Origin of the sequence: Lonsdalea populi (genome assembly GCF_015999465.1) — a bacterium.
GTDB classification, from domain to species: domain Bacteria; phylum Pseudomonadota; class Gammaproteobacteria; order Enterobacterales; family Enterobacteriaceae; genus Lonsdalea; species Lonsdalea populi.
Window position 1 is genome coordinate 1,383,682 of sequence record NZ_CP065534.1, and the last position, 230,686, is coordinate 1,614,367.

The 230,686-nt window shown below is 54.1% G+C and carries 174 protein-coding genes, 4 tRNA genes, 2 other RNA genes and 9 pseudogenes (1 of these 189 cut by a window edge); 139 read left to right on the top strand and 50 right to left on the bottom strand.

Going from position 1 to position 230,686, the window contains the following annotated elements:
• Together I6N93_RS06085 and I6N93_RS06090 are read right to left on the bottom strand one after the other, a co-directional pair.
• Positions 1–22,369, bottom strand: the 5' portion of a protein-coding gene (locus tag I6N93_RS06085; protein ID WP_331253707.1) for a non-ribosomal peptide synthase/polyketide synthase. Its footprint begins 188 nt before the window's first position; 22,369 of the gene's 22,557 nt are visible here — the first part of the coding sequence; it begins with the start codon at positions 22,367–22,369; its stop codon lies off the left edge, out of view.
• A gap of 430 nt (positions 22,370–22,799) precedes the next feature.
• Positions 22,800–22,973: pseudogene (locus I6N93_RS06090) on the bottom strand (integrase core domain-containing protein); the annotation flags it as partial.
• A gap of 443 nt (positions 22,974–23,416) precedes the next feature.
• On the opposite strand from I6N93_RS06090, the gene I6N93_RS06095 reads away from it, so the two are divergent.
• From I6N93_RS06095 to I6N93_RS06115, 5 genes are read left to right on the top strand one after another with little or no spacing between them, the layout of a single operon-like run.
• Positions 23,417–24,586 carry a radical SAM protein gene (locus tag I6N93_RS06095; RefSeq protein WP_085686149.1) on the top strand — a complete coding sequence of 390 codons (1,170 nt, stop codon included), beginning with the start codon at positions 23,417–23,419 and terminating at the stop codon, positions 24,584–24,586.
• Positions 24,587–24,590: 4 nt separating this feature from the next.
• On the top strand, positions 24,591–24,839 hold the full coding sequence (locus I6N93_RS06100) for an acyl carrier protein (protein ID WP_085686147.1): 249 nt from the start codon (positions 24,591–24,593) through the stop codon (positions 24,837–24,839).
• 37 nt (positions 24,840–24,876) lie between these two features.
• Positions 24,877–26,139 (top strand): hypothetical protein, encoded by a 1,263-nt coding sequence (locus I6N93_RS06105; protein ID WP_085686145.1) that lies wholly within the window; start codon positions 24,877–24,879, stop codon positions 26,137–26,139.
• Positions 26,136–27,131 carry a Gfo/Idh/MocA family protein gene (locus I6N93_RS06110; protein WP_085686143.1) on the top strand — a complete coding sequence of 332 codons (996 nt, stop codon included), beginning with the start codon at positions 26,136–26,138 and terminating at the stop codon, positions 27,129–27,131. The genes I6N93_RS06105 and I6N93_RS06110 overlap by 4 nt, the downstream gene beginning before the upstream one ends.
• A 50-nt stretch (positions 27,132–27,181) precedes the next feature.
• Positions 27,182–28,237, top strand: a complete 1,056-nt coding sequence (locus I6N93_RS06115; RefSeq protein WP_085686141.1) for a hypothetical protein — start codon at positions 27,182–27,184, stop codon at positions 28,235–28,237.
• A 22-nt stretch (positions 28,238–28,259) separates the two neighbouring features.
• Here I6N93_RS06115 and I6N93_RS06120 read toward each other — a convergent pair whose 3' ends face one another.
• The 4 genes and pseudogenes from I6N93_RS06120 to I6N93_RS06130 form a co-directional block, all read right to left on the bottom strand.
• Entirely contained in the window at positions 28,260–29,012 is a 753-nt protein-coding gene (locus I6N93_RS06120; RefSeq protein ID WP_085686139.1) for a thioesterase II family protein, read from the bottom strand.
• 215 nt (positions 29,013–29,227) lie between these two features.
• Positions 29,228–29,505 (bottom strand): annotated as a pseudogene (locus tag I6N93_RS06125) ((R)-mandelonitrile lyase); the annotation flags it as partial.
• Positions 29,488–29,532: pseudogene (locus I6N93_RS17430) on the bottom strand (hypothetical protein); the annotation flags it as partial. The pseudogenes I6N93_RS17430 and I6N93_RS06125, both read right to left, overlap by 18 nt.
• 9 nt (positions 29,533–29,541) lie before the next feature.
• Positions 29,542–29,725 (bottom strand): annotated as a pseudogene (locus I6N93_RS06130) (DNA-binding response regulator); the annotation flags it as partial.
• 1,011 nt (positions 29,726–30,736) lie between these two features.
• Here I6N93_RS06130 and I6N93_RS06135 point away from each other — a divergent pair.
• From I6N93_RS06135 to I6N93_RS06215, 17 genes and pseudogenes are all read left to right on the top strand, one after another.
• Positions 30,737–31,960: pseudogene (locus I6N93_RS06135) on the top strand (nitrate- and nitrite sensing domain-containing protein).
• Positions 31,961–32,231: 271 nt separating this feature from the next.
• Positions 32,232–33,494: a CmpA/NrtA family ABC transporter substrate-binding protein gene (locus I6N93_RS06140; protein WP_085686137.1), complete on the top strand. Its 1,263-nt coding sequence runs from the start codon at positions 32,232–32,234 to the stop codon at positions 33,492–33,494.
• A 12-nt stretch (positions 33,495–33,506) separates the two neighbouring features.
• Positions 33,507–34,403, top strand: a complete 897-nt coding sequence (ntrB, locus tag I6N93_RS06145) for a nitrate ABC transporter permease (protein ID WP_085686135.1) — start codon at positions 33,507–33,509, stop codon at positions 34,401–34,403.
• 12 nt (positions 34,404–34,415) lie between these two features.
• Positions 34,416–35,213 (top strand): annotated as a pseudogene (locus tag I6N93_RS06150) (ABC transporter ATP-binding protein).
• Positions 35,214–35,235: 22 nt separating this feature from the next.
• Positions 35,236–39,432: a nitrite reductase large subunit NirB gene (gene nirB, locus I6N93_RS06155; protein WP_085686133.1), complete on the top strand. Its 4,197-nt coding sequence runs from the start codon at positions 35,236–35,238 to the stop codon at positions 39,430–39,432.
• Positions 39,429–42,107 carry a nitrate reductase gene (locus I6N93_RS06160; RefSeq protein ID WP_085686131.1) on the top strand — a complete coding sequence of 893 codons (2,679 nt, stop codon included), beginning with the start codon at positions 39,429–39,431 and terminating at the stop codon, positions 42,105–42,107. Before nirB ends, I6N93_RS06160 begins: the two co-directional genes overlap by 4 nt.
• Positions 42,108–42,129: 22 nt before the next feature.
• Complete coding sequence (gene cobA, locus I6N93_RS06165) at positions 42,130–42,972, top strand: uroporphyrinogen-III C-methyltransferase (RefSeq protein ID WP_373853580.1); 843 nt, start codon at positions 42,130–42,132, stop codon at positions 42,970–42,972.
• A 385-nt stretch (positions 42,973–43,357) separates the two neighbouring features.
• Positions 43,358–43,813, top strand: coding sequence for an integrase core domain-containing protein (locus tag I6N93_RS06170; protein WP_232100146.1), 456 nt, complete (start codon positions 43,358–43,360; stop codon positions 43,811–43,813).
• Positions 43,814–44,395: 582 nt separating this feature from the next.
• Positions 44,396–45,208 (top strand): transporter substrate-binding domain-containing protein, encoded by an 813-nt coding sequence (locus tag I6N93_RS06175; protein ID WP_167459588.1) that lies wholly within the window; start codon positions 44,396–44,398, stop codon positions 45,206–45,208.
• Positions 45,209–45,367: 159 nt separating this feature from the next.
• A complete protein-coding gene (locus I6N93_RS06180) occupies positions 45,368–46,066 on the top strand; it encodes an amino acid ABC transporter permease (protein ID WP_085686125.1) in 699 nt (232 codons plus the stop codon).
• A gap of 1 nt (position 46,067) precedes the next feature.
• Positions 46,068–46,778 carry an amino acid ABC transporter permease gene (locus I6N93_RS06185; protein WP_085686123.1) on the top strand — a complete coding sequence of 237 codons (711 nt, stop codon included), beginning with the start codon at positions 46,068–46,070 and terminating at the stop codon, positions 46,776–46,778.
• Between the two features lies 1 nt (position 46,779).
• Complete coding sequence (locus I6N93_RS06190; protein ID WP_085686121.1) at positions 46,780–47,505, top strand: amino acid ABC transporter ATP-binding protein; 726 nt, start codon at positions 46,780–46,782, stop codon at positions 47,503–47,505.
• Positions 47,506–47,518: 13 nt separating this feature from the next.
• Positions 47,519–48,721 (top strand): pyridoxal phosphate-dependent aminotransferase, encoded by a 1,203-nt coding sequence (locus tag I6N93_RS06195; protein WP_085686120.1) that lies wholly within the window; start codon positions 47,519–47,521, stop codon positions 48,719–48,721.
• A 94-nt stretch (positions 48,722–48,815) separates the two neighbouring features.
• Complete coding sequence (locus tag I6N93_RS06200) at positions 48,816–50,036, top strand: MFS transporter (RefSeq protein ID WP_085686118.1); 1,221 nt, start codon at positions 48,816–48,818, stop codon at positions 50,034–50,036.
• A 10-nt stretch (positions 50,037–50,046) separates the two neighbouring features.
• Positions 50,047–50,988: an NAD(P)-dependent oxidoreductase gene (locus I6N93_RS06205; RefSeq protein ID WP_232100130.1), complete on the top strand. Its 942-nt coding sequence runs from the start codon at positions 50,047–50,049 to the stop codon at positions 50,986–50,988.
• A gap of 57 nt (positions 50,989–51,045) precedes the next feature.
• Positions 51,046–51,768, top strand: coding sequence for an IclR family transcriptional regulator (locus tag I6N93_RS06210; protein WP_085686116.1), 723 nt, complete (start codon positions 51,046–51,048; stop codon positions 51,766–51,768).
• A gap of 1,061 nt (positions 51,769–52,829) precedes the next feature.
• Positions 52,830–54,761 (top strand): oxidoreductase, encoded by a 1,932-nt coding sequence (locus tag I6N93_RS06215; protein WP_085686114.1) that lies wholly within the window; start codon positions 52,830–52,832, stop codon positions 54,759–54,761.
• A gap of 277 nt (positions 54,762–55,038) precedes the next feature.
• On the opposite strand, the gene I6N93_RS06220 is transcribed toward I6N93_RS06215, so the two are convergent.
• A complete protein-coding gene (locus tag I6N93_RS06220) occupies positions 55,039–58,440 on the bottom strand; it encodes a TIM-barrel domain-containing protein (RefSeq protein ID WP_085686112.1) in 3,402 nt (1,133 codons plus the stop codon).
• 21 nt (positions 58,441–58,461) lie between these two features.
• Positions 58,462–59,679 (bottom strand): hypothetical protein, encoded by a 1,218-nt coding sequence (locus I6N93_RS06225; protein ID WP_139829915.1) that lies wholly within the window; start codon positions 59,677–59,679, stop codon positions 58,462–58,464.
• 1,497 nt (positions 59,680–61,176) lie between these two features.
• On the opposite strand from I6N93_RS06225, the gene I6N93_RS06230 reads away from it, so the two are divergent.
• Positions 61,177–61,250 (top strand) — tRNA-Cys (locus tag I6N93_RS06230).
• 7 nt (positions 61,251–61,257) lie between these two features.
• A tRNA-Leu gene (locus I6N93_RS06235) sits at positions 61,258–61,344 on the top strand.
• A 617-nt stretch (positions 61,345–61,961) separates the two neighbouring features.
• Here I6N93_RS06235 and I6N93_RS06240 read toward each other — a convergent pair.
• Positions 61,962–62,870, bottom strand: coding sequence for an MlaA family lipoprotein (locus I6N93_RS06240; RefSeq protein WP_085686108.1), 909 nt, complete (start codon positions 62,868–62,870; stop codon positions 61,962–61,964).
• A gap of 618 nt (positions 62,871–63,488) precedes the next feature.
• Here I6N93_RS06240 and I6N93_RS06245 point away from each other — a divergent pair.
• From I6N93_RS06245 to I6N93_RS06325, 16 genes and pseudogenes are all read left to right on the top strand, one after another.
• Positions 63,489–64,160, top strand: coding sequence for a TetR/AcrR family transcriptional regulator (locus tag I6N93_RS06245; RefSeq protein WP_197669191.1), 672 nt, complete (start codon positions 63,489–63,491; stop codon positions 64,158–64,160).
• 384 nt (positions 64,161–64,544) lie between these two features.
• Positions 64,545–65,624, top strand: a pseudogene (locus I6N93_RS06250) (DUF2145 domain-containing protein).
• A 2,052-nt stretch (positions 65,625–67,676) separates the two neighbouring features.
• Entirely contained in the window at positions 67,677–68,027 is a 351-nt protein-coding gene (gene flhD / locus I6N93_RS06260) for a flagellar transcriptional regulator FlhD (protein WP_085686157.1), read from the top strand.
• Between the two features lie 2 nt (positions 68,028–68,029).
• Positions 68,030–68,608: a flagellar transcriptional regulator FlhC gene (gene flhC / locus I6N93_RS06265; protein ID WP_085686102.1), complete on the top strand. Its 579-nt coding sequence runs from the start codon at positions 68,030–68,032 to the stop codon at positions 68,606–68,608.
• Positions 68,609–68,740: 132 nt separating this feature from the next.
• On the top strand, positions 68,741–69,628 hold the full coding sequence (gene motA, locus I6N93_RS06270) for a flagellar motor stator protein MotA (RefSeq protein WP_085686100.1): 888 nt from the start codon (positions 68,741–68,743) through the stop codon (positions 69,626–69,628).
• A complete protein-coding gene (motB, locus tag I6N93_RS06275) occupies positions 69,625–70,752 on the top strand; it encodes a flagellar motor protein MotB (RefSeq protein ID WP_085686098.1) in 1,128 nt (375 codons plus the stop codon). The genes motA and motB overlap by 4 nt, the downstream gene beginning before the upstream one ends.
• A gap of 17 nt (positions 70,753–70,769) precedes the next feature.
• Entirely contained in the window at positions 70,770–72,776 is a 2,007-nt protein-coding gene (gene cheA, locus I6N93_RS06280) for a chemotaxis protein CheA (protein ID WP_176222523.1), read from the top strand.
• A gap of 33 nt (positions 72,777–72,809) precedes the next feature.
• A complete protein-coding gene (gene cheW / locus I6N93_RS06285) occupies positions 72,810–73,307 on the top strand; it encodes a chemotaxis protein CheW (protein ID WP_026741070.1) in 498 nt (165 codons plus the stop codon).
• 133 nt (positions 73,308–73,440) lie between these two features.
• The gene (locus tag I6N93_RS06290; protein ID WP_085686094.1) at positions 73,441–75,138 is read left to right on the top strand and encodes a methyl-accepting chemotaxis protein; all 1,698 of its coding nucleotides are present in this window, start codon (positions 73,441–73,443) and stop codon (positions 75,136–75,138) included.
• 648 nt (positions 75,139–75,786) lie between these two features.
• Positions 75,787–76,662 carry a protein-glutamate O-methyltransferase CheR gene (gene cheR / locus I6N93_RS06295; RefSeq protein WP_085686092.1) on the top strand — a complete coding sequence of 292 codons (876 nt, stop codon included), beginning with the start codon at positions 75,787–75,789 and terminating at the stop codon, positions 76,660–76,662.
• Positions 76,662–77,714 carry a protein-glutamate methylesterase/protein-glutamine glutaminase gene (locus I6N93_RS06300; RefSeq protein WP_085686090.1) on the top strand — a complete coding sequence of 351 codons (1,053 nt, stop codon included), beginning with the start codon at positions 76,662–76,664 and terminating at the stop codon, positions 77,712–77,714. Before cheR ends, I6N93_RS06300 begins: the two co-directional genes overlap by 1 nt.
• Before the next feature lie 37 nt (positions 77,715–77,751).
• On the top strand, positions 77,752–78,141 hold the full coding sequence (gene cheY / locus I6N93_RS06305; RefSeq protein ID WP_085686088.1) for a chemotaxis response regulator CheY: 390 nt from the start codon (positions 77,752–77,754) through the stop codon (positions 78,139–78,141).
• A 9-nt stretch (positions 78,142–78,150) separates the two neighbouring features.
• Positions 78,151–78,798 carry a protein phosphatase CheZ gene (gene cheZ / locus I6N93_RS06310; protein ID WP_085686086.1) on the top strand — a complete coding sequence of 216 codons (648 nt, stop codon included), beginning with the start codon at positions 78,151–78,153 and terminating at the stop codon, positions 78,796–78,798.
• 224 nt (positions 78,799–79,022) lie between these two features.
• Positions 79,023–80,174 carry a flagellar biosynthesis protein FlhB gene (flhB, locus tag I6N93_RS06315; protein ID WP_085686085.1) on the top strand — a complete coding sequence of 384 codons (1,152 nt, stop codon included), beginning with the start codon at positions 79,023–79,025 and terminating at the stop codon, positions 80,172–80,174.
• The gene (flhA, locus tag I6N93_RS06320; protein ID WP_085686083.1) at positions 80,167–82,257 is read left to right on the top strand and encodes a flagellar biosynthesis protein FlhA; all 2,091 of its coding nucleotides are present in this window, start codon (positions 80,167–80,169) and stop codon (positions 82,255–82,257) included. Before flhB ends, flhA begins: the two co-directional genes overlap by 8 nt.
• Positions 82,254–82,658 (top strand): flagellar protein FlhE, encoded by a 405-nt coding sequence (locus I6N93_RS06325; RefSeq protein ID WP_139829914.1) that lies wholly within the window; start codon positions 82,254–82,256, stop codon positions 82,656–82,658. The genes flhA and I6N93_RS06325 overlap by 4 nt, the downstream gene beginning before the upstream one ends.
• Before the next feature lie 22 nt (positions 82,659–82,680).
• On the opposite strand, the gene I6N93_RS06330 is transcribed toward I6N93_RS06325, so the two are convergent.
• The 3 genes from I6N93_RS06330 to flgA form a co-directional block, all read right to left on the bottom strand.
• Positions 82,681–83,118 (bottom strand): flagella synthesis protein FlgN, encoded by a 438-nt coding sequence (locus I6N93_RS06330; protein ID WP_085686079.1) that lies wholly within the window; start codon positions 83,116–83,118, stop codon positions 82,681–82,683.
• A gap of 28 nt (positions 83,119–83,146) precedes the next feature.
• Entirely contained in the window at positions 83,147–83,443 is a 297-nt protein-coding gene (gene flgM / locus I6N93_RS06335) for a flagellar biosynthesis anti-sigma factor FlgM (RefSeq protein ID WP_085686077.1), read from the bottom strand.
• A gap of 80 nt (positions 83,444–83,523) precedes the next feature.
• On the bottom strand, positions 83,524–84,198 hold the full coding sequence (gene flgA / locus I6N93_RS06340; protein WP_085686075.1) for a flagellar basal body P-ring formation chaperone FlgA: 675 nt from the start codon (positions 84,196–84,198) through the stop codon (positions 83,524–83,526).
• 203 nt (positions 84,199–84,401) lie between these two features.
• On the opposite strand from flgA, the gene flgB reads away from it, so the two are divergent.
• The 14 genes from flgB to fliT all read left to right on the top strand — a co-directional run bounded on the left by flgB (position 84,402) and on the right by fliT (position 97,152).
• On the top strand, positions 84,402–84,815 hold the full coding sequence (gene flgB, locus I6N93_RS06345; protein WP_085686073.1) for a flagellar basal body rod protein FlgB: 414 nt from the start codon (positions 84,402–84,404) through the stop codon (positions 84,813–84,815).
• Positions 84,816–84,820: 5 nt separating this feature from the next.
• Entirely contained in the window at positions 84,821–85,225 is a 405-nt protein-coding gene (flgC, locus tag I6N93_RS06350) for a flagellar basal body rod protein FlgC (RefSeq protein WP_085653366.1), read from the top strand.
• A gap of 18 nt (positions 85,226–85,243) precedes the next feature.
• Positions 85,244–85,924 carry a flagellar hook assembly protein FlgD gene (locus tag I6N93_RS06355; RefSeq protein WP_085686071.1) on the top strand — a complete coding sequence of 227 codons (681 nt, stop codon included), beginning with the start codon at positions 85,244–85,246 and terminating at the stop codon, positions 85,922–85,924.
• Positions 85,925–86,004: 80 nt separating this feature from the next.
• Positions 86,005–87,210, top strand: a complete 1,206-nt coding sequence (gene flgE / locus I6N93_RS06360; RefSeq protein ID WP_085686069.1) for a flagellar hook protein FlgE — start codon at positions 86,005–86,007, stop codon at positions 87,208–87,210.
• A gap of 22 nt (positions 87,211–87,232) precedes the next feature.
• A complete protein-coding gene (locus I6N93_RS06365; RefSeq protein WP_085686067.1) occupies positions 87,233–87,988 on the top strand; it encodes a flagellar basal body rod protein FlgF in 756 nt (251 codons plus the stop codon).
• 20 nt (positions 87,989–88,008) lie between these two features.
• Positions 88,009–88,791 carry a flagellar basal-body rod protein FlgG gene (flgG, locus tag I6N93_RS06370; RefSeq protein ID WP_085686065.1) on the top strand — a complete coding sequence of 261 codons (783 nt, stop codon included), beginning with the start codon at positions 88,009–88,011 and terminating at the stop codon, positions 88,789–88,791.
• Between the two features lie 99 nt (positions 88,792–88,890).
• Positions 88,891–89,562: a flagellar basal body L-ring protein FlgH gene (locus I6N93_RS06375; protein ID WP_099017413.1), complete on the top strand. Its 672-nt coding sequence runs from the start codon at positions 88,891–88,893 to the stop codon at positions 89,560–89,562.
• A 10-nt stretch (positions 89,563–89,572) separates the two neighbouring features.
• A complete protein-coding gene (locus tag I6N93_RS06380; protein WP_085686061.1) occupies positions 89,573–90,682 on the top strand; it encodes a flagellar basal body P-ring protein FlgI in 1,110 nt (369 codons plus the stop codon).
• Positions 90,683–90,684: 2 nt separating this feature from the next.
• Entirely contained in the window at positions 90,685–91,659 is a 975-nt protein-coding gene (gene flgJ / locus I6N93_RS06385) for a flagellar assembly peptidoglycan hydrolase FlgJ (RefSeq protein WP_085686059.1), read from the top strand.
• A 102-nt stretch (positions 91,660–91,761) separates the two neighbouring features.
• A complete protein-coding gene (gene flgK / locus I6N93_RS06390; RefSeq protein WP_085686057.1) occupies positions 91,762–93,417 on the top strand; it encodes a flagellar hook-associated protein FlgK in 1,656 nt (551 codons plus the stop codon).
• Positions 93,418–93,475: 58 nt separating this feature from the next.
• A complete protein-coding gene (gene flgL, locus I6N93_RS06395) occupies positions 93,476–94,456 on the top strand; it encodes a flagellar hook-associated protein FlgL (RefSeq protein WP_085686055.1) in 981 nt (326 codons plus the stop codon).
• 287 nt (positions 94,457–94,743) lie between these two features.
• Positions 94,744–96,237 (top strand): flagellar filament capping protein FliD, encoded by a 1,494-nt coding sequence (gene fliD / locus I6N93_RS06400; protein ID WP_085686053.1) that lies wholly within the window; start codon positions 94,744–94,746, stop codon positions 96,235–96,237.
• A 19-nt stretch (positions 96,238–96,256) separates the two neighbouring features.
• The gene (fliS, locus tag I6N93_RS06405) at positions 96,257–96,661 is read left to right on the top strand and encodes a flagellar export chaperone FliS (protein ID WP_373853579.1); all 405 of its coding nucleotides are present in this window, start codon (positions 96,257–96,259) and stop codon (positions 96,659–96,661) included.
• 119 nt (positions 96,662–96,780) lie between these two features.
• On the top strand, positions 96,781–97,152 hold the full coding sequence (gene fliT / locus I6N93_RS06410) for a flagellar protein FliT (RefSeq protein WP_085686051.1): 372 nt from the start codon (positions 96,781–96,783) through the stop codon (positions 97,150–97,152).
• A 424-nt stretch (positions 97,153–97,576) separates the two neighbouring features.
• On the opposite strand, the gene fliE is transcribed toward fliT, so the two are convergent.
• Positions 97,577–97,894: a flagellar hook-basal body complex protein FliE gene (gene fliE / locus I6N93_RS06415; RefSeq protein ID WP_085686049.1), complete on the bottom strand. Its 318-nt coding sequence runs from the start codon at positions 97,892–97,894 to the stop codon at positions 97,577–97,579.
• 253 nt (positions 97,895–98,147) lie between these two features.
• Here fliE and fliF point away from each other — a divergent pair, with 253 nt between their 5' ends.
• The 20 genes from fliF (at position 98,148) to phoH (ending at position 118,326) form a co-directional block, all read left to right on the top strand.
• Positions 98,148–99,896 carry a flagellar basal-body MS-ring/collar protein FliF gene (fliF, locus tag I6N93_RS06420; RefSeq protein ID WP_085686047.1) on the top strand — a complete coding sequence of 583 codons (1,749 nt, stop codon included), beginning with the start codon at positions 98,148–98,150 and terminating at the stop codon, positions 99,894–99,896.
• On the top strand, positions 99,893–100,885 hold the full coding sequence (gene fliG, locus I6N93_RS06425) for a flagellar motor switch protein FliG (protein WP_085686045.1): 993 nt from the start codon (positions 99,893–99,895) through the stop codon (positions 100,883–100,885). Before fliF ends, fliG begins: the two co-directional genes overlap by 4 nt.
• Positions 100,878–101,576, top strand: coding sequence for a flagellar assembly protein FliH (gene fliH / locus I6N93_RS06430; RefSeq protein WP_085686043.1), 699 nt, complete (start codon positions 100,878–100,880; stop codon positions 101,574–101,576). Before fliG ends, fliH begins: the two co-directional genes overlap by 8 nt.
• Positions 101,576–102,934 (top strand): flagellar protein export ATPase FliI, encoded by a 1,359-nt coding sequence (gene fliI, locus I6N93_RS06435; RefSeq protein WP_085686041.1) that lies wholly within the window; start codon positions 101,576–101,578, stop codon positions 102,932–102,934. The genes fliH and fliI overlap by 1 nt, the downstream gene beginning before the upstream one ends.
• Before the next feature lie 83 nt (positions 102,935–103,017).
• A complete protein-coding gene (fliJ, locus tag I6N93_RS06440; RefSeq protein ID WP_085686039.1) occupies positions 103,018–103,464 on the top strand; it encodes a flagellar export protein FliJ in 447 nt (148 codons plus the stop codon).
• A complete protein-coding gene (locus tag I6N93_RS06445; RefSeq protein ID WP_099017412.1) occupies positions 103,461–104,951 on the top strand; it encodes a flagellar hook-length control protein FliK in 1,491 nt (496 codons plus the stop codon). Before fliJ ends, I6N93_RS06445 begins: the two co-directional genes overlap by 4 nt.
• A gap of 133 nt (positions 104,952–105,084) precedes the next feature.
• Complete coding sequence (fliL, locus tag I6N93_RS06450) at positions 105,085–105,564, top strand: flagellar basal body-associated protein FliL (protein WP_085686038.1); 480 nt, start codon at positions 105,085–105,087, stop codon at positions 105,562–105,564.
• 5 nt (positions 105,565–105,569) lie between these two features.
• Positions 105,570–106,583, top strand: a complete 1,014-nt coding sequence (fliM, locus tag I6N93_RS06455; RefSeq protein ID WP_085686036.1) for a flagellar motor switch protein FliM — start codon at positions 105,570–105,572, stop codon at positions 106,581–106,583.
• Positions 106,576–106,989 carry a flagellar motor switch protein FliN gene (fliN, locus tag I6N93_RS06460; protein ID WP_085686034.1) on the top strand — a complete coding sequence of 138 codons (414 nt, stop codon included), beginning with the start codon at positions 106,576–106,578 and terminating at the stop codon, positions 106,987–106,989. The genes fliM and fliN overlap by 8 nt, the downstream gene beginning before the upstream one ends.
• A 3-nt stretch (positions 106,990–106,992) precedes the next feature.
• Positions 106,993–107,397 carry a flagellar biosynthetic protein FliO gene (fliO, locus tag I6N93_RS06465; RefSeq protein WP_085686032.1) on the top strand — a complete coding sequence of 135 codons (405 nt, stop codon included), beginning with the start codon at positions 106,993–106,995 and terminating at the stop codon, positions 107,395–107,397.
• Between the two features lie 89 nt (positions 107,398–107,486).
• The gene (gene fliP / locus I6N93_RS06470; protein ID WP_373853828.1) at positions 107,487–108,158 is read left to right on the top strand and encodes a flagellar type III secretion system pore protein FliP; all 672 of its coding nucleotides are present in this window, start codon (positions 107,487–107,489) and stop codon (positions 108,156–108,158) included.
• Positions 108,159–108,179: 21 nt separating this feature from the next.
• Positions 108,180–108,449: a flagellar biosynthesis protein FliQ gene (gene fliQ / locus I6N93_RS06475; RefSeq protein ID WP_085686028.1), complete on the top strand. Its 270-nt coding sequence runs from the start codon at positions 108,180–108,182 to the stop codon at positions 108,447–108,449.
• 2 nt (positions 108,450–108,451) lie between these two features.
• On the top strand, positions 108,452–109,234 hold the full coding sequence (gene fliR, locus I6N93_RS06480; RefSeq protein ID WP_085686026.1) for a flagellar biosynthetic protein FliR: 783 nt from the start codon (positions 108,452–108,454) through the stop codon (positions 109,232–109,234).
• Between the two features lie 305 nt (positions 109,235–109,539).
• Positions 109,540–110,646, top strand: a complete 1,107-nt coding sequence (locus I6N93_RS06485) for a FliC/FljB family flagellin (protein ID WP_085686024.1) — start codon at positions 109,540–109,542, stop codon at positions 110,644–110,646.
• A gap of 233 nt (positions 110,647–110,879) precedes the next feature.
• Entirely contained in the window at positions 110,880–114,425 is a 3,546-nt protein-coding gene (locus tag I6N93_RS06490) for a glycosyltransferase (protein ID WP_167459589.1), read from the top strand.
• A 156-nt stretch (positions 114,426–114,581) separates the two neighbouring features.
• Positions 114,582–114,863, top strand: coding sequence for a glycosyltransferase family protein (locus I6N93_RS06495; protein ID WP_085686020.1), 282 nt, complete (start codon positions 114,582–114,584; stop codon positions 114,861–114,863).
• 29 nt (positions 114,864–114,892) lie between these two features.
• Positions 114,893–115,210 (top strand): hypothetical protein, encoded by a 318-nt coding sequence (locus I6N93_RS06500; RefSeq protein ID WP_085686018.1) that lies wholly within the window; start codon positions 114,893–114,895, stop codon positions 115,208–115,210.
• 520 nt (positions 115,211–115,730) lie between these two features.
• Positions 115,731–116,453 carry an RNA polymerase sigma factor FliA gene (locus I6N93_RS06505; RefSeq protein ID WP_085686017.1) on the top strand — a complete coding sequence of 241 codons (723 nt, stop codon included), beginning with the start codon at positions 115,731–115,733 and terminating at the stop codon, positions 116,451–116,453.
• Between the two features lie 54 nt (positions 116,454–116,507).
• Positions 116,508–117,044, top strand: a complete 537-nt coding sequence (gene fliZ, locus I6N93_RS06510) for a flagella biosynthesis regulatory protein FliZ (protein WP_085686015.1) — start codon at positions 116,508–116,510, stop codon at positions 117,042–117,044.
• A gap of 493 nt (positions 117,045–117,537) precedes the next feature.
• Positions 117,538–118,326: a phosphate starvation-inducible protein PhoH gene (gene phoH, locus I6N93_RS06515; protein ID WP_085686013.1), complete on the top strand. Its 789-nt coding sequence runs from the start codon at positions 117,538–117,540 to the stop codon at positions 118,324–118,326.
• 80 nt (positions 118,327–118,406) lie between these two features.
• On the opposite strand, the gene I6N93_RS06520 is transcribed toward phoH, so the two are convergent.
• The 4 genes from I6N93_RS06520 to I6N93_RS06535 form a co-directional block, all read right to left on the bottom strand.
• Positions 118,407–118,537: non-coding RNA, RtT sRNA (locus I6N93_RS06520), on the bottom strand.
• 46 nt (positions 118,538–118,583) lie between these two features.
• A tRNA-Ser gene (locus I6N93_RS06525) sits at positions 118,584–118,673 on the bottom strand.
• A 315-nt stretch (positions 118,674–118,988) separates the two neighbouring features.
• Positions 118,989–119,507, bottom strand: coding sequence for a bifunctional 3-hydroxydecanoyl-ACP dehydratase/trans-2-decenoyl-ACP isomerase (fabA, locus tag I6N93_RS06530; RefSeq protein ID WP_085686011.1), 519 nt, complete (start codon positions 119,505–119,507; stop codon positions 118,989–118,991).
• Between the two features lie 89 nt (positions 119,508–119,596).
• Positions 119,597–121,324 (bottom strand): AAA family ATPase, encoded by a 1,728-nt coding sequence (locus I6N93_RS06535; protein ID WP_085686009.1) that lies wholly within the window; start codon positions 121,322–121,324, stop codon positions 119,597–119,599.
• Between the two features lie 209 nt (positions 121,325–121,533).
• On the opposite strand from I6N93_RS06535, the gene matP reads away from it, so the two are divergent.
• Positions 121,534–121,995: a macrodomain Ter protein MatP gene (gene matP, locus I6N93_RS06540; RefSeq protein WP_085686007.1), complete on the top strand. Its 462-nt coding sequence runs from the start codon at positions 121,534–121,536 to the stop codon at positions 121,993–121,995.
• Positions 121,996–122,006: 11 nt separating this feature from the next.
• Here matP and I6N93_RS06545 read toward each other — a convergent pair whose 3' ends face one another.
• Together I6N93_RS06545 and I6N93_RS06550 are read right to left on the bottom strand one after the other, a co-directional pair.
• Positions 122,007–122,498, bottom strand: a complete 492-nt coding sequence (locus I6N93_RS06545) for a DUF523 domain-containing protein (RefSeq protein ID WP_085686005.1) — start codon at positions 122,496–122,498, stop codon at positions 122,007–122,009.
• A gap of 102 nt (positions 122,499–122,600) precedes the next feature.
• Complete coding sequence (locus tag I6N93_RS06550; RefSeq protein WP_176222524.1) at positions 122,601–122,786, bottom strand: GhoT/OrtT family toxin; 186 nt, start codon at positions 122,784–122,786, stop codon at positions 122,601–122,603.
• Between the two features lie 897 nt (positions 122,787–123,683).
• Here I6N93_RS06550 and I6N93_RS06555 point away from each other — a divergent pair.
• Positions 123,684–123,974, top strand: a complete 291-nt coding sequence (locus I6N93_RS06555) for a hypothetical protein (RefSeq protein ID WP_085686001.1) — start codon at positions 123,684–123,686, stop codon at positions 123,972–123,974.
• A gap of 84 nt (positions 123,975–124,058) precedes the next feature.
• Here I6N93_RS06555 and I6N93_RS06560 read toward each other — a convergent pair whose 3' ends face one another.
• A complete protein-coding gene (locus I6N93_RS06560) occupies positions 124,059–125,522 on the bottom strand; it encodes a PepSY-associated TM helix domain-containing protein (protein WP_085685999.1) in 1,464 nt (487 codons plus the stop codon).
• Positions 125,523–125,567: 45 nt separating this feature from the next.
• The gene (locus tag I6N93_RS06565) at positions 125,568–126,005 is read right to left on the bottom strand and encodes a DUF2946 domain-containing protein (RefSeq protein WP_085685997.1); all 438 of its coding nucleotides are present in this window, start codon (positions 126,003–126,005) and stop codon (positions 125,568–125,570) included.
• 523 nt (positions 126,006–126,528) lie between these two features.
• Between I6N93_RS06565 and I6N93_RS06570 the strand changes: the two genes are divergently transcribed.
• Together I6N93_RS06570 and mdoH are read left to right on the top strand one after the other, a co-directional pair.
• The gene (locus I6N93_RS06570) at positions 126,529–128,097 is read left to right on the top strand and encodes a glucan biosynthesis protein G (protein WP_085685995.1); all 1,569 of its coding nucleotides are present in this window, start codon (positions 126,529–126,531) and stop codon (positions 128,095–128,097) included.
• Entirely contained in the window at positions 128,090–130,645 is a 2,556-nt protein-coding gene (gene mdoH / locus I6N93_RS06575) for a glucans biosynthesis glucosyltransferase MdoH (protein ID WP_085685993.1), read from the top strand. Before I6N93_RS06570 ends, mdoH begins: the two co-directional genes overlap by 8 nt.
• A gap of 168 nt (positions 130,646–130,813) precedes the next feature.
• On the opposite strand, the gene I6N93_RS06580 is transcribed toward mdoH, so the two are convergent.
• Positions 130,814–131,734, bottom strand: a complete 921-nt coding sequence (locus I6N93_RS06580; protein WP_085685991.1) for a Kdo(2)-lipid IV(A) acyltransferase — start codon at positions 131,732–131,734, stop codon at positions 130,814–130,816.
• Positions 131,735–132,142: 408 nt separating this feature from the next.
• Between I6N93_RS06580 and trhO the strand changes: the two genes are divergently transcribed.
• Complete coding sequence (gene trhO / locus I6N93_RS06585; protein WP_085685989.1) at positions 132,143–133,198, top strand: oxygen-dependent tRNA uridine(34) hydroxylase TrhO; 1,056 nt, start codon at positions 132,143–132,145, stop codon at positions 133,196–133,198.
• A 51-nt stretch (positions 133,199–133,249) separates the two neighbouring features.
• On the opposite strand, the gene I6N93_RS06590 is transcribed toward trhO, so the two are convergent.
• From I6N93_RS06590 to pyrC, 5 genes are all read right to left on the bottom strand, one after another.
• Positions 133,250–133,828: a YceI family protein gene (locus tag I6N93_RS06590; RefSeq protein ID WP_085685988.1), complete on the bottom strand. Its 579-nt coding sequence runs from the start codon at positions 133,826–133,828 to the stop codon at positions 133,250–133,252.
• A gap of 26 nt (positions 133,829–133,854) precedes the next feature.
• Positions 133,855–134,409, bottom strand: coding sequence for a cytochrome b (locus tag I6N93_RS06595; protein WP_085685986.1), 555 nt, complete (start codon positions 134,407–134,409; stop codon positions 133,855–133,857).
• Between the two features lie 361 nt (positions 134,410–134,770).
• Positions 134,771–135,025 carry a biofilm formation regulator BssS gene (gene bssS / locus I6N93_RS06600; RefSeq protein WP_026740390.1) on the bottom strand — a complete coding sequence of 85 codons (255 nt, stop codon included), beginning with the start codon at positions 135,023–135,025 and terminating at the stop codon, positions 134,771–134,773.
• Positions 135,026–135,459: 434 nt separating this feature from the next.
• The gene (gene dinI, locus I6N93_RS06605) at positions 135,460–135,711 is read right to left on the bottom strand and encodes a DNA damage-inducible protein I (RefSeq protein ID WP_085685984.1); all 252 of its coding nucleotides are present in this window, start codon (positions 135,709–135,711) and stop codon (positions 135,460–135,462) included.
• Between the two features lie 110 nt (positions 135,712–135,821).
• Positions 135,822–136,865 carry a dihydroorotase gene (gene pyrC, locus I6N93_RS06610; protein WP_085685982.1) on the bottom strand — a complete coding sequence of 348 codons (1,044 nt, stop codon included), beginning with the start codon at positions 136,863–136,865 and terminating at the stop codon, positions 135,822–135,824.
• Between the two features lie 183 nt (positions 136,866–137,048).
• Here pyrC and I6N93_RS06615 point away from each other — a divergent pair, with 183 nt between their 5' ends.
• Positions 137,049–137,336 carry a putative quinol monooxygenase gene (locus tag I6N93_RS06615; RefSeq protein ID WP_085685980.1) on the top strand — a complete coding sequence of 96 codons (288 nt, stop codon included), beginning with the start codon at positions 137,049–137,051 and terminating at the stop codon, positions 137,334–137,336.
• 81 nt (positions 137,337–137,417) lie between these two features.
• Here I6N93_RS06615 and rne read toward each other — a convergent pair whose 3' ends face one another.
• Positions 137,418–140,525: a ribonuclease E gene (gene rne, locus I6N93_RS06620; RefSeq protein WP_085685978.1), complete on the bottom strand. Its 3,108-nt coding sequence runs from the start codon at positions 140,523–140,525 to the stop codon at positions 137,418–137,420.
• Positions 140,526–141,099: 574 nt separating this feature from the next.
• Between rne and rluC the strand changes: the two genes are divergently transcribed.
• On the top strand, positions 141,100–142,056 hold the full coding sequence (gene rluC, locus I6N93_RS06625; RefSeq protein WP_085685976.1) for a 23S rRNA pseudouridine(955/2504/2580) synthase RluC: 957 nt from the start codon (positions 141,100–141,102) through the stop codon (positions 142,054–142,056).
• Positions 142,057–142,102: 46 nt separating this feature from the next.
• Here the strand turns inward: rluC and I6N93_RS06630 are convergent, their stop codons facing one another.
• The gene (locus I6N93_RS06630) at positions 142,103–142,690 is read right to left on the bottom strand and encodes a Maf family protein (RefSeq protein ID WP_085685974.1); all 588 of its coding nucleotides are present in this window, start codon (positions 142,688–142,690) and stop codon (positions 142,103–142,105) included.
• 137 nt (positions 142,691–142,827) lie between these two features.
• On the opposite strand from I6N93_RS06630, the gene yceD reads away from it, so the two are divergent.
• From yceD to I6N93_RS06735, 21 genes are all read left to right on the top strand, one after another.
• On the top strand, positions 142,828–143,349 hold the full coding sequence (gene yceD / locus I6N93_RS06635) for a 23S rRNA accumulation protein YceD (protein ID WP_085685972.1): 522 nt from the start codon (positions 142,828–142,830) through the stop codon (positions 143,347–143,349).
• A gap of 17 nt (positions 143,350–143,366) precedes the next feature.
• A complete protein-coding gene (gene rpmF / locus I6N93_RS06640) occupies positions 143,367–143,537 on the top strand; it encodes a 50S ribosomal protein L32 (protein ID WP_026740382.1) in 171 nt (56 codons plus the stop codon).
• A gap of 26 nt (positions 143,538–143,563) precedes the next feature.
• The gene (plsX, locus tag I6N93_RS06645) at positions 143,564–144,607 is read left to right on the top strand and encodes a phosphate acyltransferase PlsX (protein WP_085685971.1); all 1,044 of its coding nucleotides are present in this window, start codon (positions 143,564–143,566) and stop codon (positions 144,605–144,607) included.
• A 6-nt stretch (positions 144,608–144,613) separates the two neighbouring features.
• Entirely contained in the window at positions 144,614–145,564 is a 951-nt protein-coding gene (locus I6N93_RS06650) for a beta-ketoacyl-ACP synthase III (protein ID WP_085685969.1), read from the top strand.
• 20 nt (positions 145,565–145,584) lie between these two features.
• Positions 145,585–146,514, top strand: coding sequence for an ACP S-malonyltransferase (fabD, locus tag I6N93_RS06655; protein ID WP_085686151.1), 930 nt, complete (start codon positions 145,585–145,587; stop codon positions 146,512–146,514).
• Between the two features lie 12 nt (positions 146,515–146,526).
• On the top strand, positions 146,527–147,261 hold the full coding sequence (gene fabG / locus I6N93_RS06660) for a 3-oxoacyl-ACP reductase FabG (RefSeq protein WP_085685968.1): 735 nt from the start codon (positions 146,527–146,529) through the stop codon (positions 147,259–147,261).
• Positions 147,262–147,414: 153 nt separating this feature from the next.
• Positions 147,415–147,651, top strand: a complete 237-nt coding sequence (acpP, locus tag I6N93_RS06665) for an acyl carrier protein (RefSeq protein ID WP_012765204.1) — start codon at positions 147,415–147,417, stop codon at positions 147,649–147,651.
• A gap of 77 nt (positions 147,652–147,728) precedes the next feature.
• Entirely contained in the window at positions 147,729–148,970 is a 1,242-nt protein-coding gene (gene fabF / locus I6N93_RS06670) for a beta-ketoacyl-ACP synthase II (RefSeq protein WP_085685966.1), read from the top strand.
• Between the two features lie 125 nt (positions 148,971–149,095).
• Positions 149,096–149,899 carry an aminodeoxychorismate lyase gene (pabC, locus tag I6N93_RS06675; protein ID WP_085685964.1) on the top strand — a complete coding sequence of 268 codons (804 nt, stop codon included), beginning with the start codon at positions 149,096–149,098 and terminating at the stop codon, positions 149,897–149,899.
• A 9-nt stretch (positions 149,900–149,908) separates the two neighbouring features.
• The gene (gene mltG / locus I6N93_RS06680; protein WP_085685962.1) at positions 149,909–150,937 is read left to right on the top strand and encodes an endolytic transglycosylase MltG; all 1,029 of its coding nucleotides are present in this window, start codon (positions 149,909–149,911) and stop codon (positions 150,935–150,937) included.
• Entirely contained in the window at positions 150,927–151,580 is a 654-nt protein-coding gene (gene tmk / locus I6N93_RS06685; protein ID WP_085685960.1) for a dTMP kinase, read from the top strand. The genes mltG and tmk overlap by 11 nt, the downstream gene beginning before the upstream one ends.
• Positions 151,580–152,593 (top strand): DNA polymerase III subunit delta', encoded by a 1,014-nt coding sequence (gene holB, locus I6N93_RS06690; RefSeq protein WP_085685958.1) that lies wholly within the window; start codon positions 151,580–151,582, stop codon positions 152,591–152,593. The genes tmk and holB overlap by 1 nt, the downstream gene beginning before the upstream one ends.
• A gap of 18 nt (positions 152,594–152,611) precedes the next feature.
• On the top strand, positions 152,612–153,421 hold the full coding sequence (locus I6N93_RS06695) for a metal-dependent hydrolase (protein ID WP_085685956.1): 810 nt from the start codon (positions 152,612–152,614) through the stop codon (positions 153,419–153,421).
• Between the two features lie 302 nt (positions 153,422–153,723).
• On the top strand, positions 153,724–155,157 hold the full coding sequence (gene ptsG / locus I6N93_RS06700) for a PTS glucose transporter subunit IIBC (protein WP_085685954.1): 1,434 nt from the start codon (positions 153,724–153,726) through the stop codon (positions 155,155–155,157).
• Positions 155,158–155,311: 154 nt separating this feature from the next.
• Positions 155,312–156,373: a malate/lactate/ureidoglycolate dehydrogenase gene (locus I6N93_RS06705; RefSeq protein WP_085685952.1), complete on the top strand. Its 1,062-nt coding sequence runs from the start codon at positions 155,312–155,314 to the stop codon at positions 156,371–156,373.
• Positions 156,374–156,481: 108 nt separating this feature from the next.
• Complete coding sequence (gene hinT / locus I6N93_RS06710) at positions 156,482–156,832, top strand: purine nucleoside phosphoramidase (RefSeq protein ID WP_085685950.1); 351 nt, start codon at positions 156,482–156,484, stop codon at positions 156,830–156,832.
• Positions 156,833–156,922: 90 nt separating this feature from the next.
• Positions 156,923–157,504, top strand: coding sequence for a penicillin-binding protein activator LpoB (gene lpoB / locus I6N93_RS06715; RefSeq protein ID WP_085685949.1), 582 nt, complete (start codon positions 156,923–156,925; stop codon positions 157,502–157,504).
• A gap of 6 nt (positions 157,505–157,510) precedes the next feature.
• Positions 157,511–158,359, top strand: coding sequence for a phosphotransferase (locus I6N93_RS06720; protein ID WP_085685947.1), 849 nt, complete (start codon positions 157,511–157,513; stop codon positions 158,357–158,359).
• Between the two features lie 38 nt (positions 158,360–158,397).
• A complete protein-coding gene (gene nagZ / locus I6N93_RS06725) occupies positions 158,398–159,423 on the top strand; it encodes a beta-N-acetylhexosaminidase (protein ID WP_085685945.1) in 1,026 nt (341 codons plus the stop codon).
• A gap of 349 nt (positions 159,424–159,772) precedes the next feature.
• Complete coding sequence (locus I6N93_RS06730) at positions 159,773–161,080, top strand: NAD(P)/FAD-dependent oxidoreductase (protein ID WP_085685943.1); 1,308 nt, start codon at positions 159,773–159,775, stop codon at positions 161,078–161,080.
• 335 nt (positions 161,081–161,415) lie between these two features.
• Positions 161,416–161,955 (top strand): glycine zipper 2TM domain-containing protein, encoded by a 540-nt coding sequence (locus tag I6N93_RS06735; protein ID WP_085685941.1) that lies wholly within the window; start codon positions 161,416–161,418, stop codon positions 161,953–161,955.
• Positions 161,956–162,076: 121 nt separating this feature from the next.
• Here I6N93_RS06735 and I6N93_RS06740 read toward each other — a convergent pair whose 3' ends face one another.
• Positions 162,077–162,979, bottom strand: a complete 903-nt coding sequence (locus I6N93_RS06740) for a glutamate/aspartate ABC transporter substrate-binding protein (RefSeq protein WP_085685939.1) — start codon at positions 162,977–162,979, stop codon at positions 162,077–162,079.
• 448 nt (positions 162,980–163,427) lie between these two features.
• Positions 163,428–166,877 (bottom strand): transcription-repair coupling factor, encoded by a 3,450-nt coding sequence (mfd, locus tag I6N93_RS06745; RefSeq protein WP_085685938.1) that lies wholly within the window; start codon positions 166,875–166,877, stop codon positions 163,428–163,430.
• A gap of 136 nt (positions 166,878–167,013) precedes the next feature.
• Here mfd and lolC point away from each other — a divergent pair, with 136 nt between their 5' ends.
• From lolC to I6N93_RS06800, 11 genes are all read left to right on the top strand, one after another.
• Positions 167,014–168,216, top strand: coding sequence for a lipoprotein-releasing ABC transporter permease subunit LolC (lolC, locus tag I6N93_RS06750; protein WP_112111535.1), 1,203 nt, complete (start codon positions 167,014–167,016; stop codon positions 168,214–168,216).
• On the top strand, positions 168,209–168,916 hold the full coding sequence (lolD, locus tag I6N93_RS06755) for a lipoprotein-releasing ABC transporter ATP-binding protein LolD (protein WP_085684485.1): 708 nt from the start codon (positions 168,209–168,211) through the stop codon (positions 168,914–168,916). Before lolC ends, lolD begins: the two co-directional genes overlap by 8 nt.
• The gene (gene lolE, locus I6N93_RS06760) at positions 168,913–170,160 is read left to right on the top strand and encodes a lipoprotein-releasing ABC transporter permease subunit LolE (protein ID WP_085684483.1); all 1,248 of its coding nucleotides are present in this window, start codon (positions 168,913–168,915) and stop codon (positions 170,158–170,160) included. The genes lolD and lolE overlap by 4 nt, the downstream gene beginning before the upstream one ends.
• Positions 170,161–170,234: 74 nt before the next feature.
• Positions 170,235–171,149 carry an N-acetylglucosamine kinase gene (gene nagK, locus I6N93_RS06765; RefSeq protein ID WP_085684481.1) on the top strand — a complete coding sequence of 305 codons (915 nt, stop codon included), beginning with the start codon at positions 170,235–170,237 and terminating at the stop codon, positions 171,147–171,149.
• 9 nt (positions 171,150–171,158) lie between these two features.
• Positions 171,159–171,989, top strand: a complete 831-nt coding sequence (gene cobB / locus I6N93_RS06770) for a Sir2 family NAD+-dependent deacetylase (RefSeq protein WP_085684479.1) — start codon at positions 171,159–171,161, stop codon at positions 171,987–171,989.
• Positions 171,990–172,413: 424 nt separating this feature from the next.
• Positions 172,414–172,890 carry an NlpC/P60 family protein gene (locus I6N93_RS06775; RefSeq protein ID WP_373853835.1) on the top strand — a complete coding sequence of 159 codons (477 nt, stop codon included), beginning with the start codon at positions 172,414–172,416 and terminating at the stop codon, positions 172,888–172,890.
• Positions 172,891–173,380: 490 nt separating this feature from the next.
• Entirely contained in the window at positions 173,381–174,115 is a 735-nt protein-coding gene (locus tag I6N93_RS06780) for an EAL domain-containing protein (protein WP_085684477.1), read from the top strand.
• A 104-nt stretch (positions 174,116–174,219) separates the two neighbouring features.
• Positions 174,220–175,671, top strand: a complete 1,452-nt coding sequence (locus I6N93_RS06785) for a protein adenylyltransferase SelO (RefSeq protein WP_085684475.1) — start codon at positions 174,220–174,222, stop codon at positions 175,669–175,671.
• Positions 175,672–176,013: 342 nt separating this feature from the next.
• Positions 176,014–177,732, top strand: coding sequence for a L,D-transpeptidase (gene ldtD, locus I6N93_RS06790; RefSeq protein ID WP_085684473.1), 1,719 nt, complete (start codon positions 176,014–176,016; stop codon positions 177,730–177,732).
• Between the two features lie 164 nt (positions 177,733–177,896).
• The gene (locus tag I6N93_RS06795; protein ID WP_085684471.1) at positions 177,897–178,445 is read left to right on the top strand and encodes a YcbK family protein; all 549 of its coding nucleotides are present in this window, start codon (positions 177,897–177,899) and stop codon (positions 178,443–178,445) included.
• 63 nt (positions 178,446–178,508) lie between these two features.
• Positions 178,509–179,153, top strand: coding sequence for an MBL fold metallo-hydrolase (locus tag I6N93_RS06800; RefSeq protein ID WP_085684469.1), 645 nt, complete (start codon positions 178,509–178,511; stop codon positions 179,151–179,153).
• Between the two features lie 92 nt (positions 179,154–179,245).
• Here the strand turns inward: I6N93_RS06800 and I6N93_RS06805 are convergent, their stop codons facing one another.
• From I6N93_RS06805 to pncB, 4 genes are all read right to left on the bottom strand, one after another.
• Complete coding sequence (locus tag I6N93_RS06805) at positions 179,246–180,436, bottom strand: amino acid aminotransferase (protein ID WP_085684467.1); 1,191 nt, start codon at positions 180,434–180,436, stop codon at positions 179,246–179,248.
• Positions 180,437–180,677: 241 nt separating this feature from the next.
• Entirely contained in the window at positions 180,678–181,745 is a 1,068-nt protein-coding gene (locus I6N93_RS06810) for a porin (protein ID WP_085684465.1), read from the bottom strand.
• Positions 181,746–182,038: 293 nt separating this feature from the next.
• The gene (gene asnS / locus I6N93_RS06815) at positions 182,039–183,439 is read right to left on the bottom strand and encodes an asparagine--tRNA ligase (protein WP_085684463.1); all 1,401 of its coding nucleotides are present in this window, start codon (positions 183,437–183,439) and stop codon (positions 182,039–182,041) included.
• A 182-nt stretch (positions 183,440–183,621) separates the two neighbouring features.
• Positions 183,622–184,827, bottom strand: a complete 1,206-nt coding sequence (pncB, locus tag I6N93_RS06820) for a nicotinate phosphoribosyltransferase (RefSeq protein WP_085684461.1) — start codon at positions 184,825–184,827, stop codon at positions 183,622–183,624.
• Positions 184,828–185,093: 266 nt separating this feature from the next.
• Between pncB and I6N93_RS06825 the strand changes: the two genes are divergently transcribed.
• Both I6N93_RS06825 and pepN read left to right on the top strand, forming a co-directional pair.
• Entirely contained in the window at positions 185,094–185,357 is a 264-nt protein-coding gene (locus I6N93_RS06825; protein ID WP_139829903.1) for a hypothetical protein, read from the top strand.
• 46 nt (positions 185,358–185,403) lie between these two features.
• Positions 185,404–188,019, top strand: coding sequence for an aminopeptidase N (pepN, locus tag I6N93_RS06830; protein WP_085684459.1), 2,616 nt, complete (start codon positions 185,404–185,406; stop codon positions 188,017–188,019).
• Between the two features lie 259 nt (positions 188,020–188,278).
• On the opposite strand, the gene ssuB is transcribed toward pepN, so the two are convergent.
• Genes ssuB through ssuE form a run of 5 tightly spaced genes read right to left on the bottom strand, consistent with a single transcriptional unit; the run spans position 188,279 to position 192,558 of the window.
• Positions 188,279–189,073 (bottom strand): aliphatic sulfonates ABC transporter ATP-binding protein, encoded by a 795-nt coding sequence (gene ssuB, locus I6N93_RS06835; protein ID WP_085684457.1) that lies wholly within the window; start codon positions 189,071–189,073, stop codon positions 188,279–188,281.
• Positions 189,070–189,861 carry an aliphatic sulfonate ABC transporter permease SsuC gene (gene ssuC, locus I6N93_RS06840; protein WP_085684456.1) on the bottom strand — a complete coding sequence of 264 codons (792 nt, stop codon included), beginning with the start codon at positions 189,859–189,861 and terminating at the stop codon, positions 189,070–189,072. The genes ssuB and ssuC overlap by 4 nt, the downstream gene beginning before the upstream one ends.
• Before the next feature lie 9 nt (positions 189,862–189,870).
• Positions 189,871–191,016, bottom strand: coding sequence for an FMNH2-dependent alkanesulfonate monooxygenase (ssuD, locus tag I6N93_RS06845; protein WP_085684454.1), 1,146 nt, complete (start codon positions 191,014–191,016; stop codon positions 189,871–189,873).
• Between the two features lie 18 nt (positions 191,017–191,034).
• Entirely contained in the window at positions 191,035–191,991 is a 957-nt protein-coding gene (locus I6N93_RS06850; RefSeq protein ID WP_085684452.1) for a sulfonate ABC transporter substrate-binding protein, read from the bottom strand.
• A gap of 9 nt (positions 191,992–192,000) precedes the next feature.
• Positions 192,001–192,558, bottom strand: a complete 558-nt coding sequence (ssuE, locus tag I6N93_RS06855; protein WP_085684450.1) for an NADPH-dependent FMN reductase — start codon at positions 192,556–192,558, stop codon at positions 192,001–192,003.
• A gap of 248 nt (positions 192,559–192,806) precedes the next feature.
• Here ssuE and pyrD point away from each other — a divergent pair, with 248 nt between their 5' ends.
• The 8 genes from pyrD to rmf all read left to right on the top strand — a co-directional run bounded on the left by pyrD (position 192,807) and on the right by rmf (position 203,034).
• Positions 192,807–193,814, top strand: a complete 1,008-nt coding sequence (gene pyrD, locus I6N93_RS06860; protein ID WP_085684448.1) for a quinone-dependent dihydroorotate dehydrogenase — start codon at positions 192,807–192,809, stop codon at positions 193,812–193,814.
• A 154-nt stretch (positions 193,815–193,968) separates the two neighbouring features.
• Positions 193,969–194,529 carry a cell division protein ZapC gene (locus tag I6N93_RS06865; RefSeq protein ID WP_085684521.1) on the top strand — a complete coding sequence of 187 codons (561 nt, stop codon included), beginning with the start codon at positions 193,969–193,971 and terminating at the stop codon, positions 194,527–194,529.
• A gap of 516 nt (positions 194,530–195,045) precedes the next feature.
• Positions 195,046–197,163, top strand: a complete 2,118-nt coding sequence (gene rlmKL / locus I6N93_RS06870; RefSeq protein WP_099017391.1) for a bifunctional 23S rRNA (guanine(2069)-N(7))-methyltransferase RlmK/23S rRNA (guanine(2445)-N(2))-methyltransferase RlmL — start codon at positions 195,046–195,048, stop codon at positions 197,161–197,163.
• 4 nt (positions 197,164–197,167) lie between these two features.
• Complete coding sequence (locus tag I6N93_RS06875; RefSeq protein ID WP_085684445.1) at positions 197,168–199,087, top strand: ABC transporter ATP-binding protein; 1,920 nt, start codon at positions 197,168–197,170, stop codon at positions 199,085–199,087.
• A gap of 58 nt (positions 199,088–199,145) precedes the next feature.
• Positions 199,146–200,387, top strand: a complete 1,242-nt coding sequence (pqiA, locus tag I6N93_RS06880) for a membrane integrity-associated transporter subunit PqiA (protein ID WP_085684443.1) — start codon at positions 199,146–199,148, stop codon at positions 200,385–200,387.
• Between the two features lie 13 nt (positions 200,388–200,400).
• Complete coding sequence (gene pqiB, locus I6N93_RS06885; RefSeq protein ID WP_085684441.1) at positions 200,401–202,044, top strand: intermembrane transport protein PqiB; 1,644 nt, start codon at positions 200,401–200,403, stop codon at positions 202,042–202,044.
• A gap of 3 nt (positions 202,045–202,047) precedes the next feature.
• Entirely contained in the window at positions 202,048–202,611 is a 564-nt protein-coding gene (gene pqiC, locus I6N93_RS06890; protein WP_085684439.1) for a membrane integrity-associated transporter subunit PqiC, read from the top strand.
• A gap of 255 nt (positions 202,612–202,866) precedes the next feature.
• Positions 202,867–203,034 (top strand): ribosome modulation factor, encoded by a 168-nt coding sequence (gene rmf / locus I6N93_RS06895; RefSeq protein WP_071999766.1) that lies wholly within the window; start codon positions 202,867–202,869, stop codon positions 203,032–203,034.
• A 276-nt stretch (positions 203,035–203,310) separates the two neighbouring features.
• Here the strand turns inward: rmf and I6N93_RS17435 are convergent, their stop codons facing one another.
• From I6N93_RS17435 to ppsR, 4 genes and pseudogenes are all read right to left on the bottom strand, one after another.
• Positions 203,311–203,457: a hypothetical protein gene (locus I6N93_RS17435; protein WP_373853570.1), complete on the bottom strand. Its 147-nt coding sequence runs from the start codon at positions 203,455–203,457 to the stop codon at positions 203,311–203,313.
• Between the two features lie 25 nt (positions 203,458–203,482).
• A pseudogene (locus tag I6N93_RS17440) lies at positions 203,483–203,629 on the bottom strand (3-deoxy-7-phosphoheptulonate synthase); the annotation flags it as partial.
• Positions 203,560–203,772 (bottom strand): annotated as a pseudogene (locus I6N93_RS17445) (3-deoxy-7-phosphoheptulonate synthase); the annotation flags it as partial. The pseudogenes I6N93_RS17445 and I6N93_RS17440, both read right to left, overlap by 70 nt.
• 50 nt (positions 203,773–203,822) lie before the next feature.
• On the bottom strand, positions 203,823–204,650 hold the full coding sequence (gene ppsR, locus I6N93_RS06905; protein WP_085684438.1) for a posphoenolpyruvate synthetase regulatory kinase/phosphorylase PpsR: 828 nt from the start codon (positions 204,648–204,650) through the stop codon (positions 203,823–203,825).
• 276 nt (positions 204,651–204,926) lie between these two features.
• On the opposite strand from ppsR, the gene ppsA reads away from it, so the two are divergent.
• On the top strand, positions 204,927–207,305 hold the full coding sequence (gene ppsA, locus I6N93_RS06910) for a phosphoenolpyruvate synthase (protein WP_085684436.1): 2,379 nt from the start codon (positions 204,927–204,929) through the stop codon (positions 207,303–207,305).
• Positions 207,306–207,431: 126 nt separating this feature from the next.
• Here ppsA and rprA read toward each other — a convergent pair.
• Positions 207,432–207,533: antisense sRNA RprA (gene rprA / locus I6N93_RS06915), an RNA gene on the bottom strand.
• Between the two features lie 258 nt (positions 207,534–207,791).
• Positions 207,792–208,898: an AI-2E family transporter YdiK gene (gene ydiK / locus I6N93_RS06920; protein WP_085684434.1), complete on the bottom strand. Its 1,107-nt coding sequence runs from the start codon at positions 208,896–208,898 to the stop codon at positions 207,792–207,794.
• A 300-nt stretch (positions 208,899–209,198) separates the two neighbouring features.
• On the opposite strand from ydiK, the gene ydiJ reads away from it, so the two are divergent.
• On the top strand, positions 209,199–212,252 hold the full coding sequence (gene ydiJ, locus I6N93_RS06925) for a D-2-hydroxyglutarate dehydrogenase YdiJ (RefSeq protein ID WP_085684432.1): 3,054 nt from the start codon (positions 209,199–209,201) through the stop codon (positions 212,250–212,252).
• Positions 212,249–212,674 carry a hotdog fold thioesterase gene (locus I6N93_RS06930; protein WP_085684430.1) on the top strand — a complete coding sequence of 142 codons (426 nt, stop codon included), beginning with the start codon at positions 212,249–212,251 and terminating at the stop codon, positions 212,672–212,674. Before ydiJ ends, I6N93_RS06930 begins: the two co-directional genes overlap by 4 nt.
• Positions 212,675–212,689: 15 nt before the next feature.
• Here I6N93_RS06930 and I6N93_RS06935 read toward each other — a convergent pair whose 3' ends face one another.
• Positions 212,690–213,091: a hypothetical protein gene (locus I6N93_RS06935; RefSeq protein WP_085684428.1), complete on the bottom strand. Its 402-nt coding sequence runs from the start codon at positions 213,089–213,091 to the stop codon at positions 212,690–212,692.
• Between the two features lie 420 nt (positions 213,092–213,511).
• On the opposite strand from I6N93_RS06935, the gene sufA reads away from it, so the two are divergent.
• The 7 genes from sufA to I6N93_RS06970 all read left to right on the top strand — a co-directional run bounded on the left by sufA (position 213,512) and on the right by I6N93_RS06970 (position 220,426).
• Positions 213,512–213,883, top strand: coding sequence for a Fe-S cluster assembly scaffold SufA (sufA, locus tag I6N93_RS06940; RefSeq protein ID WP_085684426.1), 372 nt, complete (start codon positions 213,512–213,514; stop codon positions 213,881–213,883).
• 14 nt (positions 213,884–213,897) lie between these two features.
• Complete coding sequence (sufB, locus tag I6N93_RS06945) at positions 213,898–215,409, top strand: Fe-S cluster assembly protein SufB (RefSeq protein WP_085684425.1); 1,512 nt, start codon at positions 213,898–213,900, stop codon at positions 215,407–215,409.
• Positions 215,410–215,503: 94 nt separating this feature from the next.
• Positions 215,504–216,250: a Fe-S cluster assembly ATPase SufC gene (gene sufC / locus I6N93_RS06950; protein WP_085684423.1), complete on the top strand. Its 747-nt coding sequence runs from the start codon at positions 215,504–215,506 to the stop codon at positions 216,248–216,250.
• On the top strand, positions 216,225–217,520 hold the full coding sequence (sufD, locus tag I6N93_RS06955; RefSeq protein ID WP_085684421.1) for a Fe-S cluster assembly protein SufD: 1,296 nt from the start codon (positions 216,225–216,227) through the stop codon (positions 217,518–217,520). Before sufC ends, sufD begins: the two co-directional genes overlap by 26 nt.
• Entirely contained in the window at positions 217,517–218,743 is a 1,227-nt protein-coding gene (sufS, locus tag I6N93_RS06960) for a cysteine desulfurase SufS (RefSeq protein WP_085684419.1), read from the top strand. Before sufD ends, sufS begins: the two co-directional genes overlap by 4 nt.
• Before the next feature lie 19 nt (positions 218,744–218,762).
• Complete coding sequence (sufE, locus tag I6N93_RS06965) at positions 218,763–219,179, top strand: cysteine desulfuration protein SufE (protein WP_085684417.1); 417 nt, start codon at positions 218,763–218,765, stop codon at positions 219,177–219,179.
• A gap of 248 nt (positions 219,180–219,427) precedes the next feature.
• Complete coding sequence (locus tag I6N93_RS06970) at positions 219,428–220,426, top strand: L,D-transpeptidase family protein (RefSeq protein ID WP_085684415.1); 999 nt, start codon at positions 219,428–219,430, stop codon at positions 220,424–220,426.
• A gap of 182 nt (positions 220,427–220,608) precedes the next feature.
• Here the strand turns inward: I6N93_RS06970 and I6N93_RS06975 are convergent, their stop codons facing one another.
• A complete protein-coding gene (locus I6N93_RS06975; RefSeq protein ID WP_026740320.1) occupies positions 220,609–220,845 on the bottom strand; it encodes a major outer membrane lipoprotein in 237 nt (78 codons plus the stop codon).
• 333 nt (positions 220,846–221,178) lie between these two features.
• Positions 221,179–222,591, bottom strand: coding sequence for a pyruvate kinase PykF (gene pykF, locus I6N93_RS06980; protein WP_085684414.1), 1,413 nt, complete (start codon positions 222,589–222,591; stop codon positions 221,179–221,181).
• 647 nt (positions 222,592–223,238) lie between these two features.
• Here pykF and licT point away from each other — a divergent pair.
• From licT to I6N93_RS07005, 5 genes are all read left to right on the top strand, one after another.
• Positions 223,239–224,075, top strand: a complete 837-nt coding sequence (gene licT, locus I6N93_RS06985; protein WP_085684412.1) for a BglG family transcription antiterminator LicT — start codon at positions 223,239–223,241, stop codon at positions 224,073–224,075.
• Between the two features lie 281 nt (positions 224,076–224,356).
• Positions 224,357–226,249, top strand: coding sequence for a PTS beta-glucoside transporter subunit IIABC (bglF, locus tag I6N93_RS06990; protein ID WP_085684411.1), 1,893 nt, complete (start codon positions 224,357–224,359; stop codon positions 226,247–226,249).
• 27 nt (positions 226,250–226,276) lie between these two features.
• Positions 226,277–227,671, top strand: coding sequence for a glycoside hydrolase family 1 protein (locus tag I6N93_RS06995; RefSeq protein WP_085684409.1), 1,395 nt, complete (start codon positions 226,277–226,279; stop codon positions 227,669–227,671).
• Between the two features lie 93 nt (positions 227,672–227,764).
• Entirely contained in the window at positions 227,765–227,986 is a 222-nt protein-coding gene (locus I6N93_RS07000; RefSeq protein ID WP_139829902.1) for a hypothetical protein, read from the top strand.
• Between the two features lie 118 nt (positions 227,987–228,104).
• A complete protein-coding gene (locus I6N93_RS07005) occupies positions 228,105–228,305 on the top strand; it encodes a hypothetical protein (protein WP_085684405.1) in 201 nt (66 codons plus the stop codon).
• A 114-nt stretch (positions 228,306–228,419) separates the two neighbouring features.
• Here the strand turns inward: I6N93_RS07005 and I6N93_RS07010 are convergent.
• Positions 228,420–228,496 (bottom strand) — tRNA-Val (locus tag I6N93_RS07010).
• Positions 228,497–229,043: 547 nt separating this feature from the next.
• On the opposite strand from I6N93_RS07010, the gene I6N93_RS07015 reads away from it, so the two are divergent.
• Positions 229,044–229,604, top strand: a complete 561-nt coding sequence (locus tag I6N93_RS07015) for a helix-turn-helix domain-containing protein (RefSeq protein ID WP_085684403.1) — start codon at positions 229,044–229,046, stop codon at positions 229,602–229,604.
• Positions 229,605–230,686 lie beyond the last annotated feature (1,082 nt).

Sequence of the window (230,686 nt, forward strand, 5' to 3'; positions counted from 1 at the left end):
CGCGAATACGCGTGATTAATTGCACCGCCATCAGCGAATGACCGCCGAGCTCGAAGAAGTGGTCGTGGCGGCCGACGCGCGCTAATCCCAGCAGATCCTGCCAGATCTCGGCCAGCGCGACTTCCAACTCGCCCTGCGGCGCTTCATAACCGCGGCTGACCACCGCCGACCGATCGGGAGCGGGCAGCGCTTTACGGTCGAGCTTGCCGTTCGGGGTGAGCGGCAAGGCGTCAAGGGTGACGAAGGCGCCCGGCACCATATACTCGGCCAACTGTTGGCTAAGTTGTTGACGCAGAAAGATCGGATCCAGCGTCGCATCTGCCTGCGGGCAGAGGTAAGCCACCAGCCGGGTGTCCCCGGGGCTGTCTTCGCGGGCGACCACCACGGCTTCCCGTACGCCGGGGCACTGCATCAGCCGGGCTTCGATCTCGCCGGGTTCGATGCGGAAACCGCGCACCTTGACCTGAAAGTCGTTGCGTCCCAGATACTCGATGCTGCCGTCGGGCAGCCAGCGGCCGAGGTCGCCGGTCTGGTACAGCCGGGCATCGGGCGTCGTTGAGAACGGGTCGGGGATAAAGCGCTCGGCGGTGAGTTCGGGGCGGTGCAGATAGCCGCGCGCCACGCCGACGCCGCCGATGTGAATTTCCCCGGCCACGCCCAGCGGCGCAGGTTGCCCCTGCGCGTCCAGAATATAGATCCGGGTGTTGGCGATCGGGTGACCGATATAGGGGAGCGGCCGGGTCAGACCGTTTAGCGCGGACCAGATCGTCGTTTCCGTCGGGCCGTACATATTCCACAGCGTATCGACCCGCTGGAGCATCTGCGTGGCCAGCTTCTCAGACAGCGCCTCTCCGCCGCACAGGGCCTTGAAGCCGACGGGCAGAGAAAAATCGGGCAGTTGCAGCAACATCCGCCAGGTTGCAGGCGTGGCCTGCATAAAGGAAACCTGATGGCGGACAATCAATGCGGCAAGCTGCTGCGCATCGGCCGCCTGACTCTGCGTCGCCAGAACCAGCTGAGCGCCGGATAATAACGGCAGGAAGAGCTCCAGAATGGAGATGTCGAAGCAGAGCGAGGTCACGCCGAGTAAGACATCTTCTTGCGCCATCCCCGGCTCCCGGCGCATCGACCACAGGAAGTTGACCAGATTGACGTGTTCAATCATGACGCCCTTGGGCTTGCCGGTGGAGCCGGAGGTGTAGATGACGTAGGCCAGATGGCGCGGCGTCAGCCCCAGCGCCCGGGCGTCGGGATTGCCGTCCGGCGAATCCTGACCGGCGGTGCGCGGGTCGTCGAGGAGCACGGTAGGCAGGCGGCTGTCCAACCGGTCGAGCAGGGCGTGCTGAGTGAGCAGCGTGACCGGTTTGCCATCCTCCAGCATGTAGCGCAGGCGCTCGGTGGGGTAGGTTGGGTCGAGGGGGATATAGGCGGCGCCGGCCTTGAGGATAGCCAGCAGGGCGACGACCATCTCCGGGCCGCGCTCGACGCAGAGGGCGACGCGGTCGTCGGGCCGGACGCCGAGCGCCATCAGGTGATGCGCCAGCTGATTGGCGCGGCGGTTGAGTTCAGCGTAACTCAGCGTCCGTTCGCCGAAGACGACGGCGACGGCGTCGGGGCTTCGCTCAACCTGCGCTTCGAACAGTTCATGAACCAGTAAATTCTGCGGGAAGTCGGCGTCGGTGGCGTTGAACGCCTCCAGCAGTTGCCGACGCTCGGCGTCCGGCAGTACCGATATCGTCATGACGGGACGCTGTGGATGGGTATCCAGCGCGGCGATCAATCCGCTGATTGCCGTGACCACATAGTCAGCGACTCTGGCGGCGTCGATACCTGTGACAGCCTGAACCACCAGACTAAAATCATCACCCCGGTCGTCTACCGACAGCATGAGCGGGTAGTTGGTCCGTTCTTCGGATGTGATGCTCCGCATGCCGTTCCAGGCCTCATCGGCTGGATCAGACTGGCTATGGCGATAGTTGAGCAACGCGCTGAACAGCGGCATCGGCGGCGTCACGCCGCTGCAGCGCTGTGCCAGGGTCAGCGGCGCCTGCTCATGCGCCAGCAGGGCCGTGAGCGCGTGCGAGACGGATTGCACGAGGTCCTGCGCGCTCTGCCCGGCGAGAACGATGCGCAGCGGCAGGGTATTGATAAACATCCCCATGATCCGGTCGGCCCCGGCGTTGCCCTGCAACCGGCCGGACAGCACCGAGCCGAAGACCACATCGTCGCGGCCGCTGGTGTGCGCCAGTACCTGAGCGTAAGCAATATGAAACAGCACGCTCGGGCTGACGCCCAGACGGCGAGCCTGACGGCGGATGGCATCGACGAGCGAGTCCGCTAACGACAGACGCGCTTCGGTGATGTTTTTACCCTCGCCCTGCACATCCAGCAGGCCGAAAGGCGCGGTCGGGGTATCGACGTCGGCCAATTGGTCGCGGAAATAGGCTTCATGCTCCGTAACGGGGACGCTCAGTGTCTGAGCGATAAAGTTGCGGTACGGCAGGGGAACCGGCAACGCATCGGCGCGGTTTTTCAACAATAAGCGAATTTCACTTACGATAAGCGCCAGCGTCGTATGGTCGCTGACCAGATGGTGGAAACGCAGCGCCAGCAGCCATTCGCCATGAAGCGGATCGTGGGCGATATCGACGGCGAACAGCGGCGCGCGGCTCAGGTCGAGCCGGCGCCGGCGCGGATCGATATGCGCTTCCAGCTGAGCCGGGATATTCTCCAGCGAAGCCGGTACGAAGGTGTTGACCGGCAGGACCGCCCGACGCCAGACCACCTGCACCGGCTGGCTCAGTCCCTGCCAGCAGACGGCGGTACGCAGAATATCGTGGCGATCGATAACCTGTTGCAGCGCATCCAGAAACGCATCAAGACGTTCACGCCGGTCAAAAGCGACCAGGCTCTTAAACAGGTAGGTATCGCCCTGCGCCTGTAGCAGATGATGGAACAGAATCCCCTCCTGCAATGGGGAAGGCGGGTAGATATCCTGCACGTTGGCCGCGCCGCCGGGTACGGTTTCGGTGATGGCGTCGATGTCGCCCTGAGAGAGGGTCACCAGCGGCAGCTGTTCCGGGGTGATGGCGGTACAGCCTTCGGGGATGAGATTGGGCGGGACGATGAACGCCGGTTCAGCCTGATGGCCCTGTATCGTCGTCGCCATCTCATGCAGCACCGGGGTGGTGAAAATGCCGCGGACTTCCAACTGATAACCCCGGTTGCGCAGCCGTTCAATCAGGCTGACCGCCATCAGCGAATGACCGCCGAGCTCGAAGAAGTGATCGTGGCGGCCGACGCGCGCTAATCCCAGCAGATCTTGCCAGATCTCGGCCAGTGCGACTTCCACCTCGCCCTGCGGGGCTTCATAACCGCGGCTGACCACCGCCGACCGATCGGGAGCGGGCAGGGCCTTGCGGTCGAGCTTGCCGTTCGGGGTGAGCGGCAAGGCGTCAAGGGTGACGAAGGCGCCCGGCACCATATACTCGGCCAACTGTTGGCTAAGTTGTTGACGCAGAAAGATCGGATCCAGCGTCGCATCTGCCTGCGGGCAGAGGTAAGCCACCAGCCGGGTGTCGCCGGGGCTGTCTTCGCGGGCGACCACCACGGCTTCCCGTACGCCGGGGCACTGCATCAGCCGGGCTTCGATCTCGCCGGGTTCGATGCGGAAACCGCGCACCTTGACCTGAAAGTCGTTGCGCCCCAGATACTCGATGCTGCCGTCGGGCAGCCAGCGGCCGAGGTCGCCGGTCTGGTACAGCCGGGCATCGGGCGTTGTTGAGAACGGGTCGGGGATAAAGCGCTCGGCGGTCAGTTCGGGGCGGTGGAGATAGCCGCGCGCCACGCCGGCGCCGCCGATATGAATTTCCCCGGCCACGCCGAGCGGCGCCGGTTGCCCCTGCGCGTCCAGAATATAGATCCGGGTGTTGGCGATCGGGTGACCGATATAGGGGAGCGGCCGGGTCAGACCGTTTAGCGCGGACCAGATCGTCGTTTCCGTCGGGCCGTACATATTCCACAGCGTATCGACCCGCTGGAGCATCTGCGTGGCCAGCTTCTCAGACAGCGCCTCTCCGCCGCACAGGGCCTTGAAGCCGACGGGCAGAGAAAAATCGGGCAGTTGCAGCAACATCCGCCAGGTTGCAGGCGTGGCCTGCATAAAGGAAACCTGATGGCGGACAATCAATGCGGCAAGCTGCTGCGCATCGGCCGCCTGACTCTGCGTCGCCAGAACCAGCTGAGCGCCGGATAATAACGGCAGGAAGAGCTCCAGAATGGAGATGTCGAAGCAGAGCGAGGTCACGCCGAGTAAGACATCTTCTTGCGCCATCCCCGGCTCCCGGCGCATCGACCACAGGAAGTTGACCAGATTGACGTGTTCAATCATGACGCCCTTGGGCTTGCCGGTGGAGCCGGAGGTGTAGATGACGTAGGCCAGATGGCGCGGCGTCAGCCCCAGCGCCCGGGCGTCGGGATTGCCGTCCGGCGAATCCTGACCGGCGGTGCGCGGGTCGTCGAGGAGCACGGTAGGCAGGCGGCTGTCCAACCGGTCGAGCAGGGCGTGCTGAGTGAGCAGCGTGACCGGTTTGCCATCCTCCAGCATGTAGCGCAGGCGCTCGGTGGGGTAGGTTGGGTCGAGGGGGATATAGGCGGCGCCGGCCTTGAGGATAGCCAGCAGGGCGACGACCATCTCCGGGCCGCGCTCGACGCAGAGGGCGACGCGGTCGTCGGGCCGGACGCCGAGCGCCATCAGGTGATGCGCCAGCTGATTGGCGCGGCGGTTGAGTTCAGCGTAACTCAGCGTCCGTTCGCCGAAGACGACGGCGACGGCGTCGGGGCTTCGCTCAGCCTGCGCTTCGAACAGTTCATGAACCAGTAAATGCTGCGGGAAATCGGCGTCGGTGGCGTTGAACGCCTCCAGCAGTTGCCGACGCTCGGCGTCCGGCAAGACCGATATCGTCATGACGGGACGTTGGGGAGCGACGGCCAGCGCCTCGACCAGACCATAGAGGGCGGTCTCCAGATAGCAAGCCACCCGGCCAGGATCAAGGGACGCGACGGTCTGGGCCACCAGACTGAAGCCTTGCCCCAGATCGTTCACCGACAGAGTCAGCGGGAAATTGGTGCGCCCGTCTGCGGCGATTGTGCGTATATCTCCTTCGTCGGCCGGGCCTGACTGGCTGTGACGATAGTTGAGCAGCGTGCTGAACAGCGGCACCGGCGGCGTAATGCCGCTACAGCGCTGGGCCAGCGCCAGCGGCGCCTGTTCATGTTCCAGCAGCGTCGTCAGATCGCGATAGACGGCCTGCACCACCTCCTGCGTGCTGTGGCCGCTGAGGGAAATGCGCACCGGCAGGGTGTTGATAAACATCCCCATCACCTGGTCGGCCCCGGCGACGCCCTGCAAACGCCCGGACAGCACCGAGCCGAAGACCACATCGTCGCGGCCGCTGGCGTGCGCCAGCACCAGCGCATAGGCCACATGGAACAGCACGCCGGCGCTGACGCCCAAACGGCGGGCCTGTGTCCGGATCGCCGTAGCCAGCGTGAGATTCAGCGACAAACGGGATTCCCGGATCTCCTCGCTATCGCCTTGGACATCAAATAAACCAAAAGGCGTCGTAGGAGTATCAACCTCAGCCAACCGATCGCGGAAATAGGACTCATGCGCCGAGGCCGGTACGCTCAGGATCTGGGCGACGAAGTTGCGGTATGGCAACGGTGTCGGCAACGCCGCTTTACGTCCTTGAACCAGCAGACGGATCTCGTTGACAATCAGCGCCAGCGTCATATGGTCGCTGACCAGATGGTGGAAACGCAGCGCCAGCAGCCATTCATTGTGAGCCGGGTCGTGAGCGATATCGGCGGCGAACAGCGGCGCCTGATTGAGATCAAGGCGGTGCGAGCGTGGATCGGTATGTGCCTGCAACTGGCCCGCCACATCGTCCGGCGAGGCGGGAACAAAGGTGTGGATCGGCAGGGCGGCCCGACGCCAGACCACCTGCACCGGCTGGCTCAGTCCCTGCCAGCAAACGGCGGTACGCAGAATATCGTGACGGTCGATGACCTGTTGCAGCGCATCCAGAAACGCATCAAGACGTTCACGCGTATCAAAAGCCACCAGACTTCTTAACAGATAGGTATCCCCCTGCGCCTGTAGCAGGTGATGAAACAGTATCCCTTCCTGCAACGGTCCAAGCGGGTAAATATCCTGTACGTTGGCGGCGCCGCCGGGCACGGTATCCACGATCGCATCGATCTCCGCCTGGGTCAGCGTCGCCAGCGGCAGCCGATCCGGGGTGATGACGGTACAGCCTTCGGGGATGAGGTTGGGCGGGACGACGAACGCCGGTTCATCCTGAGAGTCTTGCATGGCCTCTGCCATCTTATGGAGCACCGGGGTGGTGAAAATACTCCGGACGTCCAGCGTCCAGCCCCGGTTGCGCAGCCGTTCAATCAGGCTGACCGCCATCAGCGAATGACCGCCGAGCTCGAAGAAGTGATCGTGGCGGCCGACGCGCGCTAATCCCAGCAGCTCTTGCCAGATCTCGGCCAGCGCGACTTCCACCTCGCCCTGCGGGGCTTCATAATCGCGGCTGACCACCGCCGTCAGGTCGGGGGCGGGCAGGGCCTTGCGGTCGATTTTGCCGTTCGGCGTCAGCGGCAAGGCGTCGAGAGTGACGAAGGCGTTCGGCACCATGTACTCGGCCAGCGATTCGCTGAGCCGGCGACGCAGGTCGGCGGGGAGCAATTCAGCGCCGGGCAGGGCCTGGAGATAGGCCACCAGCCGGGTATCGCCGGGATGGTCTTCGCGGGCGATCACCACCGCTTCCCGTACGCCGGGGCACTGCATCAGCCGGGCTTCGATCTCGCCGGGTTCGATACGAAAGCCGCGCACTTTGACCTGAAAGTCGTTGCGTCCCAGATACTCGATGCTGCCGTCGGGCCGCCAGCGGCCGAGGTCGCCGGTCTGGTAGAGGCGGGCGTCGGGCGTCGTTGAGAACGGATCGGGAATAAAGCGCTCGGCGGTGAGTTCGGGGCGGTGCAGATAGCCGCGCGCCACGCCGACGCCGCCGATGTGAATTTCTCCGGTTACCCCGAGCGGGGCCGGCTGGCCCTGCGCGTCCAGAATATAAATCCGGGTGTTGGCGAGCGGTTTCCCGATGACCGGCAGCGGCTGTGAGGCGTCGATGACGCAGGCGGCGGCATCCACGGTGCATTCGGTGGGGCCGTAAACGTTGATAAAGCGGGTGGCGGCGAGCGTGGTCAGCCTGGACCAGACGTGCGGCGAAATGGCCTCTCCGCCGATGAATACCGCCGCGGGCTGATAGGCCGGGTCGGTGCCGAGACCGGCGTCGAGTAGCCCGTGCAGCTGCACGGGGGTGCAGTCGAATACATCGACGGCGTGACGGGAGAAATAGCGCCACAGCCGCCGGGCATCGGCGCGAAGGGCTTCAGGGACCATGACCAGCGTGTGTCCGGACAGCAGTTGCAGCCAGCTTTTGACCGAGGCGTCGAACACGATGCTGGCGTTAAGGGCGATGCGGCCGGGCCGTTCGAGCGCCAGCAGCGGCTTGAGGGCGCCGGCGAGGTTGAGCACGTTCCGGTGGGCGACCATGACGCCCTTGGGTTTGCCGGTGGAGCCGGAGGTGTAGATGACATAGGCCAGATGGCGTGAGTTCAGCCCCAGCGCCCGGGCGTCGGGGTCGCTCTGCGGATAGACGGCGGACGCCGGGGTATCCAGCAGCAGGACGGGCCGGGTATCGTCGAAGGCTTCCCGCAGCGCGGTCTGGGTCAGCAGGGCGACGGGTTGGGCGTCGTCGAGCATATAGGCTAAACGTTCGGCGGGGTAAGCGGGGTCGAGCGGGACATAGGCGGCGCCGGCTTTGAGAATGCCGAGCAGGCCGACCATCATGTCCAGTCCGCGTTCGACGCAAAGGGCGACGCGGTCGTCGGGCCGGACGCCGAGGGAGATCAGATGATGCGCCAGCTGGTTGGCGCGGCGATTAAGTTGGTCATAGGTGAGCGCGTCGTCCTCGAACAGCACGGCGAGGGCGTCGGGGGTGCGCGCCGCCTGGGCTTCGAACTGTTGATGGATCAAGGCGTGCTGCGGGAAGTCGGCGTCGGTGGCGTTGAACGCCTCCAGCAGTTGCCGGCGCTCGGCGTCCGGCAGCACCGGCAGGCTGAGCGCCGGCTGCTGAGCGGCGCTCTCCAAAGCCGCGAGCAGGTGACTTATCGCGGTGAGCATGTAGCGAATCATGCGCATCGGGTCGACGCCGGCGACGGTTTTGGCCGTCAAACGGAAAGCCTCGCCGAGATCGTCCACCGACAGGGTCAGCGGGAAATTGGTGCGCTCTTCCGAGGCCAGAATACGGATGTCGTCCCAGCGTTCAGCGTCGGGATCGGACAGGCTATGGCGGTAGTTGAATAGTGCGCTGAACAGCGGCATGGGTTGAGCCACGCCGCTGCAGCGCTGGGCCAGCGTCAGCGGCGCCTGCTCGTGCGCCAGCAGGGCCGTGAGCGCGTGCGAGACGGATTGCACGAGGTCCTGCGCGCTCTGCCCGGCGAGGACGATGCGCAGCGGCAACGTGTTGATAAACATCCCCATCATCTGGTCGGCCCCGGCGTTGCCCTGCAACCGGCCGGACAGCACCGAGCCGAAGACCACGTCGTCGCGGCCGCTGGTGTGCGCCAGCACCAGCGCGCAGGCGGCGTGGAACAGGACGCCCGGGCTGACGCCCAGGCGGCGGGCCTGTGTGCGGATCGTCGCGGCCAGCGCGGTATCCAGCGGCAGAGAGGCCTCAAGGACATCTTCGCCCTCGCCCTGTACGTCCAGCAGGCCGAACGGCGCGGTCGGGGTATCGACATCGGCCAACCGATCGCGGAAATAGGCTTCATGCTCCGAGAGCGGCACATTCAGGATCTGGGCGATAAAGTCACGATAAGGCAACGGGACAGGCAGCGCGTCGGAGCGCCCCTCCACGAGCAGACGGATCTCGTTGACAATCAGCGCCAGCGTCGTATGGTCGCTGACCAGATGGTGGAAACGCAGGGCCAGCAGCCATTCATTGTGAGCCGGGTCGTGGGCGATATCGACGGCGAACAGCGGCGCCTGATTAAGATCAAGGCGGTGCGAGCGTGGATCGGTATGTGCCTGCAACTGGCCCGCCACATCGTCCGGAGAGGCGGGAACAAAGGTGTTGACCGGCAGGACCGCCCGACGCCAGACCACCTGCACCGGCTGGCTCAGTCCCTGCCAGCAGACGGCGGTACGCAGAATATCGTGACGATCGATAACCTGTTGCAGCGCATCCAGAAACGCATCAAGACGTTCACGCCGGTCAAAAGCGACCAGGCTCTTCAACAGATAGGTATCCCCCTGCGTCTGCAACTGATGGTGGAACAGAATCCCCTCCTGCAACGGCGCAAGCGGATAGATATCCTGCACGTTGGCCGCGCCGCCGGGCACGGTTTCGAGGATGGCGTCGATGTCGCCCTGAGTGAGGGCCACCAGCGGCAGCTGTTCCGGGGTGATGACGGTACAGCCTTCGGGGATGAGATTGGGCGGGACGACGAACGCCGGTTCATCCTGAGAGTCTTGCATGGCCTCTGCCATCTCATGGAGCACCGGGGTGGTGAAAATACTCCGGACGTCCAGCGTCCAGCCCCGGTTGCGCAGCCGTTCAATCAGGCCGACCGCCATCAGCGAATGACCGCCGAGCTCGAAGAAGTGGTCGTGGCGGCCGACGCGCGTTAATCCCAGCAGCTCTTGCCAGATCTCGGCCAGCGCGACTTCCAACTCGCCCTGCGGCGCTTCATAACCGCGGCTGACCACCGCCGTCTGGTCGGGAGCGGGCAGGGCCCTGCGGTCGAGTTTGCCGTTCGGGGTGAGCGGCAAGGCGTCGAGAGTGACGAAGGCGCCCGGCACCATATACTCGGCCAGATGTTGGCTGAGCCGGCGGCGCAGGTCGGCGGGGTCCGGTTTGGCGTCGGCCTGCGGGCAGAGATAGGCCACCAGCCGGGTGTCGCCGGGGCTGTCTTCACGGGCGATCACCACGGCCTCCCGGATACCCGGACACTGCATCAGCCGGGCTTCGATTTCGCCGAGTTCGATACGAAAGCCGCGCAGCTTGACCTGAAAGTCGTTGCGTCCCAGATACTCGATGCTGCCGTCGGGCCGCCAGCGGCCGAGGTCGCCGGTCTGGTAGAGGCGGGCGTCGGGCGTCGTTGAGAACGGATCGGGAATAAAGCGCTCGGCGGTGAGTTCGGGGCGGTGCAGATAGCCGCGCGCCACGCCGGCGCCGCCGATATGAATTTCCCCGGCCACGCCGAGCGGCGCCGGTTGCCCCTGCGCGTCCAGAATATAGATCCGGGTGTTGGCGATCGGGTGACCGATATAGGGGAGCGGCCGGGTCAGACCGTTTAGCGCGGACCAGATCGTCGTTTCCGTCGGGCCGTACATATTCCACAGCGTATCGACCCGCTGGAGCATCTGCGTGGCCAGCTTCTCAGACAGCGCCTCTCCGCCGCACAGGGCCTTGAAGCCGACGGGCAGAGAAAAATCGGGCAGTTGCAGCAACATCCGCCAGGTTGCAGGCGTGGCCTGCATAAAGGAAACCTGATGGCGGACAATCAATGCGGCAAGCTGCTGCGCATCGGCCGCCTGACTCTGCGTCGCCAGAACCAGCTGAGCGCCGGATAATAACGGCAGGAAGAGCTCCAGAATGGAGATGTCGAAGCAGAGCGAGGTCACGCCGAGTAAGACATCTTCTTGCGCCATCCCCGGCTCCCGGCGCATCGACCACAGGAAGTTGACCAGATTGACGTGTTCAATCATGACGCCCTTGGGCTTGCCGGTGGAGCCGGAGGTGTAGATGACGTAGGCCAGATGGCGCGGCGTCAGCCCCAGCGCCCGGGCGTCGGGATTGCCGTCCGGCGAATCCTGACCGGCGGTGCGCGGGTCGTCGAGGAGCACGGTAGGCAGGCGGCTGTCCAACCGGTCGAGCAGGGCGTGCTGAGTGAGTAGCGTGACCGGTTTGCCATCCTCCAGCATGTAGCGCAGTCGCTCGATGGGGTAGGTTGGGTCGAGGGGGATATAGGCGGCGCCGGCCTTGAGAATGCCGAGCAGGCCGACCATCATGTCCAGTCCGCGCTCGACGCAGAGGGCGACGCGGTCGTCGGGCCGGACGCCGAGCGCCATCAGGTGATGCGCCAACTGATTGGCGCGGCGGTTGAGTTCAGCGTAACTCAGCGTCCGTTCGCCGAAGACGACGGCGACGGCGTCGGGGCTTTGCTCAGCCTGCGCTTCGAACAGTTCATGAACCAGTAAATGCTGCGGGAAGTCGGCGTCGGTGGCGTTGAACGCCTCCAGCAGTTGCCGACGCTCGGCGTCCGGCAGCATCGGCAGCGCGGCAAGCGGTTGCGTCGCGTCGGCGGCCATCGCGGTCAGCACGTTTTTCACGTAGCCGGCCAGACGAACGATGGTTTGTCGTTCGAACAGGTCGGTCGCATAGACCAGTCCGCCCGCCAAACCCGTCTCGGTTTCAGTGAGCGACAGCGTCAGGTCAAATTGGGTGGTATTCAGCGTGGGTTCAACCAGAGAGAGCGCCAGCCCGGGGATCGTCGGTTCCTGTGCCGGCGTGTTGTTCAACGCCAGCATCACCTGGAAAATCGGGCTATAGCTCAGGCTGCGCGCGGGGTGCAGCGTTTCCACCACCTGCTCGAAAGGGAATGTTTGATGGGCATAGGCCGCGACGGTTCGTTCCCGTACCTGGGCAAGCAGTTCATTCAGCGTATGGCAGCGCCCAGGCTCGACGCGCAGCGCCAGCGTATTGACGAAGAAACCAATCAGTCCTTCCGTTTCGCGCTGCTGTCGGTTGGCGACCGGGGTGCCGATAACGATATCGTCCTGGCCGCTGAGACGGGAGAGGACCAGCGTCCAGGCGGCGAGCAGCGTCATAAACAGGGTGGTTCCCTGCTGTTTACCCAGCGCCTTGAGTGCGGCGAGCGCCGCAGTATCAAGATGGAAAGGGACGACATCGCCGGCATAGCGCTGTACCGAGGGACGAGGTTTGTCCGTAGGGAGCTCCAGCAGCGACGGCGCGCCCTGAAGCTGGTTTTGCCAGAAGCGGCGCAGTTCTTCAAGCGCCTCGCCCTGCAGCTGATTGCGCTGCCAGACGGCATAGTCGGCATATTGAATAGGCAGCGGCGGTAAGTGTGCTTTTTCTCCCTTGCGGGTGGCCTGATAAAGCGCGACCAGTTCGTGAAGCAGAATACCGACGGACCAGCCGTCCGAGATAATGTGGTGCTGAGTCAGCGACAGCACATGCTCCTCATCGGCCAGTTGCAGCAGCCGCCCGCGGATTAACGGCCCCTGAGTGAAATCAAAAGGCTTTTGCGTTTCCCGTTGTACGATTTCCGCGATGCGGTCTGAACCTATCGCCTTGTCCGAAGAGCGCAGATCCAAATAGGAAAGCGTAATACCGCGGTCGATCGGCGCGAACTGCTGGTATGGCCGGCCGTCGACCAGCGTAAAGTGAGTCCGCAGGTTTTCGTGACGCGCCGCAAGGCCATCAAGCGCGGACGTCAGCGCCTGATGATCTAGCGGCCCGACGATCCGGAGTATCATCGGGATATGGTAGGCCCGGCTGGCGGCGGGATTGAGCTGTGTGAGGAACCACAGCCGCTGTTGCGCAAATGAAATAGGGAGTGGACGACGGCGGTCGGCGGCGGGAATGGTCGTCTGCGCGGTCGGCGCGGTGCCTGTCAGCGTCTGAGCCAGTTCGGCCAGCGCCGGATGAGCGAAAAGCTGCTGAATGGTCATATCCAGTGCCAGACGCTGGCGCACGCGTGTCGTGCATTGTACGGCCATCAGCGAATGACCGCCGAGCTCGAAGAAGTGGTCGTGACGGCCGACGCGCGCTAATCCCAGCAGCTCTTGCCAGATCTCGGCCAGTGCGGTTTCCACCTCGCCCTGCGGGGCTTCATAATCGCGGCTGATCACCGCCGTCTGGTCGGGGGCGGGCAGCGCCCTGCGGTCGAGCTTGCCGTTCGGCGTCAGCGGCAAGGCGTCGAGAGTGACGAAGGCGCCCGGCACCATGTACTCGGCCAGCGATTCGCTGAGCCGGCGGCGCAGATCGGCGGGGAGCAATTCAGCGCCGGGCAGGGCCTGGAGATAGGCCACCAGTCGGGTATCGCCGGGATGGTCTTCGCGGGCGATCACCACCGCTTCCCGTACGCCGGGGCACTGCATCAGCCGGGCTTCGATTTCGCCGGGTTCGATACGAAAGCCGCGCACTTTGACCTGAAAGTCGTTACGTCCCAGATACTCGATGCTGCCGTCGGGCCGCCAGCGGCCAAGGTCGCCGGTCTTGTAGAGGCGGGCGTCGGGCGTCGTTGAGAACGGATCGGGGATAAAGCGCTCGGCGGTCAGTTCGGGGCGGTGCAGATAGCCGCGCGCCACGCCGTCACCGCCGATGTGAATTTCTCCGGCCACCCCGAGCGGGGCGGGCTGGCCCTGCGCGTCCAGAATATAGATCCGGGTGTTGGCGAGCGGTTTCCCGATGACCGGCAGCGGCTGTGAGGCGTCGATGACGCAGGCGGCGGCATCCACGGTGCATTCGGTGGGGCCGTAAACGTTGATAAAGCGGGTGGCGGCGAGCGTGGTCAGCCTGGACCAGACGTGCGGCGAAATGGCCTCTCCGCCGATGAATACCGCCGCGGGCTGATAGGCCGGGTCGGTGCCGAGACCGGCGTCGAGCAGCCCGTGCAGCTGCACGGGGGTGCAGTCGAATACATCGACGGCGTGACGGGAGAAATAGCGCCACAGCCGCCGGGCATCGGCGCGAAGGGCTTCAGGGACCATGACCAGCGTGTGTCCGGACAGCAGTTGCAGCCAGCTTTTGACCGAGGCGTCGAACACGATGCTGGCGTTAAGGGCGATGCGGCCGGGCCGTTCGAGCGCCAGCAGCGGCTTGAGGGCGCCGGCGAGGTTGAGCACGTTCCGGTGGGCGACCATGACGCCCTTGGGTTTGCCGGTGGAGCCGGAGGTGTAGATGACATAGGCCAGATGGCGTGAGTTCAGCCCCAGCGCCCGGGCGTCGGGGTCGCTCTGCGGATAGACGGCGGACGCCGGGGTATCCAGCAGCAGGACGGGCCGGGTATCGTCGAAGGCTTCCCGCAGCGCGGTCTGGGTCAGCAGGGCGACGGGTTGGGCGTCGTCGAGCATATAGGCTAAACGTTCGGCGGGGTAAGCGGGGTCGAGCGGGACATAGGCGGCGCCGGCTTTGAGAATGCCGAGCAGGCCGACCATCATGTCCAGTCCGCGTTCGACGCAAAGGGCGACGCGGTCGTCGGGCCGGACGCCGAGGGAGATCAGATGATGCGCCAGCTGGTTGGCGCGGCGATTAAGTTGGTCATAGGTGAGCGCGTCGTCCTCGAACAGCACGGCGAGGGCGTCGGGGGTGCGCGCCGCCTGGGCTTCGAACTGTTGATGGATCAAGGCGTGCTGCGGGAAGTCGGCGTCGGTGGCGTTGAACGCCTCCAGCAGTTGCCGGCGCTCGGCGTCCGGCAGCACCGGCAGGCTGAGCGCCGGCTGCTGAGCGGCGCTCTCCAAAGCCGCGATCAGGTGACTTATCGCGGTGAGCATGTAGCGAATCATGCGCATCGGGTCGACGCCGGCGACGGTTTTGGCCGTCAAACGGAAAGCCTCGCCGAGATCGTCCACCGACAGGGTCAGCGGGAAATTGGTGCGCTCTTCCGAGGCCAGAATACGGATGTCGTCCCAGCGTTCAGCGTCGGGATCGGACAGGCTATGGCGGTAGTTGAATAGTGCGCTGAACAGCGGCATGGGTTGAGCCACGCCGCTGCAGCGCTGGGCCAGCGTCAGCGGCGCCTGCTCGTGCGCCAGCAGGGCCGTGAGCGCGTGCGAGACGGATTGCACGAGGTCCTGCGCGCTCTGCCCGGCGAGGACGATGCGCAGCGGCAACGTGTTGATAAACATCCCCATCATCTGGTCGGCCCCGGCGTTGCCCTGCAACCGGCCGGACAGCACCGAGCCGAAGACCACGTCGTCGCGGCCGCTGGTGTGCGCCAGCACCAGCGCGCAGGCGGCGTGGAACAGGACGCCCGGGCTGACGCCCAGGCGGCGGGCCTGTGTGCGGATCGTCGCGGCCAGCGCGGTATCCAGCGGCAGAGAGGCCTCAAGGACATCTTCGCCCTCGCCCTGTACGTCCAGCAGGCCGAACGGCGCGGTCGGGGTATCGACATCGGCCAACCGATCGCGGAAATAGGCTTCATGCTCCGAGAGCGGCACATTCAGGATCTGGGCGATAAAGTCACGATAAGGCAACGGGACAGGCAGCGCGTCGGAGCGCCCCTCCACGAGCAGACGGATCTCGTTGACAATCAGCGCCAGCGTCATATGGTCGCTGACCAGATGGTGGAAACGCAGGGCCAGCAGCCATTCATTGTGAGCCGGGTCGTGGGCGATATCGACGGCGAACAGCGGCGCCTGATTAAGATCAAGGCGGTGCGAGCGTGGATCGGTATGTGCCTGCAACTGGCCCGCCACATCGTCCGGAGAGGCGGGAACAAAGGTGTTGACCGGCAGGACCGCCCGACGCCAGACCACCTGCACCGGCTGGCTCAGTCCCTGCCAGCAGACGGCGGTGCGCAGAATATCGTGACGATCGATAACCTGCTGCAGCGCATCCAGAAACGCATCAAGACGTTCACGCGTTTCAAAAGCCACCAGACTTCTTAATAAATAGGTATCTCCCTGCGCCTGCAGCAGGTGATGAAACAGTATCCCTTCCTGTAGCGGCGAGAGCGGATAGATATCCTGTACGTTGGCGCCGCCGCCGGGCACGGTTTCGAGGATGGCGTCGATGTCGCCCTGAGTGAGGGCCACCAGCGGCAGCTGTTCCGGGGTGATGACGGTACAGCCTTCGGGGATGAGATTGGGCGGGACGACGAACGCCGGTTCATCCTGAGAGTCTTGCATGGCCTCTGCCATCTCATGGAGCACCGGGGTGGTGAAAATACTCCGGACGTCCAGCGTCCAGCCCCGGTTGCGCAGCCGTTCAATCAGGCCGACCGCCATCAGCGAATGACCGCCGAGCTCGAAGAAGTGGTCGTGGCGGCCGACGCGCGTTAATCCCAGCAGCTCTTGCCAGATGTCGGCCAGCGCGACTTCCAACTCGCCCTGCGGCGCTTCATAACCGCGGCTGACCACCGCCGTCTGGTCGGGAGCGGGCAGGGCCCTGCGGTCGAGTTTGCCGTTCGGGGTGAGCGGCAAGGCGTCAAGGGTGACGAAGGCGCCCGGCACCATATACTCGGCCAGATGTTGGCTGAGCCGGCGGCGCAGGTCGGCGGGGTCCGGTTTGGCGTCGGCCTGCGGGCAGAGATAGGCCACCAGCCGGGTGTCGCCGGGGCTGTCTTCACGGGCGATCACCACGGCCTCCCGGATACCCGGACACTGCATCAGCCGGGCTTCGATTTCGCCGAGTTCGATACGAAAGCCGCGCAGCTTGACCTGAAAGTCGTTGCGTCCCAGATACTCGATGCTGCCGTCGGGCCGCCAGCGGCCGAGGTCGCCGGTCTGGTAGAGGCGGGCGTCGGGCGTCGTTGAGAACGGATCGGGAATAAAGCGCTCGGCGGTGAGTTCGGGGCGGTGCAGATAGCCGCGCGCCACGCCGACGCCGCCGATGTGAATTTCTCCGGTTACCCCGAGCGGGGCCGGCTGGCCCTGCGCGTCCAGAATATAAATCCGGGTGTTGGCGAGCGGTTTCCCGATGACCGGCAGCGGCTGTGAGGCGTCGATGACGCAGGCGGCGGCATCCACGGTGCATTCGGTGGGGCCGTAAACGTTGATAAAGCGGGTGGCGGCGAGCGTGGTCAGCCTGGACCAGACGTGCGGCGAAATGGCCTCTCCGCCGATGAATACCGCCGCGGGCTGATAGGCCGGGTCGGTGCCGAGACCGGCGTCGAGCAGCCCGTGCAGCTGCACGGGGGTGCAGTCGAATACATCGACGGCGTGACGGGAGAAATAGCGCCACAGCCGCCGGGCATCGGCGCGAAGGGCTTCAGGGACCATGACCAGCGTGTGTCCGGACAGCAGTTGCAGCCAGCTTTTGACCGAGGCGTCGAACACGATGCTGGCGTTAAGGGCGATGCGGCCGGGCCGTTCGAGCGCCAGCAGCGGCTTGAGGGCGCCGGCGAGGTTGAGCACGTTCCGGTGGGCGACCATGACGCCCTTGGGTTTGCCGGTGGAGCCGGAGGTGTAGATGACATAGGCCAGATGGCGTGAGTTCAGCCCCAGCGCCCGGGCGTCGGGGTCGCTCTGCGGATAGACGGCGGACGCCGGGGTATCCAGCAGCAGGACGGGCCGGGTATCGTCGAAGGCTTCCCGCAGCGCGGTCTGGGTCAGCAGGGCGACGGGTTGGGCGTCGTCGAGCATATAGGCTAAACGTTCGGCGGGGTAAGCGGGGTCGAGCGGGACATAGGCGGCGCCGGCTTTGAGAATGCCGAGCAGGCCGACCATCATGTCCAGTCCGCGTTCGACGCAAAGGGCGACGCGGTCGTCGGGCCGGACGCCCAGCGAGATCAGATGATGCGCCAGCTGGTTGGCGCGGCGGTTAAGTTGGTCATAGGTCAGCGCGTCGTCCTCGAACAGCACGGCGAGGGCGTCGGGGGTGCGCGCCGCCTGGGCTTCGAACTGTTGATGGATCAAGGCGTGCTGCGGGAAGTCGGCGTCGGTGGCGTTGAACGCCTCCAGCAGTTGCCGGCGCTCGGCGTCCGGCAGCACCGGCAGGCTGAGCGCCGGCTGCTGAGCGGCGCTCTCCAAAGCCGCGATCAGGTGACTTATCGCGGTGAGCATGTAGCGAATCATGCGCATCGGGTCGACGCCGGCGACGGTTTTGGCCGTCAAACGGAAAGCCTCGCCGAGATCGTCCACCGACAGGGTCAGCGGGAAATTGGTGCGCTCTTCCGAGGCCAGAATACGGATGCCGTCCCAGCGTTCAGCGTCGGGATCGGACAGGCTATGGCGGTAGTTGAATAGTGCGCTGAACAGCGGCATGGGTTGAGCCACGCCGCTGCAGCGCTGGGCCAGCGTCAGCGGCGCCTGCTCGTGCGCCAGCAGGGCCGTGAGCGCGTGCGAGACGGATTGCACGAGGTCCTGCGCGCTCTGCCCGGCGAGGACGATGCGCAGCGGCAACGTGTTGATAAACATCCCCATGATCCGGTCGGCCCCGGCGTTGCCCTGCAACCGGCCGGACAGCACCGAGCCGAAGACCACGTCGTCGCGGCCGCTGGTGTGCGCCAGCACCAGCGCGCAGGCGGCGTGGAACAGGACGCCCGGGCTGACGCCCAGGCGGCGGGCCTGCGTGCGGATCGTCGCGGCCAGCGCGGTATCCAGCGGCAGAGAGGCCTCAAGGACATCTTCGCCCTCGCCCTGTACGTCCAGCAGGCCGAACGGAGCGGTCGGGGTATCAACCTCAGCCAACCGATCGCGGAAATAGGCTTCATGCTCCGAGAGCGGCACATTCAGGATCTGGGCGATAAAGTCACGATAAGGCAACGGGACAGGCAGCGCGTCGGAGCGCCCCTCCACGAGCAGACGGATCTCGTTGACAATCAGCGCCAGCGTCATATGGTCGCTGACCAGATGGTGGAAGCGCAGCGCCAGCAGCCATTCATTGTGAGCCGGGTCGTGGGCGATATCGACGGCGAACAGCGGCGCCTGATTAAGATCAAGGCGGTGCGAGCGTGGATCGGTATGTGCCTGCAACTGGCCCGCCACATCGTCCGGAGAGGCGGGAACAAAGGTGTGGATCGGCAGCGGCGCATCGCGCCAAACCACCTGTACCGGTTGGCTCAGTCCCTGCCAGCAGACGGCGGTGCGCAGAATATCGTGACGATCGATAACCTGCTGCAGCGCATCCAGAAACGCATCAAGACGTTCACGCGTTTCAAAAGCCACCAGACTTCTTAATAAATAGGTATCTCCCTGCGCCTGCAGCAGGTGATGAAACAGTATCCCTTCCTGTAGCGGCGAGAGCGGATAGATATCCTGTACGTTGGCGCCGCCGCCGGGCACGGTTTCGAGGATGGCGTCGATGTCGCCCTGAGTGAGGGCCACCAGCGGCAGCTGTTCCGGGGTGATGACGGTACAGCCTTCGGGGATGAGATTGGGCGGGACGACGAACGCCGGTTCATCCTGAGAGTCTTGCATGGCCTCTGCCATCTCATGGAGCACCGGGGTGGTGAAAATACTCCGGACGTCCAGCGTCCAGCCCCGGTTGCGCAGCCGTTCAATCAGGCCGACCGCCATCAGCGAATGACCGCCGAGCTCGAAGAAGTGGTCGTGGCGGCCGACGCGCGTTAATCCCAGCAGCTCTTGCCAGATGTCGGCCAGCGCGACTTCCAACTCGCCCTGCGGCGCTTCATAACCGCGGCTGACCACCGCCGTCTGGTCGGGAGCGGGCAGGGCCCTGCGGTCGAGTTTGCCGTTCGGGGTGAGCGGCAAGGCGTCAAGGGTGACGAAGGCGCCCGGCACCATATACTCGGCCAGATGTTGGCTGAGCCGGCGGCGCAGGTCGGCGGGGTCCGGTTTGGCGTCGGCCTGCGGGCAGAGATAGGCCACCAGCCGGGTGTCGCCGGGGCTGTCTTCACGGGCGATCACCACGGCCTCCCGGATACCCGGACACTGCATCAGCCGGGCTTCGATTTCGCCGAGTTCGATACGAAAGCCGCGCAGCTTGACCTGAAAGTCGTTGCGTCCCAGATACTCGATGCTGCCGTCGGGCAGCCAGCGGCCGAGGTCGCCGGTCTGGTAGAGGCGGGCGTCGGGCGTCGTTGAGAACGGGTCGGGAATAAAGCGCTCGGCGGTGAGTTCGGGGCGGTGGAGATAGCCGCGCGCCACGCCGACGCCGCCGATGTGAATTTCCCCGGCCACGCCGAGCGGCGCAGGCTGGCCCTGGGCGTCCAGAATGTAGATTTGGGTGTTGGCGATGGGGCGGCCGATGGGCACGAAGCTGCGCATATCGTCGCGTCGGCAGGCCCAGCAGGTGACGTCGATAGCGGCCTCGGTGGGGCCATACAGGTTGTGGAGTTCGGCGTTGAAGCGGGCAAAGAAACGCTGTTGCAGGTCGGCCGGCAGGGCCTCGCCGCTACAGATGACGCGTTTAAGCGTATCGCAGGGGGTATCGGCCCACTGCACGAACTGTTGCAGCATGGAGGGCACAAAATGCAGGGTGGTGATGCCGGCGTCCTCAATCAGTCGAGCGAGATAGCCGGTATCCTTGTGGCCGTCGGGACGGGCCATCACCAGACGCGCGCCATAGAGCAGCGGCCAGAAGAACTCCCAGACGGAGACGTCGAAGCTGAACGGCGTTTTTTGCAGCACGCGGTCGTCGGGGGTGAGGCGATAGGCGCGCTGCATCCAGACCAGACGGTTGCAGAGACCGCGATGAGCGTTCATCACGCCTTTGGGCTGGCCGGTGGAGCCGGAGGTGTAGATGACGTAGGCCAGATTGGCGGCGCTCAGGCCCAGCGCCTGCGGGTCGGGGTTTCTGTCCCGGCCGGCGTCGAATGCCCCGGTATCGAGCAGGACCACGGGGACGGCGTCGGTATGGACGGCGGTCAGACCGGACTGGGTCAGCAGGGCGACGGGTTGGGCGTCGTCAAGCATGTAGGCGAGGCGCTCGGCGGGGTAGCCGGGGTCCAGCGGCACATAGGCGGCGCCGGCTTTAAGGACGCCCAGCAGGGCGACGACCATCTCCAGACTGCGCTCGACGCAGAGGGCGACGCGGTCGTCGGGCCGGACGCCGAGCGCAATCAGATGATGCGCCAGCCGGTTGGCGCGGCGGTTGAGTTCGTCATAGGTGAGCGAGCGCGCCTCGAACAGCACGGCGACGGCGTCGGGGGTGCGTGCGGCTTGCGCCTCGAACAGCTGATGGATCAGGGCCTGCTGCGGGAAGTCGGCGGCGGTGGCGTTGAACTCCACCAGCAGCTGTCGGCGCTCGGCGTCCGGCAGGATGGATGCCTTTTCAACCGTTATATCCAACGAGGCGATGGCGTCGTCCATCAATACGGCTAAACGCGACTGGATGGCCGCAACCTCTTCACGACTCAGATAATTGACGTCGAAATTGAATTCAACGGTGACTGGGTGATTTTTGTCTTCAAAATCATATTGATTGATAAAAATGGCCAGCGGAAGTTGCGTAGCGCGATAGGCCTGGAGTGAGGTGTTGACGTCGCTCATCTTGACTTTGGGTTTAAACCACTCAAATGACAATGACACATCACAAAGATGAGAGCGCCCTGTCTGCTGTCTTAAGCGCGTATGGTGATTGATTTCCGTCAGAGGAAAGCGCTGGTGCTTATAGCAGCGGCGCAGCTCAGTTGCCGCCTTACGCATGACGGTGAGGAAAGAGTCCTGTGGGCAAACGGTCACTCTGACGGGGATGATCGAGGAAAACATGCCTATAGTACTCTTTTGTCTAGCGTTTCTGCGGTTGTGGATCGGAATGCCAATGACGATATCGTCGGTATTTGAAGTGCGGGAAAAATAGAAAGCCAGAACGGCAAACATAAAGTGAAGAACAGATAGCCCTTGTTCCGACGCAATATGTTCAATTTTTTGAAAACATTCATGCTCCAATTGCCAAAAATGACGAAAAGCTGCCCCGCAGACGTGTTTTTTATCGGGGGTTGAACGGCGGATTAACGCCGGGGGGAGAGTGTTATAGCTATCCAGCCAGAATTTCAGGTCGGACTGATAATTATCGGTGCTGAGATAAGCCAGGTCCTCAGTAACAAATTTAAGATAAGAAGGCGCGACGCCTTTTATTTCCTCCCGGTTAATCAACCGGTTATAAGTATCTATCAGATCGTTGAAAAGTATTTTTAAGCTCCAACCATCTGAGATCAGGTGATGGCAGCAAAATTGCCAGTACCAACGTGCGCCGCTTACTCGCATCAGTTCGGAACGCCATAGCTTTTCACGCACATCGAACGGGCGCGTAAATAGGGTATGGATGTGCTGCTGAGCCTGGCTTTCCGCATCAACATATTGTGAGAAATCAGTCGTGTTTATAGGCTCTGAAATCGCATCAGTCAGTTCCTGAAAAGGTAAGCTATCGGTATGAACAAGCTGTAAACGCAATGCATCATGACGCGATACGAGCATGTCGAAAGCCTGACTAAAAAGCGCTTCATCCAGATGCCCGTCGATACGGAGCTGTATGCCGATATTATAATTAGAAGAGTCTGGGTTCAGCGTTTGGTCAAGCCATACCACTTGTTGAGTTGAACTAAGTGGTAATCTGCAATAGTTGGAGGAATGATCGTTATTTAACACAGGCTGGGTTTCCTGAGAATGGTTTGGATAGATGACATTGACATACTTTAATTCCGATATAATCGAGGCCGTTTTTTAACTACGGGTGTACTCCTGAAAAATATTATTCCGCCTAATTATTGATTAATGAGTTTCTATAAACACAAGAAAATGGCGGTATATATTTTTATAAATAGTCGATAGCAATTATTTTTGAATAAATGTTTTTAATTATTATATAAAATATAACGCGTGGACTTTCTTAAAGTGTGGATTAACTATAGACGCTGAAGTTGGTTTAACCATAAAAAATATTAATCAACATCCGAGTACATCAAAAACAAGCTGAGAAGGGAGATGCGGGTATTAGGCGGTTAGTGAGGTGACGCCACTTGCCCGATGTGGGGCCAGTCCACTATTGACCTTAGCCCAAAATCAGCGCAGTGCTAAATCAGGGATCTTCGTCTTTCTGAAGATTTCGAATGAATTCAGCCGGAGTCATGTCATTTAACGATGAATGCGTTCTCTCATAATTATATTCCCTGCGCCAGTGGTCGAGTTTGTCCTGCGCATCGCCCAATGACAGGGACCAGTGAATGTTCAGACATTCATCCCGCAGACTTCCCCGACTCGGGTGCCGGTTTCAGCCTGTTTCAGCGCAAACGCAATCCGTTATTCGGTTTAACGGGTTTTTTTCATGGCGATGAGCCTCTTTGTGTGATGGAAGAAAGGCCGGATACTTCAGTTTAGACCGGCACTGTTTTCAGGGGGAAGATCACCTGCTCGCTCACTATTCTTTGTCTTTTTACATTGATATAACAAGCAAGGTTGATTTACGTTATGATTTTTAATATTTCATTGTGAATATATACTAGGAAAGTTAATTGCAATAAAAATTATATAGCATTGAAATTAAATGGTGATGATTTTCATGTCCATTTTTTATGTGTAATAAATTGACTTTTTATCTGTTAAGTTTGCATATTGATATCAGGGATATATCTGCTTTCTTATTAGCAACGAAAGCTATTGGTGTAGATAAATCATCACGTCAAGGGAGTGATACCTATGCATCCAAAGACTGTCCGCATCCTCAAACGGGATGAATTCGAGCAACTAAAAAACACTATCGCACTGCGCTCAAAAGCTCGTAAGGCGCTGACCGATAACCCACATTACGCTGCGGCGACGCCCGCTGATGTCAGCCTTCAGTTGACCTATCGTTGTAATCTGCGTTGTAAACACTGTTATCAATGGAATGACAAAGGGTTCTTCCATGATATGGACCATCAACAGCAAAAAACGGAACTTCCACTCCCTGTTATTGAAAAGGTGCTACGGGCGACGCAGACGCCTGACGCCAAGTTGTTCTTATGGGGCGGGGAGCCGTTGATACACTCGCAATTCAATGAAATATCTACGCTTTTACAGCGCTATCCCCGAACTATCATTATGTGCACCAACGGCATTCTGATAAAAAAGAGACTGGATGATCTGCTGGCGCTCGGTAACCATTTGAATTTGCTGGTGAGTTTGGATGGTCTGGAAGAACAGCACGATCAACTGCGCGGCAAAGGCAAATTTCGGCAGACCAGCGAAAATATTCAGTACCTGCTGCGCCTGAAACAGGAGGGCCGTTTCCGAGGGGAGGTTTCCCTTTCCTGCATGGTTTCAGAAAGCGGGGTGGGCAAGATGTACGAGTTCATGACATGGGCCGAGCAACTGGGCGTCAACACGGTCTATTTCCAATATCCATGGTTTATCAGCCCCGAGGTGGCCGGGCACATGGATAGCTATTTCCGGGATAAATTCTGCTGGATGAACCCGCCGTCAGAGAAACCGACCTGGCACGCCTATACCTATCAACTGCCGGAAAGCCAGGTGCCGGTATTGCGTGAATCGCTGGCAAAGCTGGCATCGCGTCCCTGGCACTGCCGAATCCGCTATCAGCCGCAGCTTGAAGAGGACGAGATAGACGATTTTATTCGCGGCACTTCCCGGCCGGCTCAGCATCGGCAACAATGTCTGGCGCTATCCAATCGTCTGGAAGTGCATGCCAACGGGGATGTTACATCATGCAAATTCTTTTCCGAATTTGTCATCGGCAATCTTCATGATCAGCAGGTTGACGACATCTGGCACGGTCCCGAATTTCAGCGTATTCGCGAGACGCTGAACGACACGGGATTAATGCCCGTGTGTTCCAAATGTATTCTTTTATATCTTAACGGAGTTTAACGCCATGACGGACGCGCTTTTGACGGAAGTAAAATTTTTATTGCTTGAGGTGCTGGAAAAAAACGGACGGGAAGAGGCATTACGCGCCGAGGATAATATCGCCACCGATCTGGGGATAGATTCCATCCAGATGATTAATTTCTTTTTAATGCTGGAGGATAAATACAATATCGCATTTGATTATGAGTCGATAGAAATAGAAAATTTCACTATCGGGCATTGTTGCGAGCTGATAACCGAATTGCAACGGTAGGCGGTAATAGCGAAATAACAGATAATAAGGATATAGCATGGATAGCAAGCCTTATATTCATTTCGGCACCTTTGATGCCGAGCGCTACTGGCGACCGGATAACGCGGTCAGTTTGCCCGCCATTGCGGATCGGCAGGGGCAGCGCATTATTGCTCAGATGGATCAGCTGTTGGCGATAGCCTGCCGGCCTGACGATATCCTCATGGCCCGGACGGCTTTCTCGCCGGCGCTGCGGGCGGCCTTGGCTGCGGCCAATATCCGTTTTTGCGAACGCCCGCTGCCATCGTCCCCGGCGCAGCAGGCAGAGCGGATATTACTGGATCAGGTTCCGTCTCCTTCCGCGGCTTATGCCCTGGCGCCCTATGCGGTCACCGACGCGGTCAGCGCATTACGCCACCGCTGGCAAGTGACGTCGCCGCTGCCTGATGCCGGCAATGTGGCGCGATTGAGCTCAAAACTATGGTCGAATCAGTGGGTCCGCTCGCATCAACTGCCCGGCGAGTGCGAGGTGGTGACGCAGGTGGCGCAACTTCGCCGTTACGCCATTGATCACGCGGGCGCCGGTTTCATCCTCAAGGACCCTTATGGCGTAGCCGGTCGGGGGGCTATCCATATCACATCGTCCTCGGTACTGGAAAGCGTCTGCCGCCATCTCGAAAAGCAGGTGAGCGTCGGGAGCGAATTGGCGTTGCTCGCGCAACCGTTTTTCCCGCGGCGCACCGATTTCTCCGCGCATCTGCGCATCAGCGAGAGCGGGAATATCGAATGGCTCGGATGGCGGCAAATGCAGAATAACGGATTAGCCTATAACGGTTCGGGCGCGCTGGCGCCCGCATTGATCACTCGGCTGGCGACCGAAGGTTATCAGGAGCTGGCGTGTGAATTAGCGCGCGATATGGCGCAACAGGGCTATTTCGGTCCGTTATGTATTGACGCCATGTTGCTGGCGGATGATCGCATCATTCCGCTACTGGAGGTTAATCCGCGCGTCTCGATGGGGTTGCTGAGTCTGTTGCTGGAAAAAAAATTCGCGCCGGAGTTTGCCGTCGATATGTGCGTCTGGTCGGTAAAAATCACCGCGGCGGATGTCATCGACCGTTTGCTGCAACAACTCGACCAACAAACGATGCTGGCAAGACAAGATCGCCCCGGCATTCTGCCGTTGTCCACGGCGACGGCGTTGCCACCACGCGGGCGGCTCTACTTCGCGCGCGTCTGTCCGCGGGAGCGGCCGGACGCGGCGGCCGGTTATGAAGCGCAGCTGCTACAGACGCTGGAAGCAATCGGAGGCGCACGGTGAAAAAGCGCATGCCGACCATCGGGTTGCTGGGGGCGACGCCGATCGCCGAGAAAGCTATTATCCAACCCGCCCGCAGTAGCGGGCGCTTTAGCGTGCGCGGCGTTGCCGCCAGCAATTTCGCCCGCGCTCAGGCCTTTGCCGCGAGCCGCCCGCCGCTGATCGCTTATGAGAATTATGCCGCGCTACTGCGCGACCCCGCTATCGACATCGCCTATATCTCACTGCATAACGCGGCGCATGCGGTGATGACGCTGGATGCCATCCATGCCGGCAAGCATGTGATCGTCGAAAAGCCGCTCTGCCTCGGACGGCGGGAATGGCATGCCATTCAACAGGCGGCTCATGCCAGTCAGGTTAAGGTGATCGAAGCGATTATGTGCGCCGAGCATCCCTGGCAGAAAACCGTCGCGGCACTGATTAGCGGGCAAACGTTGGGCGCGCTGGAGTCGGTGCATACGACTATTTCATTCAAGCTCTCCGCGCTGCGGGGATATCGTATTCGGCCGGAACTTGGCGGCGGCGCGTTTCTGGATACCGCCAGCTACTGGCTGCAAATGTTGCAGGCTACCTTGCCGCTTCACCCCGTCGGCGTCTCGGGTCATTCCACGTTCAGCGGCCCGAATGGGATTGACCAACAGTTTCAGGCCAGCATTGACTGCGGCGACGGATGCCGAGCCGAGCTGAATTGTGGTTTCGCCGAGACTTATCAGGCTTCCCATGAGTGGCGGTTCAGCCATGGGCGGATCGGCTTGCGCAATTTTCTGTTGCCCGCCAGCGCCGCGTTTCCCGTAAATTTGCATGTCACCGACCGGGACGGCAAGCGTGAGGTGATCACGCACCCTGCCAGCAACTACTATGCGGACCAGTTGCGTCGCATCGACGGGTATTTTTCCGCCGACGCCGCGGCATGGCAAAACCTTGAACGCCGTCAGGCGCAGCGTGTCTCTCTGATGGAGGACATTTATCTGGCCGCGTTGACGCATCGGGCGTAAAGCGCGTCGCCATACGCTATCGTTTCAGGACTCTTGACCAGGAGGTCAATATGATTGCCATTCTTACTTCCGGCGTCGCGCTCGGCGTCCATGTCCCCGGATTACTGTTAGCGCGCCGCTTGCAGGAACATCATGTCGCCAGCCGCGTCGACGTGTTTGAACAACTGATGCGGGCAGACAAACAGGAAAAAATCAACCAGTCCAAACAGGCCTTTCACCGCAATTTCCGAGTTGCTCTGGCCGGTCAGCGACTGGCCAGGGATCTCATGCCCGAGCTGGATGAAGGGGCGCTGGCACGGCTTTTCTCGGCGTGGGAACAGTCCGGCGTGAAGCGGTTTGTCGTGGTATCCGGTTTCTGGCAACCCATCATCCAGCGTTATCGACAACATCACGCCGACATCGCGGTGGATCGTTGCCATATTGATTCAGTGACGTCGCCCTCCTTTCAGTGCACGGAAAGCGTGCCGTCGGCGCGAGATATTTGGCTGGCCAGCGCTGCCGACGGCGCGCTCCCGTGGTCCATTCCGGTCAGCTATGCCGACCCCATTCCTTGGCATCAGCGTTCTAATCGTATTTTGGCGCATGGCGGCGGCTGGGGACTGGGCACTTACGCTGAGCGTGCGCCCGCACTGGCGGAACAAAATATCGCCATCGACATCGTGGCTTACCATCATGACGATATTACCGATACGGGTTGTCGCTATTTTATGATCGACCCCGACTGGCGGCCCTGGCAGGATTCGGGGTTTCCGCCGTTCGGCGAAGTCACGGGCAGAGACACGCCGGTCTCTTTCCAGCGCCGTGATGACCATCATGATTCGTTCGAGCTGGCGCGTCAGGCGCTGGGGATACTGAGCAAACCGGGAGGCGGGACCCTGCTGGATTCGCTATGGTCGGCGACGCCGCTGATCTTTCTGGAACCATTCGGACCGCATGAACAGTGCAACGCATCGCTGTGGGAACGGCTGGAATTGGGGATCACGCTTGAACACTGGCGGCAACAGCGATTTTCGCTCAAGGTGCTGGAGACGCTGCACCAGAATCTCTTGGCGCAACGTCGTCGGGTGCCTGATTATGCGCGCTACCTGGCTGGGGCGGGCGCGTAAGGCGACGCGCCCGAAATCAATGCTATGTGGGGGAAAGGGGGATACGGGCGAGCAAGCGCGCGATCAGGGGTTGCGGATCGTGGTTGAAATAAAAATGACCGCCCGGAAAGATATCGCAGCTAAATTCGGCGCGGGTCCAACTGCGCCAGCCCTGCATCGCTGGAAGCGGCGCCATATTGTCCTTTTCCCCCAGAAAAGCCGCAATCGGGCAGGGTAATGCTTGTTGGGCGGGGGGACGCCAGTCGGTCAGTAACCGCAGATCTTGTCTGACCGCCTGCAAGATCATTTTTCTTATTCCCGGCGAGGCCAGCATTGCTTGCGAGGTGCCGCCCATCTCGCGCAGCAAGCCGCACATCTCATCGTCGCTCAGCAAATATAACGGGTCCGGATTATGAAATTGCGGCGCGACATGAGCGGAAACCGCCAGTAGCGACGGCAGCAGGGATTGCCGTCGCGCAAGTTGCAATACCAGTTCCAGAGCCAGCACCGCGCCCATGCTGTGCCCGAAAAGTACCCAGGGCAGGGACAGATCCGGGGCCATGACATTGGCCAGTCGGTGGGCTATTTCCGGTAAAGTCCGCGGACCGGCCTGCTCCCGCCGCCCCAATAGTGTGGATTTCTGCGTCAGCGAGATCAGATTGAGATCGATATCCGGCGGCAGATAGTCGCGCCAGCCGCGGTAAAAACCATCGTTACCGCCGGCAAAGGGTAAACAAAAGAGCTGCAACCGTGGACGCTCACGCGCAGCCAGCCGGGTGATCTGACAAGCGTTCATACTACTCACTCCTTTTATCGCGGGTTATGTGCAACAGACTCCCTCCCGTTCGCTTTTCGACACATCAATGATGGCGTGTCGTCGACGGCAAACGCTGTCGTGGGGAAAGCATACTCCTCTTGCTGCGTGACGTCAGGCATTGCGAACCTGACCACGCGGCGTGATCTGGGAGCGGAGATGACGGCGGCATCTGAAATCATACGGGCGGGGCAAGGAACGCTGCTGCTTCCCGACGTGACGATAAGGGTTTGCCCCAGCGGATGGGTATGCCATGCGGTGCACGCGCCGCCTCAAAGGTGACGATCCCGCCGCCGACGCGTGCCGGTTCGGCGTGTTGAAACCGGGAATCAAATTTTGCCGTACCGGTAAAATATTCAGACGGACCAGCCGTCGTAGTCTGTGAACCCGCAGGGCTGACGGTAACGCCCTCCTGCGCCACGGCGATCGCGGTTACCGAGTTCGGCCATGAGGAATAAACAGCCAGGTGGATGATGGTTTCAACCAACTCTTCCTCGGTCATCCCTCTGACGCGTCGCCCTAGCAGCGCCTGTATCGGGCAACCAGCCCAATCAGGGAAAAGGGGTTTGGCAGGTAGTCGGTGGCGCCGTGACGCAGCCCTTTGACTCGTTCATCGACCGATCCTCTGGCGGATAACATCAGCACCGAGGTTCGTTTAGTGGCTCTCACCCTTTCAGCACACTGCAGCCATCCATGGACTGACCCCACTGTGGTTTGCCCTTGGTGTATTATTGATATGTATACTTCTATTATTTACTACCTATACACAAAGAGTACCTGTAAGTGGTCGAATAATTTATACCCCTTCGGCTGTTGAGGTGATATCCAATCAAGATGGAGTTATAAACCGTGTCGAGGGACATCGGGGCGAGATGGTAAAAAAAGGAGATATAATCGCTACGCTTTCGCGCGAAGTTGCCTATCTTGGCGGCGGGATTAATCAGTCTTTACTGGATGCTGCGCAATGCCAAATAGTTGAACTTAAAAACGTGAGGTTGACCTATGTAGGGAGATAAAAGGAGAGCGTCAACGTTTATGTGAAAAAATCAGTATTAAAGAAGATGAGATAACAGCCATTCAGGATCTTTAACCTTCAATTAAATACATGGAAGGAGGTAACCTAAGCGGCCCGGCATCTCGCCTTGTTGATAATTTTAGTTAACGCATTCTTATTTCACCGACTTCCATTGTCATGCAATCTATTATCGAAAAAGGCATTCCATCACCAAGCAACTTCGTTATATTGAAGCCTGGCAACGCAGCGAATTATTCAAACTACAGTTTTGCCGGCAATATCATTTTGCGGTCAAGAGCCTTTATATCTTGGACTGGACTGGACTGGACTGGACTGGACTGGACTGGCACGGTGACGGTGATCCCTAGGCCGTCCGGCTCAGGCGAATCGACACCGCGGCGGTGAGACTGCCATATCGATTTATATAAAAACTCGTCTTCTGCATTACCAACCTACTGGCGTAGAGTAAGGCTGCGGTCTGTTAGCGTTATATTTAAAGGGCGCCGCTGCCTTATGCGCGAACGACACGAGATGCTTGGAAAAAGCTAAAGCTTCAGTTTTTCGGTATTAGAAAAGTCTTTCCATCCGTAAAGTATTCGCTGCGAAAACCGCCGATACTTGAAACGCTGATAGCTTCAGTGGCACACATCTTGCTATCCAGATAGAACGATTTCTTTAAGCTGGTTCAACTATGGTCCTTACTACCCTCGATTTCCTGAAGGCCTCAAAGAAAAGTGAAATCACTAGTCTGCACCAGCTGTTGCAGATGGGCAAGCTGGTCGGCGCGGTCAGTCAGCTCATTCACATGCTGCAACGCGAGCGCGGCACAGCTAACATTTATTTGTGTTCTCAGGGCGAAACCTGGAGGGACCGTCTATATGAGGAATTCTTGCAGGTGCAGAGGGCGGAGGAGGGGGTTAATCAGCAGCTTCAGGTACTGAATTTAACCGACACCAGCCTATCGAATCCCTCACGGTTGTTCAGCCGCATTGCTGCCGTACTTCATAGCTTGAGCACCTTGCCGCTGCTTCGTCAACAGATCCAGACACAAAGCATCAGCCAGCCGAAAGCGATGAGTCAGTACTGCGAGGTGATCCGCATCCATCTGGCGCTGATATTTGAGGCGGCCGATTCCTCCGGTGACCCTTCGATTTCCCGAGCGTTGCTCGCGTTGTTCAGCTTTATGCAAGGAAAGGAGCTGGCTGGTCAGGAGCGTGCGCTCGGTGCCGCCGGTTTCGCCACACGTCATTTTGACGATCGCATCAATCAACAGCTCATCGAATTGATTGAAGGGCAGGAACGCTGCTTTAAGACCTTCAGTGAGTTCGCCGATGCGCGCAGTCTTGCGCTTTGGCAGCAGCAACTCACGCAAGACAGCAGCGAGTTCGAACGTTTCCGCCGTATCGCCTGTACCCGCGCCGCGCCGGCCACAAAGCCGCTGAACGCTGCGCTGCGCTAATTTGAACTTACCACGTCGCGCATTGACGGTATGAAACAGTTGGAGGACTTGCTTGAGACGGCATTGATGGAATGTTGCTGCCAGCGTATTCGCGACGCAGAAATCTCTCGCGAGCAGCAGGAACAGGAGATAGTGCAGATCCCGCCACACGACAATAACTATGCAGCGCTCATTTCGCCGCAGCTTAGCCTGTCGATTCTCGAGCTGGTTGAACAACAGGCGCGGCAGTTACAGGCTCAGGACGCCGAACTGACGGCGTTGCGTTCGACACTCGCTGAACGTAAGCTAATCGAACGTGCAAAAGGATTATTGATGCAGCATCACGGCATGACCGAGCCACAGGCACACAAAACGCTGCGTGATATGGCGATGAAGCAAAACAAAAAACTGGTGGAAATTGCAGAAGCGCTGCTCGCGGTGGCCGCCGTATTGGGGAATATGGTGGATGAAAACTAAGAGGGTAGCTGCCTGCCCGTGTGCAATTTCGATGCGCACAGCGCCCCGCTGCAGTGCAGTGCTTGTTGCTCAACTGTAAAAGTACTAACTGATTGATCCTATAGTTACGTTAGTAAGTTGGCACGCAAGCTGCATTGTTATAAACACATAAGCACTAAGCCAAAGGCGGTTTAGTCAGAGTTACGGATAATGGCGTCCGTTAGCGTTTAGGAAACTAAATGCTGACCGGACGCCTTTTTTTTGCCCATTTTTAACCTAACGGGAAGCTGCAATGACGCAAGACGACAAAAAAACTTTCGGCCAGTACACCCGCCGTTGCTTTCTTGCCGGGGGAGCAGCACTCGGCGGCGGCATGATGATACCGGGTTTTATGAACACCGTCTGGGCGGCGGGATCCGATGCGCCGGAGAAAAAGGAGGTCCGCGTGGGGTTTATCCCACTGACCGACTGCTCGTCTGTGGTGATGGCGGCGGTGAAAAAGTTCGATGAAAAATACGGCATCAAAGTCATTCTGAGCAAAGAGTCCAGCTGGGCCTCGATACGCGACAAACTGGTCTCCGGCGAACTTGACGCTGCGCATGTGCTCTACGGACTGGTTTATGGCCTACAGCTAGGGGCTTCCGGTCCACAGCACGACATGGCGATGCTGATGGCTCTCAACCATAACGGTCAAGCGATCACTCTGGCGAACCAGTTGAAGCAGGCGGGAGTGACTGATGATGCATCGCTTAAGAAAGTTATCGATGCCAGCGCCAAAGGCACCTACACTTTCGCGCAGACATTCCCGACAGGCACCCACGCCATGTGGCTGTATTACTGGCTCGCCAACGCTGGAATTCACCCGTTTAATGACGTCCGCAACGTAGTCGTGCCGCCGCCGCAGATGGTGGTGAATATGAAAATCGGCAACATGAGCGGGTACTGCGTGGGCGAGCCCTGGAATCAGCGTGCAATCCTTGATGACATCGGTTTTACCGCCGTGACCTCACAGGAAATCTGGCCTGATCATCCCGAAAAAATTCTCGGCACCACTGCTTCGTGGGTGGCTGCTAACCCGAATACTGCCCGCTCCCTGACCGCCGCCGTGCTCGAGGCATCACGCTGGATTGATACCTCAGACGCCAATCGTATTGAAACCGCGCAGGTCTTAGCGGCGCGCGCTTACATCAATACCGCGGTAGAAACTATTCAGGGACGAATGCTTGGCGATTACGAAAACGGTTTGGGCAGAAAATGGAAAGACGCCCACAGCATGCGTTTCTTTAATGACGGCGCGATCAACTACCCGTATCTGTCGGACGGTATGTGGTTCCTGACCCAGCACAAACGCTGGGGTCTGCTCGATAAAGAGCCCGACTATCTCGGTGTTGCCAAAAAGATCAACCGCATTGACGTCTATAAGCAGGCCGCAAGCGTGGTTGGAGGCATTGCTCTGCCGTCCGGTGACATGCGCAGCAGTAAGTTGATTGACGGCAAGATTTGGGACGGCAGTCAACCCGTTGAGTATGCCAACAGTTTTGTGATGAAACGCTAAGTGAGGCCCGATATGTCTACTCCTTCAACAACTAATTTCGTGGCGCTAGCCGAACCGGTGAGTACAGAAGTCGTTCTGCCCAATGTGGCTAAACCCGAAGCGGTAAAACCGTCGACCAGCGCCAACAAGCGTGCCGCCTTTCGTCGCAGTATGCAAAAGACGATTCCCGGTGTGCTGGGTATGGTCGTGCTGGTGGTCATCTGGCAGATTGCTGCCCTCAACAGCCAGGGATTCCCTACGCCGATGAAAACTTGGGAAGCAGCGAAGGTGATTTTTGCCGATCCGTTTTACATCGACGGACCCAATGATATGGGCATTGGCTGGAACGTGCTGGCGTCGCTGAAACGCGTCGCTATCGGTTTTGGGCTGGCGGCGATTATCGGTATTCCCGCCGGATTTCTGATTGGTCGCTTCAGTTTTATCGCCAATATGTTCAACCCGGTCATCTCGCTGCTGCGCCCGGTAAGTCCGCTGGCCTGGTTGCCAATTGGTCTGCTGTTGTTCCAGCGCGCCGAACCGGCGTCAGCGTGGACGATTTTCGTCTGCTCCATCTGGCCGATGGTCCTCAATACCGCCGAGGGCGTGAAGCGTATCCCGCAGGATTACCTTAACGTCGCGCGGGTACTGAAACTCGGTGAATTCACCGTGATACGCAAAATTCTGTTTCCGGCCGTGTTGCCCTACATCCTCACCGGTGTGCGTCTGTCGATAGGCATCGCGTGGCTGGTGATCGTCGCGGCAGAAATGCTGACCGGCGGCGTGGGTATCGGCTTCTGGATTTGGAATGAATGGAACAATCTCAACGTCGAAAACATCATCATCGCCATTTTGCTGATTGGCGTGGTGGGCATGCTGCTGGAGCTGGGTCTAATGGCTATTGCTCGCCGTTTTAGCTACGACAATCGATAACAGGAGCCTGAGATGAAAACCGAGCAAAGAATCATCCGCGTTGAGAACGTCAGCCAGAGTTTTACCACCGCCAAAGGACCATTTCTGGCGCTCGACAACGTCAGTTTTGATATCGCCAAAGGAGAGACGGTAAGCCTGATCGGCCATTCGGGCTGTGGAAAATCGACGTTGCTCAACCTTATTGCCGGACTGAGCCGCCCTTCAGAGGGCGTGCTGCTGTGTGATAACCAGGAAATCACCGGTCCTGGGCCGGAGCGCGGGGTGGTGTTTCAGAATCACTCGCTGCTCCCGTGGTTGTCGACCTATGACAATGTGGGGCTGGCAGTGCGGCAGGTGTTTAAAGGACAGATGAGCAAAAACGAGATGCACGACTGGATAGCCCACAATCTTGAGCTGGTGCATATGGGGCATGCGATGGACAAACGTCCCAGCGAAATTTCCGGAGGAATGAAGCAGCGTGTTGGCATTGCCCGTGCGCTGGCTATGAAGCCGAAAGTGCTGCTGATGGATGAACCGTTCGGCGCGCTCGATGCTCTGACCCGTGCGCATCTGCAGGACGCGGTGATGGAAATTCAGGTGCGGCTGAAGACCACCATTTTGCTTATCACCCATGATGTCGACGAAGCTGTACTGCTGTCGGACAGGGTAATGATGATGACCAATGGTCCGGCTGCCAAGATCGGCGAAATTTTGCATGTCGAGCTGGAGAGACCCCGTTAGCGGCTGAAACTGGCGACCGATCCTCTGTTCCAGCAGTACCGCCAGCAGGTACTGCACTTTCTGTATGAAAAACATCGGGCAGTGGCCTGATTAGGCCGCCGGGATGGGCGCAATGGACAAACCCACTCTGATAGTGATTGGCAATGGCATGGCTGGCGTGCGGCTGGTCGAACGGTTGTGTCAACTGGCGGCGGGACATTATCGCATCGTGGTGGTTGGCGAAGAACCGCAGACAGCCTACAACCGCATCTTGCTCACCCCGGTGTTATCGGGGGAGAAGAGTTTTGCCGATATCGTGACCCATGACGCTGACTGGTATCAGCGCCATGAAGTGACGCTGCTGACCGGTGTGGCGGTGACGGAAATCTGCCGCGAGACCCGAACCCTCAAGGCGGGCAACCTCACGCTGTCCTATGACCATCTGGCGATCGCCACCGGTTCGCGGCCGTTTATGCCGCCGTTGCCGGGCGCGGAATTAGCCAGTATCTACGGTTTTCGTAGCCAGCAGGATGTCGACGGCATTCTGAATGGACAGTATGCGGGACAACCAGCAGTGGTAATCGGCGGGGGCGTGCTGGGTATTGAGGCGGCCGCGGGGCTGGCCCTGCGTGGCATGACGGTCACGCTGCTGCATCGGGGGCCGCACCTGATGGACCAGCAGCTCGACGCTTTTGCTGCCGGGCTGCTGCGCGACAGTTTGTCGGCGCGTGGAATTCATACGCTATTGCAGGCGAAAACCGTTTCGTATATCGGAGACGCATCGGGTCATGTGCAGGCGGTGATGCTGGATGATGGGAGAGCCATTCCTGCCGAACGCGTGGTGGTAGCGGCCGGTGTGCGTCCGAACATCTCGCTGGCGCTGGCTGCCGGACTAAGGTGCGATCGCGGCATAGTGGTCAGCAGCGAGATGCAAACCTCCGATCCGCACATTTCGGCCATCGGTGAATGCTGTCAGCCAGGGACGTTGACGCCAGGCCTGGTCGCACCGTGCTGGCAGCAGGCTGAGACGCTAGCCGCGCGCCTGGCAGGCGTATCATCGTCGTCGCCAGCGATGAGCAACGTGCCATTGCGCCTCAAAGTGACTGGCCTGAATCTGTTTTGTGCCGGTGAGCTGAACGGCGGCGAAAACGGCCAAATCCACAGCACTTTTGATCCCTTCGAGGGCCACTATCGCCGCCTGTTTTTTCGCGATAGCCAACTCAAAGGGGTGCTATTGTGGGGCGATATTGGTGACAGCATACACTATTTATCGTCCCTCGACGGAACGCAGTCTCTTACGGCGCAGCTCAGCGTGTTCAGTCCTCCACAAGCGCCTCATTTATCTGAATCTCAGTCAATGAAAACAGAACAGTTACCCCTCAAGGTGACGAGGAGCATTGCATTGTCTAAACCCGTATTAGTTATGGCCGGGCACGGTATGGTTGGCCACCATTTCTTACAACAACTGGTCGAACGCGAGCTGCACTTGCAGTATCAGATTATTGTTTTTGCTGAAGAAACTTCCCCAGCCTATGACCGTGTGCATCTCTCCGAGCTGTTCTCGGGGCGTAGCGCCCAGTCGCGGTCGATGGTCGAGGAGGGTTTCTTTGAGGCAACCGGCATTGAATTGCGCCTTGGACACGGCGTCGATCACGTTGATGCGCGCCACCGTTTTGTGGTTGACCGACAGGGGCATCAGACGGCCTATGACCTGCTAGTGCTCGCCACCGGATCCTATCCGTTTGTGCCGCCGATTCCGGGAAATGACGCACCGGGATGTATGGTGTATCGCACTCTTGAGGATCTGTCGGCCATCAAAGCCTGTGCGGAAAAGGGCACAGTGGGCGTGGTGGTTGGTGGTGGCCTGCTGGGGCTTGAGGCGGCCAACGCGCTCAAGCATCTCGGGCTGCAAACCCACGTGGTGGAGTTTGCCCCCCGTCTGATGGGCGTCCAACTCGATGAAGACGGCGCCGGTATGCTGCGACGTAAGGTTGAGGCGCTGGGGGTGCAGGTGCACACCGGCAAAGAGACACGTGGCATCGTGGCTGGCGAGATGTGCAGTTATCGGATGGAGTTTGCCGATGGCAGTCATCTGGAAACCGATCTGGTGTTGTTTTCAGCAGGGATTCGGCCTAACGATCGACTGGCTAAACAATGCGGGCTGGATGTGGGGCTTCGAGGCGGAATAGTGATTAATGACCAGTGTCGCACCTCCGATCCGGCCATTTTTGCCATCGGCGAATGCGCACTGTGGAAGGGGCAAATCTTCGGCCTGGTGGCACCTGGCTATCAGATGGCGCGCATATTGGCAGATACGCTCTCCGGCAGCGAGGCGGCTTTCAAGGGCGCGGACATGAGCACCAAACTCAAGTTGTTGGGCGTCGAAGTGGCGTCGATCGGTGGTGCACACGGTCGTACGCCGGGCAGCCAGAGCTACACTTGGGTCAACGGGCCAGCCCAAGTGTACAAAAAGATTGTTGTATCGCAGGATGGCAAACGTTTGCTTGGCGCGGTACTGGTCGGCGACAGCAGCGAGTACGGTACGCTGCTGCAAATGATGCTTAACGACATACCGCTACCCACTAATCCCGAGGGGCTGATTTTACCTGCCAGCACGGGCGAGGCCCCGCAAACCCTGGGCGTTGCGGCGCTGCCAGGGGGGGCGCAGATTTGCTCCTGTCACAACGTCAGCAAGGCTGATATCTGCGAGGCAGTTAAGGGGGGTTGCGGCGACATGGCGGCAATCAAATCCTGCACCAGGGCGGCGACCGGTTGCGGCGGGTGTGCGGCGCTGACTAAACAGGTGATGGAATTCGCGCTCACCGAGCTGGGTGTTGAAGTAAAGAAAGACGTCTGCGAGCATTTCGCCTATTCGCGTCGGGAGCTGTATCACTTAGTGCGCATAGGCAATATTCGCAGTTGGGACGCGCTGCTTGGCAAACACGGACAGGGCCGCGGCTGCGAAATCTGCAAACCGCTGGTGGGCTCGATTCTGGCGTCGTGCTGGAATGATTACCTGCTCAAACCGCAGCATTTGCCGTTGCAGGACACCAACGATCGCTACTTTGCCAATATTCAGAAAGACGGCACTTATTCGGTGGTGCCGCGTGTTCCGGCCGGTGAGATAACGCCGGACGGGCTGATAGCCATTGGCAGAGTCGCCAAACGTTACAACCTCTACACCAAAATTACCGGTGGGCAACGCATCGACCTGTTCGGCGCACGCCTCGAACAGTTACCGGCTATCTGGCAGCAACTGGTCGACGCCGGTTTCGAAACCGGCCACGCATACGGCAAATCACTGCGCACGGTGAAATCCTGTGTCGGTTCGAGCTGGTGTCGCTACGGAGTGCAAAACTCCACCTCGCTGGCGCTACTGCTGGAGAATCGTTACAAGGGCCTGCGTTCGCCGCATAAAATTAAGATGGCGGTTTCCGGCTGTACCCGGGAATGTGCTGAGGCACAGAGCAAAGACGTCGGCGTGATCGCTACCGATAAGGGCTGGAATCTTTACGTTTGCGGCAATGGCGGAATGAAACCACGCCACGCGGATTTACTGGCGCAGGACATGGGCGTTGAAGAACTTGTCCGAACCGTAGACCGTTTCCTGATGTTCTATATCCGCACCGCCGATCGCCTGCAGCGCACCAGCACCTGGATGGACAACCTTGAGGGGGGGATGAACTATCTGCGCCAGGTGGTGCTGGAAGACAGCCTTAATATCGCCGCCGAGCTGGAGCACGAGATGAGTATGGTGATCGATACCTACCAGTGCGAATGGCAAACCACGCTGGCCGACCCGGACCGTTTGGCGCTGTTTAAGCCGTTTGTCAATAGCGAGGAGCCGGATGAGACTGTGGTGATGGTGCAGGAGCGTGAGCAGCTCCGCCCGGCAACTCACGAAGAGCGCCAGACGTTGGCCGTAAGCTCTCCTTCGGAAGCAAATGCGGAGGACTGGGTTGAGATATGCGCGTTGAGCGCTATTCCCGGCAATGCAGGTATGGCAGCAAGACTGGCCGATCAACAGATTGCGCTGTTCCACCTTCCTGAACATCCACAGCAGGTGTTTGCCCTGAGCAATCACGAACCGGATAGCGACGCGAACGTACTGGCGCGCGGTTTGATCGGCGATGTCAGGGGCGAGCCGGTGGTGATTTCGCCACTATACAAACAGCGTTTCAGCCTGCTTGACGGCCGCAGTGTTGATTCATGCGGGATCGTACTGAACGTCTGGCCGGTGAAAGTGGACGACTTACGGGTTTGGGTACGGCAGCGTCCCGTGGAACGGGATGAGAAAAGGGCCGACATCATCCAAATGGTCAGCCTATGAGCCAATCGCCGACCTCTGTTGCAACCACCTGCGCCTATTGCGGCGTAGGGTGTGGCGTGCGAATGCAGTTGCAGGACACGGCGTTTGTCGCCCACGGTGAGATGACGCATCCGGCTAATCTCGGGCGGCTATGCGTCAAGGGCAGCGCGCTGGGAGAAACGCTTGGACTTGAAGGACGTCTGCTGCGCCCGGAAATCGACCGTCAGCCGGTCAGTTGGTCGCAGGCACTCGACGCGGTGGCCGATGGCCTGCGGGCAGTCATTGATCAGCATGGCCCGCAGGCGGTGGCGTTCTACGGTTCGGGGCAACTGCTCACCGAAGACTATTATGTTGCCAACAAACTGATGAAAGGCTTCATCGGTTCGGGGAACATGGATACTAACTCTCGGTTGTGTATGGCCTCGGCGGTGGCGGGCTACAAGCGGGCATTCGGGGCCGACGTGGTACCGTGCGATTATCAGGATCTTGAACAGGCCGACTGCGTGATCCTCACCGGTTCTAACACCGCATGGGCGCATCCGGTAGTATATCAAAGGCTGGCGCTGGCGAAAAAATCGCGGCCCGGGATGTGCATTGTAGTGATCGATCCGCGTCAGACGGCGACCTGCGACATTGCCGATCTGCATTTGCCATTGCGTCCCGGCAGTGACGCGGCGCTATTTTGCGGTGTGCTCAACGCGATGGCTGGGCAAGGATGTCTGGATGACGACTTTTTACAACAGCATACGCAGGGTGCGGAAGAGACGCTGGCGGCAGTAAAAGCGTGGACGTTAGCAAAAACCGCCGATTTTTGCTGCCTGTCACAGGCGCAGCTGCAGGTATTCTATCAATTTATCGCGGACAGCGACCGTCTGGTGACCCTGTATTCCATGGGTATCAATCAGTCCAGTTCCGGCGTCGATAAGTGTAATGCCATCATTAACCTGCATCTGGCGACGGGCAAAATTGGCCGTGCAGGCTGCGGACCTTTTTCGATAACCGGTCAACCCAACGCGATGGGTGGGCGTGAGGTGGGCGGGCTGGCGAATCAGTTGGCGGCACATATGGGCTTTACGGCGGAAGAAATTGACCGTGTCGGCCGTTTCTGGCACAGCGATAACGTGGCGAAAACTGCCGGATTGAATGCGGTTGATCTGTTTCGAGCCATTGAAGAGGGGCGGGTCAAGGCGCTGTGGATTATGGGTACTAATCCGCTGGTGTCTCTGCCCGATGCCGACCGTGTGCGTGCCGGACTCGCGCGCTGCCCGCTGGTGATTGTCTCTGACATTATGCGCGATACCGATACCACCCGTGCGGCGCACATTTGCCTGCCCGCGCTAGGCTGGGGCGAGAAAAATGGCACTGTGACCAACTCGGTGCGCTGCGTATCGCGTCAGCGCAGCTTCCTGCCCCCTCCCGGTGAGGCAAAAGCCGACTGGTGGATAATCAGCCAGGTTGCCCGGCGGCTGGGGTTTACCGAGGCGTTTAACTATCAGCATCCGGCCGAGATTTTTCGCGAACACGCCCGGCTTTCCGGCTTTGAGAACCAGGGGCGGCGCGCATTTGATATCAGTGGATTGGCGCAACTCTCTAATTCTCAGTGGGACGATATGTCACCGGTTCAGTGGCCGGTCAACGTCCGCTATCCGCACGGTATGCCGCGCCTGTTTGCTGATGGCAAGTTTTATCATCCAGATGGGAGAGCGCGGCTTATTGCCATCACGCCGAGGTTGCCGATAAATCACCCCAGCGCGGCTTATCAGCTGGTGATGAATACCGGCCGGGTGCGAGATCAATGGCATACCATGACCCGTACCGGTAAGTCCGCACGACTGATGCAACATCTCAGCGAACCTTTTTGTCAGTTTCATCCCGATGACTGCCCGGCTGCGCAGGCGGGTGATTTGCTGCGGGTCTCGTCGTCACACGGCTGGCTGCTGCTGCGCGCGGATCCTGACAGTCTGCAACCGCGCGGCAGCCTGTTCGTGCCGATGCACTGGAGTAGCCAGTTCAGCCAGCAGGCGCGGGTGAATGCGTTAATTGAGGCGCATACCGACCCACTTTCCGGTCAGCCGGAAAGCAAGCAGATGCCGGTGCGCATGCAACGCTGGAACCCCGCCTGGCATGCCGAAGTATTTCTTCGAACCGACCTCGCCACACCGCCATCGGTAGCCTACTGGAGTCGAATTACTCAGCCTGGTGTGACCCATTTCACACTGGCCGACTCCACGAAACCCGAAGACTGGATCGCGTGGCTGGACGACCAGTTCGGCATCGGCCAGTGGATCTGTCAGTCGGCACGGATGGGAGACGAGGGTTTTAATCTTCTGGCGTGGAAGGACGGAGAATTGCAGCTGGCGTTTTACGCTCACATTAACCCGCCGATGCCAAACAGGCAGGCTATCGTCGCCGCCTTTGCCTGGGTTTTCTCTGATGCACCGGCGCGGCTGGCATTGCTGGCAGGGCGCGCAGAAGGCGGTAAAACGCCGACCGGCGCTATCCTGTGCAGCTGTTTTGGCGTGGGTGAAATCGCCATTGCCGACGCGGTGCGACAGGGATGTCACAGTGCCGCACAGCTCGGTGCGGCACTGAAATGCGGCACCAACTGCGGCTCATGTATTCCCGAATTGAAAAAAATTATCGCCAAAGAGCGTGAGACGTTAATGGCAAGAGGTCATCATGAATACCCTCGATAAAACCTCACCGATGCAGCAATTAATCAGCTCATTTGTGCAGATTATGTCTATCGCAAATCAGCAGAATCCGGTTACCGGTGGCGAAGTGTGGCTGGTCGGAGCCGGGCCAGGCGATGTTGAACTGCTGACCCTGAAAGCGTTACGGGTGATCCGGCAGGCCGACGTCGTGGTGTTCGACAGGCTAGTGTCTGAGGCAATTATGGCGCTTATTCCACCGCGGGCGCTGCGGATCGATGTTGGTAAATCGACGCGCAATCACACTCTCGGGCAGGACGAAATTAATCAGCTGTTAGTGACGCTGGCGCAGGGCGGGAAAAAGGTAGTGCGCCTCAAAGGTGGCGATCCGTTTGTGTTTGGTCGCGGTGGCGAAGAGATAGTGTACAGCCAGCAGCATGGAGTGGCCTGCCATGTTGTACCCGGTATTACTGCCGCGATAGGCTGCGCCGCCGCCAGTGGTATTCCGCTCACGCATCGCCGTATGGCACAGTCGGTGCGTTTTGTGACCGGATACAGCGCGCAGGGTGAGCCGGAACCAGACTGGCCAACGCTGGCCGCAGAACGTCAGACACTGGTGTTTTACATGGGCATCGCCAATTGTAGCCGCATCAGTGAGCAATTGATTGCCCATGGATTAGGCGCAGCCACTTCGGTAGCGGTGATAGAACGCGGCACACAACCTAAGCAGCGTGTGATTGTTGGTCGACTCGACTTGCTTACGAAAATGGTGGCGATTAATCAGGTGAAGTCTCCGGCTCTATTGATCGTCGGTGATGTGGTGAGTCTTTATAAGCGAGAGGGACAGAGGCGTTTTAGCAAAGGGGAACCTAAGGGATCGCAGTTGCAGGGGGTAAATGCAATCATCTAACCGGAGACTAATTAAATGAAATTAATAAGTACTGTGGCTATTGTGGATGGTGCATCGACTAGCACCTATCTGGCGCCGGCTTTTCGTCCTTATGGCGTTCAGTGCGTTCATGTACTCAGCAGTGAATCACTGCCGGAGCGGCTCAAGGCGCAAATCAATCATTCTTACTATATCAGTCAGAGCAGGTCGACGGGATTGTTAAATGGACGCGCACTCATCTCACCTTACCGGTGGTGGTAAAGCCCAATCGTGGAGCCGGTGTAAGCGGAGTAAAAGTGATCTTCTCCCTGAAAACAGTGCCAGTCTAAACTGAAGTATTCGGCCTTTCTTCCATCACACAAAGAGGCTCATCGCCATGAAAAAGACCCGTTATACCGAATAACGGATTGCGTTTGCGCTGAAACAGGCCGAAACCGGCACCCGAGTCGGGGAAGTCTGCAGAAAGATGGGGATTTCTGAGGCCACCTTTTACAATTGGAAGAAGACATTCGCCGGTCTGGGCGTGACGGAACTGCGACGTCTGCGGCAACGGGAGGATGAAAATCAGCGGCTGAAGAAACTGGTGGCTGACCTGAGCCTGGAGAAATGGGCGTACGAGCATGGCGTTACCATGGACTTCTCCCGGCCCGGAAAACCGACAGATAACCCGTTTATTGAATCATTTAACGGCAGTCTGCGGGATGAATGTCTGAACATTCACTGGTTCCTGTCATTGGGCGATGCGCAGGACAAACTCGACCACTGGCGCAGGGAATATAATTATGAAAGAACGCATACATCGTTAAATGACATGACTCCGGCTGAATTCATTCGAAGTCTTCAGAAAGACGAAGATCCCTGATTTTGCACTGCACTGATTTTGGGCTAAGGTCAGCTGTCACCAGTACCGCATACAGTAATCCTTTAAGTCGAGGCATCAATATTCCCCCATCAGTAAAGTAACGTCAGGTTATTAGCTCATGCCATGAGGTATAGCACTGGCTATATATTGCTGAGAACAGAATTTAAACACCCTGACAAAATCGCGGCGGGGTAATAGCAGAGTGTGATCCATGTCTGATTTTTTCCCCATCATGGAACATCCTTCACTGCAACAGTGCAGAGCACTTTTCATTTCATCGCGTTTCAGCCCCTTAATTGCCCGGGAACTCACTCGTTTCATCAATGAGAGATTCTATTTATTTATCTGAAATTAAAAACTTTTAATTATAATTAAAGATTAAATGAGTAGATTGGCACTTTTTATGCATTATAAAAATCATAATGGCATTATGAACAATCACGTGTGCTTAACTGGCTGTTAAAGAAGTTATTCGCGCTGACAGGATCGACATCTCATTCGTTTTAAAACCCGGAGGATTAACCTGTGGCCAGAACTGTAACCAGCACGGTTGTACGACGTAAATGCGTTAAATCCCGCCTAATGGCAAGCTCATTACTGATGTTGTCTGTTGTTTCCGCGACGGCTTCGGCTAATCAACTGGCGGATATCAAAGCTCGCGGCGAACTGGTCTGTGGCACGCTTTCCACCACTGAACCCCTCGGCTTTACTGACCCGAAGACCCTCAAAATCGTCGGTTTTGATGTGGATATCTGTCAGGCACTTGCCGAGCAGCTCGGGGTGAAAATGGTACAGAAAAGCCTGTCGGTTGAGGCGCGTATTCCAGAGCTGCAAATCGGTCGCGTCGACGTGCTCTCAGCTGCGCTGGGTTATACCGCCGAGCGAGAAAAGCAGATCGATTTTTCCTCATCACATTTCCAGGTGCCGCTAAAAGTGCTGGTTCCAGCCGCTGCTGGATATAAAACGCTGGCGGACCTGGATGGCAAACGTGTCGGGATGACCTCCGGCTCTACCTCCGAGTACTGGCTACGTAAGTCCTTCCCGAAAATTGGTGTGGTCACCTATCACGATTCACCGTCAGGCTTCCTGGCACTTCAGCAACGTAAAATCAGCGGTCAGGCTTTTTCCCAGACTTCAGGGATGCGTTATCTGAAAGCAGGCAAGGGAAAATATGTGTTTATCGATCAGGCCATCAGCTGGGAACCTAATGCGCTGGGTATTAAAAAGAATGAGCCTGAACTTCTGGCTGCGGTCAATACCGCCCTGGGTAATCTGGAAAAAGATGGCCAGCTGGAAGCTATTTGGAATAAATGGTTAGGGTCCGGTACTGATTATAAAATTAAACGCGAATATAAATTAGAGCCGATCGAGCAGGTAAGAAGTAGCGCGCAGTAATAAAATCGTAATGGTAAGCGTCCTGACGGTGTGCGTCATAATGCAATATTAAATCAGGCCCGATCCGACTTTAATAATGTATTAACTGCCTGCCGCGCCAGGAGAGTTGCGTGCGCGTGCTGTTGTTAAGCTGTGCCTGCTCCAGGGGAGTTAATTCTGATGATAAAGTTTGACCCTATTACTTTACTGCAAGGTAAATATTTGCAGTGGATAATCTCCGGACTGGAAACTACGCTAATTTTGTTTTTTCTCTGTCTGATTTCTGGTTTTATTTTATCTCTGCTACTGGCATCAATGCGCCTGTCGGGCATAGCACCACTACGTTGGTTTGTCATGGCCTACGTCGAGTATCACCGTAATGTCCCGGCGCTGGTGCAGTTGCTGCTGTGGTATTTCGGTTTGTCGTCACTATTGCCTTTTGCACTTTCGGAGTGGGTTAATCAGCACGGTAGTGAATTTTTCTTTGCTTATATTGCGCTGACGCTGAATACCGCCGCCTTTATGTCTGAAGATTTACGCAGCGGCCTGCGTGCCATTGCCAGCGGACAGATGGAAGCCTGCCGGGCATTAGGACTGACGTTTTCCCAATCGATGCGGGATGTGATCCTGCCGCAGTCGATTCGCATCTCGATCCCCCCTTTACTGGGGCAGTCTCTGGCGCTGTATAAATCTACCAGTCTGGCAATGGCCATCAGCGTGGCTGAACTGACCCATGCTGCTAAACAGATTGAGAATGAGACGTTCCGAACCTTTGAGGCGTTTGCCATCGTTTCGGTGATTTATCTCGCGGGATCGCTGCTGATTGTCAGCATCGGCACGACGTATGATCGTTATATTTTACGTACCGGGAGCCGATAACATGGATAATATGTTAGATATTTTTCTCAACTACCGTGATTTAATTTTGACGGGAAGCTATCCCAATGGTCCGCTGGGTGGCTTAGCGCTGACATTATTTGTGGCGGCAACCGGCCTGGTCTGCGCCTTTCCACTGGCGATAATTATCGGCATCGCCCGTACCAGTAAATTTAAGCTGTTTTATCTGCCAGCGACACTTTTTAGCAGCGTGGTCCGTGGTCTGCCGGTATTGATGCTGGTCTTCTGGTCTTATTTTTCGGTGCCGTTGATCTCGGGTCACTCTATTTCTGGTGTGAAAACCCTAATTGTCGCATTAATTATTTATGAGATGGCGTTTCTTGGTGAGATTGTCCGGGCTGGTATTTTATCTGTCCCTCGCGGGCAAGTTGAAGCAGCGCGAACGTTAGGCATTAGTTATTCAAGAACGATGTTGGAGATTATTCTGCCGCAGGCATTATTTACCATGATCCCCAGCATCCTGAATCAGTTTATTAACCTAATTAAAAACACCTCGCTGGGTTATGTTATTGGCGTAGCCGAATTAACGTACTCGGCGTATCAGATTAATACTCTTGAGCTCACTAAACCACTACAGGTATTTGGCGTGCTGGCCATGATCTATTTTGGGGTGTGTTTCTCTTTAACGCAGCTGGTGGGCAAGCTGGAGCGCGTTATTCGACGCAAGCGCCAGATGAATGCCCAGGAGAGTTGAAATGTTACTACTTGAAAACGTCGATAAATGGTACGGCCAGCATAAAGTACTGAATGGCGTGAGTGAGCAGGTCGCTAAAGGTGAAGTGGTGGTGGTTTGCGGGCCGTCCGGGTCGGGAAAATCGACCTTAATCCGCACCATTAACCGGCTCGAAGAGATTCATAGCGGCAGAATTCTAGTCGACGGTGTCGACAGCCGCGATCAGAACATTAATTTGAATCAGTTTCGTAGCAATATCGGCTTCGTTTTTCAGTCTTTCAATCTGTTCCCCAACTTGACGGTATTGCAAAACGTTACGCTGGCGCAGCGCCGGGTGAGGAAGCGCAGCCGATGCGAGGCTGATGACGTCTCGGTCGCGCTGCTGAAAAAGGTCGGCCTTGCGGCGAAACTGCAGGCTTACCCGCATCAGCTTTCCGGCGGCCAGCAGCAGCGAGTAGCGATTGCCCGTGCGCTGGCAATGAAACCGCCGGTGATGCTGTTTGATGAACCGACCAGCGCCCTCGACCCGGAAATGGTCGGGGAAGTGCTACAGGTTATGAAGCAGCTTGCCAGCGAGGGAATGACCATGGTGTGCGTCACCCACGAAATGGGGTTCGCCAGAGAAGTCGCCGACCGGGTGATTTTTATGGACCAGGGCGAAATCATTGAACGTGCACCACCCGAAGACTTTTTCCATCACCCACAACATCCCCGTGCGCAAAAATTTGTTGCCGATATTCGCCACTGACAGGACTTTTGACATGAAGATACTTTCTCAAACTCTCGAACGCGTCAAACCCTCTGCCAGCAATGCCGCCAGCCAGTTGGCGCGTGATATGAAAGCACAGGGCAAAGATGTGATTGCCCTCAGCTCCGGCGAGCCGGACTTTGATACCCCTGAGCATATTAAACAGGCCGCGCTGGCCGCCATGAACCGTGGGGAAACCAAATATCCGCCGATCGCTGGCATCCCTGAACTGTGTGAAGCCATCGTCAATAAACTGCGCAGCGATAACCAGTTGGAGTACACCAGCAAACAGATTATCGTCTCTAACGGTGCCAAACAGGTGATCTCCAATGCGCTGATGGCCACCCTGAATCCCGGTGATGAGGTGATTATCCTGTCCCCTTACTGGGTCTCTTATCCGGATATGGTCTCACTGTGCGGCGGTACGCCGGTGATTGTGTCTGCCACAGCCGCGCAGGGTTATAAAATAACCGCTGAAAGCCTTGAGCAGGCGATCACCCCTAAAACCAAATGGTTGCTGTTTAACTCACCTTCCAACCCTTCGGGGGCGGTATACAGCCACTCTGAGCTGCGGGCGCTGGCCGATGTGTTGCTGCGCCATCCGCATGTCTGGGTGATGACTGACGATATCTACGAAAAGCTGGTCTATGACGACTGCGTATTCGTCACCTTCCCACAGGTTGAACCTGCACTGCTCGAACGCTCGCTGATTATCAATGGTGTGTCAAAGGCCTATGCCATGACCGGCTGGCGCGTAGGCTATGGTGCAGGTCCACAGCCGTTGATCAAAGCGATGGAAACCATTCAGGGGCAGACCACCTCAGGTGTGTGCGGCATTGCTCAATGGGCGGCGCACGCTGCACTGACCGGGCCGCAGGAATTTCTCGCCGATTGGCGTGCCAGCTTTAAGGCGAGGCGCGATTACGTGGTGGCCGCGCTTAACGAGGCTCCGGGGCTGCATTGCCAGGTGTCGCAGGGGGCATTTTACGTTTATCCGTCCTGTGCCGGGCTGCTGAATAAAACCACCCCTCAGGGGCGGGTAATCAACAGCGATAAAGACTTTACCGAAGCGCTGCTAGCCAGCGAAGGGGTGGCGCTCGTACACGGTAATGCTTTTGGGCTGGCACCCAATTTCCGCCTGTCTTACGCCGCGTCCATGGCGCAACTGGAAGAGGCCTGCCAGCGCATTCAGCGTTTCTGTCACAGCCTGAAGTAAGTCTTACTGTGCTTCGCGATGGAGTGGAGCATAGTTTATGGCGCACCCATTTCAGCGGTAGCAGGAGTTAACCCGCTGCCGTCAAGGATCTCGCATGTTTCTGGCTGGTGCTTTTCCGGTATTTAAAGAACGAATGACGCGCAGGTATCTGATGGGGCAGGCGGCATCTATCCTCGGTTTGTGGACGCAAAACGTCACGCTTAATTTACTGCTGTGGCAGATGAGTCAATCGCCCTGGCTGCTCGGGGTGCTGAATTTTCTGCTTTACTGCCCGGCGTTGATTGTTCCGCTGCTGTTCGGCAGCTGCCTGACGCCAGCCACCGTCAAAGGCACCATGATGCGCATACTGTGCCTGTCGGCCACTATCAGCAGTTTACTGTTGGTCAGCGTGCTGGCCGGCTTTATTTCACCGCTGTTTATTTTGTTGATTGCGGCGGTAGCGGGCTGTGTATCGTCGATGGAGTTACCCACCCGACATCTGCTGCTGACCAGCAGTCTGCAGGATAAATCGCTGATGTATAACGCCGTGGCGATGAACACCATGGTGTTTAATATCGGGCGGATGTTTGGCCCTGCGATAGCGGCCTGGAGCTTCAATCACTACGGGGCAGCGGCAGGGTTTGTCATCTCGCTCTGTGGGCTGGTGACGATGTTCTTTGCGGTGCGCAGCATGCAGGTCGTGGAGGTGGGAAGTCACTCAAAACGTGCGGGTGGAATGCGCAACGCGCTGCACTATGTAAAGAACGACGACTTCGCCATGCGCTTCTTACCGATGCTGGCGTTTATGGGCATTTTTGCCGGTTCGTATCAGTCGTTGATCCCGGTACTAGCCTCACAAAATTTCCACGATACGGCGCGCTATACGGGCTGGTTTTTCAGCAGTGCCGGAGTGGGCTCGCTGTTGTCAGCGCTGCTGATCTCGGCGCGCATCTCTCACCAGCGTCTGGTGCAGTGGCTGAAGTTTGCCCCGTGGTCAGCGGTGCTGGCATTGGCCGGGGTCTCCTTCTCCACGTTGCCGCTGTTGACCTGCTGTTGTTTTCTCTGGCTTGGTCTGTCCCTGACTTTTTTCTCCACCATGATCAATTCCACCTTACAGCATCACAGCCCGCCTGAACTCCGTGGCGGGGTGGTGGGCCTGTATGGCATGTCATTTCAGGGCACCATGCCGATTGGTAACCTGCTGGTCGGTATGCTGGCTTCAGTGGGCAGCATCATGCTGACTTTCCAGCTGATGTCTTTAATGCTGGCCGCGTTACTGATCGGGCAGTGGGGCATCCTGAAATGGAAACACCGTATCCCGGCAACGGCAGAATAAAGAGATAAAAATGCAAAAAAACGTATTGATGGCGCGCACCTTGCCCGCCGGGCTGGTCGAAAACTTAAGCAGTCATTTTCATCTGATGGGGCCACTGACCACGCTGGATGGTCATAATCTGCCTGAGGGAGCCGATAAAGCCGAGGTGCTGTTAACCATGAGCAGCATCGTTACTGGTCGGGCGTTGATCGACGCCTTGCCGGCGCTGAAGTTGGTGATTTGCTATGGCTCAGGTATGGAGTTTGTTGACAGCGCCTATTTGCAGCAAAAGGGGATCGCCCTGACCAATGCCGCGGGCTCCAATGCGGGTAGTGTGGCTGAATTCGCCTTCGGACAGATCCTTGCCAGCTGCCGTCATATTCTCTCCAGCGATGCTTTCTTGCGAAGCGGAGAGTGGAAGGGCAACAGCATAGAGCGTTACCCGCTGGTATCGGGCCTGCAGGGGCGCAGGATCGGTATTTATGGCCTGGGGGAAATCGGCGCACAGATCGCCCGGCTGGCCCAGGCATTCGCTATGGAGGTTGGCTATCACAGCCGTTCGCCAAAAACGGTGGATTACCGCTATCTGGACAGTATTGAGCAGTTGGCAGACTGGGCCGATGTGCTGGTGATTGCCGCCCGTGGCACGCCGCAAAATTATCATATTATCGATGCTGATATTCTGCGTCGGCTGGGCGCGGATGGCCACCTGATCAACATTGCACGCGGTATGCTGGTGGATGAAAACGCCTTGTGTGATGCACTGGAAAGTGGGCAACTGGCAGGTGCCGCTCTCGACGTTTACGAATTTGAGCCGGAAATCTCAGCGCGCCTGCTGGCGGCCCCGAATGCCATTCTTACGCCTCATGTGGCGGCCAACACCCATACGGCACAACAAGCCCAGCAGCAGCGCATGCTGGATAACGTGATGGCCTACTTTGCCGGAAGGCCATTGATTGGCAGAGCCTGCTAATTTTTGTACATTACACGGCATCGTTAATGAGAATGTTTGCTCACGAAATGGGAAGCTATGTCGAGACTAAAAAGTACGGATGTTGATCGTTCTGTTAAAGCCGTGCAGCGAACGCTGGCGATCCTCGATGCGTTTATCCCGCACCCGGGTGGCATTACGCTGGGTGAACTTGAAGCCGCAACCGGACTGTTTAAAAGCGTGATCCTGCGTTATATGCTGACGCTGGAAGCGCAGCGCTACGTATTTAAGCGAGCCGATGGCTGTTACGAGCTGGGATCGCGTGCTTATCAGTTGGGCTGCGTGTATGAACGCACCTTCGACCTGCACCAGCATATTAAACCGGTGCTGGAGAAACTGACGGCCGCCACGCTGGAAAGCAGCACCTTTTATATCCGCGACGGGGACTATCGCATGTGCCTGCTGCGTAAAGACTCGCCGCAGCACATTAAATCCAGCGTGCCGGTGGGGACGTTGTTGGCGATGGATGATACTTCGGCAGCGGGTGTACTCTCGCAGTTCGCCGGGGGGATGCCGGCCCGCTGGGACTATCAAAGCGGGTTATTAACCTCGTCCGGTGCGGGACTGAACCGGCTGGAGACCAACAGCCTGCTGACTGCCTCAATTTCGGTGCCGGTGTTTAAGCATCAGAACCAGCTCGCAGGCGCGCTCAGTATTTCCGGCCCCACCAGTCGATTCGACCCGGAAGACAGCGCTACCCGGCGGCTAATACTCGATGCGGCGAAAAAGTTGTCGTATGTGCTGGGCGCCACAGTGGTCTGAGTACTGTTCGCGGCTTGTGGCCGCGATTAAAGCGAAAAGCCCCGGGTCAGTCCATTCCCTGAGCGGGCTTTTCAATGTATGGCTCCTCTGACTGGATAAGATAGCCCATGCATCCTGTCAAAGTCAGCATGGCTATGCCGTGAAGTTTGCCAGCGGTTAGCCAAAGGCGTCACCCTGTCTGGTTGGTGATTTGGGTTTTTTACGATAGGTCAGATCGCTCAATTCAAACTGAGTTCAAACAAAGTGGAAGGGTATTGGGAACAGCGACTGACTATTTGTTAACTGCGTCCAATGGATAGTCTTTTCGGCAAACCATTTCTACAACAATGGGATAGATCTATTAACGCGTTTTTTAACCATAAAATACCGACCTTCAAGAAAAGATTGCAATCAGAAATTATATTAGACCTGTTCTCGACGGGTTAAAATAAGAAGTCATCGAATGTCTAAGTATGGGGTAGATCAAACATGGCTCAAACAGAAAATTATGGACAGTCTCATGACATGGATAATATATATACCCTGGTTAAAATGACGGTCGTCATGTCGATAAAGGCGATAAACTCTCACCATGTAAAATAATTATCATTAGGAAAATAATATTGTCATAATAAAGCCGCGGGAAGGTGGCTTTAATGTGCCAATTGCCATTGATATCTCTCATTAAAGAGAATAGCGGGCGCTGTACCCCCTATATCAGGCATGTTAAACCGCAGCCCGCGCCGTTAATGCTACCATCCTTTCACCGCTGTGTTAAGGCATCGTCCGCACGCCCAGCGGGTTATCGCAGTCTATTTAACTAAATACAATTTGATAACGATATCATCTCCATTTATAAAACATCTTATTATCTTTTTGGCTTTCATTCATTTTATAGATCGACCCTATTTCTAGGGTTGTTTTGACATGCTTCATGGTGGGGATGAGTAATAATAAATAGTCATTGTTTGTAAATGGCGTGGATTATTATAATGAAATTTGAGGACGATATTTTTTAAAAGGCATTTCTGATGCTATTAGAATAATATCTTTTATATTCATTAGCAGGAAACATATAAAATATGTTCAAGAAATTATTTCACCCCGAAAAAATTAATCAGTGCGTGATTCCGAACCGGCTCGTTGTTCCCGCCATGGTCACCAACCTGTGTAATAGCGATGGTACAGCGTCAGACCGCTATATCGCCTATCACGAAGAAAAAGCAAAGGGCGGCTGGGGGTTGATCATCACCGAAAACTACGCCATCAACGAAAATGCGATGGGCTTTAAATACACCGGTGGGCTATGGCGCGATGAGCAAATTGCCAGCCATCGTAAACTCACCGATACCATCCATCAATACGACAGTAAAATCTTCTGCCAGATTTACCATGCAGGCCGTCAGACGTCAGAGAATGTGAACGGCGGCGTACAGCCTGTGGCACCTTCGGCGATTCCGTGCCCCGCATTAAAAGAAATGCCCCGGGAACTTGGCATCGACGAAATTCAGCAGTTGGTCTCGGAATTTGCCGACTGCGCCCGCCGGGTGAAAGAAGCCGGTTTCGACGGTGTTGAAATTCATGCCGGCCACGGTTATTTGATTGCCGAGTTTTTATCGCCTTATGCCAATAAACGTACCGACAAATATGGCGGCAGCCTCGACGGCCGTATTCTGTTCTTAAAAGAGATCTATCAGGCGGTGCGTAAAGAAGTAGGCATGGACTATCCGATCACCGTCCGACTCTCTGCTGACGAAGGTTTCATGGGCGGACGTGATATCGCTGAAACGCGTGTGCTGGCGCAGATCTTTGAAGAGTGGGGCGTGGATGCGCTGCATATGACCATGGGCGTTTATGGCGTTCACAACAAGGCTTGTACTGTACCGCCGATGTATGTGGGCCATGCCTGGGCCGTTTCTTTCTCCGAAGAGCTGAAAAAAACGGTGAACATGCCCATCATCACCGTGAACCGCATCAACGATCCGCGTATGGCGGACAATATTCTGGCGCTGGGCAAAGCGGACTTTATCGCGATGGGTCGGGGGTCATTGGCCGATCCACATTTACCGAATAAAGCGAGAGCAGGCGATATAGCGTCAATTCGATACTGCATCGGCTGTATGCAGGGCTGTCTCGCCAGTTTGCCGCTCGGCGTACCCTTCACCTGTCTGGTCAACCCGTCGCTGGCGCGTGAAAATAGGCTGGACTACAGCAAAGTCCACAGCTCTAAACGCGTCTTCATCGCGGGCGCCGGTCCGGCTGGGCTGGAAGCGGCGCGCGTGGCGGCGACGCGCGGTCACAAAGTGACGCTGTTTGAAAAAACCGGCTATCTTGGCGGTCAGTTCCGTTCTGCAGCTTTTCCTCCGGGTAAAGGCGAACTGGCGACTTACACCGCCTGGCTGGGCCGGGAACTGGAAAAATTGGGCGTGGAGATCAAATTTAATACGCCGCTGACGAAAGAGATCGTGGCGGAAAGTCGCCCGGACTCCGTCATCGTCGCCACCGGTGGTAAACCGGCGATTCCGCCGATTAAGGGGATCAATCAGCCGCACGTAGTCCTGGCGGAGGATGTTCTGCTAGGCAACGTAGTCACCGGCCAGCGCGTGATTATCGCAGGCGGCGGTGAAGTAGGGGGCGAAACCGCTGCACATCTGGCCATGCAACTGAAAGACGTCACCGTTGTTGAAATGCGTGGCCGCCTGCTGCAAGAGCTGGATGGCGTCAGCAAGCTGCATTTGATGTCCGTACTGGAAGAGTATGACGTGAAGCAGTACCCCAATACCAAGCTGTGTGAAATTGGCGAACATCAGGTGACCCTAGAAAATGCGCAAGGACGGATGGCGCTGGAGGCGGATACGGTCGTGATCGCACTGGGATATGCGCCGGTGAAAGAACTGGCTGAAGAGCTGGAAGGGGTTGCTGACAATGTGGTCGTCATTGGCGGCGCCGTGAAAACCAGCAATGCGCTGGTGGCCGCGCGTGAAGGTTTTGACGCCGGAATGTGCCTGGCCTAATCGTATCACTGCGCCGTTCATCCTTGACGTTTAACATTCTCGTCACATGGGCTTTTCATGCTAAATGGAAGGCCCGTATTTTTATCTGCATTCAATTTTCACATTGTTCTCCCTCTTTCCTTTGCCTGCACTTTCGTGGAAATCGCGGAATGTGGCATGTCGTTATACGCTAAATGGTATTTCAGGATAGAGAGGCTTCAGGAGAGATGGATGTGCGCGATGGTGGGAGAAAAATAACGGACAGGCGGGAAGCCTGCCCGTTATGAGACCGAATGCGTTATGACACGATCTTCAGCGTTAACGCGTTGGTTGCAGATAACGTGCGGGTACTGACTTTAATCCAGACACTGCCGCGCGGGTCGACATAGGCCGCCTCTCCCTCGTGTTTGAAGAGGGCATCCGTCGAATCTACGCGCGCGCTTAGGGTGGAAGAACCGACCGTCAGCCGTTGCAACGCAGGTTTGTCCGTGCGAATACGGAGGTAGACGAACGTGTGCAGCGGATAGTCGTACTTGCGCGGCGTCAAACTGACCTCCAGCGAATCTTCGGCACGACATTGGCGAACGTCGATTACTGAGAACTGCCCTTGACGTTCTGCCGAACGGGTGACTCCGCCATCGTCCCAGTAAAGCTGATGGTGGCCTTCGCCGGACTCGCCGAGCGGATACAGCGCCAGCACCAGCGGTTGCTGGAACTTATCCATCACCTGGATATTCTTGAACGGCGCTGGCAGATCGGACTGCGCGTGGCGTTCGGGGATAATCGCGCCTTCGCGAATAAACAGCGGCACATTGGTGATATCAGCGCTGACGGCACGGCGCTGGCCCCCTTTAATCGGGTTGGCGATGTCCACCGTGTCTTCAACGGCATGGTAACGATACCAGTTCAAGGTCTGCCCTTTGACCGCGTTAGGGAAGTAAATGTCTTTTTCGGCCACGTAGGCCGCTTCGCTTCCGGCCATGCTGCGCGTCATGATCGGCGCATAGAGCACCGAACGGTCGATGAAGCACTGCGTCGCCAGTATGTCTTTGTTGCGTTTGTCAAAGATCGCGTCATCGCCCTGCCATAAACACATTGCCTGCAAGATCGGAATACCGGTCTGGGTATTTTGATACATCGCGTCATACAGCAGGTGATGCCAGCGAACGCGGAAGCAGACAAACGCCGCCATGATGTCCGCGAATGTGCGATTGCCGCTGACGGGGGCCTTTTCGTTGAAACGATAAATTTCCTGAAAGGGTTTCATCGCATCGTAGTGGTTGCGCATCCACGGCAACAGGCACGCGGCCTGAACCCAACGGGTCATCAGCTCGTGTTCGCAGATATCACCGATGTCGATGTCGTCGGGGCCTAGCACCAGCCGGTCGTAGACCATCGGGTTATGATTGCGGCAGTGCTGAGTACCGAAGAAGATGCTGCTGGGGTCTTCAGGCGCTTCGCCGGGCGCAAAACCCCCGACGTCGGAACCGGAAATCGGTAGCCCGGACATCCCCAGGTTGAGCACCATCGGCAGCGTGGCCTGCAGGTGATGCCAGGTCGATGCGTTATCGCCCACCCAGTGACCCGCATAGTGCTGCAGGCCGGGGTAGCCGCTGCGGCAGATGATATAGCTGCGTTTATAGCCCTTGAGCATATCTTCGTGTGCGTTGAGTCCGTACTCGTAGCTGGACTTCGCCAGCATATAGGCATGGAAGTTGCGCAGTTCGACATACGGCGTCTTACGGCCGTCGCCGAAACGGGGATCGGTCAAATGCGCCTGGCCGTGGTAGCTGCGCCAGTTGAAGGTATTGGTTCTTCTTCTGTCGTCACTGGGCGATTCGCCGGTAAGCGACCAGCCGAATTGGTTACGTGGCGCTTCCGTATCCGCGAAATTTTTTCCATCCTCAACGTGGGGCATGGAGTCCGGCGCCGGCATATCCTGCCAGATGAACCCTAGCCCATTTTTGAGCAGATAGGCATACTGGTCGCCCCAAAAACGCGCGGCGTCCGGGTTGCCGTAGTCTGGGATCACGGCACCGATCATATCGCGTTCTGACGTTTGCGCATTGATGCCGTAATCCAGCACCAGCAAATTCTGGTCGGGATAGTTGACTTCGCCGATGCGGGTATAAGTCAGTCCGGGGTAGTCGCTCTCACGTTTCGGGCCTCGGAATTTGGGAATATTGGCTTCGCCCTCGTTAGCCACGCAGTAGCCTTTCTCGATCAGTCCCTGAGCGGTGACATACTGCTTTTTTAATTTATCTGCCGGGTTATAGGCGACTTTGTCCGCGCGGATGAACGGCGTAATGTTGGTTTGGCACTGTAGATTGAACTGGGCCGCCCAATCAAAGACCGACATCCCCTTGTCGACCTTACCTTTCGTCCAGAAGCTGTCTTTGATGGTGAAGACCTTTTTGTCTTCCTGTATGTCGATATCAATTCCCAGACCTTCGATTGGGATCCCTGCTTTTTGGTGCCCTTTGACGATATCTTCAACGTAAACCTTGATAGGGTCGTCCACATCATTCGGGCGCAGCAGGCCGGGACTGCCGTATTTGGCCTGAAAATAGCCAAAGATGTATTTAGGCGGCATCACCGCACGGTCATTCAGCGTCACGTCTTTTGCCGTTGGCGCATTCAGTTCGCCTTTCCCCATGAGGAAGGTGAATGCATCCATCACGCCCGCACCTTGTTCCGCGAACATATAGTGGCAGTCGAACTCCCCGTGCTGAACGCCGGCTTCTACGGCATTTTTGTCGCGGGATGGATTTTTGAGGGAAAAATAGCTCTGGCCGGTATTATCCAGGAACACCCCGAGAAATTGCTGGCGGCCCTCCACCACGGCGCGCTCGATATAAAAAGGCGCGTTCAGATAAAGCGGGATGTTGGCGTTGGTCTTGAATGCGTCTTTGTACTTTGTCTTGGTCGAAAAGACTTCCGGCTGGTTGTACCACAGGTTGTCGTAGTTGTAGCAGGTGACCTGCGAGCCGGTATGGTCCAGTAGAGAATAGCCGCTGTAACTGTAGCAATCCTCAATGGCGTGTCCGATGGTCGCATTGCTTTTTCCGGTCAGATTGTAATTGACGATTTCGCCCAGACCGAAGTAGTGCGTGGCAGCCTCGGCTTTACGCTTCATATTGGCGACGGTGCCCACGCCGGGTTTGGCATGGCAGAGCGGGCCGGATGAAATATCCGTGACGGCGCCATCGGATAGGCGTTTGATCTGGATCGACAAAAGTCCGTTCTTGTCACGCAAGAACTGAATCTGGATAGATTTCAGCTGGATGCTGACGCCATCGCGATTCCAGCGCAGTAGAGGATGGTATCCGGCTGTCTGCTCATATCGGCGTATCTGATCCAGTCGTTCCACGACAATCGGTCCATAGACCTTATCTGGGTAGTCTTTAATGCTCTCGGCGGAAGGCGCAAAGCGAACCCTAAAGGCATCTTTCTCACAAGATGTGACCTGCAGCACGAGATACACCTCTCGTTCGGCGGTTGCGATGCCGGATTTTGGTTTGGCCTTGGCATTGATATAAATCGTCCAATCCGCGTCGAACCCATTGGGGGAGTGGGGTTTGCCATCCCAGTAGACCGAATAAAGCTCAATATCGTCGCCGACGGACCACTCGTCCACGGGAACATAGTCATAGGTGTTATAAGCACGCCACGAAGTGGGAAGTTCTCTATTTTTTATCATTACGCTGTCCTTGATAGTTGATTAGTGCTTGTCTGCTGAACGGTGAAATTCAAAGGCAATCCAAACGCTATCGGTGTCAGCGTAATATTGATGGGGCGGGTAGAAGAAACAGGGGTCATCCATGCTGGCATTTTTAGCGATGTGCGATACGCCTTTCCAGGCGTCGTATTCTGTGACGATCGGCATCGGCAGATGTGTGTTCCCGGGCGCCAGTCTGAATTCTTCATAGAGTTCAGGGAAGGCTTTACCCGTATCGAACGGCGATACAGCGCCGCCTTCCGGCAGTATGGACCGTTTGCCCGCAATCGCTGCGCGGGCTTTGTCGATGTCGGTGAACTTCTGCATGCGGCCGCAGCCAATCAACTGAGTATGGATCTCGAACAGGTTGCTGCCATGCGCGGCGTGGATTCCGGCATCGGAACCGGCCGGCAGCCACCACAGATTGACATACAGTTCGTAAGGCAGCACCTTGCTGCCCGCGGGCGCGGGTAAACCGGTCAACTGCCACGGATTCACCTGGATCTTGTGGTTCAAATGAAGCTGATTCGAGATCCATAGCGGAAGCGCGGGCGTTCCCGCGGGGAAAGCGTATTTTGCCCATTGAGTATCCTGTGAAAAAATATCCGATTCGACATTGCGGGTATTGCGAACCTGAATCAGCGAGATCACGCCGTTTGCCGAGGCGTCAGCGGTGGTAATCACGGCACCCGCACGGATGATGATGCTTTGTAGCGCGGGAACGGCGTGACGCAGCGGCGTGTCATGGTGCAGGTCGCTATTGACGTGCGCCGTCGCGGCGATATAGACCGGCTGAGTGCCCAAATTGGTAAGAATGACATCGGTGTTATCCTGATGGGCGAAAAGGCCTGCCGTCTCGAATTCGTGCAGATTACTGACCATGACGCCGAACAGCAGTCCGCCGTTGAAAGGATACTCGGTCACGACATTTTCGGCAGCCCGAGGCGTAATGGTGACGGTTTTCGGCGCTGCGGGGTTTGCACCGGGAGCCAATGTCGGATCGGCGGCGACACATGAGGAGGCGATCACGCCAGGAGGACATTTTACCGGTGCAGCAGCATTGGTTACGGCCTCTTTCGCCATCGTCTTATGAGCGGTGCCGGCCAGCGCAACCGTTCCGGCGACGCAGCTTCCATATAGCAGGAACTTACGCCGGGATAGCGTGCGCTGTTTTTCCTCATGTTGAGATAAAGAACATACCTCTGCCGATTTATTCTTCACTTTAGTTTTCATTGTGACCTCTAAGTATTTATGAATTAACAATCCTGTTATCTGTCATTAAAATGACGGCCACCTAAATACCTCATTTCTTAATGCTTGATTCGGCATCAAGAAAAGCAAAATATTTCGGCGGTGATATTGTATTTATGTTGTCATCAATTTATCGGTTGTGATCTCGAAAACAAGGGAAAACACAATCGATAAATCGATGTAAATAAATCCTCACCATTTTTTTAAAATCTGTATTTATCTACTGATAACAACTACGCACGAGTTATTTTCCATCGTTACTGATGGATTAAATTCAGACAGGGCTTCTGTTATTTATACGAGAAAATACCCAAGCATTGGCACCGATAATACCTACGCGAAGCTAAGCCTTCACGCAACCACCAATGGGTGAACTACCTGTCATTGCTTAATTTGTCGCCGGTATAGCCTAATGAGGACTAATTCTCCTGGTGATTGATATACCGCCTTGTAGATCTCTCAAATTGTATATTATTAGCTGTGTCAGTATTCAATGCGTATCCTTTTCTTTATTATTGATGCGTGTGCACGGAAAGAAAGCGCGGCTGCGATTTTTAATAATATATTACACAGCAGGCTATTTATTAGGAGTAAATGTTTATTTAAAGTGTTCTTGGTAAATAAAATTGGCTTTCTTAAATCCCTATTCCCCATTTACGTACATTTTAACCAGCCTGTGTTTAGACATCCTGTTCTTTGTCAAAGATAGAGAGCGTTTTTAATAAAATTATATTTCATTTCACTTGCTAATTAGCATTCAATGTGTGACGGCGCTTTCAGTATGTTGATAGGCAACGAATATCACGTCATTTATATTTTCTATCCCGCCTCTAAACAGGATGTGGTTATAGTGTCATAACCGACCCGCTATTAAACGAGGGGTGAACATGCTGACTAAAAAATACTCAGAAAAAAGGTTGGTATTATTAAGACAATATGGAACCCGATAAATTTATTCCTCCTGGCAGTCTATTCATGTATTCACTAATCGATGATCTTATCGTTTTTTGTTCTGCAAAAGCAGGCCACCATGTTCGGTGACTGGCGATGCAACACCCGATAATTCAAGCCACGCTTATTTTACAGTGCCGCAGCTCGACTATTCTTAAGCCCGTACCTCGGGCGAGTGGTCAGCTTGCGTCCATATATACCCGCATAAAGAATGGAGGGCGTGTGTCTCGTCATATGGTGAAGCGTCGTTAGGTGCCATTGTCATTGCATCAGGATAAAAATAGAGCATTTCTTGCTGCCGTCACGGGCTGTATGACGCGAGGAGATCAACTTTTAGGCACTTGATATTTTGCGGTGTACAAAGGGCTTGCCATCCCTTCTTAACCAGTCCATAATAGCGTCCATTCCTGGTTAGGGAATAAGAAAGTTGATTCTAATCAATTGGTTAGAAAAGAAATGACAATCTGGTCCCCATTCAAAACTACATCGTTGTTATCAATGTAGGTCAGTCATTAAGGCGCGTTGGCAGAGTGGCCATGCAGCGGATTGCAAATCCGCCTACCTCGGTTCGACTCCGGGACGCGCCTCCAAATTTTGGCCCAGGTGGTGGAATCGGTAGACACAAGGGATTTAAAATCCCTCGGCGTTCGCGCTGTGCGGGTTCAAGTCCCGCCCTGGGCACCATTGAATAAAACCCATAATAATCAATCTCCTAGCAAAAGTCATCGGCCGCCATATGGCGGTTTTTTTGTGCCTGCAATAAACCTTAGAAATTAAAATGGCGGCAGTATGGCGACAGAGATTTTTGTGGCCATGATATTTTGTCGTCGAATGAGAAAAATGAACCGATACAGGGCATTTTCCTTATTCTGTATTGATGATTAAATATCCAACGTGATTTGGTTGCCGCCTGCCGCCTGCCGCCTGCCGCCTGCCGCCTGTACGGCACGGTGTTCATGGACTGATCCCTCTCCAGTAGACAATCCGGCCCTGTTGTTGGGCTGGATTGTCTACTGGGGCCGAGTTGTCCTGGCTATTCTCAGTAACGGAGTTGAAGGTGCTGATATATCCACTATTCGCGAGTGCGCTCCTTTTTCCAAACAAACCGGGATCAGGAGCGGATATTCATGCTATTGGTGATATTGGTCTTTCAGACGTTTCCCTGCCCGAAAATCTGCTTCAGCTTTCTATGACGGCTAAAGACGACGTCTTACGTATCGGCGAGTCGGCGTAACACGTCGCAACTCATCTGGCGAAAGATGCCGCCCCCGTGGCTGTTTACCCCCTCACGCAGGCGTTTATCACAGATCCTGATCTATCTGACGGTCGCGTCGCTGCATCCAGGCGTCACGCACCAGAATATATTCGTCCTCCGCCTGCTTGCGGGCTTCGTCCATCGGAAGTGCTCTCGCTCGCCCATCAACCAGTTTCATGACTTGCAGCCCATATGCCACTCCGCTGTTTTCCACGTAGCCGATGGGAGACAGTGGTTGGTCGCCGACCATGCTCAGAGTGTCGCGGACGGTTCGTGGGCCGAGTAAAGGCATAACGAGATAACGGGAATCGCTCCAGCCCCATGTGGCAAGCGTTTGGCCAAAGTCCTCCTTGGATTGACTGGATAAGCCGATGTGGGTCGCCGGATCGAAGAGGCCGCCAATTCCGATGGTCGAGTTGACGACAAAGCGTCCCAATGATTGTGCGCCCAGGCCCGGCCTACCTTGCAATGTGTGGTTGACGGCCGTCGTCGGTTCGCCCAGATTCTTGAAGAACAGCGTCACGCTTGATTGCACTGATTCTGGCGTGACTTTCTCATAGGTGACCGCGAGAGGACGGGTCACGTATCGGTCGATGCCATTGTTGACACTGTGCATCCGACGGTTGAATCCCTCCCACGGATCCCGCGCGGATCCTTCCGGACCGGGTGGAACAGCGCGGTTGGCCGACGTTGGGGGGAGCGCCGCCCGGTCGGCTTGCGCATTTTCATCGGATCGCGGTACGTTTGGCGCCGCAGCCGTCCCCGTTTTGGTGGAATCCTCTCTTCCCGGTACGCGAGCGGTGTCTGATGCAGAGGATGAGGACTTATCAGCCCGACCAACGGCAATCGGCGTAGAGGGATCTGACGCGACGGTTTTCTGTTGCACTTTATCGCTGGCGCAGGCGCTGTTAACCAGCACGATCAGGGTAAGCAGGATGAGGCGGCATGCGTTCATAGGTGTATTCCTTTCCTGTGGAGAAGGCCGTTGGTCAAGCCGTAATTTTCATCAAGCAGTCTGGCGGCCTGACTTGCCTCCATTCCGCAGTATGGCCCCGTTGTGCATGTCGAAGTTATAAAGAGCACTGCGCTACCGTGTTCTCCCTCGACTGGCTTGAGTTGTGGGGCTAGATGAGATTTATACCATAATGAACGATCGGTCATTAGTATTTTTTCCGGTTCAAATAATTTCAGTATCAGCACCGTTGTGGGTCGAGAGGCTGTGGGTTACTCCTGCCTGGGGGCCAGACGTTGATGGTTCAAAGCTCCCGCTCTGGGAGGGCGGTAATAATATAAAGAGAGCGTTCGGCAACCTTGTGTTTTAAACTCTGACGAATCAGGACTGCACCTATTTCCTCCTCATCACGAGGGGGCTGGCTAAGGCATCCAGTGATTTCACCCTGCTGGGAGTGATGGAGCGGTCTGTGGTGAGGAGTAAGCAGCGTTGTGTTCGTTTTGATGCTTACAGCCTTGAACGACGCGAAAGTGAGGAAAAGGCTTTCCTCCTGGCTCCGCTAATTCCGCTGGTCGCGTATCGGTGCTGCACGCGAACCTTGCGATCCGGCGCTTCTATGACATGGCAAATGGCAATATGAAGAAAAAAAATCCATCTACCTCCTTGATCGGTGTTGACCCCAACGAAAAAAAGAAAAGAACGCGTTTGCCCCTTGAGGTTCGGCGCCAGCAGATTCTCGATGCGGCCCTGATCGAATTCAACGCCTTGGGCTTTACTGCTGCCAGCATTTCCAGGATTGCCCGTCGGGCGGGCATATCTAAGGCCAACGTTTATGTCCACTTCGCCAGCAAGGACGATATATTCAAGACGCTCCTTGAGCAATTGATGAGCCGCTCGGAAAGCAACTGGAACCTGTTGCGGGATGTCGAAAATGCTAACGAACTTGTCGAGCGTCTTATTGATTTTGCTTACGGTGGGCTAACTGACGATACGATTGCGATCGCCCGGCTTCTCATCACTGAAGGACATCGTGTGCCGCATCTGCTCGCAAAATGGGGGGCAGGAAACATGCAAGGACGCAGGGATCGCCAGGCGCTCATTGATGGATTCGTGGCGGCCGGAGTGGTAAAGCCCAGTCCGTTGACCGAAAACTTCAGCGTTGTGATCGCCCCCGTCGTCTATGCGGCAGTCACTCAGATGGTGATGGACAAGGACAGGGCGCAGATTGAGGTGCAGGCAGTCAAAGAGACGCATCGAAAGCTACTGACTTTGTTGTTATGTCCCAGCGAATAGTCACAGTTCGCGTTGTATCTGCCTCCTGTCGGGGCAGCCCGCTTGCTGGCGGGGTGTTTGATCATTTTCGCGTCCGACCTCGCCAGAGGATCTCTTTGGCCCGGGGCCGCCGGGTCTACCGCGAAAAAGCGGGCCGATATTGTCGAACCCGATATTTACTGTCCGTGCATTCAGTAGTTGCGGGGGGAATGACCGACCGGTCATTACTGGCGTGTTGTTGTCCGGGCAAAATCGTCCGCGAATAAGACTCCGTGGTTAACCATATCGATTCCATGACGCGGCGCGAATCTCAAGCTGCGATAGCCGTTGCAGCGTTGGCGTCAAACCGCCACGCTTTTTTGGCGGAGCAACGGAGTCAATGTTTGCGTTACTTAAGAAACCCGTATGGCCTCTCTAACGATTTTTCGTCTCGTATGCCTGATTGCGGCCATCGGCACTTCGCTCCACGCGCAGGATGAAATCTTTGCGTCATCCGCGTCATCCGCGTCATCGGCCTCAAGTGCCGAATCGGCATCCCGCGGGAGCGTATCGGATTCGCTAAGCGGATCGAACGACAGCTCAGAGGATGATGAAAAGACGTCCGGCGGCAATTATCAAATCTTCAATGTTGGCGATACGCCTAACCGCACCGGATGTCGCCGTGTCACCCTGCAAGGCAATAATACCCGTCGGAACCTCGTGCTCGATCTGCCATTGGCGGTTTTCGACAAACAAGGCTTGGAAGCCGGTGATGCGGTGCTCGCTCAACAGAGGGTCTACGGTCTCGAATTCGCTCATGGCGATACGCGGAAAGCTTTTTACCTGGTGCTTGCCGACCACTGGCACGACGATCTCGCCGCACGCCAACTCTATTACACCCGTGATGAAGGATGTTCGCGTATCTACGATCAAGGGCTGGCCGGGGACGTGATGGGAACCGAAAATGGATCGCTCGGTTATATCCAGGGGGTCAGGTTCCCAGCGGGGGCGGCGCAAAAGTTGAGTTCAGCGGCGCTCGACTCGAGGCTCGCCCTACGATTGCTGGCTACCGATTACAGCGCTAACGCCTGCGCCTTTGGTTTGGACAATCAGAACTGTAACCAGTGGGTTATGGAGTTGTTCGCCGTGGCGTGAGGAGACCTTGTCGATGGCGAAAATTTGCGTGGGCGTGCGCAAGACTGGCTTCGTCAGTCGCACTATGTGCCTGACCCCGTAGAGGTTCCCTCACGTTGGATGATGTTGGCGTCGACTTTTGTGCCGTTGGTGCATCTGGATGAACATCCGATGGCGGACCGTGAGGCCATACGCTTGAAAATCAGCTTGTCGGAAACCATTGAAACTTTTCTCAAGGCGCAAATACGTGGCAGTGAACGCCTTGAAATTTGTCATGACGAACGGCGCTTAGTCGTTAGCCACGGCTGGTCTCCCATTGCGGCGGAATGTCAGCCGGGCGAGGACGGTCGTGTTATCGCCTTCGCGGGCTGACGGCGTTTTTGGCAATGACTTCGCAACCGTGTTACCCACCTTATGAACAGTTTCATAAATGCTGGCGATAGACGAGAGACAACCTGTTGCTTAGCGCAGACATTTTGTTGGATCGCCGAGTTTGATCCCGGCGAATTCGCCGCAGTTCGAATTATTCAAAGCGGAACTTATCTCTGGAGTGACTTGATAGTATTGATTCGATCAAGCAACGGTGGTAGCGCGTCTTTATCGATTAGAACATCAACAACAGCATGAACGCCTTTCATGATGGCTGCGCTTAGCGTGGTTTCCAAATCGTCCGCCTGCGCGACCTTGACGCCATCTGCGCCTAACACGGTGGCAAACAACGAAAAATCAACTTTTCAGGGAAAATGTCCTCTCCCCTTGGGGTGAACATCACCTGTGTATTCGTTGTAACGGCAAGACGGATTAATATTTCTGCGGCATGGAGACAACCGAGCTCATTTCATATAATGGCTCCGCCTGTTGTAAGCGCTTACGCTATTTTTTGCTGTTGATTCTCAACGTTATTGTCCTTTACGTATGAAAATGAAGCAGGGTTAAGGGGCTTGTTATTTATTTCATTATTTTCTTTTAAATTTTCTTTTCAATATTCATCGGAATGAAAATGCCCAGCACATGGCTATAAGATGTCGCAACATTATTAGTAGCGTCTATTGCTTCTACTCATTTTTCCTGTCTGTCGACCAGGACAATGTTGTCAAAGAAACTGCTAATGACATCGCCCGCAAGGTCGTTGATATCTTAACGGGTTATTTGTTGCAATCCCCATTAACCGTTGTGTTTTTCAATGGTGGTTGCTTAAATGAATATCACTTTTGCACGATCCAACTTCGCTGCGCGCAATCTACTGATCGTCATTTCTGTTTGGCGGCTTAAAATCAGATCCAGTCAATAATATTCACAAAATGAAGCCGCTAATAATCAACTTATATTTTTAGCATCATACAGCCACAATAAGAGCTTTACGTGTGATAGTTTTATGTCTCTGTAATAAGCTAGGTGATAAAAAAAGGAATGTATAAAATAGCTAAACTTTTGGGTATATTTATAAGCCTACTAATGAATTGAGTCTGTGTGTGGTAAAAAATGTTTATCTTTACCGAGATGGTTCTAAAGATTTAGTGATAAAAAAAAAGATGACTTTGTCATATCACCTGAATTTATATCTTGAGTCCTATATCGGTAGTGGCTCTATAAAAATGTTTAGATCTCAAAAAGCTAGCGCTATTCGAGTATTAACGCACTGCATAGCCTAGCGTTGTTGTTAGGTTGGTGACAAGTCAATAAGCAGTAAGTGAACGTTAGTTGTGTTCTGATTTCATTATGATTTGCCGTGATTGATTGTCCTACGTCCTGTAGGGTTTTGGGAAATATTGTTTCTTATTTCTGTCGGCGTCAGGCGCGGATACATGGTTTTAGCTTATATCTTGTCTTAATAAATAATTATCGGAATACTAATAAATAACGTTATTAATTTGATTTTTTTAATGGAATTTTGGTGTATTTTTGTTCTCAAGATAGGCTGTATCATAAACTAGGCTTCTTTTTATTTTAAAAACAGATAGTTGCAGTCATTATCGTGACTTTTAAAATCTTTACAAAGTGTGGTTTTTTTTCGTTTCTGTATGTTTTTTGTATAAAAAACTTTCAGTTTGTGGGAAAAAAGGCCGTAGAAATGAAAGCGAAAACTTTCATTTTTGTGATGCGCATCACATAATTGTCAAAATTCACGTGCGGCTGCGTTGTATGTGTTGGGGTATAGGCGGTAGAGTGACAACCGTTTAGGATTAATCCTATGCCTCGTTTAAGGACGACAATGGACGGAAGGGAGCTGGTGAGGTGATGGATAATAGGAGCCTAGAAGGTGTTGAGATCGGCGTGGTAAATAAAGTCGAAACAAAATTGCATAAAAGCAGTTGGCACATCTGGCACCGATAGTTTCATGCCACCTATGGAGAGTGATTATTGAACTGGGCGATAGCTAATATCACCCGATTTATGTTGAAACATAGCCTGTTGGGATGGATTATGGGTACCTCTGAACTGCTCAAGCACATTTATGATATAAACCTGTCTTATTTGTTACTGGCACAACGTTTGATTAATGACGAAAAAGCTTCTGCGATGTTTCGTTTGGGCATTGATGATGAAATGGCTAATGCGTTGATGCAGTTAACATTGCCTCAAATGGTAAAATTGGCTGAAACAAATCAGCTGATTTGTCACTTCCGCTTCAACGATCACACAACTATTAAGCAACTGACTCAGGAATCTCGTGTGGATGATTTGCAGCAGATCCATACCGGTATTCTTCTGTCTAGTCATTTACTTCAACAGTTGTCTTCAAAAGAAGAGAACGTGCCTAAGAAAAGGGCATAATAATGGCTGAGAAAAGTATTGTTCAGGAAGCTAAAGATATTCAGTTGGCCATGGAACTGATCACGCTCGGCGCTCGTTTGCAAATGCTGGAAAGTGAAACGCAGCTGAGCCGCGGACGTCTCATCAAGTTATACAAAGAATTACGAGGTAGTCCTCCGCCTAAAGGCATGCTGCCGTTTTCCACTGATTGGTTCATGACGTGGGAACAAAATATTCATTCTTCCATGTTTTACAACGCTTACCTGTATTTACTAAAAATCAGTAAGTGCAGTGGAGTTGAAGCCGTCATTAAAGCGTATCGCTTATATATCGAACAATGCTCACCACATAACGAAACGCCCTTACTGGCATTGACCCGAGCCTGGACGCTGGTCCGCTTCGTGGACAGCGGCATGTTGCAGTTGTCAGCTTGTAATTGCTGTAACGGAATGTTCATCACCCACGCGCATCAGCCTAAAAACGTTTTCGTTTGTAGTTTATGCCAACCGCCTTCCCGGGCAGTAAAAAGACGTAAACTTTCTCCAGGCGTTGCCGATATCCTACCTCAACTGCTGGACGAACAGGTTAAGCACGCAGTCTGAGCTTGGTAGCGCTAGTGAACCTGCCATTGAGTGTTATAGGCATAATGGCAGGGCTCTTTCCTCCTAAAGTCATACGCGATAAGACTGCGTTTTAACCTCACTCCACTACCCTTGTTACTATAAGGAATGCTTGTGCTGGTTATATTGGGTTATATCGTCATTATAGGCTCCATCCTGGGCGGTTATCTTATCGTCGGTGGAGAGCTAGGTGCACTTTATCAGCCTTCCGAGTTGCTGATTATCGGTGGCGCTGCCATCGGTGCGTTTATCGTGGGAAACAACGGTAAAGCAATTAAAGGCACAATCAAGGTCTTACCATTGCTCTTTAAAGGTTCGAAATATACCAAAGCGGTATATATGGACCTCATGGCCGTGCTCTTCCGACTCATGGCCAAATCACGCCAACAAGGTATGCTTTCTCTGGAATTCGATATCGATAATCCTAAAGAAAGTGAAATTTTCTCGAGTTACCCCCGCATATTGTCAGATAGTTATGTTGTTGAATTTGTGACGGATTATCTGCGTCTGATGGTCAGCGGCAACATGAACGCATTCGAAATAGAAACGTTGATGGACGAGGAAATCGAGACCGTTGAACATGAATGCGAAGTCCCTGCATCCAGTCTGACTCAGATAGGTGATGGTCTTCCCGCGTTTGGTATCGTCGCCGCAGTTATGGGCGTAGTCCACTCACTGGCTTATGTTGACCGCCCCGCCGCAGAGCTCGGAATGATGATCGCGCATGCGATGGTGGGGACCTTCCTCGGTATCCTTTTGGCCTATGGATTCGTATCACCTCTCGCATCACTGCTCCGTCAGAAAAACGCTGAAAAGATCAAAGTGTTGCAATGCATAAAAGTCACATTGCTGTCCAGCCTTAACGGCTACGCGCCGCAGATCGCCGTAGAATTTGGGCGTAAGACGCTGTATTCCACGATCCGTCCCTCATTCACTGAAATGGAGGAGCACATTCGCAATGTGAAGGCGCCGGCAGCGCAGTCAGCGGAAAGTGACGCATGAAACATCAGCACCCTATTATTCGAAAAAAGCGTAAATCAGGTCATGCTGGCCATCACGGCGGGGCCTGGAAGATTGCTTACGCCGACTTCATGACAGCCATGATGGCATTGTTCCTGGTGATGTGGCTCATCGCTATTTCATCGCCTTCCCAGTTGGCGCAGATCGCGGAATATTTCCGTACCCCGTTAAAAATTGCCATGACGAATGGTACTCGCATCGGCGACGCGTCCAGTCCTATCCCCGGTGGCGGACAAGACCCGACTCAGCAGGACGGTGAAGTCAGGAAGCAAATGGATGTTTCCAGCGATCAACGCCAGCGTGAAATAGCCAAATTAATCAAACTGCGAGACAAGCTCGATCAACTTATTGAGGCCGATCCGCGACTTCGTGCATTGCGTCCGCATCTGCTGATTGAGTTGATCGAAGAAGGTCTGAGAATACAGATTATCGATAGTCAGAAACGGCCGATGTTTAAGCGGGGCAGTGCTCAGGTTGAGCCGTATATGAGCGATATTCTGCGTGCCATTGCGCCGATCCTGAATGATATCCCTAACAAAATTAGCTTGTCCGGCCACACAGATGATGCTCCTTATGTGACCGGAGAGCGGCGTTATAGCAACTGGGAGCTGTCTGCCGATCGTGCCAATGCATCCCGACGTGAACTCATTGCCGGCGGCTTGTCTGAGGGCAAGGTGCTGCGCGTCGTCGGTATGGCTGCCACCATGGGGCTGAAGCAGGCACTGAGCGGTGATGATGCGATTAATCGGCGCATAAGCCTGGTGGTGCTAAACAAGCAGACGCAGGAAAGCATTGAGCGTGAAAACGCCGAAAACAATGCCGTTGACATTGATAAAGCTGAGAATTTACAAAATCTCAATCCTGATAATGCTAAACCTACCCCGGCACCTGCCGACAATAACAGTAGCAGCGGCGCTACGCCTGCGGCCGAAAATGGAACACCGGCACCAGCTCAAGGCGCGGCTGGAGCTCCTGGTTCGGCAACCGTCATAGAGACGAATGCCGCACCCGCTGCCGGGCGGCCACAGCCGACTACCGCTTTGCCCGCTTCTCCTGATAGCCAGGTGACGCCTTCTTCAACAAGCTACGATTCACAGCAGAGGTGACCCACGTGAGCATGGACATGAGTGCTTTCTATCAAACGTTCTTTGATGAAGCAGACGAATTGTTGGCGGATATGGAGCAGCATTTACTGCTGCTCGACCCGTCAAGCCCTGATACCGAACAGATGAATGCGATCTTCCGAGCGGCTCACTCGATCAAAGGGGGCGCTGGGACGTTTGGTTTCAAGGTATTGCAGGAAACCACGCATTTGCTGGAGAACCTGTTAGATGGTGCCAGACGCGGCGAAATGCGGCTGAGCACTGACATTATCAACCTGTTTTTGGAAACAAAAGACATTATGCAGGATCAGTTGGACGCCTATAAAACCGCGCAGGAACCGAACGCCGAAAGCTTCGAGTACATCTGCAAGGCCCTTCGTCAGCTTGCGCTTGAGTCTAAAGAAGCTGAGGGCGGAGCCGTTCCTGCCGCTGCGACCAACGAAAGTGATTCCAATTCGTCCGCAGTGCCATCCACGCCCGCGGGACATAATGAACTGCGTATTATGCTGACAGGCCTGAAAGAACAGGAAATCCCGCAGTTGCTGGAAGAACTGGCGAATTTGGGTACGGTAAAAGATTCGCATCAGACGGCGAGCAGCGTGGAAGCCACGTTGGTGACGACTGAAAGCCAAGACGATATCACTGCAGTGCTGTGCTTTGTCCTGGAGCCAGAGCAGATCAACTTCAAAACTGCCGGCGCGGGCGCGGCTTCAACTGCTGCGGCGCCGCAAGAAGCGCCCAAGCCTGAAGCGGTTGAACCAGCTCCGGCTGTGGCTGCACCGACCAAACCTGCTGCACCCGTCGCTAAACCAGCGGAAGCGGCGAAGGCTCGGCCTAAAACCGGTGATACCAGCATTCGTGTTGCCGTTGAAAAAGTTGACCAACTCATCAACCTGGTCGGAGAACTGGTGATCACGCAGTCCATGCTGGCGCAGCGTTCCAGCGAGCTGGACCCTGTGGTGCACGGCGACTTGCTGAACAGTATGGGGCAGCTTGAGCGTAACGCGCGGGATCTTCAGGAATCCGTCATGTCCATCCGTATGATGCCGATGGAATATGTCTTCAGCCGCTTCCCGCGCCTGGTTCGTGATTTAGCCGCCAAGCTGGGCAAAGAAGTCGAATTGACCTTGCAAGGCAGCTCTACCGAACTCGATAAGAGCCTGATTGAACGCATCATAGACCCGCTGACTCACCTGGTGCGTAACAGCCTTGACCACGGTATTGAACCTCCCGAGGATCGTGTCGCCGCCGGCAAAACGGCCGTGGGTAATCTGACCTTGTCCGCTGAACATCAGGGCGGCAACATTTGTATCGAAGTCATCGATGACGGCGCCGGGCTGAACCGTGAACGTATTCTTGCCAAGGCGCTCTCTCAGGGACTCTCCGTCAGCGACAGCATGACGGATGAAGAAGTCGGGATGCTGATCTTCGCACCCGGATTCTCTACGGCGGAAAAGGTCACTGACGTTTCTGGCCGCGGCGTGGGTATGGACGTGGTTAAACGAAATATCCAGGAGATGGGCGGTCATGTGGAAATCTACTTTCAGAAAGGGAAGGGAACTACTATCCGGATTCTGCTGCCATTGACTCTGGCGATTCTGGATGGCATGTCCGTCAAGGTTAACGGCGAAGTCTTCATTCTGCCGCTGAATGCGGTGATGGAATCTCTTCAGCCGCAGTCTGAAGACCTCTATCCGCTGGCTGGCGGCGAGCGGGTATTGCAGGTTCGCGGCGAATATCTGCCGCTGATTGAGCTTTATCAGGTGTTTGATGTAGAAAATGCGAAGACGGATGCGACTCAGGGCATTGTCGTCATTCTGCAAAGTGCGGGACGTCGTTACGCGTTGCTGGTTGATCAACTGATTGGTCAGCATCAGGTGGTAGTGAAAAACCTGGAAAGCAACTACCGCAAGGTGCCAGGCGTTTCAGGCGCAACAATTCTGGGCGATGGAAGTGTTGCGCTGATTGTTGATGTGTCGGCGTTGCAGGCGCTTTATCGTGAAAAGCGTGTGGTAGAGACCGCTTAACAAAAAACGGCTATTGATAATAAGGTGAGTAACATGACTGGACTTGCAAACGTCACAAAACTGGCAGGTGAAACCGTAGGGCAGGAATTCCTGATCTTTACGCTTGGCGACGAAGAATACGGCGTCGATATTCTGAAGGTACAGGAAATCCGGGGTTACGATCAGGTGACTCGCATTGCCAACACGCCTTCCTTTATTAAAGGTGTAACCAACCTGCGCGGCGTTATCGTTCCGATCGTTGACTTACGCATTAAATTTGCACAGCAGGAAGTTGACTATGATGACAATACGGTCGTTATTGTCCTGAACCTGGGACAGCGCGTCGTGGGGATCGTCGTTGACGGAGTCTCTGATGTGCTGTCTTTGACCGCGGATCAGATCCGTCCGGCACCGGAGTTTGCGGTAACGCTTTCGACGGAATATCTAACAGGCCTAGGCTCCTTGGGTGAACGGATGCTGATTCTGGTGGATATTGAAAAGCTGTTGAGTAGCGAAGAAATGGCGTTGGTTGATAGCGTGCTGAAAGGTTGATTTAAACATACTCATCACTCGGGCCATCGCAATGATGGCCCGAGTTGTGTGTAATGAATTTTTTAAACGGAAATCTGTCCAGGTAATGTCCAATTACCGGTGATCGACTCATGGAACTATGGAAAAGGCTCAAATGCTTAATCGTATTAAAGTGGTAACGAGTTTAGTTCTTATCTTGGCATTGTTCAGTGCTCTTCAATTCATCTCTGGTGGTCTGTTTTTCAATGCGTTGAAAACGGATCGTGAGATTTTTCGCGATACTCGCATCCTCAACGATCAAAAATCAGAGTTAGACGCAACTTGGACGTACCTGCTGCAGGCACGAAATACGCTTAACCGCGCCGGTTCACGTTTGGCGCTGAATCAAAGTACTCAGTCTACGAATAATTCGGCCGCGAATGAACTCATCGAATTAGCAAAAAAACAGTTGCAGACGGCCAACGATCGTTTCGGCAACTACGAAAAAATCCCGTATTCGCCAAAACAGGATAAAGCTATTCAGGCGGCGGTTAAAGCCGATTTCAACGCGTTGAATGGTGCATTAAGCGAACTGATCGTGTTCATCACAACGGATAAGCTGCAGGCTTTCCTCGATCAGCCGACACAGAGTTATCAGAACACGTTCGAAAAAACCTACCTGACCTATCGTGATTCCTATGATGCCATTTACAAAAACGCCATAGAAGAAAATGCATCGGCATACAGTTTTTCATTGTGGATCCTTGGTTCTATCGTGGTCCTCGTCATGTTTATGTCCAGCGTAGTTTGGCTGGGCGTTAACCGTGCTCTTATCCAACCGCTGAATAAGATTGTCGAAAATATCCGTTATATGGCGAAAGGCGATCTGACTCATCGTCTTGAATTTCAGGGTACTAATGAAATGGGTATTCTGGCCGACAGCCTTCGCCATATGCAGAGTGAATTCATTACTACAGTGAGTGCAGTACGTCAGGGTGCCGAAGCAATTTATACCGGTTCAACTGAAATCAGCGCTGGTAATAACGATCTGTCCTCACGTACCGAGCAGCAAGCCGCATCCCTCGAAGAAACGGCGGCGAGCATGGAACAACTGACGGCTACGGTGAAACAAAACGCCGAAAATGCGCGTCAGGCCAGCCAACTGGCGCTGAGCGCCTCGGAAACGGCGCAGAAGGGGGGGCAGGTTGTCGATAACGTGGTTAAAACGATGCACAATATTGCTGGCAGCTCGCAAAAAATTTCTGATATCACCAGCGTGATTGATGGTATCGCCTTCCAGACCAACATCCTTGCGCTGAATGCTGCGGTTGAAGCGGCCCGTGCCGGCGAACAAGGTCGTGGTTTTGCGGTGGTCGCAGGTGAGGTCCGTAATCTGGCGCAGCGCAGCGCCCAGGCGGCCAAAGAGATCAAAACGCTTATCGACGACTCTGTCGGACGTGTGGCCGAAGGGTCAAAACTGGTCGAAACGGCGGGTGAAACTATGGGCGAGATTGTCGGCGCGGTAACCCGCGTAACCGACATCATGGGCGAAATTGCTTCCGCTTCCGATGAACAGAGCAAAGGCATTGATCAGGTGGGTCAGGCCGTGACGGAAATGGACCGGGTGACTCAGCAGAACGCCGCTTTGGTAGAAGAATCAGCATCTGCTGCGGTCGCCCTTGAAGAACAGGTTCGTGGATTAAACCATTCGGTGTCGCTGTTCCGTTTGCCGGAAGAAAAAAACGCCTTTCGTCCTGCCATTGCGCCAGCGGCGGCGAAAACGGCGCTGCTTAGCTCATCGGCGGGAAAATCGCCAGGTAAAACTAGCGCTGTGGCGGTAGGTTCATCCAGTGATAATTGGGAAAAGTTCTAACGATTTCCCAGATCGTCGCGGAATGTTAAGTGTAATTTCCACTACGCTTGAATTTGTACCGGCGATCGTCTGTCTGGCCTCATTTGAGGCCGGAAAAATCGTTTTAGCGAGCCGAAAGGTTATATTTTCGGCTAATACGCGCTGAAAAAGCGTATTGCGTTAAAGAAAGGTCGGCATCAGCCGATGGAGTTAGTACAGGGGACATGTCGAGCCGGATCATGGGCTGACAGCTCCGCGTGAGTTGGGCAAAGACTGAAGTCACACAGCAAAACTTATAGCCTTAATGGCAGCGCTGCCGGAAACCGGCAGCCTATTATAAAAGCAAATTTTTGATTGATGGCCGTGGTTAACGATATGTAGACATGGCTACTGTAGCCTCCGACAGCGAGTATAGAGGTAGCGAAGTGGGTAAAACGCAGTGACTAGATGGACGTGTCACCCGAGCTAATTAAGCGTTGATATAAAAATCAGCAGCATCTCGGAGGTTGAGGGGCACAGGGTTGAATGTTTACCAGTAAGGCGCTGCGGCTGCGCCATACATCTGCAGAAGATGGATATCTGATAAATGGTATGCCTGTAATTGCTGTTAGGGACGAGCCCATATTCAAAAACAAGAAGATAACCTATCCATTTTCGGGCAGTTAGACAATGAAAAATACGACATCGCCAAATCATTCTGGATCTGCATCAATTTTGTCGCAGATGGTTGAACGGTTACCGCTTTCTGACACGCATTTTAAACGTATCAGCCAGCTTATCTATCAACGTGCCGGTATCGTGTTGGCCGATCACAAGCGGGAAATGGTTTACAACCGTTTGGTTCGGCGTCTGCGACTGCTGGGCATAAACGATTTCGGTCAATACCTGGCGCTATTGGAGTCTGATCCCAATAGCGCTGAATGGCAGGCGTTCACCAACGCATTGACCACCAACCTGACGGCTTTTTTCCGTGAGGCGCATCATTTCCCGATCTTGGCTGAACATGCCCGCAAGCGGCAGGGTAACTATTCCGTTTGGAGTACCGCGGCTTCTACGGGGGAAGAGCCTTATTCGCTAGCGATGACGTTGTCAGAGGTTTTTGGCGACAAATCACATAATCATTACCAGGTGATTGCCAGCGATATCGATACTCAGGTGCTGGAAAAGGCTTCTGCCGGAATATACCGACAGGATGAGTTGCGCTCGCTCTCTCCGCAACAGATGCAGCGCTTCTTCTTACGCGGTACCGGTCCGCACAGCGGGCTGGTTCGCGTGCGGCCTGAGCTGGCTTCAATGGTTCATTTCCAGCAGTTGAATCTCTTGGCGCCTGAATGGGCCGTTCCCGCGCCGTTTGATGCCATCTTTTGCCGTAACATCATGATTTATTTCGACAAAGAAACACAGGAACGCATCCTGCGCCGCTTTGTTCCGCTGCTTAAACCCGGCGGATTACTATTTGCTGGTCATTCAGAGAATTTCAGTCAGATCAGTCGGGAATTCTATCTGCGCGGGCAGACTGTGTATGGGCTGGCTAAGGAAAGATAATGAGCAAAATAAAAGTTTTGTGCGTTGACGACTCAGCGCTCATGCGTCAAATCATGACTGAGATCATCAATAGTCATCCCGATATGGAAGTGGTGGCGACCGCGCCGGATCCTCTGGTGGCGCGAGACCTGATAAAAAAATTTAATCCACAGGTTCTGACGTTGGATGTCGAAATGCCGCGCATGGACGGATTAGATTTTCTCGAAAAACTGATGAGACTACGACCGATGCCGGTTGTTATGGTGTCATCGTTGACAGGTAAAGGATCGGAAATCACGCTGCGGGCGCTTGAACTGGGGGCGATCGATTTTGTGACCAAACCACAGTTAGGGATCCGTGAAGGCATGCTGGCGTACAGCGAGCTGATCGCGGACAAGATCCGCACGGCCGCCAAGGCGCGTCTACCGCAACACAGCCAGAGCGCTGCTGCGCCGGTGAAAGTGCTCAGTACGCCACTATTAAGTAGTGAAAAGCTGATTGCGATCGGCGCATCAACCGGCGGTACAGAGGCGATTCGCCATGTTCTTCAGCCGCTGCCGCCGACCAGCCCAGCGGTTATTATTACGCAGCATATGCCCCCGGGTTTCACCAAATCTTTCGCCGAGCGTCTCAACAAGCTGTGTCAGATCACGGTGAAAGAAGCGGAAGACGGAGAACGTGTTCTGCCCGGTCATGCGTATATCGCGCCGGGAGCCCGTCACATGGAGCTTTCGCGCAGCGGGGCAAACTACCAGGTTAAGCTGCATGACGAGGCACCGGTGAACCGGCATCGTCCTTCCGTTGATGTGTTATTCCGCTCCGTCGCGAAATTCGCGGGCCGCAACGCGGTCGGCGTTATTCTGACGGGAATGGGTAACGACGGCGCGATGGGAATATTGGAAATGCATCAGGCCGGCGCATACACGATGGCGCAAAATGAAGCCAGCTGTGTAGTTTTCGGTATGCCTCGAGAGGCTATTGCGCTCGGTGGTGTCGACGAAGTGGTGGATTTGCACCAGGTAAGTCAGCGAATGCTGGCTCAAATTTCTGCCGGACAGGCATTACGTATATAGCAGCTCCGAGTGAGCAATAATAACTGTAGGAGTAGGTATGGCTGATAAAGAACTCAGATTTTTAGTGGTAGATGATTTCTCGACGATGCGTCGTATCGTCAGAAATCTGCTAAAAGAGCTGGGCTTTAACAATGTGGAAGAAGCGGAAGATGGTGCAGATGCTCTAAACAAGCTGCGCGCCGGTGGTTTTGACTTCGTTATTTCCGACTGGAATATGCCCAACATGGATGGTCTGGAACTGTTGCAAACCATTCGCGCCGACGGCACGCTTTCCAAACTTCCGGTACTGATGGTGACCGCAGAAGCGAAGAAAGAGAACATTATTGCAGCAGCGCAGGCTGGTGCCAGCGGTTATGTGGTTAAACCATTTACCGCGGCTACGCTTGAAGAAAAGCTGGGTAAAATTTTCGAAAAGCTGGGTATGTAAGGAGATGTCATGAATCCACATCCGGTGCCCCCTGTTAACGATAACGCTTCTGCGACCGAGATCATTTCCCGTATCGGTCAACTGACTCGTATGCTGCGTGATAGCCTGAAAGAGCTGGGCTTGGATCATGCGATTGCCGAAGCGGCGGAAGCAATTCCTGACGCTCGCGATCGTCTTGATTATGTTGTTCAGATGACCGCACAGGCGGCAGAACGCGCTTTGAACTGTGTTGAGGCTTCTCAGCCGCGGCAAAATAAGTTGGAAGAAGACGCTAAATCCCTGACGACGCGTTGGGATGAGTGGTTTGAAAATCCGATCGAGTTGGCCGATGCACGTGAGCTGGTAACGGATACCCGTAGTTATCTACAGGAAGTTCCCGAACATACCTCTTTCACCAATGCTCAGTTACTGGAAATCATGATGGCGCAGGACTTCCAGGATCTGACGGGACAGGTCATTAAACGCATGATGGACGTTGTCCAGGAGATTGAGAAACAGCTGCTGATGGTCTTGCTGGAAAATATGCCTGAGAAAAAGGCTGAACCTAAGCGTGCTGGTGATGGGCTGCTCAATGGTCCTCAAGTCGACAAAACCGCTGCAGGTATTGTCTCAAATCAGGATCAGGTCGACGACCTGCTAGACAGCCTCGGATTCTGATCCGCCCGATCCCTGACAGTCTACAGATTGGGGGGGATATCAGGCAAAGGTATGTGGATTTTTACGGTCGGACCTTCTTCCGACCGTAAATCCTCTCTCTATTGACTTATGCATCAAATAGCCGCCTCTTTTCTTCTTTTTTCGACCCATCAAGTTTTTTCTTATTTGTCATGCTAATCGCGTGTATTTTTCGTTTTGGTCAGTAACAAACAGGAACAGCTAACGTGGCAGACGATAGCGATCTGGAAAAAACAGAGGCCCCCACAGCCCACCGAACGGAAAAAGCCCGCGAGGAAGGTCAAGTTCCTCGATCCCGAGAATTGACATCTATTCTCATGCTCATTATTGGGCTGGGAATATTGTGGATGACAGGTGAAATGATGTACCAGAGGCTCGGTATAATGCTGAGTCAGGGATTGTATTTCAATCACGACATCATTAATGACAACAAACAGATGGGACGCCATGTTTTTGCATTGCTGAAAATGGCTGTGCTGGCATTAGTCCCGATTATGATGGGCATGGTCCTGATCGCCATTGGCGCTCCAATTGTGCTGGGTGGGTTAGTGTTCAGCACCAAGTCCTTCGAGTTCAGTCTTGAAAAACTCGATCCTATTGCAGGGCTTAAACGGTTGTTCTCATCTCAGATGCTGGCTGAATTGTTTAAAGCCGTCATCAAAGCGTTGGTCGTCGGTTTTGTGACCGGGCTGTTCCTTTGGCTCAAATGGCCGGAGATTCTGCGTTTAATTTCCGAACCGCTGGTCACGGCGCTCGGCGATGCGCTGGAGCTGGCGATTTACTGCGGTTTTTTGGTACTGCTCAGCATGATCCCCATGGTGGCCTTTGACGTCTTTTGGCAGATCTGGAGCCACTTAAAAAAACTGCGCATGAGCAAGCAGGATATTCGGGATGAGTTCAAACAGAACGAAGGCGATCCGCATATCAAAGGGCGTATTCGTCAGATGCAACGGGCGATAGCCCAGCGCCGTATGATGGCCGATGTCCCGAAAGCCGATGTGATTGTGACTAACCCGACGCATTTTGCGGTCGCGCTGCAGTACAACGACAAAAAGATGAGTGCACCCAAGGTATTAGCCAAAGGCGCCGGAGATATCGCACTGAAGATTCGGGAAATCGGCGCTGAACATCGCGTGCCGACGTTGGAAGCGCCCCCTCTGGCGAGGGCGCTTTATAAGCACGCTGAAATTGGAAAAAGCATCCCTGCCACACTGTATGCGGCCGTTGCCGAAGTGCTGGTCTGGGTTTACCAAATTAAACGTTGGAAACGCGAAGGCGGCCTGACGCCGCAGAAACCAACCCATTTATCTGTGCCAGATTCACTGGACTTTGCAAAAGAGAACACGACTGATGGCTAATCTGGCTTCATTGCTACGCTTGCCAGGCAACTTAAAAGACACGCAGTGGCAGGTTTTGGCAGGACCGATTCTAATTCTGATGATTCTGTCGATGATGGTGCTTCCGCTGCCACCGTTTATTCTGGATCTGCTGTTTACCTTTAATATCGCGCTTTCCGTTATGGTGCTTTTGGTCGCCATGTTCACCCAGCGGACGTTGGAGTTCGCCGCATTCCCGACGATTCTGCTGTTTTCCACGCTGTTGCGGCTCTCGCTCAACGTCGCCTCCACGCGAATCATTCTTTTGGAAGGCCACACGGGAGCCGGAGCCGCCGGGAAGGTGGTGGAAGCCTTCGGTCACTTCCTGGTGGGGGGTAACTTCGCTATTGGTATCGTGGTGTTTATCATCTTGGTCCTGATCAACTTTATGGTTATTACTAAAGGTGCCGGGCGTATCGCCGAAGTCGGCGCACGTTTTGTGCTGGATGGAATGCCGGGTAAACAGATGGCGATTGACGCCGATCTTAATGCCGGAATCATTGGTGAAGCCGAAGCGAAAAAGCGTCGCTCTGAAGTGACACAGGAAGCCGACTTTTACGGATCAATGGACGGCGCCAGTAAGTTTGTGCGCGGCGATGCTATCGCCGGGTTGATGATCATGGCCATCAACATCATCGGCGGCCTGTTGGTTGGGGTCATTCAGCACAATATGGATCTGGGACATGCGGCTCAGAGCTATACGTTGTTGACCATCGGCGACGGTCTGGTCGCGCAGATCCCGGCATTGGTAATTTCTACCGCAGCCGGTGTCATCGTGACTCGCGTCAGCACTGAGCAGGATGTCGGCGAGCAGATGGTTACCCAGCTGTTTAATAATCCTAAAGTGATGGTGCTGAGCGCCGGCGTCCTCGGTTTGATCGGCCTGGTTCCGGGCATGCCTAACTTCGTCTTTCTACTGTTTACCGCGATATTGCTGGGCGTCGCCTGGTGGACGCGTGGAAAGGCCGAACGTAAAGCGGCGACGGCGGCAGAGCCCGTGCTGGCGGAAAGTCAGCAGCAGCAAATTGTTGAAGCCAGTTGGGATGACGTCCAATTAGAAGACCAACTCGGTCTCGAAGTGGGCTATCGACTCATCCCGATGGTGGACTTCCAACAAAACGGCGAACTGCTGGGACGAATCCGAAGTATTCGTAAAAAATTCGCTCAGGAAATCGGCTTCCTTCCGCCGGTTGTTCATATTCGAGATAACCTCGAGCTGCAGCCCGCGGGTTACCGCATCTTGATGAAAGGGGTTGAAATCGGGAGTGGTGAAGCGCATCCGGGGCGTTGGATGGCGATTAATCCCGGTAGCGCCGCAGGTAAACTGGTGGGCGAGGTTACGAAAGACCCCGCATTCGGTTTGCCCGCCGTATGGATCGAAAGCGCCCTGAAAGATCAGGCGCAGGCGCAAGGCTTTACGGTGGTTGAATCCAGTACCGTGGTGGCGACGCATCTGAACCATTTGATCAACGTATATGCCAGCGACCTGTTTGGTCGTCAGGAAGCGCAGCAGTTGATGGATCGCGTCACGAAGGAGATGCCTAAGCTGGCTGATGATTTTATTCCAAATGTGGTGACGCTGACGGTGCTGCACAAAGTGCTGCAGAATCTGCTGTCTGAGCGTGTGTCCATTCGTGACATGTGTACGATTCTGGAAACGTTGTCTGAGCATGCTGCGATCCAGAAAGACCCGAACGAACTTACCGTGGTCGTTCGCGTGGCACTGGGCCGTGCCATTACTCAGCAATGGTTCCCGGGTAACGATGATATTCAGGTGATCGGTCTGGAATCGTCACTGGAGCGCGTACTGCTTCAGGCGATGCAGAACGGCGGCGGTTTGGAGCCGGGGCTGGCCGAAAGACTGCTTGCGCAGGCTCAGGACGCGGTTCAACACCAGGAAGCGCTGGGCGCGCCGCCGGTTTTGCTGGTCACGCACGCGCTTCGCCCGCTACTGTCGCGATTCCTGCGCCGCAGCCTGCCGCAGTTGGTCGTACTTTCTAATCAGGAAATTACCGACAGCCGTCAGATTCGCATGACGTCAGTCATTGGCGGGTCAGGGCAGTGAAACGTTTTGCAATAATGCTGTTGTTGGTGGCCGGTATCGCTGGCGCCGCCGATAAGCATCCCGTATGGGAAGGTGCCAATCTGCTAATCAGTCAGAAGGGTGTTGCCAAACGCTCGGTTCTACTTCATTCCAACGGCTCCTTCCCCAAAGGGGCCGTTTTGACCTCGGTCCTCTGGCGTTATGAGCTGTTGACACGTAACTCAACCGGATTGCACGCCTCTCTCTGCATTCCTGTACAGTGTGTTCGTCTTAATGGGCAAAATGGAAGTACCGAGATGTTCGCGGGATTATCGGCGGAAACGCCTTTCTATCTGGTATTTCATGTCCCCGGCAAAGGCGCTTTGCGACAGCCTATGCGAGTGACGAAATACCAGCTGATAGTCAACTACACCAAAGAATAACGCGACTGATTTGGATGATGTCTCAGACGCTGAACTTGCGGCCCAGATGTGAACCGCTGTTCTCGGTGTGACCGTTCGGGCCATAGATGCCTTGACGCTGTTTCTGCTCCAGGAAGGCCAGCGACTGCTGGTTATTTTCCATGTGCGCGTTCAGCAATAGACCATTGCGATGATTGTACTGGCTCAACTCGCGCGTCAGCTCGTGAATCTGAGACCACTGAGCATTCAGCTCCGGCGAGTGGGGGTAGGGAGGTTTAACCGACAACTGCTCATCCAGCGCCAGGCGCTGGTTATCAAAATGCTTGAGAATGGACAACTGCTCGTTCTTATTCTCAGTCACCCGGTGCAAAAACGACGGATTGACCTGGCGCGCGCTCAATTCATCCTGCTCTTGAGACAGAATGTCTTTGAGTGACACCAGGCTATTCAGCATCTGTTCCAGAACTTCATTTATTTGCATGGGCCAACGTTGCCTTTTAATAATCCAATCAGAAAGGTGTCTGTACTTCGCTCAACAGCGCATCGGCGATTTTACCCACGTCGACTTCCAGCTTTCCATCCTTGATGGCCTGCTTAAGGGTGTCGACTTTTTCCATATCGATGTCCTGGCTGCTCGGCTGCATCAGGCTGGACTGGGCCTCGCTTAGGCTAACCTGCGTCTGGCTGGGCGTGCTTGCTGCGCTGCTTGATGAAGTAGATTTATTTTTTACGCTGTGAAGTAAATCTGATTCCGTATTTTGAACTGATTTTATTCCAGATACCGGACGAGTACTGTCAATGCTCATATGGCCTCCCTACTTACAAAAATTATATCGGTATAGTGACTGAATACTTATATCGGACGATTCAATCGAAGCTTTAACAGTTATTGTACAATTTTTACCAGTCCCTTTTCAGCCACTGTACCCGTAATAATTTGTCCAGACTCCATGCGTATTCTGACGGCGTCATTGAGCGTGGCGTTGTCCATGGATTTGCCTTCGCTGACAATACTGAAACCGTCTCCGGATACGGCGACTTTCACGATATCGCCCATTTTTACCGCCCAGGGATTTCGCAGCATGCTGGCAGCAATGGGCTGCCCTGCACCGATCATACGAATGCTGACGGCACCGACGGCGAGAGCGGGATTCGCCAGCGGCATTACGCTTAATGCGTCAAGTCGGCCGTGTTGAAGCGCCACGTCTTCAGCCAGGATTTTCTGTTTGGGCGGTATCGGACGGGTGGCGACAAGGTAAGGCGCCGTCACCTGAACATTGGTCTGCAGAAAATAGCGATGGGTACCGCACATGGCTCGGATGCTGAGGGTGCCCCAGATTTTCTTTCTTGAGGGCAACGACAGCTGAGGTTCAGAGCATAATTCGAGTTTTTCGACCGGAGTTTTGACGATGACATTGACTTCAGCGGAGGGGATGTCGAGCTGTCCCTGAATGAATGTCTTAATTTGAGCCGTAATTTGGTCGCGGTCAGCGGCCCCGGCCGGGGTCAGTGAGATAAGGAAAAAAATCTTACATAAGATTGTTTTGCGCGAAAATCCCATCAATATACCCCGTCCGTTTTCTCAAATGTCGTCGAGCCTATCGCTGAAGTACACAACATCGCCTGTGAAGTTTACAGAGATGCGGTCTGTGCCAAACGAGAAAATAGCCACTCATTTCCCGTCTATTCCGGCGATAAAGTTGCCGCGCGAAGTTTATCCTGTCTATTGTCACTCTTCTTTAATTACTTTTCCTGAGGGAAAGCATGCTTGACAAATTAGATGCATCGTTCCGCTTCCAGCAGGAGGCGTTGAATTTACGGGCTCAGCGCCAGGAAATCCTTTCTGCGAATATCGCGAATGCGGATACGCCGGGCTATCAGGCTCGGGATATCGACTTTTCCAGCGAGCTAAATAAAGCCCTGAAGCAAGGTCGCGCAACCGGTACGACCATGTCATTAGCCACAACGTCGACCCGGCATATCCCTGCATCTACAACGTCAATGCCTGATTTAGATCTGCTCTATCGCGTACCCGATCAGCCGGCCCTTGACGGGAACACCGTAGATATGGACAGAGAACGGACAAATTTCGCGGATAACAGTCTGCGATATCAAACGGATCTTACGCTGTTAAACGGCCAAATCAAAGGCATGATGTCAGTGTTACAGGATAAATAACGCGTATGTCGCTCATTAATATCTTCGAAATTTCGGGTTCTGCGCTTACCGCGCAGTCCCAGCGTATGAACGTGAGCGCCAGCAATCTGGCGAATGCGGACAGTGTGACCGGACCCGATGGCGAGCCATACCGCGCCAAGCAGGTCGTATTTAAAGTGGCTGCTCCAGACGGACAGGCTATCGGCGGCGTGCAGGTTGACGACGTCGTTGAAGATACCTCTCCGGACAAGCTGGTTTATCAACCGGGAAATCCTCTGGCTGATGAACGTGGCTACGTGCGTATGCCTAATGTGGATGTTACTGCGGAAATGGTGAACTCCATTTCCGCATCCCGCAGCTACCAGGCAAATGTGGAAGTGCTGAACACGGCCAAATCGTTGATGCAGAAAACGCTGACATTAGGCCAATAACAACGTAGGAGAGCAGCCATGAGCGTCTCAGTTTCACTTACCGAATCGACAGATACCAGCAAGATCAGCACAACCAGCAGCTCGTCCAGTACGAGCAGCAGTGCGAACCTGCAAAATGAATTTATGACCTTATTGGTTGCGCAGTTGCAGAACCAGGACCCGACCAATCCGATGGATAACAGTCAACTGACCACGCAGCTCGCACAGATTAGTACGTTGAGCGGCATCGAAAATATGAACACCACGCTGGGATCTATTTCCAGCCAGTTGGATACCTCCGAGACGTTGCAAGCCAGCTCTCTGATTGGCAACGGTGTTTTGATTCAGGGCAATAGTATCGTGGTTGGCTCGGACAGCTCCACAACCGCATTTGGCGTCGAACTGGCTAATGCGGCTACGGACGTGAATGTAACTATTAAAGACTCCAGCGGTAATACGGTGAAAACCGTAGCTCTTGGTGCTCAAAGCGCCGGCGTACAGACCTACAGTTGGGATGGCACTAACGACAGCGGCGGCACCGTCGACGCCGGCACTTACACCTACACGGTGTCGGCGACCGGTTCCGATGGTGTCAGCGTGACAGCCACGCCGCTGAAATATGCGCTGGTCTACGGCGTTAACACGGACTCTTCGGAAGCCGTGCTTAACTTGGGCCTGTCAGGCACTGCGTCGCTGAGCGACGTCAAACAAATTATTTGATTGTGAATCGTGCGGCTGACAAGCAGACCAGCCGCCTAAGACAACACACAGCAAACTACTAATTTTAGGAGCACCTCCAAATGGGTTTTTCGCAAGCGGTCAGCGGATTAAATGCTGCCTCCAGCAATCTGGATGTCATCGGCAACAACATCGCCAACTCTGAGACGACGGGCTTTAAAGGCGCAACGGTCTCTTTCGCAGATATTTTCGCTGATTCTGCAGTAGGCCTGGGCGTTAAAGTCGCCGCCGTGACTCAGAACTTTAACGACGGTACGATCGAAAATACCGACGTGGGCACCGATGTCGCCATCTCGGGCAATGGCTTTTATCGCGTTGCGGATGATGCTGGTTCGGTTTACTACACGCGTAACGGCGAATTCCAGCTGGACGCGGATCGTAACCTGACCACCAAAACCGGTTACTACGTGACGGGGTACGCCGTCACCGGGACGCCGCCGAGCATCGCTGCGGGTGCAGAACCGACCACGATCAATATCTCTGCCGGCTCGATCGCCGCTCAGCAGACCTCGACTTCTACCTATGTCGCCAACCTGAACTCCAGCACCACGGCGCTGGCCGCAGGCACCACGTTCGATGCGACCGATTCCAGCACCTACAGCTGGACCAAGTCCATGACGACCTACGATAGCCTGGGGAACACCCATGTGATGAACCTGTACTTCTCCAAAACGGCTGACAATACCTGGGAAGTGCACGCGCTGGACAGCAGTGACAGCACCGCCACCGCGCAGGATCTGGGAACGTTGAACTTCAGCACCAGCGGTCAGTTGACTGGCACGACGGCGTTTAATGTGACGACCAATTCACTGAACGGCTCTGCGGCTAACACATTCTCAATCGACTTTGTCGGTTCTACCCAGCAGAACGCGAGCAGCTCCGAGCTGAGCAAAACGCAGAACGGCTACACCACGGGTAACCTGGTCGAATACGCCATCAATGATGACGGCACCATCAGTGGGACTTACTCAAATGGACAGACTCAGTTGCTGGGTCAGATCGTGCTGGCCACGTTCTCCAACAGCCAGGGCCTGAAGTCTGAAGGGGACAACGTCTGGAGTGCGACGTCATCGTCTGGTGAAGCCTCTCTTGGTACTGCGGGCACTGGCCTGCTGGGGTCTCTGACCAGTGGAGCGCTGGAATCCTCCAACGTCGATATCGGATCTGAGCTGGTCGATATGATCGTTGCCCAGCGTAACTATCAGTCCAACGCCCAGACCATCAAAACACAGGACTCCATCCTGAATACGCTGGTCAACCTGCGTTAATTAAGCCACACAAGGTAACGATATGGATCACGCCATATATACAGCGATGGGCGCTGCTAGCCAGACGATGGAACAGCAGTCGGTCATCGCCAACAACCTGGCCAATGTGTCGACGCCCGGTTTCCGGGCGCAGTTAAACGCCATGCGCGCGGTGCCCGTCGAGGGCCCTACGCTACCGACGCGCACGTTGGTCGTGGCGTCGACTCCGGGTGCCGACATGTCTCAGGGGCCGCTGAACTATACGTCTCGTCCTCTGGATGTGGCGGTGCAAGACGACGGTTGGTTGGCTGTACAGCTACCTAACGGCGAAGAGGCCTATACCCGAAACGGCGCTATTCAGATCGACGAAACCGGTCAGCTGACTATTCAAGGCTACCCGGTGGTCGGCGACGACGGTCCGCTGACGGTGCCGGTACAATCCAGCGTCACTATCGCTGCGGACGGGACCATATCCTCTCTGGGCGACGGCGATGCGCCGAATACGGTAGGGGCTGCGGGCGCGTTGAAACTGGTCAAATCGGAACCGAATCAACTGGTTCGAGGCGATGACGGTCTGTTTCACCTTTCCCCGCAGGCTCAGCAGCAAGTTGGCAACGCACTGCCGGCGGATGACACAGTGAAAGTGATGCCTGGCGTCCTCGAAGGCAGCAACGTGAATACGACGGAAACGCTGGTTGACATGATCAATAGCGCCCGGCGCTTTGAAATGCAGATGAAAGTGATCACGAACGTCGATCAGAACGCTGAGAGTGCGAACAAGCTGCTGTCTGTTAGTTAATCAATTTTAAGGGTAACACTATGATTCGTTCACTGTGGATCGCAAAAACCGGGCTTGACGCTCAGCAAACCAACATGGATGTCATCTCGAACAACCTGGCTAACGTCAGCACCAATGGCTTTAAACGTCAGCGCGCGGTTTTCGAAGATCTGCTGTATCAAACGGTGCGTCAGCCCGGCGCTCAGTCTTCCGAACAAACCACGCTGCCTTCGGGTCTGCAGTTGGGCACAGGGGTTCGCCCGGTATCGACGGAGCGTTTGCACAGCCAGGGTAATTTGGAGCAGACGGAAAACACCAAAGACATCGCTATCAACGGTCAGGGCTTTTTCCAGGTTCTGTTGCCGGATGGCACCACGGCCTATACCCGCGACGGTTCTTTCCAGTTGGACGCGAATGGTCAGATGGTAACGTCCAGCGGTTATCAGGTTCAGCCGGCGATTACGGTTCCCGACACCGCGATATCGATGACGGTAGCTCGTGATGGTGTGGTCAGCGTGACTGAACAAGGTCAGGCTGCCGCCACGCAGATAGGCCAATTGACGCTGAGCACGTTTATCAACCCGACCGGCTTGCAGAGCCTGGGAGAAAACCTGTATCAGGAAACCCAGAGTTCCGGCGCGCCGACAGAGTCCACTCCGGGTCAGAACGGCTCAGGCGTGCTTTATCAGGGTTATGTCGAAACCTCTAACGTCAACGTGGCGGAAGAACTGGTGGATATGATCCAAGTACAGCGTGCCTACGAGATAAACAGTAAGGCGGTGTCGACCTCTGATGCCATGCTGCAGCGGCTTACGCAAATTTAAGAAAGCGCATTTATGGTGTTAATGAGAAAAGAAGTGAACGTACCGCGCTTGCGCGGCCTTCGCCTATGTTGTACCGGGTGGAAAAATGGGGTCGCCCCGATGGTGATGCTGGCGGTATGCGCTTCACTGGCCGGATGCGCCTATTTCCCGCACAAAGAGCTGGTGGAAGGCGAAACGACGGCACAGCCTGCTCCGCCTAATCTGGTTGTCACCAACGGCTCGATATTTCAGACGGTTCAGCCCATGAACTACGGTTATCAGCCGCTGTTCGAGGACCGTCGTCCCCGTAATGTCGGAGATATTCTGACAATCACCCTGCAGGAAAACGTCAGCGCCAGTAAAAGCTCCACGGCAAATTCGTCCCGCGATGGTGCGGGAACGCTGGGGGTAACGACAGCACCTCGCCTGTTGCAGGGACTGTTTGGCAACCAGCGCACCGACTTCGACATCCAAGGGACAAACGACTTCACCGGCGCTGGCGGCGCCACCGCGAGAAACACCTTTACCGGCACGATTACGGTGACGGTGAAAGACGTGTTGAGCAACGGCAACCTGAAGGTGGTGGGCGAGAAACAGATCGCCATTAACCAGGGGGCGGAGTTCATCCGCTTCTCCGGCATCGTAAATCCAAGAACAATTACCGGGTCGAACTCCGTGGTCTCCACGCAGGTTGCTGACGCCCGGATTGAATACGTCGGCAAAGGCTATATCAATGAAGCCCAGGAAATGGGGTGGCTGCAGCGCTTCTTCCTGAACGTTTCACCATTTTAAGAGGTTAAACATGCGGGTTCGTCACCTTATTTTTTCATTTATCACATTATCACTGACGCTCTTGTCATCAGCACACGCCGAGCGTTTACGTGATTTGGTTGATATTCAAGGCGTACGTGATAACCCGCTGATTGGATACGGCCTGGTTGTCGGTCTTGACGGTACGGGCGACCAAACCACTCAGACGCCTTTTACGACGCAGAGTTTGACCAATATGCTGTCGCAACTGGGGATAACCGTTCCCAGCGGCACCAACATGCAGTTGAAAAACGTCGCGGCGGTGATGGTGACCGCAAACTACCCTGCGTTCGCTCGCGCCGGTCAGAAAATCGACGTTGTCGTTTCATCTTTGGGATCCGCGAAGAGTCTGCGCGGCGGCACGCTGCTGATGACGCCGCTGAAGGGCGTCGATAATCAGGTCTACGCGTTGGCGCAGGGCAACATGCTGGTCGGCGGCGCCGGCGCCTCTTCCGGGGGCAGCCAGGTCAAGGTAAATCAGTTGTCCGGCGGCCGAATCAACGGCGGCGCAACCATTGAGCGCGAGCTGCCTACTACTTTCGGTGCTTCCAATAACATCACGCTGCAGTTGAAGCAGGAAAACTTCAGCCTGGCGCAGCGGATCAGTGACTCCATCAATCAGTACAACAGCTCCGGCGTGGCCAGACCGCTTGATGGACGTACCGTGGAAGTGACGTTGCCCTCAGGTAGCTCATCCCAGGTTCGTTTCCTGGCGCAGATTCAGGATATCAACATTAATACCGGCGAAATGGATGCGAAGATCATCATTAACTCGCGTACCGGCTCGGTGGTGATGAACCGCAACGTGACGCTCGACTCTTGTGCTATCGCGCAGGGCAGTCTGTCTGTGACGGTCAACAATCAGCAAAATGTGAATCAGCCGAACACGCCGCTGGCCGGAGGGCAAACGGTGGTCACCCAGCAGACGCAGATCGATGTGCGTCAGGAAGGGGGCGCACTTCAGCGAGTAAATGCGGGTACCAATTTAAACAGCGTGGTGCGAGCGTTGAACTCATTGGGCGCGACGCCGATGGATCTGATGTCCATTATCCAGGCAATGCATAGTGCAGGCTGCATCAAGGCGGACGTGGAGATCATCTAATAATGAAACTCGATAACACGAGTTCGGTCGACCAGGCGTCCGCAGCCTATGACGTCAAGTCGCTGAACAAGCTGCGTAATGATGCGGTGAAAAACGAGCCTTCCGCACTTAAAAATGTGGCGCGGCAGGTGGAAGGCCTCTTCGTCAGCATGATGCTGAAAAGCATGCGTTCCGCATTGCCGCAAGAGGGGTTACTGAGCAGCGATCAGACCCGGCTGTACACCAGCATGTATGACCAACAGGTCGCACAGGATCTGTCAGCGAAAGGTCTGGGATTGGCCGACATGATGGTGAAACAGCTCAGCCGCAACGCGAACGAGCCGATTGGCAACGGGGTGGGCACCACGCCGATGCCCGTCAGCAAAGATGATTTTCTGACGTCGTCCGCGTTCCCGCCAGCGCTGATGGGCGAGTTTTTAAAACGCACGAATCAGGACGGTGAACGTTCAACAAAAGCGGCGCCGGAATTGCCGCCGTCTTCGGAAGACTTCACAAACCATCTATCGATGCCTTCCATGATTGCGAGCCTGAAAACCGGCATTCCTCACCACCTGATTATGGCTCAGGCCGCGCTGGAGTCAGGCTGGGGTAAACGCGAAATCACCACCAGTGACGGTAAACCCAGCCACAACCTGTTCGGCGTGAAAGCGGGCAGTAACTGGGATGGAAAAGTCACAGAGATCATGACGACCGAGTTTGAAAACGGTCGGGCTTACAAGGTCAAAGAGAAGTTCCGTGTTTACGACTCGTATCTGGATTCCATCAACGACTACATCTCCCTGCTGACCGACAACGCCCGCTATAAAGGCGTTGTGAATGCGAATAGCGCGGAGTCGGCGGCGTATGAACTGCAAAGGGCAGGCTATGCGACCGATCCGCGTTATGGAGACAAACTGGTGCAAATTATCGGACAGATTAAGAATACGACAGAGAAAGCGGTGAAGGCGTATACACACGACATAAGTAACTTATTTTAAACCGCTTTTATTTTGTGATTTCTTGCTCAAGTTTATCTAAGCCTAGCCGATAACTTTATCAGACACCATTGCCGGTTAGAATTTGTTATTAAAGGAAATTTCATGGCCAGTTCATTGATTAACATTGCGTCGTCAGGCCTGAAAGCTGCGAATGTGGCTCTTAGCACTTCGTCCAACAACATCAGTAACGCTTACACTGATGGCTATAGCCGACAGAGCGTGTCTCTGGCGCAAAATGCCGGTACGCAAAAGCCTTACGGCACCATCGGTAATGGCGTAAATATTGTTTCCGTCGACCGGGCCTATGATTCCTTGGTGACCAATCAGCTGCGTGCTGCGTCCAGCAACTATGCGGGTACGAAAGTCTATTCCGAGCAGGTTTCGCAGATCGACAACTTGCTGTCCGACAGCGACAACAGTCTGTCCACGCTAATGTCTTCGTTCTTCTCTTCCATACAGTCGCTCAGCACCAATGCGAGCGATGCCTCTGCGCGTCAGACGGTGATCAGCAGTGCGCAGAGTATGGTGAATCAGTTCAGCAGCACCGATAAATATCTGCAGGATATGGATTCGTCCATCAATGCTGCGTTGAAAACCAGCGTGGATCAGATCAACACCTACTCGAAGCAGATCGCGAATCTGAACGAAAAAATCGTTCAGCTCGGCAGCGGCTCCAGCTCTGCGAACGCACTGCTCGATCAGCGTGACCAGTTGATTAACGAACTGAACAACTATGTCGGCGTCACTACCACCACGCAGGACAGCATGGTCAGCGTGAGCCTGGCTAACGGTATGACCCTGGTACAGGGCAACGCTTCCTATGATTTGGTCACCGTGACGTCTCCAGACGATCCGTCGAGGACGGAAGTGGCTTACGACAACGCTATCAGCGGCCCGATTCAACTAAGTTCAACTTCGCTCGAAAGCGGTAGCGTCAGCGGACTGCTTACATTCCGCACCGAAACGTTGGACTCGGCTCGAAATCAACTGGGACAGCTCGCGCTGACGCTCGCTAGCAGCTTCAACGCCCAACATAAAGAAGGCGTTGATTTGGACGGCGACGTGGGGACGGATTTCTTTAGCTTCACTCAGCCCAGCGTCATCAGCAACACCAATAATAAAGGTAGCGCCGCTTTAACAGCGACATATACCGATACAACGGCGGTCAAGGCCAGCGACTATACGCTGAAGTACACGAACGGAGCGTGGGGCGTCACGCGCACGTCTGACGGTGCCAGCGTCGATTACACGACGGGTACCGATGATAGCGGCAACACGACGCTAAGTTTCGATGGCGTTGAGGTCGCAGTCAGCGGTACCGCTAGTTCCGGCGACAAATTTACGCTGAATACCGTCAGCGAAGTGATCACCAATATGAGCATGGTCATCACTGACACGGCGAAGATCGCCGCCGCGCTTAATGATTCCAGTACCGGTGAGAGCGATAACCGCAACGCGGCTGCGCTGCTGGCGCTGCAAGACAGCAATCAGGTGAACGGCAACGCCACCTTTAGCGAAGCCTATGCCTCGCTGGTCAGTGAAATTGGTGTGAAGACGCAAAGCGCTGATACCAACAGTACAACGCAATCAAGCATCGTGGATCAGTTGACAGAGAAACAGCAGTCTATCTCCGGGGTTAACCTGGATGAAGAGTACGTCGACCTGCAGCGTTATCAGCAGTACTACACGGCAAACGCCAAAATATTGTCCACTGCCGGAAACATTTTCGATTCCCTGCTGGCTGCAATTTCAGGATAACTGATGTCTCACTAATTTATTGAAAGATAATGTATAAATTCAATTTAAGGACTGTGTTATGCGTCTTAGCTCATCGATGATTTACCAGCAGAACATGCAAAGCATTACGAACGCCTACTCCAAATTCCAAAGCGCGTCGTTAGATTTGTCCAATGGAAAGCTGGTCAACAAACCATCGGACGATCCTATCGCTTCGGCGCAGGCCGTTGTGCTGGCGCAATCTCAGTCAACCAACGAACAGTTTGCTACCGCTCGCGATACGGCGACCAGCAACCTGTCTCTGGAATCGACGGTGCTGGATCAGGTCACTGACGTGATTCAAAACGTTCAGACTCTGCTGGTTAAAGCGGCGAGCACGACTTACAGCGACTCCGATCGTCAGTCAATGAAAACTGAACTACAGGGCTACAAAGATCAGCTGTTGACGTTGGCCAATACGACGGACAGTAACGGCAACTACATCTTTGCCGGTTACAAAACCGACACGGCACCCTTCGTCGAAGACAGCGATGGCAACGTCTCCTATGTCGGCAGCGATAGCTCCGTGAGTCAAAAGGTGGATGCCAGCCGTACCATGACGACGGGCGATACCGGTACAACCGTTTTTATGAGCCTGGCGGCGGGCTATAAAACTGAGCCGGACGGTTCTGACAGCGAAATCAACATGTTTAACAGCATCGATACCGCTTTAACAGCGCTGGATATTCCCCTGGACGATACGGGTGATGACACCACGATCACCGATTCTTACGTCGCGATGTTCGACAAGGCCAATCGTGGCATGTCCAACTCTTTGGATAACGTATTGACCGTGCAGGCTTCCGTCGGCAGCAAGTTAAATGAGTTAACGACATTAGACAGCATAGGCGACAGCCGTGACCTGATTTATTCAGACCGTATGACCAGCCTGAAAGGGTCTGATGTCGATGATATGTACGAAATGATTTCCAATGTCACCATGCAGCAGGTGGCGCTACAGGCAGCGCAGAGCACATTCTCGTCGATGAAAGGCATGTCGCTGTTTGAGATGAATAGTTAATTAGCTTCAAATTTTGGAATACGCTTAAACCGGGCGTATTTGTTTAGGCGGTATCGTCCTGTTAATAGCAGGCGATACGGCCGTTTTTTTATTTAACGCCCAGGGCCTTTGATTTGTCATAAGCAATTGAGACAGACAGTGTAGGCACCTGTTCCGTTCAAGATTGGTGCGCTGCCAGCCCCTTGTAATATTTATCTTCTAAATGTTGACAGTCGCATAAACTTTTAAAAAACACTGCCGATAATTTATTTGGATCGACGAACACATTTATTAAGGGGTAAGAGGATATGGCTACGACATCTAGCACGACCAGTTCTACTTCAGCGAGTACCACCAGCTCCACCACCGGATTAATTACATCGTTGGGCGTGGGCTCTGGCTTGGATCTGACTGGAATTCTGGAGTCTCTGCAGGGGGTCGAAGACCAGAAACTTACCGCGATCACGAACAAACAAACCAGCTATGAGTCTAAACTCACGGCCTACGGTACGCTGCAGAGCTCGCTGGAAACCTTCTCAACGGCAACGCAGAAGCTGAACGACAGTTCACTTTACGCTACGAAAAAAACCTCAACTAACACCGCGTTTACGAGTACGGCGACGTCCAGCGCCACCACGGGATCTTACGCGGTAAAAGTGACTCAGCTGGCGACGGCTCAGACGTTGGCGACCAGTGCGCAGACGAGCAAAACCACGCAACTGGGCGACAGCAGCCTGACGACGCGCAACCTGACTCTACAGGTCGGTAGCGGTAGTGCGGTTAACATCGCGCTGACCAACGCTCAGACCACGCTTTCCGGCATCGCCAGCGCCATTAACTCCGCCAAGGCAGGCGTCACCGCAAGTATCGTACAGTCTGGTGACAGCAGCTATCAGCTGACGTTGACCTCCGATACGACCGGCGAAACGTCAACGATGAGCGTGAGCTCAAACGACAGCACGTTGAACAGTATTCTGGGATATGACAGCACCTCATCGTCCAACGGGATGACCCAGCAGGTTGCGGCGCAAAACGCCGAACTGACGGTTAACGGCATCGCTATTGAACGTAGCAGTAATACCGTGACCGATGTTCCGACGGAAGGCGTGACGCTGACGTTGAATTCGGTTTCCAGTTCGTCGGAAAACCTGGTGGTGAGCAAAAGCGTTACGGATGCAGCCAGTGCGATCACCGACTGGGTCAGTGCTTATAACACGCTGTTGACTTCGTTCGCATCGTTGAGCGCCTACAGCAGCGTGAGCGCAGGGGAATCTCAGTCTACGAGCAATGGTGCTCTGGTTGGGGACTCAACGCTAAGCAGTATCAAGAATCAGCTGAAAACGATTATCAGCTCAGCGCAAAGCAGCGATACCTTCAAGGTCCTTTCTGAGATGGGGGTGTCGCTGAGTACCACGACGGACTCCACGACCGGAAACGTTGTGCGTGGAACGCTGATCATCGACAACACCACGCTGGTTAATGCGTTGACGGATAACGGTACTGAAGTCGGTAAGTTTTTCATGGGCGACGGCAAAACCACGGGGCTTGCAACACAACTGGTCTCCACCGTATCGACTTATACGAAAAGTAAAGGATTAATCGATAATGCGGAATCAGGTATCACCTCCATTATTGATAAGCTGAAGACACAATATACTGATGTGCAGAGTAGCATCGAGAATATTATGAGCCGCTACAGAACCCAGTTCACCAAGCTGGACGTATTGGTGCAGCAGTTGAACAGCACAGGTGACTACCTGACGACGGCGTTTGAACAGCTAAGTAACAGCTCCAGCAGTTAACGTGTAGTAAGGAAAGATTATGGCAATGATGTATGGCTCGCAGGCTTATGCACAGGTCGGTTTGGAAAGTGGTGTGATGAGCGCCAGCCCGCATAAACTGATTACCATGTTGTTTGATGGCGCCATCAGCGCCCTAATTCGTGCGGATATCTTCATGGAGCAGGGCGACACCGTGGAAAAGGGTAATGCGATTACCAAAGCCATCAGAATTATTGACAGTGGGCTGCTGGCTTCTTTAGATATGGAGAAAGGCGGAGAGATCAGCACGAACCTGGCGCAGCTTTACGACTATATGATCCGCCAGCTGCTTCATGCCAATCTGCATAACGATCGTGCGCTACTTGAGAATATAACGGAGCTACTACGAGGCATTGCCGACTCCTGGAAAGAAATAAGTCCTGAAAAAAATAACGCTGCTGATTGATTCGTGATTTAGCTTTCGTCTGTGCCGGGAATATCATCGGAACAGCTTTGTATACGGCACAGTTTTAGTTTTGCCGCCTTGCGTTAAACATAACCAACAGTGTAAGTCAGGAAACCATAATGGAAGCCAGTCAATCAGTTCTTGCCTGTTATCAGCGAATCCTCGAGTTAAGCGAACGTATGCTGTCACTTGCAAAAAAAGCAGAATGGGCGGAATTGATCGAAGTTGAGCAGTCTTATCTTGAAGTGGTTGGACGCCTTCCGGTTTTGATCGAATACAACAATGCAGTTTCCAGCGTTGAACAGCGTAAAATCAAGCAGTGCCTCGATACTATACTGAATAACGAAACGCTGATTACTCAACTCCTTGAGTCGCGCATGAATGAGTTAAAGGGACTCATCGGTCAATCGGTCAGGCAGCAGTCGGTGAATGCCGCCTACCATAAATTCGCCGATCATGATTCCATGTTGCCTGGCGGCGGCAAAGAGTAGCCCAGCCGTTTCCAATGTTTTTTTGTCTCGTCGGCTAATGCGCCTGCCGGCGAGGCACTCTCTGAAGTTGACTCCTGCACAACGCCTGAAGACAGGCTCCTCCCCCCCTTACTTTAAACGAGATATTGCTGACGATAGGTCGGATTAAATGGCTAAATGTTCGCATGCCTTAAGCGTCCGCGCCTCCTTTCACCAAAATACAAATGAAATAGCCACACAAAGCGTCTTAGGCGTATTTAGTCGATTTCAAAAACAGATGAGCGGAAATTAAATCCACGGCGTTTAAAAACAATACCTGCCATAAAAACAGGCTGAAGGAGTATTTCGCGCGGTATAGGACCAGGTTATGCGAAAGCGAATAACCCGAAGGACGATTATATTGGGATGGATAATAGCTGAGGTACGCCAATGCCGCTGTCTGGTTTTATACCGACATATTCATAATTTCCTGGTAAGCGGACACCAGTTTATTTCTCACCTGAATACCCATCTGCATTGAAATTGACGCTTTTTGCAGGTCGACCATCACGTCATTCAGCGCTACGCCTTCTTCACCCAGTTCGAATTTCTGAGCCTGTGCGCGTGCTGTGATTTGTTGTTCGCTGATTTTTCCTAGTGCGGATTTCATTTCGTCCGCAAAGCCGCTTTGCTGTGCCGCAATAGCTGTTGAAGCACTGCCGGTTGACTGAAGTGCTACGCTTTGCAACTGCTGAACGACAGATTCAATTCCCTGTATAGACATTTAAACCCTCGGGTTTTCTCTGTGACCAATTATTTACAGGCAATAACTTTAGCAGAATACCAGCAACCCTAAGCCTCTAAATAGGCCTAAAAACCTTGGCTAATTCACCTATAGAATTGGCCCTCTGGGATAAATAATATATCGCCCAAATCTCAAAGGCGGGTGTTGCTGTTGAGAACAACCGTTGCTTATTCAGGGAGTATGTTTTGTTTTTATTAATAACTATCAAGATGTTAATTGGCAGGAATAGTGCATGAGCTCCGCTAAAAGCAGTTCGCCCGCAATGAGTGTTAACGGATTTACTGCTGTGCTTAACCGGCTGCGTGCTAATCCGAAAGTACCTCTATTAATCGCCGCAGCTTTTGCTGTGGCTGTTATTACAGCACTAGTTCTGTGGGCGAAAAGTCCTGATTATAGAGTGCTTTACAGCAATCTTAACGATCGCGACGGCGGGGAGATCGTCACCCAGCTAACGCAGATGAACATTCCCTATCGATTCAGCGACAATGGCGGGGCTTTACTGATCCCGGCGGAAAATGTTTATGAAACCCGGTTGAGACTCGCACAATTGGGGCTGCCTAAAGGCGGCTCGGTGGGTTTTGAGTTACTTGACCAGGAAAAGTTCGGCATCAGCCAGTTCAGCGAGCAGGTCAACTACCAGCGAGCTTTGGAAGGAGAACTGTCCCGAACGATGGAGACGCTGGGCCCTGTGCAAAAAGCGCGGGTTCATCTGGCGATCCCGAAGCCTTCCTTGTTCGTGCGTGAACAAAAATCGCCTTCTGCATCGGTGACGTTGAATTTACAGCCGGGCCGTGCGCTGGATGAAGGTCAGATCAACGCCATCGTCTATATGGTGTCCAGCAGCGTCGCTGGCCTACCGCCGGACAATGTGACCGTCGTCGACCAGAATGGCCGACTGCTGACGCAAACGGACGGTACGGGTCGTGATCTGAACGCGGCGCAGCTGAAATACGCCAACGAAGTGGAAAACCGCTTCCAACGTCGTATTGAAGCCATCCTGGGGCCGATTGTCGGGACCGGCAACGTCCATGCGCAGGTGACTGCCCAGATCGACTTTTCCAACCGTGAGCAGACGGATGAGCAGTACCAGCCGAACCAGGCTCCGAATCAGGCAGCGGTTCGTTCTCAGCAGTCTAGCCAGAGCGAACAGTTGGGCGGAAGAAACGTCGGCGGCGTACCTGGGGCTTTATCGAATCAGCCTCCTGTCACGCCGGCGGCACCGATTGTGGCACCCAATGCTGGCAATAATGCAAACGGCGCGCAGAACAATGCAAACGGACAACAGCAGCCGAACGCCAACGGCGCCAACAACGCGAACGGTGCAAATGGTGCGAACCAAGGCGGGGCGAACGGCGGCATACAGTCTTCCAACAACCGCCGCGACCAGACCATTAACTATGAGGTCGACCGCACCATTCGTCATACCAAGCAAAGCGCCGGTACCGTACAGCGTCTTTCCGTTGCGGTTGTCGTCAACTACGCGCCTAACGCTGAAGGTAAATCCGCTGCGTTAAGCGAAGAGCAGATCAAGCAGATCGAGTCGCTGACGCGCGAAGCCATGGGCTTCTCAAGTGAGCGCGGAGATACCATCAACGTGGTCAACGCGCCGTTTACGGAATCGAATGATATCGCCAGCGAATTGCCCTTCTGGCAGAAGCAAGCCTTCTTTGATCTGCTGATTAGCGCAGGTAAATGGCTGTTTGTCCTGATTGTGGCCTGGATCCTGTGGCGCAAAATGGTACGCCCGCAGTTGCAGCTCAAGAAGAAAGAGCAGCAAGCCATGGCGGAAAGTTTATCCGGCGGTCAGGAAAGCGATGCTGACGTGATCGTCAAGCTCAGCAAAGAAGAGCAAGACCTGCAGCGTAAATCGCAACAGCGCGTCAATACTGAGCTTCAAAGCCAGCGCATTCGCGATATGGCCGAGAACGATCCTCGCGTGTGCGCCCTGGTAATTCGCCAATGGATGAGTACGGAACTATGAGTATGACTGGAACTGAAAAGAGCGCTATTTTGCTGATGACCATCGGCGAAGACCGCGCTGCTGAAGTCTTCACGCATCTTTCCACGCGTGAAGTTCAGCACCTGAGTGCCGCCATGGCGAACATGAAACAGGTGTCCAATCAGCAACTGATGGAAGTGCTGAAAGAATTCGAAGTTTCCGCAGAGCAGTACGCGGCACTGAGCGTCAACGCAGGTGATTATCTGCGTTCCGTTCTGGTCAAAGCGCTGGGTGAAGAGCGTGCATCGACTTTGCTGGAAGATATTCTGGAAAGCAAAGAAACCTCCTCCGGGATGGAAACGCTCAACTTTATGGAGCCGCAGTCTGCGGCTGATCTGATTAAAGATGAGCATCCGCAGATTATCGCCACCATCCTTATTCACCTCAAACGCGCTCAGTCTGCCGATATTTTGGCGTTGTTCGACGAGCGTTTGCGCAACGATGTGATGTTGCGTATCGCTACCTTCGGCGGCGTACAGCCGGCGGCTCTGGCTGAATTGACCGAAGTGTTGAACGGCTTGTTGGACGGACAGAACCTCAAACGTAGCAAGATGGGGGGCATTCGTACTGCGGCTGAGATCATCAACCTGATGAAAACGCAGCAGGAAGAGGCGGTCATCGACGCCGTTCGCGAGTTCGACGGCGAACTGGCGCAGAAAATCATCGACGAAATGTTCCTGTTCGAAAACCTGGTCGACGTGGACGATCGCAGTATTCAGCGTCTATTGCAGGAAGTGGAGTCCGAGTCCCTGCTGATAGCCCTGAAGGGTGCGGAAGAGCCGCTGCGTGAGAAGTTCCTGCGCAACATGTCCCAGCGTGCCGCAGAAATCCTGCGCGACGACCTGGCGACGCGTGGACCGGTTCGTATGTCTCAGGTCGAAAACGAACAGAAAGCTATCCTGCTTATCGTTCGTCGTCTGGCGGACAGCGGTGAGATAATCATCGGCGGCGGCGAGGATGCGTATGTCTAATACCAATGATTTACCCTGGCGTCCCTGGACGCTGACCGATTTGGCGGCGCCGCCGCCGTCGGCTCGGCAGGAAGAGGCGGCGCCATCCTACTCGAAGGAAGAAGAAGCTTCTCCGGTTGAGGCGTTGGAGTCACTCGAGCTGCTGCGCGAAGAGGTTCAGATGAAAGCCAAAGATGCTGGCTATAAAGACGGTCAGCAAAAGGGCTACGACGAGGGTTACCAAATCGGCCTGGCCGAAGGCCGTCAGCAGGGTGCACAGGAAGAGCAACAGCGGCAGGAAAAGCTGACTGAGCAGATGCAGCAGATGGTGACCGAATTCCAGCAAACGCTCGACTCGCTGGACAGCGTCATTACCGCACGTCTGATGCAGATGGCGCTGACCGCGGCCAGGCAGGTCTTGGGTCAGGCACCGGTCTGCGATGGTACGGCTTTGCTTAATCAGATACAGCAGATGATTCAGCAAGAACCTTTATTTAGCGGCAAGCCTAATTTACGCGTGCATCCGTCCGATATGGAAAGGGTGGAGAAACAGCTGGGGCCGACGCTGGCGCAGCACGGCTGGCGTCTACTGGCTGATAACCAACTGCATCCGGGCGGCTGTAAAGTCAGCGCCGAAGACGGCGATTTGGATGCCAGCATCGCAACGCGTTGGCATGAATTGTGCCACTTGGCTGCGCCGGGAGAGTTGTGATGACGAACCGACTCTCTCGCTGGCTGACTACCCTGGATTCGTTCGAGAAGAAGATCGCGACGGTGCCTACCGTGCGTCGTTACGGGCGCCTGACTCGCGCGACCGGACTGGTGCTTGAAGCCTCTGGTCTGCATTTGCCGCTGGGCGCGACCTGCCTTGTTGAACGCGTTAACGGCGACAAAGTCGAAGAAGTCGAAAGTGAAGTCGTTGGTTTTAATGGGCAAAGATTGTTTCTGATGCCGCTCGAAGAAGTCGAAGGCATTATTCCCGGCGCGCGCGTATACGCCCGCGGGGGTGAAAAGCACGAAGGCAAAAAGCTGCCGCTGGGACCTGAACTGCTCGGCAGGATCCTGGACGGCGCGGGTAAACCGCTGGATGGATTGCCGCCGCCGGAAACCGGACTCAAGGCGCCGTTGATCACGCCGCCGGTTAACCCTTTACAGCGAACGCCCATCGATCACGTGCTTGACGTCGGCGTGCGGGCGATCAACGCCTTGCTGACCGTCGGGCGAGGGCAGCGTATGGGCCTCTTCGCCGGTTCCGGCGTGGGTAAAAGTGTGCTGCTGGGTATGATGGCCCGCTATACTGAAGCTGATGTCATCGTGGTGGGTCTGATCGGCGAACGTGGTCGTGAGGTCAAAGACTTCATCGAAAATATTCTGGGGGCCGAAGGCCGCGCTCGAGCGGTGGTCATTGCCGCACCGGCTGACGTTTCCCCGCTGCTGCGCATGCAGGGGGCCGCTTATGCCACCCGCATCGCGGAAGATTTTCGCGATAAGGGACACCATGTGCTGTTAATTATGGATTCCCTGACGCGCTACGCGATGGCTCAGCGAGAAATCGCGCTGGCTATCGGTGAGCCGCCGGCAACCAAGGGCTATCCGCCTTCTGTTTTCGCCAAGCTGCCCGCGTTGGTTGAACGTGCGGGGAACGGCATGCACGGTGGGGGGTCCATTACGGCGTTTTACACGGTGTTGACGGAAGGCGACGATCAGCAAGACCCCATCGCCGACTCCGCCAGGGCGATACTGGATGGCCATATTGTGCTGTCCCGACAGCTGGCTGAATCCGGTCATTACCCGGCAATTGATATCGAAGCGTCGATTAGCCGTGCGATGACAGCTTTGATCGACGAATCACATTACGCCAAAGTAAGGCAATTTAAGCAGTTGCTATCGGTATATCAGCGGAACAAGGATTTGATCAGCGTGGGGGCCTATGCCTCGGGAACAGATCCCTTGCTGGATCAGGCCATACAGCTCTATCCGCAAATGGAAGCGTTTTTACAACAGGGGATGTTCGAACGTTGCGACGAACAGCAGGCATTGCAACAACTGAATGCGCTGTTCGGCATGTAGTGTGTATTGATACCAAACCTTGGGCTAAACCCGACAGGGGCTGAATCAGCAAGCCGCCGGTAACTGTGCGTGATTGAGGTACGATGAAAACTGAAACTCCTCTCGACAAACTTCGCGAATTGGCTCAGCAGGAAGTGGACGATGCCGCTACTCTGCTGGGACAGATCCGTCAGTCGCACGTCCAGGCGCAACGGCAGCTCGATATGCTGCTCAGGTATGAAGACGACTACCGTGTGCAGTTACAGCAGACTATGAGCAGTGGCATTAACTCGTCAAATTGGTACAATTATCAACAGTTTATCAAAACTCTCGAGTTGGCCATTGAACAACATCGCAAACAGCTCGCCGTCTGGGCACAGCGCTTGGATCAAGCCATGAAAACCTGGCAGGCCAAGCGCCAACGGCTGAATGCGTTTGAAACATTAAAAGAACGGGCGGCTCAGGAACTTCTGGTTCGTGAGAACCGTCGAGACCAAAAACTGATGGATGAATTTGCACAGCGCTCGTCATTGAGGAAACTGAATCCATGAATCTATCTACTGTTACTGCTCTTTCAACGTCTGAGACGGCTCGGTCCGACTCGGCTTCGTCCAGCAGCAGCCAAGACAGTAATGCGTCGCAGCCTAACAGCTTTACGGCGCTGTTTTCATCGCACCTGAATGAAGAGCAAAATCGTACACAGCAGAACGCGTTGAACACGACTTCTCAAAACGCTCAAAATAAGGAAACGCAGCCGCAGCCGGTCAAACATATAACGGCTCAGTCGACGTCCAATACGACGCCTAAAACCGAAAATACGTCGGCAAAACAGGTTGACAGCAGTGAGAATGCGCAGGCGGCGGAGGCGTATGTGGGCGAAGAGTCGGCGACAGCGGAGTCTTCCGTACAGTCCTCGCTTAGCGCACTGTTGAAGCAATCGCATGCGACGCAAGGCAAGTCGACGGCGGTGCAAATCGCCGCTACAGCGACGGCAAAAGCCGATGTCGCCGCTCACGCGGCAGTCACGTTGGGCGAAGAGGTGACGGCGGATACCGGTATTTCGGCCGTAACCGCCGACCAGGATGCTTCGTTAACGATTATGTCCATGCTGAGCGCTGGATTAGCACCCCAGTTGCAGAAAGTGACGCCTCAGCCGATGACACGCCAGAGTGACGGCGCCGCCGCGCTGAGCGTGGACGGACAAAACGCGTTGCAGACGCTGACCGAGGGTCAGCAGAGCTCGTCCCTGACCTCCATGTTGAACGCCGTCGCGAATGATATGACGGCAGGGCAGGAGAACGATGACGCGCTGACCGATATTTTGGGTCGCGCATCCGGCAGATCTATGTCGAAAGGCAATGCGAAAGACGATGCGACTGACCTGAAAAATATCGTGGTCGACAATACCGCAGCGTCGGGCAAGGTTCAGTCTACGGACATGACCGCTGCCGTGAGCAATGCTTTCAAGGTCATGCAAGAGCCGTCTTCCTCCAGCAGTCATTCCAGTGCTGCCACGGTGAATAGCGCTTTGGGCGCACTTAACAGCACCCAGGCCAATACCTCCGCAGCCTCGATACCACAAACCACGGTACTGACGTCCCGTCTGGGCAGCGATGAGTGGCAACAGGCGCTCAGCCAGCAGGTTGTGATGTTTACGCGGAACCATCAGCAAAACGTCGAGCTGCGTCTGCATCCGCAGGAGCTTGGCGCGATTCAGGTCAGCATGAAGATGGATGATAACCAGGCTCAAATCCACCTTGCGTCCGCGCATGGTCAGGTTAGAGCTGCGTTGGAAGCTGCAATGCCTCAGTTGAGAACGGCGTTGTCTGAAAGCGGCATCACGCTGAACCAGAGTAGTGTCGGCAGCGAGACCTTTGCTGGCTCCGAGTGGCAGCAGGGGCAGCAGCAGAGCGCCGGTGGCGGTTCGTCCTCGTCTCAGTACTCAGGCAGCCTTGACACCCACATGGAAATCGTTGATGTGCCAGTTTCATTACAGAGGATTGCGTCATCCTCAAGTGGCGTTGATACTTTTGCGTGAGGCAAATCAGTAAGCTAGTGTGATTTTTCTCGTCTATTCCTCCTATTGAACGACGGAATAGACGGGATAATTACGGGGTATATGCAGCACAGAGCTGCATCAATGGCAATGAGTATAGGAATTATCTTAGTCTATGGCTGAAGAAAAATCACAGTCGGGACGCAAGCGTTCTGTCTTGTTAATGCTGCTAATCGTTATCGCGTTGGTGGCGACATGTGCCGCCGGCACCGGTTGGTGGTTCTTTTATCATAAAAACGCTGAGCCGACGATGGCAAAAGAAGTGCCTCCCCCGGAACCTGTATTCATGCCATTGGATACATTTACTGTTAACTTGGTTAATCCGGATAACAATCCCGATCGTGTGTTGTACGTTGGGTTCACCCTGCGTCTGCCAGATGAAGAAACCAAGAGCCGCTTCACCCGCTACTTGCCCGAAGTGCGCAGCCGCTTGCTGATGCTGCTTTCCCGACAGGACTCTGCCGCGTTGGCCAACGAACAAGGTAAGCAGAAGCTGATTGAAGATATTAAGCAGGTTCTTAGCCCGCCGCTGGTTCAAGGGCAACCCAACCAGGTGGTCACGGATGTTCTGTTCACCGCTTTCATACTGCGATAAATATTATGAGTGACAGTATTCTTTCTCAGGCAGAAATTGACGCATTGCTCAACGGTGACAGCGACGATGGCGATAGCAAAGCGAAGTCGGCTTCTGGCCCGGAGAGCGATATCCGGCCTTACGACCCCAATACGCAACGGCGTGTTGTTCGTGAGCGCTTGCAGTCGTTAGAAATCATCAACGAGCGCTTTGCCCGTCAGTTCCGCATGGGGTTGTTCAATCTGCTGCGTCGTAGCCCGGATATCACTGCCGGACCTATCAAAATCCAGCCGTATCATGATTTTGCGCGTAACCTGCCGGTGCCGACCAACCTTAACCTGGTGCATTTGAATCCGCTACGCGGCACGGCGTTGTTTGTGTTTTCTCCGAGCCTGGTGTTTATTGCGGTCGATAACTTGTTCGGCGGGGATGGTCGTTTCCCCACTAAGGTAGAAGGACGGGAGTTCACCCATACCGAACAGCGCGTGGTGAAAAGAATGCTGCGCCTGGCGTTGGAAGCCTACGGGGATGCCTGGAACGCGATCTATAAGTTAGACGTGGAATATGTGCGCTCCGAGATGCAGGTCAAGTTTACCAATATCACGACATCGCCTAACGATATCGTGGTCACTACGCCTTTCCACGTGGAAATCGGCAACCTGACCGGCGAATTCAATATTTGTATTCCTTTTGCCATGATCGAGCCGCTGCGCGAGCTGCTGGTGAATCCTCCGATGGAGAATTCCCGTCAGGAAGATCAGAGCTGGAGGGATACGTTGGCCAAACAGGTTCAGCATTCTGAGCTGGAACTGGTCGCCAACTTCACCGATGTGTCGCTGCGGTTGTCCAAAGTGCTGAAGCTACAGCCGGGCGACGTATTGCCTATAGAAAAACCTGACAGCATCATTGCCCATGTCGACGGTGTTCCGGTATTGGCCGGTCAGTACGGCACCTACAAAGGACAATATGCTCTTCGAGTCGAACAGTTAGTGAATCCAATTTTGACTTCTCTGAACAACGAGGGACAGCCCCATGAGTGACACCAAGAACCCGTCCGAAGAAAAAGAATCCGTGGACGATCTGTGGGCTGATGCATTTAATGAGCAGCAAGCCGCGGAAAAAGATGAAAGCGGCAGCGAAGGCGTCTTTAAGTCGCTGGATGCCGACGCTGCGACTGGACTGTCTCAGGACATCGATCTGATCCTGGATATCCCGGTTAAACTGACCGTTGAGCTGGGCCGAACCAAAATGACCATCAAAGAGCTGCTGCGCCTCTCCCAGGGCTCCGTGGTGGCGTTGGATGGTCTGGCTGGCGAACCGTTGGATATCCTGATCAACGGTTATTTGATCGCGCAGGGCGAAGTGGTGGTGGTTGCCGATAAATACGGCGTGCGTATCACTGATATCATTACTCCGTCCGAGCGTATGCGTCGCCTGAGCCGCTAACCTATGGCGCAAACTCAGGAGCAGACCTCCGCATCCGTGACGGTGCCGGCCCAAAGCCAGGCTCCGTCGCAAACTCCCGGCTCGGCGCTAACGCAGGTCAGCGCTGTGCTGGGAGGTATTCTCCTGTTTATTCTTCTATTAGCCTGGCTTGCCAAAAAATTCGGTGTTGCGCCTCAGGCCCGCAATAATCAGATAATGAAAGTCGTGTCGAGTTGCCCGGTCGGACAGCGCGAAAAAGTAGTGATCGTCGAAGTTGACGACACCTGGCTGGTTCTCGGCGTTACCGCTCAGCAGGTGACTCCGCTTCATACGCTGCCGGCAAAAGCGATAGACGTCGCTCAAGATAATTCCGCCGACTTTCGCAAACTCCTCAGTAAGGTCATGAATCGCTCGGAAAAGTCAGAATGAACAGGTTTTCATCTCGATGGGCGCGGCTGTTGCGGCGCAGTTTCTTTGCTGGCGTAATTGTGTTTATCGCGCCGAATGCCTGGGCGCAGATGCCGGGCATCATCAGTCAGCCGATGGCCAACGGCGCGCAGAGCTGGTCCCTGCCGGTTCAGACGCTGGTTTTGCTGACGTCTCTGACGTTTATCCCCGCCGTGTTGCTGATGATGACCAGTTTTACCCGCATCATCATCGTGCTGAGTCTGTTGAGAAACGCCATGGGGACCGCCACGGCGCCGCCCAACCAGATTATTGTCGGCTTGAGCCTGTTTCTGACCTTCTTCATTATGTCGCCGGTGATCACCAAGGTGTACCAGGACGCGTACCTACCGTTCAGTCAGGATAAGATCTCCATGGACGTGGCGATAGACCGTGGCTCTGCGCCGGTGCGTCAGTTTATGCTGCGCCAGACGCGTGAGACGGATCTGGCGCTATTTACCCGACTGGCGGACATTCCCCCGCTGGAGGGGCCGGAAGCTATTCCGATGCGGGTGCTGGTTCCTGCGTTTGTCACCAGTGAGCTCAAAACGGCGTTTCAGATCGGCTTTACCGTCTTTATTCCTTTCCTGATCATCGACCTGGTGGTCGCCAGCGTATTAATGGCCCTGGGGATGATGATGGTGCCTCCGGCGACGGTCTCTCTTCCGTTTAAGCTTATGCTGTTTGTACTGGTTGACGGTTGGCAGCTGCTGCTAAGCTCATTGGTGCAGAGTTTTTACAGTTAACATTGAGCATTAGGATATCTTATGACTCCTGAGTCGGTCATGGCGTTAGGCAATGAAGCAATGAAAGTGGCGCTGGCTTTAGCCGCGCCTTTGTTGATGGCTGCGCTGGTTACCGGGCTGATCGTGAGTATTTTGCAGGCGGCCACGCAGATAAACGAAATGACGCTGTCCTTTATCCCTAAGATCTTGGCCGTCTTCCTGACGATCATCATTGCCGGTCCCTGGATGCTCGGACTGTTTCTTGACTACATGCGTACCTTGTTTAGCAATCTGCCCAACATGATCGGCTAAGCATGATTAATCTCACCAGCGCCGATATCTATTACTGGCTCAACCAATTCTTCTGGCCTTTTATACGCCTGATGGCGCTTATTTCCACGGCTCCGGTACTGAACGAAAAAGAAATCACCACCAAGGTCAAAATTGGTTTGGGCCTGCTGGCAACGTTCTTGATTGGCCCGCATCTGACCATCACACCGGTTCCCGTTTTCTCCGCCGAAGGGCTTTGGCTGTTGGTCAAACAGATATTGATCGGCATGTGTATCGGTTTCACGATGCAGCTGGCGTTCGCCACCTTTCGTATGGCCGGGGAAGTGATTGGGTTACAGATGGGGCTGTCTTTCGCGACGTTCTTCGATCCGTCCGGCGGTCCGAACATGCCGGTGCTGGCGCGCTTTCTCAATCTGCTGGCCATGCTGTTGTTTCTGGCGTTTGATGGACACCTGTGGCTGATCTCTATACTCGCCGATAGTTTTCATGTGATTCCGATCGATACCTCCCCCATCGATACCAATGTCTTCTATTCTATTGCACGAGCAGGCAGTCTTATCTTTATTAACGGTCTGATGCTGGCGTTGCCGTTGGTGACGCTGTTGCTGGTCCTCAACCTGGCGCTCGGGCTGCTGAACCGAATGACGCCGCAGCTGTCCGTGTTTGTTATCGGTTTCCCCGTGACGCTGACGGTGGGGATTATGACCATAGGTACTTTGATGACGCTGATACCTCAATTCGCCGAGCATCTTTTTAGCGAGTTTTTCGATATGATTGCCACGTTGGTGACGAACTTTAACCTTTAGCGTCGTTCCTGATTGTCAGAGGCATGGTTTATGAACAGCTAAAATCCAAGATGCTCACATTTTGTGCGTGATAAATAAGCATCAGACCCCGTTTTATGCCGCATCACCGGTTAAAATAAAGTTTACCCACTCTTGGTTTTTATTTTAACTCAATGAAAAATATAGATTTTAAAAATATCGGTTTTAATTACTAAAGATCATTAGGGCATCGCCGATATTTCTGTAGACGGTGGTTGACGCCGTGGGCAGCAAAGCCTGAACCCTAACGATTTAAGTCCTGACGGATATCTAAAAGGAAATCTCTTATGGCACAAGTAATTAACACCAACAGCATCTCGCTGGTTGCACAGAATAACCTGAACAAATCTCAGTCTTCGCTGAGCACCGCGATCGAACGTCTGTCTTCTGGTCTGAAAATCAATAGCGCTGCAGATAACGCCGCTGGTCAGGCTATCACCAACCGTTTCACTTCCAGCATCAACGGTTTAACTCAGGCTTCCAGCAACGCAAGCGATGGTATCTCTCTGGCGCAGACCACTGAAGGCGCACTGGACGAAATCAACGACAACTTGCAGGCTATCCGTACTCTGACCGTACAGTCTCAGAACGGTACTAACTCCGCTTCCGACCTGCAGTCAATTCAGGACGAAATCACTCAGCGTCTGTCTGAAGTTGACCGTATCTCTCAGCAGACCGACTTCAACGGCGTGAAAGTACTGGACGGCAGCAAAACGTCCATCTCTATCCAGGTGGGTTCTCAGGATGGTCAGACCATCAGCATCAACCTGCAGAAAGTTAACACGGATTCTTTGAATCTGAGCGGCTTTAACGTTGATGGCCCTGCCAGCAGCGCCACCACTGGTGTTGCAAGCGGCTCTACCTACAACAGCATCACGCTGAGCGCCGATGCGACGGTCACCCTCTCTGGTACTTCCTCTCTGACCGCTACCGGTCTGGTTTCCGACTCCAACGGCAACTACTTCGTCAGCGGTACGCTGACTGCAGACGTTGAAGGCGTTGGCGCATCAGGTGCTGCGGCTTACTACAAACTGACTTCCAACGACATCTCCATCACTGACGACGGCGCGATGACCGTAACCGTTGATGCTTCTGACAACAACCTGACTGGCGTTGCGACGGAAAACCCGTTGACCACGCTGGATAAAGCGCTGTCTACCGTAGATGACATGCGTAGTAACCTGGGTGCGATTCAGAACCGTTTCGACTCCACCATCAACAACCTGACCAGCACGTCTACCAACCTGAGCGAAGCACAGTCTCGTATCCAGGATGCTGACTACGCTACCGAAGTTTCCAACATGAGCAAGGCTCAGATCCTGCAACAGGCTGGTACTTCAGTATTGGCGCAGGCGAACCAGGTTCCGCAGACCGTTCTGTCTCTGCTGCAGTAATCTGTTTCCTCTTCTGTCTAAAAAGCCCCGCCTCTGGCGGGGTTTTTTTTATGGCGGATATCGCCTGCAGCGCGAGCAATACCGAGATTAGCCGGTATAAAGAAGATGAATTCACGTCTTTGAGCCGACATTCAGCACCGTATTATTAGGTTGAGATGTCCTGTCCACAACCGGCACTCCACGCCAATACAGAGTCAGGTCCGGTTACATCTACTGCACATAGAAGGTTAGTCATGAATAAGTCCCCACTTGTCAGCATCATTATTCCAGCGCAGGAAGCACGATACTTCGAACTTGCCCTGATAAGCGCCACCCTTCAGGACTACGACAACGTAGAAATCATCGTGCACGATGCCAGCGCCGACACGCTCATTGAAAGCGCCGTCTATAAGGCCATTGATGCTTCTCGTCATCCCATTCGCTATTTCCGCTGCGAGTCCCGCGACGTCTCTGAATATGATCTCAGCGCAGAAAGCCTGATGCTCGCGGAAGGTAAGTATATCAACTTCCTGAGCGATGGTGATGTCCTGAGAGAAGACCATGTCCGACTGCTAACCGCAGTGATGGAGGACGATGATAGCGTGGTATTGAGTTCATCACGCCGCCGTCGTATCGATGGAGAGGGGCAGATACTCGATGACATTGTTGAAACTGCATATCCATTTTCCGGCAACGTGCAGATTCGTGGACAGAGTGTCATTCATTATCTGACTCGCTATGCGACCAATTTTGTTGGGGAACTGAGCTGCGTTTTGATGCGGCAAGAAATGCTGTCCCCCGAGACCCTGTTTACCCTCAATGGCGTCAAGCTGAACTACACGGCAACGCTGGCTCTCTATCTTTCACTGTTGCGCGACGGCAATCTGGCTATGTTGTCCGAGCCGCTCACCGACAGGCGTGTCCCGGCGGAAAGGGCGGATGGTTCGATCAGCGGACCGGAGTTCCAGGAGCAGGCGATGTATTTTCGCGAGGTTCAGAACTCGATTTTTTTCTCGCCTGACGTCCAAAATCCCGAGCTGCTTGAGGTCGCTGACCTGGATCAAAAAGAACATTTTTACCCCTTCGATCTCAAAGAAGGTATGAAAGCCGCCTTAGAGGGTAAACCAGAAGAGAACACTACGCCGGACTGGATCGCCAGTCGTTATCCCACACCTAGTGAGTCGGTGCTGATTACGGAGTATCTCGGTCAGCATCTGGAAGGCCGCGAATTCGGCATTCTCATCATGGATACCGAAGGCGACGAAGAGAAATTGAAGGCGACCGTCGAGAGCCTTGAGACCATCGAGTCCGACGGCGTCCTGCTTAAGCGAATTATCCTGACCTCTTCCCCGGAGATAGCGGTGCGCTTCCCCAGTGGTACCGTGCGGGAAATCCGTCAGGAAATTCTCGTCAGAACCATCAACGACGTTGTGCGCGAACAGACCTTCGACTGGCTGATGCTGGTTCAGGCGGGTGAGATCTTTACCGCAGGCGGCCTGCTGATGACCAGTTTAGGACTGGTTACCGCTCAAGGCTGCAGCGCCATCTACGGCGATGAGCTGCTATACGGCAAAGACGGGCAACTGGGACTCTCTTGCCGTCCGGATTTCAACCTTGATTATCTGCTGAGCCTGCCCGCCGTCATGACGCGGCACTGGCTGTTTAACCGTGAGCTGTTCTTATCGCTGGGCGGCTTTGATACGGGGCATGCCAGCTGCATGGAACTGGAGTACATCTTACGGTTGATTGAACGGCAGGGGATGGGATCTATCGGGCATCTGGCGGAATTTCTGACGATTTCAGACGAGTTGTCGATTTCTACCCATGAGGGAGAAATGGCTGTCCTCGAGCGCCATCTCCAGCGTCGCGGGTATGATGCCGGTAAAGCGGTAGCCACGTTGCCGGGGCACTACCGGATGATTTACGGTCATCAGGAGTCTCCTCTGGTCTCGATCATTATCCCGACCAAAGATCAGCTCCCGATGCTGGTGGCCTGCGTCACCAGCCTGCTTGAGAAAACGCGTTACCCGAATTACGAACTGCTGATCGTTGATAACAATAGCGAAACGCCTGAAGCGAAAGCCTGGCTGGACGGGGTGGCGAAGGTCGATCCCAACCGTATCCGTGTCATTCGTTATCCTCATCCCTTTAACTACTCGGCGATTAACAACATGGCCGCCGAGCAGGCGCGCGGCGACTATCTGCTGCTGCTCAACAACGATACGGCCGTCGTGCAGCCGGATTGGCTGGACAACATGCTAAACCACGCGCTGCGTCCTGAAGTGGGGATCGTCGGCGCGAAGCTAATCTATCCGGATGGGCGCATTCAGCACGGCGGCGTCATTCTTGGACTACGCGGACCGGCGGAACATCCGTTTAGCGGCGATCCGATGGACGCTCCCGGCTATATGCAGCGCCTGAAAGTGGATCAAAACTACAGCGTCGTCACCGCGGCCTGCCTGATGATTAGAAAGTCCGTCTACCAGCAGGTTGACGGGCTGGATGAGGAAGTCTTCACGGTTTCCTACAACGATGCGGATCTGTGCCTGAAGGTGCGTGAGGCGGGTTATCTCACCGTATGGACGCCGTTTGCCACGGTGATGCATGAAGGCAGCGTGAGTCAGACAAAGGTGGATACCGCTGCGCAAGAGGCGAAGAGAAAACGCTTCCAGAGCGAGCAGATGGCTATGTATGAGAAGTGGTTGCCGGTGATTGCCCGGGACCCCGCCTATAATATCAATCTGTCTTTGAACGGACGCGGGTTTGAAGTCGAGCCGGATGCCGGCCTGATCTGGCGTCCATTGACCTGGCGCCCGTTACCGGTGGTGATGGCGCACATGTCCGACCAAACCGGGTGCGGGCACTATCGCATTATTAAGCCGTTCAACGCGCTGAAAGACGCCAATATGATTGATGGCAAACTCTCTAACGTCTACTTGAATACCCCGACGCTGGCGCGTTACGAGCCTGAGGTGCTGGTGCTACAAAAACAGGTGTCGGCGTATTTTCATGATTGGATCGAAAGAATCAGCAAGCTTAGCAACACCTTCAAGATCTATGAGCTGGATGACTATCTTCCTAATCTTCCGCTGAAAAGCGTGCACAGAGCCGGGCTACCCAAAGATGTGCTGAAAGCGATGCGTAAGAGCCTGGGATTCATGGACCGCTTTGTGGTGTCGACGCAGCCGATGGCGGAGGCGTTCACTGGCCTTCATGACCGTATTCATGTGGTCGAAAATCGTCTGCCGGTGGCGTGGTGGTCTAATCTCAGCGCTCTGCGGCGTCAGGGTAAGAAACCCCGCATTGGTTGGGGGGGCGGTAGCAGCCATACCGGCGATCTGGAGCTGATTGCCGATATCGTGCGGGATCTGGCGGACGACGTGGAGTGGGTGTTCTTCGGGATGTGCCCTGAAAAATTGCGCCCCTATATCCACGAATTCCACAAAGGGGTGGATATCGACCTTTACCCAAAAAAACTGGCCTCTCTGAACCTGGATTTGGCGCTGGCGCCGCTGGAAGAGAATATCTTCAACCGTTGCAAGAGTAATTTGCGTTTGTTGGAATACGGCGCCTGCGGCTATCCGGTGATTTGTACGGATATCGAGCCCTATCAGTGCGACCTGCCGGTCACTCGCGTCCGTAACCGTTACAAGGACTGGATGGATGCAATCCGTATGCATCTGGCCGATCTCGATGCGACTGCGCGAATGGGCGACGAATTACGCCGGGCGGTTTACCGCGACTGGATGTTAAGCGGCGATAATTTGATGTTGTGGCAGAAAGCCTGGCTACCGGATTGATATGACATTCTCCGGGGAACGCAATGGCAGCCGACCCCGGCTGTATCCTTTTGGCTAATTGAGCAAATGAAAAGATGATTAACGTAAAAAATCAGGGTTGGGATAATCACTCATAATCATTCGGATGAGTTACTCAAGCTCTATCGTTCCTTACCGATGGATATTTTGGATGGGTTGGTTATCGTGAATGACGGCCATCTTTTCTCCGAGTTTCATGAGATCACGCAGACGCTGATTAATAACCCCGAAAACCTGGGAGTGGGGAAAAGTAAAAACATTGCCCTGCGCTATTTACATGAACGCAACGTCGACCATTTTTTCTTGATTGATGATGTCTATAACAAAAAAATCGGTGTTCGAGCGATATATTCAGGCGTCGAAGATCGGTGGCATTCAACATTTCATGTCCAGTCAGGCGACCCCCGCCTGTCTCGATGACGTCGTCAAACCGAAAATGAACGCGGATTATGCCGGCGGACGTACCCAACTGTACACAGAGGTATGACGGCGCATGTGTTTACTACTCGAAGGCGTACATCGACCGTGTGGGATATATGGAAGAAGCCTATTACAACGCGTTAGAGCATGTGGATCATACGCTGGTGATAATAAACGCGGGCATGCATCCGCTATTTTGGTATTTCGCTGATATCGATAACTCAAAAGAATTTGTCGGCTTCGATCATAAGGACTTTGAGCATTGGACGATTTTCACTCAGGAAAATTACACGAAGAATCAAAAACGGCGCTTAACTATTTTCGTGATAAACATGGCGTGCGCGTGAAGAATGTCCCGGACTTAGGTCGGACGGAAACGTTAAAAGTATTGAAAGATATTACGCGGCGGTATGCCAAGCCGATGGCTGTTTCAAACCCAAACGTGTCAGAATAGGCGATAGCCGCTGATGGCCGAATCTTCCGTCGGTTTATTGAGAACAGCTAAGTTCATTTAGTCGGTCGAAATAAATGGGGGAGGTTTTGGGCTTGGTGGCTACATGGATGAGCGATCTTTTTTTGTTAAAAAGATAATTTCAAAGAGTGAAGACATATTTAATTACCTAAGTTAAAATATGGGGTCAAATTTTTTCATTCCGAACATGAATGTTGTCTGGCGCATTGAGTGATATGATTCTTTATCTTTCTTATTTTCAATGATCTGGCTGCAGGCGGATTGTGTTGTAAAATTTCCTTACCTTTGTTGTATATCTTAAATAGCATGCCTTTTTTACGCCTATTCATTCGATTGCCTACACTATACGAACGCATAATAGTACCGATAACTTTATTATCTAGGTGTTTGTCACTGTGAGTGAGCTGTATACCGCTGAAGGAACCATGGACAAAAATTCCTTATGGAAGCGCTATATACCGTTAGTGCGCCATGAGGCTCTCCGTTTGCAGGTTCGTTTGCCCGCAAGCGTGGAACTTGACGACCTTCTTCAGGCCGGCGGTATCGGGTTGCTCAGCGCAGTAGAGCGCTACGACTCCCTGCAGGGGACGGCGTTCACCACTTATGCCGTTCAGCGCATCCGAGGCGCAATGCTGGATGAGTTGCGAAGCCGCGACTGGGCTCCCCGCAGCGTGCGTCGTAACGCCCGGGAAGTTGCTCATGCCATGCAACTGGCCGAGCAACAGCTGGGACGAGCTCCTACGGAACAAGAAGTCGCGCAAATTCTTGATATTTCTCTCGAGGACTATCGCCAGATCCTGCTCGATACCAACAACAGCCAGCTATTTTCTTACGACGAATGGCGTGAGGAGCATGGCGACAGCGCCGAAGCACTACTGGAAGGCAATGAAGATGCTAACCCATTAAAACAACTTATGGACGTTAACCTCCGGCAGCGTGTTATGGATGCTATCGATAATCTTCCGGAACGCGAAAAACTCGTTTTGACCCTCTACTATCAGGAAGAACTCAATCTAAAAGAGATCGGTGCGGTTCTGGAGGTCGGGGAGTCACGGGTGAGTCAATTACATAGCCAAGCGATTAAGCGCCTGCGCGTTAAATTAATGAACGAAAATTAATTTGGAAGCGTAAGCGGGTCCTTATCTTTTTTTTTACCGTCATGGAATGGATTCATGTCTCAGTCAGCCAGGAAGAAACTGCTTCTCAGTCGTTATTTAAAAGATTTTAAACACAAACAAAGTCACTGTTCCAACTGCGATAAATCGCTTGACCGCGTCTCATTGGTTTACCAATCCAAACCCCTCAATAAAAAAATGCTTGAATATCTTGACAGGAAGATAGATGAAGAAACTTGGGAATCTATACAGTCGGAACTAATTCCCCTGTGCCGATTCTGCAGCGAAGTCTTTTGCAAGCCACCCGCGCATTACTTTAATATCAAATCATTCACCCGCTATCTTATCGATCAAACAGAAGTGCAATACAGCACAATGCGAGAATATGTGATCCGCCTACGTAGATTAGATGAATTGCTTATTACCCGTCATTATCCTTCCGAGCGCCTTGCTGAAAAAGAGAGCGTTCAGCAGCAAATTTGCAGCGATATTCCCAATCTGGAACAAAATACTTATCGTAGCGCACTGCGTAAATACGATCAGTTTTTGGATTGGCAGAAAAATCTTTCCCGGGAAACCGCGTTGATGTTGTAAACCGGGAGACTTCAACTATATGTTTATAATATGACAGTGTGAAAAGTCTTGTCAGCAGGGAAAGAATGTTGCACTGTCATATCGCTGACATCCTTTAGCAGTAATTTTTTAGCAAGGATTTAGTCTGTCAATTATTATTCTTGTGAATAGTTTTTGTCACAGTAAGGGGCGAGAATGGTGAAGTCCTTAAAGGGACGAATTAGCTTAAAGCTTCATCGTGGTTTACCGCACATCTGCTGCGGCGGATATTCTACCCTCATCGTTCTCACCCGCTATTTCCATCCAATTTTGTTAACCTCACGTTTCCTATCAAAAGCTATCCCTTTATACCGAAAACCGGCTGCATCATCGCTCGGCGGTTTAACCTTGCCTGCAGGCGGCTTTCCCCCTTGTGTTGTCGAGTGGCTTAATAAGGAAGCCAAACTTCATTTGTACATGCAGCGCCGCAGAAACCTATTTATGCGGTATGTGAAACAAACTGTAAGGTGGCACTATGGGAAGACAAAAAGCAGTGATCAAAGCACGCCGCGAAGCGAAACGCGTCATCAGACGTGAAGCCCGCAATCATCGTCAGCGTGAAGAAGATTCGGTCACTTCTCTGGTTCAGTTGGGGGGCATTGAGTCCATCGGTATGGCGCGAGAAAATCGCGACACGTCGATGATAGAAGCCCGCACAGAAGCCCAGGCACAATACTTGTCCGCGATAGACGATAAACAGTTAATCTTTGCCACCGGAGAAGCCGGTTGTGGTAAGACTTTTTTGAGTGCGGCCAAAGCAGCGGAAGCACTGATTCACAAAGAAATTGAGCGAATCATCGTGACTCGCCCGGTTTTGCAGGCAGATGAAGATCTTGGTTTTTTACCTGGTGATATCTCTGAAAAATTTGCACCTTATTTCCGTCCGGTATACGACATTTTGCAGCGGCGTCTGGGCGCTTCCTTCCTGCAGTACTGTCTGCGACCAGAAATCGCGAAGGTCGAGATTGCTCCCTTTGCCTACATGCGTGGACGAACGTTTGAAAATGCCGTCGTCATTCTGGATGAAGCACAGAATGTTACGGTGAATCAGATGAAGATGTTCCTGACGCGTTTGGGGGAAAATGTCACCGTTATTGTTAATGGCGACATCACCCAATGCGACCTGCCTTCAGGCGTAAGGTCGGGTCTGCGCGACGCGCTGGAACGATTCACGGAAGATGAAATGGTGGGCGTGATTTCGTTTAATAAACACGATTGTGTCCGTTCAGAACTGTGTCAGCGCACCTTACTGGCTTACGGCTGATTTAAGCGGCTGTTAGCGTGCTGTAACTGTCGAAAGCCCCGGGCCAGTCCATCCAGTGTTCGGGGCTTTTCCTTTGCCCACGGCGGTGAGGGAGGGATTCACGGCGGCGCTGCGCGCCTTGCCCTTCGGGTGGCCTGACGGCCATGCAAAACGGCGTTGCCGTTTTGTCGAACCCTGACGAGGGTTCTCACCCTCCCTCGAGGGGATTTCTGCATACAAAAAAGCCTGAACTTTCGCTCAGGCTTTCTTATGGAATATGGCGGTGAGGGAGGGATTCGAACCCTCGATACGTTTTCACGTATACACACTTTCCAGGCGTGCTCCTTCAGCCTCTCGGACACCTCACCGTATTGCCGCGCTCGGCAGCAACGGGGCGCTACTATAGGGAGTCGCCCTGTCACGGTCAAGCAGTATTTAGTGGCTTTGAAACATCTGGTTAAGCATTGTACGTTTAGCTGATGACTTCCGCCGCAGAGCGGGTTTGATCTATGTCGGTATAAGGAAAAAGGGGATGAATAGGCTTTATTGGCGTTGACTACACGAGCCTGAAGGAGCGGTGGGTCTGCAAGGCGCTGATTGACGATAATAGGATATCTCTGCCACAGAGAGCAAAAAGGCATTCTGGAATGACCCCGAATGCCTTTCTTTTCGAAAGCGGTGGATTAGAACGCGCTTGTATCTTTGAATAGTCCGACTTTCAGATCGCTCGCCGTGTAGATAAGGCGATCATCGACCAGAACTTCACCGTCCGCGATACCCATGATTAGCTTACGATTGATAACACGCTTAAAGTGGATGCGATAGATGACTTTTTTAGCTTCAGGACGAACCTGACCAGTGAATTTGACTTCGCCGACGCCCAGCGCGCGACCTTTACCTTCTCCGCCTAACCAGCCGAGGTAAAAGCCGACCAGTTGCCACATGGCATCCAGTCCCAAGCAGCCTGGCATAACCGGATCGCCGATAAAATGGCAGCCGAAGAACCACAGGTCAGGATTAATATCCAGTTCAGCTTCAACGTAGCCTTTATCATGCCGGCCACCATCTTCAGTCATCTTGATGACACGATCCATCATCAGCATATTGCCAGAGGGTAACTGCGGGCCCTGTTGGCCGAATAGTTCACCGCGCCCGCTGGCGTAAAGATCTTCTTTCGAATAGGATTCGCGTTTGTCTACCATGTTCTTTAAGTCCTGTTTTTGTGAAGCGAGCAGGTTAGCGTGCACGTGTACGCTGAGCAAGCCTGTTACCGCTGGACATACCAGTTTCGCTATCGGAAAAACCAAGGGAAGCGACGGCGTTCCTGCGGGGTTAAAAGAGCGATACGCTCACGAATCGCGGCCAGTAAGCTGGGGCGATGTTCTTCATCGTAAGCCACCTGCGTCAGCAGCGTTACCGCTTCTGCGACAGAGGATACCGGATAGATATGGAACTGCGCACTTTTCACTGCTTCGACCACGCCAGGCTGTAAACAGAGATGGCGCTGATTGGTCGCGGGGATGATGACACCTTGCTGACCGGTCAGGCCGCGACGCTGGCATACATCGAAGAAGCCTTCAATCTTTTCGTTAACGCCGCCGATGGGTTGAACGTGTCCAAACTGATCCACCGAACCGGTCACGGCAAATTGCTGATTGATGGGCTGTAGGGCCAGTGCGCTAATCAGGGCGCAAAGCTCCGCAAGAGAAGCGCTATCCCCGTCTACCTCGCTGTAAGATTGCTCAAAAACGATAGAGGCAGAGAAAGGCAACTGCTGTTCCAACTGTAATTCAGAAATCAGAAAAGCCTGCATAATCATCATGCCCTTGGCATGCAGGTTTCCCCCGAGTTCGGCTTTGCGCTCGACATCCGTCAGTTCGCCATCGCCCGGATGTACGACGCAGCTGATGCGGGTCGGTTCTCCAATCATCAGCGGATAACCCGGGTATTCCAGCACGGAAAGCCCGTTGACTTGACCGATGACGGCGCCGTCGGTTTCAATCAGAATCTGACCGAGCTCGATATCGTCCTGTAACCGTTCATACAGGTAACTATCGCGCCAGCGTCGGGTAGTTTCGGCATCGTTGATTGCCTGCGCGGAGAGGGTTTCCTGCTGCGCATAGAGCGAGGCGTGCTTCAATTGATGAGTCAGCCATTTGGGGCAGAGGGGCAGACAGCCCTGATCGTCACTGTGGCGGACGGCATGGGTGACCAGCGCATTCCATCCATCCTCTGCCAAGAGAGGAAGTTGATTCTCCTGGCACAGGGCGTTGATATATGCACACCAGTGCACCATATCCTCAGGCGCGATCAACGATAGCTGAGATTCAAACTCGCCATAAATAGCGACTTCGCTCAGCTCTGGCTCGGTATCGTGAAGGTCGGCCAGACTTTCACGATCGCCCACGATGATCAGTCGCAGATCGATAGGCATTGGCGGCACTTCTAACGGCAGCGGACGACGTTCATCAGGCGAGAGCCAGGAGTACTGTCCTGAGACCATCGTTTGCTTCAACCGCAGCCACATCAACGGCTGCGCCAGCAGCGTGCGGGCGGACAGAATCAATACGCCGCCGTTGACCTGATGAATCAGTCCGGGCTGTAGCTGAATATCATCCTGAAACATGCGGACGCAACCGAACAGTTGCTCCGATTCAATCCATTCCTGATATCCACACCGTGCTTTGGCCGCAAAATTGTCATCCCGATGCAGAGCCGACTGAACGCTGATGTGATGGCCGGAAATCTGATACAGGCTGCCGTATAACGTTTTATCCATAGACGCATTTGCACTAACAGCTCGGTCGATCAGCCGCAGATAGTCATCGCTCTCCTGCGCTTTTAATAACATGAAGCGAGAAGGGGAGCGAGACTGGCAAAAGAGCGTTAGCGCATTGGCCAAACGAGGCTGGATCGCCGAAAACTCAGCGGGTGCCAGCTGCGCTGCCTGAGAGAATAATGTCTGGTACGGGGTAAGATCAGGCAATAACTGCTGCCATTCGAGTCGGTTGTTGGTCAAAGTATCTACAGCACTCGTCTAAAGGGAAAGCGGGATTATACAAAAATAATGCCTGATGCACATGAGAGCCTGCATGCTGCTGACAGACAGTAATGGCAGAATAGCGATTTTGGCTGAAAAATGCTCAGTAAAAAGTTTGCCTGAAACAGGAAACTCGGGCCACAATGGAGAGATGTCGGGTACGTTACACGGTCACTGAAGACATTATTATGAAATACCAGCAATTAGAAAATCTTGAGTGCGGCTGGAAGTGGAAATATCTGGTCAAAAAGCACCATGAAGGCGAGTCCATTACGCGCTTTATTGAGCAAAGCGCGGCCGATGAAGCGGTTAATGCGTTGCTGCGAATGGAAGACCAGCCAGCGAAAGTGCTTCAGTGGATTGAGTTGTATCTCAATCCTGCGCTGGAGAACCGGATGAAGCAAACCATTCGCGCACGGCGTAAGCGCCACTTCAATGCTGAACATCAGCATACCCGCAAGAAATCCATCGATCTTGAGTATCTGGTTTGGCAACGTCTGGCAGGGCTGGCGCATCGTCGTGGCTGTACCCTGTCTGAAACCATTGTCCAATTGATTGAAGACGCTGAGCACAAAGAAAAATATGCCACTCAAATGTCGACGTTAAAACAGGGTCTGCAGGCCATGCTTAATAGTAAGTCTGGCCGCTAATTTTTGCTCGATTAGCCTACTTGATTGACTCGTTCAATCAGGCTGAGGATCTCCCCGTCCGAAAATACTTCTAATCCCCTCGATCTCAGCAGCTCGGCGGTGACGCCGTTGCCTGCAACGGTTTCTCCGTTAAAATGGCCGCTATAGACAGTCTGGCTGCCACAGGAGGGGCTGCCATCCGTGAGCAGCGCAAATTGGCAGCGATGCCGTTGAGCCATTTCCAGCGCCAGCCAGGCGCCCAAAATATAGTGTTCTGTGACGTCGCTCCCCGTTTCTTCAACCACCCGCGCACCTGACGCAATGACCTCGTTACGGCTCTGAGTGGGGATGATTTCCGCCGAGGGGCGGGGCGTAGGGAATCCTGCCGCCAATTCAGGACAAAACACGATTAGGCGCTGTTCCTGCTGCCATTGGTCGAGATAGTGTCGGACCGTGCTTTTGTTTGAGCCATTATATCGAACGGAAAAACCCGCCAGGCAGGCGCTTATCAAAATCTTATTCATCAGTGGGATCTTTTACTTTAGCGGATTCAAGGAAGCCGTCGGGGGCGAGCTACGCTGATAGCACGGGAATAATAACCAAGCTGATAGGGTGAAGGGAAACGATTAAAAGAAAGAAAACATCACGACAACGGGAAAACTGAGCGGCCAGGTCAGGCCGATCAAAACCGCGCAGAGCAGGCGAATCAGCATCGAGCGGTCTCTACTGACGAAGAAGGTGAAAACCAGCGATAGAACAAAACCAGCTAAATAAATAGTTTTAATCATTTCCCACAGATGGTGGTGAGCCACTTTATTCTCTTCCTTATAGTCGCAGGCGGCACGTAGTTTAAAGTGTTGCCAATTTGTGATCAATCCTTTAACACAACGGGGAAGCGCTGCACGTTTACCCAGACTGATCAATCATAGTGCCAAATCGATGGAAATTATGATGAGTGCGTCGAAAAAAAGATTTAATTATGGGCAGCGGCTTGAGCCGGCGGAAGCGCGGAAGGTGTAATTTCAGGGCATTCAATAAAGTCAATAAAGAGCGTGTAGGATGAAAAACTGCTTTATACCGGTAAGTGAGACTAAATAATGAAAAGTCACTGGGAGGCCGGCTGTCGGCAAAATAATTGTGACGGCAATATTAATTTTTGGTGACTATATGGACTTAATCGACCCGCTGACATAAGTTGGTTTTTTATTCTGTTTAAAAAAGAATAAAATGAACGAGATATCAAGCCTGCGGTTAAAATTACCCATGAACTCAAAGAAAGAGTCAAAATCGCGGCGTTGGCGAACGGAGTTACGATCAGTACGGAAATCAGCGCGCGGTTGCTGAGAAGCTTTTAGCCAGAATTGTCAGACACCCAGCAAGCAGACGCCATAGATAATCAACACACCGAAGAACTGGTGGAACAGCCGTTGTCAGCTGAAGAAATTAAAAAGTAGCTGCAGTTGATTAAGGAAACAAATAACGGTTCAATCAAAAGAAATAAAACCGACCTTATGCCTGCCAGTGAAAAGGGAGGCATATATTCATCTTCCGCAAAGCCTTCATTCCGCGTTCATTCTCTATCACCCAATAAATTGTAACCCTCTTCTTTTGTTAGCTATCCATCGCTTTACAGGCACAATTTTAAAATTCACGCTGAAGTTGCCGATAAATACACACGGAACGGTCCTAATTTTAAAAAGGGAGGGTATATGCCTATCGGTACCTTGAAGGAAACATTGCTGTTCGGTGATGACATTGGCGCAGTAAGCCATCGATATGAAATCTACAAATCAGATTCCCAGGGCGGTTATTTTGCGATGATTTACACGCTGAAATCGCTGCGTGCAGAGCATCACGTTATCATGGCATGGAACATGGAAGAAACCCGTTTGCCCTTACGCTCTTCATATATTCCTAACGCGCGCATGGAGTGCGAGGCTCATTGGAAAAAAAGTTTTCGTGCTGGCCGAAGGAAAGGCATTGAGAGCCGTGTGACATAATGAGCTTGAATCACAGAAGCAAGCCAGCAACCTGCTTTTGTATTAATGTGCGGTTTCATTTATCTTCTAAGAGGATGGGCTATCTCACTCTCGATTCATTTTTTTCCTGCTAGCGCTCATTTCCGGCTTGGGTAAAGAGTGGGAGTATCGCAGCCAGCGAACGCTATCTATCAAAATAAACATTACTGCGCTGATCCCGAGAACCGGCAGAAAAATGCCGATCCCTAAGGTGATGATGGCAAGCAAGACCTGCGTTGTCAGTGATAAAGATAAAAAGGCCTCTATTACTGACTGTAGCGGATTTTTGGAAACGGAACCACGTGGACGGCGCAGCCACCACAGGCGATATCCCCAAACAATCATCGTGCACAGTCCTACGCCGAACAATGTAAGCAATAGCTGGTTAGGCCATCCGAACAAAACGCCCATATGAATATCGACGCCCCATCGTGTCAGTTTCGCCGCCAGTGGGAAGTCGTTAAAGGCGACTTTGCTGACGACCTGGCCCGAACCAGGGTCGACCGCTACGGCGTCGGCTCGGGTGGGCCAGCGTCTCTCCATTTCGGTGACCGTCCAGGCGCGATGCGGATTTGACGTCGGGCGAATTTCTATTTTCGTTGCCTCAATGCCTGCGGAACGTGCGGATGCCAATACCCGATCAAAGCGGGCAGGGGCGATAGGCGTCATATCCGGTACGTCCATCATCATATGGTGAGCGTGCTCGCTATACGGGGGGGACTCGGCATTCCCTGAGAGTTGAGTGGCCACTGCCGGCGTTTGCCAGCCCAAGGCGTAGCGCAGCTGCGATATGTTGTCCCCAGCCCACCTCGACCATGTCAGTCCCGTCGCAGAGAAAAAGAGTAAGCCCGCCAGTAAGGCTAATCCTGTCACGGTATGACAGCGCCGTAGCCGGCGTCGCGTGCTAAGTGCGGCACCGGTTTTTTTAGCATTGATATGGGGTTGACGGCCGGTCCACCACAGGTAAGCACCACCCAACGCTGCAATCCACAGCCACGAGGCTGCCAGTTCGCTGTAATTTCTGCCGACGCTCCCCAGCAACAGACTGCGATGCAGGTTATCCAGCCAGAGACGGAAAGGCAAAATTCCGCTGGTGCCATAAACGGTCAGATCGCCTCTGATAGCTAATGATACCGGGTCGATAAAGAGGGCCCGACTTTCAGAAGGCCCTAAATCGGGAGACGAAAACATGACGCGGGTCGTCTCACCCGGGAGAGGCGCAGGCCTGACCGCAGATAGCGTCGTATTTTTGCCATGGCCCAGGGCGTGCATTCCCGCGGCAACATGCAAAGACAGCGGCTGTGGCGTGCCTTTAGTATTGGTGTAAAGCGCATGCGCATAGAGCCGATTTTCGAGCTGAGGCGTTAATACATAAAGGGTGCCGGTCAACGCCGCGATAAAAATAAATGGGCCGACAAAAAGGCCAATATAAAAATGCATCCGCAGGAAAAACGTCCTTAATCCGGAAGGCGTTGGGACGTGTTCCTGTTCGGTACTCGGGCGTCTTTTTCCGTTTTCGACAGCAGACATAACATTTCCGCAAAAGTAATGAAATAGGGGCGCAGACTCGATGTTTCAGACCTGTGAGCGCGGTAAAAAATGCTTCGCGGGAGAGGAAGGCGGTGCGCGAGCCAACTGGAAGACGTAGAGCGAATCGGAAATGCGCTGCGGTAAGTCGCTTTCCAATGACCGTAAGGTACGCCAGTGGATGCGTGGCATCAGATCGCCGCCGGGCGGTTGCAGCGAGGGAAGATGCAAAAACAGGACGCAATAGCCGCATGCATTGTGGCTCCGCGCCGCATCATGGCACGTGGAAGAAAAAGAGGGGATGAGTTCTTGCTTGTGCACTGAGGCCGCGACGGCGGAGTCCCCGTGATGATGCATCGTTTGAGTCTGAACGTCATGACTCCACTCCAGCGGTTGAGAAACCACTGGAGAGATAAAAATCATGATGACGGCAAAAATGCTCAGCCAGTATGGACTGCTTTTTTGCCTGAACTCAAACAGGGACATGTACGCCTAAGCATAGAGCATATTTTATGGCGTGACTGTAGCTTCCTTAGAGGAAAGAACTTTACAAAAATGTATTTTTTTACGCGTCATGGCCGCCTAATCACGCATGGGCTCCAAATAAAGAGACTTCGCTTATGTCCACAGTGATTGCGCTTGCTCAAGACCAAATCTAAGAGGAGAATCCCTGCTTTTACGCCTAACGGACTATTCCTAGGCGAAATCCCTACAATTTCCGTTATGGTGGTGCTCTGTCATGGAATGACAGCTTGATAATGAATCAGGCGCATACCGCGCTTTAAGGAAAGAGATAGCAGCGGTCTGTGATATTGACGTCCTAAAGTCTGAAAAGGGAAACGGGAATCATCGATCCCCCCTTTAAATCGGGATTAAATGACGAATAGAGATAGCCGTTGTTTAAACGCTGACCTATCATAATGAACCAAATTTTTATGAAGTTGTCGGATAGCTAACTTATCCATTAATATGGATTTTAGTTGATTGAAGCACACATACAGGGGGAGATGTGCTGGTTAATAAATTTAAGGTTAAACAGCGAGTCAACAATCTTCGCTTGCTCTCAGCCGCTGTCATGCTGTCTTTGGCGTCTTTGCCTGCGTGGGCATTTTCCATTGATGATGTCGCGCAACAGGCGGAAAAACTGGCAGCAAAGGGGTTTGAAGCACCGAAAAGTAATCTGCCCGATCAATTCCGCGACATGAAGTTCGCCGACTATCAGCAGATTCGTTTCAATCAGGATAAATCGTACTGGAACGCAATACCCACCCCATTCAAGCTGCAGTTTTACCATCAGGGCATGTACTTCGACATCCCTGTCAAAATCAATGAAGTTACCGCTACCTCGGTAAAAGAAATCAAATATTCGCCTGACTACTTCAACTTTGGTTCAGTCAACCACGACCGTGAAGCGGTGAAAAACCTTGGGTTTGCTGGTTTTAAAATTCTGTACCCCATCAATCAGACGGATAAAAACGACGAGATAGTCAGCATGCTGGGCGCGAGCTATTTCCGCGTTATCGGCAAAGGACAGACTTATGGTCTGTCTGCTCGTGGACTGGCTATCGATACGGCACTGCCCTCTGGTGAAGAATTCCCGCGTTTCCGTGAATTCTGGATCGAACGTCCTAAACCTAATGACAAGCATCTGGTGATTTACGCGCTGCTGGATTCGCCGCGTTCGACGGGCGCTTACCGCTTTACTGTTTACCCGGGGCGTGACAGCGTCGTAGACGTTCAGGCCAAAGTTTATCTGCGTGATAACGTCGGCAAGTTGGGCATTGCGCCGCTAACCAGTATGTTCCTGTTCGGACCTAATCAGCCTTCGCCGACGTTGAACTACCGTTCGAACCTACATGATTCAAATGGCCTTTCCATTCATGCCGGCAATGGCGAGTGGATATGGCGTCCGCTGAACAATCCGAAACATTTGTCCGTCAGCACCTATACTGTCGAGAACCCCAAAGGTTTTGGCCTGCTGCAGCGCGGTCGTGATTTCTCCAGCTATGAAGACCTGGACGATCGTTACGATCAACGTCCGAGTGGTTGGGTTGAGCCTAAAGGCGACTGGGGCAAAGGGAAGGTTGAGCTGGTGGAAATCCCGACGGCGGATGAAACCAACGACAACATCGTGTCTTTCTGGACGCCGGATACATTGCCGGAAAAAGGAAAGCCGCTGGATGTGAAATACCGCCTGCATTTCACAACGGATGAAGATGCGTTGCATTCTCCTGACATTGCCTACGTTAAGCAGACCATGCGTTCTACGGGGGACGTGAAGCAGTCGAACCTGATCCGTCAGCCGGATGGGACAATTGCTTTCCTGGTGGATTTCGTCGGTTCGCAGATGAAAGACATGGATCCGGCTACGCTGGTCGCGCCGCAGGTGAGCATTGCTGATAACGGTGAAATCGTCGAAAACAGCGTCCGGTACAACCCTGTAACCAAAGGTTGGCGTTTGACGCTCCGTCTGCGCGTGAAGGACAGTAAAAAGCCTACGGAAATGCGTGCAGCGTTGGTGAATGGCGAGACTACTTTGACTGAAACATGGAGCTATCAGTTGCCTGCCAATGAATAAGTCAACTTCCTCTCTCGACTATGTCGAGAAATTGTCTCTGCCTGCCGAGCAGGCAGAGACGTTGCGTGAATCCCTCCCGCATTCAACGACTCCCCCAAACCCATCTGAAGTACATCGGGCTTTAGCCCATGGTGATTCGGTGAATCTTCGGTCCGAAGATGATTTGCCCTTAATCTCCGTGAAGCGCCGTCTGGAAATGGGGTGGGGAGACAATCCGTCCCAGGAAAAACAGCTGATCAAAGATCGGGAAGGGCGTACTGCGATCCAGGCGATGCCTAAGATCAAACGCGCCGTGATGTTTCCCGATGCCTGGCAAACCAACCCGCTGGTGCGCTGGTGGCATGGCATTTTGGGGCAGTCGACTGCGCCTCGCCACCGCCGTGTTACGGCGCAGGAAAACAAAGAAGAGAGCAGGTGGCGTACCGTGGGTACGATCCGTCGCTACATCCTTCTGATTCTGACGCTGTTTCAAACGACAATCGCGACCTGGTACATGAAAACCATCCTGCCGTATCAAGGATGGGCGCTGATCGATCCCTTCGAGATGGCGCACCAGGACTGGCTGCGTACCGTTATGCAACTGCTGCCCTACGTGCTGCAAAGCGGCATTCTGATTTTATTCGCCATTCTGTTCTGCTGGGTCTCTGCAGGCTTCTGGACTGCGCTCATGGGATTTCTGCAACTGCTGATCGGCAAGGATAAATACAGCATCTCGTCCAGCACGGTAGGCAATGAGCCCCTGAATCCGGAACATCGCACTGCGTTAATCATGCCGATTTGTAATGAAGACGTAGAGCGGGTATTTGCCGGTTTGCGGGCGACCTATGAGTCTGTTGAGGCGACTGGGCAGTTAGCGCACTTCGACATGTATGTGTTGAGTGACAGCAACGATCCCGATATCTGCATCGCTGAGCAGAAGGCATGGATGGATTTGTGTCGCGAAGTCGGAGGCGAGGGGCATATCTTCTATCGCCGTCGCCGGCGTCGTGTAAAACGTAAAAGCGGCAACATCGATGATTTCTGCCGTCGCTGGGGCAGTCAGTACAGCTATATGGTGGTACTGGATGCCGACAGCGTGATGAGTGGAGATTGTTTGACCAATCTGGTCAGGCTGATGGAAGCGAATCCAAATGCCGGGATTATCCAGTCATCGCCTCGAGCATCTGGTATGGACACGCTATATGCGCGATGTCAGCAGTTCGCGACCAGGGTCTACGGACCGTTGTTTACGGCAGGGCTGCATTTCTGGCAGTTGGGCGAGTCCCATTACTGGGGGCACAATGCCATCATTCGCGTTAAACCCTTTATTGAGCACTGCGCGTTGGCACCGCTGCCGGGAGAAGGCTCTTTCGCCGGGTCGATCCTGTCTCATGACTTCGTCGAAGCCGCGCTGATGCGAAGAGCTGGTTGGGGGGTCTGGATCGCCTACGATCTGCCCGGTAGTTATGAAGAGCTGCCACCGAACCTGTTGGATGAATTGAAGCGTGATCGCCGCTGGTGTCATGGCAACCTGATGAATTTCCGTCTGTTCCTGGTCAAGGGCATGCATCCGGTGCATCGCGCTGTGTTCCTGACCGGGGTGATGTCATACCTCTCCGCGCCGTTGTGGTTTATGTTCTTGGCCTTATCGACCGCATTGCAGGTTGTGCATACTTTGATGGAACCTCAGTACTTCCTGCAGCCACGCCAGTTGTTCCCGGTATGGCCGCAGTGGCGACCTGAGCTGGCCATCGCGCTATTCTCTACTACGCTGGTTCTGCTTTTTTTGCCGAAATTACTGAGCGTCATTTTGGCCTGTGCCAAAGGGGCCAAGCCCTACGGCGGCGCAATCCGGCTGTTTGTTTCATTGCTGCTGGAAATGCTGTTCTCCGTATTGTTGGCTCCGGTCAGAATGCTGTTCCACACGGTATTCGTCGTCAGTGCTTTCCTAGGCTGGTCGGTACAGTGGAACTCTCCGCAACGTGATGATGATGCAACCTCATGGGGCGAAGCATTCACCCGTCATGGTTCTCAACTGGTGCTGGGACTGGTCTGGGCGCTGGGAATGGCCTGGCTGGATCTCCGCTTCTTGTGGTGGCTGGCGCCGATCGTCTTCTCGTTGATTCTGTCTCCTTGGGTTTCGGTGTACTCCAGCCGTGCAAATCTTGGGCTGGCCTGCAAACGTGCGAAGCTGCTGCTGATCCCGGAAGAGTATAATCCGCCGCGTGAACTGGTAGCTACGGATGAGTACTTCCGCCTCAATCGCGAACGCAAGCTGAACAACGGATTTATGCATGCGGTCTTTGACCCGACGATTAACGCGTTAGCCAGTGGGATGGCCACGGCTCGGCACTGTTTCAGCCAGCCTATTGACGATGTGCGTGAACAGCGTGTGGCGGAGGCTTTGAGCCTCAAACCACAAGAGGTCGAAAATAGTCAACGACTGGCACTGCTCAGCGACCCGGTTACGATCTCACGTATGCATTACCATGTCTGGCAGGAGCCTCAACGTTACACTGACTGGACTGAGCACTATCAAACCCTATCGGCTCCGCCGGTGAAATCGTGATGTGACATAGCTGAGTGGGTTAGTACCACCGGTATAGTAAAAAGCCCGATGAAATCATCGGGTTTTTTTATCTACGAGTTCGTGAGCGTCGGACAAGGCAAGAGAGTATTTGGTGTTCTGCAGTCGTTGCCCGTGGACAGGCGTCGATCCGTAACGGTAGGAAAAGCATTAGTACAAAGGGGGCTCTCCCTGGGGACGCGTCTTAAACCGGCGGTGCAGCCACATGTATTGATCGCAGGCCAGCATGATATTTTGCTCAATAACGTGGTTCATCCAGGTGGCTGTGGCGATTTCATTCTCAAACGGTATATCCAGTTCGGCGGGTTGAATGATGAGCTCATAGCCTTTACCGTTAGGCAGCCTGCGGGGGACAAAAGGAACGACCGCCGGTTTTGCGCTACGTGCGAGCATATAGCTGCCAGCCGTCGTCGCGGCTTTATCGACGGCAAACAACGGTACGAACACACTGCTGCGCGGACCATAGTCGTGGTCAGGGGCATACCAGAGTATTTCTCCCTGTTTGAGGGCACGGATCATGCCTTTCAAATCTTTACGGTCCAGCATGGACTTATTGGAGCGCATGCGGCCCCAGGTCTGCAGCCAGTCAATCAGCTTATTGTCATTCGGGCGATAAACGCCGATCCCTGCGTTTTGCATACCGAAAATGCGAGCGCCGAGTTCCAACGTCAAAAAGTGAATTCCGATCAGCAAGATCCCTCGATTCTGTTCGCGCAGGGGGTGCATATTCTCCAGTCCCGAGACCTTGAACCAGCGGGCCATACGCCAGTCTGGCCAAAACCACGCCATACCGGTTTCCATGACGCCCATGCCGACCGACTCGAAATTGCTGCGTACTAATGCTTCGAGCTTTTTTGCAGACATGTCGGGAAAACAGAGCTCCAGATTGCGTCGAGCTATCTGAACGCGGTGCTTCAATAGGGGCATAGATAGGCGTCCAAGATGAGTCCCTATACGGTAAATGATCGGATAAGGAAGCAGGACGACCAGATAGAGGATGCCTATGCCCAGCCAGGTTAGCCAATAGCGCGGATGCAACAGCGAACGGTTGAAAGAGGGGATTGTTGTCATGGCCTTAATATCGAAAATGGCGGTAAATCACGCCTTGTGTTAATGGGATTTTCAGAACACCACTTCGAAGAGTAGTTTAATATGGCGTTAAGTGGCGCATTTGGAATGTGCTACAAGCTGATTTTTATATAGATTTAGTCGGTTGCCTATCATAGCACCGGTTAGCGATGGTTTTTAACCTTTGATGGAACGGTCGCCAATCACAAGAGGCCGGTATTATGACGAAACCGTCGTGCTGAAACTAGTCATCAATCCTCCTTGTGTAGCTTGCATTGATATTTTGTAGGGGAGCTCTCTCTGACTGACAGAGGCGAATAGCTGGTGTATCATGCCGCGCTATTCCGCTAGCAACAAAATGCTAACACAAAATTAATGTCGTTAACCTCACTTTAAACAGGATCGTACACCATGCCAGTGTTACATAACCGTGTTTCCAATGAGGAACTGAAGGCGCGCATGCTTGCTGAAACCGAGCCTCGCACCACAGTCTCCTTCTATAAATATTTTCAACTGAACGGACCCCAGGCATTTCGCGACGCGCTTTATGTGACGTTGACGGAAATAAACGTGTTTGGCCGTGTCTATATTGCAGAAGAGGGGATCAATGCGCAGATTAGCGTTCCCCAAAGCCTGTTTGAGGCGTTTAAGGCCCGGTTGTATCAGTCGCATCCTGCTTTGAACAACATCCGATTGAATATTGCACTGGAAGACGACGGTAAATCGTTCTGGGTATTAAGAATGAAGGTGCGGAAACGGATTGTAGCCGACGGGATTGATGATCCTACGTTTGACCCATCACAGGTTGGCCATTATCTGAAAGCTGAAGAGGTCAATCGGATGGCGGATGATCCTTCGACAGTGTTTGTCGACATGCGCAACCATTATGAATATGAAGTGGGCCACTTCGAAAATGCGCTGGAAGTACCGTCTGATACTTTTCGTGAGCAGCTACCCATGGCAGCGGAAATGTTGGCCGACGATCGTGAAAAGAATATCGTCATGTATTGCACGGGGGGCATTCGTTGTGAAAAAGCCAGCGCTTACATGCTGCATCACGGGTATAAAAATGTGTTCCACGTCGAAGGCGGAATCATCGAGTATGTCCGTCAAGCGAAGGCTCAGGGGCTTCCCCTCAAGTTTATTGGTAAAAATTTCGTCTTTGATGAGCGTATGGGCGAGCGGGTCTCCGAAGAGGTAATCGCTCATTGTCATCAATGTGGTGTCTTATGCGATACGCACACCAACTGCCGCAATGAGGGGTGTCATTTGCTCTTTATACAGTGCCCTCAGTGCGCGGAAAAATATGAAGGTTGCTGTGGTCCAGCTTGTCAGCAGGAAATGACTCTGCCGCTGGATGAACAGCGTAGGCTAAGGTGTGAAAGAGAAAACGGCATGAAGATCTTTAATAAATCCAGGGAATTGCTGCAGACGGTCTTGCCGCCACCCGCCAGGGATCAAGAGTAACATCGTTGAGAAAAAAGAGCCCCTGTCCATGACGGGGCTCTACCGACTGCATTATTTTTGACGGACACCTTCAAGCGAAATAATCAGCTCGACGTCTTGTGAGGAGGGCCCCAGATCCTTAGTGATGTTGAAGTCTTTCAGCTTGATCTTCCCTTTAGCTTCGAAACCTGCACGGTAGTTACCCCATGGATCGTCCCCTTGTCCCAGCAGCTTGGCATCCAGCGTTACCGGCTTGGTGACGCCGTTTAATGTCAGGTTGCCGGTGATATCCAAATCGTCACCCTGCTTTTTCACACTGGTGGAGGTGAAGGTCGCCAGAGGCGCTTTCGCCACGTTCAGGAAATCCGCGCTGCGGATATGTTTGTCACGTTCGGCATGATTAGTATCTACGCTGTCGGTTTTGATCGTCACGTTCACTTTATCAGCAGCTGGATTCGCTTCGTCGAACGTAAAGGTGCCGTCGAAATCTTTGAACGTGCCGTACAACCAGCTGTAGCCCAAATGTTTGATTCGAAATTGTATGAAGGCATGCTGGCCCTCTTTATCAATTTTATAATCCGCAGCAAGGGCGGAACCTGCGTAGGAAACTGATGAAGCCAGTAGTAAACCCAATAACGTTTTCTTTAACATTGGTATTCTCCTAACAATCCCGAGGTTTAATGGACGCTGCGTCTCAGCATCCGCTTTAACGTGCTGTCACGATCGATGAAGTGATGCTTTAGTGCCGCTAATGCATGCAGGACCGACAAAATGACGACGCCCCACGCAAGATAAAAATGGATGTCTCCTGCGACATCGGCCTGACCCCTGAGCCCGCTTAGCATCGCGGGCACGTAAAACCAACCAAACACAGAAATTGGCTGACCTTCCGCCGTCGAAATCAGATAGCCGCTAATAAGAATACTGAACAACAGAAGGTAGAGAAGGATATGCGCCAAAGCGGCGCTAATTCGGGTGAATCGTGAATAACTGGCAAGCGGCGAAGGGGCGGGGCTGATTTTTCGCCATATCACCCTAAACAGCATGACAAGAAAAAGTAGAATGCCAATACTTTTGTGTATTTCGGGTGCCTTGTGGTACCAGGTATCGTAATAGCCTAGCGAGACCATCCATAGACCAAGTGCAAACATGCCGTAGACGGTCAGCGCGACGATCCAGTGAAGTAGCGCGCTGATATGACCGTATTGAGATGACGTATTGCGCCAAAGCATGACCACATTCCTTATCGTGAAGTTGCTATTAAGTCAGAAGAAAATTAAACACAGGTGAAAATAAAATCAATATAAAATTATTGCTTTTAACATGATGATTTTATTTATCAATCATTTTGAATGAGCTATCCCAATGTCTTTCAGCTAAACGACTGCATTACCTAAAATAATAGTCGTCATCGACCTCAATGCGAAAAATAATAGTGCCGAAATTTTTAAACTGTGAGCGGCTTATCGGGAATAAAAATAATTAGAGATGTGAATTATTGAGACAATGGCGTGATTTTATATTCATATAAAAGGCGACACCGCCTCGGGAGGCGGTGTCTCTGGTGATAATAACGCACGATAGAAAAAAACCTTAATGCTTCAGATAATCAATAGGCTCAAATTCATTTGATTCGATTTTGGCAATACCCGCTTCAAGAATATTAATGAGTTGCTTTGCCACATCGGTGGTTAACCACAAAGTACGATCAACCTGAGCTTCATCGGGAGCCTGGTCCGCGGTAGAGAGGTAGTGTAAACGGATCATCATCGCATCGTAGCTATCGACGGTGCTGATATCCCAACCCACAAGTGGATGTGTTTGAATAACTTCACTTTTTATATCCATAATTACCCCTTATGACTAGTTACTAGCGTGAGTGACTAAACGAGGTTCTAGGTGACTCCTATCTATAATTGCTCAATCAGTATATCTCTCCTGACGCTATTTATGGAATTTTATTGTAAACGTTCGCAAAACTGGTCATTTTTTGTTCTTTATTTGGTCGGGTGATTTCCGTTCTGCTGTCAGGCCGATAATTATATTACCTCTGCGGGGCAGGAATTGACCTACAATTCAAATCCTTTTCAGGCAACTCAGCGCACTGATGCACGATCCTTTATTTTGATGAGACGCGTTGAGGATATTGCTGATTTAATTAAATAGCACTCGAATTTTCTATCCAGAGAACCGAGTGCAGTCATCACAAGAAGGGCATATTGCAGTAAAAAAGAGTATGTAAAAATAACAGGCATGTGGCTACAAATGAGAATGAGCGATCTTTACTCGGTGTCGCGTCCTGAAAGAAACCAGTCATCAGCGCTTTCCCAAGTCTCTTGTAGAATCTCGCTGATTTTCTCTTTGTCATCTTTATTGCCACCGAAAACACTGAGATTATTCGACCCGGCATAACGCACCAAAATTGCGGTGTCGGGATAATGTGCTTCAATGCGGTGGCTTAACTCTTTGGTCAAGGCGTCAATAGCGCCGGCGGGCAACTTAACGGTGTTTGCTACAGTGATTTCAACGCGCATAATAACCTCCATACGGGACTGTTTATTTATACAGCTGTCCCTGATAAAACGCAAGAGGTATAAAGTCGAAGAAAAACGAACTTTCCCCTGCCTTTCGGCAGGGTGCTAGCTTATTGGACAGACCAGTTGAGCTGTTGTCCTGCCAGAAAGGGGATGATTTTTTTCCCTTTAGCATCAATGTGTTCTGGGAAGATGATTGGTTCCCGGTATAATTCGATGAAGTCCTCATTAACTGGGAGGCCATAGAAACGCGGACCGTTAAGTGAGCAGAAAGCCTCCAGATGTTCTAGCGCTCCTATTTCCTCAAAGACAGTAGCATATGCACTGAGTGCCGCCTGTGCGTTGAACACGCCTGCGCAGCCGCACGAGGACTCCTTGCTCTGCTGAAGGTGCGGCGCAGAGTCCGTACCTAGAAAGAATTTTCCCGAACCACTGGCTATGGCATCGCGCAGGGCCTGCTGATGCACATTTCTTTTGAGTATAGGCAGGCAGTAGAGGTGAGGACGTATTCCGCCCGCCAACATGTGATTGCGGTTGAACATCAAATGTTGCGGCGTAATGGTGGCCGCCAGATACTCATCGTTAGCCAAAACGTAGTGTGCCGCATCGCGCGTCGTGATGTGTTCGAAAACGACCTTTAGTGCGGGGAAATGTTTGCGTATTGGCTCCATGATGCGATCGATGAAGCAAGCTTCACGATCGAAAATGTCCACCTCGGGATCCGTAACTTCACCATGCACGAGCAAGGGCATTCCTAACTTCTGCATTTGCTCTAGAACCGGATAGATAGCGCGTATGTCTTTCACGCCGTGGCTTGAGTTGGTGGTGGCGTTCGCGGGGTAGAGTTTAGCTGCTGTAAATACCCCTCGTAGGAAACCCTGAGTCAGCTCGTGCGGGTCCAGCGTGTCGGTCAAATAACAGGTCATCAGCGGATGAAAATGATGATCAGAAGGGATAGCGGCAAGAATGCGCGTTCTATAGGCCTCTGCTGCCGCGACGGTGGTGATGGGCGGTGTCAGGTTTGGCATGACTATGGCGCGGCCAAAAACGGTGCTGGTGTAGGGTAATACCGCTTTTAGCATATCATCGTCACGTAGGTGCAGATGCCAGTCGTCGGGACGGCGGATTTTCAGGGCGGTTGGGATGGGGGTCATGGATTTTGCTCCGGCGGTCAGTGATTAACATAGCGGTCATAAGACTGATTACGGCGGGTGACAAGCATAAGCGTAAAGTGGTTGAAATGCACCCGAATGTTTTGAAGTGGTTGAAATTCTTCTTTTATTGGCGTTTCATATTAAAAGAGCTAATACATTCGCAAAACGCGAGAAGAGGAAAAAATGGAAATTCGTGTCGTCGCTTGCCTTCAGGCAAAACCAGAGTACGTGAAAGAAATCACGAATGCGGTAACTCAAGCGGTAGAACCCAGCCGCAAAGAGGCCGGTAATCTGCAGTACGACCTGCATGCGGAAATAGATAAGCCAGGTGCTTTTGTGTTCATTGAGCGTTGGAAAAACAAAGAAGCGTTAGAGATGCATGAAAAAACACCCCACTTCCAGAGGCTGGTCGCCGGTATGGAAGGTAAGACCGTTTCCGTCGATATTAAGCTGATGACCCAGATCGTCTAACACATAAAAAATGCCCGTCATTGACGGGCATTTCAGGAATAAAGCGGGCGCCACGTAGGTTACGTGGCGCTTTTTTTGTGATTACTCTTCAACGGTTGGCTTGGTTGCCGGGGCGCTGGCGCTGTTAACTGAAGCATGGCCACCAGCAGACCCTTTTCCGCTGAAGTCGAACGCGGGACGTTGCCAGTCGCTGGATTTCGGCTCTTCAGGTATATACTGCGGAGCCGGTGCTTTCGTCATCGGCGCTTTTGCGTGATGTTTAAAGCTTGGCCGCGCATCGGATGTCGGCTGAGTCGCTTTTTCGACCGGTTTTTCCGTCACGGCAGGAACAGCCTCTACGGGTTGCTCAACGAGTTCCTCAACCGTCTCGGCAGCTTCCTTTGTCACAGACGCTGCAATTTCAGCGGCTTCAGCGTGGTCATTATCCGCCACGGCGTATTGGACCGGAGCTGGCTCCTCTGCGCTCGCTTCTTCCGCTTTTTGGACATTGTCGTCCGCAGTGACTGTTTCTTCACGCGATACGCGGGTTTCCAACGGCAGCTGAGCGGTCACTTCTTCTTCCGGAGCAATCACATCGCTACTTTGAGTTTCCGTCGACTCGTTGTTTTCTTCTACGATTTCTTCCGCGATCGCGCTAGACAGCAATTCGTATTCCGTCACCGTAGGAATGGTAATCGCATCTTCTGCCTGAACAACAGTTTCTGGCACTTCAGGATGAGGTTGCGTTATAGGGTAGTGAATCCACACTTTGCCCGAGGCCATTTCCGGCGCAGAAGCCGCCTGCTCGACAACCATTGGAGATTGTACCGGATAGCGCTCATCGCGGTAACGGCGACGTCGCTGGCCGCTAACGCGTAGATGGCGCGGCGAACGGCGCGAACGGCGCGGCATGTTATTGTCGCGATTATCTCCACCATTGTTTTCCGAGTTGGTTTCCACTGTGGACGGCGCGGCGATTTCCGTTAACGGGGTGGTCTCAACGGACGGCTTAACTGGGACAGCGCTATCCGCGTCATCTATAACACGAACCTTCTGCGTTAGCTGACGACGTTGACGGCGCGCCATCACCTGAGCGGGCTTCTCCTGCTCTGATGCCGAAGCTTCCGTTTCAGCCACCGCGTTCAGCTCTTTTACTTCCTGCTGAGCTTGGTGCTTGTCTTCCTGTCGGTTACGCTGACGCTCCGCGCGTTGCTCACGGCGTTGCTCTTCGCGCGCTTCTTTTTCCTGTGCATCAACGGTCGGAGTTTGCGTGTCATTGGTTACGTTTTGCGTCCGTTTATTATTACGACGCTGCTGATCGTCGCGTGGCTCACGGGTTTCACGCGGCGTCCGTTCAGTGCGGTCGCGACGATTGCCGGATTGGCGGCGATTATTGTTGCGACGATCCTGACGTGGTTGGTTTTCGCGAACGTCGTTTTCTTCGACCTGAGGCTGTTGCGTTTTTTCTTCCGTTTCAGCTTGAGGTGCCTCGAATATGCCTTTTAAGGATCCGAATAGGCGACGAATGAGACCGGATTTCTGAGGCGCAACGGACTGAGCTTTATGGGCGGCAGCCGGTGTCGGCGTTTCCGTAGGAAGATTATCCGGTAGGGTAAACGTCGCCAGAGCGGGTTGCTCAGGGAGCTTACGCTCGGCAATCTGCTCTTCCTGGGCCTGCTGGACTTCAGCATCCAGCATTTGCGGCAGCATGTAGCTCAGAGCCGGTTTTTCTTCGCCGTTACGGATACGTACAACGGAGTAGTGCGGCGTCTGCATGCCGTCGTGCGGTACGATAACGGCGCGGACGCTGCCTTGACGTTGTTCTATGGCATTAACCGCGTCACGTTTTTCGTTCAGCAGGTAGGAGGCGATCGGAACAGGCACAATCGCCTGCACCTCTTTGGTGTTTTCCTTCAACGCTTCTTCTTCGATTAAACGCAGAATGGACAGAGACAGGGATTCGTTATCGCGAATCGTCCCGGTTCCGCTACAACGCGGACAAACATGATGACTGGATTCGCCCAGCGAAGGACTCAGGCGCTGACGCGACATTTCCAGCAAACCGAAACGTGAAATACGTCCAATTTGAATACGGGCGCGGTCCTGACGGACGGCATCGCGCAGGCGATTCTCAACTTCACGCTGATGGCGGACAGGCGTCATATCGATAAAGTCGATAACGATCAGTCCACCCAAGTCGCGCAGACGCAGCTGACGGGCAATTTCGTCGGACGCTTCCAAGTTGGTGTTGAAAGCGGTTTCTTCGATATCGCCGCCGCGGGTAGCGCGTGCGGAGTTGATATCAATGGCCGTCAACGCCTCGGTCGTGTCGATCACGATGGAGCCGCCGGAAGGCAGACGCACTTCGCGTTGGAAGGCTGACTCTATCTGGGATTCGATCTGATAATGGCTGAACAGTGGGATTTCACCGCTATACAATTTGATCTTGCTGCTGAAATCGGGACGACCCAGTGAGGCGATGTGCTCTTTGGCGCGTTCCAGAATTTTGGGGTTGTCGATCAGGATTTCACCGATGTCCGGGCGCAGATAATCGCGGAAGGCGCGCACAATCACGTTGCTTTCCTGATGGATCAGGAACGGCGCTGGGCGACCTTCAGCGGCTTTCTTGATGGCTTCCCAGTGTTTGATGCGAAACGCCAGGTCCCACTGCAGGGCTTCTGCGGATTTACCTACGCCTGCAGTACGCACAATCAGGCCCATGCCTTCAGGCAGTTGCAGGGAGCTCAGCGCTTCTTTCAGTTCGGTTCTGTCATCGCCTTCTATGCGGCGTGAGATCCCGCCGGCACGAGGGTTATTTGGCATGAGAACAAGGTAGCTACCGGCGAGGCTGATAAACGTTGTCAGCGCCGCGCCTTTGTTGCCGCGTTCCTCTTTATCCACCTGCACAATGACTTCCTGGCCTTCACGCAGAACATCTTTGATGTTTGGGCGGCCATGAGAAGCATAGTGACTGGGAAAGTATTCGCGTGCGATTTCCTTGAGAGGAAGAAAGCCGTGTCGTTCGGCGCCGTAATCAACAAAAGCGGCTTCGAGACTCGGTTCAATACGCGTGATTTTACCTTTATAAATGTTTGCTTTCTTTTGCTCATGGCCCGGACTCTCAATATCCAGATCGTAGAGGCGTTGACCATCAACCAAGGCAACACGCAACTCTTCTTGCTGAGTCGCGTTAATCAACATTCTTTTCATCGTAACTTACTCGTTATTCTTAACTTGCATTATGGATAGAGCTGCCGGTGAAAGCGGGGTGTGACCGGAATGAACCGATGGCCTCGTGGCTTATCGCAGGGGCGTCAACCTCCCGGTTGTCGTCTGCATAGAGACGCATGTTTCGGTAGCCTGTATTTCCTGATGGAAAGCAGCGCATTTATTGCGGGAACAGCTTCTGAAAATAGGTGCCAGATCTGATTCCATTTGCCGGCCAAACTGCTCACCGCAGCTCGCTAACTGCTTGATAAATCGCTACGTCTTACGCCATTGCTGCGTTGTGACTCATCAGGCAAATATAATAATTCCGCAATTTCCCTTGTTTTTCAGGTAAACAGCGCGGAAAGCCGAAGCATTATTCCATTGCTGATATGCCGATAGCAAGGTGACTTTGCCTGTCAAAATGAAGTTATCAACCGCTCTGAGACAGCAATGCACGAAATTCGCGCATCGTCACTGTTACAGAAGCTGACTATTAACTTCATAAGTCAGACTCACAGTTAAGCATAGAAAAAGATGTGGCGCTATCTACCCACGCTCTTTAGAATTCTGGCTCATGAAAACAGAGAACCCATCAGTACAGTTTTTGACAGTCTCCGACGAAGAGTCGGGTCAACGCATCGACAATTTTCTGCGCACAAAATTAAAAGGTGTGCCGAAAAGTATGATTTATCGTATTTTGCGCAAAGGCGAAGTACGTATAAATAAAAAACGGGTGAAGCCAGAGTACAAATTGCTCGACGGCGATATGATCCGCATCCCGCCGGTGAGAACGTCCGAACGTGAAGAAGCACCGGTCTCCGCCGGGCTGGCTAAAGTGTCGGCGTTGGCGGATTGTATTATTTACGAAGATGATTACCTGCTGGTACTCAATAAGCCGTCAGGAACCGCCGTCCACGGGGGGAGCGGTCTCAGTTTCGGAGTTATCGAAGGTCTAAGGGCTCTTCGGCCTGAAGCTCGCTTCCTGGAGCTGGTACACCGTTTGGACAGAGATACCTCCGGCGTCCTGTTGGTCGCTAAGAAACGGTCGGCTTTGCGTGCGCTCCACGAACAACTGCGGAGCAAAGCGGTGCAGAAAGATTATATCGCGCTGGTGCGTGGACAATGGCAATCCCATTGCAAAGTCGTTCAGGCACCGCTGCTGAAAAATATCCTGCAGAGCGGTGAGCGTATCGTCCGCGTCAACAGCGAAGGAAAGCCGTCGGAGACACGCTTTAAGGTTGAGGAACGATTCGAGCACGCTACGCTCGTTAAAGCGAGCCCGGTGACCGGGCGGACACACCAGATTCGCGTACATACTCTCCATGCGGGGCATCCTATCGCTTTTGACGACCGTTATGGCGATCGGGATTTTGACAATTACCTGGCGGATACGGGCCTTAAACGTCTGTTCTTGCATGCTCAGGCTTTGAAGTTCGAACACCCCAGCACCGGCGAGACTTTACGGGTAGAAGCGCCGTTAGATGAAGAATTACGCCGTTGTCTACAAGTCTTGCGCAACCACAAGCCGTAATCGAGTACCGCATCTGTCAGCGAGTCGGGTGCGGTAAACATACAAGTCAGCAAATTAAAAGAGGATTTACGCCCTCCTGTCGGAGCAAGTCTGATAAAGCGATAAGCGGTAGCCCGATCAGCGTATTGGGATCGCGTCCCGAAAGCCGCTCAAACAAAGTAATACCGAGACCCTCGCTCTTAAAACTTCCCGCGCAGTCGAAAGGCCGTTCCTTCTTTATATAGTTATCTATCTCTCTATTCGCCAACGTTCGAAAATGAACCTCATAAGGTTCTACTAGGTAATGCATGTGCCCGCTTTGGCTGTTATACAGCGCAAGCCCGGTATAAAAGGTGACGTGACTGCCGCTGGCCTGACTCAACTGGGCAAAAGCGCGTTCATAATCGTGAGGCTTGCCGGTGATATTGCCGTTCAATACACAGACTTGATCGGAGCCAATAATTAGATGGCTCGGGTAGGCGTCAGCCAACGACCTCGCTTTGGCCATTGCCAGGCGCGCAACCAGCGTGGGAGCATCTTCCTCAGGAAAGGGGGTTTCATCGATACTCGGAGAGGCGAACTGAAAAGAAATATTGAGTTTTTCAAGCAGCGCACGGCGGTAAGGTGACGTTGAAGCGAGAACAATATTAGACATGGTTATAGTAAGATAGTGACCTGAACATAGGGTTCATTCTAAACCGCGTTTAGCTTCCGATGCGAACTCCCGTGAAAGTTTCCATCCCCACCTTTTCCTTTGACTCTATGTCGTTACGACGCTAATATGCGCGCCCTATGCAAAAGGTAAAATTACCCTTAACCCTCGAAGCGGCTCGCACTGCTCAAAAGCGATTAGATTATGTTGGTGTCTATACAGCTGAACAGGTGATGCGGGTTGCCGAATCAGTGGTTAGTGTGGATAGCGATGTCGAAGCGACTTTATCGTTCAACATTGACAACCAGCGTTTGGCTGTTATCGATGGACGTGCCGATGTGACGGTAACCTTACGGTGCCAGCGCTGTGGCAAGCCTTTCGAACATCAGGTCCACGCCACGTTATGTTTTAGCCCGGTCATCAATGATGAGCAGGCCGAAGCCCTGCCGGAAGCGTATGAACCGATCCAGGTCAATGAGTTTGGTGAGGTAGACTTGCTGGCGATGATAGAAGATGAAATTATTCTTTCATTGCCCATCGCACCGGTGCATGATTCTGAACACTGTGAAGTGTCCGAAGCGGACATGGTGTTTGGAGAACTGCCTGAAGAGGCGGAAAAACCAAATCCATTTGCCGTATTAGCTAGTTTAAAGTGTAAGTAATTGAAGGAGTAAGGTCCATGGCCGTACAACAGAATAAACCAACCCGTTCCAAACGTGGTATGCGTCGTGCTCACGATGCTCTGACCACAACTGCCGTATCCGTAGATAAAGTTTCTGGCGAAACTCATCTGCGTCACCACGTAACTGCGGATGGCTACTACCGCGGTCGCAAGGTCATTGCTAAGTAATTCCTGCTTAATCGCAAGGACATGCTTTGACACGCCTGACTCTGGCGTTAGATGCAATGGGCGGGGACTTTGGTCCCTGCGTAACAGTGCCTGCTGCATTGCAGGCACTGGCTTCTAATCCCAATCTTTATCTGCTGCTGGTTGGCGATCCTACAACGCTCACTCCATTACTTAGCAAAGTCGATTCCTCCTTGTTTTCCCGTTTGGAAATCGTACCGGCTGAAACGGTAATAGCGGGCGATGCCAGACCGTCCCAAGCTATACGCGCCAGCCGTGGTTCTTCCATGCGAATTGCATTGGAGCTTATCAAGGAAGGGCGTGCTCAGGCTTGCGTAAGTGCTGGGAACACCGGAGCGCTTATGGGGCTAGCAAAATTGTTGTTGAAGCCGGCTGACGGTATTGAACGTCCGGCGCTAGTAACGATGTTGCCGCATCAACAGCATGGTAAGACGGTCGTTCTGGATCTGGGCGCCAACGTGGAGTGCGACAGCACCATGCTTGTGCAGTTTGCCGTGATGGGGGCGGTCATGGCGGAAGAGGTTCTGGGACTGAGCAACCCCAGGGTGGCGCTGTTAAACATTGGTGAAGAAGAAAGTAAAGGGCTAAATAACATCCGCGAGGCTGCGGCGCGTTTGAAAGCGACATCGTCTATTAACTACACCGGTTACCTGGAAGGCAACGAGCTACTGACCGGCAAAACGGATGTTATGGTGTGTGATGGGTTCGTTGGCAACGTCACGCTAAAGACGATGGAAGGCGTCGTTAGAATGTTTCTGTCTCTTCTGAAATCCTCCTCAGGTTCAGATCGTAGACAAAAACAGTCTTGGTGGCTGAAATTATTGGGACGCTGGTTGCAAAAACGTCTATCCAGGCGTTTTGGCCACCTAAACCCTGACCACTATAACGGGGCTTGTCTGCTAGGATTACGTGGGACAGTGATAAAGAGCCATGGAGCTGCAAACCTGAATGCGTTTGCGGTAGCGATTGAACAGGCAGTGCAGACGGTACAACGACGGATTCCCGAAAGAATCGCCGCACGACTCACGTCTGTATTACCCAAGAGTGATTGAGCTTACATGTATACAAAAATTATTGGAACGGGAAGCTATTTACCCGAACAAATCAGGACGAATGCTGATTTAGAGAAAATGGTGGATACGTCAGACGAGTGGATTGTGACTCGCACCGGTATCCGCGAACGCCGCATCGCAGGGCCGAACGAAAGTGTGGCCACCATGGGTTTCCATGCAGCGCAAAAAGCGCTTGAAATGGCCGGTGTCGATAAAAGCAAAGTCGGACTTCTGATCGTTGCAACGACCTCTTCCAGCCATGCATTCCCGAGTTCGGCCTGCCAGGTTCAGCAGATGCTGGACATTCAGGACACGATTGCATTCGATTTGGCGGCTGCCTGCGCAGGCTTCACCTACGCACTAAGCGTGGCTGACCAGTATGTTAAGAGTGGCTCCGTTGATTATGCTCTGGTGATCGGCGCCGACGCGTTAACGCGTACTTTGGATCCGGAAGATCGTGGAACGATGATTCTGTTCGGCGACGGCGCTGGCGCCGTCGTGTTATCCCGCTCTAAAGAGCCAGGCATCCTTTCTACGCATTTACATGCCGACGGCCACTACGGCCAGCTTCTGTCTTTGCCGTACCAGGCGCGCACCAACAAAACGCCGGAATATCTGACAATGGCGGGCAATGAAGTCTTCAAAATCGCCGTTAAGGAGCTGGCTCACATTGTTGAAGAAACGCTGGTGGCGGCAAAACTGGACAAAGCCGAGCTGGATTGGCTGGTTCCGCATCAGGCAAACCTGCGTATTATCAATGCGACAGCCAAAAAACTGGGCATGGGCATGGATAAAGTGGTGATCACGCTCGATCGCCATGGCAATACCTCTGCCGCTTCAGTACCCGCGGCGTTGGATGAAGCCGTGCGTGACGGACGTATCAAACGCGGACAGCTGGTATTACTTGAAGCTTTCGGCGGTGGATTTACCTGGGGTTCTGCTCTGTTTCGATTTTGATTAAACAGGACTTTCTGATTATGACGCATTTTGCAATGGTGTTCCCGGGACAAGGCTCCCAATCAGTCGGCATGCTGGCTGAACTGGCGGAGACGAATTCGGTAGTCAAGGACACATTCGATGAAGCTTCCTCCGTGCTGGGTTACGACCTGTGGCAACTGGCTCAAGAGGGCCCGATAGAAGAATTGAACAAAACTTGGCAAACGCAGCCAGCGCTATTGACCGCCTCGGTCGCCATCTGGCGCGCCTGGCAGCAGCAGGGCGGTAAAACACCAGCACTGATGGCAGGCCATAGTCTGGGTGAATATTCTGCTTTGGTTTGCGCTGGCGTAATGGACTTCAAGCAGGCGGTCAGTCTGGTGCAGTTACGCGGCAAGCTGATGCAGGAAGCGGTGCCGGAAAATACGGGTGCCATGTATGCCATTATCGGCCTTGATAACGACACCATCGCTGCGGCCTGTGCCGAAGCTGCTCAGGGACAAGTTGTCTCACCGGTGAACTTCAACTCTCCGGGGCAGGTGGTTATCGCAGGCAATAAAGAAGCCGTTGAACGTGCTGGCGCCGCTTGTAAGGCCGCTGGGGCGAAACGAGCGCTACCGCTACCGGTCAGCGTGCCTTCCCATTGCGCGCTGATGGAACCCGCTGCACGTAAGCTGGCTGAAGCGCTGGAGGACGTCACTTTCAACGCGCCTCAAATTCCCGTTGTGAACAATGTGGACGTCCGTGCTGAAACGTCGGCGGAAGCCATCCGCAGCGCGCTGGTGCGCCAGCTTTCCAACCCTGTTCGCTGGACTGAGTGCGTCGAGTACATCGCCGCTCAGGACGTGCAGAAACTTTTAGAAGTTGGGCCGGGTAAAGTACTGACCGGACTAACTAAACGAATCGTGGATACGCTGACTGCGTCCGCAGTCAATGATTCCGCTTCCTTATCAACAGCCCTTGATCAATAAACGGAATAGATGATGAGCTTTGACGGAAAAATTGTTCTTGTAACCGGTGCTAGTCGTGGCATTGGTCGTGCTATCGCGGAGTCACTGGTCGTGCGCGGTGCGAAAGTGATGGGGACGGCGACGAGCGAAAAAGGAGCCGCCGATATCAGCGGATGGCTGGGGGAGAACGGTAAAGGATATGTCCTGAATGTCGCGGATATGTCCTCGATCGAAATGACTTTGGCTTCTATCAAGTCGGAATTTGGCGATATCGACATTCTGGTGAATAACGCTGGCATCACCCGCGATAATCTGCTGATTCGCATGAAAGATGAAGAGTGGCAGGACGTGCTGGATACGAACCTGCGTTCTGTATTTCGCTTATCCAAAGCCGTTTTGCGTTCCATGATGAAAAAGCGTTTTGGCCGTATCATCACTATCGGCTCAGTGGTCGGCACCAGCGGTAATCCTGGGCAGTCCAACTATTCGGCCGCTAAAGCCGGGCTGGTTGGGTTCAGCAAATCTTTGGCGCAGGAAGTGGCCTCTCGTGGCGTAACCGTCAACGTTGTAGCTCCGGGTTTTATTGAAACCGATATGACTCGAGCATTGACAGATGAGCAGCGTGCGGGCATTTTGGCTGGTGTTCCTGCTGGACGCCTGGGTGATGCGAAAGAAATTGCCAGTGCTGTTACGTTCTTAGCTTCTGAAGAAGCGGGTTACATCACCGGAGAAACATTGCATGTTAATGGCGGCATGTATATGATCTGATAAGTCAGATTATATTTGCTTGAATTTGCAGCGAAATCTGCAAAAAGCACAAAATCCTGGCTCGACCAGTACTGATTTTGTTGCATCTTTTTCAACATTTTATACACTACGAAAACCATCGCGAAAGCGAGTTTTGATAGGAAATTTAAGAGTATGAGCACTATCGAAGAACGCGTTAAGAAAATCATCGTTGAACAGCTTGGTGTTAAGCCGGAAGAAGTCGTAAACAATGCTTCCTTCGTTGATGACCTCGGCGCTGATTCTCTTGACACCGTTGAGCTGGTAATGGCTTTGGAAGAAGAGTTTGATACCGAGATTCCAGACGAAGAAGCTGAAAAAATCACTACTGTTCAGGCAGCGATTGATTTCATTCAGGCAAACCAGCAGTAACGAACATATCTAGGCGGTCATTCGACCGCCTAAGTTCCCTTTAATACCTCGGTATTTTCCCTCCCTGGAGGATCAGCGTGTCTAAGCGTCGTGTAGTTGTGACTGGTCTGGGCATGTTATCTCCTGTCGGCAACACAGTTGAGTCAACTTGGAAGGCTTTGCTTGCCGGTCAGAGTGGTATCAAACCCATTGAACATTTCGATACTAGTGCCTATGCAACACGTTTTGCTGGCTTAGTTGAAGACTTTAATAGTGAAGAATTCATTTCGCGTAAAGATGCTCGCAAGATGGATGCTTTTATTCAGTACGGCATCGTGGCCGGTATTCAGGCTATGAAAGACTCAGGCCTAGAAGTCACAGAAGCCAATGCCGGACGTATTGGTGCTGCCATTGGTTCGGGTATTGGCGGTCTGGGACTGATTGAGGAAAACTACGCGGCTCTGGTACGTGGCGGCCCTCGTAAAATCAGTCCTTTCTTTGTCCCTTCCACCATCGTCAACATGGTTGCCGGTCATTTGAGCATCATGTTCGGTCTGCAAGGACCAAGCATCTCCATCGCGACTGCTTGTACTTCTGGCGTACATAACATCGGTCATGCTGCCCGTATCATCGCTTATGGCGATGCTGACGCCATGCTGGCCGGTGGTGCGGAAAAAGCAAGTACTCCGTTGGGTGTGGGGGGATTTGGCGCAGCCCGTGCGCTTTCAACCCGCAACGATGACCCGCAGGCGGCAAGTCGTCCTTGGGACAAAGACCGGGACGGTTTCGTTCTGGGCGATGGAGCCGGTATTATGGTGCTGGAAGAGTACGAGCATGCTAAACGCCGCGGCGCTAAAATTTATGCTGAAATCACCGGCTTTGGCATGAGCAGCGATGCGTACCATATGACGTCACCGCCGTCAGATGGTGCTGGTGCCGCGCAGGCAATGGTCAATGCGTTCCGTGATGCTAATATCACCGCAGAACAAGTGGGCTATATCAACGCGCACGGCACGTCGACTCCGGTTGGCGACAAAGCCGAAACTCAGGCGGTGAAATCCGTCTTCGGCGATAGCGCATCACGTGTGATGGTCAGCTCGACCAAGTCAATGACAGGTCACCTGCTGGGTGCAGCTGGAGCAGTGGAATCCATTATGTGTGTTCTCGCGCTGCGCGATCAGGCTATTCCGCCGACGATCAACCTTGATAACCCGGATGAGGGTTGCGACCTGGATTTCGTGCCTCATGAAGCTCGTCAGGTTTCCGGCATGGAATACGTGCTGTGTAACTCATTCGGATTCGGTGGTACCAATGGTTCATTGGTCTTCCGCAAAGTCTGACGTCAGAACTTGATGAAAGCCCGGATCTTCCGGGCTTTTTTTTGCCTGAATAAAAAGGCTAAGGTTAATTTTCCTTGGTCGTGAGTTTGAGCTCACTCTTTCTGTCATAAAGTGGAATTGAATCTATGTGGTTGATTAATGGGGTATTAGACCAGTATTTGCCCGCTTCTGATCGTAGCGTACAGTACGGCGACGGCTGTTTTACCACGGCTCGGGTGCTCAACGGACGTGTGGTGTGGCTCGAATGCCATATTCAGCGACTACAGCACGCGGCACTGGTGCTGATGCTTCCGGATATCGACTGGGACTTGTTGTCGGCAGAGATGCAACAGGCTGCTGAGGGGAAGACGAGCGGTGTGGTAAAAGCCATCGTGACTCGTGGCGTGGGGGGAAGAGGGTACAGTCCTCTGGGATGTGAAGCACCGGTACGGATGGTCATGCACAGTGGTTACCCTGAGCATTACGAGAACTGGCGTCGGGATGGCATCTCTTTGTCGCTCAGCCCGGTAAAATTAGCGCGAAGCCCGCTCTTTGCCGGCATAAAACATTTGAACCGTTTGGAGCAGGTGATGATCCGCCGACACCTCGACCAGCAGCAGGAGGCTGACGAGGCCCTGGTGCTTGACACTCACGATAGGCTAGTGGAATGCTGTGCGGCCAATTTATTTTGGCGCAGCGGCAAACAGGTTTTTACTCCGGACGTTTCGCAGTCCGGCGTCGATGGCCTGACACGTCGCCATATTATGAAATTGCTGGAACAATCGGACTATCAGTTGCAGGTCGTCGCCGCGCCGCTGGATGCGCTGGCGGCGGCTGACGAAGTGATTATCTGTAATGCTTTGATGCCCGTAATGTCTGTCAATCGGGCCGAAGCCTGGTGTTATCGCTCACGAGAGCTGTATGACTTTCTGAGCCCTAACTGTGAGTAATGAAATGTTATGAAGAGATTGAAAATCGGAATTGGGTGCATCTGTCTCGCGGTTGTTGGGGCCGTTATTCTGTGGAAACAGATTCAGCAGTTCGCCGCCTCTTCGCTCAAGATCACTCAGGAAACCATTTTTACTCTCCCGGCGGGAGCCGGTCACGAAGCGCTTGCACAACGACTCGCTGATCAGCAGATTCTATCGGCCAGCTGGCGTTTTCCCGTATTGTTGCGGCTGGAACCCGATCTGGCCAATTTCAAAGCCGGCACCTACCGTCTACAGCCCGGAATGACGGTTCGCCAGATGCTGGCCTTGCTGGACAGTGGTAAAGAGGCGCAGTTCGCCATTCGTTTTGTTGAAGGATCGCGACTGCGTGACTGGTTGGCGGCGATACAGCAGGCGCCTTATCTCAAAAAAACGCTGACCGGCAAGAGCCCGCAGGAGATTGCCGAGGCGATCGGCATCAAGGACCAGAGCAATCCTGAAGGCTGGTTTTATCCGGACACCTATCTGCACACCGCCGGCATGGCGGATAAAACTTTGCTGGCGCGCGCCTTCCAGCGTATGGATCAAATCGTCGATGAAGTCTGGCAAGGGCGCCAGGACGGGCTGCCTTACAAAAATAAGGAAGAGTTGCTGACGATGGCGTCGATCATTGAAAAGGAAACGGCCATCGGCAGCGAAAGAGCCTTGATTGCGTCCGTGTTCATCAACCGCCTGCGCTTAGGTATGCGTTTGCAGACGGATCCTACGGTGATTTACGGCATGGGAGAACGCTATAATGGCACCATCACGCGCAGCGCTCTTGATACGCCGACAGCATATAACACCTACGTCATCAGCGGTCTGCCGCCGACGCCGATAGCCATGCCGGGCAGAGCGTCGTTGGACGCCGCGGCGCATCCGGAAAAAACGCACTATCTCTATTTTGTTGCGGATGGAAAGGGGGGACACACGTTCACCACCAATTTATCCGACCACAATCGCGCGGTACGGGAATACCGTAACGCGTCGGTAGCCGTAAAGGAAAAGCATGCACAGTAAATTCATTGTCATCGAAGGGCTGGAAGGGGCCGGAAAAACCAGCGCTCGTAATGTGGTGGTGGCTACCCTGCGTCAGTTTGGCATTGAAGATGTCGTCTTCACCCGAGAGCCGGGCGGTACACCGCTGGCTGAGCAATTGCGAACCCTGATTAAACAAGGGATTGAAGGTGAAAAACTAACGGACAAGGCTGAACTGTTGATGCTCTACGCCGCGCGGGTGCAATTAGTGGAAAACGTCATTAAGCCCGCGTTGCGGCGGGGCGCCTGGGTGGTCGGCGATCGTCACGATCTCTCCTCTCAGGCCTATCAGGGCGGCGGTCGCGGAATGGATCACGCCTTGATGACGTCACTGCGCGACACGGTACTGGGCGATTTTCGGCCCGATATGACCCTCTATCTCGATCTTCCTCCGGCCGTTGGCTTACAGCGAGCGCGTCAGCGCGGAGCGCTCGATCGTATTGAGCAGGAGTCGCTGGCGTTTTTCGACCGCACCCGAGCACGTTATCAGGCGCTGGCCGCCGACGATCCCAGTATTGTAACGATCGATGCCGGGCAAACGCTGGAGAACGTGAGTCAAGATATTCATCAGGCGCTCGCCGAGTGGTTGACTCATCTTGGCCTGACCTGTGGGGAATCGGGCTGATGGAATGGTATCCGTGGCTAAATGCCCCCTACCGCCAGTTGCTGACGCAGCATCAGGCCGGTCGAGGTCACCATGCGCTGCTTATCCATGCGCTGGCCGGAATGGGCGAGTCTTCCTTAAGCTATGCTTTGAGCCGCTGGCTGATGTGCCGACAGCCGGAGGGAATGAAAAGCTGCGGGCACTGTCACTCATGCCGGTTAATGAGCGCGGACACGCACCCGGACTGGCATACCCTCACCCTAGAAAAAGGCAAACAGAGCCTGGGTGTGGATGTCGTGCGTACAGTGCTCGAAAAAGTGTATCAGCGTTCGCGTCAGGGTGGGGCGAAAGTCGTTAGCCTGCCTCAGGCTGAGTTGTTGACCGAAGCGGCGGCTAACGCTCTACTGAAAACGCTTGAAGAGCCGCCTCAGGACACCTATTTCATTCTGGGTTGCCGGGATCCGTCGCGGCTGTTGGCGACGCTGCGCAGCCGGTGTTCGTACTCTTACTTGCCTGTCCCAGAGGAGGCGCACGCCATGCATTGGCTGCGTCAACGCGGACATACGGACGAGCCGGCGTTGTACACGGCGTTGCGACTTTATGCGGGAGCGCCGCTGGCGGCGGAGCATCTACTGCAACCGGGACAGTGGAAACCCCGTCTCACGCTGTGCCAGTCGCTTTCGGCTTGTCTGGCTCAGCGGGACATGTTGTCTCTGGTGACGCCGCTAAACGGAGACAATACCGATGAACGTATTCATTGGGTGGCTTCGCTATTTTTGGATGCGTTGAAATGCCATCAGAGTGCGAGCTCACATTTAGTCAATCAGGATCAGCTTGCGCTGGTTGAACAGCTGGCGAGGGCATTGACTCCTGACCAACTGCTGTTCGCGCTGCAACGTTGGTTGCAGTGTCGCCACCAGCTACGCACCATCACGGGAGCCAATCGGGAACTGCTGCTGACCTCTCTGTTGCTTGACTGGGAACAGAGTTTGTCGGAATCGTCTCCCCGGTTGCCTCATCCTTTTACTGCCTAACACTATCGGATAGCCATTATGTTGTTCGTTGATTCCCACTGCCATCTCGATGGTCTTGATTATCATTCTCTGCACCGAGACGTCTCTGATGTGCTGACGAAAGCCGAAGAGCGGGATGTTCGTTTCTTCCTGGCCGTCGCCACCACCTTACCGGGCTTCCGCTCGATGAAAACCTTGATCGGCGAAAGAGAGAACGTCGCCTTTTCTTGCGGCGTGCATCCCCTCAGCGTGGAAGAGCCTTATGACTACGCTGAATTGCGTGAACTGGCCGTCTTGCCCGAGGTGGTCGCTCTGGGTGAAACCGGGCTGGATTATCACTACGAACAGGACCCGGAGGCCATAGCTCGTCAGCAGTCCTCTTTCCGTGAGCATATACGCATCGGACGTGAGCTGGACAAGCCGGTCATCGTCCATACGCGTTCAGCGCGCGCCGATACGCTGGCTATTCTGGCGGAGGAACACGCCAACGAATGCTGCGGTGTTTTACACTGCTTCACCGAAGATAAAGACACCGCCGAGAAGCTGCTGGATATGGGATTCTATATCTCGTTTTCCGGTATCGTGACCTTTCGCGCGGCAGAGGCGCTGCGAGAGGTGGCGCGGTATGTGCCGTTGGACCGCATGCTGATCGAAACGGATTCCCCCTGGTTGGCACCGGTGCCGTATCGGGGCAAAGAAAACCAGCCAGCCTACGTTCGCGATGTGGCGGAGTATCTGGCGGTGCTTAAAAATGTCAGCCTCGACACGCTGGCGGAAACCACCAGCGCCAACTTTGCGGACCTATTCCACATCGATCCTGCACGGTTGAGTTCTGCCAGCTGTGGATAAGCAGGGTCGGTTTTTTTCGGACTTCGTAATTAATTGGGTAGATGGGTAGCCGGTCTTCAGAAAGATGCCTGGAATTTGTTAGTGTTTTTAGATGTTGATCACAAAAAATGCAACTCATGTAATAAATACAGCGCGTTGTTGTGTTGAAACGTGACAGCTATCAAACATTAGGCTCAACATTTATTTTACCCTGCGTAAAAAATAAAAGGATGCTGAGACATCCTTGCACTCTGAAGGATATCCTCCCACCTTCGCATGACGTATCAGAAGTAAAGCACTATCACTCAGGAGCACACTCAATTATGTTCAAAAACGCATTTGCAAACCTGCAGAAAGTAGGTAAATCGCTAATGCTGCCGGTATCCGTGTTGCCCATCGCAGGTATTCTGCTGGGCGTCGGTGCGGCCAATTTTAGCTGGTTGCCCGCCGTTGTTTCCCATGTCATGGCGGAAGCGGGTGGATCTGTATTTGCCAATATGCCGTTGATCTTCGCGATCGGCGTGGCGCTGGGGTTTACGAATAACGACGGGGTTTCCGCCCTGGCTGCCGTGGTTGCCTACGGCATCATGGTGAAAACGCTGTCCGTCGTCGCACCGCTGGTGCTGCATTTGCCGGCCGAAGAGATTGCAGCGAAGCATCTGGCGGATACCGGAGTTCTCGGCGGGATCATCGCCGGTTCCATCGCAGCCTACATGTTCAACCGCTTTTACCGCATCAAATTGCCGGAATATCTGGGCTTCTTTGCTGGTAAACGCTTTGTGCCGATCATCTCGGGTCTGTGCGCCATTGTGTTGGGTGTGGCGCTGTCCTTCGTTTGGCCGCCGATTGGTACGGCCATTCAGGAGTTCTCGCAGTGGGCCGCTTACCAGAATCCGGTGGTGGCTTTCGGTTTGTATGGCCTGATTGAACGTTCTCTGGTGCCGTTCGGTCTGCACCACATCTGGAACGTCCCTTTCCAGATGCAGATCGGCGAATACACTAACGCAGCGGGTCAGGTCTTCCACGGCGATATCCCTCGCTACATGGCGGGCGACCCAACGGCGGGCAAACTGTCCGGCGGCTTCCTATTCAAAATGTATGGTCTGCCGGCGGCGGCGATTGCTATTTGGCACTCTGCAAGACCGGAAAACCGTGCCAAAGTCGCGGGGATCATGATTTCAGCTGCGCTGACGGCATTCCTGACCGGAATTACCGAGCCGATTGAATTCTCTTTCATGTTTGTCGCGCCGCTGCTGTATGTCATCCACGCCATTCTGGCTGGTCTGGCATTCCCGATCTGTATTCTGTTAGGGATGCGTGACGGTACCAGCTTCTCTCATGGCCTCATCGACTTCATCGTACTGAGTGGTAACGGTAGCAAACTGTGGCTGTTCCCGATCGTCGGTCTGGGATACGCGCTGGTGTACTACACCATCTTCCGCGTACTGATTGCCAAACTGAATTTGAAAACGCCGGGTCGTGAAGCGGCCTCGGAAGACAAATCTATTGCCGGCGGTGGTGAAATGGCTGCGGCGCTGGTGACGGCGTTTGGTGGCAAAGACAACATTACCAACCTGGATGCTTGTATCACACGTCTGCGCGTGAGCGTAGCGGATGTCACCAAAGTGGATCAGGCGGGACTGAAAAGTCTGGGCGCAGCGGGCGTCGTTGTTGCTGGCTCAGGCGTGCAGGCTATTTTCGGCACCAAGTCTGATAACCTGAAAACGGATATGGACGACTTCATCCGCAACAGCTGACAGCCAGATTTCAAACGAATCAAACTAAGGGGCGTAAGCCCCTTTTTTAATGGTCGCGATTCCCCCCTAAGATCAAACCAAGTCACAAGAACATTCCCCCGAGACGAGGTTCGGCAGTAGGATAATCTCACCTCTTACCCTTGGGAAAATGACAATGCAGATATCAGCACAACGTTTAACACAGGTGGCACAGCAGTTATTGCAGCAGCTTGGATGTGATGAGCGTGAATCCGACTGTGTGGCGGCGCATCTGGTTGGCGCTAATTTGAAGGGGCATGATAGCCACGGCGTCGGGATGCTGCCGGAGTACGTTCGCTTTGTGGGGCAAGGCGCTATGCATCCTAATACGCCTGCGCGACTGATCAAAGATGCGGGAGCCGTGTTGCAGTTCAGCGGCGATCGTGGTTTTGGCCAGCGCACGGGCAAAGAGGCGATGCAAGCAGCTATCGAGCGCGTTAAAACGACAGGCGTTTGTCTGATGACGCTATCGTCGACCTGCCACCTCGGACGTATCGGCACCTATGGCGAAATGGCGGCCGCAGAGGGGCTGATTGCCATCCACTTCGTCAACGTTAATGATCTTCCACCCATCGTGGCACCGTTTAACGGCGGCGAAAGTCGCTTCGGCACCAATCCCATTTGCATTACGTTTCCTGGGAGCAGCGAAAATCCGCCGTTCATTCTTGATTTTGCGACCAGCATGGTCGCCCTCGGCAAAACCCGTGTGGCATATCTGGCGGGGAAAACCTTCGACGAGGAGGTGATGCTCGACAGCGAAGGCCGTCCGACCAACGATCCGAGCGTGATGTGGAATGAGGAACACCCCGGCGCGCTACGACCCATCGCCCGGCATAAGGGCGGAGGATTAATTCTGGCGGCTGAACTCCTGGCGGGCATTTTATCCGGCGGCGGCACGATCCAGCCTGAAAACGAACGCGCCGGGGCTATCGTTAATAATATGACGACCATCGTCATCGACCCGGCGCAACTGGTCGGAATGGCGTGGCTGCAACGGGAATATGATGCCATGCTGGACTATGTGCGCTCTTCGCGGACGCCCGATCCCGACGCGCCTATCCTGATTGCGGGTGAGCCGGAAATTGACGCTTACCGCCAGCGAACGGTCGAAGGCATCACAATATCCGATCGGGAGTGGCGGAAGATTGTCGAAGCGGGGGGGGCACTCGGTATGCCGGAAACCGCGTTTGCTCTGTAATACGCCAATGCGGTGGTAAAAAACGAAGATAGTTGAAAACCATCAGATTTATCGCTCATACTTCATAACAGTGCGCCAGATGGCGCGGGTATTCAAAGGACAATTATCATGGCTGAGGAAACGATTTTCAGTAAAATCATCCGGCGGGAAATTCCAGCGGATGTGGTTTATCAGGACGATTTGGTAACTGCGTTTCGTGATATCGCGCCGCGCACACCCATCCACATTCTCATCATACCGAACGTTCTGATTCCTACCGTCAACGATGCCACGGCCGAGCATGAAGCCGCGCTGGGACGTATGATTACGGTGGCGGGCAAAATCGCCCGGCAGGAAGGGATCGCCGACGATGGCTATCGTCTGGTCATCAACTGTAACCGTCATGGCGGGCAGGAGGTCTACCATGTGCACATGCATTTGCTGGGCGGCTGTGCGCTGGGGCCGTTGCTGGCTATTTGATGTGTGACGTTGTCATGTAAAAATATCGCTATGCCGTTGCGGCTCATTAGCGTGTCGTCATTTCTGCCTGGGTTTGTTGAGAGGAAAATCATGAAGAAATATCTGGGCGTGTTGCTGCTTGCACTGATCGCTGCAGGTTGTACCAGCCGCCAGCAACAACCAGAGCAGCCGCCTGCTCCCGTTCAAACGGCAGAGCCGACGGCGCCTTCGCAGCCGTTGCCTCCTCAGTCTGAGCCGATACCTTCGCCGCCTAAACTTCAGTCTCTGGACTGGCAGGCCAGCGTTTCCCCGCTGGTGGATCAGATGTTGAAGACGGAAGGGATCATTAACGGCAGTTTACTACTACTCGATAATGTGAAGAACAGTACCAATGGTTCGCTGCAGACCGGAAAAGCGACCACGGCATTGTATAATGCGCTGGGTTCTAATCCGGTGTTCACGCTGGTGTCGCGTCAGCAATTGGGTGTTGCGAGGCAGGCCTTGGGCTTGTCTGCGGAAGATAGCCTGGGCTCGCGCAGCAAAGCGATTGGACTGGCGCGCTACGTCGGGGCGCAGTATGTGCTATACAGCGACGCCAGCGGCGACGTGAAATCTCCTGAGCTGGAGTTGCAATTGATGCTGGTCCAGACGGGTGAAATCGTCTGGTCCGGCAGCGGTGTGATTCATGAGTAAGGCTCAATGACTCAATCAGCGCTCCTCGCGTTGCTTAAACGACAAAAACCGGCGTCGACCGCCGGTTTTTGTTTGTCCGAAGTGCGAGGTCTCAGCGCAGAAAGCTGGCGGGTGCATACGCCGGAGGGCGATTGGCTCGCACGTAAGCAATCGCGTGACGTCGCGCAGCTGGGCGGAGATCGGCGGCGTGAATTTCGTGTTTTGCGCCAGTTGTCCGTATGTGGGCTGGCACCGAAGCCTATTGGTCTGTGCGGTCAGTGGCTGCTAGTGGAGTGGCTGGATGGGAGCGTCGCCACGGAATCCCAGTTCGCCGATCTTGTGCGCAACGGCGAACTGGCGGCGCGGTTGGCGGTGTTGCATCATCAACCCCGCTACGGTTTTCCGTTGCCGTTGAAAGCGCTGCTGGCCCGCCATTGGCAAACGATGTCTCCCGACCGGCGCGTGCCCAAACTGCTGCATCATCTAAAAAGTTGGCTAAGCCGCCCCTTGCCGCCAGCGTCCATCCTCGCGCCGCTGCATTTGGACATACATCCGGACAACCTTGTTCATCATTCGCAAAACTGGCGTCTGATTGATTGGGAATATGCGGCCGATGGTGATATCGCTTTAGAGCTGGCGGCCCTGTTCCGTGCGAATGCGCTGGCGCCGGAACGACAGCAGCGATTCCTGGCGGATTATTGTCGCCAATGGCCCGGTATGTCGCCGCGGTTATTGAGCGTGCGGATACAGCAGTGGCTGCCCTGGGTCGATTTTCTTATGCTGATGTGGTACGAAGTGCGCTGGCAGCAGACGCGCCAGACGACATTTTTGCAGGCTGCAACGCCGTTGCGGTTGAAATTAGGCTTGCCCTGGTAAGTACGGCGGGCAAATAAAAACAGATGAAAGAGGTTGTTGTGGGTCCGTTAATGTTAGATGTGGCCAGCTATGAGCTGGATGCCGAAGATCGCGAGGTGCTGGCACATCCGCTGGTTGGCGGTGTAATTCTGTTTAGCCGGAATTTTCACGATGCGGATCAGCTCGGCGAGCTGGTGCGTCAGATACGTCAGGCGGCGCGACAGCCGCTGGCGATCGCCGTCGATCAGGAAGGAGGCCGCGTTCAGCGTTTCCGCGATGGTTTCACTGCGCTGCCGGCAGCGCAGTCTTTCGCGGCATTGAACGATTTAGCGGAGGCTGAAGCGCTGGCGGAAGAGGGCGGTTGGCTGATGGCGGCGGAAATCATCGCGATGGATATCGATATTAGCTTTGCGCCGGTACTGGATGTGGGTTATCAGAGCGTTGCTATAGGCGAGCGTGCGTTTCATGACGATCCTCAAACCGTATTGGCGGTGGCGGATCGATTCATCACCGGCATGCACTCGGCGGGAATGAAAGCGACGGGCAAACATTTCCCGGGTCATGGCGCGGTGAGCGCGGACTCGCACAAAGAGACCCCGCGAGACCCTCGTCCGCTGGCCCAGATTAGGGAACGGGACATGTCGGTGTTCCGCGAACTGATCAAGCGCGGACAGCTAGACGCTATTATGCCTGCGCATGTGATTTACACGGAAGGCGATCCGCTGCCGGCCAGCGGTTCACCATACTGGCTGAAACGCATTTTGCGTCAGGAACTGAAATTTGACGGCATCATCTTTTCCGACGACTTGTCGATGGAAGGCGCGGCGGTCATGGGCAGCTATCCCGAACGCGCGCAAGCCGCTCTGTCAGCCGGTTGCGACATGATATTAGTGTGCAATCATCGTGCGGGGGCGATCAGCGTGCTGGATCACCTGCCTCATTGCGAAGTGCCGGGGCTTGAACGGTTGAGACACCGTGGTCATTTCACGCGCCGTGAACTGCAGGATTCCCCGCGTTGGAAACGCGTGAGTCAGCAATTGACAACGCTTAATGAGCGCTGGCAGGCGCTTAAGGCGGCAAAGTAGCTGAACCTTAACCACTCCGCAGGATCTAGGCGTTCTACCACGTTGGGACGCCTCGATGATTTTCTCTCTTCCTCACCTTGTTTGATACGCGCTGAAGCAGGCTCAAGTTTTGGGTGTTAAACGAATCGTTTCAGTTTTTTTAATTCATTGTATCTGAAAACTATTTTTCAGCGGATGCTTAAGAAATAGCAAAAAGAATTGATATATATCAATTTTGGTATGACCATATGACCCGCCATGATATCCTGCCCGTAGATTCCGACTAACTTTATAGAACCACATGTTATATAAGGATATTGTGACTTTCCTTTGTTAACCGTGGGCTTACCTATTCTTCAGGGGGGTCATTTTGACATCTTTGCCAATCAAAAAAATTGTGATTGTCGGCGGTGGCGCTGGCGGATTGGAGCTTGCAACAAGCCTCGGGCATAAACTAGGCCGTAAAAACAAAGCCGAAATAACGCTTGTCGATCGCAATTCGAGCCATTTGTGGAAACCGTTGCTGCATGAAGTGGCAACCGGCTCTCTGGACGATGATATGGACTCGTTGAGCTATCTGGCCCACGCCAGCAATCATGATTACCAGTTTCAGATGGGGACGTTGACGGGCATTAATCGCGAACAAAAAGAGATAGAGCTGGCCGAAATCCGCAACGATGCCGGCGAGCAGTTGGTTGCCGCGCGCACGTTGCAATACGATATTCTGGTGGTTGCGTTGGGCAGCACCTCCAACGACTTCGGTACTCCCGGCGTGAAAGAACATTGTATCTTCCTGGACAACCCCAAACAGGCGCGTCGTTTCCACAACGAAATGCTGGACCTGTTCCTCAAATTCAACGCTGACCCAAGCCGCCAAGAGCGCGTCAATATCGCTATCGTCGGCGGCGGTGCGACGGGAGTCGAGCTGTCTGCCGAGCTGTATAACGCAGTCAAACAGTTGAACAGCTACGGTTTCAACGCGCTGGATAATCAGACGCTGAACGTTACGCTGGTCGAAGCGGGTGAACGTATTCTGCCCGCGCTACCACCGCGTATTTCGTCGGCCGTCCATCAGGAACTGACAAACATCGGCGTCCGAGTGTTGACTAAAACCATGGTGACCAGCGCCGAGTCCCACGGTCTCCATACCAAAGACGGAGAGTTCGTCGATGCCGATCTGATGGTCTGGGCCGCGGGCATTAAAGCGCCGGATGCGATGAAGGATATTGCCGGTCTGGAAACCAACCGCATCAACCAGCTGGTAGTGGCTCCCACGCTGCAAACCACGCGTGATGCAAGTATCTTCGCGCTGGGGGACTGTGCGTCCTGCCCGCAGGAAGGCGGCGGTTTTGTGCCACCTCGCGCTCAGGCCGCGCATCAGATGGCGTCGCTCTGCTTTGATAACATCATGGCGCTGATAAACGGTAAACCGCTGCAATCTTATGTTTACAAAGACCACGGTTCGCTGGTTTCGCTCTCCAACTACAGCACCGTCGGCAACCTGATGGGCAACCTGATGCGCGGCTCCGTTATGGTCGAAGGGAGGATTGCGCGTTTCGTTTACATCTCCTTGTACCGCATGCATCAGATTGCGTTGCACGGCTATATCAGAACCGGTCTGATGATGCTGGTTGGACGTATCAACCGGGTCATTCGACCCAGGCTGAAACTGCACTAATTGCCTAATCCCGGCCGCCAGTCTCTATGACGGGCGGCGTTAATTGATTGTTTTTAAAATAGTTATATTTACCCATTTTTGCCGAACCTGATAAGAAAAATCCCAAATCTCAATCTTTGCGGACGTCGATCGGCGTTTGGTTAATTAATCCTATTGTTCCTCAAAATCACTTTGTGCAGACTTCCTCCTGTTTACGAACGGCGTTGCACGCACGCCGGATCACCCGAAAGTTAGCGCTTTTGGCATAATCATCACTGCTCTGCACAGGTCTGTTATCACAGGATGGCGTTAGGGCGAGATGGAGAATGCGTGAATATTTATTCAGGAGGTTTCCTGTGAACAAGTCAATGTTAGCAGGCGTGGGGATCGGCGTTGCCGCCGCACTTGGGGTAGCCGCTGTAGCCAGTATGGATGTCTTCTCGCCTAAGCCGCAGTATGCCCAGGTGTTGGCTGCCACACCGATCAAAGAAACCGTCAAGACGCCGCGGCAGGAGTGCCGCAATGTCACGGTGACCCATAGACAGCCAGTACAAGATGAAAACCGTATTGCCGGATCGGTGCTCGGCGCGGTTGCCGGGGGCGTTTTAGGTCATCAATTCGGCGGCGGGCGTGGTCGTGACGTCGCTACGGTAGCGGGTGCCTTAGCGGGCGGTTACGCGGGTCATCAAGTGCAGGGCAAGATGCAGGAGCGTGATACCTATTCTTCCACTCAGCAGCGCTGTCAGACGGTGTATGACAAGTCGCAAAAAGTACTGGGTTACGACGTTACCTACAGGATTGGTGACCAGGAAGGAAAAGTGCGTATGGAACGCGATCCCGGTACGAAAATCCCGCTAGACCGAAATGGTCAACTGGTGCTGAGCGAGCAGATTTAAACCCCTCCTCAAAACCTTCTCAATCCGCGCTGGTTCCGTTCGAAGTGCGTTCGGGCGGAACCAGCAGCGCTAATCAGTTAAAATTCCCCCACAAAACGCTTGGCTCGATGAGGGGAATTGACTACAGAATACGATCGTTCGGCGCCTTGAACAGGGCTTTCATATCCTCGGACATCTCAAAGTTCATGTTGATGTTCTTCGGGGGGATAGGCTGCTTAAACCAGCGCTGATACCACTTCTCCGCTTCGCCCTGAGTCTGCGCCTGAGCAATCGTCGAGTCCATCAATTGCTTGAATGCCGGATCGTCCTTGCGAAGCATACAGCCGTATGCCTCGTGAGACTGTGCGGTGCCGACGATAGCCCACTGATCCGGTTTCTTCGCCTTGGCGCGTTCTCCGGCCAGCAGAGGATCATCCATATAGAAAGCCACGGCACGTCCGCTTTCCAGCGTTCTGAATGCATCGCTGTGATCTTTAGCTGGAATGATGCGCATCTGCATATTGTTCTTATCATTCAGCTTGTTAAGCAGGATTTCGTTGGTAGTCCCCGCCGTTGTCACTACCGGCTTACCGGCGAGGTCGCTAAAGTCACTGATCCCGCTATCTTTTCTGACCAACAGTTTTCCACCCACGATAAAGATGGAGTTAGAGAACGCGGCCTGCTGCTGACGTTCCGCATTGTTGGTGGTCGAACCGCACTCAAAATCTATCGTACCGTTTTGCAGCAGGGGAATACGGGTGGATGAGGTAATCGGCACCATTTTCACCGTCAGATTAGGCAGGCCCAGCTGTTTTTTCACGGCATCGACAATGGCATTCGAATACTCCTGCGAATAGCCGACGACTTTCTGATCGTTGTCCAGATAGGAAAAGGGGACGGAGGACTCGCGATGCCCGACCACAATCAACCCGCGTGCTTTGATTTTTTTCAGTGTATCGTTGGTCGAAGCGCTAGTGTCTGCGGCATAGGCGGCATGGCAAGCGATTCCGGTCAGAATAACCGAGACCAATGTCGTTATTTTCATGGTGTACTCCATTGTTTAAGTATTGACCGCTTAAGCGTAGAACGTTTCTTGGAATTCACGCGGTAACGGGCCAGCTCGGCCGATGCGATGAGCGCTGCCGTCCGGCGGGCTGCGTCACCAGGCAAAATTGATGCCATGATGCGTGTACCCAAATCTGACGGAAGGCGATCCCTCGTTGGGCAAGGCGCCAGAGAGTGAAAAGAATTAAACACTATGCGCATCGCCCGTCGGACAGCGTTTTGGTGCACCTTGATAGTGCGTACTGACGAGGGTGTGCGTCTAAAGGTGGAGGGCGCCAACGGGAGAGCCTGGCATGGCGAGCAGAGTGTTATCGCGCGGGAACAAGCGATGAATCAGCGCGTGAAATGGAAAGACCCCGGTTCGAACCGGGGTCCTGTCAGTCAAACGGGAGACAGACGCACTCGCCCGTCATACCCGGTTACGCGCTTCAGGCCGGGCATGTATGCTGCGCCATCGAGGTCAACAGCTCGCGCATGAAGGTTAATCGTGCAGGGCGATCGCTCAGATCGGTAATGAACTTGAGGCGAGTTGGACCATCCAACCGGTAGACGCCGGATTCTCGCTGCAGCAGGCCAATTAAATAGCTCGGTTCGACGCGGTTATTCTGGCTGAACTCAATAAAACCTCCTTTGTCGTGTCCTTCGATCCGCTTGATGCCCAGTGACTGCGCCTGCTGACGCAGTGCGGCAATCTGCAACAGGTTGCGAGCGGCGTTCGGCAGCGGGCCGAAGCGATCAATCAGCTCGGCTCGGAGATCGGTTAACTCACCGTCGCCGTGGGCGCTGGCGATCCGTTTATAGAACGACAGGCGGGTATTCACATCAGGGATAAAATCTTCCGGCAGCAGGGAAGGCAGACGCAGCTCCACGTCGGTCTGGTTGCTGATCAGATCCTCCAGCGAAGGCTCCCGACCTTCCTTGAGGGATTCGACCGCGCTCTCCAACAGCTCTATGTACAGCGAGAAGCCGACGCTTTCCATCTGTCCGCTTTGCCCTTCGCCCAACAGCTCGCCTGCGCCACGGATCTCCAGATCGTGAGTTGCCAGCGCGAAGCCTGCGCCAAGATCTTCCAGCGAAGCGATAGCTTCCAAACGTTTGTGCGCGTCCGAGCTCATGGCTTTCGGATTCGGGGTCAACAAATAGGCGTAGGCCTGGTGGTGAGAGCGGCCGACGCGTCCACGCAGTTGATGGAGCTGCGCCAGACCAAAATGATCGGCGCGCTCAATGACGATGGTATTGGCGCTGGGAATATCGATGCCGGTTTCTATGATTGTCGTACACACCAGCACGTTGAAACGTTGGTGGTGGAAGTCGTTCATCACCCGCTCGAGATCGCGTTCGCGCATCTGCCCGTGGCCGACCGTGATCCGCGCCTCTGGCACCAGCTCGCTCAGTCGCTGCGCCGCTTTTTCGATGTTTTCGACGTCGTTGTACAGGTAATACACCTGACCGCCACGCAGCGTTTCGCGCAGAATCGCTTCTCGGACCACCAGGCTGTCATATTCGCGAACGAAGGTTTTGACCGCCAGACGACGTGCCGGCGGGGTCGCGATGATCGATAAATCGCGCATACCGCTTATGGCCATATTCAGCGTTCGCGGGATAGGCGTGGCGGTCAGCGTCAGTATGTCGACGTTGGCGCGCATGGCTTTAATGCGCTCTTTGTGGCGCACGCCGAAGCGGTGCTCTTCATCCACAATCAGCAGGCCGAGATCGTGCCAATGAACGTCGCTCTGCAACAGCTTATGGGTGCCGATGAGAATGTCGACTTTACCCTCACGCGTTTGTTCCAGCACCTGTGACTGCTCGCTCTGGCTGCGGAAGCGGGAGATCATCTCGATGCGAACGGGCCAGTTGGCGAAGCGGTCGCGGAAATTATCGAAGTGCTGCTGAGCCAACAGGGTGGTGGGGACTAAGACGGCGACCTGTTTGTGGTTCTCGACCGCCAGATAGGCGGCGCGCATGGCGACTTCGGTTTTTCCGAAGCCGACATCGCCGCACACCAGGCGATCCATCGCCAGCGGTTGGCACATGTCGCTCAGCACGGCGTTGATAGCCTGAGCCTGATCCGGCGTGGGTTCGAACGGGAACCCTTCGCAGAACAGCTGGTATTGGGCTTTATCATGCTTGAAGGCGAAGCCGCGCTTGGCCTCGCGCTGGGCATACACATCCAGCAGCTCGGCGGCGACATCTCGGACTTTTTCGGCGGCTTTTTGACGGGCTCGTACCCAGGCGTCGCCGCCCAGCTTGTGCAATGGCGCGTTTTCATCGCTGCCGCCCGCATACCGGCTGATCAGATGCAGCGAGGAAACCGGCACGTAGAGTTTGTCGTTACCCGCGTAATGCAGGATCAGGTACTCCGCCGTGATGCCGCCCGCTTCAAGGGTAGTAAGTCCGGCATAGCGTCCCACGCCGTGTTCCAGGTGCACGACCGGTTGACCGGTGCGCAGCTCCGCCAGGTTGCGGATCAGCGTTTCGGTATTGATGGCGCGGCGGTTGTCCTGACGCGGTCGGCTGATGCGCTCACCCAGCAGATCGCTTTCGCATATCAGCGCCCAGCGTCGCAGGGTATCCACGAATCCGTGCTCGCTCGCTCCGACCTGCAGATAGCAGCCGGATTCTTGCGCCTGCTCCAGACGGCCAATGGGCTTCGGCGCCAGTTTGATGCGTGACAATAGTTCCTGCAGCGTTTCCCGTCGGCCTTCGCTTTCCACCGAGAAGATAATGCGGCCGCTGAACTGTTCCACGAAGCGGCGCAGCGCGTCGAGCGGGGATTTCTGCTGATGCTCGACGGCGAGTGAAGGCAGCGTCTGGTAGCCCAGATTGACGTTGGCGGCTTTCGATGGCAGCGACTCCGCGCGCAGCTGTACGCGCGGCCACTGCTTGATTTCGCTCAGCAGCGTGTCGACAGGTAGCCATAAGACGGGCGGCGCCAGCAGCGGACGCATCGGATCGACGCTGCGGCTGTCATAGCGCTGTTGAATGTCCTGCCAGAACCGTTCGGCGCTGTGCTGCAAATCGCCGCTGTTGACCAGCAGCGTCCCTCGCGGGAAGTAGCTGAACAGCGAGGGCAGGGGCTGGCTGAAAAACAGCGGTTGCCAATACTCTATCCCGGCGGGCCAGGTGTTTTTGCTGACCTGCTGATAGATGTGTTCCGGGTCGCGGCGCACCTCGAATTGTTCGCGCCACTGGCTGCGGAACAGCTCGATGGCGTCTTTATCCGTTGGGAACTCGTGAGCGGGCAGTAGGCTGATGTGGTCGACCTCGTTCAGCGTCCGCTGGGTATCCACATCGAACAGCCGCAGGCTATCGATGTCATCATCGAAGAAGTCGATGCGGAACGGTTCTTCGCTGCCCATCGGAAACAGGTCGAGCAGCGCGCCGCGCGTGGCGAACTCGCCATGTTCCATCACCTGATCCACGCTGCGATAGCCCGCTTGTTCTAGCTGTGCGCGCAGTTTGTCGCGGGACAGGCGCTGGCCTTTCTTCAACATCAGCGCATGCCCATGCAGGAACGTATGCGGGCAGACTTTCTGCATCAGCGTGTTGACCGGCAGGATGAGCATGCCGCGCTCCATCAGCGGCAGCTGATATAATGTCGCGAGGCGGGCAGAGATAATTTCCTGATGAGGTGAGAAGCTGTCGTAGGGCAAGGTTTCCCAGTCCGGCAAGGTGGTGACCGGCCGATCCGTAAACTGTTGGATTTCGTCGCGAAGCCGCAGCGCGTTTTGCATATCCGGGGCGATCATTACCACCAGCCCTGTATGACGTTCAATGATTTCTGCGCATTCAACAGCGCACGCCGCGCCGGTCAATTCGCCTAGCAGGCGCTGCTCTCCCGCTTTGCGTGGCAAGGTATAACGGTATTGTTCAGGCATAGTCTGATTATCAGGTCTTAATCTCGACCCCTCTAAGAAAAAGCCGGAGAGAGAGATAGTTAGGGTTCCATAAAGCGGTACTACCCTTTATTATCCTTGATCACTTTGCTTTAGCAACCTCATCCAGACGGATTTCATGTATCAACCTGTCGCGTTATTTATTGGCCTTCGCTACATGCGCGGGCGTGCCTCTGACCGCTTTGGGCGGTTTGTCTCCTGGCTGTCGGCTATCGGCATCACCCTCGGTGTGATGGCGTTGGTCACCGTCCTTTCCGTGATGAACGGATTCGAGCGAGAACTCGAAAAAAGCATTTTGGGACTGATGCCTCAGGCGTTGATCACCACGCCCCAGGGGTCATTGAACCCTGACCAACTTCCCGCTTCCAATTTGCAAAATCTTAAAGGCGTGACGCGCATTGCGCCCCTGACGACGGGCGACGTGGTGTTGCAAAGCGCGCGTGGCGTCGCGGTGGGCGTGATGCTGGGCGTCAACCCGGACGAAGACGAGCCGTTGTCGCGCTATCTGGTCAACACCCGTCAGCAGCAACTGCAACCGGGGGCCTATCAGGTCATTTTGGGCGAACAGTTGGCGAGTCAACTGGGTGTTAAACGCGGCGAACAGCTGCGCCTGATGGTGACCAGCGCCAGCCAGCTTACGCCGATGGGCCGAATTCCAAGCCAACGCCTGTTCACCGTGGCGGGAACGTTTGCCGCGCAAAGCGAGGTGGACGGCTATCAGTTGTTGGTCAATCAGCAGGACGCCTCTCGACTGCTGCGCTACCCGCTCAGTAACATCACCGGCTGGCGGCTCTGGTTGCAGGAACCGCTGGCGGTAGATTCGCTCAGTCAGCAGTCGTTGCCCGCCGGAACCGTATGGAAAGATTGGCGCGAGCGTAAGGGCGAGCTGTTTCAGGCGGTGCGAATGGAAAAAAATATGATGGGGCTGTTGTTGAGTCTCATCGTGGCTGTGGCGGCCTTTAACATTATCACGTCGCTGGGACTGCTGGTGATGGAGAAACAGGGAGAAGTGGCGATTTTACAAACTCAGGGATTGACGCAGCGTCAGATCATGGCGCTGTTTATGGTTCAGGGCGGCGGAGCCGGCGTGTTCGGTTCGCTGGTCGGCGCGTTGGTAGGCGTGCTGTTGGCCAGCCAGCTTAATACGCTGCTGCCGTTGCTGGGGCTGCTCATCGACGGTGGATCTCTGCCGGTTGTGATTGAGCCGCTGCAGGTGACCGTTATCGCCCTCGTGGCGATGCTGCTGGCGTTGCTCTCCACGCTTTATCCTTCCTGGCGCGCCGCCGCCGTCCATCCTGCTGAGGCTTTACGTTATGAATAAGACTTTACTGTTACAGTGCCGCCATTTGTGCAAGCGCTATCAGGACGGGAAGGTAGCGACCGATGTGTTGAAGGACGTCTCGTTTGACATGGCGCCGGGCGAAATGATGGCGATAGTCGGGAGTTCGGGTTCCGGCAAAAGCACGCTGTTGCATTTGCTGGGCGGCCTGGATACGCCGACATCCGGCGAGGTGATTTTTAAAGACAAACCCCTGAACACGCTTTCGCCCGCGGCCAAAGCGGCGCTGCGCAACCGCGAATTGGGCTTCATCTACCAGTTCCATCATCTGCTGCCGGATTTCACCGCGCTGGAAAACGTGGCGATGCCGCTCTTGATCGGTAAAACGTCGCCGAAAGCAGCTAAAGATCAGGCGCGTGAAATGCTGGCGGCCGTCGGACTGGAAAGACGCAGTCACCACCGTTCTGCGGAGCTTTCCGGCGGTGAGCGCCAGCGCGTCGCGATAGCCCGCGCGCTGGTCAACAACCCCTCTTTGGTGCTGGCCGATGAGCCGACCGGCAACCTCGATCAGCGCACTGCCGATACCATCTTTGAACTGTTGGGCGAACTCAACGTGCGTCAGGGCACCGCATTTCTGGTGGTGACGCATGATTTACAGCTGGCGCATCGCCTCAGCCGCCAGTTGGAAATGCGCGACGGTCAACTGCAGCAGGAACTGACGCTGGTGGGGGCGCCGCAATGAGTTTTCCTCCACTTTCACTCCGGGTGGGATTGCGGTTCAGTCGGGGACGGCGTCGCAGCGGTATGGTGTCGTTGATCTCGGCGATTTCTACGTTCGGGATTGCGTTGGGGGTCGCGGTGCTGATCGTCGGCTTAAGTGCGATGAACGGCTTCGAACGCGAACTGAAAAATCGTATTTTGGCCGTGGTGCCGCACGGAGAAATCGAGGCCGTTAATCCGCCCTTCAATGGCTGGCAGGCATTGATTCCGAAGGTCGAAGCGGTGCCGGGCATTGCCGCGGTTGCGCCTTACATCAATTTCACCGGATTACTGGAACACGGTGCCAACCTGCGGGCAATTCAGTTCAAAGGGGTCGACCCGCAGCAGGAACTGCGTTTAAGCGCGTTGCCGCACTTCGTGCTTAACGATGCCTGGGGCCGCTTTCAGGCCGACGAGCAGCAGGTCGTGCTGGGAAAAGGCGTGGCCGATGCTCTGGGTGTGAAGGAAGGCGAGTGGGTGACCGTCATGATCCCCAACAGCGATCCGCAAATGAAGCTGCTACAGCCTAAGCGCATTCGTTTGCATGTCACCGGTATTCTTCAACTGAGCGGGCAGCTCGACCACAGTCTGGCGTTAGTGCCGTTGAAAGATGCACAGGATTATTTGGATATGGGCGATGCGGTGACCGGTCTGGCGCTGAAGATGGATGACGTGTTCGCCGCCAACCAACTGGTGCGCGATGCGGGTAAGGTAACAGAAGAGTACGTTTACATCCGCAGCTGGATTGGTACTTACGGCTATATGTACCGCGATATCCAGATGATCCGCACCATTATGTATCTGGCGATGGTGCTGGTGATAAGCGTCGCCAGCTTCAATATTGTCTCCACATTGGTGATGGCGGTGAAAGACAAAAGCAGCGATATCGCCGTATTACGAACGCTGGGCGCCGGTGACGGACTGATTCGCGCCATTTTCGTTTGGTACGGTCTGCTGGCGGGCCTGCTCGGCAGCGTGCTGGGAGCCATCGTTGGGATTATCGCCACCTTGCAGCTCACGCCGCTGATCCGCGGTATCGAAACGATAATCGGCCACCGTTTTCTGTCCGGCGATATTTACTTTATCGATTTCCTGCCGTCGGAACTGCATGCCGCCGACGTCATTCTGGTGTTGGTCACGGCTCTAGCCCTCAGCCTGATCGCCAGCTGGTATCCCGCACGCCGGGCCAGCCGCATCGATCCTGCCAGAGTGTTGAGCGGGAAATAAGCAGGTACACAACGTTCACGGCTCAGGTACGCTAGCGTCAAATCCTGAGCCAGCGGGAGTGACGGGAGTAGGGTATGTATTACGGGTTCGACATCGGCGGCACCAAAATAGAAGTCGGTGTGTTTGACGCCGACTGGCGGCCGGTATGGCAAAAGCGCGTGGCGACGCCGCGCGATGACTATGGTCAACTGCTGACGACGCTGAAGCAACTGACCGAAGAAGCCGATACGGTGGACGGAAGCCTTGGTTCCATCGGCATCGGCGTACCCGGTTTGTACGAGCGGAAGGCTGGGGCGCTGTTCACCGCTAATCTGCCCTCTGCGATGGGACGACCATTGCATCAGGATCTTACCCGTTTGTTGCAACGAGAAATCCGCATCAGCAACGACGCCAACTGTTTTGCCCTTTCTGAAGCACACCATCCTGACTTCCGTCTTTGTCCGGTCATCTTCGGCCTTATTTTGGGAACCGGAGTGGGCGGCGGCCTGATCGTCAATGGCCGTCCGGTTAACGGCGCTAACGGCATCACCGGCGAGTTCGGCCACACCCGCTTGCCGGTAGATGCGTGGGATATTCTCGGCGCTGAACTGTGCCAAGCACCCTGCGGATGCGGCCGGAAAGGGTGTGTGGAAAACTATATTTCAGGCCGGGGCTTCGAGTGGCTCTATCAGCATGACTATGCTCAGCCACTGCCCGCGACCGCTATCATTCAGCGTTATTACGCCGGCGATAAGCAGGCCCAGTCCCACGTCGAGCGCTACATCAGGCTTCTGGCCGCCTGTCTGGGAAGCCTGCTGACATTGCTCGACCCCTCTGTGCTGGTGCTGGGCGGTGGCCTTTCTAATTTCGACGCTATTTATTCATTATTGCCGCGTTATTTACCTGACTTCCTGCTGCCTACAGCATGTTTGCCTTCGCTCGAAAAGGCGCGCTATGGGGACGCGGGCGGTGTTCGGGGAGCGGCTTTGCTAAACTTACTGGAGTTTTAAGGAGCAAACATGCATTCGCATCGGCGTTTAGGCCGTTTTCGTCAGGGGAAGCGTATGCGTCATCAGCGTTTGCGTGCGCGTATTTTTCACATCGATTATCTGGCGGTAAAACACGTGAAAAAACCTCGTGTGGTGGTGCTCACCGGAGCGGGTATTTCCGCTGAATCCGGCATTCGTACTTTTCGTGCTGCCGACGGGCTGTGGGAAGAGCATCGGGTCGAAGATGTGGCGACGCCGGAAGGGTTCTTGCGGGATCCCGCTATGGTTCAGCGTTTTTACAATGACCGACGCCGTCAACTGACGCAGCCGGATATTGCCCCGAACGAAGCCCACCTGGCGCTGGCGCAGTGGGAAGATATTCTGGGCGACGACTTTTTGCTGGTTACGCAGAACATCGATGATTTGCATGAACGGGCCGGCAGCCAGCGCGTGGTGCATATGCACGGCGAGCTGCATAAGGTACGTTGCGATCGGAGCGGGCAGGTATTCGAACGTGACGGAGACGTCGGCGAAGACGAAAGGTGCACATGCTGTGAAATTCCGGCGCGACTACGTCCGCACATTGTCTGGTTTGGCGAGATGCCGCTGGAAATGGACCGCATTTATCAGGCACTGACTGAAGCGGATTTCTTTATTGCCATTGGCACATCGGGCAATGTTTATCCTGCTGCCGGATTTGTTTACGAAGCGCATCAGCATGGGGCGCATACGGTTGAGCTCAATCTTGAGCCGAGCCAGGTTGAAAGTCATTTCGATGAGAACATTTATGGCCCTGCCAGCCAGGTGGTTCCGGATTTTGTCCGCCGTTGGCTGCTTGCGCATATCAGCATCTCGTTTTAAACCTAACGCCTCACCGTGAGCGTAAGGACGAACGTCTGACGTGATCTTCGGCTTTATCGAGGGGGCGTTTAATTGAATAATCGGGTTAATGCCAAGGTTCATGCTCTACATGAGCCTTTTTTCTCGCCGTTTTTCAGCGTTTGCTGGTTTTTGTGCGTGAATGCGATTTTTAATACGGTGGCGGGGGTAATAGCCGTTTCAGAACCTATATTACGAGTAGGCGTTTTTTTCTTGTGACAAAGATAGCGGCGATACTGTTTTGTTTCGTTATTGTTACATCATGGGCGTGTCATCATAGGGCAAAAGCAATGATTGATAGCGTATTTCAGCCATTGCCGAAAATAAAAAACATTATAATGCTCTGATAAAGGCCATCGATAGCGCGTATGGCAGGTCAATTAGCTTCCCGAACGTGAGTGAACGTATGTACGTGTTGCGTTGGAAATTTATAGTGTTGGCAGCGGTCCTCATGGCCCTCTCTGGTTGCAGCTATCATGCGCCGCAGCCTAACGATCGTTTGACCGACCCCCGTGAGGTCAAGGCACAGTTACACCAGCAACTGGCCGAATGGCGTGGAACACCATACCGGTACGGGGGACTTGACCGCCGTGGTGTTGATTGTTCTGGTTTTGTCTATCTGACATTCCGGGACAAGTTTGGTTTGCAGTTGCCGCGTTCAACGGAAGAACAGGTAGAAGTCGGTACGCGAATCGACAAAGAAGAGCTGTTGCCGGGCGATCTGGTGTTCTTCAAAACCGGAAGTGGTAACAGGGGTATGCATGTGGGTATTTATGATGCCAATAAACAGTTTATTCATGCTTCTACCAGTAAAGGCGTCATTCGTTCATCCCTTAACAATGTTTACTGGAAACGGGCCTATTGGCAGGCGCGGAGGATCTGACAGGTGTTAGGCAGTGTCAGCTTTTGTTTGAGCCAACGCATCAACATGAAGCCGGCAGGGGCCTCATGATGGATTAAATCCGGATTGAAATTAAGAAATAAAGCAAGTTAAAACGGCCGGTTGCATATTCGTGATGCGCCGTAGGCGTTGTATTGTCAATGTTCGGCAATTGAAAATGTTTGTTAATGAACTGCAACGCTTATTGGGGGTTTGTCTGAAAAGTGAAAAACGAATTGTGTTCTCTTGGCGGCGCATTATAGAGTATCTGCAGGACGTTTATTATTCTGTTTTTATCCTGCATAGTTATTATTACGACCATCACATTCGCACGACATATAAAATGTCTTAATTTATTAGTTTTATGATTAATATATTACAAACAATCAATTGATTAATAATGACTGATTGAGTTGTGGTGAATAGAAACGTGTGACGTCTCGCGTCTCTGTTCGGGGGAGTTTTCACATTATCTGATTCTGGCTAAAACACTATGCGTATCCAGCTTGATGTGGAGTATATCAGCAACTACCTATTTTCCCCGGTCTATAGCTTAGATGCCCGGCTGCTGGCCGTGGAAATGACCGGCCGCTTCCACAGCCCCGCCGGCAATCTGGTTATGCCTCAGACTATCTTGCTGAGTCTGCTCGACAGATCGCAGAAAGTCGCCTTATTTAAAGAACAACTTCTTATTATCAGAAGTAAAGCATCTTGGTTTCGAGATAATCAGGTGATGGTTTTGCTTAAGATTGATCGTGCGTTGTCTGAATTAGTCATTCGAGATGAAAAAATTAAAATGACGCTCAAAGAGCATTCTTTTATCCAACTCGAAATTAATGAGATTTATCCTAACCTCAACGAAGGTAAGGAAAATCCTAATATTTTTGCGCTGAGTAAATCATTTAATTTGTGGCTGGATAATTTCGGATCGGGAAAAACCAATTTGAAACCATTCTATGATGGTTTATTTCGCCATGTAAAATTGGATGCTCGTTTCGTTCAGCGCTTATTAACCCGTCCGACGGACGTGTCCATGATCAACCCTATGCTGAACGTCATCAAAAAGCATAATCCCGGGATGATGGTGATTGCTCAGGGAATTGATACCCCAGCGCTGCTTGAGAAATCTTACGATCTGGACATCAGAGGTGTTCAGGGGCAGCTGTGGCCTGCGGTGCCGTTAGAACAGCTGGATCAGAAATTGCCTGTTGCGGTGTGCTACGGTTAAATCTATCGAGTAATTTGCTTTTTTCGGCCATTAATATCCTTATCTTTACTCGGTGTTAATTCCTTTAACACCGCTCTACACTGCGGTGAAGAGAGGATTAGACGATGCCGTACCCCCCTAAATTCAATAATCGTTATCATCAGCAACTGCCCGGTTTTTATACCCAGGTGGAACCTTCCCCGTTGCGAGGGGGCAGGTTGCTTTACCACAGCGACGCGCTCGCCAACGAACTGGGATTGTCTGCTGACTGGTTTACTCCTGAGAACAGTCCTATTTGGTGCGGTGAAAAGCGCCTGCCGGGAATGCAGCCTATTGCTCACGTTTACAGTGGGCACCAGTTTGGCGTTTGGGCCGGTCAATTAGGGGATGGTCGCGGAATTTTATTGGGCGAGCAGCAGTTAGCCGATGGACGTAACCTGGACTGGCATCTCAAGGGCGCGGGGAAAACACCTTATTCACGTCAGGGAGACGGGCGTGCCGTATTGCGTTCTGTAATCCGCGAGTTTTTGGCCTCCGAGGCAATACATGCTTTGGGGATCCCGACAACTCGTGCGCTGACCATCACCACCAGTGAACAAGCGGTGCAACGTGAAACGGAAGAGCGGGGCGCCATGCTTTTGCGCATCGCGGAAAGTCATGTGCGATTCGGCCATTTTGAGCACTTCTATTATCGTCGCGAACCGGAGAAAGTGCGTCAGTTAGCCGATTTTGTCATTGAGCACCATTGGCCGCAGTGGCACCAGGAATCCGACAAATATCTCCTGTGGTTTACCGATGTGGTGGAGCGCACCGCGCGTCTCATTGCGCACTGGCAGTCGGTTGGCTTTGCGCATGGCGTAATGAATACCGATAACATGTCCATTCTAGGGATGACGATTGACTACGGTCCGTTCGGCTTTCTGGACGATTACGATCCCCATTTTATCTGTAATCACTCCGACTATCAGGGGCGTTACTCTTTTGATAATCAGCCGGCGGCGGCACAGTGGAATTTGCATCGGTTGGCTCAGTCGCTCTCCGGACTGATGCCGCCCGAGTCGTTGCAGTCAGCGCTAGATCGCTACGCGCCAATATTAATGCAACGGTACGGCGAGCTGATGCGGGCTAAACTGGGCTTCTCATCTTCAAACCACGCGGATAATGACATCCTGACGGGATTATTCCGCCTCCTGCATCAGGAAAAAGCCGACTACAACCGGACTTTCCTGCTGCTGTGTGAAACGGAAGTACACAATGAGCGCTCGCCGCTGCGCGATGAATTTATCGATCGCGCAGCATTCGATCGCTGGTTTGCCGCTTATCGACACCGGTTGTCATTGGAGCCCGATGACGAGTGTCTCCGGCGCAAGAGCATGCAGAAAGTGAATCCGACTTACATATTGCGTAACTATCTGGCGCAACAAGCCATTGAAGGTGCTGAGCAGGATGATATCAGCGCGTTGTCGCGGCTACACCTGGCTATCAGCCATCCTTTCGAGACACAGCCGGATTTGGCCGAACTTTCTGCGCCCCCTCCCGAATGGGGAAAACATCTGCAAATTTCCTGCTCCAGCTAAATGGTTGGGTCATTCATCATTATGAATCTGCGCCTTGGAAGCGTGGCATTTTCATGGTGGATGCGGGACGCACGATAATCTGATGTCGACCAGGTTATTTTGTGAGCGCATTCCCGCTGAAATGGCAAGTTTCTGCAAAATAAGTTCATCCTGCCTGGAGCAAAAATTATTTTCTGTTTATATACTAGCGTTTAAAGCAATCTGAATTCATACCCGCTCAGTTTATCAGACTGGTTTCATTTCAACGAAGCACAGCGATTTTCCGCAATATGCAAAAATCCTTATTATCCTGAGGCAAGGGCGAGTACTGAATTCGGCAAGGTAAAAACAGGGGATCATTGGATGTTGTTAGCGAAAAGAAAAACGCAAGGGCTGCAACTGGGCATAACGAGAGGCGTACTCTGGCTTGGCGGACTGCTTGCGTTTTCAGCTCAGGCCGCCACGCAAACCATGCCGTCAGGGACGACGACGCCAATATCCACCGCTGCACCTGTTGCCGCCGGTCTGCGGGAGCCGTTGCCCGCGGGCATGGCGCTGCATTATGACGCTGCGCTGCGCGGGCTGTATGCGCAAATGGCTGAGCAGCCTATGTGGTCGGATAGTCGAGCAGTTAATGCATTCCAGCAACAACTAGCCGAGCTTGCGCTAGCAGGTATTCAGCCACAGTTCACTACATGGGTTACCTGGTTGACCGATCCCACGCTGACCGGATTGGCGCGGGACAGGGTACTGTCCGATGCGATGCTGGGCTATCTGCAATTTGTCTCAGGTGTAGAAAAAAACGGGAGCAACTGGTTGTACGCCAATGTGCCCTATACGCTATCTTTGCCTCCGTCAGGCCTGATTACCGAATGGCAAAATGCGGTTAAAGAAGGCCGCAGCGCGGCGTTTGTCGCCACCCTGGCGCCGAGGCACTCCCAGTATGTGAAGATGCATGAAGCATTGAAAGCGATCTTGCTGGATAATCGCCCATGGCCGAGATTGCAGCTTGCTGGAACACTGCGTCCGGGCGATCAAAGCAGCGAGTTGGCGGTTTTACAGGAGATTTTGCAACGTACCGGGATGCTGACGTCGAATGCAACCACGTTGCCGCTGTTCAATGAATCTCCTTCGAACGATGGCAGTGCTAGTTCAACGCCAGCGAAAGCATCGAACGTCTATACGGGGGAATTGGTGAATGCCGTTAAGCGTTTCCAGCATTGGCACGGTTTGCAAGATGATGGCGCGATTGGGAAACGGACCAAAGACTGGCTGAATGTGTCGTCGCAGATGCGAGCAACGTTGCTTGCGCTCAATATTCAGCGGCTGCGTTTAATTCCCGACAATGTATCGACCGGTATTTTGGTCAACATTCCCAACTTTTCGCTAACTTACTATGAGAATGGCGCCGAAATTTTATCCTCCCGAGTGATTGTCGGGCAGCCAAAACGTAAAACCCCGATGATGAGCAGCGCATTAGTCAACGTGGTTGTCAATCCACCTTGGAACGTACCGACGACGCTGATCCGTCAGGACATCATTCCCAAAGTGATTATGGATCCGGGTTATTTACAGCGTCATGGTTATACGTTGTTGTCTGACTGGAGTGAGAACGCCCAGCCGATCGATCCTTCCATGATTGATTGGTCTCAGGTGTCGGCTGAGCGGTTCCCTTATCGCCTTCGTCAGGCACCGGGAAGCACCAACTCCTTGGGGCGCTATAAATTTAATATGCCGAATTCCGAAGCTATCTATTTGCACGATACTCCGAATCATAATCTGTTCCATAAAGATATCCGGGCACTGAGCTCGGGCTGCGTGCGAGTCAATAAGGCCGCCGAGTTGGCCGGGTTGCTGTTGCGAGATGCGGGCTGGAACAGTGCGCGAGTTTCTTCCACGGTGGAAGAGGGTAATACGACTTATGTCTCCATGCGTAAGCGCATTCCGGTCAGTTTATACTATTTGACGGCCTGGGTCGCAGAGGATGGTAAAGCCCAATATCGTACAGATATTTACAATTATGATGGACGGTCAAAAACCGGTGAAACCACGCTGTCTAAAGTCGGGTTATTACTGCAGTAGGCAAGAATTTCCGTGAGTTACGGCTGTGTCAGCCTGTGCAAGGGAAGAACGTTCATAACAACGTCCTGCCGCGCGGGTTGACTCAGCGAGTCTCGACGGATAAGGTTCAAACGGTGCGCGTTTTGTGCCCCCTCACCGATTATTAGCCTGGGTAATATTGCTATATGGAACACATCGATAACCATCGTCGGAAATGGTTGACGCTCGGAGGGGCTGCTTTGGGTATAGCCCTGCTTCCTGTTAAGTCGTTCGCCTCATTATCAACCGCACGTCCTCGAATATTAACGCTCAATAATCTCAATACTGGCGAACGCCTAAAAGCAGAGTTTTTTGATGGGCGACGCTATATAAAAGAAGAGCTGACACGATTAGATTATTTTTTTCGTGATTATCGTGCCAATAAAATCAGAAACATCGACCCACGACTTTTCGATCAGTTATATCGACTACAGGTCATGCTGGGAAATAATAAACCCGTGCAGCTAATTTCGGGTTATCGCTCGCGTGGCACGAATGAAGATCTTCGGTCCCACAGCCGTGGCGTCGCCAAACAAAGTTTCCATACGCAGGGTAAAGCGATGGATTTTCATATTGAAGGCGTACAACTGGCAAATATCCGCAAAGCCGCTGTCAAGATGCGAGCTGGCGGTGTCGGATACTACCCACGGAGCAACTTCGTACATATTGATACCGGTCCTGCGCGTACCTGGTAAGACATAGAAAACAACACGATCACGTTGAAGTATCACTGGCTGTGAAGGCGAAAGCGGAGCGATATGAAATATCAAATTATCCCTGTTACGGCATTTAGCCAAAACTGCACCCTGTTGTGGACTGAAGTAAGTGGTGAAGCCGCTATAGTCGATCCCGGCGGTGAAGCGGAAAAGTTAAAGCAAGTCGTGGCTCAATTCGGTGTGACGGTTAAGCAAATCCTGTTGACCCATGGTCATTTGGACCATGTCGGCGCGGCATCAGAGCTTGCCGACTATTATCAGGTGCCTATTAAAGGACCACAGCGTGCCGATGCATTTTGGCTGGATGGTCTACCGGCGCAAAGTCGGATGTTCGGTCTAGATGATTGCCAGCCCCTGACGCCCGATGAATGGCTGGATGAGGGCGATACGATTGCTATCGGTGAAGTGCAGCTTTCAGTTTTGCATTGCCCAGGTCACACGCCGGGCCACATTGTCTATTTCAGCGAGTCTGACCAGTTGGCTATTTCCGGCGATGTGATCTTCAACGGAGGCGTGGGTCGCAGCGACTTCCCTCAGGGAAATCATGAGGCGCTGATTCAGTCAATTACCGCGAAGCTGTTGCCGCTTGGTGACGATGTCGCTTTTATTCCCGGGCATGGTCCGATGTCGACTTTCGGTGAAGAACGCCGGACTAACCCTTTTTTACAGGGAGTCACTGTCGGGTAAAAAGCCAGTTACTCCTTTTGGACTCAGGTGAGCTAAAAAAAGCCAGGCCGGCACTAACCGGACTGGCTTTTTCTTGCTTATCTATTCACGTTTTATAATACGGCAACAATAGCCTCACACAGCGGAGCCATATTTTCAGGTGTCATACCTGCCACGTTAACACGGCCGGAATTGACGGCATAAATGCCGAATTCATCGCGCAGGCGTATGACCTGATCTTTGTTGAGCCCACTAAATGAGAACATGCCGTTCTGCTGGATAATGAAAGAGAAATCCTGGTGCGCGCCTTTTTCTTGAAGGGTATTCACAAACAGCTGACGCATACGTTGAATACGTTCGCGCATCGCCGTCAGTTCCTGCTCCCAAATTCCCCGCAGTACATCGTTAGACAAAATCGTCGCTACTACAGCAGCTCCGTGAGAAGGCGGGTTAGAGTAGTTTGCGCGAATCGCTGCTTTTACCTGACTAAATGCGGTATCGGCAATGGCACTGTCCGCTGCAATCAACGTGCAGGCACCCACACGCTCGTTGTACAGACCGAAGTTTTTGGAGTAAGAGCTTGCGACCAACAGCTCCTGATGGTTGGCGGCGAAAGTTCGCAGGCCCTGAGCATCTTCATCCAAACCGTTTGCGAATCCCTGGTAGGCGAAATCAAATAGGGGTAACCAGCCTTTCTGCTGTGACAGGGAAGCCAATTGAGCCCATTGTTCTAACGTAGGATCAATCCCCGTGGGGTTATGACAGCAGCCGTGGAATAAAACGATATCGCCTGTCTGAGCGGCATTAAGACTTGCGACCATACCATCGAAGTCCAGTTTATGCTCGGTGGCGTCGTAGTAATCGTAATCACAGACTTCCAGCCCTACAGCAGCAAAGACGTTTCTGTGGTTAGGCCAGGTTGGATTACTAATCCAAATACGTTTAGCCGTGGTGTTATGTGCAATAAAATCTGCCGCAATACGCAGAGCACCGGTGCCACCAGGTGTTTGGGCTGTCCGTGCGCGCTTATTCATAATGATGTCGTTATCTTTGCCGAACAGCAACTCTTGGGTACGGAGTGAAAATTCCGGTAAGCCATCGATGCTGAGATAGCTTTTGCTGACTTCATTTTCAAGCAAATACTGTTCTGCTTTTTTTACACTGGTTAATACAGGTGTTTTTCCGGTTTCATCCTTATAAACACCGATACCCAGATTGATTTTATGAGGACGCTCGTCAGTGTGAAAGAGATCGGCCAGCCCAAGAATAGGGTCGGCTGGAGCAGCAGAAATTTTTTCAAACATTGCGCAGTAGTTCCGTGACTGAATTTAAGCAAGAGAGATAGCAGGTTAACGCTAGCATCAGGCTTTGCCAACCGTTTGCATCAAAGAAATGACATTATTAGGGAAGCAATAACATGGGTAGACGAACAGAAGGTTCGCCGTAAGACAAACTAAAACGCCAGCCGGATATGCCGGCTGGCGTGTAATCTATACCTGGCTTATTAACTAAACTATCAAAAAAGGCAGATAAGCTTTACTCAAATTAGAACTGGTATACAACACCCAGCGCTACGCGGTCATCGTTAGCGAGAGCGTATGCATTGTCGTCATCCAACAGGTTGATGTCGTATTCAGTGTAGACAGACATGTTTTTGTTGAACGCGTAGTTGGCACCCAGACTAACGTATTTGGTGACATAGTCGTTGTTGCCGTTAGTGTCGTCTTTTGCCTTAGCAGAAACGTAACCCAGAGACGGAGTCAGACCGAAATCAAAGGTGTACTGAGCAACAGCTTCAAAGACTTTGGTTTTGTCTGCTGTGGTGGTAGTAGCGGTAAGGCCATTGCCAATGAAGGTCAGATTACGGTATTCACCGTAGGTAGCCGCTAGGTAAAGGCTGTTAGCGTCATATTTCAGACCTGTAGCCCAAACTTCAGCGCGGTCACCATGACCGTCATTTGATTGAGCGGTAGTGCGATCAACGGCTTCATAAGAAGCGATTACGCCCACGCCGATCGGTGAGGTGTAGGAAGTCGATGCACCCCAGCCGTCGCCATTCTGACGTTTTACAACACGATCGCCTTCGTTTTTGCCCTGATACTGAACGGCGAAATCCCAGCCATCGACCAGACCAAAGAAGTTTTTGTTGCGGTAGGTCGCTACGCCAGAGCTACGACCCGTGATGCTGTCGGTGTATGAACTGTCGCCGCCCCACTCAGGGAATACGTCGGTGTAAGAGATACCGTCGTAGGCGATGCCCAAGTTACGACCATAGTCGAATGAACCGTAGTCGGCGAATTTTAAGCCAGCGTAAGCGTAGCGCGTTTTGCTGGCAGACGCATTCTGGTCTTCAGAGCCTGAAGCATCGAATTGGTATTCGAAACGACCGTAACCGGTCAGTTCGTTACTGATCTGAGTTTCACCTTTGATGCCAAGACGAGTATAGGTTTGGTCGCCATCATTGCTTGAGTCATCGGAGAAGTAGTGCAGGCCAACAACTTTGCCGTAAAGATCCAGCTTGTTGCCGTCTTTATTGTAGACTTCAGCTGCATTTGCTGCGCCTGCAGCCAACAGAGCCGGGATTACCACTGCAAGAAAATTGCGCTTCATCATTGATACCCTCATTGGTGTTATTGGACACCTACCATTACCACGAAAAAATTATTAAGGAACTTTCGTGGTACTAGCGGTGTCTTCATGTGTCTGCACGCAGTTTTCCATTCGATAGGGCGTTAAGCTACCCTAAAAATGATACTAACTTCGTAATCAGGTAACTATTGGAAAATTTGTATTGCTAAATGTAAAAAACGCTGAACTTTTTACATGAAAACAAAATAAACGAAGGGGCCGTTGTAATTGGCCCCTTCGTTATGCTAGATATCTGTTTTACTTATATTAATTTTTTATTAAAAGCTGGCATTACGTGGAGTGCGCGGGAACGGAATGACATCTCGCACGTTTTGAACACCGGTCACATAAGCAACCAAACGTTCGAAGCCGAGGCCGAAACCGGAGTGAGGGACCGTACCGTAACGGCGCAGATCGCGGTACCAACCGTAGTCTTCTTTATTCAATCCCATTTCTTCCAGGCGACGGTCAAGGTGATCAAGACGTTCTTCACGCTGAGAACCCCCGATAATTTCACCGATACCGGGCGCTAAAACATCCATCGCCGCAACTGTTTTACCGTCATCATTTATGCGCATATAGAATGCTTTGATATCTTTCGGGTAATTTTTCACGACCACAGGCGCTTTGAAATGTTTTTCAGCCAGATACCGCTCATGCTCTGAAGACAGATCAATTCCCCAGGACACCGGGTTTTCGAATTTTTCGCTGCAGTTTTCCAGAATGGTGATCGCGTCGGTGTAGTCCACCTGCGAGAAATCGGCGTGAATAAATTTCTCCAGACGAGTCAACGCATCTTTATCTACACGCTGAGCGAAAAACGCCATATCGTCCGCGCGTTCTTCCAGAACGGCCTTAAACACAAACTTCAACAGATCTTCGGCTAGCTTAGCCGCGTCTTCCAGATCGGCAAAAGCGACTTCGGGCTCGATCATCCAGAATTCAGCCAGATGACGGCTGGTATTGGAGTTTTCAGCACGGAAGGTGGGGCCGAAGGTATAGATTTTGGAAAGCGCGCATGCGTAGGCTTCGCCGTTTAACTGGCCAGATACGGTCAGAAAAGCTTCTTTACCGAAGAAATCTTCGTTGAAATCAACTTTCCCTTGCTCGGTACGCGGAAGGTTTTCCAGATCCAACGTAGACACGCGGAACATTTCGCCGGCACCTTCGGTATCGGAGGCAGTGATCAATGGGGTGGAAACCCAGTTGTAACCTTGCTGATGGAAGAAACGATGAACGGCCTGAGCCAACGTGTTGCGGACGCGGGCGACAGCACCGATGAGGTTGGTTCGCGGACGCAGATGAGCCACTTCACGCAGGTATTCGATGCTGTGGCGTTTGGCCGCCATAGGATAGGTATCCGGATCGTCAACCCACCCGACAACGCTTACGTTGGTTGCCTGTAGCTCAAAGCTTTGACCCTGACCGGGCGACGGGACAACTTTACCCGTAATTTTTACGGAACAGCCAGTGGTCAGGCGCAGAATATCATTCTGATAATTATCAAGATTATTATTAACTACGGCCTGTAGTGAATCAAAGCAGGAACCGTCATAGACGGCAATAAAGGAAATACCGGCTTTAGAATCTCTCCGGGTACGTACCCAGCCGCGCACGGTGACTTCATTGTCAACGGCGACACGGCCTTGCAGTACGTCGACTACAGGCACTACGCTCATAACATTCTCTCTTTGAATAAAATATGTTTTGAAAAACAGTAAATGCCCCAGCTCAGGGCAGCATCGCTATGTTACTTGCCGGTATGCAGGACACAAGTAGAAATCACCGGAATGCAATAAGTTTTATGCGTTCCGGCGTCGCTGGATTAAAGATTAAGCGATGGTCGGTGGGAGCAGGCGTTTCAGCTCGCCTTACGTACCTGCGGCAAGTCAAAGGCTTCACGCAATGCGCTGACGAACGCTGGGTCGTGGCAAATCGTTTTTCCGGGACTATCGGATAATTTCGCCACCGGTCGACCGTTGCACTCCACCAACTTGATGACGATGTTTAGGGGAGTGATTCCCGGAATATCGCAGGTGAGACGTGTACCGATGCCAAAGACAAGATCGATGCGCTGCCGGAAATGGCGGTATAGCGTGATCGCTTTTCCCATATTCAGGCTGTCGGAGAACACCAACGTTTTCTCCATCGGATCCATTCCCAGTGAGAGATAGTGAGCGATCGCCTTTTCGCCCCACTGGATCGGGTCCCCTGAATCATGGCGCAAGCCCTGATATTTTTCCGCAAAGCGAGGGCCGAAATCCCTGAGGAAGGCATCCATGGCGATGCAGTCGGTCAGCGCAATACCGAGTTGGTCGGGATATTCCTGCAGCCAGGCTTCCAGCGCAGCCCGTTGGCTATTTTCGAGCGTTGGGCTGATTTGTTGATGCGCCTGAAACCATTCATGGGCCTGGGTCCCTACTGGCGTCAGTTGCAGTCTCCGCGCCAGATCGTAATTGCTCGAACCAATCAGGTAAGGAAACTCATCTTTCAGCGTGCGCACGATGTTGAATTGCACATCTCGAGAGAATCGGCGACGTGTGCCGAAATCCATTAGCTTGAAACGCGACAAATCCACGCCGGCGCTTGTCGTCTTGAACTGACTAAGTGTTTGACGTAGCTGAACGATGGCTTCGTTTGCGCCGACTTGCGGAGAGCGAGCGCGGTGGACGACTTCGCTAACGACCGCCAGTAAAGGAACTTCCCACAGAATCACTTCCCGCCATGGACCCGCGATGCGAATATCTAATCGCCCCTGATGATCGCTGATTTGAACCTGTCGGGGATTGAAGCGAAATGTTTTAAGCCAGTTCAGGTAATCCCTTTTGAAGAAAGGCAACGCCGAAAGATAGTCAAACTCGTCCTTGCTGAGCGCCAGGCTACCCATCGTTTCCACCTGCGCGGAAATTTCCTTCGCATAAATACCTAATTTTTCATCACCGCGGCAGCGGAACTCTGCCGCCACCTCAACATCGTAATACTGATGATAGACGGCCTGCTGCATATGCAGCTTGTAGGCATCGGTATCCAGCAACGAGGTCAATATCGGGGAAGGGTTAGCAGTCATAATGCGTTACAGCATCCTCGTTCAACGCAGTTAAGCGGTTAAAACGATGACGGAAGGGCTCGGAACCTTCCCAAAATCGTCTGTTTGTTCGCGCTATATCACCATAATGGGCGTGTTTAGGCGAGATTCAAATGTGCGATTGTGAAAATAAAGTGTCTATTTTTTTGCCGTTTTTAACATTAGTGTTTGAAACCAAATGTTTTTTATACTAAACAAAAGTTTGAAAAAAAACGTGTAGCGCACGATTCAAAAGCGAGAAATAGGGAATGTTTGCATTCCGTCACCGAGATCCCTTTAATAGAGATAACAGCTTGTTCAATAAAGAATCTGTATGTGAGAAATCCGCATTTTTAGGCGTTGTTCAGACTGTTCAGAGGGGAACATCAGACGCTGAATTCACCTCTCTGTACGTCTATATTGAAAGACCCGGTGGTTTACCTCAGTTTACGCACGGTGGAATTACGCAGGCGCTTGCCGGGAAAAACCAACGCCTTTTACAAAATGGCGCTTCTGAACGCCGGCGGGCCTGATTGCATGACCTGTCGCCATTATTGTCCGTCACTAAGGTAACGATTTATGAGCCAGCAACCCCAAGTAAAATACCGGCACGACTACCGCGCGCCGGACTATACCATCACCGATATCTCATTAAATTTCGATCTGGACCCGGACAAAACGCGCGTGGTCTCCATCAGTCAGGTTGTTTTGCAGGGCGAAACCGGCGCACCTTTGCGGTTGGACGGTGAAGGATTGCACCTGATCGACATTCTGGTGGACGGTCAGCGGTGGATGGAATACCAACAGCATCCCGACGGCCTGGAAATTAACGGGCTGCCGGCGAAATTCGCATTGCAAATCGAAACGGAAATCAACCCGGCGGCCAACAGCGCGCTGGAGGGGTTGTATCAGTCCGGCGACGCTTTATGCACTCAATGTGAGGCCGAAGGTTTCCGCCACATCACTTATTACCTCGACCGTCCCGATGTACTGGCGCGTTTCACCACCCGAATCACGGCCGATAAAAATCGTTATCCCTACCTGTTGTCGAACGGCAACCGCATAGCGCAGGGTGAACTTGCAGATAATCGTCACTGGGTGGAGTGGCAGGACCCGTTCCCGAAACCTTGTTACCTGTTTGCCCTGGTGGCAGGCGATTTCGACGTCTTACGCGATACCTTCACCACGTGTAGCGGCAAAGAAGTGGCGCTTGAACTGTACGTCGATCGCGGTAATCTCGATCGAGCCGACTGGGCAATGACGTCTCTGAAAAATGCGATGAAATGGGACGAAACGCGCTTCGGCCTGGAGTACGATCTCGACATCTACATGATCGTCGCCGTCGACTTCTTCAATATGGGCGCGATGGAAAATAAAGGACTGAACGTCTTCAACTCCAAGTACGTTCTGGCCAAAGCGGAGACCGCAACCGATAAGGATTATCTCAACATTGAAGCGGTGATCGGCCACGAATATTTTCATAACTGGACCGGCAATCGCGTCACCTGCCGCGACTGGTTCCAACTTAGCCTGAAAGAGGGGCTGACGGTTTTCCGCGATCAGGAGTTCAGCTCCGATCGGGGTTCGCGTCCCGCTAACCGGATCGACAATGTTCGCGTCATGCGCGGCGCGCAGTTCGCCGAGGACGCCAGCCCGATGTCGCATCCTATCCGTCCGGATCAGGTCATTGAGATGAATAACTTCTATACCCTGACGGTTTACGAAAAAGGATCAGAGGTCATTCGCATGATGCATACGCTGCTGGGCGAAGCAAAATTTCAGGCCGGGATGCGGCTCTATTTCGACCGTCATGACGGCAGCGCCGCAACCTGTGACGACTTTGTTCAGGCGATGGAAGATGCGTCCGGTATCGATCTGACGCAGTTCCGTCGCTGGTATAGCCAGTCCGGGACGCCAGTGCTGACCGTTCAGGACGACTACGATGCGGCTAAAAAGCTGTATCACCTGCAGGTGACGCAGCACACGCCTGCCGGTCATGACAAATTACGCAAACAGCCGCTGCATATCCCGGTCGATATCGAACTGTACGACAATGACGGCCAGCCTATCCCGCTGATGCAGAACGGCCAGTCCGTGGGTTCTGTGTTAAGCGTGACAGAACCCGAGCAGACGTTTGTGTTCGAGCAGGTGCCTTGTCAGCCGGTGCCCTCTCTATTAAGAGAGTTTTCCGCGCCGGTCAAAGTCAATTACAGCTGGGGCGATGAGCAACTGACCTTCCTGATGCGTCACGCCCGCAACGCATTCTCGCGCTGGGATGCGGCGCAGAGCCTGCTGGCCAGTCATATTCGTCTGAACGTGGCGCGCTATCAGCAGAAACAGCCGTTATCGTTGCCGCTGCATGTGGTTGACGCCTTCCGCGGTGTTTTGCTGGATGACTCGCTGGACCCGATGCTGGCCTCGCAGATCCTGTCGCTGCCCAGCGAGAATGAAATTGCAGAACTGTTCGATATCATCGACCCCGAGGCGATATCCACCGTTCGCCATGCGTTGACCCAAACGCTGGCGCAGGAAATGGCGGACGAACTGCTGGCGGTGTACCGCGACAATCAGACGCCGGCATATCGCGTCGATCAGGACGATATGGGGAAACGCGCGCTGCGCAATGTGTGCCTGCACTATCTGGCCTTCGGCGACTCACAGCTGGCGGATACGCTGGTGAGCCGTCAGTTCGAGCGGGCCGACAACATGACGGATTCTCTGGCGGCGTTATCGGCGGCGGTGAGTGCGTTGCTGCCGTGCCGCGATGCGCTGCTGACGGCGTTCGACGAACGTTGGCATCAGGATGGTCTGGTCATGGATAAATGGTTTACGCTACAGGCGACCAGTCCAGAAACCGACGTCCTTGATCGTGTACGGGCGCTGTTGAAACACCGATCTTTCAGCCTGAATAACCCGAATCGTCTGCGGTCGTTGGTCGGCGCCTTTACCTCGGCCAACCCCGCGGCCTTCCACGCCTCTGACGGCAGCGGCTACCGCTTCCTGACGGAAATGCTGGTCGATCTCAATACGCGTAACCCGCAGGTCGCCGCCCGTTTGATTGAGCCGTTGATCCGCTTGAAACGCTACGATCGCTCGCGTCAGGAACAGATGCGCAAGGCGCTGGAAACGCTGAAAGCGTTGCCTAATTTGTCGGGAGATCTGTTCGAGAAGATCACGAAGGCGTTGGAAGCCTAAGCGTTCTTCAAGAGCCGCCTCAGCCTTTAGCTTGCGGTGTCGTTGCACCACACACCGGTGCATAACGGAGCAGGAGGGCATTTCGTCGCAGGGTGCTTGAAGTGATGTTGAGGCGCTAAAGCAATGCCTCAACGAACCGAAACGTTACGGGGTAAGAATATATCGTCTTTGCGCACGAAGAACGAATCGGTTTCGGCAATCATGAAACAGCCGCTTGCTTGTCAAAGCAATCGGCTGTTTTTTCGCCTGATGACAAAGATTAAAGCGCTGCCTGGGTCAAAGACGCGTGTTGTTTCTGTTCTGCGGGCGTCAAAATCCGTTCCAACACGCTGGCTTCCAGCTCGGCCAACTTCGCTGAGCCCCGTCGTCGAGGACGGGGTTGGTCGACCAGAATATCCAGACCGATTCTACCTTCTTCAATCAAAATAACGCGGTCCGCCAGCGCGACCGCTTCGCTGACGTCATGGGTCACTAACAACACCGTAAATCCCTGTTGCAGCCAGAGCGATTCGATCAGTCCCTGCATTTCAATACGCGTTAACGCATCCAGCGCGCCCAGCGGTTCATCCAACAGCAGCAGGCCGGGGCGGTGGATCAATGCGCGGGCCAGCGCTACACGCTGTTTTTGTCCGCCGGAAAGTGCGGCAGGCCAATCGCTTGCACGAGAGGCCAGTCCTACGGCAGCCAGCGCATCCTGTGCGGCGGATTGCCATTTACCGCGCAGTCCCAGTCCCACATTATCAATCACTTTTTTCCAGGGAAGCAGGCGAGCTTCCTGAAACATCAGTCGTGTATCCGCCCGAGACTGGCTCAACGGCGCGCGGCCTGCCAGCAGTTCCCCGGACGAAACGGTTTCCAGCCCGGCGAGCAGGCGCAGTAGGGTGCTTTTGCCGCAGCCGCTGCGGCCAACGACGGCGACAAACTGACCCGCGGGGATATGCAACTGAAGATCCTGCAGGATGGTACGTCGGCCGTAACGTTTGCTCACGCCACTGATTAATAGCGGCATGCCCGTGTTAAGACGCGCCGGCGATGAGAGCGAGGTAAGATTCATGCAGGTTCCTCCTTAGGTTGATAGGCGGGATGCCAGCGTAGCCAGATGCGCTCCAGCAAGACGGTGCTGACGTCGGCCAGTTTGCCTAGGCAGGCATAGAGAATAATGGCGACCACGACGACATCGGTCTGGAGAAACTCCCGCGCATTCATCGCCAGGTAACCAATCCCCGAATTGGCTGAAATGGTTTCCGCCACGATCAGCGTCAGCCACATCAGCCCCAGCGCGAACCGAACGCCCACCATAATGGAAGGAAGAGCGCCGGGCAGCACGACTTGCCGGAACAGGCTAAACCCTGAAAGGCCGTAGCTGCGCGCCATCTCCAGCAAACCGCGATCAAGGTTACGGATGCCGTGATAGGTGTTGAGGTAAATAGGAAAAAGCGTGCCCAGTGCGACTAAAAAGATCTTGGCGCTTTCTTCGATCCCAAACCACAGGATCACCAGTGGGATCAGCGCCAGATGCGGGATATTGCGCAGCATCTGCACGGAGGTATCGAATAGACGTTCGCCTGTGTGGGAAAGCCCGGAAATGAAACCGAGCAGCAGCCCCAGCGATCCGCCGATAGTGAAGCCGAGCAGCGCGCGCCAGGTGCTGATCGCCAGATGTTGCCACAGCTCGCCGCTGACGGTCAGCCGCCAAAATGCCGCGACGATGGCTTCGGGTGAGGGCAGAATTCGGGTGGACAGCCAACCGGTTTGCGATGCGACCTGCCAGACGACCACCAGCAGGAGCGGCAGCGCCCAGGGCGTAAGTCGGTAAGCCGTCTGTCGCCATAGCGTTTTCATGGACGCTCCTTAGCTTTGTGCGGCCTGAAGTGGTACATAGCTATTGCCGATCACTTCGCCCAGCGCCGGTAGCGGTCGTAGGGCGGGCACATCCGGAACGGCGACGTCCAGATGGGGGAACAGCAGCTCCGCCACGCGGTACGCCTCTTCCAAATGCGGATAGCCGGACAGAACAAAGGTGTCGATGCCGAGGTCCGCATACTCCTGAATGCGCTCCGCGACCGTCTCCGGGTCGCCGACCAGCGCCGTCCCTGCGCCGCCGCGCACCAATCCCACGCCCGCCCAGAGATTCGGACTGATCTCGAGTTTGTCTCGTTTACCGCCGTGCAAGGCGAGCATGCGTTGTTGTCCGACGGAATCGTAACGTCCGAGCGCTTGCTGCGCCTTGGCGATGGTCGCGTCGTCCAGCCGTGAGATGAGTCGGTCTGCGGCCTGCCAGGCTTCACGAGTGGTTTCCCGCACAATCACGTGCAGGCGGATGCCGAAACGCACCGTGCGGCCTTGCGCCGCCGCTTTGGCGCGCACCTGCTCGATTTTCTCTTTGACCTGCGCCGGGGGTTCTCCCCAGGTGAGGTACAGCTCCACTTGCTCTGCCGCCAGATCCTGAGCGGCATCGGAAGATCCGCCAAAGTACAACGGCGGTCGAGGCTGCTGCACGGGCGGGAAGATCAGCCGCGCGCCTTTGACCTGAATATGCTTACCGTCGAAATCCACGGTCTCCCCCTCCAGCACCCGTCGCCAAACGTGGGTAAATTCGGCGGACGCTTCATATCTCTCCTCGTGATTAAGGAACAGGCCTTCGGCGGCCAGCTCGTCGGGATCGCCGCCGGTCACCAGATTAAACAACGCGCGGCCGTTGGAAAGGCGGTCCAGCGTCGCCGCCTGACGGGCGGCCAGGGTAGGCGAAATGATGCCGGGGCGTAGCGCGACCAGAAAACGCAGCCGCTGAGTCACGGGGGCGAGCGATGACGCGACTAACCAGGAGTCCTCGCAGGAACGGCCGGTCGGGATTAATACGCCGCCGAAACCGAGTTGATCCGTCGCCTGTGCGATTTGTTGCAGATAGCGATAATCCACCGGTCGTGCAGATTCTCCGCTGCCGAGGTAGTGACCGTCGCCGTGTGTGGGGAGAAACCAGAAAATGTTAAGGCTCATGACGTGTCTCCAGTCGATTTATTGTTTGGAAGGGGCGTGCCAGACCTGGGTTGAAATCGTGATCGGCACCGGAATCAGGCGATTTTGATAGAACAAATCCGCCGTTTCCTGCTGTGCGCTGATGACGCGTTGATCCAAGGGGCGGATCACGGTCACCGGACGATGATCCAGATAGCTGGAGATCACCGCGTGTGGAAGCCCTGTCGCGTCAGCCAGCAGGCTGGTGCTCTGCGCACGTTCGTTGACCGTAAATTTTTCTGCTTCCGTCAGCGTGTCCAACACCTGCCGGATAAAAGCCCCGTTGCGCTCTACGTAAGGACGCGACGCCAGATAAAACGCGCCGGTCTGATTCAGATGGCTGCCGTCGGCCAACACGCGAACGTCGCCTTGTAGCAGGGCGGCGGAATAGTAGGGATCCCAGATGGCCCAGGCATCCACATTTCCCTGTTGAAATGCGGCGCGAGCGTCGGCTGGGGTCAGGTAGGCAGGCTGGATATCGCTGAACGATAGCCCCGCCCGTTGAAGCGCACGCAGCACCAGATTGTGCGAACTGGATCCCTTCTGGAACGCCACTTTTTTGCCTTTCAGATCTGCGACGCCTTTGACCGGACTGTCGGCGGCGACCAAAATGACTTCAGCCTTGGGCTTCGGGGGTTCGACGCCGATATAGAGCAGGTCTGCGCCGGCGGCCTGAGCGAATATCGGAGGCGTATCGCCGGTGCTGCCGATATCGATGCTGCCGACGTTCAGCGCTTCCAACATTTGCGGTCCGGCCGGAAACTCAATCCAGCGAATGGCGGTATCAGGAAAACGATTTTCCAGCAGCTGATGCGTTTTCGTGAGCAAGAGACTAACCGAACCTTTTTGGTAACCGATGCGCAACTGCGGCGGACTCTCCGCCGCGAAAGTGATGGAAGCCAGCCCCAGCGTGCCGGCCATCAGCCAGGGCAATTGTCGTTTCAACCATGTAAACATGCGGAAATCCTATGCGCTGTGTTGCAGGAGGGAATAGCGCTGACGTTTCAGCAGCGCCTGGAAAAGGTTCACTAACGCTTCCTGCAGCCGCTCTTGCAGCGCACTGGAGAATGCTGGCGTGCGGTCGTAATCGCGGATCTGGCTGTCGTCGGCGAACACGCTTTGGAGGATCTCCTGTGCCTTCAGCGCATTGAGTACCGGCAGCAGGCTGTAGTCGACCGCGAGCATGTGCGCGAGCGATCCGCCGGTGGCGATCGGCAGTACGGCCTTATGCGCCAGAGCCCGCTCAGGAAGGACATCCAGCAGGGCTTTCAGACCGCCGGTAAACGAAGCCTTGTAAATCGGGGTGGCGATGATCACGCCATCGGCTGTGGACATCTGCTCGTTGAGCGTTTGCAAGGCCGGACTGTCGAAACGGGCATTGAGGAGATCTTCCGGGGAAAAATTGTGTAGATGCCAGGGTAAGATTTCCACACCCTTGGCCGTCAGCCACTTGCTCGCATGCTGCAGAAGCGCGGTGGAACGTGATGGGTAGCGAGGACTTCCTGCTAAAGTGATAACGCGCATATGCACTCCTTCTAACGTATTGTTAGCAACTCTTACTATTGGGCAACATGCGGTCAGTCTGGCAGACGCCGACTTATTCCATCAAATGATTAATTGTGTAATCGAAAGACTGAAAGTGCATAACATCGTCCCCGCCACGGCCCTCTCGTCGTGACAGGTGAGGCCTTTTTGTCACAGGTCAATTCCCTTTCCGGAACGGATGGCCGATAATACTGCCCCGGTCTGCAACCGGGAATCCAGGAGAGTCTATGTACCCCCTTATTCGTAAAGCGTTATTCCAGCTCGACCCAGAGCGAGCGCATGAGTTTACCTTTCAGCAGTTGCGTCGTATCAGCCATACCCCGTTAGAATTTCTTGTCCGTCAGTCTGTTCCCACCAAGCCCGTGACTTGCATGGGGTTGTCGTTTAAAAATCCGCTGGGGCTTGCGGCCGGACTGGATAAAGACGGCGAATGCGTGGATGCACTGGGGGCCATGGGATTTGGCTTCATTGAAGTCGGGACCGTGACGCCGCGTCCTCAGCCGGGAAATGATAAGCCACGCTTATTTCGTTTAGTTGAAGCCGAAGGATTAATTAACCGCATGGGATTTAATAATCTTGGGGTGGATAATCTGGTGGAGAACGTTAAAAAATCCTATTTCGGCGGCATATTGGGCATTAATATCGGCAAGAATAAAGATACGCCGGTCGAGAATGGAAAGGACGACTATCTGGTCTGCATGGAGAAGACATATGCCCATGCCGGTTATATTGCCATTAATATTTCTTCGCCGAATACGCCAGGATTACGAACCCTTCAGTATGGCGAAGCCCTGGATGATTTGTTACAAGCGGTAAAAAATAAACAGGCTGAGATGGAGAAAAAACATCAAAAATATGTTCCTGTGGCGGTGAAAATAGCGCCGGATCTTTCAGAGGACGAATTGATCCAAATTGCAGACAGTCTGGTACGACATAATATTGATGGCGTGATTGCAACGAATACCACGCTGGATCGTCAATTGATCCAAGGGTTGAATCACAGCGCTCAGACCGGGGGATTGAGCGGCCGGCCATTACAGCTGCTCAGCACCGAAGTGATACGCCGTTTATCTCAGGAGTTAAACGGCCGTCTACCCATTATCGGCGTCGGAGGAATTGACTCTCTTATGGCTGCCCGGGAAAAAATGGCGGCGGGTGCGACGCTGGTGCAAATTTACAGTGGGTTTATTTTCCGTGGGCCGGGTCTAATTAAAGATATCGTCGCTCATATCTAAATTTTTCATTTTCATTCATAGCCGGGGGTTTATTTCTGCCCCCGGCTAGTCTATATTTTTTGGGCTGTATAAAAATAACGCATTTGAGTTCCCCAAGGGTTAATGACGCAGTAAATATCGCAGGCAGCGCAAAAGGATGAATGAAGGTATTACGATGAAATTAAAACCTGACGATAATTGGCGTTGGTATTTCGACAGCGGACAGCAGCGTCTGATGTTGGATTTGGCGGACGGCATGTTATTCCGATCCCGTTATCCCATGTCGATGCTAACTCCGGATGCTTTCACGGAAAGCGCATTTTGCGTCGATGATGCCGCGCTATTTTTTACTTATCAGGAAAAGTGCCAGAGAATAACCATCCCTCAGGCTGAAAAAGCCGAACTGATATTAAACGCGCTGGTGGCGAATCGCTTTATGAAACCGCTAATGCCTAAAAGCTGGCATTTCGCGTCGCATTCAGATGAAGGCTTCCGCCCGACGACAGGGGACATCGTCACCGTTCACCTCCTGGATCGCGATGAAGACGCGATTCTGCTGGTGGTGGAAGAGGGCGAGAAAGCCAGCCTGTGTTTATTGGCGCAAAGCCAACTGATGCTGAACGCGAAAACGCTGCAGCTTGGTGATCCGATCAAAATTATGCACGATCGGCTATTGCCGGCAGCGGCGGTTAATGATGTCGACCGCGATTCGTCGCAGTACGCCTGCGTAGGCTGAATCCGCCGGTTACGGGTGCGCAGCAACGATCCGGCGCCAACCGTGCGGGCATATCGCACCGGCTTTTTGGCGTGACCGCCCATTTCCCTTCTCTGCTATTCAGCCGTCTCCCTCCATCTTCATTACGTTCTTTCCCCATTTCCAAGGACTTATCACACGGTTTTACATTGCCCAGATCGTCGATCTTCATGACATGACCGTTAGCCTGATCATTGAAGGGTGGCCGCTCAGGCCCTGTTGATGTCCGTTTTTTGTGTCTGGTCGCGGTTCTTTTGGCCTCCCACGGTGTGAGATTTTCCCCCACGAATAGCCCATCCTCCACACCACTTTAGCGCGCGGGGGCCGTCATGCGGCGGGGTCATCTATCAAATTTTTCATCGTTATGCTCAGGGCGGTTTCGCGCCGACCCTCAATTCGCCAAGACCAGGATGACGTTGATCGGCTGCGGTGCATTATGACAACCGGTGGGGATTAGCTATAATGCGCCTCAATTTTCTTTACGGTGATATCTGCTCTATGAACTCTCTGTTTGCCAGCACGGCGCGTGGTTTGGAAGAATTATTAAAAAGCGAACTTGAGGCGCTGGGCGCCCAGGATTGCGCAGTCGTGCAGGGGGGCGTGCATTTTCAGGGAGACGATCGCCTGGTGTACCAAAGCCTGATGTGGAGCCGCCTGGCGTCCCGCATTCTGCTTCCGCTCAACGAATTCAACGTCTACAGTGATTTGGATCTCTATCTGGGGGTCCAGGCAGTAGACTGGTCGACGATTTTCAGCGTCGACAAAACCTTCGCCGTCCATTTCAGCGGCACCAATGACGAAATCCGCAATAGCCAGTACGGTGCATTGAAAGTGAAAGACGCCATCGTCGACAGCTTTACCCGCCGTACCGGCCAGCGTCCCGACGTCGCCAAACAGCAGCCGGATATTCGCATCAACGTTTTCCTGCAACGTGAGAAGGCCAGCGTGGCGATCGACCTCAGCGGCGACGGCCTGCATATGCGCGGTTACCGCGACCTGGCCGGCCAGGCCCCGCTCAAAGAAAACCTGGCTGCGGCTGTCGTGCTGCGTTCCGGCTGGGAAAAGGGTACGCCAATGGTCGATCCGATGTGTGGCTCCGGGACGTTATTGATCGAAGCGGCCATGATCGCCGCCGACCGGGCACCGGGCTTGCATCGCCATCACTGGGGATTCCTGGCCTGGGAGCAGTTCAATCCGGCGCTGTGGAAAGAGGTGACCACCGACGCTCAGCAGCGCGCCCGCGCCGGCGTGCAGGCCACCGCGTCCCGCTTCTTCGGCTCGGATAACGATCGTCGGGTGATCGACATCGCCCGCGCCAATGCCCGCCGCGCCGGCGTCAGTGAACTGATCCGTTTTGATGTCTGCGATGCCGTGCAACTCAAAAATCCGCTGCCGGAAGGCCCTGCCGGGACGGTGCTCAGCAATCCGCCATACGGCGAGCGTCTGGAAAGCGAGCCCGCTCTGATTGCGCTGCACAATATGCTGGGGCGGATTATGAAAGCCTCGTTCGGCGGCTGGCGGTTGTCTCTGTTCAGCGCCTCGCCGGAGCTGTTGAGCTGTTTACAGCTGCGCGCGGACCGCCAGTTCAAAGCCAAAAACGGCCCGCTGGACTGCGTGCAGAAAAACTACCCGTTGGCGGCGAACAGCGCGGAAAACGTCAGCCCGCCGGCAGATGATTTTGCTAACCGACTGAAGAAGAACCTGCGTAAGCTGGATAAATGGGCTAAACAGCAGGGCATCGAATGCTACCGCGTCTACGACGCCGACTTACCGGAATACAACGTCGCGGTTGATCGCTACGGCAGTTGGGTGGTCGTGCAGGAGTATGCGCCGCCGAAGACGGTGGATGCACAGAAAGCCCGTCAGCGTTTGTTCGACGTGATCAATGCCACGCTGAGCGTGCTGGGCGTGCCGACCAATCAACTGATACTCAAGACGCGTGAGCGTCAAAAAGGGAAAAATCAGTATGAGAAGCTGGCTCAGAAAGGCGAGTTCCTGCTGGTGGACGAATACCATGCGCGACTGTGGGTCAATCTGACCGACTATCTGGATACCGGTTTGTTCCTTGACCACCGCGTCGCCCGCAAAATGCTGGGCGAACTGAGTCAGGGAAAAGATTTCCTCAACCTGTTCGCCTACACCGGGACGGCGAGCGTTCACGCGGGCATCGGCGGTGCACGCAGCACGACGACGGTGGACATGTCGCGCACCTATCTGGAATGGGCGGAGAAGAACCTGCGCGCCAATGGTCTCACCGGGCGTCAGCATCGATTGGTTCAGGCGGATTGTCTGAGTTGGTTGGGCCAGTCCAACGAACAGTTCGACGTGATCTTCATCGATCCGCCGACGTTCTCCAACTCCAAGCGCATGGAGGCTACGTTTGACGTGCAGCGTGATCATCTGATGCTGATGAAAGATTTGAAGCGTCTGCTGAAACGCGGCGGTACCATCATGTTTTCCAATAATAAACGGGGATTCCAGATGGATATGGAAGGCCTTGCCGCGCTGGGTCTGGAAGCGCAGGACATTACTGCTCGCACCCAATCGCAGGATTTCGCCCGTAATCGTCAGATTCACAACTGCTGGCTGCTGAAGCACGCCGGAGAGGAAAAGTAATTACATGTCATTAATCAGTTTATCTGGCGCCTGGCTGTCTTTCAGCGATGCGCCGCTGCTGGACAATACCGAGCTGCATATCGAAGACAACGAGCGCGTCTGTCTGGTGGGTCGTAACGGCACCGGGAAATCCACGCTATTGAAAATTTTGGCGAAGGATATCCCTCTGGACGATGGCCGTCTGGTCTTCGAGCAGGATCTGGTAGTCTCCCGTTTGCAGCAGGATCCGCCGCGCAACGTGGCCGGCAGCGTTTTCGACTTCGTGGCCGAAGGCGTCGCGGAGCAGTCCGAGCATCTGAAGGCGTATCACGCCGCGCTGCGTCTGGTTGAAACCGATCCCAGCGAGCGGAACTTGAATCAACTGGCGAAAGTCCAGGAAGTGCTGGACCATCAGGGACTCTGGAAACTGGAGGACCGCATCAACGCCGTTCTGGAACAGCTGGGTCTGACGGCGGACACACCGCTGTCGTCCTTGTCCGGCGGTTGGCTGCGCAAGGCCGCGTTGGGCCGGGCGTTGGTCAGCGCTCCCCGGGTGCTGCTGTTGGACGAACCGACCAACCATCTGGACATCGAAACCATCGACTGGCTGGAAGGGTTCCTGAAATCCTTCCAGGGCAGCATCATTTTCATTTCCCATGACCGTTCTTTCATCCGCAATATGGCGACCCGAATCGTTGATTTGGACCGCGGTAAACTCGTTTCCTGGCCGGGCGACTATGATAAGTATCTGGCGGGCAAGGAAGAGGCGCTGCGAGTGGAAGAACTGCAGAACGCGGAATTCGACCGTAAACTGGCGCAGGAAGAGGTGTGGATCCGTCAGGGCATCAAGGCGCGTCGTACTCGTAATGAAGGGCGTGTACGGGCGTTGAAGGCCTTGCGCCAGGAGCGCACCCAGCGTCGTGAAGTCATGGGTACGGCCCAAATGCGGGTGGAAGAGGCGGCGCGCTCCGGCAAGATCGTCTTTGAACTGGAGAACGCCAGTTATCAGGTGGGCGATAAAGTTTTGCTGAACAACTTCTCTGCTCAGGTTCAGCGCGGCGACAAAATCGCGCTGGTCGGGCCTAACGGCTGCGGTAAAACCACGCTGTTGAAGCTGATGCTGGGCCAGTTAAAGGCAGATAGTGGCCGCATCCACTGCGGGACCAAACTGGAAGTGGCTTATTTCGATCAGCACAGGGCCGAACTGGATCCGGAACGGACGGTGATGGACAACCTGGCCGAAGGCAAGCAGGAAGTGATGGTCAACGGCCGTTCGCGCCACGTGCTCGGCTATTTGCAGGACTTTCTGTTCCATCCTAAACGGGCGATGACGCCGGTGAAGGCCTTGTCCGGCGGAGAGCGAAATCGCCTGTTGCTGGCGCGGCTATTCTTGAAGCCCAGCAATCTGCTGATTCTTGATGAACCGACTAACGATCTGGATGTAGAAACGCTGGAACTGCTCGAAGAGCTGATCGACAGCTATCAGGGCACGGCGTTGTTGGTGAGCCATGACCGTCAGTTTGTTGACAACTCGGTGACGGAGTGCTGGATTTTCGAAGGCAACGGCGTCATCGGGCAGTACGTCGGGGGTTATTATGACGCACAGCAGCAGCGTTCAGTCGCGACGCCGCTGCGCGCGACGGCTTTTTCTGCACCGGCCGAAACCAAGTCTGCGCCCGCCGCATCGCGACCGGCCAAACCTGCTGCCACGGTTAAGCTCAGCTACAACCAACAGCGTGAACTGGCGCAGTTGCCTCAGCAGTTGGAAGCCTTTGAGCTTGAAATCACCTCTTTGCAGGAGCAGATGAACGATCCGTCGTTTTTCTCACGACCTCATGAGGAAACGCAGCCGGTGCTGGACGCGTTGGCGTTGGCGGAGCAACGTCTGGAAACCAGCTTCGCCCGCTGGGAAGAGCTCGAGTCTTTGCAAAACGGCAACGAGTAGCTTTTGACATCAGGCAAACTCGCGCCGCGGCTGCCTGGCTGGTAACGGGAGGTTATTGATGTGCACCCACTCTCACTGTGCGGAGGGTAAAATGCTGTGCCCGCAGTGCGACCTGCTGGTCGAACTTCCTGACTTACGGCCAGGGCAGCGGGCGCTTTGCCCACGCTGTAATACGCTTCTGACGAGCTATCGCCCTGAAGCGCGCTGGCGCTCGGTAAGTTTCGCCGTCAGCGCGCTGGTGATGCTTTTCCTATCCACGTTGTTTCCGTTCGTCTCCATGCAGGTGGCGGGGATCACCAGCGAAGTCACTTTGCTGGAAATCCCCAAAGTCATGGTGGATGAGAATTATGCCAGCGTGGCGACGCTGTTCATGCTGTTCGTGCAGTGTATTCCCGCCAGCTGCATGCTCATCATTATTGGGCTGTGCGGGCATATCCGGATGAATCTTGAGCTCACCCGGCTGCTGGCGCGAATTCTGTTCCAACTGAAAAGCTGGGGTATGCCGGAAATTTTTCTGGCCGGTGTGCTGGTGAGTTTCGTCAAACTAATGGCCTACGGCAGCATCGGCATCGGCATCAGCTTCATTCCCTATGTTCTGTTTTGTCTTCTGCAACTGCTGGCTTTCCAAAGTCTTGACCGCCGTCGGCTATGGCATGACGTCATTCCTGCGCCGGCGGTGCCGGATTCGCTGGAAACAGGGCGCAGCGGGATTGCGCAGGGCGTGCGCTCGTGCAGCTGTTGTACGGCGGTGCTCCCGGCGGATGTGCAGGTGTGCCCGCGTTGCCACACGCATGGACATCAGCGTCGGCGTCATAGCCTGCAGTGGACGCTGGCGCTGCTGGTCACGTCGCTGATGCTGTACATCCCGGCGAACCTGTTGCCCATTATGGTGACGGAAGCGCTGGGCAACCGTATGGACTCCACGATTATGTCCGGCGTGGTCATACTATGGGACTCCGGCTCCTACCCGGTCGCCCTGGTGATTTTTATCGCCAGCATCATGGTGCCGACGCTGAAGATGATTGCGCTGGGCTGGCTATGCTGGTGTGCGCAGGGAAAAAGCCGTCATGATACTGAGCGAATGCATCTGGTCTATGAGGTGGTGGAATTCGTGGGGCGTTGGTCCATGATTGATGTGTTCGTGATCGCCGTGCTGTCCGCGTTAGTTCGCGTTGGCCGTTTTATGAGTGTGTATCCTGAAATCGGCGCAGTGTTGTTTGCCGCGGTGGTTATTCTGACCATGCTTGCCGCTATTATGTTTGATCCCCGCCTGTTGTGGGATCGCTACAACCGTGAGTGAGAGGAGTTTTCCATTGACGAAAAATAACCACAGCGCCGCGGAGATTGAATCGCTTAAGCGCTGGTCTCCGGTCTGGATTGTGCCCATCGTCACGTTGCTGATCGGCGCTTGGATCCTATTTTATCACTTCAGCCATCAAGGGCCGGAAATTACGCTGACGGCGCAAACGGCCGATGGGATTGAGGCGGGAAAAACGCCCATCAAAAGCCGCAGCGTTAACGTCGGCATGGTGGAAAGCGTGGTGCTGAGCAAAGACCTCCATCAGGTTGAGATCAAAGCGCGTTTGAATAACGACATGGATCATCTGCTGAATACCGACTCCGTGTTCTGGGTGGTGAAGGCTCAAGTTGGGCGTGAGGGGATCTCCGGTCTCGGGACGCTGCTATCAGGGTCGTTTATTCAGTTGCAGCCCGGCTCCAATCAGGATGAAAGCCGCAATTTCAAACTATTGGACAGCCCGCCGCTGGCTTCTCCGGACGCCAAAGGGATCCGCGTGTCGCTCACCAGTGAACGCGCCGGTCAGTTGAATGCGGGCGATCCGGTGCTGTTCCGTGGTTATCGGGTCGGGTCGGTGGAAACCAGTCATTTTGATCCTGAGGCGCGGAAAATAAGCTACCGCCTGTTCATTAATGCGCCCTACAACTCGCTGGTGACCAGCAATGTTCGCTTCTGGAAAGACAGCGGCGTTGCGCTTGATCTCTCCGCTCAGGGGATGCGCGTTGAGATGGGATCGCTGACGACGTTGCTGAACGGCGGCGTGAGCTTCGACGTGCCAAGCGGCTGGGCGCTGGGCGATCCGGCGAAGGAACACGCCGAATACCAGTTGTATGACAGCCAGCGCAGCATTCAGGATTCGCTGTATACCCAGTTTAAAGAGTATCTGCTGTTCTTCGACGAGTCCGTACGCGGTCTGCAGCCGGGTGCGCCGGTTGAGTTCCGCGGCATCCGCCTGGGAACGGTGTCCCAAGTTCCGTTCTTCCCGCGCGAGATCAAGCAAAGTCTGGGTAATGACTATCGCATCCCGGTGATGATCCGCATCGAACCGGACCGCTTGCAGGCGCATGTTTGGGACCAGTTGAATCTGGAGCAGGAAATCAAGGAAGCACCGGCGTTGGGGCTGCGTGCTTCCATGAAGACGGCCAACATCCTGACCGGCGCGCTGTATATCGATCTGGACTTCTACCCGCAGTTGAAGGGACGCCCGGTGTCGATGGTCAAGGTTGACGGCTACGAGGTCTTGCCGACGGTCAGCGGCGGGCTGTCGCAGATCCAGCACAAGCTGATGGCGGTATTGGATAAGGTGAATGGCCTGCCGTTGACGCCGATGGTGTCTCAGGCCACGCAAACGCTGGCCGAAAGTCAGGCGACGTTGCGTGAACTTCAGAAAACGCTGGCGTCGCTGAACCAGATAGCCGGCAACAAGTCGATGCAGCAGTTGCCTGAGGATATGCAGCGTACCCTGCGTGAGCTGAATCGTAGCATGCAAGGCTTCCAACCGGGTTCTCCGGCCTACAACAAGATGGTGAACGACATGCAGCGGTTGGATCAGGTGTTGCGTGAGCTGCAGCCGTTGCTGCGCACCCTGAACGGCAAGAGCAATGCGCTGGTGTTCGAAGCATCGGGTGGTCAGGATCCGCAACCGAAGAAGGCGAAATAAATCATGATGAAACGATGGACATTGGCATTAGTGCTGCTGCTCGGGGCGTGCAGCAGCGATTCGCAGAAAGTCTATTATCAGCTGCCGACGGAGGGGGACAAAGCCACGGCTTCCGTCACTACGGCTTCCGCGCCTCATCTGTGGGTGCGCGGGGTTACGCTGGCCGATTCGCTGTCGAACAGCGGGATTGTGTATCAGACGTCTGACGTAAGATACACCATTGCCAGCAACAACCTGTGGGCCAGCCCGCTGGATCAGCAGTTGCAGCAGTCATTGATAGCGACCCTGCAACAGGGGCTGACGTCATGGGGCGTGGTGAGCCGTGAGCCGGATGGCGATCGGGCGACGTTGGATATCACCGTATCGGCCTTCCAGGGCCGCTATGACGGTAATGCGGTAATTCGCGGCGCCTGGACGCTGCGTTATCAGGATCGCATCATGACTCAGCCGTTCAACGTCACGTTGCCGCAGACGGACGACGGCTACGATGCGCTGGTGAAAACGCTGGCCGCTGGCTGGCAGCAGGTGGCTGAGTCCATCGTGCGTCAGGCCGCCGCGTTGTCCTGATTTGTTCTAAAAATAGACCGCTGAATGTCGAATTTTTTATAAGCAAAGACATTCGGCGGTTTTGTTTCCCTCTCAAACGGTTACCGTGACCCGTTCCCGCCTTCAGGTAAAAGATTCCGATATTGGCTCACAAATATGACAATGGCGTGAATATTGCGTCTTGATCTTCAGAGTAAGAATCGCTATTTCTGAACTGTGGTTGCTTATAAAGTAATCACCATTCTTTCCACCAGACTCGTATGAGGGAAATGAGGCATGAAGAGACAGAAACGAGATCGCCTTGAACGGGCGCATTCACGCGGTTATCAAGCAGGTATTTCTGGTCGACCTAAGGAGCTTTGCCCTTATCAATCGATCAATGCTCGGTCTTACTGGTTGGGAGGGTGGCGACAAGCCATGGAAGATAGGGCGGTGGCCGCTTAGCGTTCGTTGCCTTATCTATCGAAAAAGGAACCGCCTCCGCCTTGTTGCGGAGGTTTTTTATGGCGGTTCCAATACTGGGTACGACGGTTTTAGGATTGGCCGCTTCACGCTTTCTTTAGCAACGAATTACAAACGGCGGCTCACCGCTTTCGCCAACTGAGCCAGCCTGTACTCGCTGTCTTCCCAGCTCACACACGGGTCTGTAGTGGTCAACTAAAACTGGCCAAAAGTTAGCGTGGACGCATTCAGCACCTTCCAGCAGGAAACGCTTTATCATCACCCCCCCCCCGCGATAGCCGCGCTGCCCTTTGCGATTTGCCGGCAGACAGAGAGGGCGGCCTCTTTCTGACGCCGGTATTGCTTCTGACAGTTGCCGTGGCTGAAGTCGATGATAAGTCGTTGCGTTGGGGAAAATGACGCCAATTGTTGGCACGCTTAGGCCACATCCTCAGCATGATAATGAGGACGTATTCCCCCCGCGCATAATGATATGGCCGAATGGATTGCCCGATGAGCGGAAGACCGCCAACCGACCTTGTTTATCCGGTGACAAAAACAGGTGAGGTGCCTGATCGGAGCTGATCGCATCAATCGCGATGCAAAGATTGCCGTCCGTCCCGTTCTTGAAACCGACCGGGCAAGAGAGCGTGCTGACGCCATTTCCCGATAAATCTGACTCTCCGTCGTGCGTGCGCCGATGTCACCCCAACAAATGAGATCGGCAATATCCTGGCGGATATCTCTTCAGCACCCTGCGGAAATGTCTCCCCTTTTTTTGCATTTACGTACTAGTACATTCGCCGGCTCATACCCAGAATATCGATGATGCGAGCAGAGATCTCTTCCACTGAGTAGTTGGTGGTATTGATGTATTTGATCTGATAGCGGCGATAGAGCGCTTCCACTTCCCGGAGCTCCAGCCGACATTGACGCAGCGATGCATAGCGGCTATTGCCGCGGCGCTCTTCGCGAATGGCGGCCAGTCGCTCTGGATCGATGGTCAGTCCAAACAGCTTGTCCTGATACGGACGCAGCGCTTCGGGCAGCCGCAGATTAAGGTTGTCCAGGTCTTCAGCGATAAACGGGTAATTGGCGGCGCGGATGCCGAACTGCATCGCCAGATAAAGGCTGGTAGGTGTTTTTCCGCAGCGAGAAACCCCAAGCAGAATGACCTGCGCCTGATCGAGATTGCGCAAAGAAATGCCGTCGTCGTGCGCGAGCGTGTAATCAATAGCGGCGATGCGGGCGTCGTATTTGGTCAAATTATTGGCCGTGAGTCCGTGGGTCCGGTTCGCCACTGGACTCGGCGCAATATTCAACTCTTGTTGCAGCGGCGCGACCAAGGCTTGCACGATATCCTGACAGAAGCCTTCGCTACTGACGATGATGTCCCTGACCGCGGGCGTCACGATAGAGTAGAACACCAACGGGCGCACACCGCTCTGTTGGTGAATCGCGTTGATCTGCTCCCGCACGGCGTTGGCGCGGCTGGTGCTTTCGACAAACGGCAGGGTGAAGCTAGTAATATCGACGGGAAACTGGGAGAGCACGGCATGCCCCAGCACTTGGGCGGTAATGGCGGTGCCGTCGGAGACATAAAAAACGCTTCGTTCCACAGGGGCTCCTCAAGGCGATAGGCTCCGGCCACGCCTGGCATAGTTCGGCATCCAGGACGAATACAGAGCATATCTTTCTGATTAGGTGGGCAAACCCACTCACTATTGATGTTTTTTTCCACCCGCGCAATGTGAATCCGAGGCGACAATTTTTTTTCACTGGGTTGATCGATTCACCTTTCTCTTCTTTACAAAACGCTATGCTACGCTCAAAAAAGCTGAGGTTTCATCAGCAGTGCTTCCATACCCTACATTGTATGCAGAAGGATAATTTCGATGTCCAACAACGGTACAGATAAGCGTAATGTCTTGTGGTACGACCAACTCGGTATGCATGACGTGGAACGGGTAGGCGGCAAGAACGCCTCCCTGGGTGAGATGATCACCAACCTGTCATCGCTGGGCGTGGAAGTCCCCAACGGCTTCGCCACCACCGCGCAGGCGTTCAATGATTTTCTGACGCAAAGCGGCATCAACCAGCGTATTTACGCGCTGCTGGATAACACCGATATTGACGATGTGAATCAGCTGGCGAAAGCCGGCGCTCAGATTCGCCAATGGGTTGTGGATACGCCATTCCAGCCCGCGTTGGAACAGGCGATACGCGACGCCTATCAGCAGCTCTCCGAGGACGATCCAGACGCTTCCTTTGCCGTCCGCTCGTCGGCCACCGCTGAAGATATGCCCGATGCGTCGTTCGCCGGTCAGCAAGAGACGTTCCTCAACGTACAGGGCTTCGATGCCGTGCTGACGGCGGTCAAACATGTGTTCGCCTCGTTGTTCAATGACCGTGCTATCTCTTACCGTGTACATCAGGGCTACGACCATCGTGGGGTCGCGCTCTCTGCCGGGATCCAGCGTATGGTGCGTTCCGATCTGGCGGCGTCCGGCGTCATGTTTACGTTGGATACCGAGTCCGGATTTGACCAGGTGGTGTTCATCACCGCGGCCTGGGGGCTCGGCGAGATGGTCGTGCAGGGCGCGGTCAACCCGGATGAGTTCTACGTCCATAAGCCAACGTTATTGAAAGGTAATCCGGCGATAGTGCGTCGAAATATGGGGTCGAAGAAGATCCGCATGGTCTATGCCCCCAGTCAGGAACACGGCAAACAGGTCAGCATCGAGGACGTACCGGAGGCGCAACGCGACCGTTTCTGTTTAACGGACGAAGAAGTGCAGGCGTTGGCGCATCAGGCGTTATTGATCGAAAAACATTACGCCCGGCCGATGGATATTGAATGGGCGAAAGACGGTCACACCGGCCGACTGTACATCGTACAGGCGCGTCCGGAAACGGTGCGATCGAATGGTCAGGTGATGGAGCGATACCACCTGCCCGCCAGCGGAAACGTGCTGGTGGAAGGCCGCGCTATCGGCCATCGCATTGGCGCTGGAGAAGTAAAAAACATCAACGACATCAGTGAAATGCATCTGGTTAACGCGGGCGATGTCTTGGTGACGGATATGACTGACCCCGACTGGGAGCCGATTATGAAGAAGGCCGCGGCTATCGTCACCAACCGGGGCGGACGCACCTGCCACGCGGCAATTATCGCCCGTGAGCTGGGTATTCCGGCGGTCGTTGGCTGCGGTGATGCGACGGAGCGGCTCGGTAACGGGCAGAAGGTGACCGTCTCCTGTGCGGAGGGCGATACCGGCTATGTCTATCAGGACCTGCTGGACTTTACGGTGAAAAGCTCGCCGGTTGAGGCTATGCCGACCTTGCCGCTTAAAATCATGATGAACGTCGGAAACCCGGACCGTGCCTTCGACTTCGCCTGCCTGCCGAATGACGGCGTGGGGCTGGCGCGGCTCGAGTTCATCATCAACCGTATGATCGGCGTGCATCCGCGCGCGCTGCTGGAGTTTGACCAGCAGACGCCGCAACTGCAGCAGGAGATCAAAAGTCTGATGCAGGGCTACAACGACCCGGTTGAATTCTACATCGAGCGGCTGAAAGAGGGGATCGCCACGCTGGCCAGCGCCTTCTGGCCGAAGCGCGTTATCGTGCGACTGTCTGACTTCAAATCCAATGAATACGCCAATCTTGTCGGCGGCGAACGGTATGAGCCGGATGAAGAGAACCCCATGCTGGGATTCCGTGGCGCAGGCCGTTACGTGTCGCCTGACTTCCGTGACTGTTTTGCGCTGGAGTGTGAAGCGGTCAAGCGCGTGCGCGATGTGATGGGGCTGACCAACGTCGAGATCATGATCCCGTTTGTCCGCACCGTGGAACAGGCGGAAGCCGTGGTGGCGGAGCTGGCAGCTCAAGGGTTACGTCGCGGTGAAAAAGGACTGAAAATCATAATGATGTGCGAAATTCCGTCCAACGCGTTGCAGGCTGAAGCGTTCCTGCAGCACTTTGATGGATTCTCCATCGGTTCGAACGATATGACGCAGCTGACGTTAGGCTTGGATCGTGACTCCGGCGTTGTATCGTCGTTGTTCGATGAACGCAATGAGTCGGTAAAAATACTGCTGGCGATGGCAATCAAAGCCGCCAAAGCGCAGGGCAAATACGTCGGCATCTGCGGGCAGGGACCGTCAGACCACGAAGATTTTGCCGCATGGCTGATGGATCAAGGCATCGACAGCCTGTCGTTAAATCCGGATACCGTGGTGCAAACCTGGTTGAGCCTGGCGGAGATCCGCTAACCGAGAGTCAAACTTAGGCTGCAGTGTTGATATCGCCTGAATATTAAAACGCTCGACGGCAAGCGGGTTGTCGCGGGCGTTTTTTTATGGACGGATTCACTTTATGAACACTTATTATTCGTAAGCCAAAAAAAAAGCCCATCACAGGGGATGGGCAAAGACTACACACAGCAATTCGTTACTGGCTCTGACGAGGAGAAACCTCCGGACAGATGTTACTTAAACACTAGCTTCGGGATTCATAGTATGAACTCGTGCTGAATTCGTCATTAGGAATCATCCTAATGGTTAATTGTTTTTTAACGATTTTTTTTAGTTACTTAGTTCTAACGCAGATATTTCCTTGTAGAAAGGGATGTAGTGAATACCAGTCAATTTAGTAAAATCGGAGTTATCTCAAATAGGTTAGTTTTCTTTAATTATGACGTATTCTCCGGGGCTGAGAATGCCTCGGAGAATTAGGTCATAAGTGAGACTGCCGGCGTCTTATAGACGGGTGCTTTTAGGATCGACATGCACGTCAGACAGTGATGGCGGCTCCGGGGTGTCTTGCATCCAGGCGGAGAGGAGGCGATAAGACACCGCCAACACGACCGGGCCAATAAAGAGTCCGATCATACCGAACGCCAACAGGCCGCCGATGACGCCGGACAGGATCAGCAGCAGCGGCAAATCGGCGCCCATACGAATCAATATCGGTCGGATGACGTTATCCAGCGTAGCGACGACGCTGCTCCATACCAACAGCACGGTTCCCCAGGTGGTATCGCCTGACCAGTACAACCAGATGATGGCGGGGATGAGCACTGGCAACGGACCGAGCTGTGCGACGCAGCTCAGGAACATCAGAACGGTGAGCAGTGTCGTGTAGGGGATGCCGGCAATCGTCAGGCCGATCCCGCCGAGTACGGATTGAACGATAGCCGTCACGACGACGCCCAGCGCCACGGCGCGGATGGCCTGCGCGGCCAGAATAACCGCCGCATCGCCGCGCTCTTGGCCTAAACGCATGGCAAATCGACGCACACCGAAGGCCACCCGATCGCCTTTGCTATACAACAAGACGCTGAACAGCACCATCAGGGCACAATGCATCAAGAAGCGGCCGACGTGCGCTGCCTGCGCCACGACCCAAGTCGCTGTTTTGCCAACATAAGGCTGAACTTTCGACATCAGCGCGCTGCCGCCGCTGTGGATTAGCGTTTGCCAACTGCTATACAACTTCTCTCCGACCACCGGAACGGATTTCAGCCATTCCAGCGTGGGCGGCGCCATGTGCTCCTGGGAAGACGCCCAGCCGATCAATGCCGAAGAGTTATCGATAACGCTGCTAACCAGAATAGACGTGGGGATCACAAACAGCAGAACCAAGAGCAGCGTCATGGCGATGACCGCCAGAGAACGACGGCCCCAGAGCAATTTTTGCAGGCGTATCAGCAGCGGCCAAGTGGCGATAACCACCATGCTCGCCCAGGCAAAACCGAGAATAAAGGGCTGAACAACCCAGAAGCAGGCAATGATCATCATGGCAATGAACATGAGCGTGAATAGCATTGTAGCAAGGTCGAAACGCGGTGACTGAGAGTGTTCCATCGACGAATATTACCTCTGTGAGCGAATGTCTTATCGACTGACGATAAGTCCTGTCAGCGGGAACGATAATAGCGGTAAAAGCGCTAACATGCTGCCTTTACTGCAGCCGGGGTGGTCAGCCATGATCGCACGGCCCGCACCTAAGAGGGGGTATCTTCTCAAGTTTTTATCGTTGCAAAGGCGCGCCCCGGCAGTAAATGTGATAAAACAAAAATGGTGTGGCGCCGGGAAAAGAAGCGTCACGCCAAGAATGCTATCACTGCTTTTGCAAACACTATTCTACAGACAGGGTCAACCATAATGATCCCACAGATCACGCAGGCGCCTGGCGTCGTTCAGCCGGTGCTCGACTACTTGGAAGCGTTAAAACAACACGGATTCACGGGCGATACCGCTACCCGATACGCAGACCGCCTGACCATGGCGACTGACAACAGCATTTACCAACTGTTGCCGGATGCCGTGGTTTTTCCTCGTTCTACCGCCGATGTGGCGTTACTGGCACGACTGGCGGGCGAAACGGAATTCTTGTCAATCACGTTCACCCCGCGAGGCGGCGGCACCGGCACCAACGGACAGGCTCTGAACCGGGGTATCGTGGTGGATATGTCGCGCTACATGAACCGGATTCTTGAGGTTAATTGCGAGCAGGGATGGGTGCGCGTCGAAGCCGGCGTCATCAAAGATCAGCTCAACCAATATCTTAAACCGCACGGCTATTTCTTTGCTCCAGAGCTGTCTACCAGCAACCGAGCGACGTTGGGAGGGATGATTAATACGGATGCCTCCGGTCAGGGGTCCCTGATGTACGGCAAAACGTCTGACCATGTTCTGGGCGTTCGGGCCGTGCTGTTAGGCGGCGAGATGCTGGACACGCAGGCCATGCCGGTGACGTTGGCGGAGCAACTGGCTGAGGAACCGTCGCCGGTCGGGCGGATATACCACACCGTTCTTAATCGCTGCCGCAAACAGCGCTCGCTGATTGTCGACAAGTTTCCCAAGCTGAATCGATTTCTTACCGGTTACGATCTGCGCCATGTGTTCAGCGATGATATGCAGACTTTCGACATGACGCGCATTTTGACCGGTTCGGAAGGCTCTTTGGCCTTCATCACCGAAGCCAAGCTGAATATCACGCCGCTGCCGAAAATCCGGCGGCTGGTGAACGTGAAGTACGACTCGTTCGACTCCGCGCTGCGCAATGCGCCTTTTATGGTGGACGCGAAGGCCTTGTCCGTTGAGACGGTGGACTCCAAAGTGCTGAATCTGGCGCGAGAGGATATCGTCTGGCATTCGGTCAGCGAACTGATCACCGACGTCCCCGGTCAGGAGCTGCTGGGACTGAATATCGTTGAGTTTGCCGGAGACGATGAAGCCCTGATTGATGAGCGCATTGGGTCATTGTGTCAGCGGCTCGACGATTTGCTGGCAAAGCGGGAAGAGGGCGTCATCGGGTATCAGCTCTGCCGCGATCTGGCCGGCATCGAGCGGATTTACGGCATGCGAAAAAAGGCGGTCGGTTTGCTGGGCAACAGCAAAGGGCAAGCCAAACCCATTCCGTTTGCCGAGGATACCTGCGTTCCGCCACAGCATCTGGCGGACTACATTGCAGAGTTCCGGGCGCTGCTGGACAGCCATCAACTGAGCTACGGCATGTTCGGCCATGTGGACGCCGGGGTTCTGCACGTCCGTCCTGCGCTGGATATGTGCGATCCGCAGCAGGAGATGCTGATGAAACAGCTCTCAGACCAAATTGTGGCGTTGACCGCCAAATATGGCGGCCTGCTCTGGGGCGAACACGGCAAGGGATTTCGCGCTGAGTACAGCCCGGCCTTTTTCGGCCCGGAACTGTATGGAGAGCTGCGTCGAGTCAAAACCGCCTTTGACCCGCATAACCGCCTCAACCCTGGAAAAATCTGCGCGCCCGTAGATGTCGACGCGCCGATGATGAAGGTTGATGCGGTGAAACGCGGTACTTACGATCGTCGCATTCCACTGGCGGTGCGCACCTCTTTCCGCGGTGCGATGGAGTGTAACGGCAACGGTCTGTGTTTTAACTTTGATGCGCGCAGCCCGATGTGTCCGTCGATGAAGGTGACCGGCAATCGCATTCATTCGCCCAAAGGCCGCGCGTCGCTGGTGCGCGAGTGGCTGCGGCTGCTGACGGAGCAGGGCGTGGATCCGCTGGCGCTGGAAAACAGCCTGTCGGAGCAGCGCATCAGTTTCCGCACCTTGGTGCAAAAGACGCGCAATAGCTGGCAGGCGCGCAAGGGCCACTATGATTTTTCGCACGAAGTGAAAGAGGCGATGTCCGGCTGTCTGGCCTGTAAGGCCTGCTCGACGCAGTGTCCGATAAAAATCGACGTGCCGAGCTTCCGTTCGCGTTTTCTGCAGCTGTATCACACGCGCTATCTGCGACCGCCCCGGGACTATCTGGTCGCCGGCGTAGAGAGCTATGCACCGCTGATGGCGAGAGCGCCAAAAACCTTTAACTTCTTCCTTGAACAGTCATGGGTGGGCGAGCTCAGCCGCAAGCTTATCGGCATGGCCGATCTTCCGCTGTTGTCCTCTCCGTCGCTGCGTCAACAGTTTGCGGGCCATCCCGCGATGACGACCACGCTGGATCAACTGGAAAAGCTGTCCCCGCAGGCGCGCGCCGGCTATGTGTTAATTGTGCAGGACCCGTTCACCAGCTATTACGACGCCAAAGTCGTGGCGGATTTCGTCAAATTGATTGAAAAGCTGCATTTCAAGCCGGTGCTGGTGCCGTTCTCGCCAAACGGTAAGGCGCAGCATATCAAGGGGTTCCTGACCCGCTTTGCCCGAACGGCGAGTAAAACCGCCGATTACCTCAACCGCGTGGCGAACCTTGGGCTACCGATGGTCGGCGTCGATCCGGCGCTGGTGCTGTGTTATCGCGACGAATATCGGGAAGCGCTGGGCGACCGACGCGGAGACTTCAAGGTACAGCTGGTGCATGAATGGCTGGTGAACGCCTTGCCGGACGGCACGGACAGAGATGAAGCGGGCGAACCGTGGTATCTGTTCGGTCACTGTACGGAAGCCACCGCGCTGCCAACGAGCACTCAGCAATGGAGCCGCATCTTCGCGCGATTCGGCGCCAAATTGGAAAATGTCAGCGTCGGCTGCTGCGGGATGGCGGGAACGTATGGTCATGAAGCGCCCAACTTGGATAACTCCAAAAAAATTTATGCGCTCTCCTGGGAGCCAGCGTTGCAAAAACTGCCGCCACAGCGCTGTCTGACGACCGGATATTCCTGCCGCAGTCAGATGAAACGGATGGAAGGACAGTCCTTCAAACATCCCTTACAGGCATTGCTGGAGCTCGTATGAGGTTGTGGAAACGAGTGTGCGATCCGGAACAGCTTAATCAGCTGTCGGCTCACTGCATGGTGGGTCATCTTGGTATCCGGTTTACCCGCATGACCGATGATACGCTGGAAGGCGTCATGTCGGTGGATGAACGGACGCGACAACCGTTCGGTCGACTGCACGGCGGCGCGTCCGTTACGCTGGCGGAATCGCTGGGCTCCGTCGCGGGCTATCTCTGTTCGCAGGACGACCAGCAGGTGGTGGGTGTGGAAATCAACGCCAATCATCTGCGGGGCGTCGGCGAAGGCGAGGTGAGAGGCGTCTGCCGGGCGCTGCATGTCGGTAAACGGCATCAGGTGTGGCAAATCGACATCTACGATCCCGATGATCGTCTGTGCTGCACGTCGCGTCTGACGACGGCGGTCATCACTCCCGAGGAGTGAGGTTCAGCGTTCGCCTCAGGGCATGAACGCGACGCGCTTCGCGAAGTCGGTCTGAAATGCAGTGACTTTTTGCCAGCAGCCCTGCTGGCTAAACTGATTGCAGATCAGCTGTAGCGTCTGTCGGCCGAAGTGATAGCTCTGCAAGCGGCACAGATGACAGCGCTGCGGGTTGTTGATCTCTCGAATGAGCCGGTGATGCATTTTGATGAGCGTCAGCAGATAGCTGTCGTCGTCGCCATAACGCTGGCTCAGTTCTGCTATCTTCATACCGGACAGGTAATAACCTCGAATATGGTTGATATCGCTGTCGGGATTATCCAGATTCACTTCTGCCATATACATTTCCATCGTGGCGTCACGCAGTAACGCACGATAGTCATCGATATGGGATTGCAGCCAGGCATTGAAAGGAAACATGGGGGTCAATCCTTTGTTAAATGATAATCGTTATCATATTTTCCCTCAAAGGGACATGCAACGGTTGAGATGCAAATAGCAGTAAAAAGCCTAAAACAGGAGGAAAATGTTGGCTGATTCCTCCTGTTTATAAAATAGGTTCCAGCGATAGATGTTATACTCATGATAATAAAATGTTGAATAATCTATCGGCGCGACCACTTCCACTTCAGTTATTGTTGTTTTATTTCATATGGTTAGAATAATCGACACTCCGCAAATCGCCCCTGAAGACTTTCGGGGAGGTTAAAAAAACCGATATTTTACGTCGCGGTGCCGTATAGCCCCAGAAATCACGAGGTTGAAGCTCCCTCACTATTATCACTACCATTAGGGCAGATCCGCAAAAAGCGGAAAATTTGGAGAGACGAGGTAATTCCCATGCAATCGCAAAATGTAGAGACTTTTTCACTGGACGAAAATGTCTGGCAGGGACTCACGCTGACCGAAAGTGCAGCGGCCCATATTGTACGACTGATGCAACAGGACCCCGGGGTGCAGGGGCTACGACTGAGCGTGAAACAGTCGGGGTGTGCGGGCTTCGGCTACGTGTTGGATATGGTCAAACAGCCTGATGCAGACGAGCAAGTGTTTCAGCGCGACGGCGCGCGTCTTTACGTTCCTCTCAAGGCAATGCCTTTTATCGACGGCACTGAAGTGGACTATGTCCATGAAGGGTTGAATCAGGTGTTTAAATTTAACAACCCCAAAGCTCAACACGCCTGCGGGTGTGGTGAGAGCTTTGGGCTCTAAGCGGCGACACTATTATGGCGCGTAGTAACATCGATGTATCCGATGATGTACAGATCTGGCTCGGCGACGGCCGCTACAAAGAGGGCTTCTTCACCGAACTGGCGACGGATGAGCTGGCCAAGGGGATCAATGAACAAGTGGTGCGGGCGATTTCCGCCAAGCGTAAAGAACCCGAGTGGATGCTTGAGTTCCGTCTCAACGCTTTCCGCGCGTGGCTGGAAATGGAAGAACCTCACTGGCTGAAGGCGCATTACGACAAGCTTGATTATCAGGACTACAGCTATTATTCCGCGCCATCCTGCGGCCAGTGCGACGATACCTGCGGATCGCAGCCCGGCGCGGTGCAGCAGTCCGGCGAAGAGGGCGCCAGCACGTTGCACGAACAGAACTACCTGACCACCGAAGTCGAAAAGGCGTTTGACCAGCTCGGCGTGCCGGTGCGTGAAGGCAAAAAAGTAGCCGTCGACGCTATCTTCGACTCTGTATCCGTCGCCACCACCTACCGTCATGAATTGGCGAAATACGGCGTGATTTTCTGCTCGTTCAGCGAGGCGATTCAGGAACATCCGGATCTGGTGCGCAAATATCTGGGCACCGTGGTGCCGTCCAACGACAACTTCTTCGCCGCCTTGAACGCCGCTGTCGCTTCCGACGGCACGTTCGTTTATATCCCGAAAGGGGTGCGCTGTCCGATGGAGCTGTCGACTTACTTCCGTATCAACGCGGCGAAAACCGGGCAGTTTGAACGTACCATCCTGATCGCGGACGACGACAGCTACGTCAGCTACATCGAAGGGTGTTCCGCCCCGGTGCGTGACAGCTACCAGCTGCATGCCGCCGTTGTGGAAGTCATCATCAATAATCGTGCGGAAGTGAAGTATTCCACCGTACAGAACTGGTTCGCGGGGAAAGACAGCGAAGGCGGGATTTTGAACTTTGTGACCAAGCGCGCGCTGTGCGCCGGGGAAAGTTCGAAAATGTCCTGGACGCAGTCTGAGACCGGTTCCGCGATCACCTGGAAGTACCCGAGCGTGGTGTTACGCGGTGATAACTCGGTCGGCGAGTTCTTCTCCGTCGCGCTCACCAGCGGTCATCAGCAGGCTGATACCGGCACCAAGATGATCCACATTGGTAAAAACACCCGCTCCACCATTATCTCTAAAGGGATTTCGGCGGGCAGAAGCGAGAACACCTATCGTGGACTGGTCAAAATCATGCCGACCGCGACCAATGCCCGTAACTTTACCCAGTGCGACTCTATGCTGATCGGTAGCGAATGCGGCGCTCACACGTTCCCTTACGTTGAAGTGAAAAACAATACGGCGCAGCTGGAGCATGAGGCGACCACGTCTCGAATCGGCGAAGATCAGCTGTTCTACTGTTTGCAGCGCGGCATCAGCGAAGATGATGCGATTTCGATGATCGTTAACGGTTTCTGTAAAGATGTCTTCTCCGAACTGCCGCTGGAGTTTGCGGTGGAAGCCCAGAAACTTCTGGCCATAAGCCTTGAGCATAGTGTGGGCTGATAGCCGGAAAAGTGACAATGTCACCTAATGAACACGCGCACTCCGGTGCCTATAAGACGAGCGCCTGCGGCAAAGGCGTCTGAAGGATTAAAGTATGTTGAATATTGAAAATTTAAGAGTCAGTGTCGAAGAAAAAGAAATTATCAAAGGGCTGAATCTTCAAATCAAACCGGGCGAAGTTCATGCCATCATGGGACCAAACGGCTCCGGTAAAAGTACGCTGTCCGCCACGTTGGCCGGACGCGAAGACTACGAAGTGACTTCAGGTTCCGTCACGTTCAAAGGCAAAAATCTGCTGGACCTGGCACCCGAAGATCGCGCGGGGGAAGGCATTTTTATGGCGTTCCAGTACCCCGTCGAAATTCCGGGCGTCAGTAACCAATTCTTTTTACAGACCGCAGTCAATGCCATTCGCCAGTATCGTCAGCAGGAACCTCTGGATCGCTTTGATTTCGAAGACTTTATCGAAGAAAAGATTAAACTGCTGAATATGCCGGCCGACCTGCTGACCCGTTCGGTCAACGTGGGTTTCTCCGGTGGCGAGAAAAAACGTAACGATATCCTGCAGATGGCCGCGCTGGAACCCGATCTGTGCATTCTGGATGAAACCGACTCCGGTCTGGATATTGATGCACTGAAAATCGTGTCCAACGGCGTCAACACGCTGCGCAACGAACAGCGCTCCTTCATCATCGTCACCCACTACCAGCGTATTCTGGACTACATCAAGCCGGACTTCGTCCACGTGCTGTATCAGGGGCGGATCGTGAAATCCGGCGACTTCACATTGGTTAAACAGTTGGAGGAACAGGGCTATGGCTGGCTTACCGACCAACAGTAATACGAAAGCGACGCAGGCGCTGGCGCAGTGGCAGCGGTTGTTCGACAGCGTCGGTGCTCGTTCTGACGAGGCGGGTAAACACTGGCAGCAGGTGCTGCAGCTGGGCGTACCGAATCGCCGTCAGGAGCACTGGAAATATACGCCGCTGGACGGCCTGCTCGGCCACGAGTTCACCGAACCCGCTGCGCGGACGGTTAATTCGGCTCAATGCGATGCGCTGTCACTGTCGCTCGATGCCTGGCGGATAGTGTTCGTCGACGGGCGCCTGAGCCCCGAGCTCAGCGACGCCGACTGGGGGCCTTATCAGGTGGAAGTGGCCGCATCTTCTGCGTCGTTGCCGCTGGCCGCGCCTATCCAGCCGGATGTCTTCTTGCACCTGACGGAAAGTCTGGCGGTTGAACGGATGCAGATTCGTCTTGCCGCCGGCGTACAGGCGGAAAAACCGCTGTATCTGCTGCATATCAGCTCCGGCGACGGCGCGGTATTGAATACGGTTCATCATCGCCACGATCTGCAGGTCGGCGCCAACGCCGCCGCGACGGTGATTGAGCACTATGTCAGTTTGGATGAGAGTGCGCATTTCAGCGGCGCCCGTCTGTCCCTCGACGCGGGTGAAAACAGCGACGTCACGCACTACAAGTTGGCGTTTGAAGCGGCTGCAGGCTACCACTTCGCGCACAATGACGTGCGGATGGCGCGGTCCGCGCGCGTCTCAAGCCACAGCTTCTTGCTGGGGGCGGGGCTGACCCGTCACCAGACCAGCGCGCAGATCAACGGCGAAGGGGCTAATCTGACCATTAATAGCCTGATTTTGCCGCGCGGCAGCGAAGTGTGCGACACGCGGACTTATCTGGAACATAATCAGGGCCACGGTGAAAGCCGTCAGTTGCACAAAACAATTGTCCGCGATCGCGCCAAGGCAGTATTTAACGGTATGATCAAAGTCGCGCCTCATGCGCTTAAAACTGACGGTAAGATGACCAACAATAACCTGTTGTTGGGGCGTCTGGCGGAAGTGGACACCAAGCCGCAACTGGAAATCTACGCCGACGACGTCAAATGCAGCCACGGCGCGACGGTTGGCCGTATCGACGAAGAGCAGCTGTTTTACCTGCGTGCTCGCGGCATCAGCGGCGAAGACGCGCAACAAATGATTATTTTCGCTTTTGCCGCCGAGCTGACGGAAGCGATCTCTGACGACGCTCTGCGCGACGTCGTGATCAAACGCATAGCGGAACGCCTGATCGGTGCCGTGGGAGGTCAGCAATGAGTGATTACCCGATAGCACGCGTCCGGGCCGATTTCCCCATCTTAAAACAGGAAGTCAACGGTCAGTCGCTGGTCTATCTGGACAGCGCGGCCAGTTCGCAAAAGCCGCAGTCGGTCATTGACCGTGAGCTGAATTTTTATCAGAACGAGTATGCCGCGGTTCACCGCGGCATTCACACGTTGAGCGCCCGGGCGACAACGGCGATGGAAGACGTCCGTACTCTGACGGCGTCGTTCATCAACGCCGAGTCTGCGGAAGAGATCGTATTCGTTCGCGGGACGACGGAAGCGATCAACCTGGTCGCCAACAGCTACGGGCGGACCTTCATGCAGCCCGGCGACAACGTGGTGATTACCGCTATGGAGCACCATGCCAACATCGTTCCCTGGCAGATGCTGGCCCAAACCCAAGGTATCGAAATTCGCGTTCTGCCGTTGACGGCCGGGGGCGAGCTCGATGTCGTCTTGCTGCCGGAATTGTTGGATGAACATACGAGGCTCGTTTCCGTTGCGCACATCTCGAATGTGCTGGGAACCGTGAACCCGGTGCAGGATATCGTTCGCCTGGCGCACAGCGTCGGCGCGAAGGTGCTGCTGGACGGGGCGCAGGCCATCATGCATGAGCCTGTCGATGTACATGCGTTAAACTGTGACTTTTACGCGTTTTCCGGCCACAAAATCTATGGGCCTTCGGGGATTGGCGTATTGTATGGCAAGCAGGCGTTGCTACAGGCCATGCCGCCGTGGGAAGGGGGCGGGGCGATGATCCGCGAGGTCAGCCTCACCAAAGGAACGACCTACGCCGATGCGCCCTGGCGTTTCGAAGCCGGCTCTCCCAATACCGCCGGTATTATGGGCTTGGGGGCCGCCTTGGATTACGTCTCGGCGATAGGACGTGAAGCGATCCACCGCTATGAGACTGACCTGATGCAGTATGCGGTGTCCGCGCTCAAGACGGTGCCGACGCTCATCATGTACGGTCCGGAGCAGCGTCAGGGCGTGATTGCCTTTAACCTTGGTCAGCATCATGCCTACGATGTGGGGAGTTTCCTCGATCAGTACGGCATCGCCATTCGTACCGGCCACCACTGCGCCATGCCGTTGATGGAACACTACGGTGTTTCCAGCATGTGCCGTGCGTCTCTGGCCGTTTATACGCAGCGTGAGGATATCGACCGGCTTGTCGCCGGGTTACAACGTATTCATGGTTTATTAGGCGGTTAAGTTAACCGCGGAGGATATTATGGCAAGTCTGCCGGAGCCGCAGAAACTGGTACGCAATTTTTCTCGCTGTCGTAACTGGGAAGAAAAGTATCTTTACATCATGGAGCTGGGATCCCGTCTGGAGCCGCTGAGCGACGACCTGCGTCAGGATGAAAATCGCGTTAATGGCTGTCAGAGTCAGGTATGGATCGTGGTGACGCGGGATGAGCAGGGCCGCGTTATGTTGCAGGGCGACAGCGATGCGGCGATTGTTAAAGGTCTTATCGCCGTCGTTTTCAGCCTGTATCAGCAGATGACGCCGCAGGATATCGTTGCGCTGGATGTTCGACCGTTTTTTCAGGAACTGGCGTTGGCCCAGCATCTGACCCCTTCGCGTTCGCAAGGGCTGGAAGCGATGCTGCGATCGATCCGCAGCCGGGCCGCCGAGCTGGCCTGATCGCTTTCTCTGGGACGGCGTTGGCCCTGCGCTGATGCCGTTCTCTCCCTCCTCTTTTCCTGTTTTCAGAGTTCGCCCGTGGATCTGCGGGAGATCCGCCCTTATTCTTAATATTCGCTTTGCAACAAACTGAATGTTAAACAATTCAATCCAAAATAGTCTGACAGGCGATCTATCGGGCTGTACGGGTATTGCCGCGACAACCGTATGGGTCACAATGTTCAAACCGTGAGAATAGGGAACTGATAATGAAACGCGCGTTGACGTTAATGGGGCTGCTTCTAGCGTCGTATATCAGCGGCATGCCGGCAGGGCAAGCGACGGAATATCCGCTGCCGCCGCCGGACAGCCGTCTAATCGGTGAAAATACGACCTATGTCGTTCCACATGATGGTCGCTCTCTGGAGGCGATAGCTTCCGACTACAAGATAGGTCTGTTAGGGATGCTGGAAGCGAATCCCGGCACCGACCCTTATCTCCCCAAGCCTGAAACCGCGCTCACTATCCCCACCCAAATCCTGCTGCCGGATACGCCGCGCGAGGGTATCGTCATCAACCTGGCTGAACTGCGGATGTTCTATTATCCCAAAGGTCAAAATAAGGTGATCGTTTATCCTATTGGCATCGGCCAACTGGGACGGAATACGCCGGTGATGACCACGACGATTATCTCCAAACACCCGAATCCAACCTGGACGCCTACGCCGAATATCCGCAAGCACTATAAAGAGCAGGGTATCGACCTGCCTGCCGTCGTTCCTGCGGGACCGGATAATCCAATGGGACTTTTTGCGATGCGTTTGGCTAAGAGCGGCGGTGTTTATTTGATTCACGGCACCAACGCGAATTTTGGCATCGGTATGCGTGTCAGCTCTGGCTGTATTCGTTTGCGTGCGGATGATATTGAAGCCCTATTCAATGCGGTTGAACCGGGAACGCGCGTACAGGTGGTCAACGAGCCGGTGAAAGTCGCCGTAGAGCCTGATGGCAAGCGCTATATCGAAGTTCATCAACCATTGTCTCGTACTGATAAAGATGACCCGCAGACGATGCCTATCACGCTCAGCAAGAAAGTGAAGGGCTTCATCAACAATGAAGAAACTAATAAAGCGGTTATCGATAGCGCCGTTGTGCGTCGCTCTGGCATGCCGGTGCTGGTGAATACGGGTGAACCGATTTCGGCTAAGCAGACGGACGAAGACCCCGCTGCGCCAGTGACGAGCGTAAACGCTTCAACATTGCATTAGCCTTAACAGCAGCGGCAGGCATTGTTTGCTAACAGGGAATAATGTCGTCAGAGCATGCAGGAAATCTGGGGTCGGGCGGCGTTAAGCAAAACCGGGGGTGATGTGGAAAAAGCGAACGCCAGGTTTATTTCAGACAAAAAAATGGCGCACAGTATGCGCCATTTTTCATTTTGCAGATTCGATTACTTTTTGTAAGTGCGAACCTGGTTATCCAGACGCTGGTTAGCACGAGCTGCGTCGTCTTTAGCAGCCTGTACATCAGAGCGGATTGCGGTTACATCGTTGGACAGCTGATCAACTTTACTGTTCAGAGTCTGAACGTCAGAAGACAGTTGATCGATTTTAGCATTGCTAGAACAGCCAGCCAGCAGAGTAGAACCCAGAATTACCGCGCCCAGTACCAGTTTAGTACGATTCATTATTAATACCCTCTAATTGAGTTAATCTCCATGTAGCGATACAAGTATTACACAAACTTTTTTCTAATGAGAATAAATTTTTGATGAGAACACGCTTAATTCGGATTGTTCGCTCAAAGAAGCAGCGCCTTTTATTTTGAAGACAAAAAAAGTAAGGAAAACAGGCGAGTTTTATCAGATTACTCTGGATAAGTGTTAACTGATATGTCTTTTTAGCATAACTGACTGGAAGGATTGCTGCCTGAAATAGAGAGAAAAGTAAAATAAGGGCACCCATAAAAAAACGCCCCGAGGGGCGCTTTTATACTTATTATGACTTTTGACTGTGACGTATTACAGGCGATGTACGGAAGCAGTGTTGGTGGTGCCGCTCGGTACCAGCGCGCCGGAAACCATAACCACAACGTCGCCAGCTTTGGCAAAGCCGCTTTCCAGCGCGGCTTCTTTACCAATGCGGTAAAAGTCGTCGGTAGAGGCGATTTCTTTCACCACCAGCGTTTCTACGCCTTTGGTCAGAATTAGCTGACGTGCGGTGACTTCATTGGTCGTCAGCGCCAGAATGCGAGCATCAGGGAAATATTTACGAATGGACTTGGCGGATTTACCACCGCTGGTCGCTACGACGATCAGCGGCGCTTCCAGTTTCTCTGCAGTTTCAACCGCGCCACGGCAGACAGCTTCTGTAATGCGCAGGCGACCCGTGTTGGCGGCGCGTTCCAGACGTGGTTTCATGACTTTGTCAGTACGTTCACAGATGGTGGCCATGATGCCGACGGCTTCCAGCGGGTATTTGCCCTTGGCGCTTTCGCCAGACAGCATAACGGCGTCGGTGCCGTCAATGATGGCATTGGCAACGTCACCAGCTTCCGCACGGGTCGGGCGCGGATTTTTGATCATGGAATCCAGCATCTGAGTCGCGGTGATGACGACTTTACGTGCCTGGTTGCATTTTTCAATCATCATTTTCTGAGCGAAGATAACTTCTTCAACCGGGATTTCCACACCCAGGTCGCCACGAGCAACCATGATGCCGTCGGAGGCTTCCAGGATTTCGTCGAAGTTGTTCAAACCTTCCTGGTTTTCGATTTTAGAGATGATCTGAATGTGTTCGCCACCGTGCTGTTTCAGGTGCGCGCGGATGTCTTCAACGTCGGAACGTTTACGGATAAAGGAGGCGGCAACGAAATCCACACCCTGTTCGCAACCGAAGATCAGGTCGCGCTTGTCTTTTTCTGCCAGAGCCGGCAACTGGATGGAAACGCCCGGCAGGTTAACGCCTTTGTTTTCACCCAGGTCGCCGTTGTTCAGCACGTTACAAACCACTTCGTTACCATTGATGGCAGTCACTTCCATACCGATCAGACCGTCATCTACCAGAACGGTGTTGCCGACGCTCAGGTCTTCCGGGAATCCTGCATAGGTGACCGCTACGCGATCTTTATTGCCGATAACGCTCTGATCGGTAGTGAAGGTGAAAGTCTGACCGGCAGACAGGGAAACATCGGTGCCGTTTTCCAGCTTCATGGTACGGATTTCAGGGCCTTTGGTGTCCAGCAGGATGGCGGCTTTCTGTCCGGTATGCTGCATGATAGTGCGCAGGTTCGTGATACGTTGACCGTGTTCGGCGTAGTCGCCATGAGAAAAGTTCAGACGCATGACGTTCATGCCTGCGTTTAACAGCTTGGCCAGCATTTCCTCAGACTCAGTTTTAGGGCCGATAGTACAAACGATTTTGGTCTTTTTCATAACGGTTAATTTCTACAAGTTGTGATGGATAAAAATGGGAACCGGTGGTTATGGATGCTAACCCCCCGATAGGGATTTGCTGAAAAAAAGAAACAGAACGCGTTAAGTGCGGATAGTGACAGCAAGCGAAGTTTTGAAGGCACTTATGGTCAGATATCATCCTAAAAGAGTGGATGAAACGAAGTAATACCGTTTTAAAACTTGTTATTAATCTTGGCACGGTAGTTTGCTGAAACCATTCAATAGACAACGCCCGTATTATAGTTGCTGGGTGGTGAGAAACAAGCGGTGAGGCAGTATGATAACCTATATTTTAGTGCGTTTACGCAAAAAAATAGGCGATTTTTCACTTTTGCGCGATGGCGTTGCGCAATCTCTCTGCAATCATTTTTTTGGCAGATGTAAATAATGCAATGCAATGATTCCGCGTGATATTTCGCTATGGCTTCCGATATTCGAGAAAACAATGTGTAAATTTTGATCCTCAGTGTCGATCTTGGTCACGTTTCTTTGCGATGCATATTGAGAGAGTTCGAGAGGAGGTTGATGATGGGTTTCAGGGTTGTTACTGCTCACGGCAGGCAAGACCAGATGTTCGCTGTTAAAAGAGCGGATGTCTGGTCTTTTGGTTTCCAGGGTTCGTAAAAATGAAAATAGCCAAAATACTCAACAATAATGTCGTGACCGTTTGGGATGAACACAATAACGAACAGGTTGTGATGGGGCGAGGGCTAGGTTTCAAAAAACAGATTGGCGATCGCCTTGATGATGCGCTGATTGAAAAAGTGTTTGAACTGCGCAGCAATGAGCTTACGTCGCGCCTGAGCGAGATTTTACAGGGGATACCGCTTGAGGTGTTCACCACCGCAGACAAGATCATCGCATTAGCGCGGGAACAGCTACCGGGGAAGTTGCAAAACAGCATCTATATATCGTTGACCGATCACTGTCATTTCGCCATTGAGCGCCATCGGCAGGGCATCGATATTCGCAACGTGCTGCTCTGGGAAATCAAACGGCTCTATCAGAAGGAGTTTTCGGTAGGGCTGGAAGCGCTGGAGATCATTCACCGCCGGTTTGACGTGCGTCTGCCGGAGGACGAAGCGGGGTATATCGCGCTGCATCTGGTCAACGCGCAGCTCAACAGCCATATGCCGGAGGTAATTCACATCACCAAGGTCATGCAGAAGATACTGAATATCGTCAAATACCATCTGGATGTGGACTACAACGAGCAGGCGCTTAGCTATCACCGGTTTGTCACGCATCTCAAATTCTTTGCGCAACGACTCGTCGGACATGACCCGGTCTCCAATGAGGACGAATCCCTGCATGACGTGGTGAAGGAGAAGTATGCCCAGTCGTATTCCTGCGCGAAGAAGATCCAGACGTATATTCATCGGCAATACGATTATGTTTTGACGAAGGAGGAGCTGATGTTCTTGACCATTCATATCGAAAGAGTGCGTGCGGATATCGCCTGACAAGGGCCGGAGGCGTCATAAATCAAAGAGTGCCGTGCGTCACAAATTAATTGTCAGCTAATTAAAGTCGCTTGCTGTGGTGATAAAAACGCATCAAGCTGACACTTAGATTTGGATTGCTACTGTATTTGCCCTTGGGTAACGCAGGCGAAACCTGAATCACTTCCTGAGACGTCTAATGACTGCTCAGGGAGTGATTCAGGTTTTTTTTCGTCTTGAAACCAGCCTCGCGAGTCATGCCTTCTGTTATCGGGCTGTGACCCCGTATTAAGGAATATCCTATGGAATATAAGCTGTTAGCCAGTGAGATCATTGAAAGAGTAGGCGGACGGGACAATATCAACAACGTCCTGCATTGCGCTACTCGCCTGCGTTTCAAACTCAAGGACAGCGCTAAAGCCGATGCTGCTGCGCTGAAAAATAATCCCGGCGTGATGATGGTGGTGGAGAGCGGCGGTCAGTTTCAGGTGGTGATCGGTAATCATGTCAGCGACGTTTACCGTGACGTCGTGGCCGCGGCGGGTATGGAAAATGGCGAAAGCGCCGCCTCGCAGCAGGAGAACACATCAGACAGTCTATTTTCGCGTTTCATTGACATCATTGCGGGCATCTTTACGCCGTTCATCGGTGTAATGGCGGCGTCGGGGATACTCAAAGGCCTGTTGGTCTTGAGTCAGGCGCTGGGGGGGGTGGAGGAGAGTCACGGCACGTATCAAATCTTGTTTGCGGCCAGCGATGCGCTGTTTTATTTCTTCCCGGTGATTCTGGGTTATACCGCGGGTAAAAAGTTTGGCGGCAATCCGTTTACGACGATGGTCATCGGAGGAACGCTGGTGCATCCCTTAATGATCGCCGCCTTCAACGCCATGCAGTCGGCCGATTATCAGCCGTTGACCTTTTTGGGTATTCCCATCACTTTTTTGAATTACAGCGCCTCGGTCATTCCCATCATTTTCGCCAGTTGGGTGTCGTCTAAACTGGAGAAAAAATTCAGCGCGCTGCTGCATGCCAACGTCCGTAATTTTCTGACGCCGCTGCTGTGCATCTGCATTACGGTTCCACTGACTTTTCTGGTGATCGGCCCCTGCGCGACCTGGCTCAGCGAGCTGCTGGCCAGCGGCTATCAGTGGCTTTATAACCTCAACTCGGTCGTCGCTGGCGCGGTGATGGGGGCGATTTGGCAAATCTGCGTGATGTTCGGCCTGCACTGGGGGCTGGTGCCGCTGATGCTCAACAACCTCAGCGTACTGGGACATGATACGTTGCTGCCGCTGTTGACTCCCGCCGTGCTGGCGCAGGCGGGCGCGACGCTGGGCGTGCTGCTGCGCACCCGCGATATCAAACTGAAAGGCATCGCCGGATCCGCTTTCTCCGCGTCGCTCTTCGGCATCACCGAACCGGCCGTCTACGGGGTCACGCTCCCGCTACGCCGTCCGTTCATCTTCGGCTGCATCGGCGGCGCTATCGGCGCGGGCATTATGGGCTATTACCACACCACTATTTACGCCTTCGGTCTGCCCAGCATCTTTACTTTCACATTGATTATTCCTCCGGAAGGACTTAACAGCAGCGTCTGGGCGGCTATTGTCGGCACGGCGATTGCCTTCCTTTTTGCCGCCGTAGCCAGTTGGATGTTCGGCATCCCGGCTGCGGTGCTTGAGCCCAAGAAGGATGCGCCCGAGGCGGCGCTGGCCGACAACGTGCCGGGCGCCCGCACGGGCACGTTGGCAAGCCCCCTAACTGGACAGGCGATCCCATTGGAAGAGGTCAACGACAGCACCTTCGCAAGCGGACTGCTGGGGAAAGGCATCGCGATAGTGCCGGAAGAGGGTAATCTGTATGCCCCTCTGGATGGTACGGTGGCGTCGCTATTCAAAACGCATCACGCCATCGGCCTGGCCGCAGATAACGGCGCGGAAGTGCTGATTCACGTCGGCATGGATACGGTGAAGCTGGACGGTCTGCACTTCACGCCGCATGTCGCCATCGGCGACATCGTCAAGCAGGGCGATCTTCTCCTGACGTTCGACGTCAAGGCGATCACCGCGGCGGGATATGACCTGACCACCCCCATCATTATTTCCAACAGCGACAGCTATCTGGATGTGTTGCCGTTAGCCCGCGGCGCAGTCGCAGTCGCCGTCGGCGCGCCGCTGCTGTCATTGGTGCATTAACTCACTCTCGTGTACAGGAGAAACGCAATGAACGCTCGTTTTCCAAAAGACTTTTTATGGGGCGGCGCGATTGCCGCCAATCAGGTGGAAGGCGCCTATCAAGACGATGGCAAAGGGCTCTCAACGTCGGATATGCAGCCGCAGGGGATTTTCGGCGATATTGTTGAGCGCCAACCCGGCGACAGCAGTATCAAGGATGTTGCGATCGACTTCTACCATCGCTATCCGCAGGACATCGCGCTGTTTGCTGAAATGGGATTCCGCTGTTTGCGCGTGTCCATCGCCTGGACGCGTATTTTCCCTCTGGGCGACGAGCTGACGCCCAATGAAGCGGGGCTGGCCTACTACGACAAGCTGTTCGACGAACTGGCGAAGTATGATATCCAGCCGCTGGTCACGCTCTCGCATTATGAAATGCCCTACGGACTGGTGAAGCGCGTCGGCGGCTGGGGCAGTCGACCGACGATAGACTGTTTTGAGCGATACGCCCGCACCGTCTTCGAACGCTATCGCAACAAGGTCAAGCTGTGGTTGACCTTTAACGAAATCAACGTCTCGCTGCATGCGCCGTTTACCGGCGTCGGTCTGCCGCCGGACAGCGATAAAGCGGCGGTTTATCAGGCCATCCACCACCAGTTAGTCGCCAGCGCCAAGGCGGTTAAAGCCTGCCATGAAATTATTCCCGACGCGCGGATCGGCAACATGTTGCTGGGCGCAATGCTCTATCCACTGACCTGCAAACCAAATGACGTCATGGAGAGCCTGCGCCAGAACCGCGAATGGCTGTTCTTTGGCGACGTTCAGGCGCGCGGTGCCTATCCGGCCTATATGAAACGCTTTTTTAAAGAGCAGGGTATAACGCTGCACATCGAGGAAGACGACATTCAGGCGCTGAAGGAAACGGTCGATTTCATTTCGTTCAGCTACTACATGACCGGCTGTGTCACCCAGGACGACGCAGAGATTCAAAAAGCACGCGGCAACATTTTGAACATGATCCCTAACCCGTATCTGGAAAGCTCCGAATGGGGCTGGCAGATAGACCCGGAGGGGCTGCGCTACCTGCTTAACGTCCTCTACGACCGTTACCAGAAACCGCTGTTTATCGTGGAAAACGGGCTGGGGGCGAAAGACCAACTGGAGGCCGACGGCACCATCAACGACGACTACCGCATTCAGTACCTCAATGACCACCTGGTGCAGGTCGGTGAGGCGATCGCCGACGGCGTCGACGTACTGGGATATACCAGCTGGGGACCCATCGATCTGGTTAGCGCGTCGAAGGCGGAAATGTCCAAACGCTACGGCTTCATCTATGTTGACCGGGACGATCAGGGGGCAGGCACGCTGGCGCGTAAGCGCAAGAAAAGTTTTTACTGGTATCAATCGGTCATTCACAGCAACGGTGACGTGCTGAAGTAATCGGCGGGCGGGCGTGGCGTTCGCCATGCCTTCACGCCTACCACGAGCTGTGCGGCAGTAGCACCCAGCCTCCCAGGAAGGTGGCTGATGACCATGAACAGCAGAAAATTATTGTTCCCTACGCCCGTCGTTACGGCCTGCGTACATATAGCGCCGTTATACCTTCCGCGTCGTCAAAATCGAGGTCGTTGTCTCGTCGACGAATTTCACCCCTATCTGTATCACCATATGGTCGATACGCTCATTTGCTGTGACCTGAGCCAGGAAGCGCGAAAGCTGGTGGAGGACAATGGGGTCGCGAGGGTCAAAGCCTAAACGAGGACATTCTGGGTGGCGCTTGATCCCCAAAATGGTTTTGCTCACGCTGTTGAGTGCGTCGTCGCTGGCGGACGCGTTGCCGTTCTAGGTGGTGTAACGCAAGCAAATCAGCGTTGTGTTCGGCAGCGAGGCTGAAAACGAAGCGGACGACGATTTCGCAATGGTGCTGATGACGCTCACGCTGAAGGTAACGGGTCTGATCGCTGGAGAATGTGTTTCTTACTTTGGCGGTGTTCATCTCTACAGGCTTGGTATCGTGAAAAACACAGCCGTGTCGGCAAAAAAAGGGGCGAATGCGACATCAGAGAAAACATGAGAAGCCATTTGAGCAGGAGAAGATGCGGATACATCAAGGGGCACAGAATCACAACGAGGCGTTGTCTTGGAATATCGAGTGATCTAAGGAAACTGGCGGTAGCAGAAAAAGAATTGGTACGACCGAGTGGACTCGAACCACCGACCCCCACCATGTCAAGGTGGTGCTCTAACCAACTGAGCTACGGTCGTACAGGGTGTTTTACATAAAATCCAGAGATAACTCATTGATTAAAATGCTTTTTATGGCGTTCCAGTAACTGGAATGGACGCCATTATGGACTGCTCCGGCATGGATGGCAAGCCCTTTATTCTTTCTGTTTTTCAAGTGTCGAATCTTTGGCCTAATTTCCATATGAGAGCACCTAAATACGCTTGAAATGCGGAATGTTTGTTCAATTTCGCATCGTCATCTCCGGTTTTTAGGGGCCTAGGTTCATCTCATGAAACCACACGATAAAGGCAGCTTGTCGAACAATAGATAGGGATGAAATCGATGGAGGACGAAAAGTCAAACAGGGAAATGAATAAACGCACAAATAATACGCGACTCAAAGCTAAATTGATGAGTAATAAGAGAGCAGACCAGTCAAGACAAGATTTAACCTACCATAATTTTTGTTAAGTGCTATGGTTTATGAGAATTGCTTAAACGATAAAAATTCATATTGTTTGAATTAGCCGCATTTAAAACAGCGCTTCTTGGTTTCTATTGCTTGCGGTATGGGGGTGATAAACAATGGATTATGTGTTTCTGGTTGAGAATGAAATCATTTCTTATTCCCTACAAAATATCATTATCAGTAAAATAATGACGGATAGCGATAGGCGTTATGTCGCTGCGGATATCTGTGGGTTAGTCAACAATCTACAGCAGGAAAAAGAGCAGGTTTTTCTTATTGAAGTATTGCACGACTCTTCCATCATTTCCTCGCTGGTCGACGTAATAAAATACGTCAATAGCAGTAACAAGATTGTCCTCTTTAAGGACAGTTTGCCGGATCGGATGTTTCGATATATCAATTACGACGCGATCATTGATTTAAAAAGTCCGATAGTTGAGATCATCTCCAAGATACAAGATGTCACGCGCCATGCATCAGGCCCTTCCTGGGATAGGCAACTGCAAAAGCTCTCTCCGAGAGAGCATCTGGTGCTTCAGTATCTGTTGAAGGGGAAAAGCAACAAGGAGGTCTCTGGCCTTTTATGTTTGAGTGAAAAAACCATTAGCTGCCATAAACAAAGCATGCTACGAAAGCTCAATATTAAAAGTATTATGGAAGCATCACAGCGCAGGTGATTATTTATCTATATGCGAGTCATAAATTAGGGGTGGTACTACAAATAGTCATACGCACGCGAATAAGATGGTTTCATTTAGCGTCAGTTAACTCTCGTGGTTTAACTGATGTGATATTTTATTTGCAATGTTTTTATAAGTGTGCTGAATAATTTCATTCCATATCGTCGTATTTATTGAAACAAGCATTCTTAGCCATTTTAAATGGATTCATGGCGTCGAAATAATTAACTCAAAAATGTTACGGGGGCTCTTTAAATTTTAAACTTACTCCCGGTTGTAAGATGTAAAGTTAGTTTTATCACTCTTTCACTTCCTATTCATGCATAACGAAAATTTCGTTTTCCTTAGCCCGTTCGAAGGGACAGTACGCCGACGAAATCTCATCGTCGGCGTATTAAGAGTCCTGCATTGCCCGGCTGCTCGTGAATGCAATGCGCCGCCGCTAAATTCCTTGCCGTCCTCATCGTCGTAAGCGAACTGATGACAATTCAGCTCTGCGCGCACTCGTCGCGGATGTGATGACAGCGGAAGAGTGCGAATCCCGACCACCCGCGCTTCTTCAATAGTGAGGGTGACGAACCGCAGGATAAAGCACACCTCCTATAGTTTCTCCAGTGACGCCATCGCTGCATATCCAAGTATCGTTTGCAGATAAAAATAATAGCTGCCTTTTAATCAGGCTGTGGTTGAAGATGCACTGGAAAATTCAACATTATTAACGGATGAATCAGGCTATTGTTGTGTAATCAACATATTAATTTCGACGAAATAATAACGCCCTGGTAATTTATTTTGTCTAAACCTGAATTTCTTTTTTTCATTGTGAGTTAAACAAAATGTTTTTGAGTAAATAAGTCGTCATTGGTCAGGAGCGGGTTGGGGCGATTTCGCAAGATTATGTTAAGTAAGGGGATGGTTGTGGTTTGTTATTTAATCCTGAAGTGTAACGCAATATAAATAAGAGGCTAGAAGAGTCGATTAATTCTTAGGCTGACAATGCAAAGGTTATCGATAATTAAAAGCGGCGAAATGCGTTTAATCTCATTGTGTTTGGAGTATCTCTCTGACGCTGACGACAG

What these genes read in the sequence shown, in the direction of transcription:
- I6N93_RS06095 (WP_085686149.1), top strand. Translation starts at nt 23,417, where the DNA reads ATGCATCCAAAGACTGTCCGCATCCTCAAACGGGATGAATTCGAGCAA.
- I6N93_RS06100 (WP_085686147.1), top strand. Translation starts at nt 24,591, where the DNA reads ATGACGGACGCGCTTTTGACGGAAGTAAAATTTTTATTGCTTGAGGTG.
- I6N93_RS06105 (WP_085686145.1), top strand. Translation starts at nt 24,877, where the DNA reads ATGGATAGCAAGCCTTATATTCATTTCGGCACCTTTGATGCCGAGCGC.
- I6N93_RS06115 (WP_085686141.1), top strand. Translation starts at nt 27,182, where the DNA reads ATGATTGCCATTCTTACTTCCGGCGTCGCGCTCGGCGTCCATGTCCCC.
- I6N93_RS06120 (WP_085686139.1), bottom strand. Translation starts at nt 29,012, where the DNA reads ATGAACGCTTGTCAGATCACCCGGCTGGCTGCGCGTGAGCGTCCACGG.
- I6N93_RS06140 (WP_085686137.1), top strand. Translation starts at nt 32,232, where the DNA reads ATGACGCAAGACGACAAAAAAACTTTCGGCCAGTACACCCGCCGTTGC.
- ntrB (WP_085686135.1), top strand. Translation starts at nt 33,507, where the DNA reads ATGTCTACTCCTTCAACAACTAATTTCGTGGCGCTAGCCGAACCGGTG.
- nirB (WP_085686133.1), top strand. Translation starts at nt 35,236, where the DNA reads ATGGACAAACCCACTCTGATAGTGATTGGCAATGGCATGGCTGGCGTG.
- I6N93_RS06160 (WP_085686131.1), top strand. Translation starts at nt 39,429, where the DNA reads ATGAGCCAATCGCCGACCTCTGTTGCAACCACCTGCGCCTATTGCGGC.
- I6N93_RS06175 (WP_167459588.1), top strand. Translation starts at nt 44,396, where the DNA reads ATGGCAAGCTCATTACTGATGTTGTCTGTTGTTTCCGCGACGGCTTCG.
- I6N93_RS06180 (WP_085686125.1), top strand. Translation starts at nt 45,368, where the DNA reads ATGATAAAGTTTGACCCTATTACTTTACTGCAAGGTAAATATTTGCAG.
- I6N93_RS06185 (WP_085686123.1), top strand. Translation starts at nt 46,068, where the DNA reads ATGGATAATATGTTAGATATTTTTCTCAACTACCGTGATTTAATTTTG.
- I6N93_RS06190 (WP_085686121.1), top strand. Translation starts at nt 46,780, where the DNA reads ATGTTACTACTTGAAAACGTCGATAAATGGTACGGCCAGCATAAAGTA.
- I6N93_RS06195 (WP_085686120.1), top strand. Translation starts at nt 47,519, where the DNA reads ATGAAGATACTTTCTCAAACTCTCGAACGCGTCAAACCCTCTGCCAGC.
- I6N93_RS06200 (WP_085686118.1), top strand. Translation starts at nt 48,816, where the DNA reads ATGTTTCTGGCTGGTGCTTTTCCGGTATTTAAAGAACGAATGACGCGC.
- I6N93_RS06205 (WP_232100130.1), top strand. Translation starts at nt 50,047, where the DNA reads ATGCAAAAAAACGTATTGATGGCGCGCACCTTGCCCGCCGGGCTGGTC.
- I6N93_RS06210 (WP_085686116.1), top strand. Translation starts at nt 51,046, where the DNA reads ATGTCGAGACTAAAAAGTACGGATGTTGATCGTTCTGTTAAAGCCGTG.
- I6N93_RS06215 (WP_085686114.1), top strand. Translation starts at nt 52,830, where the DNA reads ATGTTCAAGAAATTATTTCACCCCGAAAAAATTAATCAGTGCGTGATT.
- I6N93_RS06220 (WP_085686112.1), bottom strand. Translation starts at nt 58,440, where the DNA reads ATGATAAAAAATAGAGAACTTCCCACTTCGTGGCGTGCTTATAACACC.
- I6N93_RS06240 (WP_085686108.1), bottom strand. Translation starts at nt 62,870, where the DNA reads ATGAACGCATGCCGCCTCATCCTGCTTACCCTGATCGTGCTGGTTAAC.
- I6N93_RS06245 (WP_197669191.1), top strand. Translation starts at nt 63,489, where the DNA reads ATGGCAAATGGCAATATGAAGAAAAAAAATCCATCTACCTCCTTGATC.
- flhD (WP_085686157.1), top strand. Translation starts at nt 67,677, where the DNA reads ATGGGTACCTCTGAACTGCTCAAGCACATTTATGATATAAACCTGTCT.
- flhC (WP_085686102.1), top strand. Translation starts at nt 68,030, where the DNA reads ATGGCTGAGAAAAGTATTGTTCAGGAAGCTAAAGATATTCAGTTGGCC.
- motB (WP_085686098.1), top strand. Translation starts at nt 69,625, where the DNA reads ATGAAACATCAGCACCCTATTATTCGAAAAAAGCGTAAATCAGGTCAT.
- cheA (WP_176222523.1), top strand. Translation starts at nt 70,770, where the DNA reads ATGAGTGCTTTCTATCAAACGTTCTTTGATGAAGCAGACGAATTGTTG.
- cheW (WP_026741070.1), top strand. Translation starts at nt 72,810, where the DNA reads ATGACTGGACTTGCAAACGTCACAAAACTGGCAGGTGAAACCGTAGGG.
- I6N93_RS06290 (WP_085686094.1), top strand. Translation starts at nt 73,441, where the DNA reads ATGCTTAATCGTATTAAAGTGGTAACGAGTTTAGTTCTTATCTTGGCA.
- cheR (WP_085686092.1), top strand. Translation starts at nt 75,787, where the DNA reads ATGAAAAATACGACATCGCCAAATCATTCTGGATCTGCATCAATTTTG.
- I6N93_RS06300 (WP_085686090.1), top strand. Translation starts at nt 76,662, where the DNA reads ATGAGCAAAATAAAAGTTTTGTGCGTTGACGACTCAGCGCTCATGCGT.
- cheY (WP_085686088.1), top strand. Translation starts at nt 77,752, where the DNA reads ATGGCTGATAAAGAACTCAGATTTTTAGTGGTAGATGATTTCTCGACG.
- cheZ (WP_085686086.1), top strand. Translation starts at nt 78,151, where the DNA reads ATGAATCCACATCCGGTGCCCCCTGTTAACGATAACGCTTCTGCGACC.
- flhA (WP_085686083.1), top strand. Translation starts at nt 80,167, where the DNA reads ATGGCTAATCTGGCTTCATTGCTACGCTTGCCAGGCAACTTAAAAGAC.
- I6N93_RS06330 (WP_085686079.1), bottom strand. Translation starts at nt 83,118, where the DNA reads ATGCAAATAAATGAAGTTCTGGAACAGATGCTGAATAGCCTGGTGTCA.
- flgM (WP_085686077.1), bottom strand. Translation starts at nt 83,443, where the DNA reads ATGAGCATTGACAGTACTCGTCCGGTATCTGGAATAAAATCAGTTCAA.
- flgA (WP_085686075.1), bottom strand. Translation starts at nt 84,198, where the DNA reads ATGGGATTTTCGCGCAAAACAATCTTATGTAAGATTTTTTTCCTTATC.
- flgB (WP_085686073.1), top strand. Translation starts at nt 84,402, where the DNA reads ATGCTTGACAAATTAGATGCATCGTTCCGCTTCCAGCAGGAGGCGTTG.
- flgC (WP_085653366.1), top strand. Translation starts at nt 84,821, where the DNA reads ATGTCGCTCATTAATATCTTCGAAATTTCGGGTTCTGCGCTTACCGCG.
- I6N93_RS06355 (WP_085686071.1), top strand. Translation starts at nt 85,244, where the DNA reads ATGAGCGTCTCAGTTTCACTTACCGAATCGACAGATACCAGCAAGATC.
- flgE (WP_085686069.1), top strand. Translation starts at nt 86,005, where the DNA reads ATGGGTTTTTCGCAAGCGGTCAGCGGATTAAATGCTGCCTCCAGCAAT.
- I6N93_RS06365 (WP_085686067.1), top strand. Translation starts at nt 87,233, where the DNA reads ATGGATCACGCCATATATACAGCGATGGGCGCTGCTAGCCAGACGATG.
- flgG (WP_085686065.1), top strand. Translation starts at nt 88,009, where the DNA reads ATGATTCGTTCACTGTGGATCGCAAAAACCGGGCTTGACGCTCAGCAA.
- I6N93_RS06375 (WP_099017413.1), top strand. Translation starts at nt 88,891, where the DNA reads ATGGTGATGCTGGCGGTATGCGCTTCACTGGCCGGATGCGCCTATTTC.
- I6N93_RS06380 (WP_085686061.1), top strand. Translation starts at nt 89,573, where the DNA reads ATGCGGGTTCGTCACCTTATTTTTTCATTTATCACATTATCACTGACG.
- flgJ (WP_085686059.1), top strand. Translation starts at nt 90,685, where the DNA reads ATGAAACTCGATAACACGAGTTCGGTCGACCAGGCGTCCGCAGCCTAT.
- flgK (WP_085686057.1), top strand. Translation starts at nt 91,762, where the DNA reads ATGGCCAGTTCATTGATTAACATTGCGTCGTCAGGCCTGAAAGCTGCG.
- flgL (WP_085686055.1), top strand. Translation starts at nt 93,476, where the DNA reads ATGCGTCTTAGCTCATCGATGATTTACCAGCAGAACATGCAAAGCATT.
- fliD (WP_085686053.1), top strand. Translation starts at nt 94,744, where the DNA reads ATGGCTACGACATCTAGCACGACCAGTTCTACTTCAGCGAGTACCACC.
- fliS (WP_373853579.1), top strand. Translation starts at nt 96,257, where the DNA reads ATGGCAATGATGTATGGCTCGCAGGCTTATGCACAGGTCGGTTTGGAA.
- fliT (WP_085686051.1), top strand. Translation starts at nt 96,781, where the DNA reads ATGGAAGCCAGTCAATCAGTTCTTGCCTGTTATCAGCGAATCCTCGAG.
- fliE (WP_085686049.1), bottom strand. Translation starts at nt 97,894, where the DNA reads ATGTCTATACAGGGAATTGAATCTGTCGTTCAGCAGTTGCAAAGCGTA.
- fliF (WP_085686047.1), top strand. Translation starts at nt 98,148, where the DNA reads ATGAGCTCCGCTAAAAGCAGTTCGCCCGCAATGAGTGTTAACGGATTT.
- fliG (WP_085686045.1), top strand. Translation starts at nt 99,893, where the DNA reads ATGAGTATGACTGGAACTGAAAAGAGCGCTATTTTGCTGATGACCATC.
- fliH (WP_085686043.1), top strand. Translation starts at nt 100,878, where the DNA reads ATGTCTAATACCAATGATTTACCCTGGCGTCCCTGGACGCTGACCGAT.
- fliI (WP_085686041.1), top strand. Translation starts at nt 101,576, where the DNA reads ATGACGAACCGACTCTCTCGCTGGCTGACTACCCTGGATTCGTTCGAG.
- fliJ (WP_085686039.1), top strand. Translation starts at nt 103,018, where the DNA reads ATGAAAACTGAAACTCCTCTCGACAAACTTCGCGAATTGGCTCAGCAG.
- I6N93_RS06445 (WP_099017412.1), top strand. Translation starts at nt 103,461, where the DNA reads ATGAATCTATCTACTGTTACTGCTCTTTCAACGTCTGAGACGGCTCGG.
- fliL (WP_085686038.1), top strand. Translation starts at nt 105,085, where the DNA reads ATGGCTGAAGAAAAATCACAGTCGGGACGCAAGCGTTCTGTCTTGTTA.
- fliM (WP_085686036.1), top strand. Translation starts at nt 105,570, where the DNA reads ATGAGTGACAGTATTCTTTCTCAGGCAGAAATTGACGCATTGCTCAAC.
- fliN (WP_085686034.1), top strand. Translation starts at nt 106,576, where the DNA reads ATGAGTGACACCAAGAACCCGTCCGAAGAAAAAGAATCCGTGGACGAT.
- fliO (WP_085686032.1), top strand. Translation starts at nt 106,993, where the DNA reads ATGGCGCAAACTCAGGAGCAGACCTCCGCATCCGTGACGGTGCCGGCC.
- fliP (WP_373853828.1), top strand. Translation starts at nt 107,487, where the DNA reads ATGCCGGGCATCATCAGTCAGCCGATGGCCAACGGCGCGCAGAGCTGG.
- fliQ (WP_085686028.1), top strand. Translation starts at nt 108,180, where the DNA reads ATGACTCCTGAGTCGGTCATGGCGTTAGGCAATGAAGCAATGAAAGTG.
- fliR (WP_085686026.1), top strand. Translation starts at nt 108,452, where the DNA reads ATGATTAATCTCACCAGCGCCGATATCTATTACTGGCTCAACCAATTC.
- I6N93_RS06485 (WP_085686024.1), top strand. Translation starts at nt 109,540, where the DNA reads ATGGCACAAGTAATTAACACCAACAGCATCTCGCTGGTTGCACAGAAT.
- I6N93_RS06490 (WP_167459589.1), top strand. Translation starts at nt 110,880, where the DNA reads ATGAATAAGTCCCCACTTGTCAGCATCATTATTCCAGCGCAGGAAGCA.
- I6N93_RS06495 (WP_085686020.1), top strand. Translation starts at nt 114,582, where the DNA reads ATGGATATTTTGGATGGGTTGGTTATCGTGAATGACGGCCATCTTTTC.
- I6N93_RS06500 (WP_085686018.1), top strand. Translation starts at nt 114,893, where the DNA reads ATGCCGGCGGACGTACCCAACTGTACACAGAGGTATGACGGCGCATGT.
- fliZ (WP_085686015.1), top strand. Translation starts at nt 116,508, where the DNA reads ATGTCTCAGTCAGCCAGGAAGAAACTGCTTCTCAGTCGTTATTTAAAA.
- phoH (WP_085686013.1), top strand. Translation starts at nt 117,538, where the DNA reads ATGGGAAGACAAAAAGCAGTGATCAAAGCACGCCGCGAAGCGAAACGC.
- fabA (WP_085686011.1), bottom strand. Translation starts at nt 119,507, where the DNA reads ATGGTAGACAAACGCGAATCCTATTCGAAAGAAGATCTTTACGCCAGC.
- matP (WP_085686007.1), top strand. Translation starts at nt 121,534, where the DNA reads ATGAAATACCAGCAATTAGAAAATCTTGAGTGCGGCTGGAAGTGGAAA.
- I6N93_RS06545 (WP_085686005.1), bottom strand. Translation starts at nt 122,498, where the DNA reads ATGAATAAGATTTTGATAAGCGCCTGCCTGGCGGGTTTTTCCGTTCGA.
- I6N93_RS06555 (WP_085686001.1), top strand. Translation starts at nt 123,684, where the DNA reads ATGCCTATCGGTACCTTGAAGGAAACATTGCTGTTCGGTGATGACATT.
- I6N93_RS06560 (WP_085685999.1), bottom strand. Translation starts at nt 125,522, where the DNA reads ATGTCTGCTGTCGAAAACGGAAAAAGACGCCCGAGTACCGAACAGGAA.
- I6N93_RS06565 (WP_085685997.1), bottom strand. Translation starts at nt 126,005, where the DNA reads ATGTCCCTGTTTGAGTTCAGGCAAAAAAGCAGTCCATACTGGCTGAGC.
- mdoH (WP_085685993.1), top strand. Translation starts at nt 128,090, where the DNA reads ATGAATAAGTCAACTTCCTCTCTCGACTATGTCGAGAAATTGTCTCTG.
- I6N93_RS06580 (WP_085685991.1), bottom strand. Translation starts at nt 131,734, where the DNA reads ATGACAACAATCCCCTCTTTCAACCGTTCGCTGTTGCATCCGCGCTAT.
- trhO (WP_085685989.1), top strand. Translation starts at nt 132,143, where the DNA reads ATGCCAGTGTTACATAACCGTGTTTCCAATGAGGAACTGAAGGCGCGC.
- I6N93_RS06590 (WP_085685988.1), bottom strand. Translation starts at nt 133,828, where the DNA reads ATGTTAAAGAAAACGTTATTGGGTTTACTACTGGCTTCATCAGTTTCC.
- I6N93_RS06595 (WP_085685986.1), bottom strand. Translation starts at nt 134,409, where the DNA reads ATGCTTTGGCGCAATACGTCATCTCAATACGGTCATATCAGCGCGCTA.
- bssS (WP_026740390.1), bottom strand. Translation starts at nt 135,025, where the DNA reads ATGGATATAAAAAGTGAAGTTATTCAAACACATCCACTTGTGGGTTGG.
- dinI (WP_085685984.1), bottom strand. Translation starts at nt 135,711, where the DNA reads ATGCGCGTTGAAATCACTGTAGCAAACACCGTTAAGTTGCCCGCCGGC.
- pyrC (WP_085685982.1), bottom strand. Translation starts at nt 136,865, where the DNA reads ATGACCCCCATCCCAACCGCCCTGAAAATCCGCCGTCCCGACGACTGG.
- I6N93_RS06615 (WP_085685980.1), top strand. Translation starts at nt 137,049, where the DNA reads ATGGAAATTCGTGTCGTCGCTTGCCTTCAGGCAAAACCAGAGTACGTG.
- rne (WP_085685978.1), bottom strand. Translation starts at nt 140,525, where the DNA reads ATGAAAAGAATGTTGATTAACGCGACTCAGCAAGAAGAGTTGCGTGTT.
- rluC (WP_085685976.1), top strand. Translation starts at nt 141,100, where the DNA reads ATGAAAACAGAGAACCCATCAGTACAGTTTTTGACAGTCTCCGACGAA.
- I6N93_RS06630 (WP_085685974.1), bottom strand. Translation starts at nt 142,690, where the DNA reads ATGTCTAATATTGTTCTCGCTTCAACGTCACCTTACCGCCGTGCGCTG.
- yceD (WP_085685972.1), top strand. Translation starts at nt 142,828, where the DNA reads ATGCAAAAGGTAAAATTACCCTTAACCCTCGAAGCGGCTCGCACTGCT.
- rpmF (WP_026740382.1), top strand. Translation starts at nt 143,367, where the DNA reads ATGGCCGTACAACAGAATAAACCAACCCGTTCCAAACGTGGTATGCGT.
- I6N93_RS06650 (WP_085685969.1), top strand. Translation starts at nt 144,614, where the DNA reads ATGTATACAAAAATTATTGGAACGGGAAGCTATTTACCCGAACAAATC.
- fabD (WP_085686151.1), top strand. Translation starts at nt 145,585, where the DNA reads ATGACGCATTTTGCAATGGTGTTCCCGGGACAAGGCTCCCAATCAGTC.
- fabG (WP_085685968.1), top strand. Translation starts at nt 146,527, where the DNA reads ATGAGCTTTGACGGAAAAATTGTTCTTGTAACCGGTGCTAGTCGTGGC.
- acpP (WP_012765204.1), top strand. Translation starts at nt 147,415, where the DNA reads ATGAGCACTATCGAAGAACGCGTTAAGAAAATCATCGTTGAACAGCTT.
- pabC (WP_085685964.1), top strand. Translation starts at nt 149,096, where the DNA reads ATGTGGTTGATTAATGGGGTATTAGACCAGTATTTGCCCGCTTCTGAT.
- mltG (WP_085685962.1), top strand. Translation starts at nt 149,909, where the DNA reads ATGAAGAGATTGAAAATCGGAATTGGGTGCATCTGTCTCGCGGTTGTT.
- tmk (WP_085685960.1), top strand. Translation starts at nt 150,927, where the DNA reads ATGCACAGTAAATTCATTGTCATCGAAGGGCTGGAAGGGGCCGGAAAA.
- holB (WP_085685958.1), top strand. Translation starts at nt 151,580, where the DNA reads ATGGAATGGTATCCGTGGCTAAATGCCCCCTACCGCCAGTTGCTGACG.
- I6N93_RS06695 (WP_085685956.1), top strand. Translation starts at nt 152,612, where the DNA reads ATGTTGTTCGTTGATTCCCACTGCCATCTCGATGGTCTTGATTATCAT.
- ptsG (WP_085685954.1), top strand. Translation starts at nt 153,724, where the DNA reads ATGTTCAAAAACGCATTTGCAAACCTGCAGAAAGTAGGTAAATCGCTA.
- I6N93_RS06705 (WP_085685952.1), top strand. Translation starts at nt 155,312, where the DNA reads ATGCAGATATCAGCACAACGTTTAACACAGGTGGCACAGCAGTTATTG.
- hinT (WP_085685950.1), top strand. Translation starts at nt 156,482, where the DNA reads ATGGCTGAGGAAACGATTTTCAGTAAAATCATCCGGCGGGAAATTCCA.
- lpoB (WP_085685949.1), top strand. Translation starts at nt 156,923, where the DNA reads ATGAAGAAATATCTGGGCGTGTTGCTGCTTGCACTGATCGCTGCAGGT.
- I6N93_RS06720 (WP_085685947.1), top strand. Translation starts at nt 157,511, where the DNA reads ATGACTCAATCAGCGCTCCTCGCGTTGCTTAAACGACAAAAACCGGCG.
- I6N93_RS06740 (WP_085685939.1), bottom strand. Translation starts at nt 162,979, where the DNA reads ATGAAAATAACGACATTGGTCTCGGTTATTCTGACCGGAATCGCTTGC.
- mfd (WP_085685938.1), bottom strand. Translation starts at nt 166,877, where the DNA reads ATGCCTGAACAATACCGTTATACCTTGCCACGCAAAGCGGGAGAGCAG.
- lolC (WP_112111535.1), top strand. Translation starts at nt 167,014, where the DNA reads ATGTATCAACCTGTCGCGTTATTTATTGGCCTTCGCTACATGCGCGGG.
- lolD (WP_085684485.1), top strand. Translation starts at nt 168,209, where the DNA reads ATGAATAAGACTTTACTGTTACAGTGCCGCCATTTGTGCAAGCGCTAT.
- lolE (WP_085684483.1), top strand. Translation starts at nt 168,913, where the DNA reads ATGAGTTTTCCTCCACTTTCACTCCGGGTGGGATTGCGGTTCAGTCGG.
- nagK (WP_085684481.1), top strand. Translation starts at nt 170,235, where the DNA reads ATGTATTACGGGTTCGACATCGGCGGCACCAAAATAGAAGTCGGTGTG.
- cobB (WP_085684479.1), top strand. Translation starts at nt 171,159, where the DNA reads ATGCATTCGCATCGGCGTTTAGGCCGTTTTCGTCAGGGGAAGCGTATG.
- I6N93_RS06775 (WP_373853835.1), top strand. Translation starts at nt 172,414, where the DNA reads ATGTACGTGTTGCGTTGGAAATTTATAGTGTTGGCAGCGGTCCTCATG.
- I6N93_RS06780 (WP_085684477.1), top strand. Translation starts at nt 173,381, where the DNA reads ATGCGTATCCAGCTTGATGTGGAGTATATCAGCAACTACCTATTTTCC.
- I6N93_RS06785 (WP_085684475.1), top strand. Translation starts at nt 174,220, where the DNA reads ATGCCGTACCCCCCTAAATTCAATAATCGTTATCATCAGCAACTGCCC.
- ldtD (WP_085684473.1), top strand. Translation starts at nt 176,014, where the DNA reads ATGTTGTTAGCGAAAAGAAAAACGCAAGGGCTGCAACTGGGCATAACG.
- I6N93_RS06795 (WP_085684471.1), top strand. Translation starts at nt 177,897, where the DNA reads ATGGAACACATCGATAACCATCGTCGGAAATGGTTGACGCTCGGAGGG.
- I6N93_RS06800 (WP_085684469.1), top strand. Translation starts at nt 178,509, where the DNA reads ATGAAATATCAAATTATCCCTGTTACGGCATTTAGCCAAAACTGCACC.
- I6N93_RS06805 (WP_085684467.1), bottom strand. Translation starts at nt 180,436, where the DNA reads ATGTTTGAAAAAATTTCTGCTGCTCCAGCCGACCCTATTCTTGGGCTG.
- I6N93_RS06810 (WP_085684465.1), bottom strand. Translation starts at nt 181,745, where the DNA reads ATGATGAAGCGCAATTTTCTTGCAGTGGTAATCCCGGCTCTGTTGGCT.
- asnS (WP_085684463.1), bottom strand. Translation starts at nt 183,439, where the DNA reads ATGAGCGTAGTGCCTGTAGTCGACGTACTGCAAGGCCGTGTCGCCGTT.
- pncB (WP_085684461.1), bottom strand. Translation starts at nt 184,827, where the DNA reads ATGACTGCTAACCCTTCCCCGATATTGACCTCGTTGCTGGATACCGAT.
- I6N93_RS06825 (WP_139829903.1), top strand. Translation starts at nt 185,094, where the DNA reads ATGTTTGCATTCCGTCACCGAGATCCCTTTAATAGAGATAACAGCTTG.
- pepN (WP_085684459.1), top strand. Translation starts at nt 185,404, where the DNA reads ATGAGCCAGCAACCCCAAGTAAAATACCGGCACGACTACCGCGCGCCG.
- ssuB (WP_085684457.1), bottom strand. Translation starts at nt 189,073, where the DNA reads ATGAATCTTACCTCGCTCTCATCGCCGGCGCGTCTTAACACGGGCATG.
- ssuC (WP_085684456.1), bottom strand. Translation starts at nt 189,861, where the DNA reads ATGAAAACGCTATGGCGACAGACGGCTTACCGACTTACGCCCTGGGCG.
- ssuD (WP_085684454.1), bottom strand. Translation starts at nt 191,016, where the DNA reads ATGAGCCTTAACATTTTCTGGTTTCTCCCCACACACGGCGACGGTCAC.
- I6N93_RS06850 (WP_085684452.1), bottom strand. Translation starts at nt 191,991, where the DNA reads ATGTTTACATGGTTGAAACGACAATTGCCCTGGCTGATGGCCGGCACG.
- ssuE (WP_085684450.1), bottom strand. Translation starts at nt 192,558, where the DNA reads ATGCGCGTTATCACTTTAGCAGGAAGTCCTCGCTACCCATCACGTTCC.
- pyrD (WP_085684448.1), top strand. Translation starts at nt 192,807, where the DNA reads ATGTACCCCCTTATTCGTAAAGCGTTATTCCAGCTCGACCCAGAGCGA.
- I6N93_RS06865 (WP_085684521.1), top strand. Translation starts at nt 193,969, where the DNA reads ATGAAATTAAAACCTGACGATAATTGGCGTTGGTATTTCGACAGCGGA.
- rlmKL (WP_099017391.1), top strand. Translation starts at nt 195,046, where the DNA reads ATGAACTCTCTGTTTGCCAGCACGGCGCGTGGTTTGGAAGAATTATTA.
- I6N93_RS06875 (WP_085684445.1), top strand. Translation starts at nt 197,168, where the DNA reads ATGTCATTAATCAGTTTATCTGGCGCCTGGCTGTCTTTCAGCGATGCG.
- pqiA (WP_085684443.1), top strand. Translation starts at nt 199,146, where the DNA reads ATGTGCACCCACTCTCACTGTGCGGAGGGTAAAATGCTGTGCCCGCAG.
- pqiC (WP_085684439.1), top strand. Translation starts at nt 202,048, where the DNA reads ATGATGAAACGATGGACATTGGCATTAGTGCTGCTGCTCGGGGCGTGC.
- rmf (WP_071999766.1), top strand. Translation starts at nt 202,867, where the DNA reads ATGAAGAGACAGAAACGAGATCGCCTTGAACGGGCGCATTCACGCGGT.
- ppsA (WP_085684436.1), top strand. Translation starts at nt 204,927, where the DNA reads ATGTCCAACAACGGTACAGATAAGCGTAATGTCTTGTGGTACGACCAA.
- ydiK (WP_085684434.1), bottom strand. Translation starts at nt 208,898, where the DNA reads ATGGAACACTCTCAGTCACCGCGTTTCGACCTTGCTACAATGCTATTC.
- ydiJ (WP_085684432.1), top strand. Translation starts at nt 209,199, where the DNA reads ATGATCCCACAGATCACGCAGGCGCCTGGCGTCGTTCAGCCGGTGCTC.
- I6N93_RS06930 (WP_085684430.1), top strand. Translation starts at nt 212,249, where the DNA reads ATGAGGTTGTGGAAACGAGTGTGCGATCCGGAACAGCTTAATCAGCTG.
- I6N93_RS06935 (WP_085684428.1), bottom strand. Translation starts at nt 213,091, where the DNA reads ATGTTTCCTTTCAATGCCTGGCTGCAATCCCATATCGATGACTATCGT.
- sufA (WP_085684426.1), top strand. Translation starts at nt 213,512, where the DNA reads ATGCAATCGCAAAATGTAGAGACTTTTTCACTGGACGAAAATGTCTGG.
- sufB (WP_085684425.1), top strand. Translation starts at nt 213,898, where the DNA reads ATGGCGCGTAGTAACATCGATGTATCCGATGATGTACAGATCTGGCTC.
- sufC (WP_085684423.1), top strand. Translation starts at nt 215,504, where the DNA reads ATGTTGAATATTGAAAATTTAAGAGTCAGTGTCGAAGAAAAAGAAATT.
- sufD (WP_085684421.1), top strand. Translation starts at nt 216,225, where the DNA reads ATGGCTGGCTTACCGACCAACAGTAATACGAAAGCGACGCAGGCGCTG.
- sufS (WP_085684419.1), top strand. Translation starts at nt 217,517, where the DNA reads ATGAGTGATTACCCGATAGCACGCGTCCGGGCCGATTTCCCCATCTTA.
- sufE (WP_085684417.1), top strand. Translation starts at nt 218,763, where the DNA reads ATGGCAAGTCTGCCGGAGCCGCAGAAACTGGTACGCAATTTTTCTCGC.
- I6N93_RS06970 (WP_085684415.1), top strand. Translation starts at nt 219,428, where the DNA reads ATGAAACGCGCGTTGACGTTAATGGGGCTGCTTCTAGCGTCGTATATC.
- I6N93_RS06975 (WP_026740320.1), bottom strand. Translation starts at nt 220,845, where the DNA reads ATGAATCGTACTAAACTGGTACTGGGCGCGGTAATTCTGGGTTCTACT.
- pykF (WP_085684414.1), bottom strand. Translation starts at nt 222,591, where the DNA reads ATGAAAAAGACCAAAATCGTTTGTACTATCGGCCCTAAAACTGAGTCT.
- licT (WP_085684412.1), top strand. Translation starts at nt 223,239, where the DNA reads ATGAAAATAGCCAAAATACTCAACAATAATGTCGTGACCGTTTGGGAT.
- bglF (WP_085684411.1), top strand. Translation starts at nt 224,357, where the DNA reads ATGGAATATAAGCTGTTAGCCAGTGAGATCATTGAAAGAGTAGGCGGA.
- I6N93_RS06995 (WP_085684409.1), top strand. Translation starts at nt 226,277, where the DNA reads ATGAACGCTCGTTTTCCAAAAGACTTTTTATGGGGCGGCGCGATTGCC.
- I6N93_RS07000 (WP_139829902.1), top strand. Translation starts at nt 227,765, where the DNA reads ATGAACAGCAGAAAATTATTGTTCCCTACGCCCGTCGTTACGGCCTGC.
- I6N93_RS07015 (WP_085684403.1), top strand. Translation starts at nt 229,044, where the DNA reads ATGGATTATGTGTTTCTGGTTGAGAATGAAATCATTTCTTATTCCCTA.